We start from the raw sequence: 226494 nt of genomic DNA on the forward strand, positions 1-226494 counted from the left end.
AGGTTCGTGGCTTCGCGCTTCTTCGGCACGATCGCGTCGTAACTGATCGGATAGGCGCGGCCGGGGCTGATCTCGATATTGCCCTCGTTGCGCGCGAATCCGCGTGCATCGACGATCCGCTGCACATTGTGCGAATCCATGTTGTAAGAGCCCATGCCAACCGGCCGCGGCGTCGGTTTGGTGCCGCGCAAATGCGGCTCGGCCATCACGAAGTCGGAGACCATGCGGCGCGCTTCGCGCACATATATTTCGCGCGGCCAATGGCCGGTGCCGGTGAACTCGTCCTTGCAGAGCCCCCATTTCGACATTTCCGCGCGGGTCTCGGCGGGCACGCCGGGGTCGTTCGCCATGAACCACAGCAGCCCTTGCTGATAGGTTGTGTGCTCGCGCGCAATCGCGGCGCGATCGGCATCGCCGCCCTCGGGATAGCCATAGTTCATCCCGATATTGTCGAACGAGAAGGCGCCGAAATTGTTCGTGTCGGTCTTGCCGTTGGGGATGCGGTCGAACTTGCGGAAATAGTCGCGATAGCCGGCATCCATGTAGCGCTGGAGCAATATATACTGGCTCGCGTCATAGCCTGCGGGCTTGGGGAAGGGCACGCGGTTCGCAGGCACGTCGGTCAGGCACATGCGATAGGTATAGGCCTGGATCTTGCGGTCGGCCGTGCCGTCGCGCGCCGGGCGTTCGGCGCTGATCCGCGGCACCAGCCCGCTCGATGGATCGCCCGGCACGCGATACGGGTCGATGTCGAGCGTGAACTGGTGGTTGGTGGTGTTCGCGAGCTGGACGCCGTTGAGCGTCTCGCCATAGGTCGCGTTCGCTTCGCGCCCGACGGTGAAGCTGATGCCCGCGCCGGCCATCAGGTCGCCCTCATAGGTCGCGTCGATGAAGACTTTGCCCTCGAAACGCTGCCCGGTTTTAGAGCGGAACGCGGTGATGCGATTGCCGTCCATCTCGACGCCGCGCTTCGAGCGATCGAGCGGCTGATTGCGCACGATGATGACGCCCGCCTGCTTTGCCCAGTCCTCAAAGATGCGCTCGGCGACCTTCGGCTCGAACTGCCACATCGCATCGCCGTCGACGAAATTCTCGGCCCGGGCGGGGCGCGGGGCGTGGGTCCAGACCGACGGGTCGTCATAATATCGCTTCACCTTGCGGTAGAATTCGAGCGACAGGCCGCCGATCGCGCGATGGTTGCCGGTGTCGGACCAGCCGAGGCCGTTGGTCGACATGCCGCCGAGATAATCTTCGCGGCACACCAGCAGCACCGACCGGCCGAGGCGCCGCGCCTCGATCGCGGCGACAACCCCGCCCGAGGTGCAGCCATAGATGACGATATCGGCGCGTGGATGCGGCTGGGCAGCCGCGGGTGAGGGGATGGCCGCCATCGGCAGAAGCCAGGCGGACAGGGTGGCGAGGGCGCGGAAGCGCTTGCGGTCCATGGTGATCCTCTTGCTCAGAAGCTGGCGGCCACGCCGAAGAAGATCCGGCGATCTTCCTGTGCGCTGAACGTCAGGCGATCGGGTTCGCCCAGATACTGGCGGTCGATCGCCTTGGTCAGATTGATGCCCTCGAAGGTCAGGCGCAGATTGGGCGTCAGGTTGATCTGCGCCGATGCGTCGAGTTGACCGCGCGCGGAGATATAGGTGTTGCCGCCGCTGGCCGCGCCGCCGACCGAGTTCAGATATTTGCTGCGATAGGTATAGGCCGCGCGCACCGAGAAGATGTCGTCCTCATAATAGCCGATCAATGTGTAGCTGTCGCGCGACAGGCCGGGGAGCGGGAGCTTCTCGCCGGTGATCGAATCGACCAGCGGCGTCGAGCTGTCGACATAGGTGTAGTTCGCCTGGATGCCGAGATTGTCGAACGGTGCGGGCAGGAAACGGAAGGCTTGTTGATAGGCGAGCTCGAAGCCCTTGATGTCGCCATCCTCGCCATTTTGCGGCTGCGATATGTCGAACAGCCCGAACCGTTCGGAAAAGCCGGGAATGAACTCGCGGGTCACGGTGTTCACGGTGAAGGAATTGACCTTCTTGTAAAAGACCGCGCCGGTAAGCGAACTCGAGGGCGCGAAATACCATTCGAGCGTGGCGTCATATTGCGTCGCCTCGAACGGCCGGAGATTGGGATTGCCGCGCGAGCCGGTCATGCTGACGGTGTTGGGCACGAAGCTGGCGCTGACCTGATTGAGGCCCGGCCGCGCAACGACCTCCGCCCCGGCCACGCGCAGCGTCAGATCGTCGGTGAAGTCGATCGACAGATTCGCGCTGGGCAGCCAATAGCTGAAATCGGCCTTGATCATGGTCGTGGCGGTCGGCGACAGAAATCCCTTTGTCGCGCGCGCCGTGCTGACATAGCGCACCCCGGCGTTGCCCGAATAATGCAGGCCGCCGAATTCGCCCTCGAAATTGCCCTTCACATAGGCGCCGAGCGTATCCTGTTTGACGTCCTTGATCGAGGTCGGGCCGACGGTGATCGTCGTGTCGTTGGGATCGGGCCTCGCAAGGCCCAGCCCATCGCGGGCGGCCCATTTGTCGAGCGTGCCGCCGAGGAGATCGCGGGGAAAGGCGCCGTCGGCGCCGGGGAAGAAGGCGCCATAATCCTTGCCGTAGCTGAGCCCGGGTAGCTCGTCGACGGTCAGGATGCCGTCGCCGTTCGTGTCGCCGGCCGCGAGCAGGCTGGCCGCGACAGGCAGGTTCTGCGGATCGGCGGCGAGCAGCTTTACGCGCTCGTAGCGCACCCCGGTCTCCACCGAGGACAGGATGCCCCATTCGGTCTGATACTCCCAGTCCAGCCGCCCGTCATAGCCGCTGTTCCGGGTCACCGCGTCATAGTCGAAGATCGACAGCAGCCGATATTGCGACGGGTCGTTCGGGTTGAAATTGGCGTCGATCGAGAGATCCGGCACCGGATTGCCGGCCCTGAAATCATAGCTCGCGTTCGCGGTGTTGCCCGTGCGCGGCACGACCACATAAGCGAACGACGCACCCGGCCCGCCGTCGCTGCCCTTGCCATGGGCATAGGACATATCGAAACTCACCCGCGCGCGGTCGCTCTCCCATTTCACCGATCCGCCGAGCAGGGTCGATTTGAGGTCGGTCGGCTCGTCATAGATCAGCGGCCGGACGGTCACGCCGGTGAAGGTGCCGGCGACGACCGTGTTGCTGTCGTTTACGATCGCATCGGTGTCGTTGTTGTTGAACAACACCTGGTAATTGACGCTGTTCCGCTGGCGCTTGAGGTGGTTGAAGGTCGCGTCGAGGATGATTTCGAGCGTGTCGGTGGGGCGCCACTGCGCAGTGCCGTTCACCGTCAGCCGCTGTTCGGCGCGATCGAAGATGCGCGCCATGAAGCGGTTCGGGCGGTACAGGCCCGGATCGTCCACGCCGTCGCCATTGCCGTCGATCGCGCCGGTCTGTGTCCAGCCGCCGGCATCGAACGAATGACCCTGCGTCTTCGTGTCCGAATAGGCGACGCTGGCGAGCAGGCCGAAACGCTCGCCGAAACTCTTCGAAACCATCGCCGAGCCGCGATAGCCGACATGGTCGGCCTGATCGGCATAGGCGCCCTGGAGGCGTCCGGCGGCGACGAAGTCCTTGAGGTCGAGCGGGCGCTTGGTCTTGAGGTTCACCGTCGCGCCGAGCGCACCCTCGGGCATGTCGGCGGTGGGCGATTTGATGACGAGGATCGAGGAGATGATCTCGGGGCTTACCGATTCCAGCGCGGCGTTACCGCCATTGCCCGGCCCGATATAGTTGCGGCCGTTGATCTCGAGCCGGTTCTGCGAAATCCCGCGCACGGTGAAGTTCGATCCATCGCCCTCGCGCCGGCTGATCTGGACACCGGTCACGCGGCTCATCGCTTCCGCCACATTCTGGTCGGGCATCTTGCCGATGTCCTGCGCGGTGATGACGTCGACGATCGACTGTGCTTCGCGCTTGGCGTTGATCGACTCCTGAAGCGACGCGCGGATGCCGGTGACGACGATGTCCTCGCCGGCTTGCGTGCCGGCTGCAGGGCCGGAAGCCTGTTGTGCGGAAGTCTCCGCCAGGCTTGCCTGCGTGACCGCCGCGCGGCGCTTCAGCACGAACGCTTTGCCGACCTTGACCGGGACCAGGTCGGTGCCGGACAGGAGCAGCCGCAGCGCCGCGGCTACTTCCATCGATCCCTTGACGCGATTGACCCGCAAGCCTTCGGTAATGGCCCCGGGTGCGAGGATCTGGATGCCGGCCTGATGTGCGAACATCGGGATGCCGGTCTGCGCGGCCTGCGCGGGAACGTCGAAACGGCGGACTTGTGCGGCCGCCTCGGCGGGCGAAGCCACGCCGCATATGATTGCGGCGGCGGTCCCCAGCAGATGAATACGCGCGTGCGTCAATTCGATCCTCCCCTTTTCATCGGGCGCCCTATTGCCGGTGCGCTCTCGATACCAAGAGTCCGCGCCGGCGGGTTTCCGTCAGGGTAGCGGGTTCTTTTTTCGCGCCAGCCGGATCTCGCCAGGGGTGGTCGTGACGGCGACGTCGAGCGAGGCGCTCAACGTTGCAGCGAAATCGGCGGGGCGGTCGATCTGGAAAAGCCCCACCAGCCGCGCGCTCGCCAGATCCGGGTCCGCGATCACCAGCTGTTGGCGATTGTAGCGGTTGAACTGTTCGACGGCGCTGCCCAGCGTTTCGTTTTCCAGCGAGATCTCGCCGCTGCGCCACGCCAGCGATCGCTCGATCGCGGCGGGCTCGGTCGCGATTTCGGGCGCCGCCGCGCCGGGCCGGAAGGTGGCATATTGCCCCGCCTCCAGGATCGTCATCGTCCCGCCGCTGTCGGTTGCCCAGGCGGCGACCCTGCCTTCGGTGACGGCGACGCGCACGCCGCTGTCCGTGCGGCGCACCGAGAAGGCGGTGCCGACCGCGCGCACCTGCGCGATGCCGGCGTCGACGACGAAGGGGCGCTTGCGATCCTTGGCGACCTGGAACCAGGCCTGTCCCTCCCGCAGTGCGATGCGGCGGCTGTCGTCCGCCATCGCGACGCGCAAACTGCTGCTGGTGTCGATCGTGGCGACCGAGCCGTCGGCGAGCGGCAGCCGCCTGATCTCGCCGCGCGCGGTCGTCACGCGCTCGACCATCAGGTGCGGCCAGGCGACGATTCCGGCAATCCCCGCCGCCATCGCGCCGCCGGCGCCCGCGAGCAGCCACCGCCGCGTCGGCGCGGTCGCGGTGGGAAGGGGGCGCGCAACATCGATAGGTGCGCCCGCTGCCACCGTGCCCCCTGCCACCGCACGGTCGATCGCACTCAACCCCGCCTGCGCGCGGAGCAGCGCACCGGCATGGCGGTGATCCTGTGCCAGCCATGCCTCGAGCTCGGCGCGTCCGGCCGCATCGAGCGGGTGACGCAGCGCCCAGGCGGCCGCCTCTTCAGCGTGATCGCGCATGCGCAACGCCTCCGTCCGACAATCTTCCCTGCTCGGGTTCCGGCTCGGTGATCAGCTTCAGGATCGCGCGCAGGCTGCGGCTTGCGTCATTCTCGACCACCGCCTCGCTCACGCCCATCGCCGCCGCGATTTCCTTTTGGGTCAGCCCTTCGACCCGGCGCATGAGGAAAATCCGCCGGGCGCGCTCGGGCAGGGTGGCGAGCGCCGCCTGTACGCGCTCGAGTTCCTGACGCGCGGCGGCGAACCGTTCGGGCGAGAGCTGGTCGCTTTCCGATTCGGCATCGAAGGTTTCCGCCAGCGCTTCGATCCGGACGACGCGTGCGTGCTTGCGCTGCCGCTGCGCCAGGTTGCGCGCCATGGTGAACAGATAGGCGCGCGGCGTCGTGACGTGCGCGACGTCATCGAGCTGGGCAAGGCGGCAATAACATTCCTGCACGATGTCCTCCACGTCGGCTGCGGCGACGAGCCGTCGCTGCAGCCATAGCCGCAGGTCGCGTTCGTGCGGCAGGATCTCGCGTCCCACCCACTCGGCTAGCGCCTCGCGTTCCGTCGTTTCACTCCTCTCACCCTCTAAGAGGCCCGACCGCGACGTTTCCGTCAACCGAGATGCTGAATCAGGTTGTTTAATTCCGCTCGATCCGCCTCCGCTGCGACGCCTGAAGGCCGTCGCTCGCCGTTTCCGGAGATCGCCGGTTAAATATCAGCAGGTTAGGCGAGCTGACAGATGTCGAGGACGTTCATGTCGTCATAGTCCTGGTTCTCGCCCGCCATGACCCAGATGAACGCGTAGGCGCCGGTGCCGGCGCCCATGTGGATCGACCAGGGCGGGGAGATCACCGCCTCGCCGTCCGCCATGACGATATGACGCGTGGCGTCGCCCTGACCCATGAAGTGCATCACCCGGCCTTGCGTGGGATCGTCGAGATCGAAGTAGAAATAAATCTCGCTCCGGCGTTCGTGCACGTGCGGCGGCATCGTGTTCCATACGCTTCCCGGCTTGAGGATGGTGAGGCCCATCGCGAGCTGCGCGCTGTCGCACACGCCCGGAATGACGAGTTGATGGATCGTCCGGTCGTTCGCTTCCTTGAGGCTGCCGCGCTCGAGTATCTTCGCGCTGGCGAGCGGCAGCTTTCGTGTCTCGAAGGCGCGATGGGCGGGCGAGGAGGCGAGGTAGAAACGGGCGCCGTCGCCGGAAAAGCTGACGTCTGTCGCGCCCATCGTGACGTACAAGCTGTCCTTTGCGCCTAGCGCGAACGGCTCGCCATCGACGGTGACGGTCCCCGCAGCGCGGCCGACGTTGACGATGCCGAGCTCGCGCCGCTCGAGGAACGCGTGGCCGGCAGCGGAGGCGGGCTCCGACTGATCCGGCAGGCGGACACTCCCGCTCTCGACCAGCACACCGCCGATCACCAGCCGGTCGGCATGGGTGTAGTTGAGCACGCATTGGTTGGGGCGGAACAAATTCTGAATGAGATAGCGATCGCGCAATTCGTCATTGGACACGCCCGCCATCATGTCGGGATGGGTGGCGTAATAGGTTCGATCGAACATGGCTGCTCCGAAGAAGGACCGGGCCGGGTCCGTATGTTGGCGGCACCGCTCCGCGTCAAAAGGCCACGTGCAGTCGCCATCGAAGCGATGACGACTGCACGGGCAGGGGAGGTTCTTATTTCCCTTTCAGGAATACCGGGGGCGTGTAGGCGCCGTTCGTCGCGACGTCCCACACCTCGATGCGCGCCCATTTCCGGCCGCTGAGGTCGACGCGCTTTTCGATCGTGCGCGTGCCGAACGGCGCCCCGCCGGTCAGGTCGATGCGATCGCGATAGACTTTTTTGCCGTCGCCACTCACGATCTCGGCGAAGGCGGGCGGGAAGGTCCATTCGATCTTCGCCCGCACCACGGCATTGCGTCCGAACGCGGCTTCCTCGCCGCTCTTCGCGCCGTCGATCGTGAATTCGGGGATCAGAACTTCGCCGGTGGTGGTGAAGAAGCGGCCGCCGCGCAGCGCGTCGAGCACGCTCTGCCAGCCGTCCGAATAGCGCGGCAGCGGACCATCGAGCCGGAGATAGTTGATGTTCATATGCGCATAGAGTTCGCTCTCGTCCGAGAGCTGGAACACGTCGACCTCGCCGGGGGCGAATTTGCGCTCGGACGGTTTCGCCGCCCAGTTGTTCATGTCGTCGAGCGTGTCGAGCACGCGGGTGCCGAGGCGCGGCAGCGAATAATCCGACGGCATGTTCTTCCACGCGCCGCCGAGGAAGCGGTCGCTCTTGAAGAAGGGGGTGTCCTTATGCTTGTCGGGGAAGCCATACGAGCCCTTGATCCGCGGGTGCGCGGTCCACATCAGGCCATTCTCGTCCTGCATCAGCTTCAGGACATCCTCCGGCGAGCCGACATGATAGATTTTGCCGAGCTTCGGATCGGTTTCGACGAAGGGCTGCCCCTCCTTGCGGTCGAGCGTCCAATAGACGGGCTTGGGGAAGAAGCTGATCCAGTGCCCGCCGAGCTGGACGTTGGGCTCCTCGCCCGGGAGCAGCAGCAGCTTGTCATCCGACAGGCGTTCGGTTTCGGCATGCATTGTCTTGAGCAGGGTCAGCCGGTCGCCGGCGCGATCGAGCGCCTCGCGGCCGAGGTGAAGCTCGGCGAGATGGACGATCTCGACGTTCATGTCCTTGAAGCGCTTGACGAAGGCGGGGGACTCCAGCCCGTCGGGCACGCCGGTCGATTGCTGGAAGCGCGCCGAGTTCAGAAAGGCTTCGGTGTGCTCGACATGATAGTGGCTGGTGAAGGTGCGGTGCCCGTCGAGCGCCTTGAAGCGGTCGCCGCGGGTATAGGCGAGTGCGGCCTTGGTGACGCTCGCGGCGTCGCCGCTGTCGGGCAGCAGGAACACGCCCATGTCCTGCGTCGTGCCCGGCGGGGCGTTGACCCACGGGACGTAGCGCCGGTCGCCCTCGAGCGTCTGACGCACGCCGAAGCTCGTGCGACCGGCAAGGTTGCGATAGTCGCTGCCGTACCACGCCGAATTGTCGTTGTTGGCGTAATCGAGCGGATAATAGAATTGATGCGGCGGCGGGACCACGCCCAGCGACCCGCCCGCGGTGCCCTCGGCAACGATCATGCGCGCGCGCACCTTGGGCGAGACCGCGGGTTTGCGCGATGCCTCGCCTTCCTTGCGCACGATCGTGTCGGACAGATCGGTGAAGGCGATCGCGCGCCACGGCAGCGCCGCCGATGTCGCGGCGCTGAGCCCGGCATCGAAGGTGTAGGCGGTGGCGGGGCGCTGCGTCGACATCACCATCGCCGCACGCACCAGCCGCGAACCCGGATAGATGGTGAATTGATAGGTGCCCGAGAACGGCCCGGCCGCCGCGCCGCCGACGATCACCTTGGTATAGCCGCCCTCCGCGCGCACGCTGATGTCGCTGCGCGCCAGTGTCAGCGGAAAGCTTTCGAACGGCCGCGTGCGCGGATTGTCGAAGAAGACCGTCCAGCCTTCCTTGAGATCGCGCGTGCCGACGGTGACAACCCCGGCGGGATCGATCCCGCCGAGGATCGGCTTGCCCGCGATCGAGACCGCCTCGATCAGCGGCTTGCCGGGATCGAGCGACAGGACGAGCTGCGCGCGCTCACCCTCGGCCGAGGGCCAGTCGATCGCCACCGAGCCCTGTGTCCGCGCAACGCGCACGTCGCCGGGCAGCGCCTTGCTGGGCGCGTTGAGAACCGTCGCCGGTGCCTGCGCGTGCGCCGCGCCCGCCAAGCCGACAGCGGTTAGCGCGGTTGCCAGCGCCAGCGCGGTGAAAATCCGTTTCCTGTTCAAACCATCCTCCTGTTTTTCGTCATTCGCGGGGCCGTCATCGGGTCAGAAGTTGAAGCGGACGCCGAGCGAATAGGTCGTGTCGTCGTTCCGCACTTCGCGGACGAAATCCTGGCGCGATTCGAAGTTGCGCGTTTTCTGGCCGGTGATGTTCGTACCGGCGAGGCTGACCGTGATATTCGGCGTCACATCGTAATTGAGGCCGAAGTCGAGCCGTCCCGCGGCGCGAATGCCGTTGAGCCCGACGGGGATCGAAACCGGGCGGAGCGAGAGGCCATTGGTGATGTCGCCATCGAAATATCTGGAGCGATAGGTGTAGATCATCCGCGCCGAGATGCCGTATTTCTCGTAAATCAGGCCGATGTTGTAATTATATTTGGAGACGCCGAGCAGCGGCAGACCCTGAAGCCGGTCGCCGGGGGTCGTCACCTCGCTGTCGATGATCGTGAAGTTCCCGATCACGCCCGCGCCGTCGAGACCTTCGGGAAGGAAATCGAGGAACAGCTGGCCGCCCACCTCGACGCCCTTGATCTTGGCGGACCCCAGGTTGCGGGGGGTCGAGATCACATATTGCAGGCCGTCGATCGTCCGCACTTCGGTCCCGTTGATGATGCGGTCGGTGATGTCGCGATAGAAGCCGACCACCGAAACATAATTGCTGCGGCCGAAATAATATTCGAGCGACGCATCGAAGCTGTCAGCCTTTTGCGGCCGGAGGTCGGGATTGCCGCCCGATCCGGAGTTCTGGATCGTGCTGACGTAGGAGACGACATAGCTGAGCCCGGGGTTGAGCTGGCCGAAGCTGGGCCGCGAAAGCGTCTTCGAATAGTTGAAGCGTGCCTGAAGGCCGTCGCCGAACTGGACGCGCGCGCTGGCGTTGGGCAAGAGGTCGGTGTCGCTGGTCGAGCGCTGAACCAGCACGACGCGCGAGGTGCTCGTTGCCGGATCGGTCACGCGGCCCGAGCCCGCAATGTTTCGGTCGGTGCGGGTCAAGCGGGCGCCGACCATGCCGTCGACCGAGATCGCATCGGTCAGCGAGAATTCATACCCCGCCTGCAGGAAGCCGGCATAGCTTTTCTCCTGCGCATCATAGTCGCGCGTCGGATCGAAAGCCGGGGTGTCGGGCGAGATCCGGTACAGCGTCCTGAGCTGCCGCTTGATCGATTCCTGCGTCAGATACCGGGGGTCGATCTGCAGGAAGGATGCGCCGTCGTTCATCTGCGGCACCCCGGGGGCCTGCGACAATATGTCGGAGGGGAGGCCGGCGGCGGTGAGCGGCGTCACGAACGAACCGCCGGGTGCGGGTGGGCCGCCGAGATATTGCTCGAACCCGGCCTTGCGCCGCGCGACGCGAACGCCAGCCTGGACATAGTCGAGCAACCCGGCGTCGAAGTCGTATTTGGCGTCGCTCATCACCGACCATAACGTGCCGCGGCTGCGGTTGATGTCTTCGGTCATGCCGTTGGCGAACGCGAGGCCGGCGGGGTCGTTCATCGGGTTGCCCGGCATCGTTGCCTGCACCTCGTGATTGTTATCGCGGACCTGAACCAGCTCGGCGATGCGCTTGCCGATATCGACGCGAAAGCTGTTGTTTCTGTTGGTCGAGGATTCATAGGAGATATCGGTATTCCAGCTGAGCGCGCCGATTTCCTTGTTGAAGCCGGTGGCGATCACATAGATGTCGGTGCGCGCCTTGTTGGCGACGGTCGCGGTGTAATATTCGAGGTTGCGTGCGGTATAGCCGGTGGCGTTGCACAGCTCGCGGATCGTGCCGGTGCCCGTCGGATTGGTCGGGCTCCGCACGTTGCCCGAATAATAGCCGTCGGGACCGACTGCGAAATCCTCGCAGGTGTCGCCCGCGGTCGCCTCGAACGACGTTCCGGTGAAGGCACGGAAGGTCGGGCGCGCCTGATAGACGTTGCCGCGAAAGCCCGCGAACAGGCCCTCGACATAGATTTTGGTATCGGTATCGGGCGCCCATTCGAGCGAGAAATTGCCCTGCGGGCGCTCATATTTGCCAAACTCGATTGCGGCGGCGAAGCCGGTCGGCGCGTGCAGGTTCGGGGGCGAACCGGCGGGGCCGGCGCTGGTGGCGCGCGTCCAGTCGTTCCACGCGACCGGCCGGGCATATTTGTTGCGCTGGTACGAGATGCTGGCCATCGCCGCGATCTCGCCTTCCCCCGCGTCCCAGCGGTTGGCGACGAGCAGGCTCAGCGCCGGATTGAGCGTATTCTTCGAACCGGCTTCCTGCAGATAGGTCGCGCGCGCGCTGCCCGCGATCGTCAGTTCCTTGAAGTCGAGCGCGCGGCGCAGGCGCATGTTGACGCCGCCCGCCACGCCGCCTTCGAGCCGCTCGGCTGAGTTGGACTTGTAGACATCGACCCCCGCAAGCGCTTCGGCCGGCAGATCCTGGAACGAGAAGCCGCGGCCGACCCCGGTGAAAATCTCGCGTCCGTTGAGCGTGGTGATGATGTCGTCGAGGCCGCGGATGCGCGCGCCGACGATCTCGTTATTGCCGCCGACGACGACCTGCACGCCGGGAACGCGCTGGAGCGCCGACGCCGTGGTCATGTCGGGAAGCTTGCCGATATCCTCGGCGACGATCGAGTCGACCACCGCGGTCGACTCGCGCTTGATTTCGGCGGCGCGAGCAAGGCTCTGGCGGATGCCGGTGACGACGATGGCGTCCCCGTCCTGAACATCGCTTGCCGCCGGATCCACGGCCGCCTGATTTGCGGATGGTTCGGCGGCCGGCGCGGTCTGCGCCTTTGCCATATGAGCGCCGCTGGCGAGCGCGATCAACGCCACGGAAGCGCGAAGACTGATCTTCAATGGAACTCTCCCTGTAAGACATCATATAAGTTAAGCGGATTGATCATATAATTCTGTCGGACGTAATACGGTGCCTGAGTTGGCCTTCAGGTCATTGCTGTTGGTGTGGTTCAGCCCGTCGGGCTGTGGGAGGACATAAAGTCTTGCAGATCGCGGTGCCGTTTGAGGCTGCTGCTCATGTGGCTCCGCGCCGCCACCCGTGCGGCGTCGGGATCGCGGCGGATGATGGCGTCAAGGATCGCCTCATGCTCTTCGCTGATCACCGCCTTGTACCGCGCGCCGACATAGCTTTGCCCCTGGCGCAGATAGAGCGAACGCGGCGGGACGAGGCGGACGCCGAGAAAATCGATCAGCTTGGCGTAATAGGTGTTCTTGCTGGCCCGCGCGATGACATTGTGGAACTCGACATCGGCCTTGACCGAATCGTCGAGGCCGATCGCCGCTTCGCCAAGGATCTTGAGCTGCTGGCGCATGCTCATCACATCGACCTCGCTGCGCCGTTCGGCGGCCAGCGCGGCCATCTCGGTTTCGACGCTGAGCCGCAGCTCGAGCAACTGGATCACGTCGCTGAGATTTTCGACCTCTTCGCGGGTGATCTGGAATGCCTGATAGCGCGCGGTCTCGCTGACGAAGAGACCTTTGCCCTGGCGGGCCTCGACCAATCCCGCGGCGGCGAGGCGGGCGACCGCTTCGCGGACCACCGTTCGGCTCACGCCCAGCACATCGACGAATTCCGCCTCGGTAGGAAGCTGCGAGCCGGGCCAGTGTGCGCCGGACAGGATGCTTGCGCGGATATGTTCGCACGCGGCGTCGACCAGCGACGGCCGCCGCTTGCGAAGCGCCAACCGCTCGTCGTGCACAGCGTCGGTTCCGCCCTGCCTCACGCGCCCATTCTCCCGCCGCCAGCGCTTGATGCGCCATACCCGACTCACATTACCAGTTATAAGTTATATGACAACTTAAATAATTTCATTTCATTTTAGAAAGATGTTCGAGACGTGCAAGGCCAAGCGCGTGCGGCTTTTCACCGAGTTCATATCCCGAAGGCTCGCTGCCTACGCACCGCTTCTCGCGGGATTGCCCGTATCGTGCGACTGAGGCGGGGAGGTCACCTGCATATTTGCAGAGGCCAAGCACCTCCCAGTGGACATCGGATCGGTCGATCCTCGATAGACCGGGCATTATATCATCGGCGATGTCGCCGTGCGGGACGCGTCGCTCAGTTCCAGTCGCGCGCGAGGAAACGCGCTTTCGCGCCGCCGAGGACGCCGATGGCACGGTCGATGTTGCGCTGCCGTGCCGCGTCCGATTTCAGATTGGCGAGGTAACGCAGGATTTCCTTCTGGAGACTCGGCTGGAGGCCGTCCCATCTGGCCTTGGCCCCGGCGTCTTCATCAAGGCGCGCCGCGAATTCGGGGAGCATCTCGTCTTGCGGGCCGCTGCGATAGGCGGGGTCGAAGGCAAGCGACACGTCGACCGTGTCGCCGACATCGGCGCCCGACGCCTTGCGAACGACGCCGTCGAGATAGAGGTAAAAGCTCCCGTCGCCCGCCGGCATCATGTTAACCCGCCATGCCGGGTCGGGCTGGCCGTTCACCTGGACGAGGACGGGCAGGGGCTTTTCCAGCCGGCGTTGATCCGCCGCGCCCGCGCGGCGCTGACGAGCACATAGGGATTGATCCCTTTGCGTTCGATCTTCGCCCTGAACTCCATGCGGTGCGCGGGTTAGCCGATCGTGCTGGCGAGTTCGCGGTTGAGCCAGAGTGCGACGAGCGTCCCGATCGCGCCCGAGAGCAGATAGGCGCCCGCGGCGATCAGCCCGAACTGGCTGGAGAGCCAGAGCGCAACCATCGGCGCGAAACCGGCGCCGAACAGCCAGGCGAGGTCGGAGGTGAAGGCCGAGCCGGTGTAGCGGTGGCGCGGCTGGAAGTTCGACGAGAGTGCGCCCGACGACTGGCCGAAGGAGAGGCCGAGCAGCGCGAAGCCGAGGATCATGAAGGTCGCTTCGCCGATTTCGCCGGCGTCGAGCAGCTGCGGCGCGAAGCCGCTGAACGCCGCGATGGCGGCGGCGGTGGCCGCGAGCAGCGTGCGGCGGCCGAAGCGGTCGGCGAGCGCGCCCGAGGCGATGATCGTCCCGATGCCGACGACCGCGGCGATCGCCTCGATCATCAGGAATCGGACCGGGCTTTCGTCGGTGAACAGGAACACCCAAGACAGCGGATAGACGGTGACCATGTGGAACATCGCGAAGCTGGCGAGCGGCGCGAAGGTGCCGATGACGATCGTCTTCCATTCCGACCGCACCGTTTCGAGAAGCGGCGCCGGCTGGAGCGCGCGGTTCTCGAACAATTCGGCATATTCGGGGGTCACGACGATGCGCAGCCGCGCGAAGAGCGCGACGACGTTGATCGCGAAGGCGACGAAGAAGGGATAGCGCCAGCCCCACGCCAGGAAATCCTCGGCGGGCAGCGCCGCGATCAGGAACATGAAGAGCAGGCTGGCGACGATCAGGCCGAGCGGCGCGCCGAGCTGCGGGATCATCGCGTACCAGCCGCGCTTGTTCTCGGGCGCGTTGAGCGCGAGCAGCGAGGCGAGGCCGTCCCACGAACCGCCGAGCGCGACGCCCTGACCCATGCGGAACAGCGCGAGCAACAGCGCGGCGCCGATGCCGACCGATTCATAGCTGGGGACGAAGGCGATCGCCGCGGTCGAGCCGCCGAGCAGGAAGAGCGCGATGGTGAGCTTGGCGCCGCGGCCATAGGCGCGGTCGATCGCGGTGAAGATGATCGTGCCGACCGGGCGCGCGACGAAGGCGAGCGCGAAGATCGCGAACGACCAGAGCGTGCCCGTCAGCGGGTCGAGGTGCGGAAAGACGAGCTTCGGGAACACCAGCACCGACGCGATCGCATAAACGAAGAAGTCGAAGAATTCGGAGGTGCGGCCGATGATGACGCCGATCGCGATCTCGGCGGGGTCGATGCGGTGGCCGCCGTCTTCGTGGAGGGCGCGGGCGTCGCGTTCGACCTCGGTGGTGGGCACGGTATCGGCAGCCATGGTAACAATCCTTGAGCTGGCGCCCTCCGCAGGACAGGATGCGGCGGCACGAGTCGGTCATAGGGCAAAATTACCCCGAATGAAAATGCCCCTGCGCGATCATGAGCGGTCGCGGGATTGGACAAAATGTCCTATGTGCAGTGCAACAAAGGAGGCCTAGGCGCGCATCATGCCAAGCAATCTCCCCCGTTTTCCCGCCCGATTGCGGCTCTTGCCGCTGCTCGCCGCGCTGCCTTTGTTGTCGGGCTGCGGGCTGGTCGTGCTCGATCCCGCCGGCGACGTCGCGCGCCAGCAGGGCGATCTGATCGTCCTGTCGACCGTGCTGATGCTGCTGATCATCGTGCCGGTGATGGCGCTGACGATTTTCTTCGCGTGGAAGTATCGCGCGTCGAACAAGGAGGCGACGTACAAGCCCGACTGGGACCATTCGACGCAGCTCGAGCTGGTCATCTGGTCGGCGCCGCTCCTGATCATCATCTGCCTCGGCGCGGTGACGTGGGTCGCGACGCACCTGCTCGATCCGTACCGCCCGCTCGCGCGGACGGCGCCGGGCAAGCCCGTCGCGGCGGAGGTGAAGCCGCTCGACGTGCAGGTCGTCGCGCTCGACTGGAAATGGCTGTTCATCTACCCCGAACAGGGCGTCGCGACGGTGAACGAGCTGGCACTGCCGGTCGACCGGCCGATCCGGTTCCGCATCTCCTCCTCGTCGGTGATGAACAGCTTTTACGTGCCCGCGCTCGCGGGGCAGATTTACGCGATGCCGGGCATGGAAACCAAGCTGCACGGCGTTTTCGACAAGACCGGCGAGTTTGAGGGCTTTTCGGCCAATTATTCGGGCTGGGGCTTTTCGAACATGCGCTTCGCGGTGAAGAGCCTGCCCGCGGGCGAGTTCGACAAATGGGTCGCGACCGCCAAGGCTTCGGCCGAAGGCGATCTCAGCCGCGATACCTATTTGAAGCTCGAAAAGCCGACGCACAAGGAGCCCGTCCGCCGCTTCGCCGCGAGCGATCCGCAATTGTTCGACGCGGTCGTCAACATGTGCGTTGAGCCCGGCAAGATGTGCATGCACGACATGATGTCGCTCGACGCCGCGGGCGGCGCGGGCATCGCGGGTATCGGCAATGTCCGGCAGGTCACCTATGACAAGTTCGCCGCGCGCGGTACGGTCGACGCCGCACGCTGGAGCATGCGTTATGTCGCGGCCGCTTGCAGCTCGCCGGTGATGTCGAACGACCGCCCCGACGCGAAGCCGGTCGCACCGGCGATGCTGAAAGGCGAGGGGCTTCCCCATCCTTCCAAGCCCGAACGCACCGCGCTGCGCGCGCCCGCCGCCGACCGCCCGCTGTCCTGAACGAGCCGAGATCCCATGACCATCCCGCATCCCGCACCCGAAACCGGTCCGATCCTTGGCAAGCTGTCGCTTGAGGCGCTGCCGCTGCACGAGCCGATCCTTGTCATCACCTTCATCGGCGTCGTCCTTGGCGGCATCGCCGTGCTCGGCCTGATCACCAAGTTCCGCCTCTGGGGCTATTTGTGGACCGAGTGGTTCACGACGGTCGATCACAAGCGCATCGGGATCATGTATATGATCCTGGGGCTTATCATGTTCCTGCGCGGCTTTGCCGATGCGATCATGATGCGGCTGCAGCAGGCGATGGCGTTCGGCGGGTCGGAGGGATACCTCACCCCGCATCATTATGACCAGGTGTTCACCGCGCACGGCGTGATCATGATCTTCTTCGTCGCGATGCCGTTCATCACCGGGCTGATGAACTATGTCGTGCCGCTGCAGATCGGCGCGCGCGACGTCAGCTTCCCCTTCCTCAACAATTTCAGTTTCTGGATGACGACCGCGGGCGCGGTGCTGACGATGGTCTCGCTGTTTATCGGCGAATATGCACAGACGGGCTGGCTCGCCTATCCGCCCTTGTCGGGGATCGCTTACAGCCCCAATGTCGGCGTCGACTATTATATCTGGGGCTTACAGATAGCCGGCGTCGGCACCACCCTGTCGGGCATCAACCTGATCGTCACGATCCTGAAGCTGCGCGCGCCGGGCATGGGGCTGATGAAGATGCCCGTCTTCACCTGGACCTCGCTCTGCGCGAACATTCTGATCGTCGCGAGCTTCCCGATCCTGACCGCGACGCTCGTGCTGCTCACGCTCGACCGCTATGTCGGCACCAATTTCTTCACCAACGACCTCGGCGGGTCGCCGATGATGTATGTGAACCTGATCTGGATCTGGGGGCACCCCGAGGTCTATATCCTCGTGCTGCCGCTGTTCGGCGTCTTTTCCGAAGTCACCTCGACCTTCTCGGGCAAAAGGCTCTTCGGCTATACCTCGATGGTCTATGCGACGATCTGCATCACGATCCTGTCGTATCTCGTGTGGCTGCACCATTTCTTCACCATGGGATCGGGGGCGAGCGTCAACAGCTTCTTCGGCATCACGACGATGGTGATTTCGATCCCGACGGGGGCCAAGCTCTTCAACTGGCTGTTCACCATGTACCGCGGCCGCATCCGCTTCGAATTGCCGATGATGTGGACGGTCGCCTTCATGCTGACCTTCGTCATCGGCGGCATGACCGGGGTGCTGCTCGCGGTGCCGCCCGCCGACTTTGTGCTCCACAACTCGCTGTTCCTGATCGCGCATTTCCACAATGTGATCATCGGCGGCGTGCTGTTCGGCCTGTTCGCGGCGATCAACTACTGGTGGCCCAAGGCATTCGGCTACAAGCTCGACGTGTTCTGGGGCAAGATCAGCTTCTGGTGCTGGGTGGTCGGCTTCTGGGTCGCCTTCACGCCGCTCTATATCCTCGGCCTGATGGGCGTGACGCGGCGCATGCGCGTGTTCGACGACCCGAGCCTGCAAATCTGGTTCGTGATCGCAGGCATCGGCGCGCTGATCGTCGCCGCGGGTATCGGCGCGATGCTGGTCCAGTTCGCCGTGAGCATCTGGCGCCGCAAGGAGCTGCGCGACGAAACCGGCGGAGATCCGTGGGACGGCCGCACGCTCGAATGGGCGACCAGCTCGCCGCCGCCCGACTATAATTTCGCCTTCACGCCCGTCATCCACGACCTCGACGCGTGGTACGACATGAAGACGCGCGGGCATCAGCGCCCGGTCGATGGCTATCGCGACATCCATATGCCGAGCAACACCGGGACGGGGATGATCCTGTCGGGCTTCTGCCTCGTCATGGGCTTTGCGCTGGTCTGGCACATCTGGTGGCTCGTCGCGCTGAGCTTTGCCGCGACGATCGTCGGCGCGATCTATCACACCTTCAACTACAAGCGCGATTTCGACATCCCGGCGGCGACGGTCACCGCGGTCGAGGAAGCGCGGACCCGCCAGCTGGCGGCCGGAGCCTGATGCGATGAGTGCCAAGACGATAACCGCCGACGCGCCCGTCCAGTTCTACGACCTCGACGAGCATGCGCATCCCGAGGGGCACAGCACGATGCTGGGCTTCTGGATTTATCTGATGAGCGACTGCCTCATCTTTGCGATCCTGTTTGCCTGCTATGCCGTGCTCGGCGGCAGCTATGCCGCGGGCCCGGCGCCGAAGGATCTGTTCGACCTGAAGCTCATCGCGCTCAACACCGCGATGCTGCTCTTCTCGTCGATCACCTATGGTTTTGCGGTGCTGCAGATGCAGCAGGGCAAGGTGAAGGGCGTGCAGATCTGGCTTGCGGTCACAGCGCTGTTCGGGCTCGCCTTCCTCGGGATCGAGCTTTACGAATTCCACCATCTGATAGAGATCGGCGCGACGCCGCAGCGCAGCGCCTTCCTGTCGAGCTTCTTCACGCTCGTCGGCACGCACGGGCTGCACGTCACCTTTGGCATCATCTGGCTCGTCACGCTGATGTTTCAGCTGTCGAAGCACGGCCTGATCGCCGCGAACAAGCGCCGCGTGATGTGCCTCAGCATGTTCTGGCACTTCCTCGACGTCGTGTGGATCGGCGTCTTCACCTTTGTCTATCTGATGGGAGTGCTGCGATGAGCCACGATCCTCACGCCGCGCACGGCCATCACGAGATCGAGATGCCGCACGCATCGATGCGCGACTATGTCATCGGCTTTGTCCTGTCGGTGATCCTGACCGCGATCCCCTTCTGGCTGGTGATGACGATGCCATTGAGCGCGGGGGCGACGGGCGCGATCATCATGGGCTTTGCGGTGGTGCAGATCGTCGTCCACATGGTCTTCTTCCTCCATATGACGCCAAAGGCCGAGGGCGGCTGGTCGCTGACCTCGCTGATCTTCACGGTGATCGTCGTCGTGATCATGCTCGCGGGCTCGCTGTGGGTGATGCACCACCTCAACACCAATATGATGCCGATGCCGCACGAACCGACGAGTCAGACGGTGGGCACGACGACGGGCCAGGTGCCGTGACACGCACCCGCCGCGCGGCCTTTGCCGCGGCGGCGCTGATCGCGGCCGTGGCCCTCGCGGCGCTCGGCGTCTGGCAGCTCGAACGGCGCGTGTGGAAGCATGAGTTGGTCGCGGCGGTCGAGGCGCGCATCCATGCGGCGCCCGTCGCGGCGCCGTGGCCGAGTGCGTGGGATGCCGTCGATGCGAAGAATGACGCTTATCTTCGCGTGACCGCGACCGGGCAGTTCCGCCATGATCGCGAGACGCTGGTGCAGGCGGTGACCGATCGTGGTCCCGGCTTCTGGGTGCTGACCCCGCTTGAAACGCCGGGGTTCACGTTGCTCGTCAATCGCGGCTTCGTGCCGAAGGATCGGCGCGATGCGGCGGCGCGCGCGGCGGGCAATGTCGCGGGGTCGGTGACGGTCACCGGGCTGCTGCGCATCACCGAGCCCGAGGGCGCCTTCCTGCGCTCAAACGATCCCGCCGCCGACCGCTGGTTTTCGCGCGATGTCGCGGCGATCGCAAAGGCGAGGGGATTGCAGGGCGCCGCCCCCTATTTCGTCGACGCCGATGCCAGGCCCAATCCCGGCGGCTATCCGGTCGGCGGGCTCACCGTCGTACGCTTTCCCGACAATCATCTGGTCTATGCGCTGACCTGGTTTGCGCTTTGTGCGCTCAGCCTCTTTTTTGCGTGGCGGCTGTGGCGTATTCGCGATTGATGACCCGCCCGACCATCCCGCCGACCACGCCTTCGAGGGCGCCCGCCGGTCGCCGCAACATGACGCTGCTGATCCAGCTGCGCTGGATTGCGGTCGGGGGGCAGCTTGCGACGATCGGCATCGTCAGCGGGCCGATGGGGATCGCGCTGCCGCACGCGCCGCTGCTCGCCGCGATCATGGTGCTGATCGCGATCAACTTCGCGAGCATCGCGTTGCTCCGCCGCGGCCGCGCGGTGACCAATGCCGAGCTGACCGCGGTGCTGCTGTTCGACGTCGCGGCGCTCGGGTGGCAGCTCCACCACAGCGGCGGGCTCGCCAACCCCTTCGCCTCGCTGTTCCTGCTGCAGGTCGTGATCGGCGCGATCCTGCTCACCCCGCGCTCGTCGTGGGCGATCGTCGTCGCGGCGCTTGCCGCGCTCGCGGCGCTGCGGGTCGATCCGACGCCGCTCGTGCTGCCGCCCGCCTATGCCGCCGATCCGATGGGGCTGTATCTGAAAGGCAGCTTCGTCTGCTTCCTGCTCATCGCGGTGCTGTTCGTCGCCTTCGTCACGCGGATCAACCGCAATTTGCGCGACAGCGATGCGGCGCTCGCGACGAGCCGCCAGCGCGCGGCGGAGGAGGACCATATTGTGCGCATGGGGCTGCTCGCGTCGGGCGCGGCGCATGAGCTCGGGACGCCGCTGTCGACACTGTCGGTGCTGATCGGCGACTGGAAGGCGGCGCCGCGGCTCGCAAAGGATCGCGAGATGCAGGAGGATCTCGCCGACATGGACGCCGCGGTGCAGCGCTGCAAGGCGATCGTCAGCGGCATTTTGATGTCGGCGGGCGAGGCGCGCGGCGAGGCGCCGCAATTGACGACGATGCGCGCCTCGTTCAACGAGATCGTCGCGCACACCCGCGCGGTGCGCCGCCCCGGCACGGTCGAATTCAACGATCGCTTCGGTGCCGACGTCGCGATCGTGTCGGACCCCGCGCTGCGGCAGGTGATCGGCAACGTGCTCGACAATGCGGCCGAGGTGTCGCCCGACTGGACAAGCTTCACGACGTCGCGTGACGGCGACATGCTGGTGATCGAGATCGCCGACCGCGGCCCGGGCTTCAGTCCGGAGATGTTGGAGAATTTCGGCCAGCCCTATCGTTCGACCAAGGGACGGCCCGGTGGCGGGCTTGGCCTGTTCTTGCTCGTTAATGTGCTGCGCAAGCTCGGCGGCGGCGCCAGCGTCGCCAATCGCGATGCGGGCGGCGCGCTGGTGCGGATGTTCCTGCCGATTTCGGCGCTCGCCCCGCCCGGTGGAGACAAGGCATGACCGAGACGCGCCAATTGCTGATCGTCGAGGACGACGACGCCTTCGCCCGCACGCTGAAACGCTCGTTCGAGCGGCGCGGCTATGCGGTAGAGGCCGCGCACAGCCCCGAGGAGATGGACACGCTGCTCACGACGTTCCGGCCGGGCTATGCGGTCGTCGACCTCAAGCTCGGCGGCGCATCGGGACTCGCGTGCGTGCAGACGCTGCGCGCGCTCGACCCGGAGATGCGGATCGTCGTGCTCACGGGCTTTGCGAGCATCGCCACCGCGGTCGAGGCGATCAAGCTCGGCGCCTCCTATTATCTCGCCAAGCCCTCGAACACCGACGACATCGAGGCGGCGTTCGACCGCAGCGAAGGCAATGCCGAAACGCCGGTGGGCGACCGCCAGTCGTCGATCAAGACCGTCGAGTGGGAGCATATCCACCAGGTTTTGGTCGAGACCGATTTCAACATTTCGGAGACCGCGCGCCGGCTCGGGATGCACCGGCGCACGCTCGCGCGGAAGCTCGAGAAACGGCAGATACGCTAGCGCAACGGGCGCCAACCCCGATCCGTTCGCCCTGAGCTTGTCGAAGGGCCGTTCTCTCTTTTGACGTTGCCAGAAGAAGAACGGTGCTTCGACAAGCTCAGCACAAACGGACTTGGGTGTTGAGCCGAGCTATTTCTTCTCCACCAGTTCGCGCAGCAGGAAGCCGTGGAGCATCGCGGCGCGCACCGCATCCTCGGCGTGATCGGCGCCGACCGAATGGCCGCCCTCGATATATTCGTGATAATAGACGCGGTTGCCGTTTTCCATCAGCCGCGCGGCATATTTGCGCGCGTGGCCGGGGTGGACGCGGTCGTCCTTGGTCGAAAGATAGAGGAAGATCGGCGGATATTTTACGCCCTTGCGGATGTTCTGATACGGCGAATATTTCGACAGGAACGCCCAATCCCCTGGCACGTCGGGATCGCCATATTCGGCGACCCATGACGCGCCCGCGAGCATCTTGTCGTAACGCCACATATCCTTGATCGGTGAGCCCGAGATCACCGCGCCGTAGAGGTCGGGACGCTGCGTCATCGCCGCGCCGACGAGCACGCCGCCGTTCGAGCGGCCCGAGATCGCGATCTCGCCCTTCGCGCTGACCCCGGTTTTCACCAGATCCTCGGCGACCGCGTGGAGATCGTCGAAGCTCGCCTGCCGCTTTTCGCGCAGCGCCGCCTGATGCCAGGCGGGGCCATATTCGCCGCCGCCGCGGATGCCCGCAAGGACATAGGCGTTGCCGTCCTCGACCCAGAAGAGGCCGAGCGGGCCGGCGCGGTAGGGCTGGCCGGTGAGATAGCCCGGCGTCTGCGCGGCGCGGAAGCCGCCATAGGCGTGGACGAGCGCGGGGACGGGGCCGGTCGAGCCCTTCTTGCGCGCGAGGAAATAGGGGATTTTCGTGCCGTCCTTCGACGTTGCGAAGCGCTTTTCGACGGTCATGTCCTTCGCGTCGAAGGTCGCGGGCAGGCTCTGCACGGCCTGCGGCGCCTTGCCTTCGGACACGGCGTAGAGCGTCGGGGGCATCAGCATCGTTTCGGCCGATGCGAGGACGATGTCGCGTTTGCCCACGGTGCCGGCGATGGTGACGGTGGCGTTCGCGGCGAGCGGAACCTCCTTCTGGCTCCACTGGCCGGTCTTCGGGTCGCGGCGGAGCGCGAACAGCTTGCCTTCGACATCGTCGAGCGCCTTCACCCACAGGATATTGTCGGTCGCCGAGACATTCTCGATCGCCTGCGCCTTCGTCGGGGTCATCGCGGTGACGATCGGCACCTGCCGGTCGGCCGACATATCGGCGAGCGACAGCGAGGCGAGCGAGCCCGCGGGGATATTCGCCCAATCCTTGTTGAGGAAGATGATCAGCTGGCCGTCGACGACGTCGCGCACGCTGGCGGTGTCGGGGACGATTGACGAGATATAGCGCGACCCGTCGGCGTTCGGCAGCTTGATGTCGGCGGTGTAGAAGGTCTTGCCGCGGCTGATCATCGGCCAGCGCTTGTCGCCGTCGGTGAAGGCGAAGACGTTCATGCCGACGTCCTCGGTTTCGCCTTCGGCAACGGTTTCGGCCGACGCTAGCGGCGTGCCGCGTTTCCAGCGCTTGACGATGCGCGGATAGCCCGACGCGGTCATGCTGCCCGCGCCATAGTCGGTCGCGACGAGCAGGGTGTCGGCATTTTCCCACGTCACGCTGCTCTTCGCCTGCGGCAGGGTGAAACCGTCGCCCACGAAGCTTTTGGTCGTGCGGTCCCATTCGCGGACGATGTCGGCGTCGGTGCCGCCGGGGCTCAGCGAGACAAGGCAGCGTTTGTAATCTGGCGCGAGGCAGTCGGCGCCGTGCCAGACCCAGCTCTGCTTCTCGGCCTTGCCAAGCGCGTCGACGTCGATCAGCGTTGTCCAGACGGGCTTGCCGGCAAGGTAAGCGTCGAGCGGGCTCTGGCGCCAGATTCCACGCGGATTGTTCGCGTCGCGCCAGAAATTGGTGATGGTTTCGCCCATGACCTCGCCGGGCTCGGCGATCTGCCGGTCGTCGTCGAGGATTTCGCGCGCGCGCTTGCGGTCGGCCTCGAAACCCGGGCGGGCGGTGATCAGCTTGTCGGTTGCCGCATTTTCCTTTTTGACCCAACCCAGCGCTTTCGAGCCTTCGATATCCTCGAGCCAGAGGTAGGGATCCTCGTCTTGCGGCGCGGCGGTGGCGACGGCGGTGATCGAACAGCTGAGGGCAAGCGCGGCAAGGCTGGCGCGGATCATTCGGAAAGTCTCCCCTGGGGTGTGGAGGCGCTGTGCTAGCAGCATTAGACACCCCAAGGGAAGGAGGCGCAGCGCCTATTGATCGATGATGATCGTGCCCGGGTGATGCTTGTCGAGATGCTTCTTGATGATCCGAAGGTTGCGCGTGTTCGAGCGGAAGAAGAAGTCGAACGCGTCGCCGACGAGCGGAACGGCGCCGAGCGCGGTGTCGACGCCGAGATTGCCGACCATGCGCCAGATCTTCCACTTCGGCATGCCGAGGTTGCGCGCTTCCCAGATGAGGTAGGCGCCCATCGTCGCGGCGATGACGTCGCCGACGACGGGGACGAGGCCGACGATCGCGTCGAGGCCGACCGGGCGGTTGATACCGGGGATGATAAAGCTGCGTTCGAGTAGGATTTCGAGCGTCTCGACGCGCTTGCGGAGCGCCGCGGGATCGTTCCGATTGGAAATCAGCGCGTCGAAGATCGCGTCGGGATTGGGCGGCGTCGAAGGGGCCATCGGGGTCCTTTCACAAGCGCTCGAAGGTGCAGCGCCACTGTATTAGTTAGGTAAGGCGATCAGATGATTCAATGGGTGCTGTGCGCGGCCGTTGGCACGCAGCCCGGTCAGGCGCTGCGACGCGACCGACCAGCGGAGCGGCGTCGCGAGCGGAATGAAGGGGGCATAGCGGGCGAGCACCGCCTCGGCCTCGCTCACCTGCACCCGGCGCTGGCCGGCGTCGATATTGGCCGTCGCCTGGTCGATCAGCTCCTGCGCCTCGCGGTTGCAGAGCGTGTCGCGGCGGCACGAGAGGCGGCGGAGCGCCCACAGCGCATCGTCGTTCGGCGCGATTTCGTCGATCAGGCGGAGGTCGGCGGCCGACGCCATCGGGACGCGCTGGCTCGGCACGCCGATCGCTTTGAAATCGGCCGAGACGTAAGCGAAGAGGATGCGCCCGCCGGGGGTGTCGGGGACGGCGATGCGCAGCGGTTCGATCTCGCGTCCGGCGGCGCGCCAGGCGTCGACGGCGCGCTTCGCCTGCGCGAGGCGCGACGCCTCGTCATATTCGGCCCAAGTGGGGACGAGCGGCGCGGGGCCGCCGTCGCGCGCGTAGAGCGACGGGCGGAGCGTGACCTGCGGCTGCCATTCGGAGAGCCCGAACGCCTCGATCAGCCGCTCGCGCCGGATCGCGCGGACGAGTGCGTCGCGGTTGGCGTCGATCGCGAGGAAACCCTCGGCGCGGACGAACGACAGGCCGAACAGGCCGGGGACGGGATCGACGACCAGGCGCGAACGGCCGATGTTCGACGCCGCGAAATAGGGCAGGGTCGAAAAACGCCCGCCGATGACGCCATCGGCATAGCCGTTCTTGAATCGCGCGAGCGCGCCCGCGGGTGATGTGCCGACCAGCTCGATCGACGCGGCGGGGTCGTTCGCGGCGGCTTCGGCGGCCTCGGGGTCTTCGGCGAGCGGGTCGGGGACGGGCGAGAGCAGCACCGCACGCCCGATCCTGCGCGCGCGCATCGGTCCCCAGCCCATGCCCTTGTTGACGATCGCCATCGAGGGCTGCGCGAGCAGTTCGAGGATCGCGGGCTGCGGCACCGAAAGGCGGATTTCGATCACGGTGTCGGTCATCGCCTTGATCGTCTCGATCTCGGGGAAATCGTTTTTCAGGACGTGACGGCTGGCTGGCGCCAGATAGGAGCGCAGGATCGCGGCGACATCCTCGGCGGTGACCTTGCGCCCGTTGGTCCATTTGGCTTCGCGCAGGCGGAAAATATAGCTGCGCCCGTCGGTGGTCACGGTCCAGCGATCGGCGAGCCCGGTGTCGATCTGACCCTCGCCGTCATAGCTGACGAGCCCTTGCGAGGTCGCGTTAAGCAGCGCCGCGTTGGCGGACGAGAGTTCGCCGTTGAGCGGAGTCGCCGCGGGATTGAGCGAGCCCATCGCGGCAATCCTTACCGGGCCGCGCTCGCCGAACAGGCCACAACTCGTGAGCGACAGGATCGCGAGGCCGGCGATGATCCTGTGCAGGCGTGCTTTCGTCCCGAACGTCGATATGTCTGTTTTTAGCGGCATCGGCGGCCATCATAATGATGCCGGGCAAAACCGGAAGTGGGCATCCGGGCGATCGGCGAACTCAATTCGCCGCTGTGGGACGGGTGATTTCGGCGTTGCCATAGGCGTCCGCGAGTTTGCCGCCCTTTGCATAGTCGATCAGCAGCTGGAAATAGCCCGGCGTGTAGCGGGTCGAAATCCGGCTGCCGTCGGGCGCGGGCTCGAATTCGGTCATTCCGTGCTCGGCCTTCGGAAAGACGGCGAGGGTGATTGGCTTGCCGGCATCGATGAGCCCGGTGACCCGCCGCGCGGTTTCGCCGGCCGGTGCGTCGATATCTTGTCCGCCGAGCGCCCAGAGCTGCGGGACGGTCACCGCGCGGAGCGTCGGCATCGGATCGTAGTGGATGGGCGTGCCGAAGGCGTATGCCGGTGCCTTCGCCCTTATTTCCTCAGCCGTCATGCCGAGGACGATGTGCGTATAATTGCCATAGACGTCCTTGTACCATGGCTCGTTTCGATAGCGTGCCCGCACCAAATCCAGTTCGTCGAGCCCGTCGACTGCTCCACCTGCCACGACACTTTCGAACACGCGCGTCACGGCGGCGCTGATTTCCTGCGCCTTGGCGATGACGTCGGGGCCATAGCCTTTGAGACCCATCTGGAACGCGATCGCCTCGCGATCCTCGTCGGCGACCGAGACGGCGAGACCGAAGCTGACGATGAGGAAATCGACCGTAGTGCGCGTTGCCGCGAGCGGCGCGATCCAGCCGCCCTGGCTCGGCCCCTGGAAACCGAAACGCGCGCCGCGTGGGCCGGCCATGCGACGCGCCTCGGCGAGCGCGGCGGCCGCGTCGTCGGCGAGCAATGAAAAGACCTGGGTATATTTGTCGCCCGATGCGCCGGTGCCGCGCTTGTCATAGACGAAGGCGCCGATGCCCGCGGCGGGGAGCATGCGTTGGAGCGCGTTGGTATCGCGCGCCGAATCGGGTTCGGCGCCGTGGAGCAGGACGACGATCGGGACGGGCTTGTTGCCAGCCGGCAGCACGAGGCGGCCGACGAGGCGCGTGCCGTGGCTGGTGAAGCTGGTGTCACGCGTCTCCAGCTTTATCCGCGTTGCGACGCGGTTGCCGAACTGCATCCTACCCGAAGCGCAATCGCCGAACCGCACTTGCAGGCCATCGGGGCGGTCGGTCCAGCCGGTGCTGCTGACCCAGATATCGCCGGTCTGGACGAGTTTCCCGCTTGTTCCGTCGAGATTGCGCCAGCGGAGCGCGCCTGCGGTCGAGGTCGCAATGTCGACCGTCCCGCCGTCGGGCAGGCGATAGGCGCCGACCTTGCAATCAACCTCTTCGGCAGCCGCCGGAACCGCGAGCCCTAGCGCGGTCAACGCGAATATCGCCGCCCGCCACATTTGCCGAATCTTGCTGGTGGCCGGTGATTGTGCGTCGGGCATTCTGATATCCTGCAAGGCTGGTGCGGACGGCGGGACTTGAACCCGCATACCCAGAGGATGGCAGATTTTAAGTCTGCTGCGTCTACCGATTTCGCCACGTCCGCATGATCCGGAGGGTCAAGCCGATGGGTTCATGGAGGTCAAGCGATGTTTGCCGCTTCCCGTCGCCGGGCGGCTCGGCTAGACCGCCTGCCATGACTCCAGTTCTCGAAATTTCCGGCCTCGGAAAAACTTATAAGAGCGGTCACAAGGCGTTGAGCGACGTCGACCTTACGATCAACAAGGGCGAGATTTTCGCGCTGCTCGGGCCGAACGGCGCGGGCAAGACGACGCTGATCAGCATCGTCTGTGGCATCGTGACCGCGACTACGGGGACGGTGACCGTCGGCGGGCACGACCATGCGCAGGGCTATCGCGCGGCGCGGACGATGATCGGGCTGGTGCCGCAGGAATTGCACACCGATGCGTTCGAAACGGTGATGGCGACGGTGAGTTTCTCGCGCGGGCTGTTCGGCAAGCCGCGCAACCCCGCGTTTATCGAGCAGCTGCTGCGCGACCTGTCGCTCTGGGACAAGCGCGATTCGAAGATCATGGAATTGTCGGGCGGCATGAAGCGCCGCGTGATGATCGCCAAGGCGCTCAGCCACGAACCCGAGATCCTCTTCCTCGACGAGCCGACCGCAGGCGTCGACGTCGAGCTGCGCCGCGACATGTGGAACATGGTGCGCGGCCTTCGCGAGCGCGGCGTCACGATCATCCTCACCACCCATTATATCGAGGAGGCCGAGGAAATGGCCGACCGCGTCGGGGTGATCACCGGCGGGCGGTTGATCCTGGTCGAGCAAAAGGACGCGCTGATCAAGAAGCTGGGGCGCAAGACGCTGACGCTCAATCTGGCCGAACAACTGGAGGCGGTGCCCGCCGAACTTGCCGACTGGAAGCTTGCGCTCGCGGGCGATGGGCACGAGCTCGTGTACGAATTCGACAGCCAGGCCGAGGCGACGGGCGTGCCCTCGCTGCTGCGGCGGATGACCGACATCGGGGTCCAGTTCAAGGACCTGCACACGCGCCAAAGCTCGCTCGAGGATATTTTCGTCGGGTTGGTGCATGAATCGAACGGCGCAAAGGGAGAAGCCGCATGACCGCGAACTGGCGCGGCGTGCGCGCGATCTACGCCTTTGAAATGGCGCGCTTTGGGCGCACCTTCTGGACCAGCCTGATGCTGCCGGTGATCACCACCGCGCTCTATTTCGTCGTTTTCGGATCGGCGATCGGCAGCCGGATGACCGAGGTCAGCAACGTCCCCTATGGCGCGTTCATCGTGCCCGGGCTGATGATGCTGACGATGTTCACCGAAAGCATCAGCAACGCCTCGTTCGGCATCTATATGCCCAAATGGACGGGGACGATTTACGAAATGCTGTCGGCGCCGCTGTCGCCGCTCGAAACGGTGATCGCCTATGTTGGCGCGGCCGCGACCAAGTCGGTGGTCATCGGGTCGATCATTTTCGCGACCGCGCACCTGTTCGTCGACGTGCAGGTCGCGCACCCGCTGTTGATGGCGGCGTTCATGATCCTGATGGCGGTGACCTTCTGCCTGTTCGGCTTCATCATCGGCATCTGGGCGCAGAGTTTCGAGCAGCTGCAGGTCATCCCGATGCTCGTCATCTATCCGTTGACCTTTTTGGGCGGCGCTTTCTATTCGCTCGACATGCTGCCCGCGGCGTGGCGGACGGTGACCCTGTTCAACCCCGTCGTCTATCTGATCAGTGGCTTCCGCTGGACCTTCTTCGGCAAGGGCGATGTCGGGATCGAGGTTAGCATGGGCGCGGTGACGCTGTTCCTGGCGCTGTGCCTGGGCGTCATTTTCTGGATGTTCCGCACCGGATACCGGCTCAAGAACTGATGGTGATCGCTGGACCGGCGCCGCGGCGCGGCGCCCGGTTTTAGCCGTTCAACCGTTCGCGCATTTCCTTGCCCGGTTTGAAATAGGGCACGTTTTTCGCCTTCACGTCGACCGCCGCGCCCGTTCGGGGATTGCGACCGGTGCGCGATTCGCGCGACCGGGTGGAGAAGGCGCCGAAGCCACGCAGTTCGACACGCCCGCCCGAGGCGAGCTGTTCGACGATGGAATCGAAGAAAGTGTCGACGATGCGCTCGACTTCCTCGAGCCGCAAATCGCTGTTTTCGCTCGCGATCTTTTGAACCAGTTCTGACCGGATCATGTGCTTCCCCTAATATATACAGTCACGCATTCCCCGCCGAAGCGGGTCCCGGTCGTTGCCGGCTCATTGTGCGTGAGACCCCTCCCAACGCGCGGAGAAGGTATCACGAATCCTTGTTTGATCAAAATATATCGCGACACGAAAAAGGCCCGCAGAGGGACACTCTGCGGGCCTTTGTTTCGCCTGTCGGCGGAAGGAGGAAATTAATCCTTCTTGCCGGCCTTCAGCGCCTCGCCGAGGATGTCGCCGAGCGACGCACCCGAGTCCGACGAGCCGTACTGCGCGACGGCTTCCTTCTCTTCGGCGATCTGCATCGCCTTGACCGAGAAGTTCGGCTTTTTCGAACGGTCGAAGCCGATGACCATCGCATCGAACTTCTGGCCGACCTGGTAACGTTCGGCGCGCTGTTCGTCGCGGTCGCGGCCAAGATCGGCGCGCTTGATGAAGCCGGTCGCGCCATCGTCGCCGGCCTGAACTTCGAGGCCGTTGTCGCGGACTTCGAGGACGGTGACGGTGATGACGTCGTTCTTCTTCACCGAACCGGCAGCGGCGACACCGCCACCAACGGCCGGAGCACCCTTTTCAAGCTGCTTGATGCCGAGGCTGATGCGTTCCTTCTCGACGTCGACGTCGAGAACCACGACCTGCACGGCCTCGCCCTTGCGGTGGAGGTGCAGCGCTTCTTCGCCCGAGATGCCCCATGCGATGTCCGACATGTGAACCATGCCGTCGACGTCGCCCGGCAGGCCGACGAACAGACCGAATTCGGTCGCGTTCTTGACTTCGCCTTCGACGACCGAGCCCACGGGGTGGGTTTCGGCGAACGCGCCCCAGGGGTTCGACTGAGCCTGCTTGAGACCCAGCGAGATGCGGCGCTTGTCGCTGTCGACTTCGAGGACGATGACGTCGACTTCCTGGCTCGTCGAAACGATCTTGCCCGGGTGGACGTTCTTCTTGACCCACGACATTTCGCTGACGTGGACCAGACCTTCGATGCCGGCTTCGAGTTCGACGAACGCACCATAGTCGGTGATGTTCGTGACCGTGCCCGACAGCTTGGCGCCGACGGGGTATTTGGCGGCGACGCCTTCCCACGGATCGCTTTCGAGCTGCTTCATGCCGAGGCTGATGCGCTGCGTGTCGCGATTGATGCGGATGATCTGGACGCGGACATTGTCACCGATGTTGATGACTTCGCTCGGGTGGTTGACGCGCTTGTAGCTCATGTCGGTGACATGGAGCAGGCCGTCGATGCCGCCGAGGTCGACGAACGCACCATAATCGGTGATGTTCTTGACGGCGCCTTCGATGATCTGACCTTCTTCCAGGTTCTGGATCAGGCCCGAGCGCTGTTCGGCGCGCGTTTCTTCGAGGATGGCGCGGCGCGACACGACGATGTTGCCGCGGCGGCGATCCATCTTGAGGATCTGGAAGGGCTGCGGCAGGTCCATGAGCGGGCCGACGTCGCGCACGGGGCGGATGTCGACCTGCGAACCGGGAAGGAACGCCACGGCGCCGCCGAGGTCGACGGTGAAGCCGCCCTTGACGCGGCCGAAGATGACGCCTTCGACGCGGGCTTCCTTGTTGAATTCTTCTTCCAGGCGGTCCCACGCGGCTTCGCGGCGAGCGCGGTCGCGCGACAGCATGGTTTCGCCATTGGCGTTTTCGACGCGGTCGACATAGACTTCGACTTCGTCACCGACATTGATGTCGGCCTTCTGGCCCGGCATCGCGAATTCGCGAAGGGGCACGCGGCCTTCGCTCTTCAGGCCGATGTCGATCACTGCCAGGTCGTTTTCAATCGCGGTCACGGTGCCCTTGACGACGCGGCCTTCAAAGCCGCCGTCGGCACCACCAAGCGATTCATCGAGCATCGCGGCGAAATCGTCGCGCGTCGGGAAAGCCGTAGTGGCCATATGTGTGTTTCCTTACTTCATTTGTTCCGGCCAAGCGGTTGGTTCCGCTGGTCTTAATGGCCGATCTGCCATGCCTGCCGGATGCAGGACACAGCATCCTTCGAACCGTTAGCGAGCAAGCCATGGGCAAAGCAAAATGGGCGCGACGGGTGCATCCCGTCACGCCCGACGCTCGGTTTCGAGCGGCGGTTTGACCATGCCTCGACCTGCCAAAAAGCCCGTCGGACGGCGCGCATATAGTCCGCAAAGCCTGTCAAGGCAAGGTCGAAAGGCCGGTCAGGCGCGGCGCTTGCGGCGCTCTTCGACGAACGCGATCGCGGCGGCGAGTGCGGCGTCCTTGGCCATGCCCGTGTTGTCGAGCAGCATGGCGTCTTCCGCCCGGAGGAGCGGCGCGTTGGTGCGGCCGGTGTCGCGCGCATCGCGGGCGTGAACGTCGGCGAGCACAGCATCGAAACCGACGTCGACGCCGCGCGCGAGCATCTCGGCATGACGGCGGCGTGCGCGTTCCTCGGGGCTGGCGGTGACGAACAGCTTGGCATCGGCGTGCGGCGCGATAACCGTACCGATGTCGCGCCCGTCGAGCACTGCACCGCCGGGCTGGTTGGCGAAATCGACCTGGCGCTGGAACAGCGCCTGACGCACGGCGGGATGGATCGACACACGGCTCGCGAGCCCGCCGGTGGTTTCATAACGCAGCGCCGGATCGTCCAGCAGGCTGCCCGGGAAGCTGCACGCGGCGAGCGCGTCGGCGGCGTTGTCGGCGTCGCCATGGTTGAGCTGCGTCTGGTAACCGACCGCGCGATAGAGCAGGCCGGTGTCGAGCACGGGCAGGCCGAAATGCGCGGCCAGCCCCTTGGCGATCGTGCCCTTGCCCGACGCGGTGGGCCCGTCGACCGCGATGATCATTGCTGCAAGCCCGCGAGCAGTTCCTCGAAATTGGGGAAGCTGGTCGCGACGGGGGCGATGTCGTCGATCGTCACCGGCGCCTTGCCGACGAGGCCGGCGACGGCGAAGCTCATGCAGATGCGGTGGTCGAGGTGGCCGGCGATGGTCGCGCCGCCGGGAAGCGGGTCGCCGCCGGTGCCGTCGATGATCAGGCCGTCTTCGGTTTCTTCGACGCGGGCGCCGATCGCCTGGAGGCCGGTGGCCATCACCGCGATGCGGTCGCTTTCCTTGACGCGCAGCTCATCGAGTCCGGTCGTGACGGTGCGGCCCTCGGCGAGCGCGGCGGCGACGAAGAGGATCGGGAACTCGTCGACCATGCTCGGCACGATGGCGGGGTCGACGGCGATGCCCTTGAGCGCGCTGTGGCGGACGCGGAGGTCGGCGACGGGTTCGCCGCCCACCTCGCGCGCATCGAGTAGCTCGATGCTGCCGCCCATCTGTTGCAGCACCTCGACCAGACCGGCGCGGGTCGGATTGAGGCCGACATTGGCGATGGTGACGTCCGACCCCGGAACGAGGAGCGCGGCGACGATGAAGAAGGCGGCCGACGAAGGGTCGCCGGGGACGGTGATCGTCTGCGGCTTCAGCTCGGCCTCGCCGCGGATGCGAATATGGCGGGTGCCGTCGGCGCCCAATTCGACGGTCAGGTCGGCACCGAAACCCTTGAGCATGCGTTCGCTATGGTCGCGGGTCGGGACGGGCTCGATCACTTCGGTAATACCCGGCGTGTTGAGACCTGCGAGCAGTACCGCGCTCTTCACCTGCGCCGAGGCCATCGGCAAGCGATAGGCGAGGGGGATGGCGGGCGCGAGGCCGCGCACCATCAGCGGCAGGCGGCCGCCGGGCGAGGCGCTGATGTCGGCGCCCATCAGCGACAGCGGATCGATGACGCGGCCCATCGGGCGGCCCGACAGGCTGGCATCGCCGATGAAGGTCGTGGTGATCGGGTGGCTTGCGACGAGGCCCATGAGCAGGCGCGTCGAGGTGCCGCTGTTGCCCATGTCGAGCGCTTCGCGTGGTTGCAGCAGTCCGCCGACGCCGACGCCGTGGATGCGCCATTCGCCGTCGTTCCGGCGCTCGATCGTCGCGCCCATCGCGCGCATCGCGGCGGCGGTGGCGAGCACGTCATGCCCTTCGAGCAGGCCGGTGACACGGCTTTCCCCGACGGCGAGCGCGGAGAGCATCAGCGAGCGGTGCGAGATGCTCTTGTCCCCCGGAATCGCGATCCTACCTTTGAGCGGAACGGAAGCGGAAAAGCTGCGCGGCGTGGCGGTTTGATCGGTCATGGCGTGCGGCTTTTGACAGCGGCCTTGCAATCTGGCAAGGCGCACGCCGATTTGACGGATAGCTATTCAACTTCCGTCGCTCTTCCGATATTTTTATCCTGTTCCAAAGGGTTACGAGGCATATATGATCAAGGCTGAATGGGGCACGAAGCGTAGCTGCCCGAAATGCGCAACCCGATTCTATGATTTGACCAAGGACGACCCGATCAACTGCATCAATTGCGGTTACAACTGGATTCCGGAATCGGTGCTGAAGTCGAAGCAGCCGATGCCGTTCGAACAGATCGAGAAGCCCGGCAAGGTCGTCAAGGAAGAAGGCGTCGACGAGGATCTGGATCTGGACGTCGATGTCGACGAAGACAGCGATTCGCCCGACAATGATGTCGACCTGGGCGGCGACGACGATCTGGGCGTCGCGACCGCGGACGACGACGACGTCGAAACCTGATAATTTTCGCGGGGGGCCAAAAAAGCATCGGATGATGCATTTGGCCCCTTGCATCGGTCGCCTGCACTGGTAAAGGCGGCCTCCCGATCGCAGCAGCCAAGAATATTGGCCGGGGCGATCCAGAATGGTACGGGGCCTTAGCTCAGCTGGGAGAGCGCCTGCATGGCATGCAGGAGGTCAGCGGTTCGATCCCGCTAGGCTCCACCATTTTCTTCACTAAATCGTTGAAATATAACGATAAAACTCATGGCAGGGAATGCTGCCCCACATTCTGCCCCACATTTCGATGTCAATTTTGCCACGGTAGAGGGCCATCTCGCCGTTGGGAATTTGCTCGCGTTTTGCGCCATCTGAGTCGAAACCTTCAGTTGAATCGGCCGCACGGCCGCATCTCTCGATAACTGGGTCTTTGTGATCCTCGCCAGGCGGCGCGAGAAGGCCGCAGTTGATCGGCCGCCAATCCTGTTTTGAAGACAGTAGCCGGCGGAGCTGTTGCATCCGCAGTCACGGCCGGCATTTGCCTTTCCCAGTGCGGGAAAGGCTCCCTCGCTCGTCTTAATGGCGAGAGGGAGACGTGCCATTTACAACGCCGAACCGCATAGCCCAATCTGGTTCGTCATTGTCGACCGCCTCGCGCGGCGCTTCGGGCAGCAGGTGCGGTTCACGCTTCAATGCGAAGGGTCGCACAGCATTTGCACCATCTGCGGCGACCAACCCATTGGCGACTTCCAGATCGTGGAGGCGGTGACGACACCGCGCGGCGTTCCGTCGCTCAGGCTTTGCACCGCCTGCCTCATCGCGCGCGAATGCGATGGCGAAATGTTGTTGCCGATGAATACCAAGCCCGAAAATGCTGCGGCGCGCGTTGCGCGAGCGGGCAGAGCCAGTTTCGTAGCTCTCTGGAAGAGGATTTATTTGCCAAAACGGTAGTGCACGCCGGCTCCGTTACGAAGTTTCGGTTCCCCACGACTGCTCGGTCGGTTCGCGATAAAGGTCCGGGTCAGCGAAATAGCGCGCCGCAATGCCGCCTGTCGTCCTTGCTTCGCCTTCCAGCCAGATTGGATATTCGTCGGGCGTGACGAGAGCGGGCATGGTTCGCTGCACCTTGAGGTCCGGGTCGGTCTGGACGACGAACAGAGCAGCATCTCGCTGTCGGCGCTCAAACCCACCTTGCGCGAAGCGCTCGCCATCTATGCCGACGTCGTCTTGAACCCGGCTTATCGGCCTGAGAATGTCGATCGCGTCAAGGCGCAGACGATCGCGGGCATCACCTCGGCCCGCCAGGACGGCGCCTCGGCAGCGGGACGCCTGTTCCCGATGCTGATGTACGGCAAGGACTCGCCTTATGGCCGGCTCCTGGAGGAGGCCGATGTCGCCAACCTGAAGCCGCTCGACCTCTCGATCTTCCACCGGCGCTGGGTGCGGCCGAACAATGCGACGCTCGTCGTCGCCGGCGATACGAGCCTTGCCGAGATCAAGCCACTTGTCGAGACGGTGTTCGCGTCTTGGCAGCAGGCGAAGGTTCCGGACCGGATCGTCCCCGAAACACCCGCTGCGGCGGCGACGATCGTCTATCTCGTCGACCGTCCGGGCGCGCCGCAGTCGGTCATTCGCGCCGCGTCAATCGCGCCCAAGCGCCTCGATGGCGACGAAATCGCGCGCGACCTCTTCAACACCGCGTTCGGCGGGGGCTTCACCTCGCGGCTCAACATGAAGCTCCGCGAAGAGAAAGGCTGGGCCTATGGTGCCTCGTCGGGCGTCTCGGGAGGGCGCGGCAGCCGGGTGTTCGCGGCGCAGGCCTCGGTGCAGACCGACAAGACCGCGGAATCGATGACCGAGATCGCCGGCCTCTTGAAAGACGCGCTCGGCGGCAAGCCGGTGTCGGCCGACGAGCTTGCGAAGGCCAAGGACAGCATGAGCCTCGGCCTCTCGAGCAGCTGGTCGAAATCGGGCGGCATCATGGGCGCGCTTCTCGACGAAGCGGGCGCGGAGCTCCCGCAGGGCTATTATCAGACCTATGCGCAGAAGATCGCCGCTGCGGATATTGCTGCGGTCAACGCGGCGGGCGCCGATATGCTGAAGGCGAAGCCGCTGACCTGGGTGATCGCCGGGGACCTCTCGAAGATCGAGGCGCCGATACGTGCGCTCGGGCTCGGTGAGGTGCGTGTCATCGACGCCGACGGCAAGCGGCTTCGCTAATGAATTACACCCGCGTGAAATTTTATTTCGTGTGGGTTGCGGTTTGCGTCGGCTCGCTCGTCTATGAGGTAGGCACCGTCATTTGTGCCTGCATCAGGAGACGGGCGCAGCCGCGCCCGCGCCAACCTCGCGCTCCTTTTTTGCGCAAAGGTGGTGGCTCCCTTCATCCTCGTTCGGGGTGATGGAGCGATGCGGCCAGTCGGCAAGCCCTTGGGGCGACCTGCTTTGCGCCGCTGTCTTCGATGCCTTTTGGGGGTTGGAGACAGATATTGCTGAACGAGCGCGTACCGACATTTGCGGATATCGAGGCGGCCGCGACGCGCATGGCGGGGCAGATCGCCCAGACGCCCTGTGCGGTGAGCCACACGCTCTCGCGCATCTGCGGCTGCGAGATTTTCCTGAAGTTCGAGAATCATCAGTTCACCGCGAGCTTCAAGGAGCGGGGGGCCTTGAACAAACTTCTGGGCTTGCTCCCGCGCGAGAAGGCGTCGGGCGTCGTCGCGATGTCGGCGGGCAATCATGCGCAGGGCGTCGCCTATCATGCCGCACGCCTCGGCATCCGCGCGACGATCGTCATGCCCGAAGGCACGCCTTTGACAAAGATCGCGCGGACGCGTGAGCATGGCGCGAAGGTTTTCGTTTCGGGCGCGAACCTCGTCGAATCCTATGAGGTCGCCGAAAAGCATTCGAAGAATTTCGGGCTGACGATGATCCATCCCTATGACGATGGCGAGGTCATCGCGGGGCAGGGGACGCTCGGCATCGAGATATGCCGGGCGGTCGAAGCGCTGGACGTGATCGTCGTTCCGGTCGGCGGCGGCGGGCTCGTCTCGGGGGTCGCGATCGCTGCCAAGGCGATCAATCCGCAGATCAAAGTGATCGGGGTCCAGTCTTCGGTCTATCCGTCGATGGCGCGCGCGATGGCGGGTGAAGAAGGCGTGCTGCCCGACGGGGTGACGATCGCCGAGGGCATCGCGGTCAAAGTTGCGGGTGCGCTCACGCGGCGGATCGTCGCCGAGTTCGTAGACGAAATCCTGGTCGTCGAGGAAGCCTCGATCGAGCGCGCGATTGCGCTGTTGCAGTCGGTCGAGAAGACCGTGTGCGAGGGCGCGGGCGCGGCGGGGCTCGCCGCGGTGCTCGAGCACAAGCTGCGTTTTGCCGGGATGCGGGTCGCGGTGCCCCTCACCGGCGGCAATATTGACGCACGCATCTTTGCCAATGTGATCCTGCGCGACCTCATCCGGTCGGGTGCTCTGATGCGGATCGACGTGCCGATATCGGACCAGCCGGGAGCGCTGGCGACATTGGCTACGCTGCTCGCGGGCGAGGGCGCGAACATCGTCGACGTCGCGCACGAACGGATGAGCCTTGCGCTCAATCCCAAGCGTGCGGCGCTCGATCTCGTCGTCGAGCTTCAGGACTCGGGCCATGGCACGCGCGTGATCGAGGCGCTGCGCAGTGCGGGGTTCGAAGCGTCGGCGCGCGCGATCGGCTGATGGCCGGCTGCGGCACCGATCTGCCGGTCAAGCGGGTTTCATCTCGCCTTGCGGATGCAGATGGCGGCAAGGTTGGTGGCGTTACTGCCGCATCGGCCTGGCCACGGCACGAGACGCGGCTGAGACAGCGCGCCGAATGGGTTGCCGCAATGTGCGTCCCGCATATCGGGGCCGTTAGCGACGCTCTGGAGCTGCGCTATCCTGAGTTGGACGATGTCGATGACATGATCGCCGAAGCGCTGCTACGCCTATTGGAGCGCGCCGACTTCGCGAAGATCCATCATCCTTGCGCTTATTTTATCCGGACGGCGCTGCGCCTCGCCTATGACTGGAGCCGGCGCGCCGCGATCGTCGCCATCGAACCGGTGGGCGAGATCGATGTGCTCGACAAATTCGCGTGCGGCCATGTTGCGCTGGAGTCTGCTCTGGAAGCCCGCGACCTCTGGGCGCGGGGAGACCGGGCGCTGGCGCGCCTGCCGGTGCGGGCGCGGCTCTGCTTCTATCACCATTATATCGAGGGCCATTCACAGGACGAGTGCGCTGCCCTGCTCGGGGTCAGCCGCAGTCTCGTCGAAAAACATCTTCACCGCGCGCGGTGCTGCCTCGTCGATGTCTATTCGTCTCTGCCCGACGAGGCCGGATGGAGTGGTCTTGCCTTTGCCGGTGGGAAACGCGGTGGCGATGCCGGCGACCCTTGCGCGGGTAGCCGATCGCGGAAGGGAGAGCGGGGCGAGGCGCGTATTGTCCTCGGCATTCGTCCTTTGAGGGGGACCGGTCCTGCTGGCCGGTTGGCGACGGCGCATCGTGGGGACGGGGCCGAGCTCGGCACAATATTGTAACCAGTCTTTCCGGATCGTCGGCGCTCGTTCGTTAAGTCTTTGTCGCGGCGCCGCTTTCCCCCCTCTCGTGCGCTGCGCCCGGAGAAACAGGGATAATGCTGGATCGCGATCCGCTCGAAGCGCTTTGCTTCGCGCACGAGTTCATCGAGGAAATCCAGAAAGCCACGTCGCTCGAGACGGTCGAGCGCCTGCTCGAAGCCGTCGCCCATTATATGGGCTTTCGTCATTATGCGATGATCCATCACGCCGATGCGCGGGACCGTGCACCCGGGCTCATTCATATGCAAAATTATCCCGATGGCTTTGCCGAACGCTATGTCGCCGAGCAGCTCCATCGCGACGATCCGGTCGTTCACGCCTGTCTCGCGTCGAGCGCTTGCTTCTGCTGGTCGGAAATCCCGCGCCTCATCAAGCTCAATCCGCGGCATTGCCGCTTCCTCGAAGCCGGGGCCCGCGCCGGCGTCGACAACGGCATCACCGTTCCCGCCTATGTCCTCGGCGAGCGCAGCGGCTCGTGCAATTTCAGTGGACCCCGCGCGCCGGCGTGCGTTCGCCGCTATGTCGGCGTCGCGCAGCTCATCGGCAGCTTCTCCTTCCAGGCCGCGCGGCGTATCCTGCTCAAGGGGCGGCTTCGCGATGTGCGTGCAGCGAGGCTTCGGCCGCGCCAGCGCGAATGCGTCGTCCTTGTCGGCCATGGCAAGACGAACAGCGAAATCGCCCAGATCCTCGGGATCGGCCTTGCCACGGTCAAAACCTATCTTCTGCAGGCCATGGGCATCTACGATGTGCTCACGCGAACCCAGCTCGTCGTCGCTGCGGTACTCGACGGCGAGGTCGGCATGCACGAGGTCAACCCAAGTCAATATCTCTATCTCGTGGACTGACGTTTGGGCTTTTTCCAGCCGTCAAGTCCACCGATCGGCTGAATTATGGGGCCGCCGAAATCCTGCTCTCCTGGTGCGCATCGCAACCACGGGAGCTTATATGATCCGCATAATCGAAGGCATCGGCCATGACGCCGACCAGCCGCTGCTCGAATCGATGTTCGAAGCGCGCAAGCGCCTCTTCATCGATCTCCTCGACTGGGATTTGAACATCGTCGACGAGCGCTTCGAGATCGATCGCTTCGACGACGCTTATGCGACCTACATCGTCGCGGCCGACGCACTCGGCGCGCATCGTGCTTCGCTGCGGCTGCTGCCGACGGTGCGACCGCATTTGCTGGGCTCGATGTTCGAGCGGCTCTGCCCGGACGGTGTGCCGGTGGGTGCCGATATTTTCGAGATCACGCGGCTGTGTTTGCCGGCGAGCGTGCTCGCGCCCGAGCGGCGGCGCCTGCGCAATGGGCTCATCCGCGTGATGGTCGATCATGCGCTGGCGCAAGGTATTCGGACCTTCACCGGCGTCGTGACCGCGCGCTTCCGCGAGCAGATATTGACGATGGGCTGGAACGCCGAAGCGCTCGGACCGGGGATCGACATGGGCGGCGGGAGGCTCGGCGCCTTTGCCATCCATATCGACGCGGGAACGCCGGCACAGCTCGAAGCGAACGATATCTGCGTGCTAGCCGACGGCGCTGCGGCATGAGCGGTCGATTCTCCCCCGACAGCGCGCCGGTGCGATTGGAGCGTGACGGCTATTGCGTCGTTCGCCATCTGATGCCCCCTGGCGTGATCGCGGGGATCGATGCGATGCTTGAGGGCGATTTTGCGGCGACGCCCTTTTGTGTCGGCGATTTCTTCGGGGAGCAGACGAAGCGGTTCGGGCGGTTGCTGACGCGCGCACCGGTGACGCAGGGTCTCGTGATGCACCCGGCGATCCTGCCGCTCGCCGAGGCGATGCTGCTGCCGGGCTGCGACCGGATCGCGCTCAATCTCACCCAGGCCATCGAAATCCATCCCGGCGCGCTCGCCCAAATCCCGCACCGCGATCATGATCTCTGGCCGGCGGTGAAGGGTGCGCAGCACTTTCAGCTGAATGTGATGTGGCCGCTTGTGCCGTTTACCATGGAAAATGGCGCGACACGGCTCTGGCCCGGCAGTCATGCGGTGCCACCCGAGGTCGAATATGCCGAGGAAGAGGCCGTGTTCGCGGAGTGCGGGCCGGGTGATGCCCTGCTCTGGCTCGGCGGCACGTTGCACGGCGCCGGGGCGAATGTCAGCGATGCTCCGCGGCGCGGAATCGTCGTCTCCTACTGCCTCGGCTGGTTGAAGCCCTTCGAACTGCAATGGCTGGTCTATCCGCCCGAGGCCGCGCGGGGTTTCGATCCCGATCTCGCGAGGCTCGTCGGCTATGCGCAGCACCGTCCCAATCTCGGCAATGTCGAGGGCCGCTGTCCATCCGAACTGCTCGTCGGCGATTTTCTGGGTCATGTCGCGGCGGTCGACGCGCTGCTGCCGTCGCAGGCCGAAGGGCTTGCGGCCTATGTCGCGGGTCAGCGTGAGGCAGGCGGCCGTGACGGCGATTGAAACCCGGCGCGTCCTGCCGCCGGGGAGTTGGCGCGATGTGCGCGCTTATGCCGGCCTTACCGGTTGCGGCGCGCGCGGCCTCGCCTGGGAATTGCTCCGCCGCGATCCTGCCTATGCCGAGGCGGCGCTGCGTGCGCCGGCGGCTAGGGATGATGATCGGGCGGCGCTGCCGTCAGCCGGCGCGGCCTTCGCCGCGCGGTGGGGGCTGCACTTTCGCCGAGGATCCGGGGTGCAGTGCGTCCGCCGCACGCCTCATATGGACGCGCGCCGCCGATCCCTTGGTTTTGAGCGCGCGACAATGGGGACGCCGGGTGCAGCGGGCGGCTTCCGCAATTCCCTCGCCGGTTCTGAGTGTCGCGGGCGTGGGTATGGTGCATATCGTCGTCGGCGACCCGCTTAGCGGTATACGCATCGATGTGGAGGATGACTTGGGCGGCTCGCTCGCGGCGCTCCGCTTCGAACTCGAGCTGACACCGGAGCTGCCGCTTCGGCTCACCGAGCTCGGGCGGCTCTGGCACTATTATGCGAGCGGGGTGCTTGCAGCTTCGGGGATGTCTCGCGGCATAGCGCGGCCGATCCTGCTGCTGCGCACGATCGATGCGCTTGCCGAAGGAGCCTCGCTTCGCGCGATCGGGGACGGGCTGGTGCGCGCGGGCGAGTGGCCGGGAGACGGCGAGTGGGCCAAGTCGCGCGCGCGGCGGCTCGTGGCAGGGGCACAGGCGATGTGGCGCGGCGGGCCGAGGGCGATCCTGGCCGGCGCTGCGGACCGAAGGGCTGAAGATTGCCGCTAGCGATGGCGTGAGGTGGTTGCGTAGGGCAGGCCCGTGGCAGACCTGCCGCGCGCGGATGTGGAGGCGATATGACGGCGGATGCGAATGACGGGCGGCGTGTGAATGCGATACGGGCGCGCGAATCGATCAAGCGCTCGCGCTGGACGCTGGTCGCGTTTGCCGTGATCCTGCTTGTCCTCGGAAGCCTCATCGCGCGGCCGCGGCCTCTGCTGTTATGGAATGTGAGCGCGAGTGCACCGGTGGGGCTCTATTTCGTGGGCAGTGCTGGTCGGCTTGCGCGCGGCGATATGGTCGCGGCGCGCGTTCCGTCGGGGCTGCGATTGTTTGCCGCGCGGCGACGCTACCTGCCGATGAATGTGCCATTGGTGAAGCGCGTCGCCGCTGTGTCGGGCGATATCGTCTGCGCTTCGGGCTCGGATGTGACCGTGAACGGTCGGCGGGTTGCGAGGCGTGTGGCTCATGACGGCCTCGGGCGGCCGATGCCCTGGTGGTCGGGCTGTGTCGAGCTTGTCGAGGGCGATGCGTTCCTGTTGATGACGGATAGCCCGGCGTCGTTCGACGGACGCTATTTCGGGGTGAGCCCGGCGGCCGATGTGATGGGCGAGGCGGTGCTGTTGTGGCGGCGCTGAGGCTGCTGCTTTGTCTTGTATGCCTGCTTGGCGGGAATTTCGCCGCGCGCGCCGATCCGGTCGCGCGTTGGCGGTCCTATGTCGAGGAAGCGTCGGCGCGGTTCGGCGTGCCAGTTGTGTGGATTGAGCGCGTGATACGCGCCGAGAGCGGCGGGCGGCTGTCGCTCGGCGGGCGGCCGATCGTCAGTTCGGCGGGCGCGATGGGGCTCATGCAACTAATGCCGGGGACTTGGGCGGACATGCGCGCGCGGCTCGGATTGGGGCACGATCCGCACGCGCCGCGCGACAATATATTGGCGGGCACGCTCTATCTGCGGCTGATGCACGATCGCTTCGGTTATCCCGGGCTGTTTGCAGCCTATAATGCGGGACCCGCCCGCTATGCGTCGGTGCTTTCTGGGCGGAGCCGCTTGCCCGCCGAGACACGGGCCTATCTGGCGCAGGTCGGCGGGCCGCGGGGCGACAGGCGCAGCGAACCGGCCGCGCCCGATGCCGTGCCGATGGTTGGCGGCCCTATTTTCCTGATCAAGCGTGCGGGTGGCAGCGAACCCTAGGCCTTTTCGGGGAAGAGACCGGGCATCCAGCGCGAAGCCAATGCAGCGGGAAAAGCCATCCGGAGCGGTGCGCGGCTGCTCTCGGAAACGACGACGCCAAGATCTAGCAGGCTGCTCGCGATGCGGCGCGCCTGACGATCCCCGGTTCCGACGACGGCATCGAGTTCGCTGCGTGGAAGCTCGCCGCGATAGAGGATCGCGTCGATAATCGCGCCCGCCTTGAGCGGCAGATTGCCGAGTGCGGCTTCTTCCTCAATCCATCGATGAATGCGGGTCCGCAGCCGGTTGGGATCGACGAGGCCCTGCATGAAGTCGACCTGGTCGATGCAAATCTGCAGGAAATATCCCGTGAAGGACGCCAGCTCCTCTTCGCTAAGCGCGCCGCGACCATCGAGATCATTTCGGCGGGGCAGGTCGCAGGCGGCGAGATGGCGCTTATAATCCTGCGCGGTACGCCCGAGGCCGCGAGCGACCGACCAGACGCCGCCGGTGTCGAGGGTCTCGAGCAGCATCGCGTGCGACATCAGCCGCGCAACGCGGCCGTTGCCGTCGAGAAAGGGATGGATCCAGACAAAGCGGTGATGCGCCGCCGCGACGGCGATGATCGCATCGCTGCGTCCAAGTCGCCGATAAGCCCATTCGAAATGTTCGAGAAAGCGAGGCACGGCGCCCGGGCTGATCGCAACATGCCGTCCGACCTGGACATCGCGGGTGCGCAGCGCGCCCGGCTCGACGCGCAGCCGTTCGCCGCCCGGCATCTCGGCCCAGAGCAGGCTTTCGGGCAGATGCTCGCAGAAGCGGGCATGGGTTTCGCGAAGTCCCTCGACAGTTTGGGCGCGCCCGGCAAGGCCGCCTGCGTCGATCCATTCCTGCACGGCGATATGCGCGCGCGCTTCGAGCTGGAGGTCGCGCTGCTCGGGATTGTCGCTGAAATCATTGTTGAGGGCCCGTTCGATATCGACCGGGTGCGTGTCATGTCCTTCGATAAGATTGCTGTAATAGCAGTTCATCGCCCGGACGAGATGGGCAAGGGCGGTCTGGATCTCGGGGGGCAGGCTGCTCCGAAAGGCAGCCGCCTTGGCAGCGAGATCGACCGACAGGTCGCGGAGAGGGGGCAGGCGCGGCGATCCCTCGCCGATTCGCATCGGCTGCATAATATCGATTGTTTCACTGCGATCCTGGTTCATGGATGTCCGCTTTAATGTCTATTGCTTAAGAAGGCAAAAATGGCTGTTTCTCGGGACTAAGAAGAGTATCCTCCTTGGGGATGGTCCGGAAGAATGTCCGGTTCGATGTCCGGTTGTGAAAAGCGATTTGGGATTGACACGGGACGACATTCGATGGCTGTCCTTAGGACAGCCATCGAATGTCGTCCGTCGTGATCTCGATTGACATATGTTCATCGGCTAGGCAAATGTCCTTAGGACATTTGCCTAGCCGATGAAGTGATGAAACCAGCAGCCGAGATATTGGTCCGTATGGCGCGCGATTCGGGCGTGTCCGTCATCAGCGAATTCGGGCTATATATATTGGCGCGAAAGCTCTTCGCCGACCGCGGCTATGCCGGCATTCCCATTCCGCCGCGCAATCGCAACCTCACATACCGCCGCGCGCGCAATCTTGTATCCGAAGCGACCTGCGATCCCGAATGGCAGGACGAAAGGAGGTTGCCTCGCGACGAAGATTTCTCCTCGACGCTCTTCACCGTTGCGCCTGCCGGCACCGTTTCGGTCATGCTCGCAGCCGATCCTTTCGCCTGCCTTTCGCACGGAAGCGCGCTTTCCTTTCACGGTCTTGCTCCGGAACCGCCGGAAGTTCATCTCGTCACACCCGAGCGGGCGCAATGGCAGCAACAGGCGAATGCAATAGTCGAAAGCGTCATGGGCTGGCCTTTTGAAGAGATCGAGGCCGATGAATTGCCTTTCCGTCCAACCCGCCCGGTGCCGCATCGGGACGTCCGCGGCCGCGTCGTGCATCGCCATGAGATGCGCCATCCGATCGTCATGGAGCAGCGCGGCGAATTGCGCGCGGCGGCTATCGGCGAAACCTTTCGCGATGCCTTGGACAAACCCGACTGGTGCGGCGGTATCGAGGCGGTCATCGATGTTTGGCGGCGCCACGCCCTCAAGCATCTCGATGCCATTATCGCGACCGTGAGCGCCAGCAGCGAAAAAATCTTGCGCGTTCGCGCCGGCTATCTCCTCGAGGAGGTTCTCGGCATCGACGATATCCGCATAACGGCATGGGCGGCGGACGCGCAGCGGGGCAGTTCGCGCAAGCTCGATTCGGCGGCGCCCTATGCGAGCCGCTTCTCGGCACGCTGGATGCTTTCGATCAATGTCGCGGATTCATCCTTGCCTTCGACCACCAAACCGGAGGCATGATGATGCTGGCGTGCCGATGGGCGATCGAGATTGGACGGAGCGCTTAGCTCCGCCGCCGCCAGTAGCATATCTGCGCTACTTCCCGGACCTTCAGCGCTGCCGCATGGTCCCATTTGATCCAAACCGGCATAGTCTCTCGCGCCTACATCTTCCCTATTTTCTGATAATGCGATATTAAAGCGCCGGTCAGTTGTAGGGGGTTGCTATGTTACGCCCAGTAATAAAAGGAATTTTACTCGCTGTCGGGCTCTCGGTATCGGCTCCCGTCTTCGCCGCCGATTGCGGTCTCTTGTTGAAGGACCTCAACCGGACCGTGTCGCTCGACGTCGACAGCCAGCTGAGCATCATCGATATCAACACCTTCGCCCAGTCATCGCAGTCGGCGTCCGATACGAGCGGCAGCTTCAGCATGCCGCTGCCCGCTGGCGATATCATCACCCAGGTGAAAGGCGACTTCTCGCGTAAGAAGAACAAGATGGCGGCGATCCAGAGATCGCGGACGCTGATGATCGATCGGTCCGAAATCCTGCAATATCGCCTCGTCGAGGGAGATCCGACCAAGGCAGCGCTCGCAAAAACTTGTCTGGACGGCAATTCGACCGAATTGTTCGACACGCTTAAAAAGGTGCCCAATACCGACGATCGTTTCCAGCTCGAGCTCAAATGGGTTCCGGCAGGCGGTGCGTCAAAGAGAGAAATCTATCTCACCGGTCCCATCATATTCAGCAACGCCGAGCCGCTCACCAACAGCTGCGATCCCGCAAAGTCGGACCTTCGCATCGTTGGAGGCCTCATCAACAACTGGAACTGGTGGTTCCGCAAACCGCTCGGAACCTGCGAAATTACGTTCAGGCGATTGAAGCGGTCACAGCCGATCATTATCGACGTCCCCAATGAACATAAGGCGCGGACGATCACGTATCCCGCCGAAATCGACTATCGGTGGGAACGGCGCAGCGTCCGTTGGGACGATACAGCAAAGAAATTCACCTTTGCCGGCAACGGTTTTTTGCAGTTCGAGCGGTCGCGGCGGGAAGAAGGCAGATATAATCCGCGCGTGCCGAAGCCGAATGCCGGGCTGCCCCGCCCGCTCGAATCCGCCGACGCGCTCATCATGCAGGATGAGATGCGCGAGCAGGGCTGGGTCCTCGACGACAATGCGGTCATGCCCGAGAAGCCGGCCGTCACCAACGGGCAGAATGGCGATTGCAAGATAGAGACGTTCACCGTCGAGCCTTACCGGATCAGATGGTCCGGAACAGGCCACCCGCATCGCGGCGACGTGCCATTGGTCTGCATGATCAAGGCGGAGATCCATGTCGTGAGACTGGTTCCCGTTACCTCATGACGGCGCGCCATCGCAGCATCATGGAGAAAGGAACTGCGACCGCCGCCAGTCTCTGAAGAGACGGGCTGCGGCAAAATTCGGCAATCGCTTCGCCTGCCTAAAGATTGGCTGCTGGCCGGCCAGCTTTTGCATCCATATCGGGCGCTTGTCTTGCGGACCGTCTGCCGGCGCGATAGCCAGCGTTAGAAGGCCGGCTCGCCGGTGGGGGGAAGGGCATCAACATGAAATCGACATGCATATTCGCTGCGGGTTGCGCGGCATTCGCGCTCGTACCGGGCACCTCGGCGCAGACGCTCGCCGATCAGAAGACCTCGGCCGAAATCGCCAAGATCCAGATCGAGACCGAAAAGGCGAAGGTCGATATGGAGAAGGCGCGGATCGAGGCCGACAATGCCTTGTTCAACGTGCTGCGCGGCGCCTCGGGCGGTTCGGCGAGCGTGTCGGGCGGCGAGAAAACAGCCGAGGGCGTGCTGCTCTCGAAAGCCGCGCTCGCAGGCGCCTCGACCCGCATCGTCGACGCGCTCCGCGACGCCGGCTATCCGGCGGCGACGACGACCAAGCCCGTGATCGTCTGGGGCAGCACTCCGCCGTCGGTCGCACAATATATTCTGTTCAAGGAAGAGCGCGCGAAACGTCTTGCCGAGCTGGAGGCCGCGAACGCCGCCTGGGCCGACACCAAGTCGACAAAGATGGCATTCCTTCCCGCGGCGGCGGCGATCGCGACGCTTGTCGCCACCGCCATTCCGCTTTTCAAGACCGATACGACTCTCGCAGGCGGAACGGTCAGTTTCGACGAGCATGACGCGCGCGCGGGTGTCGCGGCGGCGCTCGCCGAAGCCAAATATGGGGCTTACGCCTCGCTCGGGGTCGCCGATGGCGCCGCGCTCGCCGATGCGCTGCTCGCCCCGCTCGCCAGCGAGCTAAAGAGCGCGCAGTCGGCCTATGACACCGAATATCTCCCTTTCTATGCCGGTCGCGCCACGAAGACGGCGCAAGCGAAGAAGATCAAGGCTGCCGGCGACAAGCTCAAGGCTGCGATCGACGCGTACAAGACGCTGCGTGACACGCTTCTCGTCGACAGCGGCGGGACCATTGCCGCGAGCATGATCGACCGGCAGCGCCAGCTTTACACATCGCCCGCCGATCATCCGATCATCTATCTGCTCAATGTCGATGCCGCCTACACCGCGACCACGAAGAAAGGTCTCTTCACCGGCCTGGGCGGCAAGATCCCGGCCTATGGATCGGTGTCGACGATCATCGACTATGCGATCGTAGGCTCCCAGGGTGAGAAACGCGGGACCGCGGCCTGCACAATCGCCAACAAGCCGATGAAGGACGCGATCCTCCTCCAGCCCGCGACCTTTGTCTCGGGGGCCGTGTCGCTTTGCACCGCGCTCCCGTCCTGAACTCCGCAGCGGATTCCGCGCTGAATCAATCCGGCGCTCGTAGCGCCGACGAGCAGTGCGAGTTCATCGACCCGCTGCGCCAACTTGTCGTCGAGGCTCTGCCCGTCTGCGGGAGGCGAGATATTGCGGATCCGGCGCAATGCGGGCGTACCATGGAGGGTGGGCGGAGCGTTTAGCGCCGGCGCCGCCGCCAGTAGCGCATCCGCGCGACCTCCTCGTCGGAGAAACCGAGACAGGCCTGCTGGCTCGCATCCGCGAACGTCCTGAAATCGAAGATGTGGCGGTGATTGGCCATGATCTCGGCGCGCCGGCCGCCGGCATCCTGCCATATCCGGCTGAGCGGCCCCTCGCCGAACAGCTCGATGCCGGTGAGGACGATGACCGGGGAGGGGATTTTCTTGCGCCATCCCCATGCCGCAAGCTTGCGCAGCCGGTCCGTTTCCTCCGCCGAGAGTTCGTCCTTGAGCGTCGCCGCGACGAGATAGGCGCCGGGAAGTGCGGCGCCGAGCGCTTTCAAGCGCGCGATGTCCTTGGACTTGAACACATCGCTCCCGAGGCTCTTGCACTCGCCGACGAAGGTGTCCGGGTCGCGCTGCGCATGGCGGATGCCGTCGCTGCCGTGCCAGGCGAAAAAGTCGGTCTCGAGCTTCGCGTCGCCGGTGTCGAGATCGAGCCCCGTCGCATAGGTGAAGTCGCTCATCGAGCGGATTTCGTTGCGCAGAAAATGGAGCGTAAGCGCCACGCTATAGGCGCCCTCGGCATAATGTGGTGTCGCAAAGGGGCCGACGACGCGATATTTCCAGATTTCGCGCCGAAGCGGCTTGCCTTGCGGATAGGCGAAGCTCTTGAGGCAGCGGCTGCACGCGATCACCGCAGCGATGTCGTCGAGACTGTACCAATTTTCCTTGCCGCAGTGGGTGCAGGCGGCGGTTAGTCCCAGCTTCAGCACGCCGGCCTCGACATAGCTGTCGAGCGTCTTCCAGCCGGCCCGGCCACCTTTGCAAACCTGATTGAGAGCAGCCGTCCATTTGGCGACGCTCGCCGTGCGATCCTGATATTCGTCGCTCGACCCGTCGGGCCAGTCGCGGCGGCTGCGCGCCATCTTGTCGAGCAGCTCGACGACGACGCGCTCGCCCAGGAGTTGAACCCGGCTCAGCCCGCCGACCGCCTCGATTACCTGCGATGCGATCCGCCCGGCCTCGGACGGTGTCGCCGCGATCTTTTCAGTCTTGAGCCAGGCAATGATCGCCTCCTCGCGCTTCGGCAGGTCGGCATAGCCTTCGTCCGAAGCATAATGGTGAAAGGTCACATGGCCTTCGCGCGTGAAATATTGGTCGCCGGGCGCGTGGCTCGGATAGCCGAAGCGCCCGCCGAGCGCCGCCGACGGCAGGGCGACAGCGAGCGTATCGGAGCCATATTGACGGATCCGCAGCGCATTGACCCAGCTTGGCCCGTTGCCGCGCTGATGTGCATCGAAATCGGGTGCCTGAACCGGAAAGCGGATCGCCGCGCGCCCGCCGTCGCTCGGCGTCAGCTGCACGTCGCGCGACTTGACCGAGAGGATCGTCCGGTTCGGGGGAAGGCCCTGTCTCTCGTCGGATTGCGTCCAGATCGCCTCATACCAGCGCGTGAGGCCGACGCTGTCCTGCGGAAGTCCGGCCTCGCCGAGCCGGAGCTGCTTCACGACCTGCTCGAGGTCGAGCGAGCGGCCGACATGGATCGTCGTGTCGATCATGATGCCGTTCGGATTGGTGGGGAGCGGGCGATAGCTGGCGCGAACGAAGCGGAGGATGAGGTCGCGCGATTGCTCGATCCAGTTGGCGTTAACCGGGACGACGTCGGGCTTGCCGATGCGAAAGTTCCAGAAGTCGATCGCGTCGTGCGGGCTGAGCGGATCGAAGATGAAGATCGCGGGATCTCGCCGCCGGTCGAAACGCGTCTCAATGTCCCGGATGGTGAATTGCAGCGGACAATCGGCGCGGCGCGTCATGATGTCGAGCCAGGTCCCGGCGCCCGGCTCGGCCTCCTCGGCGGCGAGGGCGCCGCGGTAGATCGAGCGCAAATAGGCGAGGTCGCGGCGCTTCGGAAATTGTCCGAACGCGGTTTCGAAAAAGGCGGCGGCTTCGGGCGTTCCGCCAGCGAAATCGAATACCGGCGGCGCATGGCGTCGCTCGAACTGGAACTCGGTGCGATAGAAATGATCGTAGAGATGCGCCATGCTCACGCCGAGGTCGAGATCGGCCGCGAGCCCGATGTCCTTGCGGACGAGCGAGGCGAAGCTGCGGTAACGTTTCTGGTCCCGGTAGATGCTCGTATCGAGACCCATCGCCGCTGCTTGGCCCGCGGCGGTCTCGACGAAGATGTCGGGCTCGAAGAAGCGAAGAATGCCGCGGCCGATCGCGCGGCCGCTGGCGCCGCGCGCCTCTTCCCGCCAGATGCGCGGGACGCGCTGCATCGCGGGAATCATCGGGCACATCATCCCGCCCCACATGCAGGTCGCGAGCCGCATCACGCGCGACAGCATCGCGCGATTGCCCGGATCGACGAGAAAGCCGACGCGGAGCGGGCGGAGATTTATCTGGGCGGTGATCGGCTCCAAATCGGTCCTCTAGGGCGGGGCGGTTCGGTTCATCCCGTCCGCTGCAGGGCTTCCTGTTCGACCTGGTCGCGCAGCGCCTCGGTGCTGACCGACGCAGGCTCGCGCTTCTCGCCGGCGATCTTGCCGGGCCTTGCCTGCCACGCCGCAAGATAGAAAGCGACATTGTCGTAGAAATGCGCCGCCGCATTCAGCAATTCGGCCACGAAGTTGCGCGGCTGCGCGAAGCGCGCGCCAAGCTCGCGGACGAGTAATATGTCGAACGCATGCGGCGCCATGTCGGGGCGGTCGCGCGACGCGAGCGCGGGATCGTCGCGGAGCGCCGCCAGCGTATATTGCGTCGCGGGCGAACTTCCCGGCCAGGCCAGGCGGATATGGAGCTCATTCGGATCGGCGTCGGCGAGCTGGTTCAAAAGCCAGCGCAGGCGCGCCTTCGTCGATTGCCGGTCGCCGGGCGCCTTCAGCCGCATCTGGAAGGCGAGCACGCGTTTCTGGAGGTCGGCGCTGACCTGCACTTTCGCCGCGGCGTCGGGGACGATGATGTCGCTCTTGAGGCAGGCGGTGCCCGAGAGGTCGGCTAGCGCCCCCTTCTGCCGCTTGACGGGGTCATGCGTCTCGCCCGCCGCCATCGCGACCTTCACATGATCGCCGATCTGGCGGCTGAGCATACTCGTCATCCGGTCGAGCGCCTGGTGCCAGCCGCCGACGACCTCCTGGCATTTCGGATCGCGGACGCCGATGCGGCCGCCCGCCGCGACCGTCGAGCAGAGATCGGACCAAGCCGTCGGGAGCTGATCGAACTCCTTCACGCCCGAGCTGTGATGGAGGAGGAAGCGCTGGAGCTCGGAAAGCAGGATCAGCTGTTCGCGGTCCTCTACCTCATCCTGATCGCGCAGCAATTGCGCCTGGGTGATGACATGGCCCCACGACCAGTGGAACAGGTCGACCTTGCGCGTCAGCGCCGGGCTGATGCTGAGCGGATGATGCGTCGGTAGCGGCGTGAACTGGTTCGAAAGCGTGATAACCGCGTCGATACCGTTCGCCTTGGCGAGATTGAGATAGGATTCGATCTGCTCGTTCGTGAGGACTGCGTTGCCGACCTTCGCTTCGACGAGCGCGGTCCAGACATTCTTGCCCGTCTTAACGATGATCAGCCCGTCGGGCCGGTCCTTCTTGTCGCCGGGCGACTTTTTGAACTCGACCTCGGTGAAGGTGTCGATCTTGCCGCGCGCCCCGATGCGGACGCCGAGCCCGCCAAGCAACGTCCGGCCGAAGGCCGAGACATTTTCGAGGCAGGCGAGGAAAATGGAAAGTGTCCGGCCCTCTTTCGAATTCTCGGACAGCACGGGAAACAATCGCGATGCCTCGCCTTTGCAAAGCATGTCAGGCAATTCTGTCATAAGCCCCTCCCCGAGAGCGAGTTTGCATGGCTCGCTAAAAAAGCGCAACTTTATTGGCGCTTCGCTTCCTTTCCGGACCTATTGGAGGGCGTTGCCATCTGAAAGCTTCAGTGTGGGACGGCTTCCGCCGACGGCGAGCCTCAAGATCTGGCCGTACCCCTTCTGCGAGTGCTTCGCGTCCATCTTTACCATGCCAGCCGGCTCATCGACCCGTCTCTCAGCCGGCCCGGATCGGCGTCTGGCTGATATAATACCATTCGGAAGAATTGGTGGTTTGGCGTCCATCGATCGTGTGGTCGACCACCTGCTCGGTTCCCAGCGTCAGCAAAATGGCCTGATGCCCCGGAGGAAGAACGATCTCGCGCGTCGTACCGCGGCCGTCGCGGATGAGCCCGACGCTATGGGATTTGCGGTCGGTAAACTGATGATTGCTGCGCTGGACGAGCCCGTTGCTCGTCAGCGTGATGACGGTGCTGCCCGGATCGTCGGCGAGCGAACCCGCATAGCGCGCCGGCCAGCGATTGGCGAGCTGCGGGCCGTCCATCAGCAAGGCGAAGATGAGGTTGGGCGCGACCGATCGCATGATGTCGTGGCAGGGATCGCTACGCGCCAAATCTTCGCAGATGAGGCTCGCGAAGACGGCATCGCGCCGGAACTGGAAGAAGTTGATCTCGCGCGATTCGATGCAGTGATTTTCCCACCAGGGGATCGACGGCATCAGCGCGGACGCGAGGCCATAGCTCGCGATCTGGTCCTTGTTGAGCTTCCAGCGATGATGTTTGCGCTGGCTGAAAACGCGGATCAGGCGGCTCTTGCCGGCGTCCGCGGGAAGGAGATTATTCTCGCGGATACCGGTCAGGACGAAGTTGCCGACTTCCTTGTCGCAATTGTTCGACGAACCCGCGACCATGAACTGAAGACGCGGCAGCAGGCTCTTGTCGTCGCGGCTGATCGCCTCGAACAGTGCCTTGAAGATGGGATAGGTGAGCGCCATTTCGGGAAAGACGATCGCATCGATATTGTCGGTGTCCTTCAGCGCCTCGCCGATGATCGCCGTGATCCGGCCGTAAAATTCGTCCCAGAGGGCGCCGCTCGCCTGCGTCGGCAGCCAGTCCTGCCGGATATCGAAGCTGCCCCATCCCTCGTGCCGCGTCGGATGGAAAGCCGAGGCGTTGATCTCCCAGGGCATCGGTATGAGCAGGATGTTGAGCGACCGCCGCAAATCGGCGGTGTCTGCATTCTGGACAAGTTGCTGCCAGTTGCAGCGCACCACGCCGACCGGGCCGGTGAGCGCGAGGTTGCGCGACAGGTTTCGCACCGAGCAGCCGATCTGCGCGACGCGTCCTTTGGGCTGCACGCAGACGACGTGGCGGTCGGCAAAACCGCATAGCGTCACCACATCCTTTTCGGCGCGGATCATATGGGCGCCTCTCTTTTCTTCCTCGCGCCGGCGGATGTCGCGGATGCGCGCGTCGAAGAGGCGAAGATCGGGGACGTTGTTCACGGGGGCATCCGGCGAGCCGGGGGCATAGAAATGGCCGATGCCCTCGCACGCCTCGTCGGCGATCACGAGCAGCATGAAGAGCGCGCGCCACCAGGCCGGGCTGCTCTGCATCTTCTCCGACGCTGCCGCCTTGTGATCCTTCTGGACTTTCTTGACCCGGATGCAATCGCCCGCCGCGGCGACGATATCCTTCCAGAGCGTCTCGACAAGTTTCGGCGGTTCGGGAAATTTCTCGGGCGCCTCGCGCCATGCGCGGCTCGCCTCGTGGCAGGTGGCGCGATCTTCGCTCGTCAGCACGACGCGCAGCGGCTCGTTGCCGAGATAGCCGGTCTTGGCCGCCGGATTGGGGTCATAATAGCCCATCAGGCCGTTGAGCTGGATCAGATAAGCGCAAAATGCGAAAATGTCGGCCGCGAAAGGAGGATGTTCACTCCAATCCGGATCATCTTCACGGCCTAGTCTTGTTCCTTCAGGAAAAACGATCCGCAGGACGTCGCCAACCTTGGTACTGTAGAAATCATTCCCAGCCATTATTTATGATTCTCCCCCAATTGCTCTTATGCCGATCATGACGCACGGTGCAACGGCTTCGCGATTTCTGCTTGTCGCACGCGGCTTTTGCTCCTAGGCCTGCCTGCCAAGGGTTCCGGATGGGGGCGAGTCTTGGCGATAGCTGGAAAATGCGACTGATGCGGCGGGGGGTGATCGGCCTGCGTCGGACGGCAGTCGTGACGGCTTGCGCATCCTTATCCCGGATCTTAGATAGTTGGTAACGAGAGGGCGCTAGCTAAGGCTGGCGCCTTATCCTTTGTGCAGGAGTCCTTGAGAATGTCAGCGATGTATTCACCGGGAATCGTCGACCTGATCGATCAGCGCTGGGACGGCTACGGCTATGGCCGTGACGACGTCGTGGAGATGGTCGCGCGTATCGCGCGTCCGTCGGCGCGCAAGGACGAAGCGCTGAGCGAAGACGATCGCCAGTCGGCCGAGGCGCTGCTCGCCGCCTGCGATTGATTTTGCGCGGCACCGCGCGCTGACGACAATCTGAACCGCTTTGCGCGCCCGATCGGACAGATCGGGCGCGTTTGCTTTTACATGACTGCTGTGGTGCAGAAAGCGCCGCCTATGTTGGCGCCGCCGTCTTCCCGTGGTGGCTCGCCGCCTAGGAGCTACGCGTCGTCATCCCAGCCCGATAGCCAGTCTGCGTCACGCTCCATCCAGCCGGTCAGCCGCCGGATCGTGAGCACGGCTTCGCCAAGCTGGACCGAGTCGATGGGCCGTCCGTGCATTGTCGGGCGGCGCAGCGCATTCAGCCGTTCAAGGTCGGTCCGCAACCAGTCGCGATGGTCGGTGATCGCTTCGAACATCTGTTCCCAATTGTCCCTGCGCAGGATGATCGCGAGGAGGTCGCCGATGTCGGTATAGTGAATGAGCGGCATAGAGGCTTCGCCCGCCCGCATCGCTTCCTGGCGGCGTTCCTTTGCCTTGCGGACAATGTCTCCCGGCACGCGCTGGACGAACCATTTGGGGCCGGCGAGCGGTTCGAGCATGGCCGTTACGAATGCGCGAAGCCGCGCCTCGAAGGCGTCGATCGCCGCATAGGCGCCCGCGCGCGGACGGCTGGCCGCGATCCGCAACCTGATCGGCCCGACCTCGATGACCGCCGTGATCGTCCCTTGCCGCGTCCGCGCGCCTTCGGTCACGCCGCTCTCGACGAGCATCGCCACCGTTTCGGCGGCGTCGGCGTCGATGAGCCCTTCATCGACGTCCTGGTCGCGATAATAATGCGCACGTTCGTGCGGATCGGCCCAAAAGCCGCGGTCGGTCGGCGCGTGAAAGGCGCTATAACCGCCGAAGATTGCGTCGAACGCGGCGCGGCTGCCCATCGACGCGGAGCCGAGAACGTCCATCGCCCCGCCGAAGATCGAGAATTTGGCGCCGATCGGTTCGAGCATGGCGCGGATACCGGCGTGACGATCGTCGGCGCCGGCCAGCATATGCGAGGCCGACGCAAGTCCGCCTGCAGCGAGCCGGATGGCATCGATCTCCTTCCCGATGCGATCTCCTCCGCCGATCAGCGCCGACAGATCGGCGCCTTTGAAGTGCGTCAGCCCATCTGACCAATGACGCGCGCGCTCGAACGCGCCTTGGCCTGCGGCGCTGATGCCAAGCGCCGCGCGGTCGGACGCCTGGAGGGCGGCGAGCCCGGTCGGATCGCCGAGGCGCTGCGTGATCGCGAAGATACGGCTGCTCGGCAGCAATTCCTTCTGGAGCGCTTCCTCCATTTTCGTCGCCACAACCATCGCCCGGGCGAAAGGCGCGTCGTGCGCCTTTCCGATGATTAAGGATTTGAGAATTTCCTGCGTAGCCTGACCATAGCTGCTGTACGGATCGTGAAGTTGGAGCGCGCGCTCCATCGCCTCGTCGAGCGGACTGCGGCCCCGGGCCAGGTCATCGAGAATCGTGCTTTTAGGGAGCAGTGCTTCCGCGGCAACCGACCGGCCCATGAATGCGCCCGTGATCGCATCGAAGTCATGATTTCGCAGCTTCGCGACTTCGCTTAGCGCGCCCAGGCGCGAGCCCTCGAGCCCGGCTTCGCGCATCGCGCGCGTGATCGGCGATTCCATGAGGTGGCGGATCGATTTCAACGGATCGTCCATAGTGATGCGTCCTTTCCCGCCCAGCCATATAGGATAGGTTGCGCTAGATTCATCCCGCCTAGGCGGTAGATCGCTTTCTCGATAAGAACATCCATAGAACATCGATACGGAGGATGCCAGATCGATGGCTCCGGCAGGCGCGGATGGCCCCATTCTCAATCGTTCGTGACATTTTGAAAGAGGGGAAAGCCTTCCCCTGACGGCCAGCCCTCTGCTGCGCCCCGGTCTGGCCGTACCCCTTCTGCGGGGGCTTCGCCCCCGCAACGCCCCCATCTTCATGTTGCCGCTGCTGCGCAGCGACGTTCTTGTCGGGCCTTCCCGCCGTCGCGGCGGTGGGCGGCGCGCCCGTCTGGGCGCGGCCCGGCGGGCCGCAAGCCATTCGGCTCCTTCGCTTCGCTCCGGCCTCCGGTGCGGTCCGCCTTCCTGGCCGCGCCCTGCTGGTCGCATCTCGCCGCCCACCCCCACTCCGGGGGAGGCCCATGGGGTTTTGGGTGGCGGATGGAGCAGAAGTCATGGGCAAGCCTTCCGGCGGTAGTTCCGGCCGCGCCGATCTTTATGGGCAAGTTACACAGCGCATCATCGCCGAACTCAAGGCGGGCCGCGTGCCTTGGGTGAAGCCTTGGGGCAGCGATGGCGGCGCCGACGCAGCCTTGCCGCGCAACGCGATCACCGGGCGCTGCTATTCGGGGATCAATATCCTCATTCTTTGGGGCGCGGTCATTGAGCATCGCTGGCCCGCGCAAGGCTGGCTGACCTTCCGCCAAGCCCTCAATGCGGGCGGCAGCGTCAAGCGCGGCGAGCGCGGAACGACCGTCGTCTATGCCGACACATTCACACCGAAAGGCGAGGCCGCGCGCGCGGCGCGTGACGGCGATGCCGCGCGCGCAGTGCCCTTCCTCAAAAGTTTCACCGTGTTCAACGTCGCGCAGTGCGAAGGGCTTCGCCCCGGTTTCGGGATCGACCCGCCGCCGCTCGCCGCCCATGAAATCTCGCCCGTCGCCGAGGCGGTGATCGCGGCATCCGGCGTCGAATATCTGATCGGCGGCAGCGAAGCCTTTTATGTGCCCAGCAAAGATTATGTGCGCGTCCCGCCGCTCCCCGCCTTCGTCTCGGCAGAAGATTATTACTGCACTTCGCTGCATGAACTCGTCCATGCGACCGGCCACCCCAAGCGGCTGAACCGCGCTTCGCTGACCGCATCGGGCACCAAGGATTATGGCCGCGAGGAACTCGTCGCCGAAATGGGCAGCGCCTTCCTCTGCGCCGCGCTCGGCATCGAACCGACCGTGCGCCACGCCGACTATCTTGGCACATGGCTCGCCATATTGAAGGAAGATCATCGCGCCATCTTCCGCGCCGCGAGTCAGGCGAGCCGCGCCGCCGACTGGCTGCTCGCGCGCTACGACGCGGCACAGGTCGCCGAGCGGAGGCTCGCGGCATGATGCTCCTGACCCCCGAACTTCACGCGGCGCTGCGCGCCAACGACGCGGCGCGCGTCGCCGCCGTCATTGCGGGCGCCGACGAACCCGACTTCGTTCCGGTCGTCAAATTCTTCAATCCGGTCGGCGCCGCGACATGGCTCGCAACCGAGTTGGCCGAGGATGGCGATACCTTGTTCGGGCTTGCCGACCTCGGTTTCGGCTGCCCCGAACTCGGCTCGTTCAGCCTCTCCGAACTGGCTTCCGTCCGGTTGCCGTTCGGCCTCGGCATCGAGCGCGACCTATATTTTTCAACGCCGCATCCGATTTCGACATGGGCCGCTTGGTCGCGCCGCGCGGGATCGATTGTCGTTGCCCACAGATTGCTGCGCCGCGTCGGAAACGCGGCGAACGACGAGCTTCCGCCATTTGGCGGATGACGCGGGCGGCCGTTCGCCGCCAATCCGAAAGCCGGTCCGCCCAATCGCAAAATCCGACGGACCGGCCCTCACTAGGAGTAAGACAATGAAACTCGAATTCATCGATCTTGGCAAGCTGTCGATCAGCAAGGCCAATATGCGTTACGCCAAGAAGCTGCCCGACGTGTCGGATTTGCTGCCGACCGTCCGCAAGCGCGGCGTGCTGGTTCCGCTGATCGTTCGCGCGAATGGCGAAGAGGGCGAGCATGAAATCGTCGCGGGCGCGCGGCGCTATACCGCCGCCCTGATCGTCGCCGCCGAGCGCGGCGAGGCCGAACCGCTGCCGTGCGCCATCCTCGAAGAGAGCGACGACGCCGCCGCGCTCGAAGCATCGCTGATCGAGAATGTCGCGCGCCGCGATGCCGACGAGGTGACCCAATGGGCGAGCTTCGCGCGGCTGGTTCGCGAGGGGCGCAGCATCGCCGAAATCTCGGAAACCTTCGGGCTTCCCGAGCTCGGCGTGAAGCGCATCCTCGCCCTCGGCAACCTCCTGCCGCGCATCCGCAGCCTCTATCAGAATGACGATATTCGCTATGGGACCGTCCAGCAGCTGACCCTCGCGACCAAGAGCCAGCAGCGCGCCTGGCTCGCGCTCTACGACGAGAACCCGGACCGCTGTCCGACCGGCCTGTCGCTCAAGGCGTGGCTGTTCGGCGGCGGTGCGATCAAGGCCGAACATGCGCTGTTCGACGTCGAGGCGAGCGGCTTTGCCATCATCGCCGACCTGTTCGGCGACGATCGCTATTTCGCCGACAGTGATGCCTTTTGGGCGCGCCAAAACGCCGAAATCGACACGCGGCGCGAAACTTATCTGGACGAAGGATGGTCCGACGTCGTCACCTTCGGCCCGAGCGAACGCTTCCACGCCTATGAATATCGCAAGGCGACCAAGCGCAAGGGCGGGCGCATCTATGTCGATATCCGCGACAGCGGCGAGGTCGTCTTCCACGAGGGCTATGTCACGTCGAAAGAGGCGGCGCGGCTCGACAAGGGCGAGGCCATCGACACCAAGGCCAAGCTTCAGCGCCCCGAACTCACCTCGCGGATGCAGACCTATGTCGATCTTCACCGTCACGCCGCTGTGCGCGCGGCGCTCGCGGGCAAGGCCGATGTCGCGCTGCGCCTGATGGTCGCGCACGCGATTTGCGGCTCGCCTTTGTGGTCGGTGAAAACCGAGCCGCAGAGCGCAAAAGACGAGGACGTGCGCGAGAGCGTCGAGACGAGCGCCGCCGAAACCGTGTTCGACGCGAAGCGCCGCGCGGTGCTCGCCTTGCTCGGTTTCTCGCCCGAGGAAGCGTGCGTGACGGGCGGCGCCGATACCGGCATCGCAGCGCTGTTTATGCGGCTCGTCGACTTGCCGATGCGCGCCGTCATGGACGTCGTCGCCATCGTCATGGGCGAAACCCTCGCGAGCGGGAGCAAGTCGGTCGAGGTCGTCGGCACGCATCTGGGGGTCGATCTCGCCAAGGGATGGAGCGCCGACGACGCCTTTTTCGAAGGGCTTCGCGATAAGGAAATACTCACCGCCATCGTCGCCGAGGTCGCGGGAAGCCATGTCGCCGCCGCCAATGCGAAGGAGAAGGGTGCGACCTTGAAGGCGATCATCCGCGATCATCTGGACGGCACCGCCGGCCGCCAGAAGGTCGAGGAATGGGTGCCGCGGTGGATGCGCTTCCCGCAGGCCGCCTACACCGCGCGCGGCGGCGCGGTCGAGGCCGCGCCCGAGGCCGTCGAGGCCGAACGTCTCGCAGCCTGATCCGGCGAATTGAGAAGGGCGGCGGATTTCCGCCGCCCTTTTTGCTGCAAAAAAATCGGCGCGCCGCGCGCCGCAAGCGGCGATGCGGCGCGATGGTTAGCGTTCGAATAATCTTGGTTTCTCCTCAAGCCGTTGCTAGTCGCGCTGCTCGAAGGAGACCGATAATGGCCGACGAAACACAGGATATGCTGCTGACGCTCACCGCCGATATTGTTGCGGCGCATGTGTCGAACAACAGCGTCGGCATCGCCGATCTTCCCGATCTGATCGGGCGCGTGCATGGCGCGCTCGCGGGCCTTGGCAGCGAGGCGGCCGCTCCGGTCGAGGAACAGAAACCCGCCGTATCGGTACGCGCGTCGATCAAGCCCGACTATATCGTCTGTCTCGAGGACGGCGCGAAACTGAAGATGCTGCGCCGCTATCTGATGACGAACTTCGGCATGACGCCCGATGAGTATCGTGCCAAATGGAACCTGCCCAAGGATTATCCGATGGTCGCGCCCAATTATGCCGAGAAGCGCCGCGCGCTCGCCAAGGCCATCGGTCTCGGCACCAAGGGGCGCGGCGGCGGGCGCAAGCCCGCGCCCAAGACCGCGCGGAGCCGCGCCAAAACCTGATCTATTTGGCGCGGTGGCGGATCACCGTCTTCGTCTTGTTGCAGAGGCCGCAAGCCTCGCGTTGACGCTCGAACCCGCGCGCGCCGGCGAGGGCGCGCGTCACGACATTGGCCTGGCTCGGCACGGACAGGTTGAGCCGGTCGGTGATGCAGAGGTCGCACACCGCGACCCCTTCCAGTCGCGCCACCAGTCTCTCGATTTCTCTCGCTATCGTCATCTCATCCCACACCAGCGCGCTGTAGCGGCATATTCCCTGATCGCAAAGACGTCGCACCATCCCCATGAACAAGACGTGCGGCGCGCCCGAATCCGCAAGCAGCCTATGCCTCCCATGACACACTCGCTCCCTTACACGGGCGGGGGATTGGCCTGGGACGGCAGCCGCGCCCGCAAAACCATCGCGGTCGAACCGATTTCCCCGCCGGGCTTCGCCCGGCTCCTCGCGGCCGCTTCGCTTTCAAATCGGCTCGCCGCTCCGGTCCTCCGCTAGCGCTGCGGCCCTTCGGGTTCGCGGTCCCGGCGAGCGTCGTCCCTTGGCATCCCCGTCGCCCGGAACGGGTCCGGGTGCGAAACCAAGGAGACGAAACATGGCAGCCATCGGATTTGTCCGGCGCCAGCAGGACGGCAGCTTCACGGGCAAGTTGCAGACGCTTTCGGTGAATATCGACATCCAGATCACCCCCAATCGCGGCAAGGTCGGAGAGCAGCCCGACTATAAGGTCCGCGCGGGAACCGTCGACATCGGCGGCGGCTGGATCCGGACCGGCGAAGTGTCATGCCGCGAATATGTCCGGCTCACCTTCGCGCATCCCGATTTGTTCGGCGGTCGGCCCCTCTACGCCAATCTCGGCCGTGCGGCGGGGCAGGACGACGACGATGCGTTCGCGATCATCTGGAACCCCGGCGATTGACCGAATGCCCCGCGCCGATCTTTCGGCGCGGGGCATTTTTCCGCGAGGGAGGAAGGTCTCAGCTCAAAACCGGCCGATGATCCGGCGGCGGGCGCACCGCGTCAAGGACGACGGGGCCCCACCATTTTGCTGCGCAAAATCGTTGCCCCCATCGCCGCTGCGCGGCCGCTTCGCGGTCCCTGACCCGGTACGCCCGCCGCCGGAAACCTCTTCATATTTTCGTGAAAAGAGGAGGTTCAAATGTCCGTCGAAGCCCAGATCGAAGAGCTGCGCGCCGAGCTCAAAGCGTCCACCAACAAGCGAGAAATCCGGCAGATCGAGCGCGAACTGGCGCTGCTGATCGCGCGTCATGCGGCGCTGCAACGATAACGGAATGATGTTGAACGACGCGCGGTGCGGTGGCCAAAGCTGCCGCGCCGCGCAGCTTTTTTGGCTCTCCTTGTGCGGGGAAAGGCGTGCCGCTCGTCTTATAAATGACGGCGCGACAAGTCGTTACAGCGCAGCGCGGCCGTCATGTCTCAAATGGGGGAGAGCGACGATGCAGTTCAGGCTTCCGCTTATGATAGGCGTCATGGCGTTCGGCGTTGGATGTTCCGAATTGCCACCAAAAGAGCCGGAGCATGACGCGCCAACGGTCATTGTCGATAGTGCGTCCTACGAACGAAGCGTGAGCCGCGAGCTGGACCGGATGGTCGAAAGGCAGGTGGCGGACGATGAGGAGGGTGGCCCGCTTCTCGACTGAGAGGGCGATGACGGAAAGGTCGGGGGCCTAGGAATCCGGAAGGCAAGATAAAGAAGCTATGGCACCGTTGGCGCCATAAGCCTTTGTCTGCACATCGTTTTTTTCGAGTTTCAGCAGTGCCGTTTCGGCGCCGACAGTGCCGGTGCGGCAGTTTTCTGCGGTTTTCCGCCGGGAAAGGCGGCACCGATTTTCATCGGCGTCCCGCTGTATCATGCTCGGTCCTTTGCAGGAAGGATCGGCCGGCGATGGCGTCCGACGACGAGCTCGAACCGCGGCTCGGCCGCATGCGTGCCAAGGGCAAGGGTGGGCATGGACGCAAGTTCATGCACCGCGTTCTCGCCGCCGCGAACTTGGCGCGCGGCGGCGCGGCAAGACCGGCAGCTCGGTCGAAATTCACCGGTGCGCGCATTGGCCGGGGTGCAGGGACGGGCCGCGTGCTTTCGGCGCGTGATCGTTATGCCGCCTTCCGTAATCGCCGTGTCATTGTGAAGGCGCGGACGGTCAGTCTCCGCGGCCCGGGCTTTGACGGGGCGAAAGCGCATCTGCGTTATGTCGAGCGCGACGGCACGCAGCGCGATGGCGAGCGAGGGCGATTATATGGCGCCGAGAGCGATGTGGTCGATCGCGCGAACTGGCTCGAAAGGAGCAGGGGCGATCGTCACCAGTTCCGTTTCATTGTCTCGCCCGAAGATGGCCTCGAATATGACGATCTCAAATCGCTGACGCGGCGGCTGATAACGCGTGCCGAGGAGGATCTCGGGACGCGGCTCGACTGGGTCGCGGTCGATCATTTCAACACCGGGCACCCGCACACCCATATCATCGTCCGCGGCAAGGACGATCGGGGCAAGGATCTGATCATCGCGCGCGACTATATCGGGCATGGCCTTCGCGAGCGCGCGTGCGAGCTTGTCGATCTCGATCTCGGTCCGAAAACCGACCATGCGATCGAGCAGCGGCTGCGCGCCGAAGTCGAGCAGGAGCGTTTCACGAGCATCGACCGCGCCCTGCTTCGCGAAAGCGGCGACGATATTCTTGTCAGCACAAAGGCGCGCGGCGCGTTCGATCAAACGATACGGATGGGGCGGCTGCGCAAGCTCGAGCGGCTCGGGCTCGCGTCGCAGCTTGGTGCGGCGCATTGGAAACTTGCGTCCGACCTCGAGCCGGTGCTCCGCAAAATGGGCGAACGCGGCGATATCATCCGCACGATGCAGCGTGCCTATTCCGAGCGTGGCGTGGCGCTCGCGGTGGCTGACCAAGCGATCTATGATCCGTCTGTGCCCGGGACGGCATCGCTGGTCGGCCGGATCGTCGAGCGCGGCCTGTCCGACGAACATGCCGACCGGCATTACCTGATCGTCGAGGCGACCGATGGGCGGTCGCATTATGTCGAGGCGGGGAAGGACGAACGGCTTCCGTCGTGTCCGCCGGGCGCGATCGTGCGAATCGTTCCTGTCGAGCCCACCGTGCGCGATGCCGACCGAACGGTCGCCGATGTCGCTGCCGCAAATGGCGGGCGCTACACGGTCGATGCGCATCTTCGGTTCGATCCGAGCGCCTCGCAGGAGTTTGCCGAGGCGCATGTCCGGCGGCTCGAAGCGATGCGCCGAATGAGCGGCGGTACGCAGCGCGAGCCCGACGGCACCTGGCATATAGCGTCCGATCATCTCGAACGCGCCGCTGCGTATGAGGTAGCGCGTGCACGCGATCAGCCCGTCACCGTCGAGATATTATCGCCCGAACCAATCGAGCGGATTGTCGAGGCGCGAGCCGCGACCTGGCTCGATCGAGAACTCGTCGCCGATACGCAGCTTCCGCTTCGCGAAGCCGGCTTCGGCAAGGAAACCAGTGGGGCGCTGGCTATTCGCCGGCAGTGGCTCCTCGACGGGGGCTTTGCAGTGCGTCAGGGCGAGCGGGTCATTGTACGAAATGGCGCGCTCGATGAGCTCTGCCAGCTCGAGATACGGAGCAGGGCTGACGTGCTGGCGCGAGAGATCGGCAAGCCCTTTGCCGAGCCTCGGCATGGCGAGCGGATCGAGGGGCGCCTAGTCGGTCCGGTCGACCTTCTGAGCGGTCGCCACGCGCTCGTCGAGCGTTCACGGGATTTCGTGCTTGTTCCCTGGCGCCCGGTGCTGGAGCGTCAAGTCGGCAAACCCGTGGCCGGAATCATGCGCGATCAAGGCGTCAGCTGGCAGATCGGCCGCCAGCGCAGCGGGCCGTCGGTATCGTGAAGAAATCGCAAGAATCTGGTAAGCGGGGCAGGGTATGAATGGGCGAATGAAATTGGCTCTTCTGATCTTCGCTGCAATCCTCCCTCTGTCCGCACATGCGCAGGACATTAGCGGACGGGCGATCGCGATCGATGGAGACTCGCTCGACATGGCGGGGATCGGCGTGAGGTTGAAGGATCGGGATGGTAAGAAGATGTCGGACGCCTATCTGCGGGAGAGGTTGGCCACAAGTCATCCGTGGATCAGCCCGGTGTATGAGCGAACATCAGATTTTGTTCACCTGTCGGGGCGCCATTTCGACGTGTCGATCGCCCGCACCGATGACGAGACGCGAATGGCCTATTTCCAAATCAGCGGCCACGATCCGCAGCGTCCGGACGAAACCTATTTCGAGGTGGTCGACACCTTCTTTGAGGCGACGAAGCTCGCGAGCCTGCTAATACTCGCGTTCCTGATGGCTCGGCATCAGCGTGAGCAGGTGCTGGCATCGATGCCGGAGAGCAAGCCCTAAGCCTCCGCTTCGGCCTTGCGCCAGCGCGCGCCGTGGGTGGTGCGTCGCTCGAAGCGGTAGCCGGCCCATTCAAGGTCGTCGTCCAGATCGGGATCGTCGCAAATCATGTAGCGGACCGTCAGGCTGTTGCCGTGCTGGACCAGATATTGGCGGTTGATCACCTGCGCGGCGTCAGCGGGCATGGTGGAGTTGGTGAGCCTCGGCGGCCCTCCGGCGATGATGAAGACGCCGCAATGGCGGTCGAGCGTCAGCCACCAGGTCCGCAGATTGTTGAAGAAGGTGCCGAAGACGGACTGCCGTCCAGGCACGGATACCATCAGCGTCGGGTTGGTCGAGGTGCGCAGCGGGATCGGGGACTGACAGACCATCACATTAATGACCGCTGCGTCGTCCGGGATGGTCGTGTCCATCGCGCCTTCGCGAAAAAGGACATGCGCGTTGTCGGCGGACGCGGCGATGCGTGTTGCCTTTTGCTCGCGCTGCGTAATCCTGGCGATCGGCTCGCTTCCACGCTTGATGTCTGCCCGCAGCCGAGCCGCTTCGGCGCGTGCGTCCGCCAGCGTCACCCAGTCGACGGAGCCTAGGCCGAAATCACGGCGCCTGCCTTGATGTTGAACACGGAGAACCCAGGATTTGGCGCCCTGCGGCGACACACGCAGCAGAAGACCTTTACCGTCACTATGAACGCCGGGCTTGGCTTTGGAAACGCGGAGAAAGGTGAGGCCGGACATGTTCGTCCTTATCTGTCACTTTAGGCAATAATTTTGTTCCCACGATCTTTCCCACACTTTGACGCGAATTTACGGAAATAACGAAAGAGCGAGACGATCATACACGTTCTAGAAGTACTCGAAAAGATAGGAAATAAGGACAGTAACGAACTGAGATGTATAAAGAAAATATGGTGCTAGGCTCCACCATTACAAAAAAGGCCCGCGAAAGCGGGCCTTTTTTGTTGCGCAGCTGATCGGTGGCTATTCGGCCGCCTCGTCCTTCTCGAACACGGGTTCCAGCGCGATCGGGTCGGCGAGCGTGATGCGGTCGAGGATCGACGCGGTGTCGTCGCGGACTTTCAGCATCAGGCTGCGCAATCGGCATTCGGATTCGGGCAGGCAATTCTTGCAATGTTCGTGCGCGTTGCGCGCGGCGCACGGGACGAGCGCAAGCGAGCCGCGCGTCAGGCGGACGAGATCGCCATAGCTGATGTCGATCGGGGGCAGCGCGAGCTGATAGCCGCCGTCGCGCCCGCGCTGCGAGATGAGCAGCCCCTCGCGCGCCATTTCGGACAGGATCACGGTCAGGAATTTGGGCGGGATATTCTGCGCCTCCGCAATATCCGCAAGCTGCACCTGCCCCTTGCCCCAATGGTCGGCAAGGTGCTGGAACGCGCGGATCGTATAGCGGGTTTTTTGCGAGAGCATGGCGGCGTTACTGTGACATATTCAGCCTTAATTCAACCTGTCTGGATGACATAAGTTGCAGAGTTGATGAAAATCACAGCGGGTGGCATGAACCGTCAATAAGAGGGTCGCTGGATAGCCCGGTTTCGGGCGCGGCGGAGGTGGATCAAATGATGCGGAAAATATTCGCGACTCCCGCGGTGTTGGCAGCCTGCTTGCTGGCCGTCACCCCGGCTCAGGCGCAGTTCGGAAGCCTGCTTCGCAAGGTGACGACGCCCGCGCCGAAACCGAGCGAAGAGGGCAATGGCGGCTGTCCCAAGGGCAAGAAGGGCAGCAGTGCGGGCCGGAGCATTTTGGGCGGTGTGCTCAACGAGGCGATCGGCAGCGCGGCGAGCAAGGCCGGTGTCTATAGCTATGTTCCGATTTCGGAGGTCAGCGGGACGCTCACCGACGCCATCGCCTGCCGCCTCGATCCCGCCGAACAGGTGCAGGCGGCGGCGGCGACCGAGGAGGTGACGCGCGGCGAAGAGGTCGGCGCGACCGCGAACTGGACGAGCGAGACGCGTCAGAATGTCAGCGGATCGTCGACCATCGCGGCAAAGAATGAGCTCGCCGACGGCTCGCAGTGCATGAGCGTCACCGATATCGTGATTGTCGAGGGTGAGGAAACGCGCGTGTCGAAACGGATGTGCAAGGGCCCCGGCCAGGCGCGCTATGTCCTCGCGGCGTAACGCGTTTCGCGTCGCGGCGGCGGCGGGCCTGATCGCGTGCCTGACCGGCGCTGCCAAGCCGGCGATGGACCCCGCGAACCCGACCTGCCCGCTGACCCCCGACTGGTCGGCGAACCCGACGATGAAGCTGACCCCCGTTGCCAAGAAGAACGGCAAGGTCTTGCTCGCCGAGGGGCGGATCGATGCGGGGCTGCCCGACCGGCTGAAGGCGGCGCTTGCCGCCAATCCCGACGTCAGCGAAGTCTGGCTGCGCTCGCCCGGCGGCGACGCGCGCGCGGGCAATGCCGCGGGGCGGATCATTCGCTCGAACTTTGGCCTCACGACACGCATCCCGGCGGGCTGGGCCTGTTTCAGCGCGTGCAATTTCATCTTCATGGGCGGCCAGCCGCGCGTGATCGATCCCGGCGGGTTGTTCATCGTCCATATGTTCACGCGCACCGGCGACCGCAGCGCGATCGACATGAGCGTCGCGATGGGCACCGACGCGACGAAGGAGCTGATCGGCGACATCGAACAGGATGCCGCTTTGCTCGCGAGCGAGGACAATGATTTCCTGATCCGCATGGGGGTGTCGCGCAAGCTGCTGACCGAGGTCATGTATCAGCAGAAAGCGCTGGCGAACGCCGACGACAAGTCGACGCGGCGCTGCCTGACGCAGGCCGAGGTGAAGACCTATAACGTTGCAAATAACAACGAATAGGATAGGCTGTTTCTCAAAATGGGAGAGGCTGCCATGAACGAGATGACGCACGATCACGCCACTTTCCGGTCGATGATCGACGGAACACAACAGGATTGGGACATTATCGCGCGCGAGCAGAAGGAGTTCGCGCCGAACAATGGCAAGCGCATCCTCGACCATCTGAAGCTGCTCGGCGGCGATTATGGCGGCTTTCCGGTCGACCGGCTCGAACATTGCCTGCAGACCGCGACGCGCGCGCACCGCGATGGCCGCGACGAGGAATATGTCGTGATGGCGCTGCTCCACGACATTGGCGACACGCTCGGTGCGTTCAACCATCCCGATGTCGCGGCGGCGATCCTCAAGCCTTTCCTGTCAGAAGAAAATCTGTGGATCGTCCAGCATCATGGCGTGTTCCAGGGCCATTATTTCTTCCACTATCTTGGGCTCGACCGCGACATGCGCGACCAGTTCCGCGACAGCCCGCATTATGCGGCGTGCGCCGAATTCTGCGAGAAATATGACGCGCCGGCGTTCGACCCCGATTACGACAGCGAACCGCTCGAGTTTTTCGAGCCGATGGTGATGCGCCTCTGCTCCTATCCGCGCACGAGCATCTACAAGAAGGTGATGGTCGAGGAAGCGGCGGAGTAGCTTGGGTCGCCATCCCGGCGAAAGCCGGGATCGCTCGCGTTCAGGATGAACGATAGCGGCCCCAGCTTCCGCTGGGGCGACGGTTGCTTACTTGCCCTTGAACTCGGTCTTGCGCTTCTGCTGGAACGCCATGATGCCTTCCATCGCATCGGCGGTGCCGCCCGCGATGAACTGGCCCTTGGCTTCGGCGTCGAGCGTGGTTGCGAAATCCTGTGTCAGACCGTCGCGTAGGATCTTGCGCATCGTGCCGAGCGCGATCGTTGGGCCGTTGGCGAGGCGCGTTGCCAGCGCCTTGGCCTCGGTCAGCAACTCGGCATCGTCGACGCATTTATAGATCATGCCCCAGTCGGCCGCCTGGTCGGCCGAAATCTTCTCGCCCAGCATCATCATCTGCAACGCGCGCGGCACGCCGACGAGGCGCGGCAGCAACCACGACGAGCCGCCGTCGGGGACGAGGCCGATGTTGACGAAGGCCTGCAGAAAATAGGCGCTCTTGCCCGCGATGGTGAAGTCGCCCGACAGCGCGAAGCTGCACCCGACGCCCGCCGCGGGGCCGTTGACCGCGACGACGACGGGGATGTCGAGGTTGGCGAGTGCGAGCAGCATCGGATTATAATGACCGCGCAGCGCATTACGACTCCGCGCCCCGCCGCTGACCGCGCCGCCACCCGAACGATCGCCCGCCAGGTCGGCGCCCGAACAGAAACCGCGGCCTTCGCCGGTGATCAGCAACGCGCGCGCGCCGAGGCCCGGCAGATGATCGAGCGCTTCGCGAATATCGTCCGCCATCGCGGGCGGCATCGAATTGAGGCGGTCGGGGCGGTTGAGCGTGATCGTCGCAACATGGTCGGCGAGTTCGAGCTTGATCGTGTCGAAGGTCGGAAGGGTCATGGGGAATTATCCTCTCGCGGGTGCTTTACCTTTACGTTCACGTAAAGATGTGACTCATTTGGCGGGCGAGTGCAAGGGGGAAGGGTGCTCAGGTCGGGTTGGCCGGTTTCGACCGGAAGCTGTCCTATCAATCATCGTCACCCCGGACTTGATCCGGGGTCCCGCTTGAGGTCGAAGCCAGTCCGTCCGTCAAAAAAGCGGGATCCCGGATCAAGTCCGGGATGACGAAAGAAAATCGAGCAACGGCAGCTCTCCACCCCCAAAGCGGTCACTTGAGCGATACAGCTACTCGCCGCCCAGACGCCGAAACCGCATATCGCCCTCGGCGCGGTGGAGGGTGAGGCCGCGTTCGGTCTTTTCGGCGCAGGCGCCCTCGAAATTCACGACGCCGATATCGTTGGGCTTGATGATGACGTGCAACTTGCCGCCATCGGCTTCGGCGAGAATGAAGCGCGGCGCGGTGATGCCGTAGATCGGTTCGCGCACCTCGATCCAGCGCGGGATGCGCCTGTCGTCCTCGGGCATCGTCCAGCCATAAACCTGGGTATAGTCCTCGGCGGGGTCGCCGCTATCGAAGCCGATCGTGAAATCGACGCCGGGGACGCCCTTGCCGTTGGGCCAGGTGACGAGCAGGGTAGGGACGGCGCCCTCCACCTCGATCAACGCGCCCTTCTCCAGGGCGGGCGGTATGGGTTTCGGGTCGGTGGTGAGGCAGACCATGTCGCCGCGCGCTTCCCAGCGCCCCTCGGCCTGCTCGTCGAGCGCGCCCGCGGCGAGCATATATTGGAAGCGGCCGTCGTTGCGGATCAGCAGCCCACCGCCGACATCGGGGCCTTCGGCAAGGCTATATTCGCCCACCCAGGGTGAATCCTGCGCCGCGGTGGGGGCGGCGATCAGGGCGGCGGCGAGGAGCAGGGTTCGCATGAACCGATCATGCGTCCGCCGGGGCGCCGACGCCAGCCCCTTTCCACATGTCGCGCCACCTGCTAGGCGCCCGCGCCATGTCCCAGAAGCACCCCGACCGCCGTACCTTCGCCATCATCTCGCATCCTGACGCGGGTAAGACGACGCTGACCGAGAAATTGCTCGTCGCGGGCGGCGCGATCCATATCGCGGGCGAGGTCAAGGCGCGCGGACAGGCGCGGCGCGCGCGCTCCGACTGGATGAAGATCGAACAGCAGCGCGGGATTTCGGTCACCTCGTCGGTGATGACCTTCGAACATGCGGGGCTCGTCTTCAACCTGCTCGACACCCCGGGGCACGAGGATTTCAGCGAGGATACCTATCGCACCCTCACGGCCGTCGACAGCGCGGTGATGGTGATCGACGCCGCGAAGGGCATCGAGCCGCAGACGCTGAAGCTGTTCGAAGTGTGCCGCTTGCGTTCGGTGCCGATCATCACCTTCATCAACAAGGTCGACCGCGAGGGCCTGCCGCCGTTCGAACTGCTCGACGAGGTCGCCGACCGGCTCGCGCTCGACGTCTGCCCGATGAACTGGCCCGCGGGTATGGGCGGACAGTTCGAGGGGATCTACGACCTCGCCGATCCCGCGATCATGCGGCCGGGCGGCGATGCGTCGCGCATGTACGAAGGCCACCGCGCGAAGGTCGCCGGGCTCGACGACCCCGCGCTGGCTGGGGAGCTTTCGGAGCGCGGGCTGGCGCACCTCAAGGAAGAAACCGAGCTGGCGTCGGCCTGCTATGCGCCATTCGATGCCGCCGCTTACCGCAATGGCGACCTTACTCCGGTCTATTTTGGGTCGGCGCTGAAAGAATTCGGCATCGGCGACCTGCTTTCGGCGCTCGCGAACCACGCGCCGGGGCCGCAGCCGCAGCCCGCCGAGCCTGCGCCGGTGCAGCCGGGCGACGACGCGGTGACCGGCTTTGTGTTTAAGGTGCAGGCGAATATGAACCCCGCGCACCGCGACCGCATCGCGTTCATGCGCCTGTGCTCGGGCAAGTTCGAACGCGGGATGCGGCTGATGCAGGGCGGGACGGGCAAGGCGATCGCGATCAGCCGCCCGATGCTGTTCCTCGCGCAGGACCGCGAGATGGCGGAGGAAGCGTTCCCCGGCGACATCATCGGCATTCCGAACCATGGCACGCTGCGCGTCGGCGATACGCTGTCGGAGCGCACCGACATCACGATCACCGGGCTGCCGAACTTCGCCCCCGAACTGCTGCGCCGCGTCGCGCTCGTCGATCCGACGAAGACCAAGCAGCTCAGGAAAGCGCTCGACGACATGGCCGAGGAGGGGATCATCCAGGTCTTCTACCCCGAAATCGGGTCGAACATGATCGTCGGCGTCGTCGGCCAGTTGCAGCTCGAAGTGCTGATCAGCCGCCTCGACGCCGAATATAAGGTCGAGGCGAAGCTCGAGCAGTCGCCGTGGGACACCGCACGCTGGATCGCGAGCGACGACGCCGCGGCGCTGAAGGCGTTCCAGGCCGACCATCGCGGCGCGAGCGCCACCGACCGCGACGGTGCGCCGGTGTTCATGGCGAAGGATGCGTGGGAGGTCGGCTATGTGACCCAGCGCCATCCGTCGATCCGGTTTACGGCGACCAAAGAACGGCGCTTCGCTCCGGCCGATTGACGCCGGGATCGAAGCGGGCGTCCATTCAGCCGGGTGTTGCCACGGGCGTTTCGACCACGGCATTACTCGCCGGAACCTGAACCGGAACCGGCGGATTGACGATCGTCTGGAAATTGGGGCGGTCACAGCCGTCGCCATTTTTCAGTGCCGCCAATTTGGTACGGATTTTCTCCCAATTGGTGGCGCCGACCTCGGCGGGCGGACCGATCCAGAAATGGCTCAGCACGGGTTTCGGGTTAGCTTGGCCCGGCGCAATCAGTTGCCCGGCAAATCCAAGCGCGATCACAATGACACGACCCTCGCTCATCAAGCCAAGGTGGACTGCGACCCCGTCGACGGGAGTATCGCCGGCGGGCGTGTCGGGAAAGGCAAAATCGGCGTTCCCGCCGGCGAGCGTCACGGCCCGGCAGCGCGCCACCGACAGGGCGGGAATACCGCTCATCAGACCGGCAAATTGCGCACGGGTGGCGACAGTGCCCTTGTTTCCGATAACGGCGTCACCCAGCTTTGCCTTCAGAATATTGTCCATGTCATATATGGTGACGCCGCCGGCGACATATGCCGGTAGCGCGGTCTTATTCGCTCCGATCACGAACTGCTGGCTGTCGCCCGCGGCCGTCATCAACGGGGCTTTGTCCTTGATCGGCTGATAGAGGTCGAAGGGTATCGAAAAGCGTTCGAGCGTATCGATGGCTTCGCGGGTCGTCAGGCATTTGATGTTGGCTATGTCGGCGGCGACCGCCGAATTGCGGGCATGGGCAAACAGGATGATGCGTGCATCGTCCGAAGAGACGCCCATGTTCGTCAACTGGATGAATGCCGGTGCGCATGCGGCGTCGAAACCCGCTGCATTCCCTGCGTTATTGCTCTGCTCAGCCAGATTCTTGAATGCACCGCCCAGTTGTTTCCAACTTTTTCCGGCGTCTTCCTTCATTCCCGCTGGAATCGTGGCATCCAATATGGATGCAAGATCGTCGGCGTTCGACAGATTTGGATATTCGCGGTTGCCCGACAGCAGGCTGCCTTGATATTCCAAGCTAAATTCGAAACTGGCATATTGGGGTGCCGCATTCCCGCCCGGCGCGGACCACGACCAGGGAAATTTCTTGGGAAGGAAGCTGGTCGCAATGTCGGAATCAGCCGGCTTGACCACAAGCGGCCGCGAGAATGTGTAGGGATCCCCGGCCGCTGTGGCGCCGGTAAGAACCGGTTTGCTATTTCCGAACAGGCTCAGTTCGGTTTGCGAGCGGATAGAGTATTTATCGCTTTGCGTGTCGCCGAAGAACAGATTGCCGACCGGACCGAGCAGGTTGGCGAAGGCTGATATGCCCGTCCAGAAGGCGGCCTTTCGCTCTTCATTTTCGGAAACGACCACCCAGGGCCGAAATTTAATCTCGGCTGCGATTGCCTGCGGCGTGCGATGATCGATAGCGATCCAGGGACCGGCATATCGGTCGTTCGCTTGGTCGAAATAGGAAATTTCGAAACGGCATGCCTTCTTGCCCGATCGCTTCCAGTGGAAAAGATTGACCTCCGCGGTCATTTCCTGGCCGTCTTCGGATTTTCCGAGCGGCAAGATGGCGGCCATCCCGGCCTCGTATTTCGTCTCGAACAGCGTGTGCAGAAACTTATAGTCCGGAAGCTTCTCGAAGATGCTGTTGCAATTCTGGATATCGTCGATCGAAGGCTTCTTGTGAATGATAAGCCTGTAATATCCTGCGTTTATGCTCTTCTTTTTACGAGGGATGGCCACATCGTTCTGATCCGGCCAAAGCTTCTTTTTCATTTCTTGGAAAAAGTCGGCCGCCGCTGGCGGAAGAGGGGCTGCGGCGGACGCCGTGCCTGGAAACAATATTATGGGGCCGATCGCGGCGAGCAACCATCGCCGGTGCGGATATTGGTTTGTCCGCCGATGGAATCTAGATCCTTGCTTGTGCCACATAACTGCCCCCACAGTCATTCCACTAATGGATATGGTCTAGCCGGCTAAATCTGCTCTTGTCAAAGCGATCACCAACCAATTTGGCCGGATCAGGGTGAGAGCGCGTGGTAACTATTATCCGAGCAGACTCAAAAGATCGATTGTCGTCGCGGCGGCGGCGTCCTCCTCGTCATCCTCCTCGCCTTCGAACTTGCTCAGCGTGACGCCGAGCAGGCGGATTCCTTGTTCGGTGGGGAGCAGAGGCGCCAATATCGCTTCGCCCGCGGCGAGCAGCGAATTGCCGTCGAGGATCGGCGCGGCGACAGACTTCGCCCGCGTGATCGTGCGGAAATCGGCGTAGCGCAGCTTGAGCGTCACCGTGCGGCCGCGCGCGCCCTTCTTCGCTGCGCGGTCCCAAACGACGGTGCAGACATGCGCGAGCGCCTCGCGGATTTCGGTGTCGGTGATCAGGTCGTTGAAGAAGGTCCGTTCGCCGCCGAGCGATTTCAGCGGCCGGTTCGACTTGACGCGCCGATGATCGATCCCGCGCGCGAGATTATAGAGCCATTCGGCGCTGTTGCCGAAATGTGTCGCGAGCCACATCGGGTCTTTTTCCGCGAGGTCGGCGCCCGAAAAGACGCCGAGCCCCTCCATCTTCGCCGCGGTCACCGGGCCGATGCCGTGGAAGCGGCGGATCGACAGCGTCTGGACGAAGGCGGCGCCCTTGCCGGGCGGGATGATCGTGATGCCGTCGGGTTTGTTCTGGTCCGAGGCGAGCTTGGCGATGAATTTATTATAGGAGACGCCCGCCGAGGCGGTGAGGCCGGTTTCGGCGCGGATGCGCTGGCGGATCAGCTTTGCCGTCGCGGTCGCGCTGCCGAGCCCGGCCTTGTCGGCGCTGACGTCGAGATAGGCTTCGTCGAGCGACAACGGTTCGACCTCGTCGGCATAGTCGCGAAAAATTGCGCGAATCTGGTGCGAGATGTCGCGATAGACCTCGAAGCGCGGGGGCACAAAGATCAGGCCGGGACACTGGCGCTTTGCGGTGATGCTGGGCATTGCCGAGCGCACGCCGAACTTGCGCGCTTCATAGCTGGCGGCGGCGACGACCCCGCGCCGCGACGAGCCGCCGACCGCGACGGGTAGCCCACGCAGCGCGGGATCGTCGCGCTGTTCGACCGAGGCGTAAAAGGCATCCATATCGACATGGATGATCTTGCGGACGGGGGTGTCCGCGCCGTTATCGGGGCCATGATCGTCGCCGTCTTGCACGGCGCATCTTTAACATGTTGCCATGATGTTCTCAATGGCGCGCTTGACGAACCGCTTGACGCAAAGGTGGCAAAATGGCAATCGCCGCCGACCTTGGGAATGCGGGTATAGCATAGTGGTAATGCTCTAGCCTTCCAAGCTAGCTAGGCGGGTTCGATTCCCGCTACCCGCTCCACCAAAATCCTGCATCGATGACGCGATAAATCCCGGCTTCGGCTGGCCGCCGTTTTGCGCCGGTCAGGCCCCGGAACCCGCCGCAACATGCCGGCGTTATCCATCTGCCTGAACCGATGCACAGCCGGACAGAATCGCGTTGTTTGCGCGGCGTCGCTCGGCTTGGACCGGCCGGGTGGGGGGCTTTAACGATCAGGAGAATTCCTATGTCCCCGTCTCTGAAAAAACTGGCACCCGTGGTGGTTATTTTGGCCGGATCCCTGGGTTTGGGCGGCTGTGCGACCAAAGGCTTCGTGCGCGAGCAGGTCGCCGTTGTGAGCCAGCGCGTCGATGCGCTCGAAGCGCAATTGCAGGCGACCGACGCCACCGCGAAGCAGGCATTGACCGAAGCGCAGGCCGCATCGGGGCAGGCACAGAATAATGGCCAGCGCCTCGATCAGCTGAGCGGCCGCGTCGACGGCATCGAACAGCGCATGCAGGCGCAGCAGAAGCGGCCGCGCAATTGACGCCATATGGCGTCAAAAGCTGATCGACCGTGATTATCGGCGCCGTCGCCCGCGGGCGACGGCGCCCACTATTTGAGTGCATCGACCTATGATCAAAACCTTCGTGGCGCTTGCGGGATTCGCGCTGACCGTTCCGGTGTCCGCAGGATTGGCGGCGCCGCCCGTAGCGCCGGCGACGCCGCAGGCCAGCGAGGCCGAAACCGCGGATGCTGCAATTCGCTCGGAGGCGGCGACGCGGGTCGCCGATTGGGTTGCCGCGTCCGGCGACAATGGCGGCTTGCCGTACATCATCATCGACAAGCCCGCGGCGTCGCTGTTCCTGTTCGATGCGAAGGGGAAATTCCTCGGCCGGGCACCGGTCCTGATCGGCGTTGCGCTCGGCGACGAGGCCACCCCCGGGATCGGATCGAAGGATCTTGCCGAGATTGGCCCCGCCGAGCGAACCACGCCCGCCGGGCGCTTCCTGGCGAAATTCGGGATGGCGGCGGGGCGGCAGAGGGTGCTCTGGGTCGATTATGGCACGTCGGTGGCGCTCCACCCGATCCCAAAGGGCAGCCAGAAGGAACGCCGCCGCCAGCGGATGTTGTCGCCCGGCATCGACGACAACCGCATCACATTCGGATGCATCAACGTCCCGCTGGCGCTCTACAACAAGAGCGTTCGCCCGCTTTTCCAGAAGAAGGGCGGATATGTCTATGTGCTGCCCGACACCAAGCCGATCGAGGCGGTCTTTCCGCGCCTGCACGTCCAGCCGCGCCCCGGTGCCGCCGCGTCCTGAGGCGCCGAGGGCTATCCGGCCGGTTCGACGCTCAGTAGCTCGACCGTGAACAGCAGGGTTGCGCCGCCGGGGATTGGACCCTTGCCCACGGGGCCGTAGGCGAGCTGCCACGGGATCGCGAATTCGACCTTGTCGCCGACGCCCATCAACTGCACGCCTTCCTGCCAGCCGTCGATGACACGATTTAATGGAAAACTCGTCGGTTCGCCGCGCCGCACCGAGCTGTCGAATTCGCGGCCGTCGGCAAAGGTGCCGACATAATGGACGGTGACGTTATCGGCCGGGCCGGGGTGCGCGCCGCTGCCGTCGCCCGCGATCCGGCGCCAACGCAGCCCGCTGGGCGTCACGCGCCAGCCGTCGGCGCCGTGACGCTCGGCGAGTGCCGCCATCTGCTTGTTGAGATAGGCGGTGCCTTGGGTGGACGGCGTTTCGCCCTGCTGGGCGGTGGCGGACGCCGGAATGCAACTGCCCAATGCGGCCGCCGCGAGCAGCCGGTTCAAAGACGATATGTGCATGAAAACTCCCTCGATCGTTGCACGCATAAACGCACCGCGGGCCGAATAGGCAAGAGCCTATCGGTCCGAAGGTGCGGGAGCGGCAGGAACCTTCATCGGCATCCGTCGTTTCACCTTCGTACACATCAATCAGAGACTTGATACGCGGCCACCGGCCGTTTCGTCTTTCGAAAACCCGTTTCGCGGGCTTTCGAAACCGGTGCCGTGTGTCCTGCTCTGCAATCGAAGGAGACGTCGGATGTTCAAATGGGCTTTGATCTTTGCAGTGATCGCGCTGGTCGCGGCGGTGCTCGGCTTTGGCGGCGTTGCAGGCACCGCGGCGGGGATCGCCAAGATCCTGTTCTTCGTCGGCCTTGCGCTCGTTGTCCTGTTCCTGATCCTCGGATCGGCCGCGGCGCGAAAGATCACGTAAAAAAATCGAGCGCCGCGGGAACCAAATCGAGCCTGCCGCGTTTCACTCATCTACTAGATCGAAAGAGAAGGTAGAATCTGGTTCCTGTCTTCGGACGGAACCTAGGGAGCCCCGCCGCAGAAATGCGACGGGGCTTACCTGTTTCTAGGCTGGAAATGCCGCGCGAACGCGGCGTTCGAGCACCGCGAGCGGGATGCGCCCGGCGCCCAGCACCACGTCGTGGAAACGCTTGATGTCATAGCCCCGCCGCCGCGATACCTCGTCGCGCACGCGGCTGATCGCGATCTGGCCAACCTTGTAGGCGCAGGCCTGTCCCGGATAGACGATATAGCGGTCGATCTCGGTGCGCGATGCGCTCGGCGAGTTCGACGAATTCTGGGTCATATAATCGATCGCCTGTTCGCGGCTCCACTCCATCGCATGGATGCCCGTGTCGACGACGAGGCGCGAAGCGCGAAACGCGTAAGAGGCGAGATAGCCGATCTTGCCGAGCGGATCGTCTTCATACATGCCGAGTTCGTCGGCGACCTGTTCGGCGTAGAGGCCCCAGCCTTCGCCATAGGCGGTGACCGACGCCGCCTGCCGATAGAGCGGCAGTTCAGCGTCTTCATATTTCAACGCACCCTCGAACAGATGCCCCGGCGCGCCCTCGTGATAGGCGAGGGTCGGCAGGGTGTAGCGCGGCCATTCGGCGGTATCGCGCAGGTTGATGAAAAAGATGCCGGGGCGCGAGCCATCGGGGGTTCCCGCCTGCGCCGACCCGCCCGGCGCACCGATCTCGATTTCGGGTGGGACGCGGCGGATTTCATAGGGGGCCTTGGGAATGCGGCTGAACACCTGGGGCAGGCGCCCGCGAATCTTGACGAGCAGGCCGTTGAGATAGGCGAGCATCTCGGCGCGGCCGTTGTCGTCATTGGCGAACAACTGACCCTCGGCCTTGCCGAGCGCGTTCAGCCGGTCGCGGATGCTGCCGTCCTTATAGCCCTGCGCTTTCAGCAGCACATCCATCCGCGATGTCAGGTCGGCGACCTGCTCGCGGCCGATGCGATGGATTTCGGCGGCGCTGAGGCTGGTCGTCGTATGCTGTGCGAGCGTCGCGGCGTAATAGGCCGCGCCATCGGGAAGGCGCGCGACGCCGGCGTCGGTGCCGGCACGCGGGAGCAACGCGGTCAGCGTGTCGATCTGGCGGGTGAGCGCCGCGCGGATCGGACCCTCGAAAACCTTCGCGGCGCTCTCGCCATATCCCGAAAGGCCCAGCGCGGCGCTGCGTTTGGCGATCGAGGCGACAAGCGTTTTGCCGCCGACGTCGCCGTCGCGGAGGCGTGCGAGTTGTTGCAGCGCCTGGTCGAGGATGAAGCGCGGTGCGACGACGCCCATTGCGGCATTCGCCTTTACGATTTCGGTGTCCGCGTCGAGCAGCGTCGGGATCGCTTGAAGCCGCGTCATATAGGCGTCGGCGTCGGCCTTGGTCGTCACGGGATGCTGGCTGTCGAGGAAGGTGCTGACCCCCGTGTAAAATCCGCCGAGCTGGGTGACGCCATAAGGGCCGGGGCGGTGGCCGAAGCCGCCCGTATGATAGGTGAAACGGGCAAGCCGCTGGCGCGTGACGAGGTCGAATTCGGCGCTGTCATGCGCGATGCGCGCGGCATCGCCGAGCGTCTCGCCCTTGATCGCGCGCACCGCGGCAAGGTCGCTGTCGATCTGGCGCGTTCGCGCGGCACGCGCAGCGGGCGACCAGTCGGGGAATTGCGCGCGGAGGGCGGTGCGGACGCCCGTGTCGATACCGAGCGACGTGGCGCGGGTCGGGTCGTCGCGCAGGCCTTGCTCGAATTGCGCGGAGAGCAGCGCGTCGAGGCCGGCGTCGCCGCTTTCTTTTGCGGTGGCGGGCCCTGCGACGCTGGCGACGGCGAAGCCGCCAATCCCGGCGAGGACGGTCCGTCGATCGGGCACAATGTCGGTCATGCGATTCTCCCCTGTTCGTTTCGCCGAGCGTAGAAGCGCGCCGTTATCGGCGCAACATGCTGACGCAATTGCGAAACTTTTGGCTGCGGCGTCGTCAGCCGATCGGCTGACTCGTCCGCCTTTCACGATGAACAGCCATTAAAACGCATCCATCGCCCGAAAGGTGCGTTGGTCAGTTTCGGTCGGGATACCCCCGGGTGGATGGAGAATGACATGAGCATACTCAAAAAGGCAGCAATCTCTTTTGCGGCGTTATCGATGATCGCGGCGCCTGTTGCGGCGTCGGCGGCGGGCGTGTCCCGCGCAGCTTCGGCGGCCGGAGGTGAAAACGAACTCGAAGGCAATTCGAGCTGGATCATCGGGCTTGTCGGCCTGCTCGTTGGCATCGGCGCGATCATCCTGGTCGCCGACAAGGACGACGATTCCCCCGTAAGCCCATAGGGTCATATTCGCGGGAGGGCAGCCGGACCGGCTCGGGCTGCCCTCTTGCAACGCTCTATCGCTCTGCCGCGCGGCATGAACGGCCGACCTGTTCGGCCGCGCGGTGCCATTGCCAGCAGGTCGCTGATTGCGGATTGGCGGGCCGTGAGAGTTGGGCGGTGGAGATTCGGCAGCGATGGCAAGGGGATATAGGGCGGCGGCCTTGGGCGTGGCGCTGCTTGGGGGATGTAGCGGTGCAGCTACAGGACATGCCGACGGCAAGACTGCCGCGGCGCAGGTCGTTCAGGAAGGGCAGGGGAAGCCCTATGCCCTGCTGGGCAGCGAGGTCTGGGACGTGCCTGACCCGGTTTCGGGCCGCGGTTATCAGGTCTTCGTCAGCCTTCCGTCTTCTTATGCAAAGGATCCACAGCGCGCCTATCCGGTGCTCTACGTCACCGACGCCGACTATGCCTTTCCGGTCGTCCGGCAGATTGCTCGGCGATTGAACGTCGAAGGCCCGAAGGTGCAGGAGTTCATTCTGGTCGGATTGTCCTATGCCAAGGGCGACGATCCGGTGCGGAGCCGGCGGCGTGACTATACCCCGACCGCCGAAGGGCCGAGCGACGCGCCGGCCGACGCGGTCCACGGCGGGGGCGCGGCGTACCAGACCTATTTGCGCGATCAGGTCCTGCCTTTTGTTGCGCGCCGCTATCGAACCGAACCCCGGCAAAAGCTGTTTCTCGGCCATTCCTACGGTGCCCTTCTGGGGACACAGATATTGTTCACCGAACCCGAAATGTTCAGCGGCTATATTCTGGGAAGCCCGTCGCTTTGGTACGGCAAGCGGCATATGTTCGCGCTGGAAAAGGCCTATGCGGCGGCACACCGCGACATGCCGGCGAAAGTCTATGTCTATACCGGCGAATATGAAGCGGCGCGCGCCGCCGATCCGCGCTTCAACAAGCGCGTGGATATGGTTGGGGATAGCGATGCGCTGGTCGAAACGCTGAAACGGCGCGCCTATCCGGGGCTGCAAATCCGGGCGGACGTGCTGAATGACGAGGACCATGTGTCGGTCGCGCCGCGCGGCTTCACCAAGGGGATGACTTATCTGCTCCCGGTGCCGCTTGCGGCGAAATGAACGGCGCGCCGCTTTTGCGACAATTTGCGACAATTTTCCGTCGATCCGGCACGTCGCTGGGACAAACCGCGCCTAGAACGGCTTCATCGGGTTCCGGCTCTTTCCCGGAAGGCCCATGAAGGAGTTCGTTACGTGAACAAGAAAATCTCGCTCTTTACGCTCGCCGCCGCATTGGTGGCCGTGCCCGTTCTCGCCGCGCCCGGCGCCGACGGCAATGCCGTGCAGACGCGCGCCGACGCGCAGGCCCGGGCCACGCAGATGTTCGCCAAAATGGACGCGAACAAGGACGGCAAGCTCGACGCTACCGACCGCGCCGCGCAGCGTGCCGAGCGGCAGGCGAAAATCTTCGCCAGCCTCGACGCCGACGGCAATGGCAGCATCAGCAAGGCCGAATGGGACAAGCATGGCGCCGATCGCGCCGCCAAGCGCGCCGAACGCGGTGAAAAGCGTGCCGAAGCCGGCGAAGCCGGCGAAGGCAAGCGCCACGGCATGCGTGGCGGTCATGGCAAGCGCGGTGGCCATCACGGTATGATGATGGGCAAGGCCGACACCGACGGCGACAAGGCGATCAGCCAGGCCGAGTTCCAGACCGCCGCGCTCGCGCGCTTCGACGCCGCCGACGCGAACAAGGATGGTCAGGTCACCGCCGAGGAACGCCAGGCCCAGCGCGGCGCATGGCGCGCCAAGCGTGGTGCGGCTCCGGCGGCTCCCGCGAACCAGTAAGTATTTGGCAGGGGCCTGGCGGCAAAGCGTAGAGCCTTCCTCCCCTCCCGGCATTGCCTTTGTTGCCGGTCCCTGTCAGCTATCGCCCATCGGCCCCCGCGGCCGGTGGGCGAACTAGCATTTCTTTTGACGGAAACCCGATGACCGATAGCGACACGCCCCGCATCCTGCTGATCGACGACGAACCGTCGATCCGCGAGCCGCTGGGCGAATATCTGACCGCGCAGGGCTTCGCGGTGACCGATGTCGCGAGCGCCGCCGAGGCGCGATCGGTGCTGCGCGCGCAGGGCGTCGATCTGGTCGTCAGCGACATCATGATGCCCGGCGAGGACGGCCTGTCGCTGACCCGCCATTTGCGCGAGACGAGCAGCATTCCCGTCATCCTGCTGACCGCGCGCGCCGAGGATACCGAACGGATCATCGGGCTGGAGATCGGCGCCGACGATTATGTCGTCAAACCCTTCAACCCGCGCGAACTCGTCGCGCGCATCCGCACCGTATTGCGCCGGACGCAACAGGGCGGGCGCGCACTCGATCCGGGCGGGACCTATTATGCCTTTGGCGACTGGGTGCTGCGCGAAGTCGAGCGCGTGCTGGTCGATGGCGAAGGCAATGAGGTCGCGCTGTCGTCGGGCGAATATCATCTGCTCCACGCGCTGGTGCGCCATCCGCGGCAGGTGATGAGCCGCGACCGCCTGCTCGACATGGTGCGTGGGCGCGAGGCCGATATTTTCGACCGCGCGATCGACAATCTGGTCAGCCGGCTGCGCAAGAAGATCGAGGTCGATGCCGCGCATCCGCAGATCGTCAAGACGGTGTGGGGCGGGGGCTATACGCTGGCGTGCGAAGTCAGGCGGATGGGCCCGGCGGCGTGAAACTGCGGTTGTGGCCCAAAAGCCTTGTCGGCCAGCTCGTTTTTGCGGTCGCGGTGATGCTGTTCGTCGCGCAGGCGATCAATTTCGTGCTGCTGTCGCGCGGGATGCGGCAGCAGACGCTGGCGCACGGCGGCGGCATGGCCGTCGCGCGGATCATCGATGCGATCGAGCGCGACCGGCGTGGTGACTTCAGGCCGCCCCGCAACGAACGCGAGCGGCACGAGGCGCGCGAGCGTGCGCAGAAACTCGTGATCTCCGATCATCTCCCGCCGATGCCCGTCGGCGCCGTCCGGGTGCCCGACCTCGCCGCCTATGTCGAGGGCCTGCTCGGCGAGACCAATGTGCCTGCTGCCATGGTCGACGCGTGGGCGCTCCCGCCGCGCGAACGGCAGCGGCTGCGCCGGCCCGCCTTTCCCGACCGTGCCGTCATCGTCGTAGCGAAGGTCGACGGGCGCTATTTTGCGGTGCGCACGCGGATCGCGGCGGGGGGCAATCGGCTGCAGGGTTTCCTCGTCTGGCAGACGCTGTCGCTCTATCTGTTGCTGCTGGTTCCGATCATGCTGATCGCGTGGCGCGCGGCGCGGCCGCTGCGCGACCTGACGCGCGCGGCGCGCGCCAATCCGGCGCTGCGCGATGCCGAGCCGCTCGAGGAAGAGGGGCCGTCGGATGTGCGCGAGCTGATCGGCGCGTTCAACGCCTATCGCGGCCGTATTTCGACGATGCTGTCGGACAAGGACCGGATGCTTGGCGCCGTCGGCCACGATTTGCGCACCCCGCTCGCCAGCCTGCGCGTGCGCGTCGAGCAGGTCGAGGACGAGACGCTGCGCGACAAGATGATCGCGAGCATCGAGGAAATGACCGCGATGCTGAGCGACATTTTGGCGCTGGCGCGGTCGGGCGCGGGAACCGAGGCGCGCGAGCGTATCCCGCTGCGCGAATTGATCGGCGAACTCGCGGCCGATTATCAGGAGCGCGGCAAGGATGTCGAAATCGGCGATATTGCCGACGCCGCCGTGCTGGCGCGGCCGATGCTGCTCAAGCGCGCGCTGCGCAATCTTGCCGACAATGCCATTGCCTATGGCTCGCGGGCGCGGTTGTCGGTTGTGACCGACGGCGGGCAGGCGCAGATTATCGTATCGGACGACGGTCCCGGTCTGACCGGCGAGCAGATCAAGACGCTGATCGAGCCCTTCGCGCGCGGCGAGCAATCGCGCAACCGCGCGACCGGCGGCGCCGGGCTGGGGCTGTCGATCGCGCGCGATATCGCCGAGGGCGAGGGCGGGGCGCTGGCGCTGAGCAATCGTGCCGGCGGCGGGCTCGATGCGGTGATTACGCTGCCGGCCGTTTAACCGTCATCCCAGCGAAAGCTGGGATCTCTATCGTCCGGGCGGGCCGCCCGAGATCCCAGCTTTCGCTGGGATGACGAATGATCAAGCGTAGATCGCGATCGCCTGGCTGCCGCTGAGGATCGGTTCACCGGCGCGGTTCCACAGCATCATGTCCTGCATCGACAGGCCGTGGCGCGCATAGCCGGTCTTCGCCGAAAGCAGCCACCAGCCGTCGTCGGTCGTCGGCGTGCCGGTGAGCATGTTGACCGTCCAGTTCATCGAGCTGATCGGCCCGAATTCGCTGAACAGCGCCATCGCGGCGGGGGGCAGGGCGTCGCCCATCGCGAGCAGCGCGACCGCCGGATGGCACGCGGGCTCCTGGGCGAAACGAACCCAGGTCAGATATTCGCCGACATCGCTTTTCCACCCGAAGCGCGGGCCGGTGGTCGGGCGCATGTCGAAATGGCGCGTGAAAGACGGGCGCGCGTGATGATCGGGCACCGGTGCGAGCGTCGCGGGATCGGGCGCGTCGGGCACCGACAGGCGATCATGGTCGAGGTGGCTCTTGCGGTCGCCTGAAAAGGCGAAGACCGCAGCGGTGCCGAAGCCCTGATCGCTCGACACGCCGGCGTCGATGAACAGCGAAGATTTCGACTGGCGCAGCACGCGCGTTTCGACGGTGCAATCGCCGCCGACGGGGCCGACGAAGCTGATCTGCGCATAACGCAGCGGCGTGTCGGTCGGGTGGAGCGCCATCGTGCCCGCGAGTGCGACCGCCGAGCTGATCCCGCCATAAGCGGTGCGCCCCTGCATCCATCCTTCGTCGATATGCGCCTTGGCTACGCCCTCTTCGGTGCGCAGCGTCGCGAGCAGCGCGTCGAGCGCGCTGGGAGAGGTCGTCATTGGTTTCTTAGTCCTCGATCTGGAAAGTCAGGCCCGCATTGGCCGTCAGCCGCTCGATCAGCGCGTCGCCGAGCAGCGCGCCCGGGGTCCAGACGCCGCCTTTGCCCTTGTTCGCAAGTAGCGCGATGCCCGTTTCGGCGAGCATCTTCGACGTCGAGCCATAGCCCGGGTCGCGGTCGCCCTGAACGCTCGCGCGCACGGTGGTGCCGTCGGGATATTCGCCGATGAAGAGGATGTCGTAAAAGCCGTTCTCGCGCGCTTCCTTGCTCGGGCCTTCGCCGGGCTGGAGCGTCGACTCGCCAAAGGGATTCGCCTTCGCCATCGCTTCGGCCATCGCCTTTCCGGCGTCGCCGATCGTCGTCATCACCATCTCGTCGTACACAAGGTCTTCGCCCCACTTATGGCCGAGCAGGAAGTTGGTGCGGTGGACATTCTTGGTGTTGATCGGCGCCATCACGAAGGGGGCGGTCCAGGTGCCCGTCGCGCTGTCATATTCGGGGATCAGCCCGGTCGGCTGCGACGGGCCTTCGAAACCGGGGGTCAGCGCAAAGCTCGACTTGAGCAGCAGTGCGAGCGAGGGCTTTTTCGCGATCGCCTTCAGCGTTTCGGTGAGGCTGGCGACCGTGCCGCCCGAGGCGCCGCCCGCCATCTTGCGGACGCGGCCCTTGACGCGCGGGGCGGGCTTGCCGTGGCGCTTGATCGCTTCGGCCTGCAGGAAATGGACGCCGAGGTCGAACGGAATGCTATCGAAGCCGCAGCTGAAGGTGATGCGCGCGCCCGATGCCTTGGCCGCATCCTGATGCGCGTCGATCATCTCGCGCATCCAGCCGGGTTCGCCGCAAAGGTCGGCGTAGGCGGTGCCCGCCTTGACGCATGCGGCGACGAGTTCGCTCCCGTAAAGCTGGTACGGGCCGACGGTGGTCAGGATGACCTCGGCACGCGCCGCCACCGCGTCGAGGCTGGCGGGGTCGCTCGCATCGGCGACGACGAGCGGCGTGTCCTTGGGTGCGCCGATGAGGTCGCGCACCTCGGCAAGCTTGTCGGCGCTGCGCCCCGCCATCGCCCATTTCGGCGCGTCCTTGCGGCCCGCATAATGCGCGCCGAGATATTCGGCGACGAGGCGCCCGGTGAAACCGGTCGCGCCATAGACGATGATATCGAACTCGCGGGTCCCCGCCATGGCCATTCTCCCTTTACGTAAACGTTAAGTGGAGGCTAGCGCAGGCGGGGAAGCTTGCCAAGCGCGAAGGTCTAGCGGCGCCAGAAGGGGCGTTTTTCCACCGCGACGGGCGTGCCGATCGCCTCGGCGCGGCCCTCGGCGCGTGCGGCGCGCAGTTCGGCTTCGCTCGCATGCTGCTCGGCCCGATGCGTGGCCAACTCGTCGCGGCGGCGCTGGCGCAGCGCGTCATAGCTCCAGCGTGTGTGGCCATAGCCAAAGAGACAGAGCAGGCCGCCCGCGATCGCCAGATTCTTCATCGCCGCCATCGCCTGCACCGGGTCGGTGAACTCGCGGTGGAAGAAGAGGATCGTGGCGAGAACAAAGCCCGCGAGCAGGATCGACACGAGGCGCACGGCGATACCGAGCGCGATGCAGATGCCCGCGATGAGTTCGAAGAGGCCGACCGGAATGGCGAGTCCGCCGGGCAGGCCCGAGGTCGCGATCATCGCGGTGGTGTCGGACACATGGATCAGCTTGTTGATCCCCGACACGATGAAAATCAGGGCAATGAACAGGCGGCCGATGAAGACGGCGATCATGGACATGGGCATTCCTTCCCTAGCGCGCCCCGTCCGCTTGTGCAGACAGGACGCTTGGGAGGACGATGGGTTCCGGCCTAGCGCGGGGTGAAGATCAGTTCGGCGACCTCGCAGTCGCTGCAATCGATGGCGCGGAGGGTGGCGGCGCCGGGCCCGGCGGGCAGGTCGACGTCGGCGAGCTTGACGACCTGCCATGCGGTGCCCGCGGGGATGGCGATGCCGCGCTCGTAGATGCCGATGCGGCCGCCCTTGGCCGAGCGCACGCGCGCGGTGACGGTCCAGCGGCCCGCCTTCGCGACCTCGGCGCTGTAGCGCATATATTCGCCGGTCACGAAATCGCTGACATAGGCTGTGCCATCGGCCGCGCGCGCAATATCGACGCCGTCGTTGCGATAGGTCGTGCCATTGTTCCACGGCGTCCGCTCGCCGCCGGTGGCGACATGATAATTGGCGTCGACGCTGTCGTGATAGGCGACGCCGGGCGGGCCGAGGTCGTAATCGGCGGCGGCGATGGTGAGGGGTTTTGCGCCCAAGGTGCGGGCGGCGAAGGGGCGATAGCTCGCATCGCGCGGCTGGCGGAACATCGCGTCGATGACGTCGGGCTTGGGGATGTTCTTGTCGAAGCGGGTGTTTTCGGCGAGCTGCATCATCGCGGCATATGCCTCGTCGGCGCCGGGCTTGGGTCCCTTGCCGGTCATCCACGCGACGATCTGCATCCAACCGTCGCCCGCGACGATCTCGAGCGGCTGGTTGAAGCCGATTTTCTTGAGCGGCCAGAAATTCCAGCCGATGTCGTCGCCCTCGACGAGCGCGATCGCGTCGCGGTACCAGCCATTGCTGTTCTCGCCCGACTCGCCGAGCCAGATCGGGCGGTTATAGCTGGTGCGCAGCGCCTTGATTTCGGCGATGCTCGCAGCATCGTTGCGGTTCCAATATTTGTGGAAGCTCAGCACCATATTGGCGTCCCACGCGGGCGGCAGACCCTTGTAATTATTGCCCCAGCAATTGCCCTCGATGATCACGATATGCTTTTTGTCGACCTTGCGGATCGCCGCGGAGATGCGCTGCTGCAGGCTCCAGACCGCCTTATTCTCGGTCTCGTCGCAGCCGTTGCCCTTGCCGGGCGTCGCGAAGCTCCAATTGGGCTCGTTGATGAGGTCGTAGGCGCCGATCCACGGCTCATCCTTGTAGCGCGCCGCAAGCTTGGTCCACAGGGCGACCGTCTTGCGCTGGTTCTCCTCGCTTTGCCAGAGCGACGGCTTGGTCGGGTCGCGGTCGGAGATGGCGAAGTCGTTGCCCTGACCGCCGGGCGCGGCGTGGAGATCGAGGATCAGGTAGATGCTGTTCGCCTTGCTCCACGCGAGCAGGCGGTCGATGCGCTGGAAACCCTCCTCGTGCCATGTGTCCTCTCCGGATTTGGGTTCCTTGTCGGCGGGCAGAGTGAGCTGGTCGAAATGGATCGGCAGCCGCACCGAGTTGAAGCCCCATTTCGCCATCGCGGCGATGTCGGCCTCGGTCGTGTGATTGTCGAGCCAGGCGCGGTAGAAGGCCGCGGCGCGCTCTTCGCCAACGAGTTCGACAAGTTTCGCGCGGATTTTATGCTGCTGTCCGACCTCGCCGAGTTTCAGCATATAGCCTTCCTGCAGCATCCAGCCGCCGAGTCCCATGCCGCGCAGGATGACGGGTTTGCCCGATCCGTCGACGATCTCGGTGCCCTCGACCTTCAGAAAGCCTTCGGCGTGCGCGGTGGTCGAGAAAAGCGATGCGGCGAGCGCGATTGCGACAGTGCGGAAGTTCATGACCTCATCCCATGTTTTGATTTATGGGAACGTTATCAACTTTCGTCGGCAGAGCAAGCGCGACACCCCCATTTCTCCCCTCTCTCCGTCATCCCGGCGAAGGCCGGGATCTCGACCTATCGTTATAACGCACCGGCGGGATCCCGGCCTTCGCCGGGATGACGGAAATGTGAAGGAGCGCTGCTTATAGCTTGGGCAGCGTAACGCCCTTTTGCCCCATATATTTGCCCGCGCGGTCGGCGTAGCTCGTCTCGCACGGCTCGTTGCCCTGCAGGAAGAGGAACTGGCACGCGCCCTCGTTGGCGTAAATCTTGGCGGGCAGGGGGGTGGTGTTCGAAAATTCGAGCGTCACATGGCCTTCCCAGCCGGGCTCGAGCGGGGTGACGTTCACGATGATGCCGCAGCGCGCATAGGTCGACTTGCCAAGGCAGATGACGAGGATATCGCGCGGGATGCGGAAATATTCGACCGTGCGCGCGAGTGCAAAGCTGTTCGGCGGAATGATGCAGACGTCGGTTTCGCGGTCGACGAAATTCTTCGGATCGAAATCCTTCGGATCGACGGTGGTCGAATCGATATTGGTGAAGATCTTGAACTCGGGCGCGACGCGCGCGTCATAGCCGTAGGAGGAGAGGCCGTAGCTGATACAGCCGTCGCGGCGCTGCGCCTCGACAAACGGTTCGATCATGCCCTGCGTCTGGGCGGCTTCGCGAATCCAGCGGTCGGAAAGAATGGCCATGGTGTCTCTTGTCGGTCCTGTAAGGGTTGCGCAAGCGGTCAGTCGATGAGGCCAAGATCCTTGGGACCAAAGGCGGCCGGCAGCAATTGGCTGAGGCGGTAGGTCATGACCTCCTTGCCGTCGCCCGAGGCGCAATGGACGAGGATGTCGGTCTTCGACCGCTCGGCGGCTTCGTTGAGGATCTGGCGGCAGCGGCCGCACGGATTGACCGGGTCGGTGCCCAGCAATTCGTCGCCATGAGGGCGCCCGCCGACGATCGCGACCTCGGCGAGTTCGCCGATCCAGCCCTCGTTGACGATCTTCGCCACCGCCACGGTTTCGGCGCAGAGGGTGAGGCCGTAGCTGGCGTTCTCGACATTGGCACCGGTGACGACATCGCCATTTTTGAGCAGCAGCGCCGCGCCGACGTGGAAGCCCGAATAGGGCGCGTAGGCGCGGCTCGCGGCGTCGCGCGCGGCGTCGATCAGGGCATCACGGTCCTCGGTCATCGCATCTCTCCTTGCGGGCGCAGCGCGTTCCAGCCGACGGTGCCCTCGGCGCCCGACAGGCGGACATAATCATTCGCCTGCCACATCGCCCAGGGGTGCGCGCCATAATCGGGTTCGAAGAAATCGCGGCGCAGCCAGATGGTGCGTGCGATACCCTGCGTCACCTTGTAGTCGCTCTCGAACGCCCGGCCGGGGGCGATCACGCTCTGCTTGCCCATATGCGCCTCGATCTGTGCCAGAAAGGTCGCGAGTTCGGACAAGAGCAGCGCGCGCGTCGGCCGGTCGGGGCAGCGGTCGTCATAATCGAGCCAGACGACCGCGGGCAGCGCGTCGGCGCGGCGCGGGACGTGGCGGATGAAATTGGCGGCCTGATCGGTCGCGAGCTGGCAGAGGCTGTAGCGGTGGATCGCGCCCGCCTGCACGCCGGCTTCGCGCGCGCCCGTCATGTTGCGGGCGAACTTCGGGTCGACCGCGGCCGAACCGTCGGTTCCCATGATATAGGCAAAATCGGCGCCCGCGGCCTTGATCGACCCCCAACGGACATCGCCGTTGCCCGCGTCGATCGTTACCCCCTGCGTCGGATAGAGCGCGCGGTCGGGGGTCCAGCGCGCGGCCCACCAGAGCGCAAGGCCGGCAGCGAAGAGCAACAGCACGATCGCGGCGCCGATCCGGCGCAGCAGGCGCGCCGCCGCGGCGCGCCACGCGCCGGCGATCTGTGCCGCCTTTCCGCCCCTGATTGCCCCCGTCGCCATCGTCAGCCCTTGATGTGCAGCACGCAGATCAGCGTGAACAATCGTCGCGCCGTGTCGAAATCGACCGCGATCTTGCCGTCGAGCCGGTCCATCAGCATCTCGGCCGCCTCGTTATGCAGGCCGCGCCGCGCCATGTCGACGGTCTCGATCTGCTGCGCGGTCGAGGTCTTGATCGCCTGATAATAGCTGTCGCAGATCGCGAAATAATCGCGGATCGGCCGGCGGAAACGCCCGAGCCCGAGGATGATCGCCTCGAGCGGAGAACCATCTTCGCGTGAAATTTCAAAGATCAACCGGCCGTCCTCGACACGCAGCATCAAACGGTAAGGACCGGCATAGCCATCCGCATGGCCGCGCTGCGGCACGAATTTATTGTCTTCGATCAGGTCGAAGATCGCGACGCGGCGTTCCTGCTCGACGTCGGGATTGCGCCAGACGATCGACCCCTCGTCGAGTTCGACCGAAATGATCCGTTGTTTCGAGGGGTCTGCGTGGCTCATGCTGTCTGTGCTTCTACTTGGCCGGGGGCGAAGGGCAAGGGGGCGACTTGGCGCGACGCATCAATTCCGTTCGTGTCGAGCGAAGTCGAGACACCTAAAGGGAAGGCGCCCGATCGATGGGCATCTCGACTTCGCTCGATGCGAACGGGTTTGAAACTTATCCCCAGATGGCTCCACCGCCGTGCGGATCGGCGAGGTCAATCGGGTTGCACCTCTTGCACGAACATCGCATGGTAAATCCATGCCAGAGATTGCCTTGTTTCCTACCCCCGCCCCGGCCGGTGACGCGCGCCAAATGCCGCGTAATATCGAGGCCGAGGCCGCGTTTCTCGGCGCGATCCTGATCGACAACCGAGTCGTCGAGGATCTGCCCGTCGCGCTCAACCCCGAGCATTTCTTCGAACCGCTCCACGGCCGTATTTTCCAGCAGACGATGGCGCTGATCGAGCGCAACAGCATCGCGACCCCGGTGACGCTCAAGCCCTATTTCGAGGCCGACGAGGCGATGAAGGCGGTCGGCGGGGTCGGTTATCTCGCGCAGCTCACCGGCAGCGGCGCGGGCCTGATCGGCGCGCGCGACTTTGCGCGGCAGATTTTCGACCTCGCGCTGCTGCGTGAATTAGCGGGCGTCGGGCGCACGCTGGTCGACAATGCGCTCGACACCAGCGAGCGCGTCGATCCGCAGGCGCAGATCGAGGAAGCCGAAACCGCGCTTTACCGCGTCGCGGGGGGCGAGGCCGAGATGGGATCGGTCAAAAGCTTCAACCAGGCGAGCCTCACCGCGCTGCAGGCGGCCGAGCGCGCGCTCAATTCGGGCGGGCATCTGTCGGGGATCACGACCGGCATCGGCAGCATGAACGCCAAGATCGGCGGCATGCACAATTCGGACTTGATGATCCTTGCCGGACGTCCGGGCATGGGCAAGACCTCGCTCGCGACCAATATCGCGTATAACGCCGCCGAGCGTTTTCGCCGCGACGAGGATGACGGCATCCCGCCCGAGAAGAATATGGGCGCGAAGGTCGCTTTCTTCAGCCTCGAAATGTCCGCCGACCAGCTCGCGACGCGCGTGCTCGCCGAACAATCGGGGGTGTCGGGCGAGGCGCTGCGCATGGGCAAGATCAGTAAGGAGCAGTTCCAGCAACTCTCCCGCGCGGCGCAGCAGCTTCAGACCTTGCCGCTGTTCATCGATGATACGCCCGGCCTGACGATCGCGGGGCTCCGCACGCGCGCGCGGCGCCTCCAGCGGCGCCACGGCATTGGCTTCGTCATCGTCGACTATCTCCAGCTACTCCAGGGCTCGTCAAAAAGCGGCGACAACCGCGTGCAGGAAATTTCGGAAATTTCGCGTGGTTTGAAGACGCTGGCGAAGGAACTTCATGTACCGGTGATGGCGCTGTCGCAGCTCAGCCGTGCGGTCGAAAGCCGCGAGGACAAGCGCCCGCAGCTGTCCGACCTTCGTGAATCGGGCTCGATCGAGCAGGACGCCGACATGGTGCTCTTTGTGTTCCGCGAGGATTATTATGTCGCCGCGAAGGAGCCCAAGCGCCCGGTCGAGGGCGACGATGTGAAGATCCACGCGCAGCATGAGGAATGGGCGGCCGAAATGGAGCGCGTCTTCGGCCTCGCCGAAGTGATCGTCGCAAAATCACGCCACGGCTCGACGGGCAAGATCCGCATGCACTTCGAGGCGAAGACGACCAAGTTCAGCGACCTCGCCGACGACAGCATGGCGTTCGAGGATTATGAGTGAGGCAGAATAATCGTCATCCCAGCGAAAGCTGGGATCGCTCCCGGGGCTTTGTGACGATAGCGGCCCCAGCTTTCGCTGGGGCGACGGGTTTGGCTAAATTGAGGGGGCGGCCAGATCACTCCAGTCCGGATTACTCGCTTCGATCAGCTCGATTTTCCATTGGCGCTTCCAAGCTTTCATTGCTTTTTCGCGCGAGATTGCCTCGTCGATTGTTTGATATTCCTCGGCGAGGACGAGCATCGTCAGGCCGTATTTTCGACAGAAAGCCGAGCCTTGCCCCGTTTTGTGCTGAAAAACGCGCGCCGTAATGTCTGCGGTGACTCCGATGTAGAGCACGCCACTGCGTTTGTTGGTCATGACATAGACATATCCGCCCCGGCCCATGCCGATAGCGTAGCGCAAGGTAGCCAGCGATCCCAGCTTTCGCTGGGATGACGAATATCTAGAACGCCGGGTCGTTCGCCGGATCGTCGCCCAGCGGCGTGACTTCGGTGTGAATGCCGCATTCGGTCTTGTCCCAGCCGCGCCAGCGGCCCGAGCGCGGGTCTTCGCCCGGCTTGACCTTCGACGTGCACGGCGAGCAGCCGATCGAGGGATAGCCTTCGGCCTCGAGCGGGTGGCGCGGCAGGTCGTGCGCCTCGAAATAGGCGTCGAGCTGTTCGCGCGTCCAGTTGGCGAGCGGGTTGAATTTCAGGCGGCCGGTTGAACCGTCGAGTTCGAAGCGCGCGAGCCCCTGCCGCGTCGACGACTGGAAACCCTTGCGGCCGGTGATCGAAGTGTCGAAATCGGTCAGCGCCTTTTCGAGCGGCTTGACCTTGCGGATTTCGCAGCAGCCGTCGGGGTCGTACGACCAGCGCAGTTCGGTCGCGTCCTTCGCGGCGAGGTCTTCGGCGTCGGGCGTCAGGTTGACGATATTGAGCCCGAGCTTCGCGGCGAGTTCGTCGCGGTAGGCGAGCGTTTCGGGGAAATGCTTGCCGGTGTCGAGGAACAGCACGGGCATGTCGGGCGCGGCGCGCGTCACCAGATGCAGCAGCACCGCGCTTTCGGCGCCGAAGCTCGAGACGATTCCGGTTTCGCCGAGCAGCCCCGCGCCGATCACGCTCGCGACGACTTCGGCGGCGTCCTGCCCGCGGAAGAGATTGTTGAGGCGGATGACGTCGGCCTGCGTGAAGCGCGGCGCCACGTCGATCCGGTCGCGGGTGCGGTCTTCGCTGCCTTTGCGCGGAGAGGTCTTCACGTCAGCCATGCCTCAGCTTCCAGATCGGCACCGCGCCGTCGGCGGCGCCCTGATAATGTTCGGGCCAGCGCGCCAGCGCCGCCTCGACATGGGCCGAATTGAGTTCCTTTTCGGGCGCGAAAGTATCGAAGCCGCAGCGCTTCATATAGGCGATCTGGTCGACGAGGACGTCGCCCTGCGCGCGCAGTTCGCCGGCGTAGCCCGCTTCGCGCAGGATGCGCGCCGACGAATAGCCGCGGCCGTCGCGAAACTTGGGGAAGGCGACCTCGATCAGCGCGAGCCGGTCGAGATGCGGGATCAGCGCGCGCGCATCCTCATCGGGCTCGAGCCGCACCGCGGTCGCGTTCGATTGCGACAGAAAGGCGTCGAGGGTGACCGCGGGTTCTTCGCCGTCCGAATGGATATGCTCAACCATAGATCGCCTCCTTGAAGGGGGCCATGCCGACGCGGCGGAAGGTGTCGACGAAACGCTCGCCCTCGGTGCGTTCGGCGAGATATTTGTCGGTGACGCGCTCGATTGCATCGACGACGCCATCCTCGTCGAAGCCGGGGCCGGTGATCGTGCCGAGGCTGACGTCCTCCGCGCCCGACCCGCCGAGCGACAGCTGGTAATTTTCGGTGCCTTTGCGGTCGACGCCGAGGATTCCGATGTGGCCGGCGTGGTGATGACCGCACGCATTGATGCAGCCCGAAATCTTGAGCTTGAGCTCGCCCAGTTCCTTCTGGCGGCCGAGGTCCGAAAAGCGTGTCGCAATCTTCTGCGCGACCGGGATCGAGCGCGCATTGGCGAGGCTGCAATAGTCGAGCCCGGGGCAGGCGATGATGTCGCTGATCAGGTCGAGGTTCGGTGTTGCGAGCCCCGCGGCGTCGAGCGCCTGCCAGACGGCGTAAAGATCGGCCTTGCGGACGTGCGGCAGCACGATGTTCTGCGCGTGGGTGACGCGGAGTTCATCATGGCTGTATTTTTCGGCGAGGTCGGCCATCAGGTCGATCTGCGCCGATGACGCATCGCCGGGGATGCCGCCGATGGGCTTCAGGCTGATGTTGACGATCGCATGGCCCGAAACCTTGTGCGCGGCGACATTCTGGTCGACCCAGACCGCGAAATCGGGATCGCTGCGGTCGATCGCGTCGGGCGCCGAGGCGTCGAGCGGCGGCGGCGCGAACTGCGCCGCGATGCGGTCGAATTCGGCCTTTGGCGGGTCGATGCCCAGCGACTTCACATGCTTGAACTCTTCCTCGACCTGGCGGCGATATTCGTCGGCGCCGAGTTCGTGGATCAGGATCTTGATCCGCGCCTTGTAGATATTGTCGCGGCGTCCGTAGCGGTTGTAGACGCGCAGGCACGCCTCGGCATAGCTCAGCATGTCGTCGAGCGGCACGAAATCCTTGATCAGCGGCGCGATCATCGGCGTGCGGCCCATGCCGCCGCCGACGTAGAAGGCGGCGCCATGCTGCCCGTCCTTATCGACGATCTGGATGCCGATGTCGTGAAGCCGCATCGCGGCGCGATCTTCGTTGGCCGCGATCACGGCAATTTTAAACTTGCGCGGCAAATAGCTGAATTCGGGGTGGAAGCTCGACCATTGGCGGAGTAGCTCGGCCCACGGGCGCGGATCGGTGATCTCGTCGGCGGCGGCGCCGGCCCACTGGTCCGAGCTGATGTTGCGGATGCAATTGCCGCTCGTCTGGATCGCGTGCATTTCGACCGATGCGAGGTCTTCGAGGATCGCGGGTGCGTCCTCGAGCTTGATCCAGTTATACTGGATGTTCTGGCGCGTAGTGAAATGGCCATAATCGCGGTCGTACTTGCGCGCGATGTGCGCGAGCATGCGCATCTGGCGGCTATCGAGCGTGCCATATGGCACCGCGACGCGCAGCATATAGGCGTGAAGCTGGAGATAGAGGCCGTTCATCAGCCGCAGCGGCTTGAACTGGTCCTCGGTGATTTCGCCCGCAAGGCGGCGGCGGACCTGGTCGCTGAATTCGGCGACGCGCGCATCGACCATCGCATGGTCATATTCGTCATATTTATACATGTCAGATCACCCAGTCGCCGGCCGCGGGATCGGCGGGTTTTAACGTCAGGTCGGGGCGCACGGTCGGCCCCAATGCACGGATACGGTCCTTGATGTGCGCGGGGCGCGGGCCGTCGGCGGTTTGTTCGCCGTTGATGATATAGGGGGCGTTGACGCGGCGCGCGCCTTCTTCGGCGGCGAGGATCGCCTCGCCCGCTTCGCCGACGTCGGCGGCGTCCTCGATATGCAGCGACCAGTCGGCGCCGGTCCACCAGGTGACAAATCCTGTTTTCAGGTCATTGCCCGTGAGCAGCTTCATGTGAAATCCCTTATTTGAGCGGCAACGCCCGGCGCGCCGAGGCAGTCGAGCGCGTCGGCGCGCGCCGCGACCTTGCCGACGATGATCAACGCGGGGCTTTTAACTTTCTCGCGTGCGACAAGGTCGCCGAGATCGGTGAGGAGCGTGCGGAGCACCCGCGCCTCGGCGGTGGTGCCGCGTTCGATCACCGCGACGGGGAGGCCCGGCGAAACGCCGTCGGCGATCAGCTTGTCGGCAATGGCGGACGCGGTCGCGAGGCCCATGTAGATGACGAGTGTGCGGCCATGCCCCGCGAGCCCCGACCAGTCCTGGTCGGTCAGATCCTTGCACTGGCCGGCGACGAAGCTGACCGCGCTCGCATCCTCGCGGTGGGTGAGGGGGAGGCCCGCCTGCGCCGCGCAGCCCGCGGCGGCGGTGATGCCGGGGACGGTTTCGCACGCGACGCCCGCTTCGCGCGCGGCGTCGAGTTCCTCGCCGCCGCGGCCGAAAATGAACGGATCGCCGCCCTTGAGGCGCACGACCTGCTTGCCGGCGAGCGTTTCGCGGACGAGCAGTTCGTTGATCAGCTCCTGCTTCATCGTGTGGCGGCTGCGCTGCTTGGCAACGCTGATCCGCTCCACATGCGGCGGGATCAGCGCGAGCACGCCCTCGCCGACAAGCCCGTCATGGACGACAAGGTCGGCACTTTCGAGCAACCGCGCGGCGCGCAGCGTCAGCAGGTCGGGATCGCCGGGACCGGCGCCGACGAGCCAGAGCTTGCCTGCAGGAGGGAGAGTCTTTTCCATGCACCGTAGATGGTCGTCCGGCTCCCGCATGGCAAAGCAGGCTTTTTTGACACCGGTGAAGGTAAAATTGGGGTGGCCTAAAGGTAGTTCTTGGTCACCAGTTGCGAGCCTTCGGGATCGCGTAGTCCGACGCCGATCGACGCGCGCATCGCATCGCTCTCCGCCGACGCTACGGGATAGGCGCAATAGTCGGCGGCGTAGAAGGCGCTGGGCCGATGGTTGCCCGACAGGCCGATGCCGCCAAAGGGTGCGGCGGACGACGCGCCATTGGTCGGGCGGTTCCAGTTGATCACGCCCGCGCGCGCATTGGCCCAGAACTGGTCGTAAAGCTGCGGCGTGCCGCCGATCAGCGACGCCGACAGGCCGAATGCGGTGTTGTTCGCCTCGGCGATCGCGGCCTCGAAGCTGTCGACGCGGACCACCTGGAGCAGCGGGCCGAACAGTTCGATATCGGGGCGCTCGGGCATCGCGGTGACATCGATGATCCCAGGGGTCAGGAAAGGGCGGCCGGCGACGGGGCGAGTCATGTGGCGGATCACCTTGCCGCCGTTCGACATCAGGATCAGAAAGCTTTCGGTCAGGCCGTCGGCGGCTTCATTGTCGATCACCGGGCCCATATAGGGCGCAGGCTCGGCGTGCGGATGATCGACGATCAGGCGGTTCGCGAGGCCGCAAACCTCCTCGATCAGCTTGTCGGCGAGGCTGTCGCGGACGATCAGGCGGCGCGCATTGCTGCACCGCTGCCCCGCGCTGAGGAAGGCCGACTGGACGACGATGATCGCCGCGGTGCGGAGGTCGGCGGTGTCCCACACGACGATCGGGTTGTTGCCGCCCATTTCGAGCGCGAGCATCTTGCCGGGCTGGCCCGCGAACTGGCGGTTGAGCGCGAGGCCGGTGCGCGCCGAGCCGGTGAAGAGCAATCCGTCGATGCCCTCGTGCCCCGCGAGCGCCTTGCCCGTTTCGGGGCCGCCGACGATCAGGCGCAGCACCTCCTGCGGCACGCCCGCGCTGTGGAAGAGCTCGACGAGCTTCGCGCCGACCGCCGGGGTCTTTTCCGACGGTTTGAACAGCACCGAATTGCCGGCGATCAGCGCGGGGACGATATGCCCGTTCGGAAGATGCGCAGGAAAATTATAGGGGCCGAGCACCGCGACCGCGCCGTGCGGCTTGTGCCGCACCGCATTGCGCAGTCCCATCGCGCCCTCGATACGGCGGTTGGGGGTGCGCTCGGCATAGGCTTTGACCGAAATATCGACCTTGTTACAGACCGATTCGACCTCGGTGCGCGCTTCCCAGAGTGGCTTTCCGGTTTCGCGCGCGATCAGGTCGGCGAACGCCTCGCCCTCGGCCTTCACGCGGTCGACGAAACGGCGCAGCGTTTCGGTGCGGAAGGACACGGGTTTCGCGGCCCATTCGGGCCAGGCGCGGCGCGCGATCGCGACCTCGTCGTCGATATTGCTGACCGGACCGCGCCAAAGTTCTTCGCCGGTTGCGGGTTCGAAGGAAAGCAAGGTCTCGCTCATGGTCGCTCGGCTCTTATCGGCGAAAGCCGGTGGCGGCAACCTGTGGCGGGAACAGGTCCTGACCCTAAGCGACGGATTGCTTGCACCGCGCGGCGTGGTTGGCGATAGACGCTGAGATGAGTCCCGCTTGCCGGGGGAGCCAACGCCGAACAAGGGGACGTGCCATATTGGCCCAGCAGGATGCAAAGCAGGATGGGCACCGCGACTGGTCGGACCACTATTGGTGGTCGTCCGACGGCGTGCGGCTGCACGCGCGCGTTTATGCCGGGCCGGAGGGAAGCGAAAGCGCGCCGCCGCTGCTGTGCATGCCGGGCCTTGCGCGCAACGCCCGCGATTTCGAGGATCTCGCGCCGCATCTCGCGCAGTATCGCAAGGTCATCGTGATCGAATTCCGCGGGCGCGGCGAAAGCGCCTTTGCCAAGGACCCGATGACTTACGTGCCGCTGACCTATGTGCAGGACGTCGTCGCGATGCTGGACGAGCTGGGCATCGAGCGCTTTGCGGCGATCGGCACCTCGCTCGGCGGGCTGGTCGCGATGCTGCTCGCGGCGGCGCTGCCCGGGCGGCTGGTCGGCGCGGTGCTGAACGACGTCGGCCCCGAACTCCAGACCGCCGGGCTGGAACGGATTCGCGATTATATCGGTGCGGGCGGCAGCCAGCCGACGTGGATGCATGCGGCGCGCGCGTTCGCCGAACTCAATGGCGCGGTCTATCCGGGGTATGAAATTCACGACTGGCTGCGGCTGACCAAGCGGACGCACCGGCTGACCGCCGAGGGCCGCATCGTCACCGATTATGACAAGCAGATCGCGGCGCCGCTGCGCGTCCCCGGCGGCGGCGATGCCGCGATGGACCTGTGGCCGGTGTACCGGGCGCTGGGCGATGTTCCGCTGCTGATCCTGCGCGGCGAACTGTCGGACATTCTCGCGCGCTCGGCGGGCGAGAAGATGGTCGCCGAACTTCCGCGCGCGCGACTGGTCGAGGTGCCCGGGGTCGGGCACGCGCCGACGATGGACGAGCCCGCGGCGCGGGCCGCGATTGATGCCTGGGCGGCGGAATTGCCCGCCGCGTGACCGGCAACCGCCCCGTTCGTCTGCTCCATCTCCATTCGAGCTTCTCGCTCGGCGGCAAGGAGGCGCGCGCCGTCCGGCTGATGAATTTGATGGGCGCACGCGCACGCCATACCATCCTGTCGGCGGTGCCTGAAGCTTTGGGCGCGCGCGAGGCGATCGATCCGAAGGTCGACGTCGATTTTCCGACCGATGCGCCGCCGTTGCACGGCAAACCCGGACCGGCGCGCTACCGCGACCTTGCGCGCTATATGCAGCAATTCGACCTGATCCTCAGCTATAATTGGGGATCGATGGACGGAGTGATGGCGCATCGCATCATGGCGCCTTTTCGCGACCTGCCGCCGCTGATCCATCACGAGGACGGCTTTAACGAGGATGAGAGCGTCCGGCGCAACTGGAAGCGGAGCGGCTTTCGCCGCCTTGCGCTGCCGACCGCCGAGGCGCTGGTTGTGCCCTCGGCGCTGCTCGAGCGTATCGCCGCGGACGAATGGGGCGCACGGCGGCGCACGGTGCTGATCCGCAACGGGATCGACGTCGCGGCCTATGCCGCCGGGCCGTCGGTCGCGATTGCGGGGCTGGAACGGCGCGAGGGCGAGGTGGTGATCGGCACCGTCGCCGGGCTGCGCAAGGTCAAGGATCTGCCGCGGCTCGTCCGCGCCGCCGCGACGCTGCCCGCAAATGTCCGGCTGGTCATCGTCGGCGAGGGGCCCGAACGCGCGGCGATCGCGGCCGAAGCAGCGGCTTGCGGGATGGGCGAGCGGCTGGTGATGCCGGGCTTCATGGCCGAACCTGCGCGCTGGATCGGCCATTTCGACCTGCTGGCGCTGTCGTCGCGCAGCGAACAGGCGCCGATTGCGGTGATCGAGGCGATGGCGGCGGGGCTGCCGGTGGTCAGCCCCCAGGTCGGCGATGTTGCGGCGATGGTGGCTGCGGAAAATCGCCGTTTCATTGCGGCGGACGAAGCCGGGTTCCGCGCGGCGCTGGCCGAATTCGCGCGCGACGCAACGCTGCGTGCGCAGGTTGGCGCGGCGAATCGGCGCATCGCTGCCGAGCAGTTCGACGAAACAACCATGGTCGCCGCCTATGAAAATCTCTATGGTCGGGCGCTTGCAGGGCGCCGCCTTTTCTCCGGGGACTAGGCGGCCCGCCCATTGACTTTCACGGCCGTGTTCCGCTTACGGAAACGGCCAAGGGGGCCGGTACGCGGGACGCGACCGGTGGAGAGAAAGAGATTTAGAATGTTCAAAGGTTTGAAGCCCATCCTTTACGGCGGACGCGAAGTCTGGCCGCTGGTCGAGGGTGGAAAGGGTGTTTCGGCGACCAACCATATGTCGAGCGGCGCATGGGCCGCGGCCGGCGGGATCGGCACCGTGTCGGCGGTCAACGCCGACAGCTATGACGCCGAAGGCAAGATCGTTCCGCAGGTCTATCACTCGCTGACCCGCAAGGAACGCCACGAAGAGCTGATCCAATATGGCATCGACGGCGCGGTCGCGCAGGTCGAGCGCGCCTATGAGGTGTCGGGCGGCAAGGGCGCGATCAACATCAACGTGCTCTGGGAAATGGGCGGCGCGCAGCAGATTCTCGAGGGCGTGCTCGCGCGGACCAAGGGGATGGTCGCCGGGGTCACGTGCGGCGCGGGCATGCCGTACAAGCTCAGCGAAATCGCCGAGCGCCACAATGTGATGTACCTCCCGATCATCAGCTCGGCGCGCGCTTTCCGCGCGCTCTGGAAACGCGCGTATCACAAAGTCCCGCATCTGCTGGGCGCGGTGGTTTACGAAGATCCGTGGCTCGCGGGCGGCCATAACGGCCTGTCGAACGCCGAAGACCCGCTCGTCCCGCAGGATCCCTATCCGCGCGTCGCCGCGGTGCGCGAGACGATGCGCGCCGAAGGAATCGCCGACAGCGTGCCGATCGTGATGGCAGGCGGCGTCTGGTATTTGCGCGATTGGGAAAACTGGATCGACAATCCCGAACTCGGCCAGATCGTCTTCCAATACGGCACGCGGCCGCTGCTCACCGAGGAAAGCCCGATTCCGCAGGCGTGGAAAGACCGCCTCCGCACGCTCGACGACGGCGACGTGCTGCTTCATCGCTTCTCGCCGACGGGTTTCTATTCCAGCGCGGTGCGCACGCCGTTCCTGCGCGACCTCGAAGCACGCTCCGAACGCCAGATTCCTTATTCGAAGCAGGAAGCCGGCGATCATATCGTCCAGCTCGACGTCGGGGTGAAGGGCAAGAATTTCTGGGTCACGCCGCACGATCGGGCAAGGGCACGCGATTGGGCGGCCGAAGGCTATACCGAGGCGCTGAAGACCCCCGACAACACGGTCGTGTTCGTGACCGAAGCCGACAAGGCGGTGATCCGCAAGGATCAGACCGATTGCATGGGCTGCCTGTCACACTGCGGCTTTTCGTCGTGGAAGGACCATGACGACTACACGACGGGCTACCTCGCCGATCCGCGCAGCTTCTGTATCCAGAAGACGCTGCAGGACATCGCGCACGGCGGCGATCCCGAACAAAATCTGATGTTTGCGGGCCACGCCGCATTCAATTTCAAGACCGATCCCTTTTATTCGAACAATTTCACCCCGACGGTGAAGCAGCTCGTTGATCGGATTTTGACGGGGGATTGATAAGGCCTGCGCCGCCTCTGCGAGAATGGATGGACATGGTTGCATGACGCACATCTGGCGAATGGCGGCGGTAGCCGCGGCGCTGACTCTCGGGATCCTCGGCGCGGAGGGCGCGCTTGCCGAGACCCCCGCCGAGCGTGCCTGGCGCAACTATGAACTGCTCCGCAGCGGCGCCAAGTCGCTGCGCGACCTCAGCGATGCCGAGCGGCGCGAACTGGCCGCTCTCGAGCAATTGATGCGCGACGGCGATAGCGTGGACCGGCGAACGCCGCGGCAACGCTGCATCGATGAAGAGGTCGCGCGCGAAGGGAAGAAGCCGAGCGAACTCGCGATGCGGGTGATCGACCTCAAGTGCAGCCAACGCTGACTCCCCGATGCCGAAGCGATCGGCAACGCGTTTCTGCATCGGAGCGCTGTCGTCAGGCCCATCCCTCCAGCACCTGATCGGGCGGACGGTGGCCGTCGCACCAGGCGCGGATGTTGGCGATGACCTTTTCGCCCGAGGCTTCGCGGCCTTCGATCGTCGCCGAGCCGAGGTGCGGGAGCAGCACGACATTCTGGAGCGCGAGCAGCGCGGGGTCGACCGCGGGCTCGTGGGTGTAGACGTCGAGCCCGGCACCCGCGATGCGGCCGGTCTGGAGCGCCGCGACCAGCGCCTTTTCGTCGACGATCTCGCCGCGCGCGGTATTGATCAGATACGCGGTCGGCTTCATCGCGCCGATCCGCGCGGCGTTCACCATCTCGTGCGTTTCGGCGGTGTGCGGGCAGTGGATCGTCACGACGTCGCTGATCCGCAGCAGCGTGTCGACGCTGGCGTGATAGCTTGCGCCCAATTCCTCTTCGATCGCCTCGGGCAGACGGCGGCGGTTGTGATAATGGATCGACAGGCCGAACGCACGCGCGCGGCGCGCGACCGCAAGGCCGATGCGCCCCATGCCGATGATGCCGAGCAATTTGCCGCCGACGCGGTGGCCGAGCATCGCGCTCGGCGCCCAGCCCGCCCATTGGCCCGACCGCATCAGTTTCTCACCCTCGGCGAGCCGGCGCGGGACGCTGAGGATCAGCGCCATCGTCATGTCGGCGGTGTCCTCGGTGAAGACGCCGGGCGTGTTCGACACCATGATTCCCTTGGCGCGCGCGGCTGCGAGGTCGATATGGTCGACCCCGGCGCCGAAATTGGCGATCAGTTTCAGCCGGTCGCCCGCGGCGTTGATGATATCGGCGTCGATCTCGTCGGTCACCGTCGGCACGAACACGTCGCAGTCGGCAACGGCGGCCTTCAATTCGTCGCGGGTAAAAGCCTCGTCGCGCGCCGACAGCGACACGTCGAACAATTCGGCCATGCGGCCTTCGACATGCGGCATCAACTGGCGGGTGACGATGACGCGCGGGCGTTTCGGACGGGATGAATCGGGCATGGCCGCCGATAGAGCGCGCCGATGCTTGAGGGTCAAGGGGGAGCGGCGCGGATAACTGTGGACGGTGGACCGTTTGCGACGTGCGACCGGTTGATAATGGCCGCCGATTTTGACAAGGGTCGGTTATGACCAGCCGTAAATTTGCAATGATATTGCTCAGCCTTGCCATAGTGGGTCCGGCATCGGCGCAATCCGACCCTGTCCCGCTACCCTATTGGGCGTCGATCAGCGTCGACGAGGCGCGCATGCGCAAGGGTCCGTCGCCCGATGTCCCGGTGATCTGGGAGTATCGGCGCAAGGATCTGCCGGTCAAAGTCGTCGCGCGCTTCGAAACCTGGCGCAAGATCGAGGATCCCGACGGAACGCAGGGCTGGATGGCGGCCCGTTTGCTCAGCCGCACGCGCACCGCGATCGTCACCGGCGAAATCCGCCCGCTTCGCGAAGACTCCAGCGTTTCGGCCGCGGTCGCCTATCGCGCCGAGCCCGGCGTCGTCGGCCGGATCACCGATTGCAAGGACGGCTGGTGCCTGTTCGACGTCAAGGGCCGCAAGGGCTGGATCCAGACCGACCATATCTGGGGCGACTGATCGCCACAGAAAAAGGGCCGGACGGTTTCCCGCCCGGCCCGTTCATTCGTTAAAGCTTAGCGCCGCCAGTTGAAGTGGTTGCGGTACACCTTCACCACCCGGCCGTTGCGCTCGTTGACGAGCAGCAGGTCGTTATAGTGACGCACATAAGTCAGGTTGCGACCCGCGCGCGGCACGCCCCAGCGGTTGTCCCAGCTCGGGCGATAGGCCGGAGCATAATAGTTGGGGCGCAGGGTCGAACCGATACGGAACTGCTGATAGCGGAACGGCGCGCGATAGTTCGAATAGCGGCGATCCTGGCGCCAGTCGCGATGGTCTTCGCGCAGTTCCTGGCGCGCGTCACGATATTCGCGGCGTTCCTCGCGCACATCGTCGCGGTCGCCGTAACGCTGAGCGTGACGCAACTCGCGCTGCTCTTCGCGGACGTCGCGGCGATCTTCGCGGATCTCGCGGGTCTGCGCCTGCGCCATCGCGGGAACCATCATCGCGGCGATCAGGCCGGCGGTGAGAAATTTGCTCTTCATTGTGCCATTCCTTTTCAGTCGGTCAGGGGGAGGGGATCTGCCCGATGACAAACATGGAATAGGCGAGCGCATTTGAACGGAGCCGGAATGCGCCGTTTATTTTCAGGACATTAGTGTCGCAAATTGTCGCGGCAATACGACGAAACGGCGCCGTCTTGCGACGGCGCCGTGGAACTTTCGCGATGGGCGCAAAAGCGCTCCCCCTTGATGGGGGAGGGTTGGGTGGGGGTGACGCCTCGGGCGTCGGCCAGCGTCGCCGATGGCGACCCGCCCAGTCTCGCTGCCTCCCCCATCAAGGGGGAGGGGGAAGAATGTCAGACCAGCTCGACCGCTACCGCGGTCGCTTCGCCGCCGCCGATGCACAGGCTGGCGATGCCCCGCGTCTTGCCGTGGCGCTGGAGCGCCGCGATCAGCGTCGTGATGATGCGCGTGCCGCTGGCGCCGATGGGGTGACCAAGCGCGGTCGCGCCGCCATGGACGTTGATCTTCTCGTGCGGGATGCCGAGGTCGTGCATCGCGAACATCGCAACGCAGGCAAAGGCTTCGTTGACTTCGAACAGGTCGACGTCGCCGATCGACCAGCCGGTCTTGGCGAGCAGCTTGTTGATCGCGCCGACGGGGGCGACGGTGAAATCCTTCGGCTCCTGCGCGTGCGCGGCGTGCGCGACGAGCCGGGCGACGGGCTTGGCGCCCTTGGCGTCGGCGACCGACTGGCGGGTGAGGACAACCGCGGCGGCGCCGTCCGAAATCGACGAGCTGGTCGCAGCGGTGATCGTGCCGTCCTTGGCAAAGGCGGGCTTCAGCGTCGGGATCTTGTCGGGCATCGCCTTGCCGGGCGCTTCGTCGGTGTCGACGACGACGTCGCCCTTGCGGCCGGCGATGGTGACCGGCGCGATTTCACTGGCGAAGGCACCGTCGCTGATCGCGCTCTTGGCGCGGCTCAGCGATTCGAGCGTGTATTCATCCTGCGCCTGACGGCTGAGCTGGTAGGCGTCGGCAGTATCTTGCGCGAAGGTGCCCATCGCGCGGCCGGCTTCATAGGCGTCCTCGAGCCCGTCGAGGAACATATGGTCATAGGCGGTGTCGTGACCGATGCGCGCGCCCGAACGATGCTTCTTGAGCAGATAGGGGGCGTTGGTCATCGATTCCATGCCGCCCGCGACGATCAGGTCGACGCTGCCCGCGGCGAGCGCTTCGGCGCCCATGATCACGGTCTGCATGCCCGAACCGCACACCTTGTTGACGGTCGTGGCCTGCACCGACTTGGGCAGGCCCGCCTTGATCGCAGCCTGACGCGCCGGCGCCTGGCCGAGCCCGGCGGGGAGCACGCAGCCCATGTAGATACGCTCGATATCGTCGCCCGACACGCCCGCGCGCTCGACCGCCGCCTTCACCGCGGTCGCGCCGAGGTCGGTCGCGCTCGCGTCCGACAGGCTGCCCTGCATGCTGCCCATCGGGGTGCGGGCGTAGGAGAGGAAAACGACGGGATCGGTGGCGGTCATGGCGAAAGACTCCGTAGGGGAAAGATACGTCGGCGGCCCGATTAGCGACTTTGCTGCACTTGCGAAAGGGGGCAGCATCGGCATCGCCATTTGGTGGCGATCAAAAAATTTCGCCACCGGTCGATCATTCGGACGGAAGCAGCACCTTGTAGAGCGTAGGCTGGCCGGGTGTGCGCTGCTCGACCTTGAGCACCGCCTGGCTGTCCTTGGCAACCCAGAATCGGCCGGTTGCGCCGCGACCATAGTCGAGGGTCACGACCCAGCACTCGACCCGACGCCCCCCGAAGGCGACCGGTTCGGAGCCGGCGACGCTGATGCCATAGGCTTGCGGCGCCCCGCCGCCGGGGTGATAGAAGGGGATGCGCGCCGCATAGCCTTCGCGCCAGGGCAGCGTGGTCATCATCTCGATGTCGGTCTCGAAGTTGAACGTCCCTGTCGGCGTGGCGACGTCGAGCGCGGCAAGGCGGTTGTCGGTGACGGCCGCATCCCCGCGCACATGCCCGGGCGTGAACAACACGCCGGCAACGGCGGTCGTGGTGGCGTCGATGAACCGGGTCCGATGCGAGAGCGGGCGGAAGGTTTCATTCTCGAACCAGCTATCGAGCCGCCGTTCGGATTGGCCGGTACCCTCCCAGATCTGCGTGATGTGGAGCCGCCGCTCGCCGGTCACCGGGTCGGGATCGAACGCGATCGTCCGGCTCCAGAGGTCGACGATCGTCCGCCGGTCACCGCGCACGGCGTAGCGAAGATAGCGCGAGGTTCCCGGGCGCAGCCGATCGAAGCGGGGCAGGGGCTGGCCAACCGCGAGCAATTCGTCCGACGCCGTTGCGGTCGGATTCTGGGCCAGGACGATCGGGACGGGAGCCAGCCCTGTCAGAAGAAAGCCGAGCAGGACGACGGAAGTTCGCATGACATTGCCCCTATGACGGATCGCGCGACGCTAGGGCGGGATCGCGTCCGGGCAATTTCCCCTCGACGAAACACATGTCTGCTTCGGTCAACGTCGCCAGCGCCTGCGGAATTGCGGTGACGGTTTGCTTTGCTCCAATCTACTGCTGCCTGAAAAACCGCTGTCCTACAAAAGTCCGCCACACTAGCCTCCTCCGCATGTCCCGAAAAGGAGCTTTGCCAGGCCGCGATTCCAGTGTGAAGTTGCGCAGTTTTCCGCCACTTCGCCAAATCGAAACTGGCGCTCGCAGCGGGTTTCAACTTGCAACCTGCCCTTTGCCATGGTGAAACGGGCGAAAGGGTAGTGGGAGAAAGATAATGGCGACGGTCGCAAGCGAAATTGAGGGTGAAACCCAGCGTATGCACAAGGTGCTCGCAGCGCAAAAGGCGAGCTTTACCGCGGCGATGCCCGAAAGCCTGAGCGTCCGCTCCGACCGCATCGATCGTGCGATCGCGCTGCTCGTCGACAATAAAGAGGATTTCGCGAAGGCGGTGAGCGAGGATTTCGGCCATCGCAGCCGCGAACAGACGCTGATGACCGACATCATGCCTTCGGTCAGCGCCTTGAAGCATGCGAAAAAGCATATGGCGAGCTGGTCGAAGGGTGAGAAGCGCAAGCCGACTTTCCCGCTCGGCATGCTCGGCGCGAAGGCCGAGGTTGTCTATCAGCCGAAGGGCGTCGTCGGCATCGTCGCGCCGTGGAATTTTCCGGTCGGCATGGTCTTTGTGCCGATGGCGGGGGTGCTCGCGGCGGGCAACCGCGCGATGATCAAGCCGTCGGAGTTCACCGAAAATGTATCGGCGCTGATGGCGCGGCTGGTGCCCGATTATTTCGATGCGAGCGAAATGGCGGTGTTCACGGGCGATTCCGATGTTGGCGTCGCTTTCTCGAAGCTCGCCTTCGACCATATGATCTTCACCGGCGCGACGAGTGTCGGGCGCCACATCATGCGCGCCGCCGCCGATAATCTGGTGCCCGTGACGCTCGAACTGGGCGGCAAATCGCCGACCTTCGTCGGGCGCAGCGCGAACAAGGATCTTGTGGGCCAGCGCGTCGCGCTCGGCAAGATGATGAACGCGGGGCAGATCTGCCTCGCACCCGACTATCTGCTCGTCGCCGAGGATCAGGAAGGCGCGGTGATCGACAGCGTCACCAAGGGCGCGACCGCGCTCTATCCGACCTTGCTCGCCAACGACGACTACACGTCGGTCGTCAACACGCGCAATTACGACCGCCTGCAATCCTACCTCGCCGACGCGCGCGAGAAGGGCGCCGAGGTGATCGAGGTCAATCCGGGCGGAGAGGATTTCGCGAGTTCGAACGGCCACAAGATGCCGCTCCACATCGTGCGCAACCCGACCGACGACATGAAGGTGATGCAGGAGGAAATCTTCGGCCCGATCCTGCCGGTGAAGACCTACAAGCATATCGACGACGCGATCGACTATGTGAACGCGAACGACCGCCCGCTCGGCCTCTATTATTTCGGGCAGGACAAGAGCGAGGAGGACCGCGTGCTGACGCGGACGATCTCGGGCGGGGTGACGGTCAACGACGTCCTGTTCCACAATGCGATGGAGGATCTGCCGTTCGGCGGGGTCGGACCGTCGGGGATGGGCAATTATCACGGCATCGACGGTTTCCGCACCTTCAGCCACGCGCGCGCCGTCTATCGCCAGCCGAAGCTCGACGTCGCGGGGCTCGCGGGCTTCAAGCCGCCCTATGGCAAGGCGACCGCGAAGACGCTCGCGAAAGAGCTCGAGAAATAGCTTGGCAAAATGCGGCGCTTCGCCTTAGGGAAGCGCCGCGCTTCGCGCCCACGGGCCCCTGTGGTGAAATTGGTAGACGCGCCGCACTCAAAATGCGGTTCCGCAAGGAGTGCTGGTTCGAGTCCGGCCAGGGGCACCAATAACGCTTGATTTCGATGAAGCGTGACATCGAGCCGGCGAGTGCGGCCGGCTCCGCAAGGTGCATCGATCCGCCAACAGCGCGAAGTGGAAACCGGTTGCGGGCGGCGAGGATGCCGACAGCATCAGCCTGGTCGTCGGGGTGAATCCGTGGTTCTAGCCTCGCCCGGCGCGGGCCGATTGGGCTAGAGAATTAGAAATAGAAGAGAAATGCTTGCGATCCGGGGCGATTTGATATTGTCTCGCCCGGAAATTATGCCCATTCAATACATTATGACCTCACCGGTTTCACATGTGAAAATACCGGGGTTTCAACAGTTTTGAGGGGGCGCATGCGAAAAGCTGGAACGCATTGGCTGCTCGTTACGGCCCTTGCCGGAGGGCTGGCTGCCTGCGCCCCGACGTCCACGCGAGCCCCTCCGCAGCCCGCCATCGCCTTGCCCGACCATTGGTCCGGCGACGCGCAGGCGCTTCCGGCGGATGCCGTGCGATACTGGACCCGGCTGAACGATCCGCTGGTCGACCGCCATGTCGAACGTGCGCTGGCGAATAACCGCGACCTGGCACAGGCGGCCGCACGCGTGGCGCAGGCACGCGCGGGCGTTCGCGCCGCGCGCGCCGGCTTCCTGCCGCAGATCGATGCCTCGGGCGGTGTCCGGCGCAACGTCGGCGATCTTGCCGATGACCGGCTGCAATTCTCGCTCGGCGCCGATGCGCAGTGGGAAATCGACCTGTTCGGCCGGATCGGCAATAATGTCGCGGCGTCGCGCGCCGACCTCGCGGCGGCGGGCTATGGCCTTGCCGACCTGCGGCGGCTGATCGCGGGACAAGTGGCGCAGGTGACGGTTTCGGCGCGCGCCTTGGCCGTGCAACGTGCGATCGCGCGCGAAACGCTGACAATCCAGGACGAAAATCTGCAGATCGCGCGCTGGCGGCTACAGGCCGGCCTCGTGTCGAGCCTCGACGTCGAGCAGGCGGCCGCGCAGCGTGCGCAGACCGCGGCGAGCATTCCCGCACTCGAACGCGATTTCGCACAGGCGGCGAACACCATTTCGACCTTGATCGGCGAACCGCCCGGCGCGGTGCGCGCGGCGCTGGACGCCGACGCCCGCGCGATCCCCGTTCCGCCCGAGGCGGCGGGGCTAGACACGCCCGCGGCGATCCTGCGGAGCCGGCCCGACGTGCGTCAGGCCGAAGCCGCGCTGCTTGCCGATACCGCGCGTATCGGCGTCGCGCGTGCGCAATTGCTTCCGCTCGTGCGGCTGACGGGCAATATCGGAACCTCCTCGTTCGGGATCGACAATCTGTTCGACATCGTCACCGGCGGGTTGTTCGCCGGGGTCAGCCAGCTCATCTTCGACGGCGGGCGCGCCCGCGCGCAGGTTGCAGGCGCAGAGGCGGCGGCGAAGGCGTCGCTCGCGGCGTGGGAGCAGGCGATCCTCGGCGCGCTCGAGGATGTGGAAAGCGCGGCCGTGGCGTTAACGGCGGCGCGCGAGCGTGTCGTCCTTTTCGGCACGGCGCTCGAGGCCGCGAACAATGCCGCCTTGCTCGCGCGCAGCCAGTATCAGTCGGGGCTGATCGATTTCCAGACGTTACTCACGGCCGAGAGCCAGCTGCTCGGCGCGCGCAACGCGCTCGCCGCCAGCGAGGCCGAGCGCGCCAACGCCTTCATCGCGCTGAACCAGGCGCTCGGCGGCGGATCTAGCGATGCCAATTTGGATCCGGACAGCCCGGACGGAGGAATATCACAATGACCGAAGCCGCGACCGAGCCGCAGGAGCTCGACGAATTCCTCGGCGCCAAGCCGCGCCCGCGCTGGCGGCGCTGGATGAAATATTGGCTGCCGGCGTTGCTGGTCCTTGTGGTGCTGCTCGGCGTCGCGACCTGCGCGCGCGGGGGCGGCGAACCGAAATATATCACCGAAAAGGTGGCGCAGCGATCGCTGGTGCTCAGCGTCACGGCGACGGGCAATCTGCGCCCGACCAATCAGGTCGAGGTCGGGTCCGAAGTGTCGGGCAAGATCGACCATATCTATGTCGATGTGAACGACCGGGTGACGCAGGGGCAGGTGCTGGCACAGATCAACACCGACGTGATCGAGGATCAGATCACGCAGGCGCAGGCCAATCTGAACGCCGCGCGCGCGCAGGTGGCGCAGGCGCAGGCAACGCTCGACGTCGACCGCGCGCAGCTCGCGCGGCTGGAGAATGTCTTCCGCATCTCGGGCGGCAAGGTGCCGTCGCAGGTCGAGTTCGATCAGGCGAAGGGTGCGGTCAAACGCGACGTTGCGGCGGTCGCGGCGGCGAATGCGAATGTCCGCGCGGTCGAGGCGCAGCTGTCGACGTCGATCACCAACCGCAACCGCGCGGTCATCCGCTCGCCGGTCTCGGGCGTCGTGCTCGCGCGGCAGGTCGAACCGGGGCAGACGGTGGCGGCGAGCTTCAACACCCCGACTTTGTTCATCCTCGCCGAGGATCTGTCCGCAATGCAGCTTCGCGTCGAAATCGACGAAGCCGATGTCGGGCAGGTGCGCGAAGGGCAAGGGGCGAGCTTCACCGTCGATGCCTATCCGGGCCGCCGTTTTCCCGCGCGCGTCGAGCGTGTCGATCAGGCATCGAGCAACACCGCGTCGCAGGCGAGCCAGCAGTCGGCGGCCGCGACCGCGGGCAGCAACGCCGTCGTCAGTTACGAGGCGCGCCTCGCCGTCGCCAATGCCGAGGGCGTGCTGCGGCCCGGCATGACCGCGACCGCAACGATCGCGACCGGAAGCACGGGCAAGCAGCTTCTGGTACCCAATGGCGCGTTGCGCTTCCAGCCCGACGCGAAGGAGAAGGGCGAGGCGAGCGTGCTCAATCCCGAAATCGGGCTCGAGCAGAATGAGCAGCGCGCGACGATCGGGGCGGGCAGCCGGCAGCGTGTCTGGGTTTTGCAGGCCGACGGCAAGCTGAAGCCGATCGATGTCGTCACGGGCGAGAGCGACGGGCGCCTGACCGCGGTGACGTCGAAGCAATTGCGCGCGGGCATGAAGGTCGTGACGGGCAAGGCAGCTGTGGCCCAGTGACCGCCAATCCGCCCTCGAAACCGCCGCTTATCGAGCTCGAAGGGATCACCAAGACCTTCGGCAAGGGCGAGGCGGCGTTTCAGGCGCTGAAGGGCGTCGATATGCGCGTCGAGCGGGGCGATTTCGTCGCGGTGATGGGGCCTTCGGGTTCGGGCAAGTCGACGACGATGAACGTCCTCGGCTGCCTCGACGTGCCGACGAGCGGCATCTTCCGCTTTCGCGGCGTCGAGGTACAGGCGCTCGACCGCGACCAGCGCAGCCTTTTGCGCCGCCGCTATCTCGGCTTCGTGTTTCAGGGCTTCAACCTGCTGGCGCGCACGACGGCGGTCGAGAATGTCGAACTGCCCTTGCTCTATCGCGGCGAGAAGAAGGCGGTGCGCCATGCCGCCGCGATGCGCGCGCTCGATCAGGTCGGGCTCGCGCCATGGGCCGATCATACCCCCGCCGAGCTGTCGGGCGGCCAGCAACAGCGCGTCGCCATCGCGCGCGCGCTCGTCACCGAACCCGCGGTGCTGCTCGCTGACGAGCCGACGGGCAATCTCGATACCGAACGCTCGATCGAGATCATGCAATTGCTCACCCGATTGAACGGCGAAGGCATCACCATCCTGATGGTGACGCACGAAGAGGAAATGGCGGCGTTCGCGCGCACCGTGTTCCGGTTCCGCGATGGGCTGGTCGAAAGCGTCGAGCATCGCGCGCGGGCGATCGCCGGGGAGGCCGGCTGATGCTCGGCATGTTCGGCGCGACGCTGCTGCTCGCCTTCCGTGAAATCCGGCGACACCTGCTGCGCTCCTTCCTGACGACGCTCGGGATCATCATCGGCGTCGCGGCGGTGATCACGATGGTGACGCTGGGCAATGGCGTCACCGCGTCGGTCAAGAACCAGATATCCTCGCTGGGATCGAACGTGCTGATCGTCTTTCCGGTCCGCGGCGACCGCGGTGCGCCGCGGCCGTTCAAGCAGGACGACATCGATGCTGCGCGTAGCCAAATCGCCGGGGTCGAAGATGTGTCAGGCAGCGTGTCCTCCAGCGCCACCGCCTTCCACAATGGACAGAGCTGGCAGACGAGCGTGCAGGGCGTCGAAAATGCCTTTCTCCGCGCGCGGTCGGTCGAGGTCGAGGAGGGGCGCCCCTTCTCGAACGAAGAAGAGAGCGCGGGCAAAAGCGTGTGCCTGATCGGGCCGAAGGTAAGGCAGGCGATCTTCGTTGCGGGTGCGAGCCCGCTCGGCGCGAAAGTCCGTCTCGACAATGTGTCGTGCACCGTGGTCGGTTTGCTTAAGGAACGCGGCGAGGGCGGGGGGCCCGATCAGGACAGCGACAATGTCGTGATGATGCCGCTCAAGACCGTGCAGCGACGCTTCACCGGTAACGACAACCTGCAATATTTCGTGATCAAATATGACAGCGCCTATGCGAGTACGACGATCCAGGCGTCGCTCGTCGCCTTGCTGCGCGAACGACGGCTTCTGCAGGGGACCGCGGCCAACGACTTCAACGTCGTCGACACCGCGCAGGTCAATCAGGCATTGGGCGCGGCGACCGGGGCGCTGACCGCGATGGTAGCGGTGATCGCGGGGATCAGCCTGCTGGTCGGCGGGATCGGTATCATGAACATCATGCTGGTGTCGGTCACCGAACGGACGCGCGAGATCGGCATTCGCCTCGCGATCGGTGCGCTCGCGCGCGAGGTGCAGCTGCAGTTCCTGACCGAAGCCGTCGTCCTTTGCTGCTTCGGCGGCGTCGTGGGCATCGGGCTCGCCTTCCTGCTTTCGTGGAGCATGGCCGGGGTGATCGACGTCCCCTTCCTGTTCGATCCGGCGGTCAACGCGCTGAGCTTCCTCTTCTCGGCATTGATGGGGATCACCTTCGGCTTCTATCCCGCGCGCCGGGCGTCGAAGCTCGATCCGATCGACGCGCTGCGGCACGAATAGCTGCGCGTCAGCTTCGCGTCGTCAGCCATCGGCCCGCCGCCAGCGCCAGAAAGCCGACGACCAATCCCCAGAAGGCCGATCCCAGCCCGAACAATGTCAGCCCCGATCCGGTGGCGAGGAAGGTCAGGATCGCGGGGTCGCGGTCGGACTTTGCCGCCATCATCGACTCCATTGCGCCAAGCAGCGCAGGGATCAGCGCGATCCCCGTCAGCGCCGCGATGACCGTGGGCGGCAACGCAAGAAAGAGGCGCACGAGCAGCGGCGAGAAGATAGCGAGCAGCAGATAGAAGCCCGCATAAAGCATGCCGACGGTCCACCGTTTTGCGCGGTCGGGGTGCGCCTCTTCGGCGGTGCAGATCGCCGCGGTGATCGCCGCGAGGTTGAGACCATGCGCACCGAAGGGTGCGGCCGCGAGCCAGGCGAGGGCGCTGCCGACGATCAGCGGGCGCGGCGGCGGCGTATAGCCCGCGCCGCGCAGCACGACGAGGCCGGGCAGGTTCTGCGATACCAACGTCACGAGAAACAGCGGCACGCCGACGCTGAGGATCGCGCGCGCGTCGAAGGCGGGAACCACGGGCAAAAGCGTGCCGAAGGTGGCACCCGGCGGTAGCGGCCCGATGTCGCCGCGTAGCAAGGTCAGCACCATGCCCGCCGCGAGTGCGAGAAGCAGCGCATAGAGCGGCAGCCGCGTACGCGTGACGACAAAGACCGCGACGAGCAAGGCGACGAGCAGCGGGTCGGCGGCGCCGAGCCCGAACAGCTTGAGGCAGAAAGGCAGGAGCACCCCCGCGAGCATCGCCGAGGCGATAGACGCCGGGATGCGCTCGGCGAGCCGTCCGAGCAGCGGCACGATGCCGAGCAGGATCATCATCAGCGCCGCGGACAGGAAGATGCCGATCGCGACGGGCCACGACAGGCCGGGTGCCGCGGCGGCGAGCAGCGCCGCGCCGGGTGTCGACCAGGCGAGCACCACGGTTATGCGCAGCCGCCACGACAGCGCCGCACCCGCGACCGCGATGCCGAGGCACAGCGCGGTGACCGCCGACCCCGTCTGGTCGCCCGACGCGCCGAGGTTGCGCATCGCCTGGACGACGAGCGCGATCGTTCCGCCAAAGCCGACGAGCGCGGCGATCAGCGCCGAGGACCAGGCCGGGACGGGGGGCAGGCTACGCAGCATCGTTTCTTGTTCTCTGGCTTGTCGGGGTGCGTCAGGCCGATGCTGGCGCGGCATCGTCGCGGTCGGGCGCCAGCTGGCGGCTATAGAGCCAGCCGATCCCGATCAGGCTGAAACCGAGCGCGACGAACGAGCCGATCCGCGCGAGTCCTTCAAGCCCCGAGGCGTCGAACAGGAAGACCTTGCCCGCCGCGCCGATCATCAGCACCAGCGACGCGATGCGCCAGTCGTGGCGCTTCGCCCGGATGCCCCACAAGAGGAAGCCGAGCGCGAGCGCGAGGATGAGGATCGACCGCAGGATATTCTCCGCGTCGGTAACGCCCGGCTGTGCGAGCAGCGAGCCATGGAACAACTGGCGAAGCGTCGCCCACGCAAAGCCCAGCGCGAGCAGCATCGTTACAATCTGGATCGCGCGGTCGAGCTCTGCCGGTGCCTTGGCGAAGAGCGCCGGCATCCGCGTCAGCCCAAACCACGGCAGCAGGAACAGCGGGAGGAGCAGGTTGACGAGCGGCCAGCCGCCGACCGCCTGCGCCGACCACAAGGGATTGTGCAGGATGAGGCCATAGAAGAGCGCATGCGCGGTGCCCGTGACAATTAGCGGACGGGCGACGCCGGTCAGCCCGCGCGCCATCGCGAACCAGCCTGCGCCGATCAATATCGCCTCCCAGATCAGCCGCTGAAGGATGCCCGTCGTGACGAAATCCCCGCCCGCCGCTGCGGCGAAGCCGATGCGATAGAGCGAATGGACGGCGACGCCGCCGACTATGGCGGCGAGGCTGAGCGCCGCGATCCACAGCCAGCGGGGGAGCGCATCGCGGATCAGCCAGACGGGTATCGCGAAGAGCAATGCGGGAAGCAGCAGGCGCAGCAGCAACGGTTCGATCGTGAGCAGCGTGTCATCGAATTGCATCGGGACACCGGCGAGCGATAGCAATGCTTTCGTCGACCAGATGGCCATCGGAAGCGCCGCCCACGCCAGACTGAGCGTCGCGAGGCTGGCGGCCGCGCCGTCGATGCGGCTGAAGAGGATCCGCCGCGTCGCAAGAAGTACCGCCGCCCCGCCCAGCGCCGGGACAAGCATTAGCGCGTTCGCCGGCAAAACCTGCGCGAACGCACCGTAAGCGAACAACGCCGCGCCAATCTGACCGACCCGGCGCACAATCGCGCCGTCGGCGCGAACCGCGAACAGGAGCGCGGCGGCGGCAAGGCCGGCCCAGCGGATTATCGCCATGCCGTCGGTGCCATCCGCGCCCTCGATCAGCCGCGGCAGTTCGACCAAGGCCCGCGATGTTGCGACGAGCGCGACCAGTGCGGCGCCTACGAAGCCTGCCGCGACGCGTTCGATGCGTGCGTCGAGTGCGGCCTTTCCGAAGAAGAGCAGCGAAGTTGCGACCGCTGCGATGCCAAGCGGCGCCAGCCACGCGGGAATGAGGAGGATAATGGCCAGCGCGAGAAGGACCCCCACCGTCGCGGTCAGCCACGCGATGCGGCCGTCGCTTGTCCGCCCCTCGACGCGCCAACCGCGACCGATGGCGGTAGCCGCCAGCAGCGCGCCGCCCAGCGCGACCAGCGCGAGCGATCCGTCGGCGACGCTCCAGAAATGCCATTTCGTCAGCGGCGCTGCGGCGAGCGCGATGATGCAAAGTTCGAGCGTCGGGCGCAGGCTTTTGGGGAGCGCCCACATTCGCGCAAGAAGCGGCAAGGCGTGGATGACCAGCAGCGACATTCCGATCAGGCCGAACCAGAAGGGCGTCGGATCGGGCCAGGCAGCCAGCAGCGCCAGCGAGAGCAGCAGGCTGATCGCGGGAACGATCGCGAAGCCGCGCTCGCGCCAGGCGAGCCATTGGCCCGCGGCGGCGATGAGCGCGAACAGTCCCCAGTGGAGCGGCGCGAAGCCACCGTAGCCGACGAGCAGCGCCAGCTGGAGCGCCCCGACGACCGCGGAGGCGGTGCGCAGCAGCGTCGAACGCGGCCCGTCGAACGCCATCATCGGCAGGACGATCGCGAGAAGAAGGACGAAACCCCCGATCGAGACCGACGCGACGACGTCGAGCGCCGCGCTCGCGAGGACCATCCACAGGCCCCAGCCGATCCCGCCGATCAGCGCCGCAAGCGCGAGCCACGGCCAGCGCCGCGCGCGCGCAACCCCCGCGAGCCCGGCGATCGTCAGCGCGAGATAGACCGCGAGCAGCGGCACATTGGGCTCGACCGCCCCGACCATCGCGGGCGCCGCCAGCCCGCCCGCAAGGCCGAGCAGCGCGCTCGGCGGACCGAACCGGAGCGACAGGCCGAGTGCCGCAGCGGTGACGAGCGCGAGCGCGAGGAAGGCGAGCAGCGGCCCGATCAGCTGATAGACGTTCGCCGCGACCATGATCGCGGCATAGAGCGTCGCGATGCCCGCGCCCGAAAGCGCCTGCGGCACGCGCACGTCACGCAATTTCTCTTCGTTGCGCCAGGCATATTCGGCGCCGCCGATCAGTCCGAGGCCGAACAAGAGACCCGCTACGATCTGCACACCGGGCGTGAAGATGCGCGCGAAGAAACCAGCATCGATCGCATAGCGAACGATGAGCACGCCCGCGATCGCGAGCGTGAGCCCGCCGGCCCAGATCGGCAGCGTCTTTCCGAACAGATTCTCGAACCGCGACGCGAGACTGACGGGCGGTCCGGCCGGAGCGGGTGCCTTTAGCGGTTTCGGCGCAGGCGCCGCGGCGACGGCGGGCAAGGGCGGTGCGCTTATGGGCTTAGGCGCCTCGATGGGATCGGCTGATCGCGCGGGGACCGGCGCTGCATCGGCAGCGACGACGGGCGGGCGCTGCACTGGAACGGCGGCTTCGCCGACGACTGCCGCGATCTCGGGGGCCGCGTCCCCGGTCACCGGCGGTGCAGCCCCGCGCTGCAGCGCGCCGATCCGCCTGGCCGCTTCCAGCAGCGTCGCCTCAGCCCGCTTCAACCGGCCGCGGGTGTCCATCAACAGAATGAACAGGATGATGATGGCCAGAAACGCAAGGAAGTCGAACACGTTGATCCCTTCAGCCTGTGTTCCTAGCAGGCAGCGGAAGCAATTTCGATCTGTTTGGCAGCGTAAATGACTTTGCGCATCTCAAGGCAGGCGATGGCACCGGCCCGATACGGCAATCGATCCGTCAACCCGGGTTCGACCAGGTCGACAGGATGACCTCATGCCGGAATTCGCCCGAGGCCGCTCGCGGCCGGAACGGCCGCGCCCGACAGCGTCAATCAGTAAACCACGTTCCAGCCCTGGGACCCGGCGAATTGATTGGCGTAACCCCAGCACAGCAGGCCCGGCCGTTCCGCCGAGGCGCTTCCCTTGGTGAGCCGGTAAAGGAGCTGGCGGCAGCGAAAGCCGCCGACGGGCTCTTCGCTGACGATGGTCAGCGACCCCTGCGATTCGGCGCCCTTCCAGCGATGGACATGGCCGATCGCGAACTCGCCCAATATATGCTTCGATCCATTATAGGGACGCGGTGTTTCGTCGCGCGGAAAGACCGGCCAGCCATCATAGGCATAGCCGCCTTCACAGCCGGTGCAGCGCACCTTTCCGAAATCGTCATAGGCCTTCTTCACGGCGGCGAAGCCTTCGGGGTCGGGCAGTTCGCTTGGATATGCAATCTTGGACGACGATGCCTTTTTGGCAGGCGCAGGCGCCATGGCTTTTCCCCCTGAAGGCGCGTCCGCGGGGGCCGTTTCTTCGGCGACCTGCTTCGGTGCCTCGGCGATGCGGTCGGCAATCCGCTTGAGGAAGCCGTGGCCGAGGGCCGGCGTGGGCAATGCCAGGAGAAGCGCGGCGCAGCCGGCCACCGGGATCAGAGTTCGCATGACATTTCCTTATTCTCAACGCGAGCGTCCGGAAGACGGGGCCGGGCGCCCTGGGAACGGCCGGTATCGGCCTGTTTTTTGTGAGCGTGGCGGAGTGCCGGGGGAGGGGGGCGATCCCGCCGGCACTCCTTTGCCGACGCGATCAGCCTTCGGGCTTCGCTTCGGCTTTCGCGCGGGCTTCGGGTTTCGCTTCGGCCTTGGCGCGCGCCTCGGGCTTCGCTTCGGCTTTCGCACGCGCCTCGGGCTTGGCCTCGGCCTTGGCGTGCGCTTCGGGCTTGGCTTCGGCCTTGGCCAGCGCGGGCATCGGCAGGCCGAGCGCGATCGCGGCGGCGAGGAAGGGGAGTTTGCTCATGATATGGCTCCATAATCGGTGAAGGTGGAGCAGAGGGACCGGCCTCTTGCCGGAAGTGGCGCGGGACAGGCCGGTCGTCTCTGCTCGCGGCTCGATGCCGCAACCGTCACGCTATGGGTGTGTGGAGGCCGGCGCCCCGCGCTTGCTTCGAAACCGGATCGCGGTGCGACATGGCGGCTGCAGCGTCGACCAAAGCGGACGTCGGCGCGACGAATGCGTCAGGACAGGCCGAGCCGGTCGAGCACGGCGCGGACATAGCTCGGCCCGACCTGCACGATCGCGCCATCCTCCATTTCGAGCGCGATGAGCCCTTTGCCGAGCCGCTGCACAGCTTTCACCAGCGCGGGCCGGATGAAGGTCGACCGATGCACGCGCATCAATTGCTGCGGATCAAGCAGCTGTTCCAGTGCCGTCATCGAAATTCGGTGGATGTAGCTGCGCGTCGAGGTGTGGAGCAGCACATAGTCGCGCGCGGCCTCGACCCATTCGATCTGGATGATGGGGAGGCGGAGGTTGCCGCTGGCGACCTGGACCCAGATCGCTTCTTCGCGGATTTCGACCGGCGGGGCGCTGGCGATCCGGTCGACCGCATCGCGCATCGCCCGCCGTCGACGCGCCCGCTCGACCGCCTGGCGCAGCCGGTCGAACCGCACGGGCTTCAAAAGATAGTCGGCGGCATCGACCTCGAACGCGTCGGGCGCATATTGTTCGAAGGCAGTGACGAAGATGATTTCGGGGCGCGGGTCGGCGACCAGGTCGGCGGCGACGCGGATGCCGCTCTTTTGCGGCATCGAGATGTCGAGCATCACGAGATCGGGCCTGAGCGCGGCGATCCGCGCTTCGGCCTCATCACCGGTCGAAGCCGTCCCCACAACCTCGACATCGTCGATGTCGCCGAACAACGTTTCGAGGCGCCGGAGCGCGAGCGGTTCATCGTCGACGAGCAGGACGTGAAGCGCGCTCATGCCGCGAACTCGTCGCTGCGCCGCTCGAGCGGCAGGCGCGCGATCGCGAGGAAACCGCGTTCGCGTTTCAGCGTTTCGAGGCTGCCCCTGGTGCCATAGAGTGTCTCGAGCCGCTGGCGGACATTGGCGATGCCGACGCCCGTGCCCGGCCTTGCGTCCTTTTCCTGCCCGGCGCCATCGTCCTCGACCGAGACGAGCAGCATATCGTCGTCGCTCGACGCTTCGACCCTGATCGTCACCGGCACCGCGGACGGTGCGAGCGCATATTTGATCGCATTCTCGATCAGCGGCTGGAGGAGGAAGCCCGGCACCAGCGCGCTGTTGAGCGCGGGCGGACAGACGAATTCGACCGCGAGCCGTTCGCCGAAGCGGACGCTCTCGATCTCGAGATAATGTTGCAGCGTCGCGAGCTCGTCCTCGAGCGGCAGCAAGGCGTCGGGTTCGGACGATAACGTCGCGCGCAGGAATTCGGACAGCTTGGCGAGCATCGCATCGGCGGTGCGATATTCCTTCGTGACGATCAGCGACGAGATCGCGTTGAGCGTGTTGAACAGGAAATGCGGGTTGAGCTGATAGCGGAGCGCCGCGAGGCTGGCGGCGCTCGCGGCGGCTTCGGCGCGGCTGGCGGCCTCGCGCGCCACGGCAAGCTCCAGTTCGCGTTCGCGCGTCAGCTTGTTCGCCTCGATCACCGTAAACGCTGCGCCGAGCAATGCGAACTGCCAGATGAGCGCGATGAAATTGTTGGTCGCGCGAAGGCCGAAGGGCGCGGCCATTTGCGACGATACGACGAGCCGGCCGATCCATTCCCCCGTTGCCGCGTCGATCAAGGCCAGCATGCCCGAGGCGAGGCACACCGCGGCGCCCATTGCCGCAAGGCGAACAGCCATGTTGCGGTGGCGGGTTTTCCGAACCGTCCAATAGACACCCCAGGACAACAGCGTCCCCATCACGCAGATGTTGATCACCGAAACGATGACGTAGGTGCTGGCGCCGCTGAAGATGTGATAGGGAATGAGGTATAGCACGCCGGACAGGGTCCAGGTCGCGATGACCAGCGAAATGGTCTGACGATGTTCGGGCTTCAGTGGCATGGCAATTCCAATGTGTAGTTCGCGCCGAGCATAAGGGAAGTGGGCGCGATTGACGTCCTTGCTCGTCGCACCGGCGTCCGTCTTCGTCGCGCCGGATCATGCCCGGCGACACCCGATCCGCCTTGGTCGCAGGCTGATGGAACAGCCGCCCGAGGCCCGATAGCCGACCTCCATTCGCGGCACCGTGCCGCCAAGGAGACACGCTATGGCATATCGTTATCGCGCAGGCCTTGCCGCCTTCGGCCTGCTTGGCACGCTTATTCTCGTCGAGGCGCGCGTGACCGCCGCTGGACCGACGACATCTGTTGCTGCGCCCGCGGCGACGGAGCAGCCGCTCGAAATACTCCCGTCGGGTCATCCCGTTGTCCTCGTGAGCATCGATGGCTCGGCGCCCAGGCGCTTCGTCATCGATACCGCGGCGAGCAGCACCACGATCATGCCGAAACTGCGCGCCGAAATGCCCGGGCTCGTCGCCAAAATGTCGGACAACCCGCTCGATGGTGCGGCGGGGCGGAGCGACGTCGAAACGGCGGTGGTCAAGCAGGTTGAGGTCGCCGGGCATGTCTTCCGCTCGCCCGAACTCATGCTGCTTCCGCCCGGGCCGACCGACCGGCTTGGCACCGACGGCATATTGGGCGCCGACATTATCGCCGATTTTGCGGTCGAGCTGGACATGCCCGGCCGCCGCTGGCGCATGACGCGCAAGGTCGAGGCTGGAATGCTCGACGGGCTTCCGGTGACGGTTCCTTTCGTGCTCGACGACATGCGCGCGCCGCGCCTGACGATCCGCCTCAATGGCGTCGAAGTGCCCGCGATCCTCGACACCGGCGCGCGCGGGACGATCATCAACTGGGCCGCTGCGAAAGCGATTGGGCTTTCTCCGGATAGCCCGGGGCTTGCCAAGGCATCGGATATCAAGGGCGCGACGAACCATGCGACCGCAAGCGTCGAAGCGCCGATCGACGCGCTGACGATCGGCGAAGCGAAGGTCGAGGGCCGCAAGGTGCGGATCGCCGACCTGTCGGTGTTCAAGGTGCTCGGGTTCACCCTCGACCAGCCCGCGGTGATTCTGGGCATCGACATGTTCGCCGACCGGCGCTTCGTCATCGATCATCCGGGGCTGCGCCTGCACATCTCGCCGCCGGCGGTGCCGGCCCCGAAACAACCCTGATCGTGAAGGGAGCAGCAGCATGAACAAGATACTGACCGGCAGCACCGCGCTTGGCGCGCTCGCCATCGCCGCAACCGTCGCCTTCGCCCAGCAAGCACCCAAGCCAAAGATCGAAGCCGTCTATTGGCTCTCCGCCGAAACCGTGTCGGGCATGGCGACCGGCCAGCCGGCGGGCGTGGCGAAGAATCTCTCGCTCCAGCTCGGCTCGGCGCGCCGCAGTCCTGCGCCGAGCGCCGAACATCTGCCGCCGCAGGCGTTGCACGCGGGCGATCGCCTGCCGCTCGTCACGCCGGCCGGTGCGGCGCCCCGGGAAGATGGCAAGCCCGATTACCGGCCCGGCCCTCCGGACGCGCCAAAGGGGCGGATCGAGCTTTACTGGGGCTGCGGCGAAAATGCGCCCGCGGGCCAGCCGGTGGTCGTCGACCTTGCGACGATGAAACCGGGCGCGGCGTCGCCCTTTGGCGCGATCCCCAATGTGAAGGCGATGGTGCCGCCGTCTGCGGGGCGTCACGCGACCTATGGCGAATGGCCGGGGGACAAGAACGGCACGCGTGTGCCGCGCGCCGCCTCGCTTGTCGGCGATCATGTCGTGCAGGGCAATTATTCGCCCGAGATGCGCTTCGCCGTCGACGGCGGGAATGATTTCCTCGCGCCGCTCGCGCCGCGGAACTCTGAGCTTGCGTCGGGGGCGGTCAAGGTCAGCTGGCCTGCGCTCGCCAATGCGCGGGGTTACATCATGACGGTGACCGGTGCGCGCGAAGATGGGACGATCGTGATGTGGACGTCGAGCGCGGTGCGCATGCCTGGCATGGCGTTGCCCGACTATCTCGAGCAATCCGACATCGCGCGCCTCGTCCAGCAGCGCATCCTGCTCGCCCCCGAGACCACCGAATGCATCGTCCCGTCGGCGGTCGGCAAGGCATCGGAATCGGCGATGCTGATGATGACCGCCTATGGCCCGGAGGCCAATTACGGATCGTCGCGCGAAGCGCCCGCGGGCTGGGGCGTCAAGCTGCGCACCAAGGCGACGCATATGAGCATGCTCGGCGTCGATCTCGCGTCGCTGATGGGCGGAGGGGACACCGACAGCGACGCGCCGGCGGGCGACGCCAAGCCGAAAAAGAAGCGCGGCCTGCTGCGCGGGATCGGCGGCGCGCTCGGCTTGCCCGGCTGATCACCATCTCTTTCCGAAAGCTGAAACCATGAAATATTCCCTGTTAAAGCTCGCCATGCTCGGCCTTTTCATGACAACACCCGCGATCCCTGCGGCGCTGGCCGCCCCCGGCGATAGTCGCGCGCCCAAAAAATTGATGGAGCGCTGGGCCATCGGCACGCCAGGCCCCGGCGCTGGACTGCCGGGCTGGTATTCGAAGGTGCCCGACATTCACGTCCACCAGCCGCGCACCGATGCCCGGATTCCCGTCGCCGAAATTGACCTGCTCCGCCGCCGCGCGATGGTTGTCTTCGACGCGTTGATGATGCAGCCCTCGCTCCGCGATGTGCGCGGCACCAGCCTGCAGGCCGACATCAACATCTCGGTGGTCCCGACGATCGACGGCGTGCGGCTCGTCGCCGCGACCTTCAGCATCAGCGCGAAGAGCGTGGTCGACGGCAGGCCAGGGATGGTGCAGCGCGACGGCCGCTACATCGACCCTGACCAGGAAGGCGCCGTGCTGCGCGTCTTCCTCAATCCCTATGACATGATGGCGCGCCGTCAGGTGCAGGCCGAGGGTGTTCAGGGCGGCGGCCTCCAGATCCGCACCGGCTCGGCCTATGGCCTCTATGTCGCCGATCGGCTCCCCGCCTATGACGCCGATTCCGAATATGCGTGGGCTCCGCGGCCGCTCGCGCTGGAGCTTCAGAACGATCGCAGCTGGTATCAACCGGGCGCGACGGGCGTGCATCCGCTCCTCGTCCACATGTCGAGCTATTCGCAGGAAAATGACGACCTGCGCAGCGACCGGCTCAATCCCGAACGTCCGGCCGCACGCCTCGCCGCCGCGATGTTTATGACCGACTGGGAAGATGTCCAGCGCCGCATGAAGGCGGTGGCATGATGCGCCGCGCTTCTTTCACCGCGCTCGCGCTGGCGCTTGCCATCGCGCCGTCCGCCGCCTTCGCCCAGCGTGCCGACGACAATGCGACGACGAGCGCCGAGGATGCCTTTGGCACCTCGATCGGCGGCGAGCAGATCGGCATCTATAACCCCAATTATGTCCGCGGTTTCTCGGCCGTCGAGGCGGGCAATATCCGCCTCGACGGTCTCTACATCGACCAGCAGGGCGGCTTCACCGACCGACTGATCGGTAGCTTGCAGATGCGTGTCGGGCTGTCGGCGCAAAGCTATCCCTTTCCGGCGCCGACGGGCATCGCCGACTATGGGCTGCGCAGTCCAGGCGACAGGGCGCTGGTCAGCCTCGGCGCGCGGCTTGGTCCCTTGGGCGCGGCGGCGCTGGAGATCGACGCGCAGCTGCCGGTAACCGACCGTCTTGCCGTCGGCGCGGGATTGGGACTGATCGCCGACCGGACGCATACCGGCGGCCGCGCGAATTATCGGACCGCTGCGCTCATCGCGCGCTGGGCGCCGGTCGACGGTGTCGCCATCACCCCCTTCTGGAGCCGCACCGGCATTTCGGACGAAGAAAGCCAACCCTTGTTGCTAACCGGCGGCGATTATCTGCCGCCGCGCATCGAGCGCGTGAAGCGGCTCGGCCAGAAATGGGCGACGAATGACGGTGAAACGGTCAACGCGGGCGTCATCGGATCGGCGACGATGGGTGACTGGACGCTGAAGGCCGGTATTTTCCGGTCGATCCTCGACCTCGGCCGCTCGCACACCCAGCTTTTCCTCGATGTGCGGGAGGATGGCACCGCCGATGAACTGGTAATCGCCGAACCCGGCCGCCGCTCGGCATCGACAAGCGGCGAGGTGCGGCTGTCGCGACGCTTTGCGGAGGGGCCGCGGCTCCACACGCTGCACCTCTCGTTCAAAGGTCGCGACCGCGTTCGCCGTTATGGCGGCGATACCGCGATCTTCGTCGGCAACCATCCGCTCGAGGAGCCTGTCGCCTTTCCCGAACCCGTGTCGGTGTTCGGGGTGCAAACGCGCGACACGGTGCGTCAATGGACTGCGGGTGTCGCCTATGAAGGGCGGTGGAAGGGCGTCGGCGAACTCAGCCTTGGCCTGCAGAAGACGACCTATCGCAAGCGCGTGCTCGACCCCGATGCCCCGGCGATCCGGACGACCGACGATCCGTTGCTCTTCAACGCCACCGCCGCATTCCATGCGTCGTCGTCGCTGGCCTTCTATGCCGGCTATACGCAGGGTCTCGAGGAAAGCCCGGTCGCACCCGGCGTTGCGGTCAACCGCGACGATGCGCCGCCCGCCATCCGCACCCGCCAGATCGACGGCGGCGTTCGCTGGTTGATCACGCCGAACATCCGCCTGGTGGCCGGTGTGTTCGACGTCACGAAGCCATTCTATTCGCTCGACGCCGCGCGGGTCTTCCGCCAGCTCGGCGACGTGCGGCACCGCGGCGCGGAATTCTCGTTCTCGGGCCAGCTGGCACCGGGGCTGACCGCGATTGCCGGGACGGCGCTGATCGACGCCAAGCTGTCGGGCGACGCCGTCGACAGCGGGCTGGTGGGCAGCAAGCCGCTCGCGAGCTTCGGCCGGCTTTCGACCGCCGTGCTCGATTACCGGCCGACGTTCGCGCCCGATTTTTCAGTCGACCTCGTCGTTGAAAGCACGTCCGACCGTATCGCCAGCACCGACGGCAAGCTCGTCATCCCGGCGCGCGCGATCGCATCGGTCGGCGGGCGTTATCGCTTCCATATCGGTAAGGCCCCGGCGACGCTTCGCCTCCAGCTCGCGAACATCGGCAACAAGTTCGGTTGGGCGAACGGGTCGTCGGGGGTCTACCTCTATAATTTCCCGCGTAGGCTCACCGCAACGCTGACAACCGACTTCGGCTGACCCTCTGCTACATCCTCAAAAAACTCGGGAGTTCATCATGCAACCTGTCTTGCGTGCGGCGGTCGCCGTTACCGCCCTTCTGGCCACCGCCAATGTCGCGCAGGCGCAGGGACTCCTGAAACGCCTGGCCGATCGTGCGGTGGAAAAGGTCGAACAGGCCGCGGAGAAAATCGCCGATGACGCCATCAACGGTTCGGCCCGCCCCCGCGAGGAGGCGGGTGTGGACGAGGAAGCGCCCGCTCCGCGTCAGGACGCGCCGGCGGCGACGCCCGCTTCGGTCAACCCGCCGCTGCCGGCAACCAAGGCCCGGTACATCGACAGCCTCAAAACCCCGCCCGATATCGAGACGAAAAAGGCGGAGTATGACAAGTTCGGCGAAGTCAGTTGCAACGCCTGCGAAGGCGGGGTCGAACTCGACGGCCGGCCGACTTTCCCCTTCGACGAGTTCAGCGGAAAATATAATGAGCGCGCCAAGCGGGCGGGCAGCTGGCCGGTGGGCTACACACATCGCTGGCAAGGGAAGGGATCGGCGGGCACGCTGACGGTGACGTCGGAAGAGCGTGTCGAGGGCTTTCGGTGCCGCCGGCTCGAATATCGGCTGGAGCGCGGCGGCGCCTCCGCCAACCGGCCGGGCCTGATCTGTTTCGGCCTCGCAAACCGCTCGTCGGAAGTCGAAAACTGGCACGAGATATATTGAGCTGCCCGTGGACGCGATATGGGGCGTTCGACCTGTCATATCGTTAGGTACGAGCGGCAAATCGGGTGTAAGGAGCCGTTTGAGAAAAATCCCTGGGGAGGGCGAATGATGCGGTTGATTGCTCTGGCCCTGTTCGCGGCACTGTTGCCGGCTGAAAGCGCGGCCTTTCAGAAGCGCGAAAGCCTTGCAGGCGGCAATTCCTATTACAGCCAATGCGTCGCGGGCCCGAAGGACTATAGCGCTTGCATCGGATATTTCATGGGCATCGCCGATGCGCCCGTGATGAACACGGGGAAAACGCCTGAAGAGGCCGTGTACTGCCCGCAGGCCGGCGCGACCTACGAGCAGTATCGCGACGTGTTTCACAAATTCCTTCGCGACAATCCGCAGACCCGGCAATTGTCCACGCACCATCTGTTCCTGATGGCGATGAACGCCGCCTTCCCTTGCACGAGTTCGCCCTATCTCTCGGTCGATCCGAACACCGGCGGTGTGTATATCTCGGTGCCCAAACCGCGATAGGATGGTACGCCATATTTTCTCCTGATACCCTGTCCCAGACAGGATATGCCGAGCAGAACAAACCACCCTTTGGAACATCATGGCATCTACCTTCGCTGTCATGGTCGTCAGCGGATGTGCTGCCGTAACGATTGCATCAATCGTGCGCGCGTTCCGGCGGAGGTTCGTACCTCGGTTTTCGATGCGTCGCTTGGATCGGGGTTGGGATCGACCGGGTGCGGGGTCGTATGATCCGGCGTCAGTCAGTTTGACAGTCCCGCCACGGATCGGATCGATCACCCCTTCCCCAAGGCCGCGCTTTTGCCGCGCGTCGGTCAGCGAATAGCGGTGCAAAGGGGGGAGGCGGTGTTGCATCCTCTGTTTCCCATTTTTCCAAGCTAACCAACAATCAACGACGTCGAAGGATTGTCACGCGGTCAAAACGCCATTCGCCATGGGAGTGAACAGTGTGGCCACCAGCGTGAGCTTTACGGCCGTGGTTCGTCGGTTATCCTCAAAGACGTTATCGGGCCACTTATGAAGAAGCCCGGAGATTGGCGGCCGAAACCGGCCGTCGTGGGATAGGGAGGAATTATGGCATTTCGGAAAGCCGCGTTTGCGGCGGTCATGGTCACGACTGCGTTGAACTCGTCGTTGGCATTCGCGCAGGAGGCGGATGACAAGGGTGCGGGACTTGGGGAAGGCGAGATCGTCGTCACGGCGCAGCGCCGCGAAGAACGGCTGGTCGACGTGCCGATCTCCGTCTCCGCGGTGAGCAGCGCGGCGATCGACCGGGCGCAGGTTCGCAGCGTGTCCGACATCGCGACGATCGTGCCGAACATCCAGATCAACGAAACGATCGGCAACAGCTACGGTCCGCTGATCACGATCCGCGGCCTGTCGCCGTCGGCCGACACCAGCCTTGCCCGCGATCAGCCCGTGGGCCTCTATATCGACGGGGTGCCGATCGGGAAGTCTACTGGCGCGGCCTTCGACACCGTCGATCTGGAACGCGTCGAGGTGCTGCGCGGGCCGCAGGGTACGCTTTACGGCAAGAACACAATCGGCGGCGCGGTCAATCTGATCACGCGCAAGCCGAGCGGCGAATTCGGCGGCCAATATCTGGCGGGCGCCGGAAGCTGGGGCCAGTTCAATCAGCGGATCTCGGTCGACCTGCCCGAAGTGGCGGGTTTCAGCGCCAAGGTGGGCCTGATCACCAAGCTCGACGGCGGCTATTATCGCAACAGCGTGCGCAAGGATAATTTCGGCGAAGAAGAGCTGTGGGCGGCGCGCGCCGACCTGTTGTGGCGTCCGTCGGGCAGTTTTAGCGCGCTCTACAGCTATGATATTTCGGACAGCAAGGGCACGCCGAACCAGCTTGCCACCACCGCGGTCACCGGATCGGGCGCGACCGCGTTCGTCAACGCGCTCTTGAGGCCCTATGTGGTAAGCGGACGGACGCGCGAGATCGGGGCGCAAAGCGCGCTGCGCAGCGACTATCGCACCAACGGTCACGCGCTGACGCTCGAATGGGAACCCGGTATCGGCGACCTCACGCTCAAATCGATCACCGCGCGCCGGACCGCGATAACCCGGTCGGCGAGCGATTTCGACGGCAGCCCGCTTGATCTGCTGCGCATCGTTCTCGACAATAATTACAAGCAGTTCACGCAGGAATTTCAGGCGATCGGGACCGTCGGCGACTTCAAATACACGCTCGGCGCCTTCTATCTTGACGACGAGTATGACGTGTTCAATCCGCGCTGGAACTTCCAGTTCGGCGGCAACGCCTTCGACATCAGCGAACGCGGCGGCCGTTCGAAATCCTATGCCGGCTATGGCCAGCTTGCGTGGACGCCGCGCGCGCTCGACGAGAAGCTGACGGCGTCGGTCGGGCTTCGCTACACGCGCGAATCGAAGCACGCCTATGAGCTGCTGCTGTCCAATTCGGCCTATCGCGCCAATCCGGCGGCGCCCGGTTCGGGCGTGTTCCTGCGCGATGCGAACGGCAATCCGATCACCCGCAGCGGCGGCCCGGCGGCGGGCGCACGGCCGGGGGCAGGCGGGATCGGCTATACCGACCTCAGCCCGCTCGAAAATTCGGGGGTGTGGAAGCGGTTCAATCCCGAATTCAACATCCTCTATAAATTCCAGCCCGATTTTTCAGTCTATGGACGCGTGGCGACGGGCTTCAAGAGCGGGGGCATCAACGATACCGCCGCGACCAACGCGGCCTTTATGACCTCCTATAATCCGGAAAAGCTGACGTCGTTCGAATTGGGCATGAAATATGGCGGCTTCGGCAGCCTGCTCAATCTGAACGCATCGATCTATCATTCGATCTACAAGGATTTTCAGGCCGGTGTGCTCGTCCCTGCGCTGGTGACCACCAACATCATCAACGCGGGTAAGGCGAAGTTCACGGGCGTCGAGGTCGAGGGAACGCTGCGCCCCGTCGAAGGGCTCAGCTTCAACTTCGGCGGCGGCTATGTCGATGCGCGCTATACCGATTTCATCCTGCCCGACGGCACCGACGTCACCAAAACCTATGTGCTCTCGCGCGTGCCCAAGTGGAACTACCAGATCGGCGGGCTTTATCGTCACGATGCCGGTGTTGGACGACTGGAGGCGAGCCTGAACTACAGCTGGCGCAGCAGCCAGTTCTCGTCGATCACGCCGGATACGCTGGCTAAGATGCCGTCCTATGGCCTGCTCGACGGGCGCATCGCGCTCACCCAGATCGAACTTGGCGGCGGCACGACGCTCGAGGTTGCGGCGTGGGGCAAGAATCTGACCGACAAGGAGTATTTGGTCAGCGCGATCAACCTCGGTGTCCTCACGCTCGGCCAATTTGGCGATCCGCGCAGTTTCGGCGGCGAAGTTCGTATCCGCTTCTGATCGCGGCCCAGCCGAAATGTCTATGGTATTGGACCCGCCGCGCACCGGGTCGCGGTGGGTCCTGCCCTTTCTCGGGGCAGTGACCTTCCTCACCGCGATCGGCAATATCGGGCTGGTGTCGGTGATGCCGACGATCGGCCGGTTGTTGCACATTCCCGATTTTCTGGTCGCGGGCATCTTTTCGCTCTCGGCACTGACCTGGGCGATCAGCGCGCCCTTCTGGGTGTCGCGGATCGAGCGCAAGGGGCCGAATCCCTATATTCGCGCGGGGCTCGTGGGCTTCGTCGTGTCGATGGGCGGCTGCGCGCTGTCGGTCGAACTGGGCCTGCTGGGGCTGCTCACGCCTTTCGCCGCCTTCCTGCTCTTTTCGATCTTGCGGTCGACCTATGGCCTCCTCGGTTCGGCGGCGGCTACCGCAACGCAGGCGCTGATTGCGGCCCAGACGGCGGGCGCGGCCCGGACGCGGGCGATCACCACGCTGGCCGGGGCGCTCAGCCTCGGCACCATCGTCGGGCCCGCGATCGCGCCCGCGATGATCGTCGAGCCGCTGGGGCCGCTTGGGCCGATGCTCGGCTTTGCGATATTCGGCGTCATCGCCCTGGGGGGAGCCTATATATTCCTTCCTCGCACGTCGCGCGGAGTGGCGCCGGTCGCCGGCGGCGCGGCGCAAATATCGCTTACGCAGGTATGGCGCCGGCAGGGGATCGGCCATTATCTGAGCTTTGGGCTGCTGCTCTGCTCGGCGCAGGCGATCAATCTTTATACGATCGGCTTCGTGATCATCGACCGCATGGCCGATGACCCGATGGCGGCGCAGCGGATGATCGGCATCGCGATGACCACCGCCGCGGTGGCCGCGCTGTTCGGCCAATGGGGTTTCGTTCGGCTGTTCTCGCCGTCGCCGCTGTCGATGATGCGGATCGGCACCGGCTTTGCCTTTGCCGGCAATCTTCTGGCCATATCCCATGGCGGGGTAAACGCCGCCGCCCTGGGCTTCATTCTCGCGAGCTTCGGCTATGGTCTCGCGCGCCCGGGCTTCAGCGCGGCGGCGTCGCTTGCGGGGTCGACCGAGGATCAGGTCGCAATCGCCTCTGCCATCACCTTCATCGCCGGGGCATCGATAACCTTGCCGCCCGTCCTCGCCTCCGCCGCTTATCAATGGTGGCGCCCGGCCCCGTTTGCGATCGCTGCGGCGATCGGCGGCGCGTTGCTGCTGAGCCATCTGCTGCCGATGCTGGCCCGGCATATTGTCCACAACGAGCGATAGATCGTTCGCCCCGACCCGCTTTATCCGGCGGATGAAGAGCATAATGTCTGACCATGGCGTGCACGGCCAATCAGCCGGTGCACAGAAACAGAAACTGGAGAGAGAGTGTGGATCGTTATCTTGTCATTTCGTCGGACGGCCATGTCGGTCTGCCCCCCGAAAAATATCGCGGCTATCTGGAATCGAAATATCATCAGCAGTTCGACGAGACGGTTCAGCTCGAGATCAAGGCGCGCGAAGAGCATGAAAAACGCTTCCTGATCGACGACTTCAACAACAAGTGGCGTTCGCGCGTCGGCGACGGGCTGGAGGGCGCGTGGGACGGTACGATCCGCAACCGCGTGCTCGACGGCGACGGCGTTGCCGCCGAAGTGCTGTTCCCCGACGGGATCACCGAACGCAACGCGCCGCCCTTTGGTGCCGACATCGGGCTTCGGCCTTCAGCTGCGCGGGCGGAACTGCAATGGGCCGGCGCGCGCGCGCACAATCGCTGGTTGGCCGAATTCTGTCAGGACGATCCGCACCGCCGCATCGGACTCGCGGTCATTCCGGCGCTCTATGATATCGACGAGACCGCGAAAGAGATCGAATGGGCGAAGCGCCACGGACTGAAGGGCGTGTTTTTCCCCGCGCTCACTGACGGCTACGATCTCTACAACCACACCAAATATCACCGCATCTGGGCGATGCTCCAGGAAATGAACATGCCGCTTCATTTCCACTCGGGCGCCGCGCCCGCCTATGACACGACGCAGCCTGGTTGGATCGGCACCTTCCTGTGCGAGTTTGCTTTCTGGATGACGCGGCCCCTGTGGGCGATGACGTTTGGCGGCGTGTTCGAGGAATATCCGAAGCTGAAGGTCTGCTTCACCGAGGCGGGCGGCGAATTCTGGTTCCCGTGGGTGATGCAGCTGATGGATGTCCGCGCCTCCGCGAAGCATACGAGCGGGAAACTCGGCGATTATTATGCCAATATGAGCATGAAGCCGAGCGAGTATTTCGCGCGCAACATCTGGGTCGGCTGTTCGGCGCTGCCCGACGAGGAAACGACGCAGGCCTATTATGACATCGGCGTCGACCGCATCCTCTGGGGCACCGACTATCCGCATCCCGAGGGAACCTGGCCGCACACGTTCGAAAAAATGTCGGCGAGCCTCGGCGGACTGCCCGACGACGATATTCAGGCGATGCTCGGCATCAACGCGCTCGACGTTTATGACGTCGATGCCGATGCACTGTGGAAAATCGCCGGCGAAATCGGCCCGCGCCGCGAATTGTTCGTCAAGCAGGCGGCCGAATAGACCGGCCGCAGGGGGCGTTCCGGGAAATCTGCCGGCGTCGCGGTGCTTGCACGGGCCACCGGCCCGCACTACGCACCGCTCCTGCCCGGCGGGTTTCCCAGAGCGATCATGAAGCGTTCAACTGGCCAGGGCAGGCTCTAAGGTGGGTTGATGTCAAGCTGGCGCGGGATCGAGGAATTTCTGGCGGTTGTCGATCAGGGCAGCTTCACGGCTGCCGGCGATCAGCTCGGCCTTTCCAAATCCTATATCAGCAAAACGGTGCACGAACTGGAAGAGCGGCTGGGCGTGCAGCTGCTCGTCCGGACGACGCGCCGCCTGTCGCTGACCGGCGCCGGCGAAAGCTTCCATCGCGAATGCGCGCAGCTGCAACTGCGGCTGGGCGAGGTCGAAAAGCAGGTCGGACTCTATAGCACCCAGCCGGTGGGCCGACTGCGCATCGGGCTCAGCGATATTTTTGGTTCGGATTATATGTCGGCGCTGTTGGCCGAATTCAGCGCCGAACATCCCGGGATCATGATCGAGCCGATCGCCTATCTGAACGAAAACGAGATCGTCCAGGAAAGCTTCGATATCGTCATCCGTTATGGCGCGTTGCCGAATTCGAACTTGCGCGCGCGCACCTTTGGTTATCTCTCCTACTGCCTGTGCGCGGCACCCGAATATGTCGCAGCCCGCGGCTGGCCCAAAACGCCCGAAGATCTGCAGGAGCATGACTGTCTGACCGACCGCAGCGCGTCGATCAATTTCAACGACGACGTCTGTGTTCGGGTCCAGCCCCGGTGGGCCAGCAACAGCGGCATTGCCCTGCGCAGCGCCGCGCGAAAGGGGCTTGGCATCGCCAGCCTGCCGGTCAGCGTCGTCCGCCAGGATCTGACCGAGGGGCGAATGCTCGCGCTCGAGGAGGAATGGTCCTTCTATGACCGCGAATGCTGGGTCGTCTATTCGCCGGGCATCATGTCGGTGGCGACGCGCGCCTTCATCGACTATCTGGTCCGCCGGACGTCGCGCGTGAAAATCCGTCCCTCGATGGCGGCATCGCTCGCCGCGCGATATTAGAGGGCATAGCCGCTACCTCCATCATCGGGGCGGAGGTGAGGGCGTCCCCGCCCGGGCCGGAAGAGGACGAGGCTCAATATTGCCAATATCCAGGCTCCGGCACCTCCATAGATCATGACGGGGCCGAAGCCGGCGATGAGGCCATGCTGCACAATCGCTTCCGGCAGGTTGCCGATGATCGCCTGACTGGTCGAAAGCGCTTCGGCATTGCCGGCGGCGATCGCTTCTGCCGCAACGCGCAGCTCAGCGAGCTCGACACGCTTCGGTGCGGCGCGTTGCAGCGCGGCGGCGATCCCTTCGACGAGCAATATGCCCATGAGCGCGATGTTCACCGCCAGCGTGATCAGCCGCGCGCTCATGTCGATGCCCGACGCCATGCCGGCCCGGCTCGGGGGGACCGACGCTGTCGTGGTATTGGTCACCGGCGTATTGGTGATGCCGATCCCGATGCCGGCAAGGAGCATGCCGGGCAACATCGTTAGCCAGTCCGGCTCTGCCGCAATGCTCCCGATCTTCATCGCGATGAAGCCAAGTCCGATGGTGGCCAGGCCGAACGGGATGACGACGCCCGGCCCGTATCGGAGCGACATGCGCTCGCCCAAGGGGGGAAAGATCAGCGCCGGCAATGTATAGGCGAGCAAGCACAGGCCGGTGCCGAGCGTGTCGTACCCGAGACCGAGCTGAAGATAGATCGGCAGATAGATCATGAAGGGCCAATAGCTGACGTTCATCGCGATGCAGCCGAGGATGGCGCCCGAAAAGCTGGGGTTTCGAAAGACGGAGAAATCGAACATCGGATGCGTTTGTCGCCGCTCGGCAAACAGGAATGCGGCGAAACAGAGGGCCGTGGCGGCAGCGATCGCGATCGAAGCGGGAAGGCCAAGCGTAGCTCCCTGCGTGATGAGATAGACGAGGCCGAATACCGCCAGCGAGAGCGTCAAGATTCCCGTCACGTCGAGGCGGTTGGCGTCCGGATCGCGCGATTCGGTTATCGTGCCGGCCGCAATCGCCAGGGTCAGGAGCGCGAGCGGAAGATGGACAAGAAATATCCATTCCCAGCCCGCCAAAGCGATAATCGCGCTCCCGACGATCGGACCGAAACCGAGGCCGATTCCCGAGACGACACCCCAGGTTGCGAAAGCGCGGCCTCGATCGCGTGCGTCCTGAAACTGGTGCGAAAGGAGCGCGATCGAGCAGATCAGCATGGCCCCGCCGGCAAGGCCCTGGAGCAGCCGGCCCGCGATGAGCAGCGCCATGCTGTCGGCAAGGCCGCAAAGGGCGGAGGTGGCGCCAAAGGCGGTCACGCTGATCATGAAGACGCGCTTGCGGCCAAAGCGATCTGCCAGCGTTCCGGTCGCCATCAGCACGGTCGTGCACGCGAGCGTGTAGGCGTTCATGACCCACTGCAATTTCTGGAAGTCGCCGTGAAGAACTTCTTCGAGGCGCGGGAGGATCACTGGGACACTTGTAATCTCGAGGCCGAACATCAGTGCGCCAAGGCACATCGCGAGCAGGGCCAGCGCGTTTTTGCGGGGGGGATGGGGAGACATAGGCGGCGCCTTTCGAGTGTCCGGGCCCGTCTGCCCGGTTGGTGCGCTACCTGGGGAAAAACGAATGATGACAGAAATGATTTTATTTTCTGGAATTCATAATCAATCCTAATTAATTAGGGCCATGGACATCGATCCGACACTTTTGCGCGCATTCGTGGCGGTCAGCGAGACGGGGGGCTTTACGCGGGCCGCCCGGCGGTTGAATCTCACCCAGCCCGCGGTGAGCCACCAGATCCGGCGTCTCGAGGAACAGGTCGGTCGGGCGCTGATCCGTCGTACGACGCGCCGGTTGACGCTGACCGACGACGGCGAAGACTTGTTGCTGCACGCGCGTCAGATCCTCGCCAGCCTCGATGCGCTCGCGCAACGCTTCCGGACCTCCCCGGTGACGGGGGTCGTGCGCTTTGGCGCCCCGGAAGCTTTCATGGGCGAGCGATTGCCGGCGCTGCTCTGCCAGTTCTCGCGCGCCTTTCCCGCGGTGCGGCTCGATGTTCATGTCAGCACCTATCTCGACCTCAGCACGATGATCGCGGCCGAGGAACTGGACCTTGCCGTCGTGCTTTCCACCGCCGGAGCCGAGAATGGCGGCATCCCTTTGCGGCGGGCGGAGTTCGGGTGGGTCGCGGCCGACAATTTCCTGTTGCCCGAGGGCGCGTCGCTGCCACTTGCCTTCCATCCCCCCAATTGCGTCAACCGGCTGGTGGGGGTCGCCGCGCTGGATGCGACACCGATCGACTGGCACATCGCTTTCACCTCGCCGAGCGAACAGGGCCTTCGCGCGGCGGTACGATCGGGGCTGGCGGTCGCGGTGCTGATGCGCAGCGATCTGGAACCCGGCCTGCGCCTGCTCGACGGCCACTATGGCCTCCCGGCCTTGCCCAGCGCCGATTTCATGCTGATCCGCAGCGGCGGCGTGGCATCCCCGGCGGCGCGCGCCTTTGGAGAGATGCTCGTCGCCATGGAGGCGCCCACGATGCCGGCGGACACAGGACTTTGAGCGACCGCGAAGTGGTGTGCTGGCGCCCGCCCGGCCTCATTGTTCGTCACCACGCACAAACTGTACGCCATTTGGGTCTTACCTCTGGCGTGGCAATCGATACACTCGCCCGACAAGAGCCGCCCGGAAAGGACGGCCATCCGGGAGACTGACGTGCCAAAGGTTGAACGCTTTCCGATGCCCATCCCCTATGGCTGGTTCGGGGTCGGCTATGGTGCCGAACTGCAGGTGGGTGATGTCCGGCCGGTCCATTATTTCGGGCGCGACCTCGTGCTCTTCCGCAACGAGAATGGCGAGGCGGGGCTCCTAGATGCCTATTGCCCTCATCTCGGCGCGCACATGGGGCACGGCGGGCAGGTCGAGGGCGACAGCCTGCGCTGTCCCTTCCATCACTGGGCGTTCCGCCCCGACGGCTTCTGCAGCAAGATTCCCTATGCCAAGGCCTTCCCGCCGCGCGCGAAGCGCGAGCCGCTGGCGAAATCCTATCCGGTGGTCGAAAAGAGCGGGGTCATCTGGGCCTGGTATCACCCCGACGACATCGCGCCGACGTTCGACATCATCGACTATCCCGAATTCACCAACCCCGAATGGGCCGAACCGATCAAGCGCGAATGGCGCTTCGCCAGCAATCCCCAGGAAATTGCCGAAAATGGCGTCGACGTCGCGCATTTCGCTTATGTCCACGCGATGGATGCGGTCCCGGAGGGTGAGACCGATTATGACGGCGTGCGGCGGCACAGTGTCGCGCGCGGGCATCGTACCATCGATCTGCCGTCGGGCGAGCGCAAGCAATTGCCCTATTCGGTCGACACGCTCCAGAATGGGGCAGGGCAGAAGTTCACACGGCTGAGCGGGCTCGTCGAGCTGTCGCTTCTGGTCATCGCCACGCCGGTCGAAGCCGACGACGTCGAGCTGCGCTTCTGCTTCACGCACCCGAAGGTCGCGCCGGGCTCGCCCGAGGAAAAGGCGATCGAGGCGGCGATCGAAAATACCTGCGGGCAAAAGGGCGTCGAGGGCGATATTCCGATCTGGCATAACAAGATCCACCGCGCACGGCCCTATCTGTGCGATGGCGACGGTCCGATCCTGCGTTTCCGTCGCTATTTCGAGCAATTTTATGCCGATGGCCCCGACGGAAATCGCCTCGTCGAGGCCGCCGAATAGACCCTCCGCGCCCCGCGGAAAACCACCACTGCCGACTAGCTGCGCCTTGGGCGCCATAGGGAGAATTGCGATGTCCAGACTGCGTTATGTTCAGGGTCCCGTCGAAACCCGTGCGCCGGGAATGCTGCGCAACACCGTCTACGGGATTCGCGCGACATATGAGACCGATCCCGAAATCATCGCGGCGCTGCTGCCGCAACCGCTCGTCGCGACCGCAAAGCCCGAAATCTGGCTGCAGATGGTGCATGTGGCGATGCATGTGACCGAAACCGATACGGTCGAGATTGGCGCACTGACCGTCGGGGTCAATTGCACGCATGAAGGCGCACCGGGAGCCTATTGCTTCCACATGGCGATGGAGGGCGAAACCGTCGTCACCTCCGGCCGCGAGCGTTTCGGCGAGCCGAAGAAGATCGCCGAGACGCATTTCGAACGCAATGGCGACCATCTGCGCGCGACCTGCTCGCGCCACGGCATCGCCTATTTCGAAATCGAAGGCACGATCGGCGAAGCGATCGACCAGCCGCTGAAATTCGAAGAGCATCTTTTCTGCTACAAGGGGATGCCGTCGATCGACCAGCCGGGTCAGTTCGACGGCGACGTCTTCCTCACCCGCCTCAACTGGGAACGCAATTACGATTCCCGCCGGGCGATGACGGGGACGATCACCTTGCGCGATTCGGCCTTTGATCCGCTCGCCGATATCCCCGTTCGCCGCATCACCGACATGCAATATGTCGAAGGAGGGACCGCGACCGGCGGCACGCTGCTGCGCAAGGTGCCGGGCGAATGGATCGCGCCGCACTGGGTCGGGCGCCACGACGATCCGCGCAATGTTGGGGCCGAGATCGGCGAGCGGAAGGCCGCCTGATGGACGATTTTTCTGGCCGGGTGGCCGTCGTTACCGGTGGGGCGAGCGGGGTTGGCAAATGTCTGTGCGCCGACCTCGCCCGCGCCGGGGCGCATGTGGTGATTGCCGATATCGATCCGGCACGGCTTGAAGCCGTGCGCGTCGAGGTTGACGCGCTGGGTTCGGGGCAGGTGCTCGCCATCGCCTGCGACGTGACCAAGGAAGCATCGGTGCGGGCGCTGGCGGATCAGGTTTTTGGCCAGTTCGAGACGGTGCATATCCTGTTCAACAATGCCGGCGTCGGGCTGGGCGAGGCGCAGCGCAAGCTGTGGACGCTTCCGCTCAGCGACTGGCGCTGGGGCATCGACGTCAATGTGCTCGGCGTCATCCACGGCATTGCGGCCTTCGTGCCGCGCATGATCGAGGCAGGACAGGAGGGCGTGGTCGTCAACACCAGCTCGACCAACGGCGGGCTGCGTTCGCTGCCCAACACCCCCATTTATGCCGCCACCAAGGCGGCGGTGACCAGCATCTCCGAAGTGTTGCACCAGCAATTGCTGCGCGAAGGGGGCAAGCTGCGCGCCGCCACGCTCTTCCCGGGGCCGCACACGGTCAACACCGCGATCATGGCGTCGGGCGAAGTCCGCCCCGCGGACTATGTCGAAAATGAAGCGCAGACCAAAGTCGCCTATCGCACGATGGAAGATCTGGTACGGACGACTGGGCTCAAGCTCAAGCTGACCGAACCCGCCGAGGTATCCGCCTTCGCACTCGATGGCATTCGCGCGGGGCGTTTCTGGTTGTTGCCCGAAAGCGAGGAGAATGACGTGCTGATCGCCGCGCGAACCGAACAGATTTTGGCGCGGCGGGACCCGCCGTCGGCATGGTGACCGCCGCGGTAGCCGACGAGCCGTCGGCAGGCGCTGTGCCCTCTCGCGGCGTCTACCGCTGGCTGGTCGTCGCGATCCTGTTCGTCGGCTATTGCTTCAGCGCGATCGATGCGCGCGTGCTGACGCTGATGGTTGAACCGATCCAGCGCGACCTGAACCTCAGCGATTTCGAAATCAGCCTGCTCCAGGGTTTTGCCTTTTCCTTGCTCTACAGCATCGCCGCGCTGCCCATCGGCCGCTTTGTCGATCGCACCAAAAGGCGCGCGACGCTGATTGTCTGGGGGGTGCTGTTCTGGTCGGCGATGACCGCCGCCTGCGGCTTTACCAGCAGCTTCATCGGGCTCTTCCTCGCGCGCGTCGGCGTCGGGGTGGGCGAGGCGACGCTTAGCCCGACCGCCTATTCGCTGATCAGCGACTATTTCGAGCGACGACGACGGGCGCTGGCGATCAGCTTTTATGCGATCGGTTATCCGATCGGCGGCGGCCTGGCGCTGTTGATCGGCGGCTGGCTGCTCGCGCGCTTTACCAAGACCGGCGGCGTGACATTGCCATGGCTCGGCAGTTTCGAACCGTGGCAGATGGTGTTCCTGTGCGTTGCGGCGCCCGGATTGATCGTCGCGGCACTGATGATGACGATCCGCGAGCCGGCGCGGCAGGAACTCGCGGCGAACCTGTCGGTGCAAAGCAGCCTGCGCGAAGGGTTCGACTATATTTCAGAGCGCTGGGCGCTGTTCGGTTCGCTGATCGGTTCGCTCGCCCTGATTGCGCTTCTGGCGATCGGCACCGCGCTGTGGTTCCCGACCTTCCTGATCCGCAGCTACGGCATGAGCCCGGCCGAGGTGGGGATGTCCTACGGGATGATCATGCTGACCTGCGGCACCGTCGGCACGCTGTCGGGTGGCTGGCTCGCGGGACGGCTGATGCAGGGCGGCCGGGCGGACGCCAATATGCGCGTCGTGTTGATCGCCACCGTGCTGAAGGGCGTTCCGTTGATCGTCGCACCGCTGATGCCGACCGCCTTTCTGTCGCTGACGATGATGGCGATCGGCACGCTGATCGGGCAGGCGTCGCAAGGCGTGATGCTGACGGCGATCCAGGATGTGACGCCCAATCAGCTGCGCGGGCAGGTCACCGCGATCTCACTCTTATGCGTCAATCTGGTGGGGATGGGGCTGGGTGCCAGTGTCATCGCCGCGATCACCGATTTCGGTTTCGGCGACCAGGCGGCGCTGGGCTATTCGATCGCGATCGCCGGCGCGGTCGTGCTGCCACTGATCATCGGCCTGCTCCTTGTCGCCCTGCCGCATTACCGCCGCGCGATCGAAGGCTGACGTGCGCCGCCGGGGCCGTCAGCCGAGAACGGCGACGCTGCGCAGGATGAGGCGGACGAGATCGGCCTGCCGGCTTACCCCGGTCTTGCTGAGGATGGTCTTGCAATAGCTGCGCACGGTATTTTCGGTGAGCTCAAGCTTGGCCGCCGCTTCGGCGAGGCTGAGCCCGGTCGCGAGCAGCGCCGCCAGATGCGCTTCGGATGGGGTGAGGTCGAAGATCTGGCTGACCAGTCTTTCGAGCGGCCGGTTGTTGTCGAGCCCCGAGACATAGACCACCGCGGCCGGCCCCGCCTCGTTGCTGTAGCGCGAGGGCGTCTCGATCGTGCGCACGAGCACGCCCAGATGGCGATCGATGTCGGCCTCGACGCGCAGGCCTTCGGCGAAGCTGCCTCCATCGCGGCGCGCCGCGACCGCTTTGCCGACGAGTTGCTGGAGCTGCGCGTTGCCCGTCTTGCTCGCGAGCACGAGCCGGTCGTCGGCGGCGCGCAGCGCGGTGCTCGACTTGATCAGCGCGCGACCCGCGCTGTTGGTGCGCAGGATGCGCCCCGCGCCATCAAGGATGAAGGTGCAGAGCGTCAGCCGGTCGAGCGTATCGATCATCACCTGCAGCTCGGTCTCGTCGCGGCGGATGCGCGAGAAGAGCGCGAGCGATTGTTCGAGATGCGGGCGCAAAGCGAGCAGCACCGCCTTGTCGTCGTCGGTGAAATCCTCTTCATCGGGGCCGTTGGTCAGGCCGACATTGCCCTCCCACCCGCCGGGCTCGGAAATATACATGCCCAGCTGATATTCGATGCCATAGGGCTGCAATATCTCGCGATAGAAGCGATTGCCGCGAAGATCCTCGGGCGAAATAACCTCGCTCAGCCGGAAGATGTCGCCGGCTTTCGTCAGCGCGTTGCGCAGTGGGTCGAGATCGCCGAGTTCGGCATGGACCGCGTGAATCCGCCGCGCCTCGCGCTCGTCGATCACGGGCGGCGGCCCCCATATGATGAGCGGCGGCGTGCCCTGCCGGCTGAGCCGCAACGTGATCGCCGCGCTCGCGCAGCGCATCCGGCGGCTCAGCGCTTCGAGGAAGCCCAGCCACGGCGTCGCCTCGAGCGGCCCGCGATACAGCAGGGTCACCAGTTCATCGACTTCGGCCAGAGGTTTTCCGATCCGCATTCCGGCTTCGCTTCCTGTTCGCGTCCCGCCACCCGGTAAGCTGGGGAGTCGGTCTCGATCCCGCAATGACCTGTCCGGACCCGAGCGGCAAGAGGCGGTGCGCAAATCGCGCGCCCCCCGAATAGGGGTTGTCGCGGCCACGCCCGCGCGTAACGCAGCGGGGAGCAAATCGATCGGGCAATGGGCGGCCTGTCCATGGATGTCCGGCGCAGGAGACGATCTGCCGTGGCCGAAGCCAAGTTCACGATACCCCATAAAATCTTCGCCGCGGCGCGCGCGCATGGCGATGCCGTCGCGATCCGGGGCGAGGACGGGACCGAGGTTCGTTATCGCGATCTCGAACCGCTGGTGCGCGCCGCCGCCAAGGGCTTTATCGCGGCGGGTGTCGTGGCGGGGGATCGGATCGCGATCTGGGCGCCCAATGCGATTGGCTGGATTATCGCCGCGGTCGGCGCGCAGGCAGCGGGCGCGGCGATCGTGCCGCTCAACACGCGGCTGAAGGGGCGCGAGGCGGGCTATATCCTGCGCACCAGCGGCGCCAAGCTGCTGTTCACCGTCTCGGATTTCCTCGGCACCGCCTATCCGGACTTGATCACGGACGAGGACCTGCCCGATCTGCGCGGGATCGTCCTGATGGAAGGCGACAAGGGTGGCATGGCCTGGCAGACCTTCCTTGATCGCGGCGCGGCGCTTTCCGATGCCGCGGTCGCCGCACGGATGGACGCGCTGGGCGAGGATCAGGTCTGCGACATCCTCTTCACCTCGGGCACCACGGGCAATCCGAAGGGCGCCGTGACGACGCATGGGCAAAATGTCCGCCTGTACCTCGCTTATGGCGAGACGCTGACCTATGGGCCGGGCGACAATTTCCTGATCATCAACCCCTTCTTCCACAGCTTTGGCTACAAGGCCGGCTGGTTGGTGGCGCTGATGCGCGGGGTGACCGTGCTGCCCCACGCCGTGTTCCAGACCGACAAGGTGCTCGAACGGATCGAGCGCGAACGGGTGACATTACTCCCCGGTCCGCCGACGATCTTCCAGAGCCTGCTCGCGGGTCCTTATCGCGACCATGATATTTCTTCGCTGCGCGTTTCGATCACGGGCGCCGCGTCGGTGCCGGTGACCCTGATCGAGGAGATGCGCGGCAAGCTCGGCATCGACGTCGTGCTCACCGCCTATGGACTCACCGAAACCTGCGGCGTCGTGACGATGTGTAGCGTCGGCGACGACGCTGTGACGATTGCCAACACCGCAGGCCGTCCGCTCGCCGGGATCGAGGTCAAGCTTGTCGATGAGGCCGAGAAGATAGTAGCGCCCAGCGAAGCGGGCGAACTGCTCGTGCGGGGGCCCAATGTAATGCAGGGCTATTTCAACGACCCGGCGGCGACCGCGGCGGCGATCGATAGCGAAGGCTGGCTGCGCACCGGCGACATTGCGGTGCAGGACGCAAGCGGCAATGTGAAGATCACCGACCGCGCCAAGGACATCTTCATCGTCGGCGGCTTCAACGCCTATCCGGCCGAAATCGAAGGGCTGCTCGCCGCCAATCCGGCGGTCATGCAGTCGGCGGTGATCGGCGTACCCGACGAACGGCTGGGCGAAGTGCCTAAGGCTTATGTCGTCCTGCGCCCCGGTGCGAACGCCACCCCCGAAGAGATCGTCGGCTGGTGCCGCGAGAATATGGCGAACTACAAGGTGCCGCGCCAGGTGGTGATCCTCGACGCGCTGCCGGTGAACGCTGCGGGTAAGGTGCAGAAATTCCTTCTGCGCGATTCGGGGGCGTAGCCATCGTCCGATGCGACAGGACGACGTCTAGCGATCCATTGCGGCCCTTCTCTCGCCAGCTACCCATCCGCTCGTTCAGCCGACTACCGAACCCGCTGAGCCTGAGGTTGCGACTGATAGGTTGAAGGCCGCTTCTGCGCCACCGCCGGGAAGGTGCGGCCGCCGTGGTAGGTAATGGTTCCGCACATCCGGTCGCCCTTGGCCGAGAGCGTGCCGTCGAATAGCACGTCGCCTTCGCGGGAGGCGACCGCCATGTGGAAGCTGTTGCCGGTCAAGGTGATATTGCGCAGTATAACGGGTGCCGTCATCCACAGCGACAGCGACCCGCCATAAGCGTCTTCGACGAAGCCGATCGACAGAAGTCCGAAATTGGGCGTTGTCCCGACATGCATCAGGAAATCCCAGTTTCCGTGGAGGTTCGGGGCCTCGCTGCCCGCCGTAGCGGCTCCCGCGCCGCACTCAAAACGCATGTTTACGGCCTCGCTTGCTGCCACTGGAACGGCTGCAGATGCCAATGCCAAGCCCGCGATAATCCGCTTCATTGCTTTCTCCATGTCAACATTTCGTGCTGGCTGGTTGGCCGGTCGCGATGTCTGTCGACAATGGGGAAAATCGTGAATAGCTTCCGCAATTTCGTGACTGGTAGACCGATGCAGTTGGCGATGCGTGAATGGCGAATGATGGGGAAATGGCGGGGGCCGCTCAGCGCGGTGGCTTTTGGCGCAGTGCTTGGAGTGACGGGGCCATTCGGATCGCAAACCGCTCTCGGCCCAGAGGTGCGATATCCTTTCTGGATGATCATCGCACTCGTCGGCTTTGGAGCCGCTGCTGCCGCGGAGCGAGTCCTTCCGTCCAGTTCGCCGGGCAGGAGAACGGCAACACGGATCATCGCAGTAGCAGCCGCATCCGCGGTGCCCATGACCTTCTTTGTGGCGTGGGCCATGGGGGTTGTCCGACCGGGCAGAATGTTCAGTCCCGTTCAACTGCTCGCGTTATTTCCCTACGTTGCGCTCGTCCAGCTGTTGATCGCCCGCGTCATCTCGCCGGACGATCCGATGACTGTGGCCGCACCCGTGGAAAAGCCAGCCGCCGCCCCCGAATACCCGCGCGAGTTCGTGTCGAAGCTTCCAGCGGCTTTGCGCCGGGACATTCTCGCACTGGAAGCCGAGGATCATTATGTGCGCGTGCACACGCTCCACGGCTCGGCACTGATCCTGATGCGGCTGGCGGACGCGGCGGCGATCATCGATCCCCGGCTGGGCCTTCGCGTGCACCGTAGCTGGTGGGTGGCCAAAGACGGCGTTCACGCGTTGGAAAGAACGCCGGGACGAGCAATCGCCCGGCTGGTTGATGACACGGCCGTTCCGATCAGCAGGACATATTTGCCGGCCGCGCGGACAGCCTTGACCAACTAGCCCTATTTTTACCGGGCGGTCATTCGTTCGACTGGCATCCGCTTTCCACTCCATCGCAGACAGCGCCCGCCGCGCAGAATCTCAATTTTCCGGATAAAACCGGCTGATCGTATCGACGACGCACGCTGGCTTCTCCGCACCCTCGATCTCCACCGTCACCCGCACCACCGCCTGGACGCCGCCTTTTGCTTCCTCGGCCCGGACGAGTTCGCCACGCCCACGGATCCGGCTGCCCGCGCGGACGGGGCTCAGGAAGCGCAAATTGTCGGTGCCGATATTGACCCCCATCGACACGCCGCGCACCTCGACCAGTTCGGGAAGGAGGCGGTTGACGAGGCTCATCGTAAGGTAACCATGCGCGATCGTGCCGCCGAAGGGGCCGTCTTTCGCGCGCTCGGGATCGACGTGGATCCACTGATGATCGTCGGTTGCCTCAGCGAACAGGTCGATACGATCCTGCTCGATCGCGAGCCATCCGGTTGGGCCGAAACTCTCGCCCACGGCGGCGAGCAGCGCGGCCGGGTTTTCGAAGACGCGCGCGCTCATGCCTGCTGGCTCGACACCGCGAGCACTTCGCCCGTCATGTAGGAGGAAAGCCCGCTGGCGAGGAACAGCATCACGTTCGCGACCTCCCATGGCTCGGCATAACGGCCGAAGGCTTCCTTCTCGGTCAGTTCCTCAAGCAGCCCCGGCGGGGTCACCTTGGAAAGCGAGGCGTGCATCGCGAGGCTGGGCGAGACCGCGTTGATGCGGACGCCGTGCTCGGCCGCTTCGAGCGCCGAGCAGCGCGTGAAGGCCATCACGCCGGCCTTCGCCGCGGCATAATGCGCCTGCAGCTTCTGCGCGCGCCAGCCGAGGACCGAGGCGTTGTTGACGATCGCGCCCGTCTGGCGCTCGTACATGTGCGGCAGGATCGCGCGCGTCATGCGGAAGACGCCGGTGAGTGTCACGTCGAGCACCTTGTGCCACTGGTCATCTGTCATCTCGACGACCGAAGCCGCGCCGCCGAGCCCGGCGTTGTTGATGAGGACATCGATATGGCCCATGCCCGCGATCGCCGCGGCGACGAGCGCCTGCACCTGTTCTTCATTGGTGACGTCGCAGACGAGTGTGCCGGGGCGTGCGAAGCCCAATCCCTCGATCCGGTCGGCGGTCTCGCCGAGCCGGCGTTCGTGCATGTCGGAGAGGAAAAGCGTCGCGCCTTCTTCGGCTGCGCGCTGCGCGACCGCGCCGCCGATGCCGCTGCCCGCAGCGGCGGTGATCAGCACGGTCTTGCCCTTCAAGAGGCCGGTAGGGGTGGGGTAGTCGGGGGCGGGTCGTGCCACGCTTCGTTCCTTTATTTGAGGTCGCCGCGCGGCTCGCGCGGGAGGCCGAGCGCGCGCTCGGCGATGATGTTGCGCTGAATCTCGTTCGTGCCGCCATAGATCGTGTCGGCGCGGCTATAGAGGAACAGGTTGGGAAGCGCGGGGAAGGCGTATTCGTGCCCCGCGACGGTCTCGCCCGCCTGTCCCAGAACATCCATCGCGAGTTCGCCGAGATCACGGCGCCATGTCGCCCATTGGATCTTGTAGGTGAGCGCCGACGGGTTGAGCCGGCCGCCCTCGGCATCGGTGAGCATGCGCAGCGCGCCATAACGCATCAGTTTGAGGCCGATCTCGGCCCTGGCGATACGCTGGCGGATCAGCGGGTTTTTCGCTTCGCCATTGGCGCGCGCCGCGGCGATCACCGCGTCGAGCTCGTTGCGAAAGCCCATTTGCTGCGCAAGCGTTGAGACGCCGCGCTCGAAGCCGAGCAGCCCCATCGCGACCGTCCAGCCATCGCCGGGCGCGCCGAGGATGTTGGCGGCGTCGGTGCGCGCGCCGTCGAAAAACGTCTCGTTGAACTCGGCCTCGCCGGTGATCTGGTGGATCGGGCGGACGGTAACGCCGCTCTGGTCGACGGGGACAAGCAGGAAGGAGAGCCCTTTCGGTCCCTTTGATCCCTCCTCGGTGCGTGCGATGACGAAAATCCAGTCGGAAAATTGCGCGAGGCTGGTCCAGACCTTCTGTCCCTCGATCACCCATTCGTCGCCCTCCCGCCACGCGCGGGTGCGGACATTGGCGAGATCCGAGCCGGCACCGGGCTCCGAATAGCCCTGGCACCAGATTTCCTCGCCGCGTGCGATCGCGGGCAGGAAGCGCGCCTTCTGCTCGTCGGTGCCGAAGGCGAGGATCGTCGGGCCGGCGAGTTCGATGCCGATATGGTTGAGCCGGGGCGGGGCGCCCGCGCGCGCATATTCCTCGGCGAAGATGACCTGCTCGGCGAGCGTGGCATCGCGGCCGCCATAGGCCTTGGGCCAGCCGACGCAGCTCCAGCCCGCTTCGCCCAGCCGGCGCTCCCAGTCGCGGCGGCGTTCGGGCATTTCGGTCAGGCTGGTGAGCCCGCGCACGTCGGCGAAGGGGCCTTCCAATTCGGCCTTGAGCCACGCGGCTGCCTCAGCGCGGAAAGCCTCTTCCTCGGGAGAAAATCCAAGCTTCATGCGGCTTCGTCCAATCCGGCGAGTCCCGCCACCTGTTCGCGGTGCCAGTCGGGGGTGCCGAGCAGGCTCGCGTTGCTGCGCGCGCGCTTGAAATAGAGATGCGCGTCATGCTCCCAGGTGAAGCCGATGCCGCCGTGGAGCTGGATCATCTCGCCCGCGCAGTGCGTGTAGGTGTCGCAGGCGAATGCCTTGGCGGCATGAACCGCGAACGCGGCCTCATCCGATCGCTCGTCGATCGCGCAGGCGGCCCAATAGACCGCCGAGCGCGCCTGCTCGATTGCGACCATCATGTCGGCGAGGCGGTGCTTGACCGCCTGAAAACTGCCGATCGACCGGCCGAACTGGATGCGTTCCTGCGTATAGGCGACCGTCCGGTCGAGGCACGCCTGCGCGCCGCCCAGCGCATCGGCGGCGATGGCGAGCCAGCCGGTGGTGAGCGCGGCGCGCACGGCGGCGCGCGGATCGGCGAGCGTTTCGACGGCGACCCCGCCGAAATCGAGCCGGGCATAGGGGCGCGTCTGGTCCATGCTGGTGAGCGGGGTGATGCCGAACCCGAGGGCGCCGCGCTCGACGATCGCGACGCCATTGTCGGCCGCAACCACGAACAGGTCGGCGCTGGCGCCGTGGGGCACAAGGAGCGCGGCACCGGTCAGCGTTTCGTCGCTGAGCGCCGCGCCCGGCGTTCCGCCCATATTTACGGCAGCGAAGCTTGCCACCAGCTCGCCCGACGCGAGGCGGGGGAGGAGGCGTGCCTTCTGCTCGTCGGTGCCGCCGGCGAGAATTGCCGGAGCGGCAAGCCCTAGGCTTGCGAGGAGGGGCAGCGCCGCGGTGTGCCCCCCGGCTTCCTCGGCAAAGATCGCGAGTTCGACCATGCCAAGCCCGACGCCGCCTAGTGCCTCGGGAATCGCGACGCCGGCGAGTCCGAGATCGCCGGTGAAAGCCTGCCACAACGCCTTGTCGACGCCCGTGTCCGCCATGGCTGCGCGCGTGCGCTCGCTCGTGGCATTCTCCGCAAAGAACGTTTTCGCCGTCTCGGCAATCATCGCCTGTTCGTCGGTGAAGGCGAAATGCATCTTAGCTGCCCCAGACCTTGCGCGGTTCGCTGCGGACCGCGATCAGCTTGTCGACCGCATCGCCGATGTCGGCAGGCGCCCATTTCGCCCGCTTGTCGACCGTCGGGCCGAGCTTCCAGCCATCCTCGATCGTGATGCGTCCGCCTTCGAGCTCGAAGACGCAGCCCGTCACATGCTTCGACTGTCCGGAGCCGAGCCATACGACGGTGGGTGCGATATTGTCGGGATCCTGCGCGTCGAAACCGCTTTCGACCGCCGCCATCTTGTCCGCAAAAGCGCCCTCGGTCATCCGCGTGCGCGCCGCGGGGGCGAGGGCGTTGGCGGTGATGCCATAGCGGCCAAGTTCGGCCGCCTGCACCAAGGTCAGCGCGGCGATGCCGCCCTTGGCGGTCGAATAGGCCGCCTGCGCGATCGAGCCTTGCAGCCCCGCGCCGCTGGTCGTGTTGATGATGCGCGCGTCGACGGGATGGCCCGCCTTCTGCTGCGCGCGCCAATAATCGACCGCATGGCGGCTGACGCAGAAATGGCCGCGCAGGTGGACGTGCATCGTCGCGTCCCATTCTTCGGGCGTCGCCGAGACGAACATGCGGTCGCGCACGATCCCCGCATTGTTGACGACGACATGCAGGTCGCCGAACGCCGCGACCGCCGCGTTGACGATGCGCTTGGCGGCATCCCAGTCGGTGATATCCTCATAATTGGCGATCGCGTTGCCGCCCGCCGCCTTGATTTCGGCGACGACATCATCCGCTGCCGACGTATCGCGGCCCTCTCCGGCGAGACTCGTGCCGATGTCGTTGACGACGACATTGGCACCCTCGGCGGCGAAGGCGAGCGCATAGGAGCGTCCGAGCCCGCGCGCCGCGCCGGTGATGATGACGGTCCGTCCTTCGCAAATGCCCATGTCGCTCAAAGCCTTTCGATGATGGTGACGTTGGCCTGACCGCCGCCTTCGCACATGGTCTGGAGGCCGTAGCGGCCGCCGGTGCGTTCGAGCGCGCCGAGCAATGTGGTCATGAGGCGCGCGCCGGTGGCGCCGATCGGGTGACCGAGCGCGATCGCGCCGCCCTGCACATTGACCTTCTCGTGCGGCACGCCAAGTTCCTGCATCCATGCCATGGGGATCGAGGCAAAGGCTTCGTTGCATTCGAACAGGTCGATGTCGTCCACCGTCATGCCCGCCTTTTCGAGCGCATATTTCGTTGCCGGAATCGGGCCGGTGAGCATCCAGATGGGATTGTCGGCGCGGACCGACAGGTGGTGGATGCGCGCGCGGGGTTTCAGGCCATGCGCCTTCACCGCCGCCTCGCTCGCGATCAGCAGCGCTGCGGCGCCGTCGCAATTCTGGCTGGCTATCCCTGCGGTGATCACACCGCCCTCGTTGACGGTCTTCAGCGTCGCGAGCCCTTCGGGGGTCGTCTGGGGGCGGACGGTTTCGTCCTGCTCGAGCCCTTCGAACGGCGCGATCTCCGCCTTGAACCAGCCATTGTCGATCGCGGTCTGCGCGCGGCGGTGCGATTCTGTCGCGAATTCTTCCATCGCCGCGCGGCTGATCTGCCATTTGTTGGCGATCATTTCGGCCGACTTGATCTGGTTGATCTCTTCGGTGCCGTAGCGCGCGTCCCAGCCCTTCGCCCCGATGAAGGGGCTGTCGAAGCCATAGGCTTGTCCTGCATACATCGCCGCCGAAATCGGGATCGCGTTCATCGCCTGACTGCCGCCCGCGACGACCAGATCCTGCGTCCCGCTCATCACGCCCTGCGCGGCGAAATGGACCGCCTGCTGCGACGATCCACACTGGCGGTCGATCGTCGTGCCGGGGACATGTTCGGGAAGCCCCGCAACGAGCCAAGCGGTGCGGCCGATGTCGCCCGCCTGCGGGCCGATCGTGTCGCAGCAACCCCAGACGACATCGTCGACCAGACCCGCGTCGATGCCGGTGCGTTCGACCAGCGCCTTGATCGGGTGCGCGGCGAGGTCGGCGGGGTGGACGGCGGCGAGGCTGCCCTTCTTGCGCCCGATGGGGGTGCGGACGGCGTCGATGATATAGGCTTCAGCCATATTCTTGTTCCTTATGCGAAGCTGTGGCCGGGGCCGATCGGCAGCGCGCCGCCGATGACGGCGGCGTCGATGCGCGCGAGATGGAAGGCGCGGTCGCCCCATGCGCCGGCCAGCGCCCAGGCGCGCTTCATCCAGAAATGCAGGTCGACTTCATAGGTGTAACCCATCGCGCCATGCGTCTGGATCGCGGTCTCGCTCATCGCCCATGCGGCGTCGGCGGCGGCGAGCTTGGCGTGGCTGACGTGGACGGAGGCGCTGGCGGTCCCTTCGGCGAGCGCGACGGCGGCGCGCTGGATCACCGGCTTGGCGAACTCGATTTTCACGACCGCGGTCGCGAGATGATGCTTGACCGCCTGAAAACTGCCGATCGGCTGGCCGAACTGGCTGCGGTTCTTCGCATAGTCGGTCGCCTGTTCGAGCATCGCGTCGGCGACGCCGACAAGCTGCGCGGCGGCGATCAGCGCGGCATGGTCGAGGAGGGCGTCGGCCGATCCCACGTCAACCCCCGAAGCGGCAACGGGCGCATAGAGGCGGCGGAGCGGGTCGACGCTATCGAGCAGTTCTGAGTCGCCGCTCCTTTCGGTGAGTAACAGCGCTCCATTCTTCACCGACAGGATATGGCTGGCGTCCTCAAGATCGGCGACCCACGGATTGACCGGGTGCTGGAGCGCGACCTTGGCTTCACCCGCGGCGATCGCCCCGAGCAGCGCGTCCTGCCCGCCCGCCTTGGCGAGCAGCGGTGCGGCGACGAGCGCGGTGTCGGCCAGCGGCTCGGCGACTCCTGCGCGGCCGAGTTCGGCGGCGATCAGCACCGCATCGAGCAGCGAGAGGCCGAGCCCGCCCCGCGCTTCGGGGACAAGCAGGCCGGGCAGGCCCATCTCGACGAGACCCCGCCAGACGTCGGCCGAGCGGCGGCTGTCGCTGGTGTCGAGCGCGCGCAGCAGTTCGGGGCCGTGAACGCCCGCGAGATAATCGCGCACGCCTTGCGTCAGCGTCGCCTGATCTTCGGTGATTATGAAGTCCATGCCCGCTTACCTCGGCAGGCCGAGCAGGCGCTCGGCGATGATGTTGCGCTGGATCTCGTTCGAACCGGCGTAGATCGGGCCCGAGAGCGAGAAGATATAGCCTTCGAGCCACATGTTGAGCGCGCCGCCGTCGAGGTGGCGCAGCTCGGCCGAGGCGCCGAGGAGCTGCATCGCGGTGCGGTGCGCGGCGCGGTCGAGTTCGGACCAGAATATCTTGTTGAGGCTCGCCTCGGCGCCGATATGCCCGCCCGCCATGATCTTCGAGGCGACGGCATAGGTGTTGTAGGCATAAGCTTGCGCATCCATCCAGGCCTGCATCACCTGCTCGCGCGCGGCGGGAGCGGCCTTGGTCTCATGCGCGCGGAACAGTTTGACGAGGCGTTCGGCGGCGGCCTGAAAGCGCGCGGGCGAGCGCAGCATCAGCCCGCGCTCGAAACCCGCGGTCGCCATCGCGACGTTCCAGCCCTCGCCTTCGCCCGCGATGCGGTTTTCGACCGGAACGCGCACCTCGTCGAAGAACAGCTCGGCAAAGCCCGGATCGCCGTGGAGCTGGCGGATCGGGCGGCGCGTCACGCCGGGAGCGTTGAGGTCGAACAGGATGAAGCTCAGTCCCTTGTGCCGCTTCGACTCGGGGTCGGTGCGGAACAGCCCGAAACCCCAGTCGGCAAAGCTCGCGCGGCTCGACCAGGTCTTCTGGCCCGAGATCACATAATGATCGCCGTCGCGGATCGCCTTGGACGTAATCGCCGCCATGTCCGACCCGGCATTGGGTTCGGACCATGCCTGCGCCCAGATCACTTCGCCCTTCGCCATCGGGGTCAGGAAACGCGCCTTCTGTTCGTCGGTGCCGAATTCCATCACCGTCGGGCCGAGCAGGAAGATGCCGTTCTGGTTGACGCGCAGCGGCGCGCCGGCGCGATAATATTCCTCTTCGAAGATCAGCCACTGGATCAGGTCGAGCCCGCGCCCGCCGTAAGCCTCGGGCCAGGTGACCATGCCCCAGTTGCCGCTCGCGAGCCTCCGCTCCCACTCGACATGCTGGTGATAGCCGTCTTCGCGTTCGAGGGTGACGAGCGGTTCCTTCGGGACATTGGCTTCCATCCACGCGCGCACCTCGGCGCGGAAATCCTGTTGTTCGGGGGTGTAGGCGAGGTGCATCAGAATTCGGCCGCCTTGCCCGTCTCGACGAAGGCGTCGCGCGATTTCTGGCTGTCTTCGTGCATATACATTTCGAGCGTGAAGCCCTGTTCCCAGCGATAGCCGCGATCGACGTCGCGCGCTTCGAGCCCGTTCAGCGCCTCCTTCGCGATCACCAGCGCCTTGCGCGACTTGCCCGCGATGATGCTTGCAAAGGCGCGCGCCTCGTCGACCAGCGCCTCGCGCGGCACGATTTTTTCGACCGCGCCGAGCCGATACGCTTCCGCGACCGGGATATTGCCGCCGGTGAAGAAGGCCGCGCGGACCTTGTGGAGCGGCAGCATGCGCGAGAGGTGCGAGGCGCCGCCCATCGCGCCGCGATCGACCTCGGGCAGCGAGAAAAAGGCGTCGTCGGCGGCGATGATCGTGTCGCTCGCGCCGCAGATGCCGATGCCGCCGCCGATAACGAATTTATGGACCGCGACGACGACGGGCACCTCACAGTCGCGCACCGCCTTGAAGGTCAGGTAATTGCCGCGGTTGAGCAGGGTGATGCGCTCGGGATGCGCCTGCATCTCCTTGATGTCGACGCCGCCGCAGAAGCCGCGCGCGCTTTCGGCGGCGCGGATCAGCACGACATTGACTTCGGGGTTCTGCCCGGCGTCGCGGATGATCGCGGGCAGGCTGTTCCACGTTTCGCTGTCGAACGCGTTGACCGGCGGGACGTCGAAGACGATCTCGGCGATGCGGTCCTTGATCTCGGTATGGATCGGCATGGGTCAGGCCCCCGTTTGCGGTGAAGATGAAAGGGCAGCGAGGCGCGCGCGCGCTTCGCGCTCGATGCCGGCGAGAAGCTCGGCGCAGCTCGGAAGGTCGGCGAGGCGCCCCGCGACGAGCCCCGTTGCCATCAGCCCGTGATCGGGATCGCCTTCGACCACCGCCTTCTGGATCAGCATCGGGGCGGAGGCCGCCATCATCGCCTGCGGCAACGTGAGCCCGCCGTGACTGGTCATGCCTTTGGCGGCCTTGAACAATTCGCCGAACGAGGCGCCGGTCTGGCGCTTCATCGCAAGCCCGCTGTCGATCGCGCGGCGCCAGATGCCGAGGCCCGACGATCGCTCGATCCGGTCGAGCAGCGCATTTTTGATCATCCGCTGGGGCAAGCCATCGACCTTGGTCGACACGAGAATGTCGTCGGTCCCCGCCTTCACATAGCGCGCCTTGGTGAGGTCGGGGATTGGGCTTTCGCGCGTCATCAGGAAGCGCGTGCCCATCGCGATGCCGACCGCGCCATAGGCCAGCGCGGCCGCGAGCCCGCGCCCGTCGCCAAAGCCGCCCGCCGCGATCACCGGTACCTTCACCGCGTCGAGCACCTGCGGCAGCAATATCGTCGAGGCGACCGACCCGGTATGCCCGCCGCCTTCGCCGCCCTGAACGGTGACCATATCGACGCCGAGCTGCACCATCTTCTGCGCGTGCTTGACCGCACCGACGGTCGGCACGCAGAGGATACCCGCGTCCTTGAAGCGCCCGATCATCTTCGCATCGGGACCGCGCCCGAAGCTGACTGCGCGTATCTGGTCGCGGTGCTTCAGGATGATCTCGACGATTTCCGCCGCGCCCGGCTGGAACATGTGGAAATTGACGCCGAACGGCTGTTTCGTCCCCGCCTTGACCGCAACGATCGCGGCCTCAAGCTCGGCGGGCTGCATCACCGCGCCTGCGAGGAAGCCGAACGCGCCCGCCTCGCTGGACGCGATCACCAGCCCCGGCGTCGCGATCCAGCCCATCGCGGTCTGGATCACCGGCAGGCGGCAGCCGAGCCGTTCGGTCAGGATGGTGGCGAGCGGATCGGTCATCAGCCCGCGTCCCGATCCTTTTGGCCGGCGTCCTTCTTGTTGGCTTCGGCCATCTTCTTGCCGTCGAACCCGGCAATATAGTCGCCCTTGACGAGGCTGTTGTTGGCGTGCGCGAAATGATGATAGCCGAACGCCGCGTCGATCCCGGCATTCTTGCCCGCGAGCGTCTCCATATGGTTGCACGCCTGTTTTGCGAGTTGCAGCGCGAGCCGCGGCTGCGTCGCGATCCGTTCGGCGACGCGCTTCACCTCGTCCGCCAGCTCGGCGCGCGGCACGACGCGGTTGACCATCCCGGCTTCGCGCGCGCGCTCGGCGCTCATCCGTTCGCCGAGGAACAGGAATTCCTTCGCCAGCCGGACATTGAGTTCGTGGCAATGCGCGAAATATTCGAGGCCCGGAAAGCCCATCTGCAGCACCGGATCCTGAAAAAAGGCATCGTCCGATGCGATGATGAGATCACACACCCACGCAAGCATCAGCCCGCCCGCAATGCAGCCGCCATGGACCTGCGCGATGGTCGGCTTGGGAATGTCCCGCCACCTTTTGCACATGCCCAGATATTGCTCATGCTCGCGAGCATAGGCTTTTTCGGCGCCCGCCTTGGTCGAATGATCGTACCACATCAGCCGGCGCTCGACGGGCGAATGAAAGTCGCGCCCCGGCGTGCCGATGTCGTGGCCGGCGCTGAAATGCTTGGCGTCGGATTTCAGGACGATGACCTTGACCGCATCGTCGTCGACCGCGCGGAAAAAGGCATCGTCTAGCGCGTAGGTCATCTGGCTGTTCTGGACATTGTGATATTGCGGCCGGTTCAGCGTCACCCACGCAATGCCGTCCGCCGCTTCGTAAAGGACCGGCGTATCGGTCTCGTAAACCGGCGCTTCGTCGACCGGCGGAACCAGCCCGTCATTCTGATCGCTCATGGTTCAGCTCCTCTTGCCTGCGGGATTGTCCTTGAGCACCCCGGCGCGCAGACGATGCGGGTCGAGCTGCGCGATGATCGCGAGCTGTTCGGCGGTCGGGGCGGGGGTTTCCGTAATCTCAGATGCGGCTTCGAGCGCGAAGCCGGTCGCTTCCTGCACCTGTTCGAAGGTCACGCCGGGATGCAGCATCACAACGCGGATCGCGTTGTCCGTGCCGCCGAAGTCCATGACGCAAAGGTCGGTGACGATCAGCCGCAGGTCGACGCGGCTGAAGTCGACGCCGGGGGTACGCCGCGCCGGGTTGTAGCCGACGCTCGACACCATATCGACCTCGCCCTCGACGAAGATACGCTTCGAATGCGCGGGGACGAACATCGAATTGATGTGGCAGATGCTGTTGCCCGGAAAGCCGCGCGCGCCGAGCATCTGCACCTTCGGCTGGTCGTAGGTGCCGCCGAGGTAAGAGATGTTCGTCTGCCCGAAACGGTCGATCTGGCTCGGCGTGACCATCGCGTGGCGCTTGCCGGACCACACCGCGGCGTCGAAGAAGCGCGAGAAGGGAAGGTAGCCCGCGGCCTTGCGATCGTCGTAACCGCGCGGGCCGAGCGGCACCGGATCCTCGACCAGATACGCCTCGCCGTCGGTCATCATCAGTTCGGGTGTGTGCGTCAGCTTGGCGAGGCCGGCGGCGAGGCGCGGCGCGGGGCCGATGCCGGTCGCGACGAGTTCGCCATTGCCGCGCCACGCCTCGGACGCGGCGACGATCAGCTGTTCGCAAAGGGTGAATTCGGGTGCGGTGGTCATGGTGTCGGCCGCCTCAGAAAATGGGAAGGGGGAGGGCGGCGACGGCATCCTTGCCGCCCACGCGATCGAGATAACCCGCCTCATCGGCGCCGATCGTGTCGGCGAAATAGCGGTCCCAGCCGCCATCCTCGCGCGCGCTGTCGGCGTAGGATTTGAGGTGCTTCATGTCCCAGCCGTAGGAAGGCGGCATTGACGTCGGATGCGCGCCGAGCGGCGCCTCGACGACGCCGTGGATGAAGCAGCGCTCGACGATGTTCGCGCGCGCATCCTCAGGATAGCTGTGGTCCATCCGGTCGACGACTTCCTCGGCCGAGACGAAGGTCCGGTCTGCGGCGCGCGCGAACCATTCGTCATAATATGTATCGGGGCCGAGCGCCTGGATATTGCCGAGCTTGTCGGCGCGGTGGACGTGGAGCAGCGCCGCGTCGAGCTTGAGCGCGGGCATCGCGAGCAGCACTTCGCCATCGTCATAGGGCGACTGGACGGTCTTGAACCCGCCGTGCGTCATCACGTCGGTGCCGAGCCCGACATGGGTGGGGAGGAAGGGCAAGCGGAACGCCGCGGCCTTCAAGCCCCATTGGAGCATGCCTTCGTCGAGTTCGAGAATGTCGAGCGTCCCCGCCTCACGCGCCTTGCGGAAATAAGGCTCGAGCGGGATCGCGTCCATCGAGACGAAGCCGAAGATCAGCTTCTTCACCTTGCCCGCGGCGCACAGCATCCCGACCTCGGGGCCGCCATAGGCGACAATCGTCAGGTCGGTGAGCTCCGAGCGCAGGATCGCGCGGACCAGCGCCATCGGCTTGCGGCGCGGCCCCCAGCCGGCAATCCCGATCGTCATCCCGCTCTTCAGCGAGGCGACGAACTCTTCGATGGTCAATTGCTTGTTCAATCCACTCTCCAGCCCACAGGCGCCGGGCACGAGGGCGCCCGCGATGTTGCAAGATGGATAGGCGCGCTGGCTGTTCGGCCGATACCACCATATGGAGAGAGACTTTCCCGCCGCCCGATCAGAGAGAGGTGGGTGAGAAATGGAGATGGATATGGCGGACGAGAAACAGCGCGTGGCGCTCGTGACCGGCGGCAGCCGCGGAATCGGCCGCGCGATCGCCGAGCGGCTGCTGGAAGATGGCCTGCGCGTCGTGATCTGCGGCCGCAATGCCCCCGGCGACCTGCCGCGCCACCTTGACGCGGCGGCGGAGTTCGAGGCGTGCGATGTGCGTTCGGCGGACGAGGTTCAGGCGATGGTCGACCGCATTTTCGAACGCCACGGCCGGCTCGACCTCGCCGTGAACAATGCCGGGGGCTCCCCCGAAGCCGATGCGGCCTCCGCGTCGCCGCGTTTTTCGGAACGCGTCCTCGCGCTCAATCTGCTCGCGCCGCTGCATGTCGCGCAGGCCGCCAACCGTATCATGCAGGCGCAGGAGGATGGCGGGAGCATCGTCAATATCGCCAGCGTCTCGGGTACGCGGCCGTCGCCGGGAACGGCGGTTTATGGCGCGGCCAAGGCGGGGCTGCTGAGCCTCACCGAATCGCTTGCGATGGAGTGGGGGCCGAAGGTGCGCGTCAATGCGATCGTCGTGGGGCTGGTCGCCACCGAGGCCGCGGCCGATCATTATGGCGGCGAGGCGGGGATGAAACGGATCGATGCGATGCTGCCGCTTGGCCGGATGGCACGCGGGCCCGATATTGCAGGCGTCGTCAGTTTTCTGGCGTCGCCGGACGCGGCCTATATCAGCGGTGCAAGGATCGCCGCGCATGGCGGCGGCGAGCGGCCGATCTTTCTGAGCCTTGCCCAGATGGGCTGACGTCGCGACGGAGAAGCCGCATATGGTGGGCGGGATTCGAAAACATTCTGTGCGCGGCGCAGGACAATGGCGACTTGGCGAAGGCGTCGGACGGTTGCGATAATGATGCGGTCTTCCACTGCCATACCGGAGTGCCGTCATGCCCGCAGAGACCGTCAATCGCCAATGGCTGCTCGCGCGGCGCCCCAGGGGGCACGTCAGCGTGGATGATTTCGCGCGGCATGACGCGCCCGTGCCGCGGGCCGATCTGGCCGCGGGCGAAATCCTCGTCCGCAACCTCATGCTCGGCTTCGATCCCGCGCAGCGCGGGTGGATGGACGATGTCCCAAACTATCTGCCCCCCATCATGATCGATGAGCCCGTGCGCGGCAGCGCGGTCGCGCGCGTGATCGCGTCGGGCAATCCGGCCTATCCGGAGGGCTCGATGGTGCGGGGGTTGTTCGGATGGCAGGATTATGCCGTTGCGGCGCGGGCGGGCGACCCCGACCCCGTGCCCATTTCCGAAGATACGGCGCCCGAAGAGGCATTGGGCATATTCGGCGCGGCGAGCCTAACCGCCTATGTCGGCATGTATGATGTCGGCCGGCTCCGCGCGGGGGATTGCGTGCTCGTTTCGGGTGCGGCGGGTGCGGTCGGATCGGTTGCCATCCAGATCGCGCGGCTCGCTGGCGCGCGCGTGATCGGGATCGCTGGAGGCGCCGAAAAATGCCGCTGGTTGATAGAGGATTATGGTGCCGACGCTGCGATCGATTATCGCGCGGAGGATGTGCGAGCGCGGCTGGGAAAGCTCGCGCCCGAGGGAATCGACCTATTCTTCGACAATGTGGGCGGCGCCACGCTCGAAGCGGGAATCGCGCATATCGCACGCTTTGGCCGGATCGTGCTGTGCGGTGCCATTTCGGGCTATAACGACACGCACGCCGCTGTCGGGCCGCGCAACCTGATGCGGCTGATTCCGCAGCGCGCCGAGATGCGCGGCTTTATCCTGCTCGACCATCTGGATCGTGTGCCCTCTGCTATGGTGGAACTCAGGCAATGGGCCCGCAGCGACCGGATCCGCTATCGTACCGACATCCAGCATGGTTTCGACATCATCCCACAAACATTCTTGCGGCTGTTCAACGGCTCAAATCAGGGCAAGCAATTGCTGCGGATCGACGGGGTGGAATAGGCTTGGATTGCCGGCGCGGGCCGCCGCATCGGCGTGGAAATCGCGGACGCTATTGATGATTGGGCGCGTGTCTCGCATTCTTGGGGCATGAACAAGAAATCTAGCCAGAGCGCCAAAGGGCTGCGCCAATTTCTGGATCTCGAACAGCAGGACGAGTGGCTGGAGGGCAGGGCGGAACTGGCCGACGCGGAAGAGCGGCAGGATTCGATCGAGCAGCGGATAAAATATGCGCATCGCTTCCAGAAGCTGCTTCGTCGACCGCAGGCGTCCGAGCTATTTGAGATTCTCGAGCTATACGGCCAGACCTGCATTCCCTTGCCTCGCGCGACGGAGCGCACGTACTGGTCGGTTTCCTGCCTGCCATCGACGTCGGACAAGCCGTTGGTCCGCGTCAACGCGAGTTGGATGGAACTGTTCACGCTCTACGCCGACGGCGACGATCTCCGCGCAAGGTTCATTGTTCACCTTTCGGATTTCACGACCGATGGGTCGTTTGCGCAGGAGATGATCGACCAGGTGCTTCTAGAGGGGAGCGTGCGGACGCCCGAGGACTTGCGCTATTCGGTTCCGAGCGGTCCGGACATCTTCGTCATCAAGATACGAGGCTCCGCTTCCATCCGCGACTTCCTCACGGCCCCTCGCGCGCTGCGCGCTGTTCGGAGATTCAATCTGACCCATATGAATCGCGGCAGGAATGCCTATCAGGCCAGCCATTCGTATAGCGTGGCGGATTACATGCTGGGGGAGGGCTCTTCCTGATGCTCACAACTGCCGACAGTCAACAAACGGCCGGCCGTACAGGAACCGGCGGCGCTGTTGCCAATTCGGTCGCCAACACCGCGATCGACGTCGCCGATGCGGGCGCCAGCGCGCGCGGCCTCGCCAGAACCGGAAAGGCCAAAAATGCTGAGCCCGATCGTCTCGGTCGGGCTGCTACTCATCGGCGCTCTTGAAAGCTGACTGGCAGCAACGGGCCAAAAACTCAGTCGTGGCCGGATTCCGGTACTCGCCGCCGCTGCGCAGCACACTCGTCCGCGAGAAAATCCAGAAGCGCCCGCACCGAAGGAAGGAGCCCGCGCCGGGATGGAAATACCGCATGGACGATTTCGTTCGAAGGTCTCCAATCGGGCAGCACCGTCACCAGTCGTCCTGCTTGCAAATCGTCCCAAACGACAAGCGTTGGCAGGCGCGCAGCCCCGGCCCCGGCAAGGGCGGCGTCGCGCAGCACCGCCATATCGTCGGTGACCAGCCGCGGCGAATGGCGCACCTCCGCGACGCTGCCGTCGGCATGGGTCAGGCGCCAGCGATGCTCGCCGCCCGCCGGGCCGAAGTCGAGGCTGGGCAGGCCGGCGAGATCGGCGGGCAGGGTAATGGCCCGTTGCTTGAGCAAATCCGGGCTGGCTACGATCCGGATCGTGCGCTCGTCGAAACGGCGCATGACAAGCTCGCTCTCGGCGAGCGGCGGTGGCCGGACACGGATCGCGAGGTCGAACCCTTCGCCGATGACGTCGACGCGGCGGTTGGTGCTTTCGACATGGAGCTCGACTGCCGGATAGAGCGCCATGAAGCGCCCGAGCAGTTCGCCGAACTGGAAGGCGAGAAGGCCGGTCGGGCAGCTGAGCCGCACGACGCCGCATGGTTCGGCGCGCGACTGGTCGATGACGGTTTGGGCGCCTTCGGCCTCGACGAGCATCGCGACGCAGCGGCGGTAATATTCCTGACCGATCTCCGTGACCGAAAAGCGCCGCGTTGAGCGCTGGATCAGGCGCACGCCCAGTCGATCTTCGAGCAAGCCGATGCGGCGGCTGACCTTCGATTTCTGCAAGCCCAGCGCGCGCGCGGCCGCGGCGAAACCCCCATGATCGACCGCCTGCACAAAGAGATAGAGGTCGTTGAGGTCCTGCATTGTCCTATCAATAGGACTCTGAGTCCATTTTAGCAATCTTTCGGCGTCTTTGGCGAAGGATTATTGTGCATTTCAACAGATGCCTCCCCCTGGAGGCGCAGGAGATGCAAGATGAAGACGATCCTTGGCACCTACAGCAATCCCAACCAGCATTGGGTCGGCGACGGCTTTCCGGTCCGCTCGCTCTTTTCGTACAACAGCCTCGGCGGTCAGGTCAGCCCCTTCCTGCTGCTCGACTATGCCGGCCCCTATAATTTCGCGCCGACCACCGATCGACGCGGCGTGGGACAGCATCCGCACCGCGGGTTCGAAACGGTGACGATCGTCTATGACGGCGAGGTCGAGCACAATGATTCGACGGGCAACGGCGGCATCATCGGCCCCGGCGACGTCCAGTGGATGACGGCGGCGGGCGGGATCCTGCACGAGGAATATCATTCGCCGGCGTTCGGCAAGACCGGCGGTCCGTTCCGGATGGTCCAGCTGTGGGTCAATCTGCCCGCGAAGGACAAGATGGCGCCGGGCGGCTATCAGGGTATCACGGCGGCGGACATTCCGACCGTCGAGCTGCCGGGTGGTGCGGGCCTCGGCCGGGTGATCGCGGGCGAGATGCTCGGCGCGCAGGGGCCGGCGCGGACCTTTACCCCGATCAACGTCTGGGACGTCCGGCTGAACCGCGACGCCGATCTGACGCTCGACCTGCCCGAAGGGCACACCGCGATGCTGGTGGTGCTGGCCGGCCATGTCACCGTGGGCGGCAGCGAGGACGCGGGCGAGGCCGAGATGGTGTTGCTGAGCCGGGAAGGGGGATCGATTCAGGTCCACGCCGACGGCGACGCGACGATCCTCGTCCTGACCGGCGAACCGATCGACGAACCGATCGTTGGCTACGGACCCTTCGTGATGAACAGCGAGGCCGAAATCCGCCAAGCCATCGACGATTTCAACAACGGCAGGCTGGCGCCAGTCGCAGCCTGACGCGGACCCGGCTCCTTCCCCACCTCCCGGGAGCCGGGTCCTCTCTCCCCTCGATGAATTGACGGTGGACCCGCGTGCCCCGCCGCGACGGCAGTTGCCTGCCGGCCCTTCGGCGCGCCCATATGCAGGAGAAGACCCATGACAAGCGAAGCGATCCGCGATCCGAAGGCTGACCATCTGCTGACCCCGCAGAATTCCGCCTTCATCATCATCGACTATCAACCCGTGCAGGTGAATTCGATCGCCTCGATGGACCGGCAGCTACTGCTCAACAACATCGCCGGCTGCGCCCGGGCGGCGGTCGCTTACGACCTGCCGATCGTCCATTCGACGGTGAATGTCGAAACCGGCCTCAACAAGCCGCCGGTGCCGCAGGTCCGCAAGATACTCGGCAACTACCCGACCTATGACCGCACGACGATCAATAGCTGGGAAGATGTCGAATTCCGCAAGGCGGTCGAAGCCACCGGACGCAAGAAGCTGATCATGACCGCACTCTGGACCGAAGCCTGCCTGACCTTTCCCGCGCTCGATGCGCTTGCCGAAGGTTATGAGGTCTATGTCCCGGTCGATGCGGTGGGCGGCACCTCGCTCGCCGCGCACGACGCCGCGCTGCGGCGGATCGAGCAGGCGGGGGGCAAGATGATTTCGGTCCCGCAACTCTTCTGCGAACTGCAGCGCGACTGGAAGCGCAGCGAGACCGTTCCCGCCTTCATGAACCTGTTCATCGAGACGGGCGGCACCGCTGGAATCCAGTTTTCCTACGACAAGGCCGACTGACCCGGAATGTCTCCGCCGGCGCGGCGCACGCCGCCCGGCGGAACCCCTTAAGGAGAATGATCGCGCCGGACCGGACCTTCGGCGGATTCTACGAGAAATTGCTGCGCGCGGCTTTGAGACCGCGCCTCCATCCGGCGGATGGGGCGCGGGCGATTTGGCGGCGCGTTTGTGATCGGCTATGCGCCCGCGATGCCCGGCATCCCGATCCTCTATAGCTTTCGCCGCTGTCCGTACGCGATGCGCGCGCGGATGGCGTTGCTGGTGAGCGGGACGATCTACGCACATCGCGAAGTGGAACTGCGCGACAAGCCTGCCGCCATGCTTGCCGCATCGCCCAAAGGAACCGTGCCAGTGCTCGTGCTGGCGGATGGGGCGGTGATCGATGAAAGCATCGATATCATGCACTGGGCCTTATCGCAGCATGACCCCGAGGACTGGCTACCGCGCGCCGACGCGGCGTTGGTCGCGAAGTTCGACGGTGCGTTCAAACATCATCTCGATCGTTATAAATATGCTGGCCGCTATGATGTCGATCCGCTGATGCATCGCGCGGCGGGTTTGGGGATGCTGGCGGAACTCGACGAGCGGCTGAAGGAACAGGATTATCTTGGCGGTGCGACGCGCGGGTTCAGCGATATCGCGCTGTTTCCGTTTATTCGCCAGTTCGCCGGGGTCGATGCAGAGTGGTTCGCGGCCTGCGCGCCGCAAAGGGTGCGCCACTGGCTGGCAACTATGGTGACGTCGGACTTGTTCGGGCAGGCGATGATCAGAATCGCGCCATGGACCGAAGGGCAGGGCTGACAACAAACAGCCGGTTATGGAAATGGGTCTCCATCGCTTCGAAGCTCAAGCTTGCCCTTTGTACGGCTGGTCAAATGGAATAATCGGCACTGCTCTGTCAGCAGGGCGCCCTCATGCCGGTCGTTTCTGGGTTTCGTCGGGTGGGGACTGTTCGTGAGCCGACGGATTTCCGGCGCCGAAAGGCGGGCGCCAGGATCCGTCGGCGCCCGCCCTCGAGGTCAGTCTGGCCGTCCACGAAGGAAACTTCCTAAGGGGTTGGAGCGCGCCCAAGGCGCGTCGCGACCAACCGCCCGACGTGGCACCTATAGCGCCTTGTCGAGCTTGGTGATCGTGCCGGCCTTGCCGTCCCAATCGAGCTCGAACGCGACCTTGTCGCCGACCTTGATGTCCTTCAACAGCTCCGGTTTCGCCACAAAGCCCATCGTCATCGGCGGCCATTCGAGCTCGGCGATCGCACCATGATCGAGCGTGACCTGCCCCTTCGCGATATCGATCGCGGTCACGGTGCCGGTGCTTTTGCCATGTATGGTTTCGGCCGGCATCGCCATGGTCCCGGCGTCGTCGGTCATGGCGGCGGTCTCTTCGGCTTTCGGCGCTTCGCCTTGCTGGCCGCAGCCGCCAAGCGCCGTACCGAGCGCAAGGCTGAGCGCGATGGTGGCATATGTCTTCATGTCGTTTCTCCTTCGGGTTGAACGGTTTTGGCGGAACGGCTCCGCATGATGAGATAGGCGGCAGGCAGGACGAACATCGAAAGCAGCGGCGCGGTGAGCATGCCGCCCACCATCGGCGCCGCGATGCGGCTCATGACCTCGGAGCCGGTGCCCGTTCCGACGAAGATCGGGAACAGGCCGGCGAGGATGACGGCGACGGTCATCGCTTTTGGGCGGACGCGCAGCAGCGCGCCGTCACGAACCGCCGCCCTGACATCTTGGTCGCTTCGGGCATCGAGCGCCTGACGGAGATAGATCAGCATCACGACGCCGAACTCGGCGGCGACCCCGGCCAGCGCGATGAACCCCACCGCGCTCGCGACCGACTGGTTGTAGCCCAGGAGATAGAGCAACCACATCCCGCCGGTGAGTGCGAACGGCAAGGTCGCGAGGATCAGCAGCGCCTCGTCCCAGCGGCGGAAGGTCAGGTAAAGCAGGCCGGCGATGATCGCGAGCGTGACGGGCACGACGATCTTCATGCGTTCGGTGGCGCGGATCAGAAATTCGAACTGGCCGGCATAGGAGACGCTGATCCCCGGCGGCAGATCGATGTCGCGCGCGACAGTTTGCTGGATCTCCTGGACGAGCGTCTGGAGGTCGCGATCGCGGCCTTCGACATAGATGTAGGTGACCGGCCGCCCATTCTCGCTCCGCAGCATCGGCGGCCCGTCGCTGACCCTGACGCTCGCCACCGTGCCGAGCGTGATCTGCTGGCGCGACGGGGTGAGGAGCGGGAGGTTCGCAAGGTCGCCGATGCTGTCCCTCAGTTCGCGCGGATAACGAACGCTGATCGGATAACGCGCCAGTCCCTCGACGGTCTGGCCAATCGTCTCGCCGCCGATCGCGCCCGATACGATCGCCTGCACGTCGGCGACGTTGAGATCGTATCGCGCCGCCGCGGCGCGATCGATATCGACATCGATATAGCGTCCGCCGGTCAAACGTTCGGCGAGCGCCGACGAGACGCCCGGTACCGTCTTGACTACGGTTTCGACCCGTTTCGCGGTCCGGTCGACCGCCGCGAGGTCCGCCCCCGCGATCTTGATCCCGATCGGGCTCTTGATTCCCGTCGCCAGCATGTCGATGCGGTTGCGGATCGGCGGAATCCAGAAGTTCGCGAGCCCCGGCACCCGGACGCGCGCGTCGAGTTCGGCGATCAGCTTTTCCTCGGTCATCCCGGGACGCCACTGGTCCTTTGGCTTGAACCGGATCGTCGTCTCGAACATTTCGAGCGGCGCCGGGTCGGTCGCGCTTTCGGCGCGTCCCGCCTTGCCGAACACGCTCTCGACCTCGGGAACCGTCTTGATCAGCCGGTCGGTCTGCTGGAGCAGGCCCGCCACCTTCGCGCTCGATATGCCCGGCAGCGCAGAGGGCATGTAGAGAAGGTCGCCTTCGCTCAGCTGCGGCATGAACTCGCCGCCGAGTTGCGTCATCGGCCAGAGGCTCGTTGCGAAGACGAGGCCGGCGATCGCGAGCGTCTTCTTCGGCCGGTCGAGTACCCAATCAAGCGCCGGCCGGTAGGCACGCGTCAGCCAGCGATTGACGGGATTGGATTGCTCGCCCGGAATGCGCCCGCGGATCAGCCACCCCATCAGCACCGGGATCAGCGTGATCGACAGCAGCGCCGCGGCCGCCATCGCATAGGTCTTGGTGAAAGCGAGGGGCGAAAAGAGCCGGCCCTCCTGTCCTTCGAGCGTGAAGATCGGCAGGAAGGAGAAGGTGATGATGAGCAGGCTGAGGAAAAGCGCGGGGCCGACTTCGGCGGCGGCATCGGTGATGACACGCCAGCGCGCGGCGCCTTTCAGCTCCTCGCCCGGGTGATCGGCTTCCCAATGCTCGAGATGTTTGTGGGCATTTTCGATCATCACCACCGCGGCATCGACCATCGCACCGACCGCGATCGCGATCCCGCCGAGCGAGAGGATATTGGCGTTGAGCCCCTGCACCCGCATGACGATGAAGGCGATCAATATGCCGAGCGGCAGCGTCAGGATCGCGACCAGCGCCGAACGCGCGTGCCATAGGAACAGCGCGCAGACGATGGCGACGATAACGAATTCTTCGACCAGCTTGGTGGTGAGATTGTCGACGGCGCGGTCGATGAGCCCCGAGCGGTCGTAGGTCGTCACGATCTCGACCCCCGGCGGCAGGCCTGCCTTGAGCTCGGCGAGCTTGGCGCGAACGCCGTCGATCACCTCGCGGGCGTTCTGGCCCTGCCGCATGACGATGACCCCGCCCGCGACCTCGCCCTCGCCGTTGAGTTCGGCGATGCCGCGGCGGCTGTCCGGACCGATCTGGACCGTTGCAACATCGCCCAGCGTCACCGGAACCCCGCCCGCCGCGGTGCGCAGCGGCACGCCGCGAAAATCGTCGAGATTTGAAAGGTAGCCGCTCGCGCGCACGATATATTCGGCTTCGGCCATCTCGACCGTGCCGCCGCCGCGTTCCTGATTGGCGCGTTTCAGCGCATCGCTCACCTCGGCCGCGGTCACGCCAAAGGCGGCGAGCTTCTGCGGATCAAGGAGAATCTGATATTGCCGGACCATCCCGCCGAGGCTCGCGACCTCGGCGACGCCGGGGACCGCCTTCAACTCGAAGCGCAGGAACCAGTCCTGAAGGCTGCGGAGGTCGGCGAGGTCGTGGCGCCCGCTCTTGTCGACGAGCGCATATTCATAGATCCAGCCAACCCCCGTCGCATCGGGGCCGAGCGTGGCCTTCGCCCCTTCGGGCAGGCTGCCCTGCACCTGACTCAGATATTCGAGAACGCGGCTGCGCGCCCAATAGAGATCGGTGTCGTCGTCGAACAGCACATAGACGAAACTGTCGCCGACGAAGGAATAGCCGCGTACGACGCGCGCACCGGGCACCGACAGCATCGTCGTCGTGATCGGATAGGTGACCTGGTCCTCGACGATCCGCGGCGCCTGGCCCGCATAGCTGGTGCGGATGATGACCTGGACGTCGGAGAGGTCGGGGAGCGCATCGACCGGCGTCGTGCGGACTGCGGCGATGCCGAGCAGAGTCAGGATGAGCGCCGCGGCGACGACGAGGCCGCGCGCCGCGGCCGAGGCGCGAATGATCCGTTCGATCATCGCGCCGCCTCCAGCGCGCGGACCGCAATGCCGGTCAGACTCGCCTCCGAATCGAGCAGGAACTGGCCCGAGGCGACGACCTTTTCGCCCGCCGCGAGCCCGCGCAAGACCTCGGTCTTGCCGCCGCTTTCGCGTCCCGTCACCACCTCGGCCGGATGGTAGCGGCCATCGCCCCTTTCGAGCATCACGATCGCCCGCTTGCCGGTACGAATCACCGCTTCGCTGGGGATCAGCAGCGCCGGCCGGGCATCGCCGCCGAGCGCGACGGTCGCGAACATGCCCGGCCGCAGGCGCCCGCCGCGATTGGCGAGCTCGACGCGCACCGTCAGCGTCCGACTGTCGGCCGATGCGGTCGGCAGGATGGCGATAACCCTGCCGGCGAAGCTCTCGCCGGGAAAGGCAGTAAGGGTCGCGGTCGCCCGCTGGCCGGTTTTCACCAGTGCGGCCTGCGCCTCGGGGAGCGCTGCGTTGAGCCATACGGTACCCAGCCCCGAGATTTCGGCGAGCGTCTGGCCCGTGGCAAGGGTTACGCCCACGCGGGCGTTGAGCGTCTGGACGACCCCGCCGATCGGCGCGCGCACGGTCAGCCTGCCGCCGGTGCGTCCGGTCCGGTCGACCTCGGCGATCACGCCTTCGGGTATGCCCATCAGCCGCAGCCGCTGCCGGGCGGCCGCCGTGAGTTCGGGTTTCCGGAGCTTCTTGACGCTCAGATATTCGGTCTGGGCGCTGCCCCATTCGGGCAATTGCAGGTCGGCGATCGGCGCGCCGGCGCCGATGACATCGCCGGGCGCGAGGCGATAGACGCGCTCGACGAAACCGCCCGAGCGGGCCTGGACGATCGCGACGTCGCGCTGGTTGAAATCGATGCTGCCATTGACGTCGAAGGTTGACGCGATGCTGCCCATTTCGGCCGCTACCACTCTTATACCGAGGCTCTGCCGCGCCGCCGGATCGACCGACACGCCGGGTGCCGTGCCGCTGCCCTCGTCGGCATATTTGGGCTCGAGCTGCATGTCCATGAAGGGCGACTTGCCGGGCTTGTCGAACTTCTGGTTCGGGAACATCGGATCATAATAATAAAGGATCTTGCGCCCGCCGCTTCCGGTCGCCTCGGTTGGCGCATCGCTCTGGCCGCTCAGTCCCAGCCAGTATCCACCGCCGCCCGCGATCAGCACCGCGGCCAATATGCCGGCGCGCCACCGCGCCGCTGATGTTGCATCGGTCATCGACCTGCCTCCCCATAAATATAGTTGATCCGGATCGCGTCGCGCACGACTTCGGCTTCGCGCGCCAGCGCATCGACTTCGGCTTCGGCGAGCGCGAGCGTCGACAGGAGCGCGGTCCCGAGGTCGAGCTTTCCGGCGGCGTAACTTGCAAGATCGAGCTCGGCGCGCTTCTTCGCGAGCGGCACGAGCCGCGTGCGCGCATTGGCGAGCTGCTCATGATGCATCCGATGATCGGCGAGATCGGCGTCGAGCGCCGCCGCGATGCCGCGCTTGGCGGCCTCGCGGTCAAGCCGGGCGCGCGTGGCCTCGCTGGCGCGCGCTGCGATCTTCGGGTCCTGCCGCTTTTTCGAGAAGAAGGGCAGGTCGATGGTGACCCCGACCGTGACGAGATCGCCATAATTGGGCTCGCGGCGCCCATAGGCGGCGTTGACGCTCCAGTCGGGGCGCTTGTCGGCGCGCGCGAGGCCGGTCTCGGCATCGGCGGCGATGGCCCGGGCGTCGAGCGCGCGCAGCCTTGGCAGGGCGTCGATGCCGGCGCGCAATCCTTGTTCGTCGATCATCTGCGGCGGCAAATCGCCGAGTGTGTCGGCCGCGGTGTCGTCAGTGAAGCGGGCGAGCTGCGCGCGGGCGCGGGCGATCTCGGCGGCGAGCGCGCTGTGGCGGTCGTTGATCGCGGCGCGAAGCTGATCGGGTTCGAGCGCCTGCGCCGGTCGAGCCGCGCCGCTCGCGAGCCGCGCGGTCACCGTCGCTTGAAGGTCTTCAAGGCCGTCGTCGAGCAGGTCGAGTTCCTTGAGGCGCTTCTTGGCGTAGAAGAGATCGACCCAGGCAAGCGCTGTCGCGAGCCTGACGTCCTGCGCGGTGACCGCTTCGTCGGCGCGGGCGATTCCGATGTCGGCCTGTGCGCGCGCCGCGCGCGCGCGCCGCTTGGCCGGATTCGGAAAATCCTGGCTGATGCCGATGACCTGCATCGTGAAGTTGTCGCGATTGAACCGGCCCGCATCGGGCCCGGTCACCGGAAAATCCTTGATTGCCAGATCGAGCTTTGGGTCGGGCAGCCGGTCGGCGGCGATCGCCGCCGATTGGGCGGCATCGATGCCGGCTTCGCGGCCCTGCAATTCGGGCGCTCGCGTCGTCGCGAGTTCGAGCGCTTCATCGAGCGACATGGGTTCGGCGCGAAGGGCCGTGGGCAGCGCAAGCAAGGCTGCGGCTAGAAAAAGGCGCATGGGTCCCCCTTGTACGGAGCAGGCAGGACCGCCCCCGGCGTGGCTGCGCCAGGAGCGGTCGGGCATTATTTGCCGGGGTGGCTCATGTGATCGCCGGACATTTTCTTCATGCCCTCGGCGGGTCCGGACTTCATCGTGCAGCAATCGCACGCCTTCATGTCCTTCATGTCCTTCATGTCCTTCATATCGGACATGTTCGGCGCGGGTGATTCGCTCGATTGCGTCGCATGATGGCCGCCCGGCGCTTCCTGCGCGATTGTGGGGGCGGCAAGGGTTGCGGCCGCGAATGCGGCAGCGCTCATAATCATTTTCATGTTGAATTCCTCGGTTGAAATGCGTGGAGCGCGCGCCGGCAGGTGCCGGTACGCATCAGGCAATCAGCCGAGAATGAGCGGTGGATCGGGTTCGGGTCCGACCGTGAGCCCGTCCAGTCTGTGGGTCAGAAGTGGATCAAGCAGATCGCGCAGCAGTGCGGGGGCGGCGAATGGTATCGCCGGAGACACGACAACGGGCGGCAGCGCGCAACCCATCTGGGCGATGCAGTCGAGCGTGAGGCCCGTGCAGGCTGCACTGTCATCGGACTTGTCGATGCCCATCATTTCGGCGCACTCGTCGCTCATCGCCGGTGCGGCATTGGCCGTCTCCGACGCCATGGGCATCGCCGGTGCCGAGGCGAATGCCGCCTCCTGGGCCAAAAGGCCAAGCATCGCTCCCAAAAGGAGCAAAAGGGAAAGCCAGCGCTTCACAGGCGATACATGATCCTTGTCGGTTTTCCGTCAATCCGAAACCGGAAGAGCGGGGTGCATTGCACTATAGCATCCGTACCATGGTACGGAGTCAAGCCGTTTCGTCGAGGCGCCCATTGGAGCGAGGACGCGCCCGAATCCGGACGTTGGGTCTCGGTCGCTGATGGTCCTTTGCCAGCCGCCCAAGTAGCGGACGACCCTGGCAAGACCTTCAGTTCGAGTCTGACACTGGGGTGCGAGCGACTCCCATTTTTGCTGATGTCCCTGTGCGACTTCGCCCGATACTGTCCTCCTTAAAATGACATGAGGAGGATGCGATGGATCTCGGTCTCAAAGGCAAGAAGGTCATTATGAACGGCGGCGCGCACGGGCTGGGGCTGGCGTCGCTCAAGATTTTCGCTGCCGAGGGAGCCGATGTCGCCTTCTTCTCGCGCGATGCCGACAAGGTGAAGGCCGCCGTCGCGGCGATCGATGCCGCCGGGCCGGGCAAGGTTCATGGCGAGCAGTTCGACATGACTGGCAACCCAGAAGGCTATCGCGAATGGCTAGGAAAGGCGCGCGACGCGCTCGGTGGCTGCGACGTCTTCATCCACACGGCGAGTTCGTCGGGGCAGGGTGCGACCGGCGACTGGCAGCGCGGGCTCGACATGGACGTGATGGGCGCGGTGCATGGCGTCGAGGTGCTGACCGAGGCGCTCGCGGCGTCGGGGTCGGGATCGATCATCTTTATGTCGTCGACCGCGGCGGTCGAGACCTTCATCGTGCCGCAGGCGTTCAACGCGCTGAAGGCGGCGCTCATCACCTATGGATCGCAGTTGAGCCAGGCGCTCGCGGCGCAGAATATCCGCGTCAACATCGTCTCGCCCGGCGCAATCTATTATCCCGGCGGCAATTGGGAGGTGATCAAGTCGGCGGTTCCGGCGCTTTACGAAGGGACGCTTGCGCAGATGCCGATGGGACGTTTCGGCGAGCCCGAGGAGGTTGCGAAGGGTATCGTCTTCATGGCGTCGCCCGCCTGTCCCTATATGACCGGCGCGCATCTCGTCATCGACGGCGGCTTTACCAAACGCGTCCAGTTCTAGGCGGCGGGCGATGAAACTCTATCAGTCGCTTGGCCCCAATCCGCGCGTCGTGCTGATGTACCTCGCCGAAACGGGGCTGACGCTCGACCGGGAGTTCGTCGACATCATGGCGGCGGAGAACCGCCGGCCCGATTTCTATGCGAAAAGCCCGCTCGGCCATACGCCTTTGCTGGAGCTCGACGATGGCAGCCATATCGTCGAAAGCATCGCGATTTGTGAATATCTGGCCGAAACGCACGCGGCGAACGAACTTCTCGGCGCGACGCCGGAACAGCGCGCGCGCACCCGGATGTTCGTGCGCATCGTCGACCAGCTCGTCGTCGTACCGATGACTGCGGGCTTTCGCGGCGCCGAAGGCTTGCCGATGTTCAGGGACCGGGTGCTCTGCCTGCCCGATGCCGCCGCCGACCTGAAGCGGCTTGCGGCGAGCGGACTCGAAGCCGTGAACAATATTATCGGCGCGGGACCATGGGTCGCGGGCGAGCGCTTCAGCCTCGCCGACATCCTGCTCTATAGCTTCGTCGAGTTCGGCGCGCTGGTCGGGCAGCCGCTTGACCCCGCGCTGACCAATCTCGCCGCCTGGCGTGAGCGCGTTGCGGCCCGTCCCAGCGCCGCCGCCAGCGCCAACCCCCAACAGGGCATCGGAGAGCCTGCATGACCGACATGACGATCGATCGCGACAAGCTGCGCGACATCTATACCCGCACGATGCGTGTCGCGCGCGCCGACGAGAAATTCCGCTCGCTGCTGATGACCGGCAAGCTTGCAGTCATCTATTACACCGTGCGCGGGCAGGAACTGGTGTCGGCGGCGGCGATGGCGGCGCTTGAACAGGATGATTATCTCGTCACCACATATCGCGGCCAGCACGACCAGATCGCCAAGGGCGTGCCGCTGAACCCCTTGTTCGCCGAGATTGCGGGCAAGGTCGGCGGAACCTGCCGCGGCAAGGGCGGGTCGATGCACATCACCCATCCCGAAACCGGGGTGATGGTGACGACGGGCGTCGTCGGCTCGGGGCTGCCGATCGCCAACGGCCTCGCGCTCGCGTCGCAGAACCGTGGCGACGGCAAGGTGACGATGGTCTGCTTCGGCGACGGGGCGACTAATATCGGCGCCTTCCACGAGGCGATGAACATGGCGCAGCTGTGGAAGCTGCCCGTGATCTTCCTCTGCCAGAACAACCGCTACGGCGAGCACACCGCCTTTGCCGACCATACGAAGGTCGACTCCATCGTTACCCGCGCCAAGGCGTACGGAATGACCGGCGTGCATGTCGACGGCAACGACGCGATTGCGATGTACAACACCACCAAGGCGGCGGTCGATCGCGCGCGGGCGGGCGAGGGGCCGACGCTGATCGAGGCGATGTGTTACCGGATGATGGGGCATTTCTTCGGCTCTGACTTCTCCTACATGCCGAAGGAGCATCTCGCCGAGATGGCGGCGGAAGACCCGCTCCCGCGGCTCCGTCAGCTGATGCTCGACCATCAGTTCACCGAGGCCGAGCTCGACGCGATCGTCGCCGACCTCGACGCCCAGATGGACGCCGCCGCCGACTTCGCCGCGAACAGCCCGCTGCCGGGGCCAGAGGAAATCCGCAAGGATGTCTTCGAAGAGGAGATTGCGGCATGAGCGCGCAGATCACGATGACGCAGGCGATCAACCGAGCGATCGACGAGGCGATGGCCGAGGATGAGGGTGTGATCCTGCTCGGCGAGGATGTCGCGGCAAAGCAGGGCGGCGGCGTGTTCAAAATCTCGTCGGGTCTCACCGAGAAATATGGCGAGAAACGCATCCGCGCGACGCCGATTTCGGAGCAGGCGATCGTCGGGGCGTGCGTCGGTGCGGCGCTCGCGGGCTTTCGTCCGATCGCCGAGATCATGCTGATGAACTTTGTGACGGTGGCGATGGACCAGATCGTCAACCATGCCGCGAAGCTGCGCTTCATGTCGGGCGGGCAGACCCATGTGCCGCTGGTGATCCGCACGACGACCGGTGTCGGGGTTGGCTTTGGCGGGCAGCATAGTGACATGCTCGAAGCCTGGTTCGCGCATGTCGCGGGGCTGAAGGTCGTGACGCCGTCGAACGCCGCCGACGCGCAGGGGCTGATGCGCGCGGCGATCGCGTGCAACGACCCGGTGATCTTCATCGAGAATATCCTCTGCTACGGCCTCAAATCCGACGATCCGGGGCCGGGGCATGTCGTGCCGCTCGGCAAGGCGGCGGTGACGCGCGAGGGGAGCGATTGCTCGATCATCACCTATGGCCGCACCGTGCTCGATGCGCTCGAAATCGCGGGCAAGCTCGCCGAGGAGGGGATTTCGGTCGAGGTGATCGATCTGCGTACGATCGCCCCCTATGACGAGGCGACGGTGACGGCATCGGTCCAAAAGACCGGCCGCGCGGTCGTGCTCCACGAAGCGGTGAAGCAATATGGGACGGGTGCCGAGATCGCCTCACGTCTCAACGAAAAACTGTTCGGCAAACTGAAAGCGCCGGTCACGCGTATCGGCGGCGCCTTCTCGGCGGTGCCGATGGCGAACGCGCTCGAACAGGCGTGGATCCCGAACAAGGATGCGATCGCCGATGCGGTGCGATCCGCGGTGAACTGGAAAGGTTGAGCCGATGGCGGAGGAATTGCGCATCCCGAAGATCGGCATGTCGGCGACCGAAATGACGCTCAATGAATGGATGGTCGGCGACGGCGAGCGCGTCGAGGTCGGCGACATCATCTATACGGTGGAGACCGACAAGACGACGGTCGAGATCGAGGCGCAGGTCGCGGGCACGATCCGCCCGACCGGGATCGAGGGCGAGGTCTATCCGGTCGGCGCGCTCGTCGGCACGATCGAATGACGCCGCTCGAAGCCAGCAAGGCGATGTATGCCGCGGTCGCGCGCGGCGAGTGGGACGTCGTGGCCGACTTCATGGCCGACGACCTCGTCATCCATGAGCCGACCTCGCTGCCTTATGGCGGCGAATGGCGCGGGCGCGATGCGCTGCAGAAACTCTACGCGCATGTCATGGGCTATTGGGAAGACCCCGTCGTCAAATGGCAGGAATTGGTGGGCGGCGAGAAATATGCCGTTGCGCTGCTCCACTTCACCGTCACCGCGAAATCGAGCGGCAAGCGCTTCGAGACGCATATCGCCGAGGTCACCGAGTTCGACGATGCAGGCAAGATGGCGTCGATGCGCATCCATTATTTCGACACCGTGCATATGGTCGAGCAATTGAAGGCATAAGAGATGAGCGAAGCGCCGCACGTCATCGTCCTCGGCACCGGCGGCGCGGGGCTGACCGCCGCGATTTCGGCGCACGAAGCCGGCGCGCGGGTCTCGCTGTTCGAAAAAGGCGATCAGGTTGGCGGGACCACGGCCTGGTCGGGCGGGATGATCTGGATCCCGAATAACCATCATGAGGGGGCGCTCGGCGTCGAGGACAGCCGCGACAAGGCGCTGACCTATCTGATGTCGATGTCGCACGGGCTGATGCAGCAGTATCTGGTCGAGGCATTCCTCGACCATGGGCCCGAGATGGTCGCGTTCCTCGAAGCGCGCACCCCGGTGCAGTTCCGGCCAATTCCAGAATTTCCGGACTATCACGCGGAGTTCCCGGGCGGGATGCCGAACGGTGGGCGCTCGCTCGATTGTCCGCTCTTTTCCTTTCACGAACTGGGCGAGTGGGCGGACAAAATCACGCTCTCGCCCTATTATCCGATGCCCTATTTCTCGATCTACGACACGCCGCTGGGGCAGGCGAAGCCGCAGCCGCTGGCGCCCGAGGAATTGCAGCGCCGCATCGACGGCGATCTGCGCGGCAGCGGACAAGCGCTCGTCGGGCGGTTGCTGCGCGCTTGCCTTGATCGTGGGATCGAGCCGCAGACGGGGCATCGTGCGGCGCGGTTGATCATGGACGGCGACCGCGTGGCGGGCGTGGTATTCGAGACGGCCGAGGGCGAGGTCGAAGTCGTTGCCGATGCAGTGGTGCTCGCGACCGGCGGGTTCGAGTGGGACAAGGATTTGCTCCGCGCTTTCATCCGCGGCCCGATGACGCATCCGCTGAGCCCGCAGACGAACACCGGCGACGGGCTCAAGATGGCGATGCGCGTCGGCGCGATGCTCGGCAATATGCGCGAAGCCTGGTGGATGCCCGTCGCCGAGGTTCCGGAGAGCGAATGTTCGACGGGCAAGACACTCGTCGCTGGGCAGCGCAGCCTGCCACATTCGATCATGATCAATCGCGCGGGCAAACGCTTCACGAACGAGGCGGCGAATTACAATGCGATCGGCGCGGCGTTCCACGATCAGGACGTCAGCGCGTTCGACTATAAGAACCTGCCGTGCTGGCTGATCTTCGACCAGCAATATATCGACCGCTTCGGTTTCGGCATGATCAGCGGCGAGCGCGGCGTCGCGCCGCCGCAATGGGCGATGCGCGCCGAAAGCCTAGCCGAACTCGCGGCGCGGCTCGGTATCGATGCCGATGCGCTCGAAGCGACGGTCGAGCGCTTCAATGGCCATTGCGCAACCGGGCGCGATCCCGATTTCGGGCGCGGCGATGCGGCGCACGATCAATGGTGGGGCGACCCTGACGGGCGCGGCTCTACTGCCGCGACGCTGGGACCGATCGGCAAAGGGCCGTTCTTTGCGGTCGAGATCAAGAGCGGCGCGCTCGGCACCAAGGGCGGGCCGCAGACCGATGCCAACGCGCAGGTGCTGACCGTCGACGGCGGGGCGATCCCCGGCCTTTACGCCGCGGGCAATGTCATGGCCTCGGCGATGGGCATGACTTACGGCGGGCCGGGCGGGACGATCGCGCCGGGAATGGTGTTCGGTTTCCTCGCGGGGCGTCACGCGGCGACCGTGTCGGCAAAGCAGCTGGAGGGCGCAGCATGAAGAAGGTCATCGTCCTTGGCGCCCCCGCCGATCAGGGAATTCCCTTGCTCACGGCGCTGAAGACGAGAGGGCTTGAACCCACCGCGGGCGTGCGGCGACCCGGTGCGATGGCGGCGACGCCGCATCCCGATGTGCCCGAGGTCGCGGCCGATCTCTACGACGTCGCGAGCCTGACCGCGGCGTTCAGCGGGCACGACGCGCTGGCGATGCACCTGCCGTTCGAATTCGACCGCGCGCGCGCCGCGATGATGGGGCGCAATATCGCCGACGCCGCCAGCGCGGCGGACCTCAAGAAGATCGTCTTCAATACAAGCTGTTTCGTAGCCGACCGCGATCTCGATCTGTCGGCGCACGACGGGCGTCGCGACATCGAGCGCGCGATCCATGACAGCGGCGTGCCCTATGTCATCATCGAACCGATGGTGTTCATGGACAATATCGCGCGCATCTGGTCGCGCCCGGCGATCGTGAACAGCGGCGTGTTCGCCTATCCAGCCGCCGAGACGCTGAAGATCAACTGGGTCTGTCTGGAGGATGTCGCGGCCTATATGGTCTCGGCGCTGCTCCACGAGGATCTGGTCGCCGACCGGATCGCGGTGGGCGGACCCGAGGCGCTGGTTGGCGCCGAGGTCGCCGAACGGCTGAGCGCCGCGGCGGGCCGCCCGGTGCGCTTCCAGAGCCTGTCACCCGACGAATTTGCGGCGCGGATGAGCGAGCTCGTCACCGGCTCGCGCGAGGTGCAGCCCGCGAGCATCTATGACGGGATGGCGAAATTCTATCGCTGGTACAACGACCAGCCGGTGTCGCCCGTCGCGCTCGACGCGGTGCCCGCGGCGCGGTTGTTGGGGGTAACGCCGACGCCGTTTGCCGACTGGGCGGCGCGGCAGGACTGGACCTAGGCGGCGAACCAGCGCTGCGTCGCGGCGAGCAGCGCTCGTGCGCGATCGGCGGGGTCGGGATGGTGGTCGCGCAATGCCGCGCTCCGCAGTTCGACGCTGAGCGGCGTAGCCGGCGGCAACTGCGCAAGCAGGTCGTCCAGCGGCAGTTCGCCCTCGCCCGGCATCAGCCGCAGGTCGAGCGCTTCGCGGATGATTTCCGGAACGTCGCTCGGCGGCGGGCCATGCGCCGGCGCGTCGCAGAATTGCGCATAAGGGAAGCGCTGCGGATCGACCGAACTGAGGTCGGCAGGCGAGCCGCCGGTCCGTGCGAGATGTAACGGGTCGATCAGCAGGCCGAGATTATCGCAATCGGCGGCATCGAGCAGGGCGACCGCGCTCGCTATGTCGCCGACCGTCGTAAACGCAGCGAACTCCAGACAGGCGCGCAGGCCCATCGAGGCGGCGTGGTTCCCGAGCCGGTTCAGCTTGCCCGCGGCGCGGGCCGCATCGTCTTCCGAGCTGACGATCAGGACATTGCGCGCGCCAATTGCCGCGCCGGCGTCGATCGCGGCGAAATGCGCCGGATCGTCGGGGCCGGGTTTCAGCCAGATCACCTCGATATCGAGGATCGTAAGCCCGGCGTCGGCGGCGCGGTCGCGGACCTCGATCGTCGTTGCGGGCGTCCAGCTTTCGGGGTCGTACCAGATGCCGGCCGCCTGCCACCCACCCGCGATCGCGGCCGCGACCGTCTGCTCGGGTGAAAATTCGGGCAGCACTCCTGCCGCGAGCGACAGCAGCGGGGCGGCGCGCGCCATCAGCCGGGAAGCTCACCGTCGATATATTTGCCGAGCGTGCGGTGGAAATGGCGGATGCGGCTCTCTTGATAATGGCCGAGCTCGATCACCCCGCCCGGCGACGATTTCATGCCCTCCTGCACATAGGGGAGATTCTCCATATCCTGGTCGAACACCCCGGCAAGCGCGGCGCCGATCAGGTGGCTGGCGCTGGCGAAGGGCTGGTCGCCCGGGATCAGGTGCATCGGCGCCGAACGCGGCGGCTTTTCGCCCTTTGGCGTGCGCATCAGGATGCGGACCTCCATCAGGCAATGGTCGGCGTCGCCCCACGGCCGCCAGCGGTAGACGATGTTCGGCACCAGCCCGCCCCACGGCGCCCAGTTGGGGAAGACGTTATAGGTGAAATTGTCGAGCATCTCGCTGTCGGTCGCGGCCGAATAATCATGCCCGTTCATCGCCGAAAAGGCGTCGCGGTTCGCCTGCGCCAGCACCTTGCGCGCGAGCATCGGATCGTCGGCGTCGAAGCCTTTCAGGTCGGCCGGATCGCCGGTCGCGCGCCGCGCCCGGCTGTCGCCCGCGCCGATGAAATCCTCGAGCGATTTGAGGACATAGAATTGATCCTTGCCCTTGATATGCGGCGACATCGCGCCCGCAGGGGTGATCGCGCGGTTGAGGAAGTCGCCGTAGAGGTCGTAGCGGGTGTTCGCGTCGGCGGTGAAGCCGAGGATCTGCGGGTGGGTGACGATGCTGTGCCACGCCTCCATGAAGGCTTCGGCGACCGCTTTCCAGTTCGCCGGGATGACGCGCCCGACCCATGCGGCGGTATGGCATTCATCGAGCCGCCAATTGTCATAATGCTCGACGCCCGGGCCGACCCAGTCGCGAAAGCCCGGCAAATCGCGGTTCTCGGTGACGAGGATGAAGCCTTGCCAGCGATCGACCTTCAACTCGGGCAGGCTCATGTCCTTATCCCCGAGATGTTTGAAGTCCCATGCGCAGGGCGCTTCCTTGAAACGGCCGTCGTGGTGCCAGGAAAAGCCGTGGAAGGGGCAGCGCAGGTTCACCGCAGGGCCGCTTTCGGTGCGCAGCTTGCGCCCGCGGTGGAGGCAGACGTTGTAGAAGGCTTTGACCGAGCCGTCCTTCTGGCGGACGAGCAGGATACTCTTTTCGTTGATGTCATAGACGACGGTGTCGCCGGGGTCGGGCATATCCTCTTCGCGCGCGGCAAATTGCCAGATGTTCGGCCACATCTTCACGCGTTCGAGCTTCGCCCAATCCTCGCTGACATAACGCTCGATCGGAATTGGGGCGTCGCCGAGTTCCTGATTCGATTCGGCGAACAGATAGTCGGGAACGCGCCGCGTATCGGCCTTCAGCATGTCGGTGTAACTGGTCCCGGGGCAACGATCGTCGCGGTTGTCGGCCTGGGGAGGACTGAGGTCGTTCATCACTAACTCCGGAAAGGTCAGGCGATCTGGTCGAGCGGCATCTTGCACGCCGCGGCGATCGAACGGTGGACGCCGTGCAGCGCGGGCTCGTTCGCGCCGAGCACGACGCGGAAGTCGTCGGGCGCGGTCATGAGATTGGCGTAGCCGCTGCTCGCGACGCGATAATCCTCGGTCTGGACGACGGTCGCGGTCGCGTCATAAGCCATCTCGCACATCGCGCGATGTTCGTCGCTCTCGACGCCGAAGGGGGCGTAGACCGCGAACTGGCAGAACATCTTGCCCGCGCCGTCGGGGAAGAGGCGAAACACCTGCGTGAAATAGACGCCCGGGGTCACCGCGCCGAAGAAGATCACGGTGTTCGGGAACAGGAAATGCACCCCGCCATAATCGGTTTCGGGCCATTCGCTCTCGTCCTTGCCGACGAGCGCGCCGATCGACAGGTCGGGGAAACTGACGCGGTGGTGGCGCCCGATCGGCTCATAGACGTTGCGGTCGCTGTAATGCGTGCCGCCGATCGTTGAGGCGTGGAGCATCTTGAAATGATAGCCCTCGCCATAGGTGTCGAGCGCGAATTTCCAGTTGGAGTCGGCCGTCAATATGCCCTTCTTCACCGGCTCGGCGCGGTGGAGTTCGAGCTGTGCGAGCACTGGCCCGAAGTCGCCGAGATGCGCCGCGGCATCGATCGGATCGCCGCCCGGATTGGCGCGGACGAAGATCAGGCCGAGGTGCTCGGTGCAGGGCAGGGCGATGAGATTGCGGGCCCCGATCTCGCAATTGGCGAAGCCGTCCTTGCCGGGCTGGCCGACGAGGTCTCCGGTGGGATCGAAGGTCCAGGCGTGGAAGGGGCAGACGAGGCGCGGTCGCGGGCCGCTCCAGGGTTCTTTCTCTTCGACCAGCTTGGCGCCGCGGTGCGTGCACATGTTGAGGAAGGCGCGGGCGACGCCGTCCTTGCCGCGCGTGACGAGGATCGACGGGCCGACCGAGTCGAAGACGAGCGTGTCACCGGTCTTGGGGATGTCGCCCGACAGGCCGGCGACGATCGGTTCGTTCCGGAAAATATGCTCCATCTCGGCCGCATTGCGTGCTTCGCCGGTGTAGATCGATTTGTGGAGCGGCAGCGGCGCCTCCGCACGGTCGGTGCGGTTTTCGGCGACGATCGAAACCAGTTTGCGCAGTCCCGCGCGCGCATTGCGCTTGCGGACGGCGAACCAGTCCTGCGGCGCGATCTTGGGATCGGACTCGGCCATGGCTCTCCTCACATTTTGCCCAGTATGACTCCGGGTCTCGAAAGGCTTATCGCACAAAGCCCGGCGCTTGTGCGCTATCGCTTTTGAGGGGGAGATCCATGCCCGGACCCAAATCGCTCGCGTCGCTCGGCGACATCATGCAGCTCGCCTTTGTGCCGTCCGATTTCGACGCCGCGATCCGGCACTGGACCGGGGTGATGGGCGCGGGACCGTTCTTCCTGCTACCCAATGTGTCGCTATCCGGCGGGCGCTATCGCGGCGAGCCGAGTGATCCGGTCTTCACGATGGCGCTCGGCTATTGGGGCGACATGCAGATCGAGCTGATCCGGCCCGAGAATGACGCGAAGTCGCTCTATCGCGGGGAGTATGGCGTCGCCGATGTGCTGCACCATGTGTGCGTGCTGGTGGATTCTATCGCCGCCGCGCGGGTGCGCTGCGAGGACATCGGAGCGGAGATCATTTTCGAGGCGCCGGTCGGCGACACGGGCGGGGTCATCTACGCCGATCCGGGCACTGGCCCCGGCACGCTCGTCGAGCTGCTCGAGCCGCAGGCGGGGACGCGCGAACTGTTCGCTATGATGCGCGATGCGGCGAAGGACTGGGATGGGCGCGAGCCGCTGCGGTCGCTGGGCTGAAAAAAATCCTCCCTGCCGCGAAGCGGTGGGGAGGGGGACCGCCCGAAGGGTGGTGGAGGGGCCAGCGACGTTTACGCCATTGCCCCTCCGTCGGCGCTTCGCGCTGCCACCTCCCCATCGCTGCGCGGCAGGGAGGATCATGTGGGGTCAGCTATTCGCGCCCAGATATCCCAGCTGCCCCGCCTTGAAGATCGTCTGCGCGCGGTTGACCGAGTTCAGTTTCTCGCCGGCGCGGTGGACGTGATAGCGCACCGTCGCGTGGCTCAATGAAATGATCATGCCGATCTCGCGGTCGGTCTTGCCGATCGCCGCCCAGCGCAGGCATTCGACCTCGCGCTTCGACAATTCGCAGTCGGAAGGAATCCGCCGTTTCGTCCGCATCGCCGAGGCATAGCCCGCGATGAAACGCCGCGTCGCGAGCGCCAGCGTGTCGCCGATCGCCGCGAACAGGTCCGACAGATCGGTGATGTCGGGATCCGACGGTTGAAAGCTGTTCGCCGAAATCTGCCCGAACGGCAGATGGACGGGAACGACGATCGCCGCTTTGTACCGATCGTGCGCCGAAAAATAGCGCGAGAGGTCGATATCATCGAGATAGGGGTTGGGCTGCGCGGTACGGAAACCTTCGGCATTGCACCAGAAAGGCTCGCTTTCGTACCGGCACGAGCGCGGCAGGGGCGAGTGGAGCGCCAGCCTGTGATCTTCCCACCAGCGCTCGCCATCGCCGAGCCAGCCGAACAGGTCGGCGGCGAGCACCGCGCCGTCGGCGTCGACCATCGTTTCCTTCGACGCGATATCGTCGCAGAGCGCCGCGCGCAGGCCATAAGCCGCGGCATAGTCGCGCAACACCACCGCCGCGTCGTGGATATCTTCCACGCAGCGAACCGTGACCGCGTCGACGAGGGTCCTGGCATCCATTGGGGGCGCGAACCCGTCGATCGGCAGTTTTTCTGCCTGTTCTCCCATCAGCGGGACTATTTCACACTGGCCGGCAAGTCGCAATGCATGTGTCATAAGCGGAGCACCGTCTTTGCTATGATGTTTTTCTGAACTTCGCTCGAACCGCCGAATACGGTCCAGGCACGGCTGTTAAGATAGCGGGCGGCCGCGACCTGCGCGTCCTCGTCGCCGATCGCGGGCGGCGCTTCGTTGCCATAGAGCGGACGGACGGTGGGCAGTTGCAGGCCGTCGTATCCGTGCAGGTCCATCGCGAGGCCATCGATCCGCTGATGGATCTCGGACGAGAGCAATTTCACGAGCGAGGTTTGCGGGCCGGCAGGGCGGCCCTTCGCGATATCGGCGAGGATGCGCAGCTCGGTCGTTTCGAGCGCTTCGGCCTCGAGCCGCAGCCGCGCGATCCGCATCGCGATCTGGATATCGCCGCCGAGCGAACCATTGTGCCCGCTCGGCGCGACGCCCGCGAGCGCTTCGAGATGGTCGATCGCGCGGATCAGGCGCGGCGCATGGAACGATCCGCCGCGTTCGTTTTCAAGCAGGAACTTCGCGATCGTCCAGCCCTGACCCTCTTCGCCGATGCGGTTGTCGACCGAGGTGCGCGCGCCGTCGAGGAAGACCTGGTTGACCTCATGATCGCCGGCCATCGTAATGATTGGGGTCACGGTGACGCCGGGCTGGTCCATGGGGACGAGCAGGAAGCTGATTCCGGCCTGTTTCTTCACCTCGCCATCGGTGCGGACGAGGCAGAAGATCCAGTTCGCGTGGTGCGCGTGGGTGGTCCAGATCTTCGACCCGTCGACGACATATTCGTCGCCGTCGCGCCGCGCGCGGGTGCGGAGCGAGGCGAGATCGGAGCCGCTCTGCGGTTCGGAATAGCCCTGGCACCAATAATCGGTCCCTGCGCGGATCGCGGGCAGGAAACGGTCCTTTTGCTCCTGTGTCCCGAAGGCGCAGATCACCGGGCCGACGAGGCGGAGGCCGAGCACCGAGAGCGCCGGCGCGCCGGCGATCGCGCATTCCTTTTCAAAGATATAGCGCTGCATCGGCGTCCAGCCGGTGCCGCCGCAATCCTCGGGCCAGTGATAGGCGACCCAGCCCTTGTCATTGAGGATGCGGTGCCAGACGAGGCCGATATCGGGTTCGACAAAGACGCCGGGGGTGCGCCTGGCACCGTCGCGGACATAATCGGGAAGCGAGGCGCGGAGGAAGTCGCGGACCTCCTCGCGGAATTTGAGTTCGTCTTTGGTGAGGTCCAGATCCATGCGTTCCGCTAGCGTTCGAGGATCGCCACCGCCGACAGGCCGGGCGCTCCATAGACATGAGAATAACCGACCTTCGGGCCGTTCGGCACCTGCCGCGCGCCGCCGCGACCACGCAGCTGCAGCGTATTTTCATAGACTTGCCTGAGGCCCGAGGCGCCGATCGGCTCGCCGCACGCGAGGCAGCCGCCGTCGGTGTTCACCGGCATTCTGCCGCCGATCTCGCTCCACCCTTCGGCGAGCCATTGTTCCTGTTCGCCGTCGGTGCAGAAGCCGTTTTCGGCCATGTGCATGATTTCGGCGCCGCTTTCGGTGTCCTGCAACTGTGCGACGGAGACGTCTTCAGGGCCGATGCCCGCCATTTCGAAGGCGGCCTTGCTGGCGACCTCGGTGGGTTTGCCGCCGCCATGGACGCTGATCGACGGCGCGAAGACCTCGAACGATCCTTCGGGTCGGGTGCGGAAGGCGACACTCGCGATGCGCACCGCGTCGGCGCCGAGTTCGCGGACCTTCTTGCCGCTCGCGAGAACGAGCGCGACCGCGCCCTCGGCGGGCGAGCAGAACATATATTTGGTCAGCGGATCGTTGACGATCGGCGCATTCAATATCGTGTCGAGATCGACCGGCGAACGCCGCCACGCATGCTCGCATAGCGTGCCGTTGCGAAACGCCTTTTCGGCGACGAGGCCGAGGGTGCGACGGCTGATGCCGTGGAGTGCCATATAGCGCTGGATCTTCAGCGCAAAGAATTGCGTCGTCAGCATCATGCCGGTTTCGCCATACCATTCAGGCAGGCCGTAATCGGACGGCTTGGCGTTGAAGGCGCCGCGCGGATGCTTGTCGAAGCCGACCGCGAGCGCGATGTCGCAGGCACCCGCGGCAATGGCGTTGCGTGCCGCGGTCAGCGCGCTGCCGCCGGTCGCGCAGCCGTTCGCGACGTTGATGAAGGGGACGCTGGTCAGCCCAAGCTCGTTGACCATGATGTCGGCCGAGCCCGCCGCCGCCGAGCCACCATAAGCGAATTCGACGTCGGGCCATTCGATCCCGGCGTCGCCCAGCGCCTCGCGCACGGCATAGACGCCCTGGTCGCGCCCCGACCGGCCATCGGTGCGGCCAAAGGGATGGATACCCGCGCCGATGATATAGACGTCGTCGTTCATGGCTGGCGCTCCGGACGGAAGGCATAGGTCGACCGCGTATCGTCGAAGGCGACGACGGCGAAGGTCATCGGCATCCCGATGACGAGGTCGGCCGCTTCGGCGTCGACGATCCGCGTCTCGACGATCACTTCGCCGGGCAGTTCGACATAGCCGATGAGGAACGGCTGGAAGGGCCGCGGACCGCTGTACGGTTCCTTGGGCTCAAAGCCCTGCGTGGTCCACGACCAGAGCGTGCCTTTGCGCGACAGCGCGACCGGTTCGACCAGCGCGGCGGCGTCGCCCGAAGGCACGGGAAAGACGATCTCGCCGTCGGCGCGGCGCGCGCCGATCAGGCGCGGTTCGGCTTCGTCGGTCCACAGGCCCGGCGCGATCGGGACGAGCACGCTCATGCCGCCCTCGCAAAGCTGCGCAGGCAATGGTCCTGATCGCCGAAGAATTTGTCGAGCAGCATGACGCGCTTCAGCGCATGGCCGATCGCGAGCTCGTCGGTCTGGCCCATGCCGCCGTGCATCTGCACCGCCTCGAGCCCGATTTTCGTCGCCGCTTCGCCGACAAATGCCTTCGCGCCCGCGGCGATGCGCGGCCAGTTCGCATCGTCGGTCGTTGGGTCGAGCATCGCGGTGCGCAGCACCATCGAGCGCGCCTGTTCGAGCGCGGCATAGCATTCGACGAGGCGGTGCTGGAGCGCCTGGAAGCTGCCGATCGCGGCGCCGAACTGCTGGCGCTCGCCGACATAGGCGAGGGTGTCGTCGAACATCGTCTGCGCGAGCCCCAGCATCTCGGCCGCGGCGAGCAGGCGGGCGTCGCCGATGACGCGCTGGAATTTCGCGTCGGGCAGTTCGAACAGCTCTGCAGGTGCGCGATGCAGGTCGATCGTCGCGCCGTTCGAACCGTCGATCACCGGATAGTCCTGCCGCACGACGCCGGCGGCTCCCTTCGCGACTTTCGCGAGCTTGTTGTCGGCGACAGTGACCAGCAGCGTGTCGGCGAGGGGCGCGCCGAGGACGAAGGTCTTGGCGCCGGTGAGATGAGCATTTTCGGCTTTGGTGGCTACGGCTTCGATCTCATAGCGACGCCCCGGTTCTGCAAAGGCGATGGCCGCCAACTGCGCGCCCGAGGCCAGCTCGCAGACCAGCGCGCCATCGCCCGTTGCAGCCGCAAGCCGGATCGGCAGCACGCCATTTTCGAGCCAGGGGTCGATCGCGACTCCTGTGCCCAGCGCTTCGGCGACGAGCGCGAGGTCAACCATCGTTCCGCCGATGCCGCCCATCGTTTGCGGAGCGGCGAGCGCGAGCAGGCCGAGGTCGGCGACCTCCTGCCAACGCGCGCGCGAATAGCCGCCCTCGGCCTTACGCATCGCATGCCGCGCGGCGATGTCGACCGGCCCGAGAAAGCGGCCGATCATGTCGCGCGTCAGCTGCTGGTCTTCGTCGAGGTCGAAATTCATGCGCGCCGCCGGAAGCTGATCGGCAAGGTAGTGAGCCCGCGAAGCAACATGTTCGGCGGCCAGCTCGGCGTGTGACCCTCGGCAACGCGGAAGTCGGTGAGTCGGGTGAACAGTTCCGAATAAGCGACCGCCATTTCCTTGCGGCTCAGCATATTGCCGACGCACATATGGATGCCCTTGCCGAAAGCGAGATGGCTGCGCGCATTGGCGCGCTCCATGTCGAAGCGGTCGGGGTCGGGATATTTGGCGGGATCGCGGTTCGCCGCGGCATATCGGAGCTGCACCATCGCGCCCTTCGGGATTTTGACCCCGCCAAGCTCGGCGTCCTTCAGCACCATGCGCCACATGCCCGCGGTCGGGCTCTCGGTGCGCAGCACTTCCTCGACAAGGTTGATGATCGCGCGGTCATTGCCTTCGTCGGCGGCGGCGACGGCTTTTGCCATCTGGTCGGGGCTTTCGATCAATTGAAGCAACCCGCCGGCGAGCGCCGAGGTCGTCGTCTCATTCCCCGCGACCATCAGCTGCTGCATGATCGACAGGATTTCGGCATCCTCCAGCGGTCGTTCGCCGTCGACTTCGGCGTAGACGAGGTCGGAGAGCAGGTCGTCGGTGCGATTGGCGCGGCGCTCGTCGATCTTCGCTTTCACATAATGCTGGAATTCGACCACCTCGCGCGCGCATTCGAGCTCGCGTTCCTTCGGGATCATCCGGCCGAGCCGGTCGACGAAGGCGTCGGACCAGCGCTTCACGCGATCGAGGTCGCCCTCCATGCCGATCTGGCTCGCGATCATCGCGACGGGCAGTGGAATGCCGAAATCGCGGACGAAATCGGCGTCGCCTTTTGCCGCCATCTTTTCGATCAGGTCGACGACCACCCCGCGCATATCCTCCTCGATCGCCGCAACGCGCTTCATCGAGAAGGCGAGGTTGACGAGTTTGCGGAAACGCGTGTGCGTCGGCGGGTCGGCGGTGAGCAGCGTGTCGACCTGCGGCCAGCCCTCGGCGAGGATCGCGGCGACATCGCCGTCCTCGGCCATCGCGCCCGACAACGTGCCCTGGAAATTGTTCGAAAAGGTGTCGACCTCGCCCGTCGCTTGCGAACAAAGATCGTAGGAGAGGACGAGGAACATCCCTTCCGACAATTGCACGACGGGGCTCTTGGGCATCCAGGCGCGATAATAATCGAACGGGTCCGCGATGACTTGCGGGTCGAAAAAACTGCTTGCGGCGATATCGTTCACGCGCCTCTTCCCTCAATCTTCTCGTTATACGCGCAACTATATGCAGCCGCTCCCGCCGCGCGATGCACATTTTCGTTAGGCGGCGGTGACATGTGCAAGCGCGTTGGCGATGAACCGGCGCAGGTTCGGATCGGCATAGGCGGCGGGGCCGTCGCCGGGCTGGAGATAGACGAGGCGGCCCGCGCCGACGGCTTTTTCCCATGCGATGAGGTCGCTTTCGGGGCGGTGATCCCAGCCAATGTTGCTGAACATGCGTCCTGCGACGGCCTGCGCCGCCGAGTAGAAATTGTCGCGAACGAAAGCATGGTCGGCGCGGAGCAGCGGCTTGGCCGCGCCCCATATCGGCGCCAGATACAGTTCGTCGCAGAGCGGAAAGTGCGGCGGCAGGCCCGCGGTCACGGGGTGGCCGGGATCGAGCACGACCGCATCGTAACGGACCTCGTGGCGGTAACCCGAGTCGAGATGCGCTTCGCCATTCGCTTCGCCTGGTTCGTAGAGGAAGCGCCCGCCGAGCATGTCGGCCCATTCGGGCCACTCGGCCCAGCCCGCGATCGCATGATGCATCGCGACCGCGCCGCCGCCGCGCGCGAAATAGTCGGTGACCGCGCGGCGGTACGTGAAGGAAGGCGGCCGCGTCGCCGCTTTGCCGCCCTCGAAGCGATATCCGGGCATATCGTAGAAGAGGATCGCGTCGGCATCGTTCGCCGCGCCCGCGGCGACAGCAGTCTCGGCCTCGGGATGGATCAGGTGCGTGACCGCCCAGCCCTCGAAGCTCGCGAGCAGGCCGGCGAAGGGCTCGGCGTCATAAGGATGACCGCCCGACAGGACAAGAAGACGGCGAGCATTCATGCGATCTTGAGGATCATCTTGCCCTGGTTGCTCCCCGCAAAGAGCCGCATGAAGGCGCCGAAGCTGTTTTCGATCCCTTCGTCGACATGCTCGTCGGCGATGAGCTTGCCCTGTTGCAGCCAGCCCGCCATCGCGGCGCCGCCCTCGGCGAAGCGCGGGATATAGTCGGCGACGAGCAGCCCGCGGATCGAGGCGCGGTGGACGATGAGCTGCCAGATGTTGCGCGCGCCGACCTTGTCGACGCTGTTATATTCGCTGATCAGGCCGCAGAGGCCGATGCGCGCGCCGTGGCGGAGGTTCATCAGCCCCGCGTCGAGGATGTCGCCGCCGACATTTTCGAAGATGATATCGACGCCATCGGGCGCCTCGGCGCGGATCGCGTCGGTGAGCGCCTGCACATCCTTGCCGCGATAATCGATCGCGGCGTCGAAACCGTAGCGATCGACGAGCTTCGCGCATTTCTCTGCGCCGCCCGCGATGCCGATCACCTTGCTCGCGCCCTTGATCTTCGCGATCTGCCCGACGAGCGAGCCGACCGCACCCGCGGCGCCGGTGACGAGCACGACGTCGCCGGACTGGGGCTCGCAGACGTCGATATAGCCGAAATAAGCGGTCATCCCGACCGCGCCGAGCACCGACAGATAGTTGGTGACCGACGGTACGAGGCTCGCATCGATCGGCTGGGTGAAACCGCCGACGGTGCCAACCGAATATTCCTCGATGCCGTTCAAGCCCATCACCCATTGGCCGGGCGCAAAGCCTTCGGCCTTGCTCGCCTCGACAATGCCGATGGTCGAGGCGCGCACCGGATCGCCGAGCGGGATCGGCGGCATATAGCTTGGCGCATCGTCCATCCAGCCGCGGATCGCGGGGTCGAGCGAGGCATAATGGTTGCGGATCAGGAACTGCCCGTCGGCGAGTTCGGGCGCGGGTTCGGTGATGAGCGAGAAGTCTTCCGGCACCGGTTCGCCCTCGGGACGGCGGACGAGCAGGAAGCGGCGGTTGTCGGGCATGAAAAATCCTCAGGCGGGAACGATGGAAACCGGGATCGCGCTCTGCAGCGACTGGCCGGTGATGGGGTCGTAGGACACGCTCTCGCTGACGAGGCGATTGGTCGAGACGCCATGCTCGTGGACGCCGTCGGGACCGGTGTCGGGGCCGCCGAAGGCGTGCGCCATCGACACGACGCCGGGGCGCATATTCTCCGCCGAGCGCGCGACCGCGACGACCTCGCCCACCGCCGAGCGAATGCGCACCGTATCGCCGTCGGCGCAGGGGATCAGCGCAAGGTCGTCGGGATGGAGGAAGGCGGGGTTGGTGGTGCGCTTGGCGCGCAGCGCGGGCAGGTTCTGCCCGGTCGAATTGAAGCGGTGCCGGCTGCGGCGCGACACCATGCGCCAGGGAAAGTCGGGGGTGGGCTGGTCGGCGCTGCCATAAGCGATCAACTGGTCGGGCATCGCGCCGGCGGTGAGGTCGAAGCGGCCGGGGGCTTCGGGGTCGCCGGGTTCGACGACAGGATGGAGGTCCGCATAGATCACCGCCTTGCCGCCCTCGGTGTCGCCGCGCACCTTGCTAGGCGCGACCGCGCAGCCCGCGACCATCAGGTCGAGAAAGGCTTCCTTGGTCGGCCGCTGGTTCATCGGGCAGGGGCCGCCCGCGAGCGGCATGCCGGTGCCGAGGCGGTGCGCGAGCTCCCAGAGCATCTCCCACTCCTCGAGCAGCCCTTCGGGTGCCTCGATCATCGCCTCGGTGTAGCGGGCGTAGGGGATTTCGTACCACCATTCGGAAAGATTGCTGATGTCCTCGCGCTCGAGGCACATCTTAGGCGCGAGGATATAGTCGGCGCGCTTTGCGGTCGCGGACCCGGCGTTGACATCGATCGAGACGAGCAGGTCGAGCCCATCGATCGCGCGCGTCATCTTGTCCTGATCGGGGAAAGCAACGAGCGGATTACCGCCGATGACGATCAGCGCGCGCACCTGCCCCTCGCCCGGCGTCAGCATCTCGTCGGCAAGGACGTTGCACGGCATTTCCATGCCGAGATGCGTGAGCCCGCGGATGCGCGAGGCGGGGAAGCCCTCGCCATAGAGCGCCATCGGCGGCGCGACCTGCGCGCGGCGCGGGGTGACGGGGGTGAAGACGCGGGGGATCGAGCTTTTCTCGCCCTCACGGCAGAAACGCCCGCAGATGATGTTGAGCGACGAGACGAGATATTGGGTGAGCGTGCCGTTGCCCGCCATTTCGGGACCGGTGCCGGTCGAAACGACGCCCTTGGTGCCTCCCGCGAACATCCGCGCCGCGGCGACGAGCTGGCTTTCCTCGACGCCTGCGCGCGCCGCGGCGACGGAGGGGGTGAAGCCCGCGACCGCGCGCTGCAATTCGTCGAGGCCGTCGACGTAACGCTGGACGAACGCCTTGTCGTACAGGCCCTCGGACAGGATGACGTTGATCATCCCCGCGAGCAGCGCGGGATCCTCGCCCGGCCGCACGGGCAAATGAATATGCGCGAGCGCCGCGACATCGCTCTCGCGCGGGTCGGCGACGATCAGCTTGAGCCCGTCCTCAAGCGCATCGCGCAGGCGGCGCGAGGGCGAGAAGGGCGGCAGCCCGCCGGGGGGGCCGTAGTGCGAGACGATCGGATTGTTGCCGATAAAGAAGGCGACGTCGGCCTCGGCGAACGTATGCATCCCGCCCATCCAGCTGCCGTAGCGCATCGTCGTATAGACTTTCGCGGGCTGGTCGAGCGTCACCGAGGTATAGATGTTGCGCGTGCCCAGCCCCTGCGCGAACGACATCGCGCTGCCGACCCCTGCGCTGTTCTGGAAAGCATAAGTGCCGCCATAGACGGCGACGGCATGCGGGCCGTGCTCGGCGACGATCGCCGCCAGTTTCGCGCCGATCTCGTCGAGCGCGTCGTCCATGGCGATATCCTGGAACGCCCCGTCGACGCGCTTCTGCGAGACCGTCAACCGTTGCGGGCCGTGGTGTGCTTCGGCGAGCTGGCGGCCCTTGATGCAGGTATAGCCGCCGAACACCGGATCGTCGGCGTCGCCTTGGACCTTGGTCACGCGCCCGTCGTCGATGGTGACGAGCATCGCGCAATTGGCGTGGCAGAAACGGCAGAAACTGCGGCGGACCTCGGGCATCGTCTCTCTCCCTGATCACATCCTACGCCAGCGCGTGGACCAATCGACTGGCACTTTTGGCGGTGGCTGGCTGCCGACCGCAGGCGCAATTTCGGTGCCGGAACAGGGAGAGTATCGATGCCGACATCGCGCCAATGGCTGCTCAACGGACACCCGCGCGGGCGGGGGATCGAGGATGGCGATTTCCGGCTTGTCGAGACTGAAATCGGCGCGCCGGGTGAAGGCGAATTGCTGCTCAAGACGCTCTACCTCGGCTTCGATCCGGCGCAGAAGGGCTGGATGGAGAATATCGCCGACTATGTCGCGCCGATGGCGATCGGTGACGTGATGCGCGGCAGCGGGATCAGCGAAGTTATCGAGAGCAACCATCCGGGCTTCGCAGCCGGCGACTTCGTCATGGGCTCGACGGGCTGGACCGAATGGCATGTCTCGAGCGGCGAGGGGCTGGTCAAGATCGAAACCGAATTGCCGCCGACCGCGATGCTCTCGGTGCTCGGGACGACCGGCGTCACCGCCTATTGCGGGCTGTTCAAGGTCGGGCGGCCGGTTGCGGGCGATACGGTGCTCGTCTCGGGCGCTGCGGGGGCGACGGGATCGGTCGTCGGCCAGCTCGCGAAGATCTCGGGATGCCGCGCGGTCGGTATCGCTGGCGGCGAGGACAAGTGCCGCTGGCTCGTCGAGGAAGCGGGGTATGATGCCGCGATCGATTACAAGGCGGGCAATGTCCGCGCGCAAATCAAGGAGCATTGTCCCGGCGGCGTCAACGTGATTTTCGACAATGTCGGCGGCGCGATCCTCAATGACATGCTCGGCGAGATCGCTACCGGCGCGCGCGTCGCGGTGTGCGGAGGGATCAGTCGCTACGAAATGGGAACGCTGCCCGCGGGGCCGCAGAATTATTTCAACCTGATCTTTCGCCGCGGTTCGATGGCGGGCTTCATCGTGCTCGACTGGGCGAGCGAGTTTCCCGAGATCCGCAGGCGGCTCGAAGGCTTTGTGCTCGATGGGCGGCTCAACTACCGCGAGGATGTGCAGCACGGGTTCGAGAATGCGCCCGACACGCTGAAACGGCTGTTCGTCGGGCAGAACCGCGGCAAACAGCTCTTGAAACTCTGAGGAGAGGCATATGGGCAGGCTGGCCGGAAAGCGCGCCGTCATCATCGGCGCGGCATCGACGGGAAATATGGCGCAGGTGACCGCGCGGCGCTTCGCGCGCGAGGGCGCGACGGTGATGGTCGCGGGGCGCAAGCAGGCGCCGCTCGATGCGCTGGCTAACGAGATCGGCGGTCATGCCGCGCTCTGCGACATCACCGACAAGGCGTCGGTCTTCGCGCTCGCCGATGCGGCGAGGGCGAAGATGGGCGGGGTCGACATCGCGATGAACGCGAGCGGATGGGGACTGCTCAAGCCCTTGCTCGAGGTGACCGAGGAAGAGCTCGACGCGATCGTCGCGTTGCAGTTCACCGGGGTGCATCATTTCCTGCAGGCGTTCGTCGGCGCGATGCTCGCGAACGATCCGAGCGGTGGGTCGATCATCCAGATTTCGTCGGCGACGACGCACTCGCCGATCGGCAATCACGCCGCCTATATCGGCACCAAGACGGGGTCGGAGGCGTTGATCCGCTGTGTCGCCAATGATTTCGGCGCGGCGGGCATAAGGGCGAATATCGTCTCGCCGGCGTTCACCGAATCGCCGATGACCGAGGGCGCGTTCGCGACGCCGGGGCTCGTCGACGCCTTCCTGCCGCGCTATCCGCTCGGACGCCTGAATACATCGGAGGATGTGGCGAACGCGTGCCTGTGGCTCGCGAGCGACGAGGCGTTTGTGACGGGCGAAAATCTCCAGCCCAATGGCGGACTCGCGCTACGCGGTAACCCGCAGGAGGCCGATATTGCGGCGGCGGTGGGCGCGGCGATGGCGAAACTGCAAAACTGAAAAATCCTCCCTGTCGCGAAGCGATGGGGAGGGGGACCATCCGTAGGATGGTGGAGGGGCGATAGGGCCAACCCCTCCGTCAGCGCTTCGCGCTGCCACCTCCCCATGCCTGCGGCACAGGGAGGATCGATTAGCCGATCTGCCGCTCGCGCCCTTCCCAATAGGGGGCGCGGAGTTCGCGGCGCAGGATCTTGCCTGACGGGTTGCGCGGCAGTGCGGCGATGAAGTCCACCGACTTCGGGCATTTATAGCCGGCGATCCGCTCGCGCGCCCAGCCGATGATCTCGCTCGCGTCGGTACGCTGCCCTTCGCGCAGCACGACGCACGCCTTCACCGCCTCACCCCATTTTTCGTCGGGGACACCGACGACCGCGACGTCGGCGACCGCGGGGTGGCCATAGATCGCATTCTCGACCTCGGCCGGATAGACATTCTCGCCGCCCGAGATGATCATGTCCTTCACCCGGTCGTGGAGATAGAAATAGCCGTCCTCGTCGGTGTAGCCCGCGTCGCCGGTGCGCAGCCAGCCGCTCGCGTCGATGGCCTCCGCCGTCGCCTCGGGCCGTCCCCAATATTCGCGCATATTCGCCTGCGTGCGGATCGCGATCTCGCCGATTTTGCGTGGGGGCAGGGGATTTCCGTCGGCGTCGATCACGCGCATCTCGACCCCGCGCAGCGGCTTGCCGACCGATCGCATGCGCTCGTTGCCCGCGGGGTCATGATCCTCGGGCGGCAGCGCGGCGATCGTGCCCGACGTCTCGGTCATCCCGTACATCTGGACGAACCCGCACTGGAAAACGTCGATGCATTGCCGAAGCAGATCGAGCGGGATCGGCGAGGCGCCATAGGCGATGTGGCGCAGCCGCGAGAAATCGACCTCGCGCGCCCGCGGCTGACTGACGATGATCTGCATCGCCGCGGGGACCATGAAGATTTTCGAGATTCCATGCGCCTCGATCAGGTCGAGCACCCCGCCGGGGTCGAATTCGCGCGTGATCACGCCCGTCGCACCATTGGTCATCACGGTGATGCCGTAGCCGGTGCCGCCGATGTGGAAACAGGGCATGGCGACGAGACCGACATCGTCCGCGTCCCAGCGTTCCCAGTCGGCTTGCAGCGCGGGGTCGCGATCGAGCTTCGAACGCAATACCGACCCGTTGGTCAGCACCGCGCCCTTCGGCTTGCCGGTGGTGCCTGAGGTGTACATCTGGATCACCGCGTCGCCTTCGCCGCGCGGCACGTCGGGGTCGCTATCGGGAAACGTGTCGCGCCAGCTGCGGTAGTCGGCAAAGCCGCTCGCGGCACCCTCGGTGGCGATAACATGTTCGACGCCCGGAAAGGTCTCGCGGTTCGCCGCGACCAGTTCGGTGAACTCGGGACCGACGAACAAGATGTGCGCACCGCAATTGTCGATGATCCACGCGATCTCGGGTACAGCAAGCCGCCAGTTGACCGGGGTCATCACCCCGCCCGCCTTCGCGACCGCCATCACCAGTTCGAAATATATATCGCTGTTCTTGCCGAGATAGGCGACGCGGTCGTCGGGCTCCAGCCCGAGCGAGATCAGCGCATTCGCGCCGCGGTTGCTGTTCGCGTCATATTCGTCGTAGCGCGTCGCGGCGCCTTCGAAATGAAAGACGATCTTGTCCGGCCGCTCACGCGCATTCTTGCGCGCAACATCGGCGACCCGTTCGAATGGCGGCACCTTCACGTCTTGCGTCTCCTACGCCCGGCCGGCGCCGAGTGCCTGCCGATAGAGATTGGAGTCGGCGGCGTAGAAATTGCAATGAAAACCCGACGGCACGCGGAACGGCACATGCACCGTCGCAACCGGGCCCGCGGCAATGTCGAGCGCGTCGAAGATCGCGAGCTCGCTCGTCGCGGCGCCGGCGCGGTGGACCAGCGTCATCGCATAGCCGTCGCCTTCGCCCTGTGCGCCGATTTTCGGTGCAAAGATCAATTCGCCGCACGAGGCGCCGTTGCCGAAGTGGTAGACATCTTCCTTGCCGCTCACCGTGTCGAAGCGCAGCACCCCGTCCATCCCCTCGGCGCGCCCGTCGCGGCTGTTGAGATTGATGTTCGCGAAGCTGTGGCGCGAGGCGCGCGTCATGAAGCGGTCGTCGGGGCGCGGGAACTGGATGTCGCGATCGTTGAGCGTCTCTTCCTTGATCCAGGTTCCGTTGCCGTTGGTGCCGGGGTCGATCGTCCAGCGGCGGAGGCTCTGCTGCGTGTCGGCATGCGTCCGCTTCACCCCGGTCTCGTCGGGGAAGAGCGCGGTGCCGTTGGCCGCGGCGACGTCGGCGATGATCTTGCCGTCCTGCTCCCAGACGTTGAGTTCGTGGAACATGTGGCGCGGCTCATAGTCGAACCAGCGCACATCGCTCGCCGATCCCTCGCGCGGCATCACTGCGAATTTGGTCGGGCGATCATTGACCCACGCGGTCATCGGGCCGCCCTTCATGAAACGGGTGAGGTCGACGTCGATCGGGATCACCGGAAAGACGACCCAATTCTCGGTCAGGAAGAAGGTATGCATCAGCGCGTTGTGCGGCATGTCGATCAGCTCGGCCTTGCGCACGCTGCCGTCAGCGGCGATTACGTCGTAGCGGATCTGCGCCGCGCCCATCGGGCCGCCCACCATCGCGCCGATATTGACGAGCTCACCCGTATAATGGTCGATCTTGGGGTGGGCGGAGAAGGTCGTGGTGATCGTCCCGCCATAATGTTCCTCGCCCAGCGTTTCGAGCGTGCGCGGGTCGAGTTCTACCGCGGGCGCACCCTCCATCAGCGCGAGCAATTTGCCGCCATGGACGATGATGTTGGTGTTGGCGGTGTTGTAGCGCTTGCCCTGCACCGACGGGTCGGCGGTCATCGGATTGCCGAACAGGCCGAACAGGCGCTTTCCCGCCGCCTTCTCCAGCTCGAACTTCTCGGTCCGCACCCAGCGGTTGAGCATCGACGCGCGGCCGTCCGCGATGTGAAAGGCATAGACCATGCCGTCGCCGTCAAACCAGTGATACTCGCCCTCGCGCGTCGGATAGAGCGGTTCGGGGCCGTTGCGATAAAAGACCCCGACCAGATCAGTCGGGATTTCGCCGTCGACGATCAGATCGGGGGCGGTCGCCTCGAAGCGGACGGGTTGGTGATGCCCCGACAAAAAGGGGTGGTCGAAAAATGCCTGCGTCATCCTTGATCCCTTCGCTGATCAAACAAGGGGCGGTGCTTTACGCCGCCCCCTGTCCCCCCATTTTGCCCGCTGCGATCCCGCCGTGCCCGCGGCGGGGCCGTATCGCCCGTCAGAAACGGAAGCCGAGCTCGACCCCGTAGGTGCGCGGCGCCTGCGCGGCGCCGAAGGTGAAAAGGCCCGCGACCGGCAGCGTCGACGACAAGCCTTTGTGGTTGGTGAGGTTGCGTCCGAACAGCGCGAGGCTGACTTCGCGGTCGTCGCCGAGCAGGAAGGTGTAGCCGATCTGCGCCGACAGGTTTTCGCGATCCTCGGTGAAGCAGCGATTGTCGTTGGTCACCGCGCCGGGGACAACCGGGCGGTTCGGCGCGATGCACGTCACATATTTGCTCTGATAGCGCAGCAGCGTCGACGCGTCGAAGCGGCCCGAGCCGATTTCCTTCGAATAGTTGAGCCCCGCCGACCATTGGAATTTGGGCGCGCGGCGCAGCGTCAGCGTCGACACATCATCCGCAATGCCGTCGGCCGGACTGCCCGGAGTCAGGCCGACGATGTCGTTGAAGAAATTCTTGTATTTGGCATCGGTGTAGCTGAACGACGCATTGAAGCTGAACGCATCGGTCATCTGCGCGATGATTTCGGCCTCGAACCCCTTGATGTCGGCCGACGATGCGTTGCGCACCACCGTTTCCTGCGGGCTCGACGAACCGGGAGGCGAAGGCTGCACGACCTCTTCCTGCTTGTTGTCATATTTGGTGTAATAGAAGGCGAGGTTGGTGCGCAGCGTGCGGTCGAGCCAGTCGGCCTTCAGTCCGACCTCATAGGCGTCGACCGTTTCGGGCTGATACGGCCCGAGCGAGGTCGGCGACGCCGCGCGGCCGTTGAACCCGCCCGAACGGAAACCGCGCGAGAAGGACGCATAGACCAGCTTGCCGGGTTCGATCGTATATTCGGCGTTGGCGCGCCAGGTGAATTTGTCGAAGCTGTCGCTACCCGAACAATTGTTCGCAGGGCTGTAGACCGGGATGACGACGCCCGGTGCGGGGCTGGTGGTTCCCGTCACCGCGACGCACGACATGCCGTCGAAACTCGGCTGCGTGATGCGAACGAGCGCACCGATGCGGCCATAATTGTTGAAGATTTCCTTCTTGTCCTTGGTGTAGCGCGCGCCCAATGAGATCTTGAAGGCATCGGTCAGGTTGATCTGGGCATCGGCGAACCCGGCGTAGGATTTGGCGCTGTGGTCGACATATTGGCGCAGCACTGCCCTCGCGCCTTGGCCGAGCACGACGCCGAAATTGGTCGACTGGTCGAGCGTGTACGAACTGTCGAAATAATAGCCGCCGAGCAGGACGTTGACGGTATCGAAGTCGGCGAGCAGGCGCAGCTCCTGGCTGAACTGCTCATATTTCTGCTGTCGCCGCGTGTCGAAGAAATCGGCCGAACTGCCATCGAAATCCTGCGTCACCGATTCCTTGTTCGTGATGTATCCGGTAACCGACGACAACGTCAGATTGTCGCTGAGGTCGATGTCGATATTGCCCGTCACGCTGTCGACATTATTGCGCACCGGCGTCTCGATATTCTGGAACGTCGTATAGAGGCCGTGCGCGGGCAGCGACCAGCGGTTGCATTCGCCCGCAGGCGAAAAGCCGGGTGCGCCGGGTGCCGCGCAGATGACGTCGCGGCCGGTTTCGGACAGTGCCGAGGCGACCGTCTCGCCGCGTTCGCGCGTGTGCTGGTACGTCACCTGCGCGGTGATCGCATCGCTTGGGGTGATCAGCGCGGTGACGCCCCCCGTCAGCGTTTCATATTTGCCTTCGCGGCGGTCCTTGGTGACATTGTAATAGAAGCCGTCGGTCTTGTCGTAATAGCCGAAGGCCTTCAATGCGATGAAATCGCCAAGCTTGCCGGTATTGACGACGAGGCGCGCGCGCTTGGTGTCGAAACGGCTATAGGCGAACTGGCCGCGCACGCCGAAATCCTCGGTCGGACGGGTGCGAATGACGTTGATCACGCCGCCGATCGTGTTGCGGCCGAACAGGGTGCCTTGCGGCCCGCGGAGCACTTCAAGGCGCTCGAGGTCGAAGCTGTCGAGCAGCTGGCCGGTGTTGGTGCCGATGAAGACGCCGTCGACGACGACGCCCACCGCGGGGTCGAAGCTCTTTTCGATATCCTCGAAGCTGATGCCGCGGATCGCGATCGCGGCGGCGCTCGGGCCCGCGCCGACCGAGTCGACGACGAGGCTGGGGACGCGGCCGGCGATGTCGCGGATATCGTCGATCGTCGCCGATTCCAGCGCCTTTTCGTCGAGCGCGGTCACCGCGATCGGGATCGACTGGATGTTTTCTTCGCGCTTCTGCGCGGTGACGACGATCTCGCGGATAGCCCCGCTGTTTTCCTCGACGGGCGGCTCCTGCGCCGCGGCCGGGGTGGCGACCGCCAGTGCGGCGAGCGATACGGTGGCGTAAACGGCAGGCAGCATTCGGGCATGCGTGGTCATCGCGTTCCTCCCTCCTCGCGCCGGCGCATAGGCTCGCCGGTCACGTTGGAAGCGAAGGTCCGCTTTATGCCCCGATTCAACAATCATCAAAAATATCAGGCGTGCCGTAGCAGTGCCGAACACCTTGATTTTACTGGCGTTGTGTCGCTCCACCGTCGACGAAAAGGCCGTGACCGGACATGAATCGCGCATCGTCGGACGCCAGAAAGGCGGCGACGTCGGCGATGTCTTCGGGCTGTCCGAGCCGGCCGAGCGCCGCCTTGTCGATCCAGCGCTGTTTGAACTCGGGCATCGCCGTGAAGGCGGGCGCTGTCATCGGCGTATCGATCGCGCCGGGCTGGATGCAGTTGACGGTGATGCCGAACGCCCCGACCTCCGCCGCGACCGATTTCGTCATACCGAGCACGGCATGCTTCGACGCGCTATACGCGGTCATCCCCGCTTCGCCAAAGCTCGACATCACCGATCCGATCAGGATGATCCGGCCGTGCGGCGAGCGCTTGAGCAAGGGCAGGGCGTCGCGCATCAGGCGGAAGACCGCTGTGACATTCACCGCCATCATCTGATCGAAAAATTCGTCGTCATGGCCATCCAGCATCTGCATGCCCGTGATGCCGGCACAGGCGACGACGATATCGAGCCCGCCGAAGCGTGCATCGACTTCGGCGACGAGCTTGGCATTGGTGCCGGGCTCGGTGACGTCGGCGACGATATCGACGTTGCCCGCGCGGTCGGTGGTCAGGACGCGCGCGCCGTCGGCAGCCAGCCGCCTTGCGGTTGCTAACCCAATCCCCGATCCCGCGCCGGTGACGAGCGCCGCGCGGCCGTCGAGACGGCCGGCCGTCATAGCGAACTGCCGCCGTCGATGCGGAATTCGGCGCCGGTCGCAAAGGCGGACTCATCCGACGCAAGATAAAGGACGATCGCCGAAATCTCCTCGGGCTTGCCGAGCCTCCCCACGGGATGCGTCGCGACCCAGCTATCGTAAAGCGCCTGTCCGTCCGCAACCTGCGCCATCACCTTGTCGAGGATGGGCGTGTGGATCGCACCCGGATGCACCGAATTGCAGCGGATGCCATAGCCCTTGCGCGCATAGTGCAGCGCGACCGATTTGGTGAGGTGCGTCACCGCGGCCTTGGCGGCGTTATAGGCGGCAAGGTCGCCCTGCGCGCGTACGCCGCACATCGATGACATGTTGATCACCGATCCGCCATGATCTTTCATCTTCGGGATGACATGCTTGCAGCCCAAAAAGACACCGTCGACGTCGATCGAAAATTCGTGGCGAAAGGCTTCGAGCGTCAGATCCTCAATCGACCCATGGGTGGTGATCCCGGCGTTGTTGACGAGAATGTCGATGCGCTCGCAGCTATCGAGCGCCGCTAGCCATTCCGCCTCGTTCGACACGTCGAGCCTGACGAAACGCTGCCCGAGTTCGGCAGCGAGCGCCTCGCCCGCGGCAGCATCGATATCGGCGATGACGACGCTCGCGCCCTCGGCGACGAAGCGGCGGACGATATCGAGGCCGAGCCCCGACGCGCCGCCGGTGACAAAGGCCGTCTTGCCCGCGACCCGTCCGCTTGCTCCTGCCATTTGATCCTCCCTCTTTTTCCGCGGCACTATCATCCTGCGCGCAGCGCGGGGGGACTATTTATTGCGCTAGGTGCGATGAGCGGGCGGACGGTTCCAAGGTTGCACGGCCCGTTGCAGGAGAGGCGGCATGTCGGCAGGCTGGGACTATATCATCGTCGGCGCGGGATCGGCGGGGTGCGTGCTCGCCGAGCAGCTCAGCGCCGACCCGCAAGTCCGCGTGCTCCTTCTCGAAGCGGGCGGCAGCAACGACAGCCGCTGGGTCGCGATCCCGAAGGGCGTCGCAAAGCTCGTCACCAATCCCGACCATATCTGGGCCTATGGCGTCTCGCAGCCGCGCGGCGATGGCGGCGCGCCGGGCGAGGTGTGGATCCGCGGCAAGGGTCTCGGCGGATCGTCGGCGGTCAACGGCATGATCTGGAGCCGCGGCGAACCCGCCGATTATGACGAGTGGGAGAAGCTCGGCTGCACCGGCTGGAACGGCGAGGCGATGACCGACGCCTTCCGCAAACTCGAGGATCATGGCCTTGGCGCAAGCGCGATGCGCGGCGCGGGCGGGCCGGTCGGCGTGGCGCCAAAGATCCACAGTTATCCGCTTGCCGAGACGATGGTTCAGGCCGGGGTCGAGATGGGGCTGCGTCCCGTCGACGATCTCAACGCCGCGACGTCGGACCGCGTCGGTTTCTATTCGCACAACGTCCGCCGCGGGCGGCGCGAGAGTGCGGCGACCACCTTCCTTGCGCGGTCGAAGAAGCGACCGAACCTGCACGTCGTCACCCACGCGATGGCCGAGCGGCTGATAATAGAAGGCGGACGCGTGACCGGTGTCGAGGCGCGGGTCGCCGGGCAACCGCAGCATTTCGATTGCGATGGCGAGGTGATCGTGTCGGGCGGCACGTTGGAAAGTCCGTTGCTGCTTCAGCGGTCGGGCATCGGCCCCGCCGATGTGCTCCGCGCCGCCGGGGTGGAGCCGATCGTCGACGCGCCCGACGTCGGCGGGCGAATGCGCGAGCATCTGGGCTTTTCGATGCCGCATCGCCTGTCGCGCGACGTCGGCAGCAACCGTAGCTTCTATGGGATCGGCCTCGCTCGCGCGATGGCGCAATATATGCTGACGCGCCGCGGGATCATGGCGACGGGGCCGTTCGAGGTCGGCGCCTTTCTGAATCTGACGAGCCGCGACATGCGGCCCGATCTGCAGCTCTATCTCGGCGGCTACACCTTTGCGCTTGGCGACGAGAAGCATCCGGTGCCGCTGAACAGCATCGACCGCAAGCCGGGGATGACCATCTATGGCCAGCTCCTGCGCCTGACGAGCGAGGGTAGCATCCTGATCGTGGGGTCCGGCAGCGACGCCGCGCCGGAGATCAAACCCAACTGGCTGTCGACGCGCGACGATGAGCACACGGCCGTCGCGGCGGTCCATGCGATGCGCCGCTATATGGCGCAGCCGGCGCTGGTCGGGCTGGTCGAGCGCGAGCTACTCCCCGGCGCGGCGGTGCAGAGCGACGCCGAAATCCTCGCCGCCTTTCGCCGCCTCGCGACCTGTGGGCTGCACGGCGTCGGGACGTGCCGGATGGGCAGCGACAATCGCGCGGTCACCGACGCGCGGCTCCGCGTCAACGGCGTCGATGGCCTGCGTGTTGTCGACTGTTCGGTGATGCCCTCGCCGGTGACGGGCAATACCAATGCCCCCGCGATGGCGCTCGCGCTCCGCGCTGCCGATCTGATCCGCGAGGATCGACGGAAATTGCGCGCGGTCGCCTAGACGGTCTCGCGATCCTTGAGCCAGCCGATCCCGCGGCGCAGCAGGTCATAGAAGACCGGCAGGTCCCACGCGCAGCGGTCGACCGTCGGCCACCAGTCCATCATCGGCTGCAGATCATAATGGCCGCGGCAATGCCCGAGCGTAAGGTACAGCACCGCACCGGCGCCATGTTGCTTGATATAGAAGACCGGATAGGTGCCGGGCGCATCATCGGCCTCGACGAAGCCGGTGCCCAGCCCCGTGCATTCAGTGTCGAGCAGCACGTGCAGAGCCCCGTGCGTTTCGAGATGATAAAGCTCGTCGGTCGTCTCGAACGGCTCGATCCCTTCGACGAGCGGATGATCGGGGTCGGCGACGCGGACGGTGTATGGTTCGATCGCGGGGTGGCTAATGAATTGCGACCCGAGCAGGTCCATCATCAGCGGCGCCCAGCGCGGCGCGTCCCAGACGCCGGTATCGAGCAGGCGGAGGATCGAGTTGGTGCCGTGGAGCGCGTACCAGCGCCCGCCCTTTGCGAGCCAGCGCTTCAGCGCCTCCTGCGCGGGAAGCGACGGGGTGACATCGCAGGTATAGGTGATCAGGATGTCCGCCGTCTCGATCGCCTCGATATCCTCGTAATTCTCGAACACGCGCGTGCGCACACGCTGATCCTCGGCGAGCAGCTTCAAAACCTCGAGCCGCGCAAAATCCATGTCGTGCCAGACGCCGCCGCAGATCAGCACGCAATCGATGCGGGACGGATGTTCGCTCTCGCTCATCGCCGGTCCTCTCCTTCTGTTACGACCGTTTCATGCGTGCATGCCGCGCTCGCGTCACCTTGCTGTATTGATAGGTTCACCGACGCTGCGAAACTGGCAAGAGAAACAATGAGAGGAGAGGCGCGATGCAGCAGAAGCTCGGCGGCAAGGTCGCTTTGGTCACCGGCGGGACGAGCGGCATCGGCGCTGCGACCGTTGGAAGGCTGGTTCGCGATGGCGCGAAGGTGGTTTTCACGGGCTCGAATGCCGAGGCCGCGGCGGCGGTCGAGGGCGAAACCGGCGCGATCTTCCGTGCCCACCGCGTCGAGGATGCGTCGGCATGGGACGCGCTGATGGCCGAGGTCGAGGCCGAATATGGCCGTCTCGACATCGCCTTCGCCAACGCCGGGACCGAGGCGGGCGACGCGAGTGTCGAGGATATCGGCATGGACGCGTGGAACCATATCGTCGGCGTCAACCAGACCGGGGTGATGCTCACCGTGCAGCACGCGATCCGCGCGATGGCGAAAAATCCGCAAGGGCCGAAGGGATCGATCATCGTCAACTCGTCGATGAATGCGCACCGCGCGATGGGCAATTATGCCGCTTATTCGGTGACCAAGGCCGCGGTGGTCGCGCTGGTCAAATCGGCGGCGATCCATTGCGCCGGGAAAGGCTATGCGATCCGCGTCAACGCGGTCCTGCCCGGCGTCGTCGAAACCGACATGATCCGCGGGGTGATCGACCGTGCGCCCGACCCCGCCGCGGCGCGCGCCGCGTTCGAGGGGATGGCGCCGATGAAACGCATGGCGCAGCTGGACGAGGTCAGCGCGCTGGTCGCGTTTCTGGCATCCGACGAGGCGGGTTTCATTTCGGGCGCCGACTATGTCATCGATGGCGCGACGACCGCCGGGATGATGGGCGTCTGACCCCGCTCAAGGCCGCCGCGGCGCATAGAGCCCGCGATGCTCGCGCGGTTCGCTGCGCTCATATTGCGGCGGCACGGCGATGGTCGCGCCCAGCGTAGCGGCGGCGTGCCACGGCCAGCGCGGATCATAGAGCGCCGCGCGCGCGATTGCGACCGCGTCGGCATCGCCATTTGCGATGATGGCTTCGGCCTCGATCGGGTCGGTAATCAGGCCGACGGCGATCACCGGCATAGTCACCGCATCCTTGACCGTCCGCGCCAGCGGCACCTGATACCCCGGGCTGAGCGCGATCTGCTGCGCCGAGTGCAATCCGCCGCTCGACACATTGATCGCGGCGCACCCGCGCGCTTCGAGCGCCTGCGCAAAAATGACGGTCTCTTCGATCGACCAGCCGCCCTCGACCCAGTCGGTGCCCGACACGCGCACCGTCACGGGGCCGTGCGCGGCGAACGCGTTGCGGACGATGTCGAAAATCTCGAGCGGGAAGCGCATCCGGTTTTCGAGACTGCCGCCATAGTCATCGTCGCGCCTGTTCGACAGCGGCGACAGAAACTGGTGGAGCAGATAGCCGTGCGCGGCGTGCAACTGGATCGCGTCGATCCCCAGCCGCGCCGCGCGTGTTGTCGCATCGGCGAAGGCGGCACGGATCCTCTCGAGCCCCCCGTCGTCGAGTGCGGCGGGCGCATTGTCGGCGGCGAGGAAGGGAAGCGCGGACGGGGCGACCGTCTGCCATCCATTCGTCGCATCGGGTGCGATCTGCGCGCCGCCGTCCCAGGGTTTAGCCGTGCTGGCCTTGCGCCCGGCATGTGCGAGCTGGATCGCGACCGGGATGTCCGACCATTGCCGCACCGCCGCCAGCACGCGCGCCATCGCCGCTTCGCTCGCATCATCATACAGGCCAACGTCGGCATAGGTGATGCGCCCTTCCGGCAAAACCGCCGCGGCCTCGATCGTCAGAACGCCCGCGCCCGAGATCGCGAGCTGGCCCAGATGCATCAGATGCCAGTCGGTCATTTGTCCGTCTTTGGCCGAATATTGGCACATCGGCGCGATGACGATGCGGTTGGGCAGCGACAATCCGCCGATCGCGATCCGCTCGAACAATCTGGCCACCATCTTCTCCCGCTATTCGCCGACATTTCAATACCCCCTGACGACGCCGTCAAGCCAGGAGGAGCGTGAAAAATAGGCCGGCAATGGCAGCGGATGAATTCGCAAAAATGACGATCGCAAGATGTCCGCTCACCGCGCCCCAGCCCGTTGCGCATCACTCACAGGATACCGTTCCCTTTATGGCAGCGACCGAGAGTTTCGGTGATTGATTTTGCTAATTCACTCGGACAGCCCTAAAAAATGGCAGGAAACTGCCATTTTCGCTGCGAGGCGAGAGGTCGGTGCACGACATCATAATCCGCGTGTCGGGGGTTGGAGTCCTTCCTCGGCCTTCGGCTCGAATTTGCGATTCGACACCTGATTTTGGGTGTCATTTGCCCCCAACGAAAACGGCGGTCTGCTGTCTTTATCCGGGCTGGCACGCAGTAGCGCTTAAGCCAGTCGTCAGCCGCGACGATGGTTGGTTTCCCAACGTCGCACCGCTACGGGCATTGTGGCGCCACCAGACAGGATTTCTATTGTGGCAAGTCCAGATGGCAATATGGCGCAGCTATAGGGGAGATCGGCGCTCGCGCTTAGCCGGACGTATCGGGCATTCACTGCTTTCTGCGGAAAGCGGGCAAGGAAATTCACGGGGTCGGCGGAATGTTCGGCGCGCCAGTTCGTGAGCGGTCGCATTTCACCAGAATTCTCGTCATCCGAACAGTCGATGCAGAAATGGATCGCGGACCCGTGTCCTGTTACACTGCCGGACTCCGGCGGGCGCAACCGAATCGCATCGATTGGCCGGGTGGCGCCCAGATCGATCTGAACCCAGCTGAAATCTTCCCGTTGTACCCCATCCTCGGGTGCTAGCCGGTAATAGCGCGCGATCGACGCGATGATCGGCAGTTCTGCCGCGGGCAGGGGCGGCGCCCCCGCGCGAGGCGATTCCGTTGGGAGAAGAGGCGCGGCGACAAGGCCGAGCCCACCGATTGCCGATCGCGCGATAAATTGTCGCCGGTTCGTCTGCATTTCTCGATCCCTTGAAACCCCGATCGCGCCATGTTCAAAGATAATATGGCGTATTGGTTATTTGTTCGCAGCCCTCTTTCGTGACCAGCACATGGTCCTCGAGGCCGCTCATGCCGACGCCCGGATGTTTCATAAAGGCTTCGACCGCGATCAGCATGCCGGGCTCATAGGGCTCGTCGATCTTTTCATATTCCTTGAACATGATTTCGTTCGCCGATGTGCCTTGCTTTTCCTTTTCGTCCTCAAGTGCGCCGGGATCGCCTGCGGGAATGATGTGCGGCCCATAGAAGGTGCCCATCTGATGACCGAAAATCCCTAAATTCAGATCGATCCCATCCCCTGCGTAGCGCAGGGCCGTTTTCTCGCCGATTATCCCGAGCTGCCTCGGGGTGACGCCGGGACGGATCGCCTTTATGATCGCCTTGCACGTCTCGGTGGCGCCCTCCAATATATGCCGCTGCTCCTTCGTGGGCCGACCCCCGCAAACAGCGGTGCGGCCGGGATCGAGCCAATAGCCCTGGAAGATCGGCCCCTGAATCCATCCGCGTACCATATCGCCTTTTTTCGGCGCGCTTGTGTCGTACCCGTACAACATGTCGCCGAGAAGGAAGCGTTCGGCATGCGCGCCGTGATGCATGTCGATGCGCGAGAAGCCGCCGCCACGCCGCATGATTTCCATCGCCGTGCGCGCCGCAGCCTCGGCCGAGGTCTCGCCGGCGATCAGCGCATCCATGCCCGCGGCCAGCGCATGGGTGGTGATGTCGCCGGCGGTCCGAAACGCCTCCTGCTCGCGCTTCGACTTTACGCGCTGGGGCTCGAGCAAGAACCATTCGTCGGTTACCCATTCGATTTGCGGGGTCAGGCTGCGGAGGCGCCGGTCGTACAGCCCCGGAAGCACGTCGTCGCCGACCACCGCGACGCGTCCCTCGATGCCATGCTTGCGAAAATATTCGGGGAGCCCCGTAATCAGGCTGGGCTCGTGGACGATCAACTCGCCGCAAACGACCTTGGCATATTCGGTTTCCTCCGGCGGCTGCGCGCTGTGCAGTTCGGGCGCGCGGCCGTCCCTGAACAGCACCGCCGAAAAGGTCCATGCGCCCATCTGGACGTCGTCGGCCCAATCCTGACCCGTGCCGTTATTTGCGAAGTTCGTGAGCCAGAGACCATTGCCGAGCCGGTCATAGGACCCGGCCCCGCGTGACCAGACGAGAAGATGGTCATAGCCCTTCGCGCGCATGGCGTCCCACACCCGCTTCCAGCGCGCTTCATATTCCTCGCGCGGGAAATAATTGCTGCCGGTCACGCTTCGCCTCCTCGCAAAATTGGCTGGTCAGCCCTTGATCCGCAGACTGAGGCCGATGGTGCGCGGCGCCGCATAGGTGACATTCTCATACGCCCCCACGATCGTGCTCACCGCGCCCGATCCGACCGCGAGGATGCCCCGTTTGTCGAACGCGTTGCGAATGAACAGGCTGACATCGACCCCGCCGCTCTCACCCCCGATGTCGAAGTTCGCCATGTCATAGGCCGGCCGGAAGCGCCCCGAACTGACGACGCCATCGATGGCAAAGGGCGTCTTGCCGACATGCTGCCAGCTTCCGCGCGCATAAACTTCCCACGCATCGCTCACCGGATAGCGCAGTTCCGACGACAGCGCGAATTTCCAGCGCGGCGTTTCCGGCGTGCGATCGCCCTCGGCATAACCCGCCGCCGCGCCGAATAGGTCGGGGACATCGGTAAAGCGGGCGTCGGCATAGCTCAGCTGCCCGCTGACCGTCACATGCGACGATGGGCGCAGGCTGACCTCCAGCTCCGCGCCGTCGATGCGCGCGTCGCCGGCGTTGGCGAAGAAGGTCGACCCGCACGGGTCGGGGATGGCGAGCTGGACGCCTTTTTGTTCGATGCGATAGGCGGCGCCGTTGACGGTCAGCACCCGATCCGGCGTTTCGACCTTTGCCCCGACTTCATAATTCCAAACCGAATCGGGGCTGAAAATCGCGCCGACCGATTCGGCGAGCGAGCAGCCGAGGGCAGGGGGCACCGCCGCATTGGCACCGCCCGCACGGAAACCGCGCGAGACGGTCGCGTAGAGGGTGGTGTTGCTATTGGGGCGGAAATTGACCGTGACGCGCGGGCTGGCGCTCGTCTTCTTCGCGGTGACCCGCGGCGTATCGGCGCCGCACAGGATGCCGGGTACGACTTCGGTGCAGCTGGCCTCGAGCGTATTCTTCAGCCGGTAGACGCGCAGCCCGGCAATCAGCTCGACCGTTTCGCTGACATCGAAATTGACTTCGGCAAAGCCGGCGAGCTGCTGGTCCGACGTCTTCTGGATATAGTCATAGGAGACCGGACCCACCGGTCCCGGCGCGGGGCCAAAGGTCGCATCGAGCAGGTCGGTAAAGGCCTGGCCGACGAAAATCTGTCCCAGTTGCTGGTCGGTATGGCTGAAATAGACACCCGCGATCCAGTTGAACGGGCCGTCGTTCGACGAGGTCAGCCGCAATTCCTGAACATAGGTGTCGGCTTTCGCCGGGGTCAGGCTGGCGAAGGGCGCGAACTCGCCGAGAATATTATAGCCAAGCGCGGTATAGTCGAGCGTCGCGTCGGATTCCTTGTGGAGATAGGAGCTCGACGAAACCAGCTCGACATTGCCGAGGCTCTTTTCGAGCGTCAGGTTTGCGACGAGCAGGTCGGTGCGCGACGGTTCGGGGCCGATCGCGCTCGCACGGCCGAACCCGGGCAGATTGCTCTGCGTCGCGATCGGGTTGTCGGCATCGATACGCTGGAAGAACAGGCTCGGCGTGATGATGAAATCATCGCCCGCCTCGAGCCGAAGCGCGCCGCGCAGGCTGAAGATCGTCGCGTCATTGGCATTTTTTTCGACGATATCATCGTCCGACTGCGGCGAGGTCAGTCCGGCGAGCGTGGCGTCGTAGCGCTCGATATAGCCTGCGATCTTTTCATAGGTGCCGGTCAGCCGCAGCGCGGCATTGGCAGACAGCGGCACATTGACCGCGGCCTTGGCGCCATAGCCTTCGCCGCCGCCCTTGACGCTGTTGACGAAGGCTTCGCCATGCGCGTCGAACCCTGAACTATCGGGCTGGTTGGTGATATAGCGGATGGTGCCGCCGGTCGAACTCGACCCGAACAATGTGCCCTGCGGGCCGCGCAGCACTTCGACGCGCTGCATGTCGAACAGATCGATGTTGGGCGTGCCGCTATAGGCGTCGGTCCGGAAGTCGAAAGGGGTGTCGTTGATATAGACCGCGACCGACGGCGCGAGCCCGAGGTCGGTCGTCAGCCCGCGAAGCCCGACGTTGGACTCGCCCGGACCGACGGGCGTGAAGGTCAGGCTGGGCGTGTTGCGGACGAGGCTTTCGGTGTCGCGGATCGCGAGGCGCTCCAGCGCTTCGCTGCCAAAGGCCGTCACCGCCTGCGGCACGTCCTGAAGCCGGCTTTCGCGCCGCTGCGCGGTGACGACGATGTCGCCGCCATTCTCGGCGGCGGGTTCGCTCTTCGCGTACGCCGGCGGGGCAAAGGCGCAGCCCGCCAGTAAGGAAATCATCATGGTCCGCTTCAACATATCAATCCCTCTCGATTTTTTGTTTTGTTTCGGCGTCGATCCGCCGCCGCGCGGGCCGCCGCCTTTACGGCGCCGCGAGCACTTCGGTGCGGCCGAGCCCGTTCTGCTTGACCGTGTCGGCGTAAATGAAACCGGGTTCGCGATGGTAGCTGAGCAGCGCGATGATCCGCTGGGTGTTCCCGGCCACCTCGGTCACCCGGTGCAGCGCCCGGCGTCCGCGGAACAGAAGCAGGGTGCCGGCCCCGACTTTCTGGAGGCGGGTTCGGGGCGATGCGCCGTCGAGAATGGCGTGGATCTCTTCGGGCGGCGCATCGTCGACGCCGGGCGCATATTCGAACGCGCCGCCGGTCTCGGCCTCCTGCAACAACAGCGAGACGACGAAGTCATTGTCGTCGAAATGCCAGCCCTGCTGGTCGCCGACGCCCATATAGGTGAGGTTGATGTTGATCAGCGGATCCGCAATCGTGTGAAGGCTGTCGATGTCCAGCGCGTCGCGGACGAGCGACATCAGCTCTTCCGATTCATAGAAACGCCGCAGCGCGCCGGCCGGATCGAGCAGGTCCGATCCCAATATCCACATCGAATAGGGCGAGGTGCGGCTGCGCAGTTCCTCATCGGCGACGGCGGCGATTGGCCCTTGCGGGTTGAAGCCGAGCCGCTGATCGCGGCGATAGGCGAGCGGGAATTTCGCGGCGGCTTCGGCCACCATTTCGGCCAGCGCGTCGGGCGCGATGAAATCGGGAAAGGCGGCTGCGCCGTCCTTTCCAAGCTGACCGGCGGCCCGGTCGACGATCGCGGCGCGACGATCGGGATCGGACAGGGGGTAGAGATTGGCGTTGACGATCGACATGAAGGCTCCTGAAAAAGACGGCCGGAAGAAATCTGCTCCATGAGATAATCGCATGCAGTATGGCGCACGCCAGCAGAGTATTTCGAGGTTATCATCTCGAAATGTTATGGAGGTGAAAGTCTCAACCCGCTGAACGGGGGCGCAGGCTGATCGTCCCGGCGACCGCGACGACCACGCACAGCAGGCAAAAGGCGCTGACGGCGCCAAGCGACAGATTCTGGAGCAAAAGTCCGCCGATCGCCGGCCCGACCGCAAGCCCGCCGCCGGTCACCGCGGGTGTCAGCGCGATCAGCCGCCCGTCGCGGTCGACCGATGCCAGCAGGCCGAATTGAAAGGCATATTGAAACGGCCAGGCAAAGGCGAACAGGCTGACCGCAAGGACGAAAGGCGTCGTGCCGGGCAGGAACGCGAGGCCGCCGACCCCGGCGACGAGAAGGGCGAGCCCGGACAACAGGCCGATGGTCCGCGGCAGCCGGCCCGCCACCACGCTGGCGACGAGCGAACCCGCGAGGCCGCCGAAGGCCGAAGCGGACAGCGCGAAGGCGACCGTTCCGGGCGAGAGCCCTTTGCCGATGCCGATCCGTTCGAGAAACGGCCACAGCGAGGCCATGCCGATGAAATAGAGGAGGATGCACGCCAGCGCGCCGATGACGAGGGGGTTGGCGGACAAGCGGCCGCGGCGCGGCCCCGCCGGCGCCGGCTGCGCTCTGCCGATGACGGGGGCGAGCCAGAAGCCGGGAAGGGTGATCGCGGACAGGATCAGGAAAATCCAGGGCCACCCCAGGCTGGCCGCGATCCAGCCAAAGCTGCCCATGCCGACCATGCCGACGACCGACTGGCCCGCGAAATAGATGCTGATACTGCGCTCGGGGCGCGCCGACCGTCCCATCGCCGCGTAGCAGATGCCGCCGACCACGCCTTCGCCCAGCCCGGAGAGGAAGCGCGTCGCCGCGACATAGCCATAATGGCCGTCGAGCATGGTCAGAAAATTGCCGGCGATCATCACCGCTAGCGCGGCGCGAATGACCACCGCCCAGCCGAACCGCGCCGTAATCAGCGGACATAGCAGGCTGCCGACAAGGATACCGCCCATGTTCAGCGCGGCGATCGTGCCCGCCCCCGCGACGCCATAACCAAAGCGATCCGCGAACACCCCCACCATCACGGGCAGGACCGCAGGCAGCGTCGCAGCCGCGACGCCCAGATAGATTGCGGCCCATGTCGAAGCGGGGGGCGTCGAAGCAGGCGGCGTCGAAACGAAGGACCTCGGCGAAGCGGCGGGCGCTATATGCGTTGTCATGCCGATCCGGGCTCGCGCTTGTGGAAACGTCCCGCCTTCATGATCGCGCGCAGGCGCCGGCCGTCTTCGGCGAGCAGCGCGATATCCTCGAGCGGGTCGCCATCGACGACGAGCAAGTCCGCCGTCGCGCCCGGCACGATACGGCCAAGATCGGGCCGCCCCAATATGTCGGCGCCGGTGACCGTTGCCGATCGCAATATCGCGGCGGCGGGCTGGATCTCGCGGCGATAAAGAAATTCGCGCGCCTGCATGTCGAACACATCGCCGGGCAAATCGGTGCCGAAACCCAGCGGGACGCCCGCGCGCCATGCGGTCTCAAACCCCTGCATCGCGAGGTGGGCAATCTCCTTCGCCTTAGCCGCCGCCGCCGCGGGCAGGCCGAGCGCTTCGCCGCGCTCGGTCAGCGCCATCACGACCGACAGCGTGGGCACGGCAAAGCCGCCGGCATCGCGCAGCGCGTCGGCGGCTTCGGATGAAATGAGTGTCGCATGCTCGACCGTCCGTACGCCCAGTTGCGCGGCGCGCATCACCGCCTCGGCCGTGTGGGCATGCGCCGCGACATAACGGCGCCACCGCGCCGCCTCCTCGACCGCGGCCTGCACTTCGTCATCGGTGAACTGCTGCATCCAGATGGGATCGGTGGGCGAAAGCACACCGCCCGACAACATGATCTTGATACAGTGTGCGCCCATGCGCAATTCCTCGCGCGCGGCGCGGCGCACTTCGTCGGCACCATCGACCACATGCGCGATCATGTTCATCCGGCTGCACCCGCACGGCTCGACATCCTCGTGGGCAGGGCGCATGTCGCCATGACCTCCGGTCATTGAAAGCGTGCGGCCGGCATAGAAGAAGCGCGGCCCCGGGATCAGGCCATCGTCGATCGCCTGCGCTAGACCATGGTCGCCGCCGCCGACATCGCGCAGGCTGGTAAATCCGCAATCGAGCGCGTGCCGTAACATCCGCGCGGCATGCGCCGAGGAATAGGTGGACGGATGATTGAGAAGCTGGGCCGCGTTGGCGCTGGAAAGCCTGGCATGGATATGGACATCGATCAGGCCGGGGATCAGGGTGCCGCCGCGCACGTCGACGATATCGGCACTGGCGACACGCGCCGGACCGGTATCGACCGCCGCGATCCGTCCGTTTTCGACCACCACATGGCAATCCTCGCGATACCCGTCCGCCGTCTCGTTCAGCACGCGCGCATTTTCAAATACGATTATCGTCAACTGATCTGTCCCCATCGGTCTTGCCTGAAGGTGGACAGCCTAGGCGCGGCAGAGCTGCCCCGTAACAAGAGAAATGTGGACACTCGATGCCTTTTTGATATGCAAGGGTGATGAGGAGCCTGCGCCAGTCCCTGCCACCGCTCAACGCGCTCGCGGTATTTGAAGCGGCGGCGCGGCACCGCAGCTTCACGCGCGCGGCGGCCGAACTCAATATCGCGCAGTCGGCGGTCAGCCGCCACGTCTCGAACCTCGAAGCCGACCTGGGGGTCACGCTCTTCATGCGAAGCGGCAACCGGCTCGCCCTCACCGGAGCGGGGGAAACGCTGGCCGATGCGATCCTTTCCGGCCTTGGCCGCATTCGCGACAGCGTCGAGGCTATCCGGCGCCGGCGCGGCGAAGCCGACAGCTTCACCATCGCCTGCACTTACGCGATGGCGCATGATTGGCTGATGCCGCGGTTCGGCATGCTGCGCGCGGTGCTGCCCAAGGCGCAGCTCCGGCTGATCACGTCTGACTCCTATCAGAGCTTCGATGCGGATGAAGTGGATTTGTCGATCCGCTATGGCGAACCGTCCGACTGGCCGGGCCTCAGGCATCGCAAACTTCTCGAGGAAGAAGTTTTCCCCGTTTGCGCGCCGGCAATGCTGGCGCAGTTTCCAGGGCTTGCCGAAGATAGCCCGCAGGCGTGGCAACAAGCGCCATTGCTGCATTTTGCGCCCGATGCCCAGGGCCGCGTCGACTGGCTCGACTGGTTTGGCGATCTCGGCATCGCGCCGTCGCAGGACGGCCCGATGTTCAGCGCGTATACGCCGATGCTTCAGGAAGCGCTGGCTGGACGCGGCGTCGTACTCGGCTGGCGCGGTATCGTGGATCCATATCTGGAAACGGGCCAACTCGTGCGTTTGGCGAACCGGTCGATGACCTCGGGGCATGCCTTCTACGTCGTCCACCGCGCCGACGCCTGCGAAGCGGTGATCGAGGCGGTGATCGAGGTGCTGGCCAATCCCGAACCGCCAGCGGCCCCAACTATTTCCTGACGCTGCCCGCAAGGAAGCGCTCGACCTCGAGCGCGAATTTCTCCGGCTCCTCGACCTGGGGCGAATGTCCGCTCCGCTCGAAATAGACGAGCCGCGCGCCGGGGATGGTTTTGCTGATCTTGTACGCGACGGTCGGTGAGACATTCGCATCGAAGCGTCCGTTGATGACGAGGGTTGAAACGTCAAGTTTGGCGAGCGCGGGATAAAGATCGAGCTTCATCGCGTCGAGCATGACCTCGGTGCAGACCTCTTGCGAGAAGGTGCCGACGTCGCCGCCGCCCGCCGCCAGATTGCGCTGGTCGTAATAGGACATTCGGTCATAGGCGTCGATCTCGATGCACCCCATCTGCCCCGCTGGCGTGGTGTTGTGGGGAATGGCCGCCACAATCTCTGGATACAGTTTGTCGAAGAGAAATTCATGCTCGGCGGGCTTGGGTGCGCCCGATCCGACCAGCACGAGATGGGCGACATGCTGGGGATAGCGGACGGCATAAGCCATCGAAAGAATGCCGCCCCAGCTGTGCCCGAGCAGATCGATACGCTCGACCTTCAGATGCCGCCGGAGCGCTTCCAGATCGCGGACCATCCCGTCGACGGTCAAATCCCCGGGCCCTCTCGTCGCCGGCGATTTGCCGGTGCCGCGCTGGTCGTAGAAGATGATCTGGCGGCGGGCGGACATCTCCTTCCAGACCGGCGCATTGACGAGATAGCTGTGATCGAAACCGGGGCCACCGTTGACGGCGACAAGCGGGACCTCGCCCGGCGCGCCGATCGCAACATGATAAAGCGTCTCGCCCCGCGGATCCGGCAACGGCGGTTCGTGCGCAGAAGCAAGGCCGGGCGTGGCGAGGCCAAGGCAAAGCGCGAGGACGAGATGGCGAGGCGTGCGGAAGGTCATGGCTCTCTCTCCGGAAAATCGTTCGTTCCAGCGATTAAGAAGGAAGTCGATTAATGGCGACCGCAAAGATCAGATGCATGCATGACAATTGGCTATGCAGTTGATGGTGGATGTGGACATCGAGCTTGGCTTTGCGCTGCGCGGACATCCATGTTGAGGATCGGCAAGCTCCTTACGTCTGCTTGATACCGTTTCCGGACAAAAGCGGACCGTCTCCAACCGGCCACAGCCGGCCTTTGGGCTACAGCTTATGCCACGCCTTTAATGGGCGGATTCTCTCCAAGCCGCGTTTCTCTCGAGTGATTGCGCGGTGATTACGGAGGATGGCGATGCCTACGACAACCATCAATCAGAGGACGGTAGATCGCTGCTGGACCAACAGTCGGGAATTGCTTCTCTGGGACGATATTCTGCGCGGGTTTGGCGTTCGCGTCACCGGTACCGGTACAAAGGCATACGTGTTTCAGTATCGCCTTGGCGGCAGAGAGTCCCGAACGAGGCGATATACGATAGGCCGGCACGGTTCGCCTTGGAATGCGACCAAAGCCCGCTCAGAGGCGGAGCGTCTGGCCCAAATGGTTGCCAGCAAGCAGGAGCTTGAAGTTCGCGTGGTAAGCTTTTGAAAGAAATGGTGGACGCACTAGGGCTCGAACCTAGGACCCGCTGATTAAGAGTCGTTTTCAGCACATTCCGTGTGCTTCCGTCGTCTTCCGACCCTGTGCATCTTTTTTCATTTATATCACTGAACTTAATGAATAATATCAGAAGGCCTCTTCCATATTCTTCCGTCCTGATGTACGTTCGAGCACCGTCTGTCAAGGTCATTTTGACACCCATACGGCACCCATAGAAGATCCATTTTGTCGTCTTTCGAGTTCGATCCATGGCTACATCACTGACAAAGAACGGTATTGAGGCGGCAATCGGCAAAGTACGTGCGAATCCCAAGCGTCGGGTCGAGCTTCGGGACGACAAGGAAGCGGGCCTTTTGTTGCGCGCAGGCGAACGCTCTTCGACCTGGTCACTCATGGCTCGTCTGCAGAACGGCCAGCGTAGCCGGATCAAGCTTGGAACCTGGCCAGGAATGGGTATCGCCGAAGCTCGTGCTGCAGCCCGCGTCGCGCGGACGCAGATTGACCAAGGCAGCAATCCCAACGAACGGAAGCGGGTCGCGCGCAGAACCGCCGCTATCGCTGCTCTCAACCGAAAGACGCTGCACGAAGTGATTGAGGACTATCACGCGGCGGTGCTTTCGCAGCATCGCCGTGGAGCACAGACCAAGCGCGCGCTCGATGGCAAGCGGGGGCTTCTGCGGACGTTGCTGAACCGCGAACCATGTTCGATCATGCAAGCCGAGATTTCCGATCTCGTGAAGAAGCATGCCAAGACGGCTCCTATCGCCGCCAATAGGAACCTGGCGTATGCCTCCGCCTTCTTCAACTGGTGCGTCGACGAAGGAGTGATGAGCGAGAATCCTGCTGCAAAGGTGCGCAAGCCGTCCAAGGAAAATGAACGAGAGCGATTCCACACAATTAATGAACTTGCGGAGATATGGGCCGCCGCGGGCACGCTAGGCTATCCATTCGATCAGCTTTTTCGGTTGCTGATCGTGCTGCCTAACCGGCGCGAAGAGGTAACGGCGATGCCTATTGAGCATCTCGATCTCGCCACCGACCAAGCACCTGGTGAAGCTGTGTGGTTGTTGCCTAGCGCTCGCACCAAGATGAACAACGCACTGCGCGTGCCGCTATCCGCATTGGCACGGTCTATCATCATCGAAGCGATCAAACATCCGGATCGACCGAAGGACTCCAAGTTCGTTTTCACCACGACGGGCGACACGCCTGTGTCCGGCTTCACCAAGGGGCGGCGCAGATTGGACAAGGCAATTCAAGATACTCGCATAGATCGGATGAAGGACGAAAACGCGGCTGAGATGCCGCATTGGGTGGTTCACGATCTCCGGACCACCTTCAACACTCACGCCTGTGAAATTTTGGGAGTTCCGCCTCACGTCGCGGACCGCATTCTCAACCACGTCGCGACCGCGACGCGATCCAAGATCATGCGCGTCTACAACAAGTCAGAACTCTTCGAGCCGCGAAAGGAGGCCCTTGGCGCTTGGGCGTCGCTCCTGGAGCAGCGCGTGATCCCTCATCGAAACCGCTCTGTCTAAGCACGACCCGACAGGTGCGGCGGCCCGTACAGCTTGGGCTGCGAGCTCACAGTAGCCCGGCGGTTGCTCAGCATATATGCCCGATTTTGCCAGACTATGCGATGACGCGGCGCAATGATCCCAATCGTGGCCGATGCAGCAGACGGTGCGCGCAGCCGCCACCATTGTCTGATGTGCAGACGTGCCCCTAGGTCGAAGTCTGTGTGGTAGCCCCCTGTAATCGTCGCGCTATTTCGGCCACGATCGTATCGGGTTCGGTGAGGGGAATGAAATGTCCCGAACGCGCGGCGATGACGTGACGGCCACGGGGAGACAGGGACGCGCGCCGAGCATGGGAAGCGTTGAACGCCGCGCGCAAGTTGGCCGACATGCCGGGGTCCGCCTTCGCTCCCGAGATCACCGTCACTGGAAAGGCGGCGTTCGGTCCCCGACCATCCCGCCAGCCGTTCATCGCCGCGATCATGCCCTTCAATTCCGCGCCCCGCGTGCGCATCGCGGCGTTGGTAAAGGCTTCGGCCCGGAACTCTTCTTGCAGGCGCGCGGGCAGCGGGGCGAGCTGATCTCGAAAGAGACGTTCGAGCAGGCCGACCCGGGCGAGCATGCAGCTTGCATGATGGACCACCTTCTCCGTGAAGCGGAAAGAGCGGAAAAAGACGGGGCCGCATCCCTCGTCGGACGGATCGACCAAGACCATCCCGGCCACACGGTCGGGCCACCGCGCAGCTGCTTCGCGCACTAAAAGCGCGCCGCCGCTGTGCGCGACCAGCAGGAGAGGCGCGGCATCAAGACTTTCCAGCAAATCCTCCAAGTCGTCGGTCATGCGCGCCACCGATCGCGGCTGGCTGTCGGGTTCGCTGCGGCCGAGACCGGCGCGATCGTAAACCACTGTCCGCGCCCTCCGCGACACCTCGGGCGCGACCAGTCCCCAATAGGATCCCGGCGCTGCGAGACCGGCTTCGAACACTATCGTCGGAACGCCGGGGGCGCTCTCGCCTCTGACCATGGCGTGGAGGCTGCGGCCGTCGCGCGTTTGGATGGCCCGGCTGGTGCCGAGCGGGTGATCGCTCATGCTGCGGAGGTCGTGCCGTGCGTCATGACCCGCGCCATCCACGCCAGCACACCGCGATCACGACGAGCGTCAGCCCTAGCGTTGCCCAAGAGACGATGTCGTACCAGCCGTCGCCGATCAGCGCCGCGACCAGCCCGACCGCGTTGGCGAGCGCCATCAGCAGCGGCCAGCGGAAGATGCGCCAGCCGGACTGGCCGCCTTTCGCACGCACCGTCATGCGGCGGGCTCCGTCTCGCCGCCGCTCTGCAATTCCGCGACGCGCTTCTCGATCGGCACCTTCCGCCGTCCGAGCCAGAGGCGAAGCCCGGTCCACAGCACAACGATCGCCGCGATGTCGAGTAGCCCCCAGATGATCTTGAGCGGCAGGCCGCCATAGTCGCCGAAATGCAGCGGCGCCGACACGAACAGCGTCTTTACATACCAAGGCATCGCGCGGACATCGGTGAGCTTGCCGGTTTCGGCATCGACCATCGCGGGGTTGATCAGCCGCTCGGTCAGCGGCGTATTGCCGGCGAGCGCGACCATATAATGATGTTTGGTGCTGAATTGGCTTCCGGGCCAGGAGACGAGGCTGACCTTGGCGTTTGGAACCGCGGCACGAACCGTCGCGACCGCCGCGTCTACCGACGTCAGCTTGGCGGGCGGCTTCGCATCCTTGTACGGCGCCGCCATCTCGGCAAGCTCGTCCATCTGCCAGATCATCGTGATCGGAAGCGTCATTGTGATGATGAAGCCCGTAAGACCGACGACACTGACCCAACCGAGCGTCACAATGCCGACCATGTTATGCGTGTCGAGCCATCGCAGCCGCCGACTGCGGTCCTTGCGCACCGTCCCGAAAGCGAGCTTGCGCATGAAGGGCGCGTAGACGACCACCCCCGACACCACGGCGACGAGGAAGACGAGGCCGATCAATCCGAGAAAAAGCTGCCCTGGAATGCCGAGCAGCAGATGGGCGTGGAGATCGAGCAGGAACGCCATCACCCCTTCGTTGAACGGCGGTGCGTCGAGGCGCTTGCCGCTGCGCGCGTCGTAGAGATAAAGTTTGCCCTCATCCTCGCCGGCGAGCGGTGTCGGGCCCACTGCGGCGAAGATGACCGGCTTGTCTGCGTCATAAGCGACGAAGATATTGTGCCATCCGGGATGCTCCTTCAGCGCATCGGCCGCGACGGCGTCGAGGCTGGCACTGCCCTCGGACGTCGCCTCGATCACCGGTGCGCGCGTCAGCTCGTCGATCTCCTCGTGAAAGATCAGCGGCAGCCCGGTGATGCAGAACATCAACAGGAACGCCGTGCAGACGAGGCTGGTCCATTTATGGACCAGATACCACCGCCTTATGCCCGTTTGCGAAAGCGCCATCGCCCGTCCTTCAGAACCTGAGTTCGATGCCCGCGCTGATCTTCCGCGGTTCGAGGAGGACCGCATTGTCGAGCGCGGGCACGTCCATGCCCGTGAACGGGTTTGCGCCAAGGCCCTTCGAGACGACCTTGTTGCTGTTGAGCAGGTTGCGCGCAGTCAGGAACAGCTTCGCCGGCCCGATGCTATAGGCGGCGCGCGCATTGACGACCGCCCATGAGCCGACCTTCGCGCGTTCGACGTTGAGCACTTCGGAAAAATAGGATCCGCTGTAACGGACGTCGGCTCCGAGCTCGAACCGGTCGTCGGGAGAAAAGCTGAAACCAGCGGCAAAGTTGAACGCGGGTGACCGCGGCAATTCCTTCCCGACTGCCCGCGGATCGCTGCTGTAGCGATTGATCTTGGTGTCGAGCAGGCCGATGTTCGCGAAAATTTCATTCTTCTCCGACGGTCGCCAGCTCAGGCCCACTTCAGCGCCTTGCGTGGTTGCGCGTTCGGCGTTGCGGATCTCGATCGACAGCGAGGTCAGATAGAGCGGGAGCTGCATGTCCTTGTAACGGCTGTAGAAGATATTGCCGGTGAGCGACAGGTCGTTACCTAGGCCGGCGCGCGCGAAGCCCTCGAAATTCCAGACATGCTCGGGCCGGTAGGTATAGCCCTGGAAGGGCGGCGAGAGGGTGATGCTGGCGCCGCCGGCGTTATAGCCTCGGCTCGCAGTGACGCCGACCGTCACTTCGGGTGCGAGGTCGAGTGACAGTGTCGCCTTGGGCAGGAACTCCTTGTAGGTTTCCTGAAAGTCCGTGACGAGGAACCCCGTCGCCCCGACGCGATAGCGCTTTTCTTCTTCATAGCGGGCGCCGAGGATGATCGAGAGCCGGTCGGCGGGCTTCACCGTTATTTCGCCGAACACCGCGGTCGTGTCGGTCTTGTCGCGATAGGCCCCGCCGCCGAGCAGGTCGTTCGTCTCGTCCTGGCGCGCGCGGAAGATATAGGCGGCGACGAACCCCGAGAAGCGCCCGTCCGGGGTGCCGTAGCGGAGCAGCGGCTGGGCCATATACTCTTCGCCGTCGATCTGCGCATTGCCGGTCCCGGCGGGCGCATAGCGGTTGACCCGGAAATCAGTGGCGGAAAGCAGCAATTGCAGGCTGAGCCCGTCAGTAAGGTCGAACGTCGTGTCGGAGATCGCGGTCGAGTTGCGCGAACGGAACACCGGCTGCTGCAAACCCGCATCGATCGAGATCGCGCGCTCGAACGGCAGCTTGACCCAGTTCGACTGCGGTTCCTTCCCGTCCTGGTAGGAAAGGGTTAGAAGCGAGCGGATGCCCTCCGCCGGCGTTAGCAGCAGCTTGCCGCGGAACGTCTTGGTGTCGTAGCGGCCGGGGTTTTCGGTGCCCGGATAGCCTTGAAAATCGACGAAGCTCTGGCTGCGCTGCCAGTCGACACTGGCGCGGAATGCGAGCACATCGGACACGATCGGGCCGCCAATGGCGGCCGAAGTCTGTACCTCGTCCCGGTTGCCGATGACCCCTCGCGCTGCGCCGTGCCAGTCGAAGGTCGGATCGGCGGTCTTGATCGCGACGACGCCCGCGATCGCGTTGCGCCCGAGCAAAGTGTTCTGCGGCCCGCGATAGACCTCGACCTGCTCGATATCCCAGAGGCTCGTATCGCCGAAGGTCGCCTCGTTGAAGCTCAGCGTGCGCCCGTCGACCAGATAGCTGAAGCGGGGTCGGCCACCCGCGAAAAAGGCGGTCGGGCCGCCGCCTGGCCCGGTGCCGTCGACGCCGCGCACCGCGGGCATGTCGTTGCCGGGCTCGGTCGCGATGATGTTGGGGATGCGGTCGAGCAATTCGTTGACCGACCAGACGCCTGATTTTCGTTCGATATCCTCCCGCGTCGATACCGAAACACTTGCTGCGGTTTCGCGCAGGGTCCGATTGGCGCGCTCGCCGTTGACGATGATGTCATCCGGCGCCGTCGGCGCATCCTCGGCTCGCACTGCTCCAGCCTGGCCGAACGCACAGGAGGCCGCGCCGATCACAAACAACATATTTTTCCGCATACAGAATATCGCCCCATTTTTGGCGCTTGGCGCCGATGGGGCAGGCCGACCTTATGTCATTTCCCTGATAAACCCACACGGGCCGTGCGCCGGCCGTCGCAAAGTTCGATCCACTTGCGACTAATTCCTATTATCGATTAATCTGGCTGGGCGCCATCGCGCGCGCTATGCAGAAAAACGGAAATTCCATTGCGAGAAATGAGTCGCGCGGGAACGGCACGAGGCAGGTCGATGCGTCATGAGAGTACAAGCAGATCGGAAGCGGGCTTCCTAATACCTGCCATTTCGGGCGATTTTTCCGTGTCAGACCTCGTCCGGGCCGCCGCCGAGCGCGCCGTCACGATCAGCCATGTCGCGCGACCCGATTCCCGGATCGATACGCCAGCCATGTCCGGCACCGTTTTTGGTGAGGAATTGCAGCCCGGGCTGCTTCTAACGGCGTACGACCTTGTCTACACCGCAGACAGCCAAATCGAGGTCGAAGTAGACCGCTCGATCTCATGTGCGATCATGCTTGCAGGGGAGGCCGCCGCGCTCGAGGTGGTGGGCTATCCTCCTGTCGTCTCGCTACCGCGGCGGGTCATCGTTGTCGGTTACGGCGATAGGCTGTCATGCAGTCGCCCCTGGCGAGCTATGCAGCATAATCGCGCTTTCGGTGTCACCCTGCGCCCGTGCTTTTTCGACCGGTTTGCCGATCTCGTCGACGACGGCGGACTCGACGTGCTGCGGTCCTATCTCGACCCGGGCCTGCATTCTTCGCTGTTGCCTCCGTCGCGCAAGCTGATTGATCTTGCGGAAAACACGCTCCGGCAACCCTATTCCGGGGCGCTCGGGGCCATTCACCGTGAAGCACAGGCGCTCGGGTTCATTCTCGAAACCGCGTCGATGCTCCAGGAAGAACAGCGACTGGTCGCACGGATCGGGCGGCGCCATTATGACCGCGTGGTCCATGCCCGCGCTATGCTCGACCACAATCTCGTCGATCCGCCAAAGCTTCTCGAACTTGCAAGGGAATTGGGGATAAACGTCACCACGCTCCAGGCCAATTTCAAGGCCGCATTCGGTACCACGGTCTTCGGTTATCTGCGGGCGCGGAGGCTGGAGATGGGGCGTATCCTCATCGTCGAGCACCGCGTGGGCGTCGCCGAGGCAGGATATCGGGTCGGCTTCACCAACCCCGCGGCCTTCACTGCGGCCTATCGTCGGCACTTCGGCCTTCCGCCATCGCTGGACCGGAAGGATGCTCGTATCTTGCCTCATTGAGGCGTCGACCATCACTTCTCAGGCCAACGACCGCGTTCTGGTGTCAAAATCTCCCAGGGCCGACCACCCTGCTGAAATTGTGCACAGTCCCCAGGAGTTTGGCAAACGATCGTGGGAGGAACGCTGATTATCTGTTTTCTGGGCGCTCCAGATATTCCGACGCATCGAACGGGAGTGCGGCTGACCCGGTTGGCTTGGGAATCGATCGTCTCGTTTGTCGTCAACGCGGAGAAAACTGCTCAACGAAAAGTTAGGAATCGAGATCAGGCGAAAAAGCGACCTGCCAAATCACCCGTCACGCGCACCAATTTCCGGGTTGAGCGGTCGAGGCAGCATAAGGTGCTCGTAACTTCCGCGCGCACGTCGCCTGGCTGCCCGATACGGAGTTCGAAGATGGCGCGGGGACCCGCATAATCTGCGACCCATAACTCGATGTCCACCCTTTCGGCCTCGAAGGTCGGGCGTCGGTAAGTGATCTCGTGCCGGAACGCTACCCAGACAATCCTCGCCAGATCTTCCGGTCGTGCAGTCTTCTGCCAGAAATGCGAAATCGCTTCCTGTACCCATCGCAGATAGACAGCGTTGTTCACGTGACCGAGCTCGTCGATCATGTCCGACGTTACGAGGATCTCATACCGGTGGCGTAATGCCCGACCATGATGCTGAGGGCTCATCAGCTTGGAGCGAACCCGCCCGCTCTGGCGGGCGCTGATAATGCCAACATCCGATGATGGCTGAAGCTGAAGTGCGCCATGATCATGTTCTCCTCGCTCAGCGGTGTCCGGCGCGCCGGGCTTGCCTTCGCCGCTTCCCTGCGGCGGGCAGTGCAAGCTTGACTCGCGATAACTCAGATATCATATGAAATCTGAAATTGAAAGGTCGGGAGAGGCAAGATGCAATTGGCGCGCGCCAAAACGCCGCGAGTCCGCCGGGTTGACAGCCAGGCCGCAACGCGTGCCCGCTTGCTCGATCTCGCCGAACAGATGGTTGTGAGCCAGTCGATACCCGGCCTTTCACTTCGCTCTCTCTGTGTCGCCGCCGGCTATACCCAAGGAGCTTTCTACTCGAACTTTGCGAGCAAAGACGCTCTCCTCCTCGTTCTTCTCGAGCGGCACATGGGTGAACAACATGCCAGCTTGGCGTCGGTGGCGGAAGCCGTGGCCGGAAGCAGTGTCGAGGGCACACTTGACGCACTTACCATATGGCTTCGGACCCTCGCCGCGCAGCGTGAATGGGCCGCACTCGCAACCGAATTGCGGCTTCATGCAAACAGGGACCCAACATTCGGAGAGAAATTCGAAGAGGCCGAGCAGCGTATGGTGGCCTTGTTCGAGGCGCTACTGACCGATCTCGCAAAGCGATTTTCTGTCGATCCGCCTGTGTGCGCAAGAGGCGCAGCCGAGGCGCTCCTTGACCTTTGGCGTGGCCTTGCCCTCCGGCGCCAAACGGCCGCGGCGCCCGAACTCACATTTGTGCGGACGCTGCGCGCCCTGATGGGTTTGGTTGATGGATGCTTCGCAGCAGGGGGCGCTTCCGTCGATACTGCGAGCGCCGAGGTGGCGACACTGCAAGGTCAAAGACGCGAAGGGAAGGTATAGACACGATGTCCAATGCGCGACGGCCAATTCCATCGCCGCCTGGCCTTCCCTTGGTGGGCCATCTGCACCAGATCGCGCGGGGAGGACTGATCGGCAGATTGCTTGAAGTCAGTCGCACTATGCCCGAGGGAATCTTCAAGATCCGCTTCGGCGACCGCGTTTCGCTATTTGTTACCGACCCTGACCTCGTTGCCGAACTCTCCGACGAAAAGCGGTTCCGCAAAATGCCGGGCCCGGCGTTGCAGGTGGTCCGCAAATTTGCCGGC

General features: G+C 64.9%; 212 protein-coding genes and 4 tRNA genes (2 of these 216 only partly in view). 101 read left to right on the top strand and 115 right to left on the bottom strand.

Annotated elements, in window-relative coordinates:
* The 10 genes from ATE70_RS01820 to ATE70_RS01865 form a co-directional block, all read right to left on the bottom strand.
* Positions 1 to 1445 carry the 5' portion of an FAD-dependent oxidoreductase gene (locus tag ATE70_RS01820; RefSeq protein ID WP_058536245.1) on the bottom strand. It extends 202 nt beyond the left edge of the window, so the window shows 1445 of its 1647 coding nt (coding positions 1-1445); the start codon lies at positions 1443 to 1445; the stop codon falls past the left edge of the window.
* Between the two features lie 14 nt (positions 1446 to 1459).
* Complete coding sequence (locus ATE70_RS01825; protein ID WP_231732551.1) at positions 1460 to 4381, bottom strand: TonB-dependent receptor; 2922 nt, start codon at positions 4379 to 4381, stop codon at positions 1460 to 1462.
* A 78-nt stretch (positions 4382 to 4459) separates the two neighbouring features.
* Entirely contained in the window at positions 4460 to 5425 is a 966-nt protein-coding gene (locus ATE70_RS01830; RefSeq protein WP_058536246.1) for a FecR family protein, read from the bottom strand.
* Entirely contained in the window at positions 5409 to 5948 is a 540-nt protein-coding gene (locus ATE70_RS01835; protein WP_058536247.1) for an RNA polymerase sigma factor, read from the bottom strand. The genes ATE70_RS01830 and ATE70_RS01835 overlap by 17 nt, the downstream gene beginning before the upstream one ends.
* A gap of 185 nt (positions 5949 to 6133) precedes the next feature.
* Complete coding sequence (gene kduI, locus ATE70_RS01840) at positions 6134 to 6976, bottom strand: 5-dehydro-4-deoxy-D-glucuronate isomerase (RefSeq protein WP_058536248.1); 843 nt, start codon at positions 6974 to 6976, stop codon at positions 6134 to 6136.
* A 115-nt stretch (positions 6977 to 7091) separates the two neighbouring features.
* Complete coding sequence (locus tag ATE70_RS01845; protein WP_082639298.1) at positions 7092 to 9242, bottom strand: hypothetical protein; 2151 nt, start codon at positions 9240 to 9242, stop codon at positions 7092 to 7094.
* Between the two features lie 42 nt (positions 9243 to 9284).
* The gene (locus ATE70_RS01850) at positions 9285 to 12071 is read right to left on the bottom strand and encodes a TonB-dependent receptor (RefSeq protein WP_058536249.1); all 2787 of its coding nucleotides are present in this window, start codon (positions 12069 to 12071) and stop codon (positions 9285 to 9287) included.
* 110 nt (positions 12072 to 12181) lie between these two features.
* Complete coding sequence (locus tag ATE70_RS01855) at positions 12182 to 12955, bottom strand: FadR/GntR family transcriptional regulator (protein WP_231732552.1); 774 nt, start codon at positions 12953 to 12955, stop codon at positions 12182 to 12184.
* Between the two features lie 335 nt (positions 12956 to 13290).
* The gene (locus ATE70_RS25585; protein ID WP_269433251.1) at positions 13291 to 13911 is read right to left on the bottom strand and encodes a YdeI/OmpD-associated family protein; all 621 of its coding nucleotides are present in this window, start codon (positions 13909 to 13911) and stop codon (positions 13291 to 13293) included.
* On the bottom strand, positions 13797 to 15125 hold the full coding sequence (locus ATE70_RS01865) for an MFS transporter (protein ID WP_156419582.1): 1329 nt from the start codon (positions 15123 to 15125) through the stop codon (positions 13797 to 13799). Before ATE70_RS01865 ends, ATE70_RS25585 begins: the two co-directional genes overlap by 115 nt.
* Before the next feature lie 169 nt (positions 15126 to 15294).
* On the opposite strand from ATE70_RS01865, the gene cyoA reads away from it, so the two are divergent.
* Genes cyoA through ATE70_RS01900 form a run of 7 tightly spaced genes read left to right on the top strand, consistent with a single transcriptional unit; the run spans position 15295 to position 22065 of the window.
* Positions 15295 to 16476, top strand: a complete 1182-nt coding sequence (cyoA, locus tag ATE70_RS01870; protein ID WP_058536251.1) for a ubiquinol oxidase subunit II — start codon at positions 15295 to 15297, stop codon at positions 16474 to 16476.
* Positions 16477 to 16491: 15 nt separating this feature from the next.
* On the top strand, positions 16492 to 18504 hold the full coding sequence (gene cyoB / locus ATE70_RS01875) for a cytochrome o ubiquinol oxidase subunit I (protein WP_058536252.1): 2013 nt from the start codon (positions 16492 to 16494) through the stop codon (positions 18502 to 18504).
* Positions 18505 to 18508: 4 nt separating this feature from the next.
* Positions 18509 to 19135, top strand: a complete 627-nt coding sequence (gene cyoC, locus ATE70_RS01880; protein WP_058536253.1) for a cytochrome o ubiquinol oxidase subunit III — start codon at positions 18509 to 18511, stop codon at positions 19133 to 19135.
* Positions 19132 to 19530: a cytochrome o ubiquinol oxidase subunit IV gene (cyoD, locus tag ATE70_RS01885; RefSeq protein ID WP_058536254.1), complete on the top strand. Its 399-nt coding sequence runs from the start codon at positions 19132 to 19134 to the stop codon at positions 19528 to 19530. The genes cyoC and cyoD overlap by 4 nt, the downstream gene beginning before the upstream one ends.
* Entirely contained in the window at positions 19527 to 20228 is a 702-nt protein-coding gene (locus tag ATE70_RS01890) for an SURF1 family protein (protein ID WP_058536255.1), read from the top strand. The genes cyoD and ATE70_RS01890 overlap by 4 nt, the downstream gene beginning before the upstream one ends.
* Positions 20228 to 21535: an ATP-binding protein gene (locus ATE70_RS01895; RefSeq protein WP_058536256.1), complete on the top strand. Its 1308-nt coding sequence runs from the start codon at positions 20228 to 20230 to the stop codon at positions 21533 to 21535. Before ATE70_RS01890 ends, ATE70_RS01895 begins: the two co-directional genes overlap by 1 nt.
* On the top strand, positions 21532 to 22065 hold the full coding sequence (locus ATE70_RS01900) for a response regulator transcription factor (RefSeq protein WP_058536257.1): 534 nt from the start codon (positions 21532 to 21534) through the stop codon (positions 22063 to 22065). Before ATE70_RS01895 ends, ATE70_RS01900 begins: the two co-directional genes overlap by 4 nt.
* Positions 22066 to 22194: 129 nt before the next feature.
* On the opposite strand, the gene ATE70_RS01905 is transcribed toward ATE70_RS01900, so the two are convergent.
* The 5 genes from ATE70_RS01905 to ATE70_RS01925 form a co-directional block, all read right to left on the bottom strand.
* A complete protein-coding gene (locus tag ATE70_RS01905; protein ID WP_058536258.1) occupies positions 22195 to 24306 on the bottom strand; it encodes a prolyl oligopeptidase family serine peptidase in 2112 nt (703 codons plus the stop codon).
* 75 nt (positions 24307 to 24381) lie between these two features.
* Positions 24382 to 24807, bottom strand: a complete 426-nt coding sequence (locus tag ATE70_RS01910) for a DUF4112 domain-containing protein (RefSeq protein WP_197411351.1) — start codon at positions 24805 to 24807, stop codon at positions 24382 to 24384.
* A 42-nt stretch (positions 24808 to 24849) separates the two neighbouring features.
* Positions 24850 to 26367, bottom strand: a complete 1518-nt coding sequence (locus ATE70_RS01915; RefSeq protein WP_082639297.1) for an ABC transporter substrate-binding protein — start codon at positions 26365 to 26367, stop codon at positions 24850 to 24852.
* A gap of 61 nt (positions 26368 to 26428) precedes the next feature.
* Positions 26429 to 27799 carry an alpha/beta hydrolase family protein gene (locus ATE70_RS01920; protein ID WP_058536259.1) on the bottom strand — a complete coding sequence of 457 codons (1371 nt, stop codon included), beginning with the start codon at positions 27797 to 27799 and terminating at the stop codon, positions 26429 to 26431.
* Between the two features lie 18 nt (positions 27800 to 27817).
* Positions 27818 to 27903 (bottom strand) — tRNA-Leu (locus tag ATE70_RS01925).
* A 90-nt stretch (positions 27904 to 27993) separates the two neighbouring features.
* Between ATE70_RS01925 and ATE70_RS01930 the strand changes: the two genes are divergently transcribed.
* Both ATE70_RS01930 and ATE70_RS01935 read left to right on the top strand, forming a co-directional pair.
* Positions 27994 to 28941 carry an ABC transporter ATP-binding protein gene (locus ATE70_RS01930; RefSeq protein WP_058536260.1) on the top strand — a complete coding sequence of 316 codons (948 nt, stop codon included), beginning with the start codon at positions 27994 to 27996 and terminating at the stop codon, positions 28939 to 28941.
* Entirely contained in the window at positions 28938 to 29705 is a 768-nt protein-coding gene (locus ATE70_RS01935; RefSeq protein WP_058536261.1) for an ABC transporter permease, read from the top strand. The genes ATE70_RS01930 and ATE70_RS01935 overlap by 4 nt, the downstream gene beginning before the upstream one ends.
* A gap of 40 nt (positions 29706 to 29745) precedes the next feature.
* Here the strand turns inward: ATE70_RS01935 and ATE70_RS01940 are convergent, their stop codons facing one another.
* The 4 genes from ATE70_RS01940 to aroA all read right to left on the bottom strand — a co-directional run bounded on the left by ATE70_RS01940 (position 29746) and on the right by aroA (position 34171).
* Positions 29746 to 30024 (bottom strand): integration host factor subunit beta, encoded by a 279-nt coding sequence (locus tag ATE70_RS01940; protein ID WP_058536262.1) that lies wholly within the window; start codon positions 30022 to 30024, stop codon positions 29746 to 29748.
* A gap of 203 nt (positions 30025 to 30227) precedes the next feature.
* Entirely contained in the window at positions 30228 to 31940 is a 1713-nt protein-coding gene (rpsA, locus tag ATE70_RS01945; RefSeq protein WP_058536263.1) for a 30S ribosomal protein S1, read from the bottom strand.
* Positions 31941 to 32216: 276 nt separating this feature from the next.
* A complete protein-coding gene (locus tag ATE70_RS01950; protein WP_058536264.1) occupies positions 32217 to 32846 on the bottom strand; it encodes a (d)CMP kinase in 630 nt (209 codons plus the stop codon).
* On the bottom strand, positions 32843 to 34171 hold the full coding sequence (gene aroA / locus ATE70_RS01955) for a 3-phosphoshikimate 1-carboxyvinyltransferase (RefSeq protein WP_058536265.1): 1329 nt from the start codon (positions 34169 to 34171) through the stop codon (positions 32843 to 32845). Before aroA ends, ATE70_RS01950 begins: the two co-directional genes overlap by 4 nt.
* Before the next feature lie 124 nt (positions 34172 to 34295).
* Here aroA and ATE70_RS01960 point away from each other — a divergent pair, with 124 nt between their 5' ends.
* The gene (locus tag ATE70_RS01960; RefSeq protein ID WP_056370418.1) at positions 34296 to 34619 is read left to right on the top strand and encodes a TIGR02300 family protein; all 324 of its coding nucleotides are present in this window, start codon (positions 34296 to 34298) and stop codon (positions 34617 to 34619) included.
* A gap of 131 nt (positions 34620 to 34750) precedes the next feature.
* Positions 34751 to 34826: transfer RNA gene (locus tag ATE70_RS01965), tRNA-Ala, on the top strand.
* Positions 34827 to 34835: 9 nt separating this feature from the next.
* On the opposite strand, the gene ATE70_RS24655 is transcribed toward ATE70_RS01965, so the two are convergent.
* Together ATE70_RS24655 and ATE70_RS24660 are read right to left on the bottom strand one after the other, a co-directional pair.
* A complete protein-coding gene (locus tag ATE70_RS24655) occupies positions 34836 to 35117 on the bottom strand; it encodes a hypothetical protein (RefSeq protein ID WP_156419583.1) in 282 nt (93 codons plus the stop codon).
* A 447-nt stretch (positions 35118 to 35564) separates the two neighbouring features.
* Positions 35565 to 35711 carry a hypothetical protein gene (locus ATE70_RS24660; RefSeq protein WP_156420153.1) on the bottom strand — a complete coding sequence of 49 codons (147 nt, stop codon included), beginning with the start codon at positions 35709 to 35711 and terminating at the stop codon, positions 35565 to 35567.
* Positions 35712 to 35789: 78 nt separating this feature from the next.
* Between ATE70_RS24660 and ATE70_RS01975 the strand changes: the two genes are divergently transcribed.
* The 10 genes from ATE70_RS01975 to ATE70_RS02015 all read left to right on the top strand — a co-directional run bounded on the left by ATE70_RS01975 (position 35790) and on the right by ATE70_RS02015 (position 43595).
* Entirely contained in the window at positions 35790 to 36818 is a 1029-nt protein-coding gene (locus ATE70_RS01975; protein ID WP_058536267.1) for a M16 family metallopeptidase, read from the top strand.
* A 269-nt stretch (positions 36819 to 37087) separates the two neighbouring features.
* Entirely contained in the window at positions 37088 to 38314 is a 1227-nt protein-coding gene (locus ATE70_RS01980; RefSeq protein WP_231732553.1) for a threonine ammonia-lyase, read from the top strand.
* On the top strand, positions 38314 to 39153 hold the full coding sequence (locus ATE70_RS01985) for an RNA polymerase sigma factor (protein ID WP_058536269.1): 840 nt from the start codon (positions 38314 to 38316) through the stop codon (positions 39151 to 39153). Before ATE70_RS01980 ends, ATE70_RS01985 begins: the two co-directional genes overlap by 1 nt.
* 95 nt (positions 39154 to 39248) lie before the next feature.
* A complete protein-coding gene (locus tag ATE70_RS01990) occupies positions 39249 to 40037 on the top strand; it encodes a LuxR family transcriptional regulator (protein ID WP_058536270.1) in 789 nt (262 codons plus the stop codon).
* 100 nt (positions 40038 to 40137) lie between these two features.
* Complete coding sequence (locus ATE70_RS01995; protein ID WP_058536510.1) at positions 40138 to 40740, top strand: acyl-homoserine-lactone synthase; 603 nt, start codon at positions 40138 to 40140, stop codon at positions 40738 to 40740.
* Positions 40737 to 41621, top strand: a complete 885-nt coding sequence (locus tag ATE70_RS02000; RefSeq protein WP_058536271.1) for a phytanoyl-CoA dioxygenase family protein — start codon at positions 40737 to 40739, stop codon at positions 41619 to 41621. The genes ATE70_RS01995 and ATE70_RS02000 overlap by 4 nt, the downstream gene beginning before the upstream one ends.
* A complete protein-coding gene (locus ATE70_RS25795; protein WP_443028799.1) occupies positions 41578 to 42021 on the top strand; it encodes a transcriptional regulator domain-containing protein in 444 nt (147 codons plus the stop codon). The genes ATE70_RS02000 and ATE70_RS25795 overlap by 44 nt, the downstream gene beginning before the upstream one ends.
* Positions 41990 to 42412, top strand: a complete 423-nt coding sequence (locus ATE70_RS24035) for a DNA -binding domain-containing protein (protein ID WP_058536272.1) — start codon at positions 41990 to 41992, stop codon at positions 42410 to 42412. The genes ATE70_RS25795 and ATE70_RS24035 overlap by 32 nt, the downstream gene beginning before the upstream one ends.
* A gap of 68 nt (positions 42413 to 42480) precedes the next feature.
* Positions 42481 to 43041, top strand: coding sequence for a S26 family signal peptidase (locus ATE70_RS02010; protein WP_058536273.1), 561 nt, complete (start codon positions 42481 to 42483; stop codon positions 43039 to 43041).
* Positions 43029 to 43595 carry a lytic transglycosylase domain-containing protein gene (locus ATE70_RS02015; RefSeq protein ID WP_082639293.1) on the top strand — a complete coding sequence of 189 codons (567 nt, stop codon included), beginning with the start codon at positions 43029 to 43031 and terminating at the stop codon, positions 43593 to 43595. Before ATE70_RS02010 ends, ATE70_RS02015 begins: the two co-directional genes overlap by 13 nt.
* Here ATE70_RS02015 and ATE70_RS02020 read toward each other — a convergent pair.
* Positions 43592 to 44740, bottom strand: a complete 1149-nt coding sequence (locus ATE70_RS02020) for a Fic family protein (RefSeq protein ID WP_231732860.1) — start codon at positions 44738 to 44740, stop codon at positions 43592 to 43594. The two genes, ATE70_RS02015 and ATE70_RS02020, sit on opposite strands and share 4 nt — an antisense overlap.
* Positions 44741 to 45040: 300 nt before the next feature.
* Here ATE70_RS02020 and ATE70_RS02025 point away from each other — a divergent pair, with 300 nt between their 5' ends.
* The 3 genes from ATE70_RS02025 to ATE70_RS02035 all read left to right on the top strand — a co-directional run bounded on the left by ATE70_RS02025 (position 45041) and on the right by ATE70_RS02035 (position 48736).
* A complete protein-coding gene (locus ATE70_RS02025; RefSeq protein ID WP_197411353.1) occupies positions 45041 to 45979 on the top strand; it encodes a hypothetical protein in 939 nt (312 codons plus the stop codon).
* 289 nt (positions 45980 to 46268) lie between these two features.
* Positions 46269 to 47327 (top strand): hypothetical protein, encoded by a 1059-nt coding sequence (locus ATE70_RS02030; RefSeq protein ID WP_058536276.1) that lies wholly within the window; start codon positions 46269 to 46271, stop codon positions 47325 to 47327.
* 221 nt (positions 47328 to 47548) lie between these two features.
* Positions 47549 to 48736, top strand: a complete 1188-nt coding sequence (locus ATE70_RS02035; RefSeq protein ID WP_058536277.1) for a hypothetical protein — start codon at positions 47549 to 47551, stop codon at positions 48734 to 48736.
* A gap of 172 nt (positions 48737 to 48908) precedes the next feature.
* On the opposite strand, the gene ATE70_RS02040 is transcribed toward ATE70_RS02035, so the two are convergent.
* The 3 genes from ATE70_RS02040 to ATE70_RS02050 all read right to left on the bottom strand — a co-directional run bounded on the left by ATE70_RS02040 (position 48909) and on the right by ATE70_RS02050 (position 54767).
* Positions 48909 to 51335, bottom strand: a complete 2427-nt coding sequence (locus ATE70_RS02040) for a hypothetical protein (RefSeq protein ID WP_058536278.1) — start codon at positions 51333 to 51335, stop codon at positions 48909 to 48911.
* Between the two features lie 29 nt (positions 51336 to 51364).
* Positions 51365 to 52732: a hypothetical protein gene (locus ATE70_RS02045; protein WP_058540020.1), complete on the bottom strand. Its 1368-nt coding sequence runs from the start codon at positions 52730 to 52732 to the stop codon at positions 51365 to 51367.
* A gap of 217 nt (positions 52733 to 52949) precedes the next feature.
* Positions 52950 to 54767, bottom strand: a complete 1818-nt coding sequence (locus ATE70_RS02050; protein ID WP_058536280.1) for a hypothetical protein — start codon at positions 54765 to 54767, stop codon at positions 52950 to 52952.
* Between the two features lie 297 nt (positions 54768 to 55064).
* Between ATE70_RS02050 and ATE70_RS24665 the strand changes: the two genes are divergently transcribed.
* Positions 55065 to 55250 carry a hypothetical protein gene (locus ATE70_RS24665; RefSeq protein ID WP_156419733.1) on the top strand — a complete coding sequence of 62 codons (186 nt, stop codon included), beginning with the start codon at positions 55065 to 55067 and terminating at the stop codon, positions 55248 to 55250.
* A 155-nt stretch (positions 55251 to 55405) separates the two neighbouring features.
* Here ATE70_RS24665 and ATE70_RS02055 read toward each other — a convergent pair whose 3' ends face one another.
* A complete protein-coding gene (locus ATE70_RS02055; RefSeq protein ID WP_058536281.1) occupies positions 55406 to 56896 on the bottom strand; it encodes a Swt1 family HEPN domain-containing protein in 1491 nt (496 codons plus the stop codon).
* 512 nt (positions 56897 to 57408) lie between these two features.
* Here ATE70_RS02055 and ATE70_RS02065 point away from each other — a divergent pair.
* The 4 genes from ATE70_RS02065 (at position 57409) to ATE70_RS02080 (ending at position 61166) form a co-directional block, all read left to right on the top strand.
* The gene (locus tag ATE70_RS02065; RefSeq protein ID WP_082639292.1) at positions 57409 to 58338 is read left to right on the top strand and encodes an ArdC family protein; all 930 of its coding nucleotides are present in this window, start codon (positions 57409 to 57411) and stop codon (positions 58336 to 58338) included.
* On the top strand, positions 58335 to 58754 hold the full coding sequence (locus tag ATE70_RS02070; RefSeq protein ID WP_058536284.1) for a DUF2958 domain-containing protein: 420 nt from the start codon (positions 58335 to 58337) through the stop codon (positions 58752 to 58754). Before ATE70_RS02065 ends, ATE70_RS02070 begins: the two co-directional genes overlap by 4 nt.
* A gap of 85 nt (positions 58755 to 58839) precedes the next feature.
* Positions 58840 to 60549: a ParB/RepB/Spo0J family partition protein gene (locus ATE70_RS02075; RefSeq protein ID WP_058536285.1), complete on the top strand. Its 1710-nt coding sequence runs from the start codon at positions 58840 to 58842 to the stop codon at positions 60547 to 60549.
* Positions 60550 to 60713: 164 nt separating this feature from the next.
* The gene (locus ATE70_RS02080) at positions 60714 to 61166 is read left to right on the top strand and encodes a MucR family transcriptional regulator (RefSeq protein WP_058536286.1); all 453 of its coding nucleotides are present in this window, start codon (positions 60714 to 60716) and stop codon (positions 61164 to 61166) included.
* Position 61167: 1 nt separating this feature from the next.
* Here the strand turns inward: ATE70_RS02080 and ATE70_RS02085 are convergent, their stop codons facing one another.
* Positions 61168 to 61353, bottom strand: coding sequence for a hypothetical protein (locus ATE70_RS02085; RefSeq protein ID WP_058536287.1), 186 nt, complete (start codon positions 61351 to 61353; stop codon positions 61168 to 61170).
* A 400-nt stretch (positions 61354 to 61753) separates the two neighbouring features.
* Between ATE70_RS02085 and ATE70_RS02090 the strand changes: the two genes are divergently transcribed.
* The 5 genes from ATE70_RS02090 (at position 61754) to ATE70_RS02105 (ending at position 65561) form a co-directional block, all read left to right on the top strand.
* Positions 61754 to 62077 carry a DUF736 domain-containing protein gene (locus ATE70_RS02090; RefSeq protein WP_058536288.1) on the top strand — a complete coding sequence of 108 codons (324 nt, stop codon included), beginning with the start codon at positions 61754 to 61756 and terminating at the stop codon, positions 62075 to 62077.
* Positions 62078 to 62317: 240 nt separating this feature from the next.
* Positions 62318 to 62446: a hypothetical protein gene (locus tag ATE70_RS25590; RefSeq protein ID WP_269433264.1), complete on the top strand. Its 129-nt coding sequence runs from the start codon at positions 62318 to 62320 to the stop codon at positions 62444 to 62446.
* Positions 62447 to 62615: 169 nt separating this feature from the next.
* Entirely contained in the window at positions 62616 to 62819 is a 204-nt protein-coding gene (locus ATE70_RS02095) for a hypothetical protein (RefSeq protein ID WP_058536289.1), read from the top strand.
* 245 nt (positions 62820 to 63064) lie between these two features.
* Entirely contained in the window at positions 63065 to 65050 is a 1986-nt protein-coding gene (rlxS, locus tag ATE70_RS02100) for a relaxase/mobilization nuclease RlxS (protein WP_058536290.1), read from the top strand.
* Between the two features lie 52 nt (positions 65051 to 65102).
* Positions 65103 to 65561 (top strand): hypothetical protein, encoded by a 459-nt coding sequence (locus tag ATE70_RS02105; RefSeq protein ID WP_156419732.1) that lies wholly within the window; start codon positions 65103 to 65105, stop codon positions 65559 to 65561.
* Here the strand turns inward: ATE70_RS02105 and ATE70_RS02110 are convergent.
* Complete coding sequence (locus ATE70_RS02110; protein WP_058536292.1) at positions 65558 to 66292, bottom strand: Arm DNA-binding domain-containing protein; 735 nt, start codon at positions 66290 to 66292, stop codon at positions 65558 to 65560. The two genes, ATE70_RS02105 and ATE70_RS02110, sit on opposite strands and share 4 nt — an antisense overlap.
* Before the next feature lie 243 nt (positions 66293 to 66535).
* The gene (locus ATE70_RS02115; protein WP_056369487.1) at positions 66536 to 66982 is read right to left on the bottom strand and encodes an RrF2 family transcriptional regulator; all 447 of its coding nucleotides are present in this window, start codon (positions 66980 to 66982) and stop codon (positions 66536 to 66538) included.
* A gap of 149 nt (positions 66983 to 67131) precedes the next feature.
* Here ATE70_RS02115 and ATE70_RS02120 point away from each other — a divergent pair, with 149 nt between their 5' ends.
* The 3 genes from ATE70_RS02120 to ATE70_RS02130 are packed head-to-tail and all read left to right on the top strand — an operon-like array spanning position 67132 to position 69028.
* The gene (locus ATE70_RS02120) at positions 67132 to 67692 is read left to right on the top strand and encodes a hypothetical protein (protein ID WP_231732554.1); all 561 of its coding nucleotides are present in this window, start codon (positions 67132 to 67134) and stop codon (positions 67690 to 67692) included.
* On the top strand, positions 67676 to 68392 hold the full coding sequence (locus ATE70_RS02125) for a hypothetical protein (protein ID WP_058536293.1): 717 nt from the start codon (positions 67676 to 67678) through the stop codon (positions 68390 to 68392). Before ATE70_RS02120 ends, ATE70_RS02125 begins: the two co-directional genes overlap by 17 nt.
* 33 nt (positions 68393 to 68425) lie before the next feature.
* On the top strand, positions 68426 to 69028 hold the full coding sequence (locus ATE70_RS02130) for an HD domain-containing protein (protein ID WP_058536294.1): 603 nt from the start codon (positions 68426 to 68428) through the stop codon (positions 69026 to 69028).
* An 87-nt stretch (positions 69029 to 69115) separates the two neighbouring features.
* Here ATE70_RS02130 and ATE70_RS02135 read toward each other — a convergent pair whose 3' ends face one another.
* The gene (locus tag ATE70_RS02135; RefSeq protein WP_058536295.1) at positions 69116 to 69919 is read right to left on the bottom strand and encodes an enoyl-CoA hydratase-related protein; all 804 of its coding nucleotides are present in this window, start codon (positions 69917 to 69919) and stop codon (positions 69116 to 69118) included.
* Positions 69920 to 70204: 285 nt separating this feature from the next.
* The gene (locus ATE70_RS02140) at positions 70205 to 70843 is read right to left on the bottom strand and encodes a hypothetical protein (protein WP_058536296.1); all 639 of its coding nucleotides are present in this window, start codon (positions 70841 to 70843) and stop codon (positions 70205 to 70207) included.
* A gap of 77 nt (positions 70844 to 70920) precedes the next feature.
* Here ATE70_RS02140 and ATE70_RS02145 point away from each other — a divergent pair, with 77 nt between their 5' ends.
* Complete coding sequence (locus tag ATE70_RS02145; protein ID WP_058536297.1) at positions 70921 to 72516, top strand: peptide chain release factor 3; 1596 nt, start codon at positions 70921 to 70923, stop codon at positions 72514 to 72516.
* Between the two features lie 25 nt (positions 72517 to 72541).
* Here ATE70_RS02145 and ATE70_RS02150 read toward each other — a convergent pair whose 3' ends face one another.
* Together ATE70_RS02150 and dinB are read right to left on the bottom strand one after the other, a co-directional pair.
* Positions 72542 to 74302: a hypothetical protein gene (locus ATE70_RS02150; RefSeq protein WP_058536298.1), complete on the bottom strand. Its 1761-nt coding sequence runs from the start codon at positions 74300 to 74302 to the stop codon at positions 72542 to 72544.
* Positions 74303 to 74572: 270 nt separating this feature from the next.
* On the bottom strand, positions 74573 to 75709 hold the full coding sequence (dinB, locus tag ATE70_RS02155) for a DNA polymerase IV (protein WP_058536299.1): 1137 nt from the start codon (positions 75707 to 75709) through the stop codon (positions 74573 to 74575).
* Between the two features lie 101 nt (positions 75710 to 75810).
* Here dinB and ATE70_RS02160 point away from each other — a divergent pair.
* From ATE70_RS02160 to ATE70_RS02170, 3 genes are all read left to right on the top strand, one after another.
* Positions 75811 to 75884, top strand: a tRNA-Gly gene (locus ATE70_RS02160).
* A 205-nt stretch (positions 75885 to 76089) separates the two neighbouring features.
* On the top strand, positions 76090 to 76389 hold the full coding sequence (locus tag ATE70_RS02165) for a hypothetical protein (protein ID WP_037514816.1): 300 nt from the start codon (positions 76090 to 76092) through the stop codon (positions 76387 to 76389).
* 88 nt (positions 76390 to 76477) lie between these two features.
* A complete protein-coding gene (locus tag ATE70_RS02170) occupies positions 76478 to 77167 on the top strand; it encodes a L,D-transpeptidase (RefSeq protein ID WP_156419730.1) in 690 nt (229 codons plus the stop codon).
* A gap of 11 nt (positions 77168 to 77178) precedes the next feature.
* On the opposite strand, the gene ATE70_RS02175 is transcribed toward ATE70_RS02170, so the two are convergent.
* A complete protein-coding gene (locus ATE70_RS02175) occupies positions 77179 to 77682 on the bottom strand; it encodes an FKBP-type peptidyl-prolyl cis-trans isomerase (protein WP_058536513.1) in 504 nt (167 codons plus the stop codon).
* A gap of 238 nt (positions 77683 to 77920) precedes the next feature.
* On the opposite strand from ATE70_RS02175, the gene ATE70_RS24040 reads away from it, so the two are divergent.
* Positions 77921 to 78094, top strand: coding sequence for a DUF1328 domain-containing protein (locus ATE70_RS24040; protein ID WP_037514818.1), 174 nt, complete (start codon positions 77921 to 77923; stop codon positions 78092 to 78094).
* A 144-nt stretch (positions 78095 to 78238) separates the two neighbouring features.
* On the opposite strand, the gene ATE70_RS02180 is transcribed toward ATE70_RS24040, so the two are convergent.
* The gene (locus tag ATE70_RS02180) at positions 78239 to 80056 is read right to left on the bottom strand and encodes a DUF885 domain-containing protein (protein ID WP_058536300.1); all 1818 of its coding nucleotides are present in this window, start codon (positions 80054 to 80056) and stop codon (positions 78239 to 78241) included.
* Positions 80057 to 80269: 213 nt separating this feature from the next.
* Between ATE70_RS02180 and ATE70_RS02185 the strand changes: the two genes are divergently transcribed.
* From ATE70_RS02185 to ATE70_RS02205, 5 genes are all read left to right on the top strand, one after another.
* Complete coding sequence (locus ATE70_RS02185) at positions 80270 to 80497, top strand: hypothetical protein (RefSeq protein WP_058536301.1); 228 nt, start codon at positions 80270 to 80272, stop codon at positions 80495 to 80497.
* 175 nt (positions 80498 to 80672) lie between these two features.
* A complete protein-coding gene (locus tag ATE70_RS02190) occupies positions 80673 to 81617 on the top strand; it encodes an alpha/beta hydrolase (RefSeq protein ID WP_082639290.1) in 945 nt (314 codons plus the stop codon).
* Positions 81618 to 81749: 132 nt separating this feature from the next.
* Positions 81750 to 82340, top strand: coding sequence for an EF-hand domain-containing protein (locus ATE70_RS02195; RefSeq protein ID WP_058536302.1), 591 nt, complete (start codon positions 81750 to 81752; stop codon positions 82338 to 82340).
* A 140-nt stretch (positions 82341 to 82480) separates the two neighbouring features.
* Complete coding sequence (locus ATE70_RS02200; RefSeq protein ID WP_058536303.1) at positions 82481 to 83215, top strand: response regulator; 735 nt, start codon at positions 82481 to 82483, stop codon at positions 83213 to 83215.
* A complete protein-coding gene (locus tag ATE70_RS02205; protein ID WP_082639289.1) occupies positions 83212 to 84564 on the top strand; it encodes an ATP-binding protein in 1353 nt (450 codons plus the stop codon). Before ATE70_RS02200 ends, ATE70_RS02205 begins: the two co-directional genes overlap by 4 nt.
* Before the next feature lie 81 nt (positions 84565 to 84645).
* Here the strand turns inward: ATE70_RS02205 and ATE70_RS02210 are convergent, their stop codons facing one another.
* The 8 genes from ATE70_RS02210 to ATE70_RS02245 all read right to left on the bottom strand — a co-directional run bounded on the left by ATE70_RS02210 (position 84646) and on the right by ATE70_RS02245 (position 91482).
* Entirely contained in the window at positions 84646 to 85446 is an 801-nt protein-coding gene (locus ATE70_RS02210) for an acyl-CoA thioesterase (RefSeq protein WP_058536304.1), read from the bottom strand.
* A 7-nt stretch (positions 85447 to 85453) separates the two neighbouring features.
* Positions 85454 to 86626, bottom strand: coding sequence for a saccharopine dehydrogenase family protein (locus tag ATE70_RS02215; protein ID WP_058536305.1), 1173 nt, complete (start codon positions 86624 to 86626; stop codon positions 85454 to 85456).
* 71 nt (positions 86627 to 86697) lie between these two features.
* Complete coding sequence (locus ATE70_RS02220) at positions 86698 to 87210, bottom strand: DoxX family protein (protein ID WP_058800991.1); 513 nt, start codon at positions 87208 to 87210, stop codon at positions 86698 to 86700.
* A gap of 71 nt (positions 87211 to 87281) precedes the next feature.
* The gene (locus tag ATE70_RS02225; RefSeq protein ID WP_058536306.1) at positions 87282 to 89003 is read right to left on the bottom strand and encodes a cellulase family glycosylhydrolase; all 1722 of its coding nucleotides are present in this window, start codon (positions 89001 to 89003) and stop codon (positions 87282 to 87284) included.
* A gap of 184 nt (positions 89004 to 89187) precedes the next feature.
* Positions 89188 to 89742, bottom strand: a complete 555-nt coding sequence (gene dcd, locus ATE70_RS02230) for a dCTP deaminase (protein ID WP_058536307.1) — start codon at positions 89740 to 89742, stop codon at positions 89188 to 89190.
* Between the two features lie 38 nt (positions 89743 to 89780).
* Positions 89781 to 90230, bottom strand: coding sequence for a cytidine deaminase (locus ATE70_RS02235; RefSeq protein WP_058536308.1), 450 nt, complete (start codon positions 90228 to 90230; stop codon positions 89781 to 89783).
* Entirely contained in the window at positions 90227 to 90982 is a 756-nt protein-coding gene (locus ATE70_RS02240) for a GH25 family lysozyme (protein WP_058536309.1), read from the bottom strand. The genes ATE70_RS02235 and ATE70_RS02240 overlap by 4 nt, the downstream gene beginning before the upstream one ends.
* A gap of 2 nt (positions 90983 to 90984) precedes the next feature.
* Positions 90985 to 91482, bottom strand: a complete 498-nt coding sequence (locus ATE70_RS02245; RefSeq protein ID WP_058536310.1) for a UPF0262 family protein — start codon at positions 91480 to 91482, stop codon at positions 90985 to 90987.
* A gap of 241 nt (positions 91483 to 91723) precedes the next feature.
* On the opposite strand from ATE70_RS02245, the gene ATE70_RS02250 reads away from it, so the two are divergent.
* Positions 91724 to 93235, top strand: coding sequence for a replicative DNA helicase (locus ATE70_RS02250; RefSeq protein WP_058536311.1), 1512 nt, complete (start codon positions 91724 to 91726; stop codon positions 93233 to 93235).
* Positions 93236 to 93328: 93 nt separating this feature from the next.
* On the opposite strand, the gene ATE70_RS02255 is transcribed toward ATE70_RS02250, so the two are convergent.
* The 7 genes from ATE70_RS02255 to astD all read right to left on the bottom strand — a co-directional run bounded on the left by ATE70_RS02255 (position 93329) and on the right by astD (position 99117).
* The gene (locus ATE70_RS02255) at positions 93329 to 93619 is read right to left on the bottom strand and encodes a GIY-YIG nuclease family protein (protein ID WP_058536312.1); all 291 of its coding nucleotides are present in this window, start codon (positions 93617 to 93619) and stop codon (positions 93329 to 93331) included.
* Between the two features lie 58 nt (positions 93620 to 93677).
* Positions 93678 to 94481: a phosphoadenylyl-sulfate reductase gene (locus ATE70_RS02260; protein WP_058536313.1), complete on the bottom strand. Its 804-nt coding sequence runs from the start codon at positions 94479 to 94481 to the stop codon at positions 93678 to 93680.
* Positions 94474 to 94887, bottom strand: a complete 414-nt coding sequence (locus tag ATE70_RS02265; RefSeq protein ID WP_058536314.1) for a DUF934 domain-containing protein — start codon at positions 94885 to 94887, stop codon at positions 94474 to 94476. The genes ATE70_RS02260 and ATE70_RS02265 overlap by 8 nt, the downstream gene beginning before the upstream one ends.
* A complete protein-coding gene (locus ATE70_RS02270; RefSeq protein ID WP_058536315.1) occupies positions 94880 to 96511 on the bottom strand; it encodes a nitrite/sulfite reductase in 1632 nt (543 codons plus the stop codon). The genes ATE70_RS02265 and ATE70_RS02270 overlap by 8 nt, the downstream gene beginning before the upstream one ends.
* 1 nt (position 96512) lies before the next feature.
* A complete protein-coding gene (locus ATE70_RS02275; protein ID WP_058536316.1) occupies positions 96513 to 96809 on the bottom strand; it encodes a DUF2849 domain-containing protein in 297 nt (98 codons plus the stop codon).
* Positions 96806 to 97594: a uroporphyrinogen-III C-methyltransferase gene (gene cobA / locus ATE70_RS02280; protein WP_058536317.1), complete on the bottom strand. Its 789-nt coding sequence runs from the start codon at positions 97592 to 97594 to the stop codon at positions 96806 to 96808. Before cobA ends, ATE70_RS02275 begins: the two co-directional genes overlap by 4 nt.
* Positions 97595 to 97671: 77 nt before the next feature.
* The gene (gene astD, locus ATE70_RS02285) at positions 97672 to 99117 is read right to left on the bottom strand and encodes a succinylglutamate-semialdehyde dehydrogenase (RefSeq protein WP_058536318.1); all 1446 of its coding nucleotides are present in this window, start codon (positions 99115 to 99117) and stop codon (positions 97672 to 97674) included.
* 167 nt (positions 99118 to 99284) lie between these two features.
* Here astD and ATE70_RS02290 point away from each other — a divergent pair, with 167 nt between their 5' ends.
* From ATE70_RS02290 to ATE70_RS02305, 4 genes are all read left to right on the top strand, one after another.
* Positions 99285 to 100190 carry an alpha/beta fold hydrolase gene (locus ATE70_RS02290; RefSeq protein ID WP_058536319.1) on the top strand — a complete coding sequence of 302 codons (906 nt, stop codon included), beginning with the start codon at positions 99285 to 99287 and terminating at the stop codon, positions 100188 to 100190.
* Positions 100187 to 101329 carry a glycosyltransferase family 4 protein gene (locus ATE70_RS02295; RefSeq protein ID WP_058536320.1) on the top strand — a complete coding sequence of 381 codons (1143 nt, stop codon included), beginning with the start codon at positions 100187 to 100189 and terminating at the stop codon, positions 101327 to 101329. The genes ATE70_RS02290 and ATE70_RS02295 overlap by 4 nt, the downstream gene beginning before the upstream one ends.
* A 99-nt stretch (positions 101330 to 101428) precedes the next feature.
* Positions 101429 to 102832, top strand: coding sequence for an NAD(P)H-dependent flavin oxidoreductase (locus tag ATE70_RS02300; RefSeq protein WP_058536321.1), 1404 nt, complete (start codon positions 101429 to 101431; stop codon positions 102830 to 102832).
* 43 nt (positions 102833 to 102875) lie between these two features.
* Complete coding sequence (locus tag ATE70_RS02305; protein ID WP_058536322.1) at positions 102876 to 103199, top strand: hypothetical protein; 324 nt, start codon at positions 102876 to 102878, stop codon at positions 103197 to 103199.
* 52 nt (positions 103200 to 103251) lie between these two features.
* Here ATE70_RS02305 and ATE70_RS02310 read toward each other — a convergent pair whose 3' ends face one another.
* A complete protein-coding gene (locus ATE70_RS02310) occupies positions 103252 to 104250 on the bottom strand; it encodes a 2-hydroxyacid dehydrogenase (RefSeq protein ID WP_058536323.1) in 999 nt (332 codons plus the stop codon).
* 125 nt (positions 104251 to 104375) lie between these two features.
* On the opposite strand from ATE70_RS02310, the gene ATE70_RS02315 reads away from it, so the two are divergent.
* Positions 104376 to 104837, top strand: a complete 462-nt coding sequence (locus tag ATE70_RS02315; protein ID WP_058536324.1) for an SH3 domain-containing protein — start codon at positions 104376 to 104378, stop codon at positions 104835 to 104837.
* 56 nt (positions 104838 to 104893) lie between these two features.
* Here ATE70_RS02315 and ATE70_RS02320 read toward each other — a convergent pair whose 3' ends face one another.
* The 3 genes from ATE70_RS02320 to ATE70_RS02330 all read right to left on the bottom strand — a co-directional run bounded on the left by ATE70_RS02320 (position 104894) and on the right by ATE70_RS02330 (position 107773).
* Positions 104894 to 105361, bottom strand: a complete 468-nt coding sequence (locus ATE70_RS02320; RefSeq protein WP_058536325.1) for a DUF1090 family protein — start codon at positions 105359 to 105361, stop codon at positions 104894 to 104896.
* A 314-nt stretch (positions 105362 to 105675) separates the two neighbouring features.
* Positions 105676 to 106863 (bottom strand): acetyl-CoA C-acyltransferase, encoded by a 1188-nt coding sequence (locus ATE70_RS02325; RefSeq protein WP_058536326.1) that lies wholly within the window; start codon positions 106861 to 106863, stop codon positions 105676 to 105678.
* Positions 106864 to 106987: 124 nt separating this feature from the next.
* Positions 106988 to 107773, bottom strand: a complete 786-nt coding sequence (locus ATE70_RS02330) for a DUF3108 domain-containing protein (RefSeq protein ID WP_058536327.1) — start codon at positions 107771 to 107773, stop codon at positions 106988 to 106990.
* A 356-nt stretch (positions 107774 to 108129) separates the two neighbouring features.
* On the opposite strand from ATE70_RS02330, the gene ATE70_RS02335 reads away from it, so the two are divergent.
* The 6 genes from ATE70_RS02335 (at position 108130) to ATE70_RS02360 (ending at position 114716) form a co-directional block, all read left to right on the top strand.
* Entirely contained in the window at positions 108130 to 109581 is a 1452-nt protein-coding gene (locus ATE70_RS02335) for a coniferyl aldehyde dehydrogenase (protein ID WP_058536328.1), read from the top strand.
* Positions 109582 to 109635: 54 nt separating this feature from the next.
* Positions 109636 to 109720: transfer RNA gene (locus tag ATE70_RS02340), tRNA-Leu, on the top strand.
* Positions 109721 to 110051: 331 nt separating this feature from the next.
* The gene (locus ATE70_RS02345; RefSeq protein WP_058536329.1) at positions 110052 to 111473 is read left to right on the top strand and encodes an efflux transporter outer membrane subunit; all 1422 of its coding nucleotides are present in this window, start codon (positions 110052 to 110054) and stop codon (positions 111471 to 111473) included.
* Positions 111470 to 112780, top strand: coding sequence for an efflux RND transporter periplasmic adaptor subunit (locus ATE70_RS02350; RefSeq protein ID WP_058536330.1), 1311 nt, complete (start codon positions 111470 to 111472; stop codon positions 112778 to 112780). The genes ATE70_RS02345 and ATE70_RS02350 overlap by 4 nt, the downstream gene beginning before the upstream one ends.
* The gene (locus tag ATE70_RS02355; RefSeq protein ID WP_058536331.1) at positions 112777 to 113508 is read left to right on the top strand and encodes an ABC transporter ATP-binding protein; all 732 of its coding nucleotides are present in this window, start codon (positions 112777 to 112779) and stop codon (positions 113506 to 113508) included. Before ATE70_RS02350 ends, ATE70_RS02355 begins: the two co-directional genes overlap by 4 nt.
* Positions 113509 to 113516: 8 nt before the next feature.
* Positions 113517 to 114716 (top strand): ABC transporter permease, encoded by a 1200-nt coding sequence (locus ATE70_RS02360; RefSeq protein ID WP_058536516.1) that lies wholly within the window; start codon positions 113517 to 113519, stop codon positions 114714 to 114716.
* Between the two features lie 7 nt (positions 114717 to 114723).
* Here the strand turns inward: ATE70_RS02360 and ATE70_RS02365 are convergent, their stop codons facing one another.
* The 6 genes from ATE70_RS02365 to ATE70_RS02390 all read right to left on the bottom strand — a co-directional run bounded on the left by ATE70_RS02365 (position 114724) and on the right by ATE70_RS02390 (position 122138).
* A complete protein-coding gene (locus ATE70_RS02365) occupies positions 114724 to 115893 on the bottom strand; it encodes a benzoate/H(+) symporter BenE family transporter (RefSeq protein ID WP_058536332.1) in 1170 nt (389 codons plus the stop codon).
* 31 nt (positions 115894 to 115924) lie between these two features.
* Entirely contained in the window at positions 115925 to 118912 is a 2988-nt protein-coding gene (locus tag ATE70_RS02370; RefSeq protein WP_058536333.1) for a DUF2339 domain-containing protein, read from the bottom strand.
* 218 nt (positions 118913 to 119130) lie between these two features.
* Positions 119131 to 119730 carry a hypothetical protein gene (locus ATE70_RS02375; RefSeq protein WP_058536334.1) on the bottom strand — a complete coding sequence of 200 codons (600 nt, stop codon included), beginning with the start codon at positions 119728 to 119730 and terminating at the stop codon, positions 119131 to 119133.
* A 142-nt stretch (positions 119731 to 119872) separates the two neighbouring features.
* Positions 119873 to 120082 (bottom strand): hypothetical protein, encoded by a 210-nt coding sequence (locus tag ATE70_RS24670; protein ID WP_037514865.1) that lies wholly within the window; start codon positions 120080 to 120082, stop codon positions 119873 to 119875.
* A 218-nt stretch (positions 120083 to 120300) separates the two neighbouring features.
* Positions 120301 to 121047: a LytR/AlgR family response regulator transcription factor gene (locus ATE70_RS02385; RefSeq protein WP_058536335.1), complete on the bottom strand. Its 747-nt coding sequence runs from the start codon at positions 121045 to 121047 to the stop codon at positions 120301 to 120303.
* Complete coding sequence (locus ATE70_RS02390) at positions 121044 to 122138, bottom strand: sensor histidine kinase (protein WP_058536336.1); 1095 nt, start codon at positions 122136 to 122138, stop codon at positions 121044 to 121046. Before ATE70_RS02390 ends, ATE70_RS02385 begins: the two co-directional genes overlap by 4 nt.
* Positions 122139 to 122343: 205 nt before the next feature.
* On the opposite strand from ATE70_RS02390, the gene ATE70_RS02395 reads away from it, so the two are divergent.
* From ATE70_RS02395 to ATE70_RS02440, 10 genes are all read left to right on the top strand, one after another.
* On the top strand, positions 122344 to 123309 hold the full coding sequence (locus tag ATE70_RS02395) for a retropepsin-like aspartic protease (protein WP_058536337.1): 966 nt from the start codon (positions 122344 to 122346) through the stop codon (positions 123307 to 123309).
* Positions 123310 to 123328: 19 nt separating this feature from the next.
* Positions 123329 to 124483 carry a hypothetical protein gene (locus ATE70_RS02400; protein ID WP_058536338.1) on the top strand — a complete coding sequence of 385 codons (1155 nt, stop codon included), beginning with the start codon at positions 123329 to 123331 and terminating at the stop codon, positions 124481 to 124483.
* Positions 124484 to 124511: 28 nt separating this feature from the next.
* Entirely contained in the window at positions 124512 to 125366 is an 855-nt protein-coding gene (locus ATE70_RS02405) for a hypothetical protein (RefSeq protein WP_058536339.1), read from the top strand.
* Complete coding sequence (locus tag ATE70_RS02410) at positions 125363 to 127285, top strand: TonB-dependent receptor domain-containing protein (protein ID WP_058536340.1); 1923 nt, start codon at positions 125363 to 125365, stop codon at positions 127283 to 127285. The genes ATE70_RS02405 and ATE70_RS02410 overlap by 4 nt, the downstream gene beginning before the upstream one ends.
* 37 nt (positions 127286 to 127322) lie before the next feature.
* Positions 127323 to 127982, top strand: a complete 660-nt coding sequence (locus ATE70_RS02415; RefSeq protein WP_058799790.1) for a hypothetical protein — start codon at positions 127323 to 127325, stop codon at positions 127980 to 127982.
* 18 nt (positions 127983 to 128000) lie between these two features.
* A complete protein-coding gene (locus ATE70_RS02420) occupies positions 128001 to 128504 on the top strand; it encodes a Rap1a/Tai family immunity protein (RefSeq protein ID WP_156419728.1) in 504 nt (167 codons plus the stop codon).
* A gap of 573 nt (positions 128505 to 129077) precedes the next feature.
* Complete coding sequence (locus ATE70_RS02425; protein WP_156419727.1) at positions 129078 to 131381, top strand: TonB-dependent receptor; 2304 nt, start codon at positions 129078 to 129080, stop codon at positions 131379 to 131381.
* Between the two features lie 16 nt (positions 131382 to 131397).
* Positions 131398 to 132648 carry an MFS transporter gene (locus ATE70_RS02430; protein WP_082639284.1) on the top strand — a complete coding sequence of 417 codons (1251 nt, stop codon included), beginning with the start codon at positions 131398 to 131400 and terminating at the stop codon, positions 132646 to 132648.
* A gap of 107 nt (positions 132649 to 132755) precedes the next feature.
* Complete coding sequence (locus ATE70_RS02435; RefSeq protein WP_058536344.1) at positions 132756 to 133949, top strand: amidohydrolase family protein; 1194 nt, start codon at positions 132756 to 132758, stop codon at positions 133947 to 133949.
* 150 nt (positions 133950 to 134099) lie between these two features.
* Positions 134100 to 135005 (top strand): LysR family transcriptional regulator, encoded by a 906-nt coding sequence (locus ATE70_RS02440; RefSeq protein WP_058536345.1) that lies wholly within the window; start codon positions 134100 to 134102, stop codon positions 135003 to 135005.
* Here the strand turns inward: ATE70_RS02440 and ATE70_RS02445 are convergent.
* Entirely contained in the window at positions 135002 to 136555 is a 1554-nt protein-coding gene (locus tag ATE70_RS02445; protein ID WP_058536346.1) for an MFS transporter, read from the bottom strand. The genes ATE70_RS02440 and ATE70_RS02445 overlap by 4 nt on opposite strands.
* Before the next feature lie 124 nt (positions 136556 to 136679).
* Here ATE70_RS02445 and ATE70_RS02450 point away from each other — a divergent pair, with 124 nt between their 5' ends.
* The 5 genes from ATE70_RS02450 (at position 136680) to ATE70_RS02470 (ending at position 141790) form a co-directional block, all read left to right on the top strand.
* Positions 136680 to 137555 (top strand): LysR family transcriptional regulator, encoded by an 876-nt coding sequence (locus tag ATE70_RS02450; RefSeq protein ID WP_058536347.1) that lies wholly within the window; start codon positions 136680 to 136682, stop codon positions 137553 to 137555.
* 153 nt (positions 137556 to 137708) lie between these two features.
* Entirely contained in the window at positions 137709 to 138719 is a 1011-nt protein-coding gene (locus ATE70_RS02455; protein ID WP_231732555.1) for a Rieske 2Fe-2S domain-containing protein, read from the top strand.
* A 70-nt stretch (positions 138720 to 138789) separates the two neighbouring features.
* A complete protein-coding gene (locus ATE70_RS02460) occupies positions 138790 to 139590 on the top strand; it encodes an acetoacetate decarboxylase family protein (RefSeq protein WP_037514883.1) in 801 nt (266 codons plus the stop codon).
* Positions 139590 to 140459, top strand: a complete 870-nt coding sequence (locus ATE70_RS02465; RefSeq protein WP_058536348.1) for an SDR family NAD(P)-dependent oxidoreductase — start codon at positions 139590 to 139592, stop codon at positions 140457 to 140459. The genes ATE70_RS02460 and ATE70_RS02465 overlap by 1 nt, the downstream gene beginning before the upstream one ends.
* Positions 140453 to 141790, top strand: a complete 1338-nt coding sequence (locus tag ATE70_RS02470) for an MFS transporter (RefSeq protein WP_058536349.1) — start codon at positions 140453 to 140455, stop codon at positions 141788 to 141790. Before ATE70_RS02465 ends, ATE70_RS02470 begins: the two co-directional genes overlap by 7 nt.
* A gap of 18 nt (positions 141791 to 141808) precedes the next feature.
* Here ATE70_RS02470 and ATE70_RS02475 read toward each other — a convergent pair whose 3' ends face one another.
* Positions 141809 to 142951, bottom strand: a complete 1143-nt coding sequence (locus tag ATE70_RS02475; protein ID WP_058536350.1) for a helix-turn-helix transcriptional regulator — start codon at positions 142949 to 142951, stop codon at positions 141809 to 141811.
* A 225-nt stretch (positions 142952 to 143176) separates the two neighbouring features.
* Here ATE70_RS02475 and ATE70_RS02480 point away from each other — a divergent pair, with 225 nt between their 5' ends.
* Positions 143177 to 144736 (top strand): FadD3 family acyl-CoA ligase, encoded by a 1560-nt coding sequence (locus tag ATE70_RS02480; protein ID WP_058536351.1) that lies wholly within the window; start codon positions 143177 to 143179, stop codon positions 144734 to 144736.
* Positions 144737 to 144819: 83 nt separating this feature from the next.
* Here ATE70_RS02480 and ATE70_RS02485 read toward each other — a convergent pair whose 3' ends face one another.
* Positions 144820 to 145278, bottom strand: a complete 459-nt coding sequence (locus ATE70_RS02485) for a hypothetical protein (RefSeq protein ID WP_197411357.1) — start codon at positions 145276 to 145278, stop codon at positions 144820 to 144822.
* A gap of 60 nt (positions 145279 to 145338) precedes the next feature.
* Here ATE70_RS02485 and ATE70_RS02490 point away from each other — a divergent pair, with 60 nt between their 5' ends.
* Entirely contained in the window at positions 145339 to 146151 is an 813-nt protein-coding gene (locus tag ATE70_RS02490; protein ID WP_058800990.1) for a LytTR family DNA-binding domain-containing protein, read from the top strand.
* 81 nt (positions 146152 to 146232) lie between these two features.
* Here ATE70_RS02490 and ATE70_RS02495 read toward each other — a convergent pair whose 3' ends face one another.
* The 13 genes from ATE70_RS02495 to ATE70_RS02555 are packed head-to-tail and all read right to left on the bottom strand — an operon-like array spanning position 146233 to position 158428.
* Positions 146233 to 146697 carry a MaoC family dehydratase gene (locus ATE70_RS02495; RefSeq protein ID WP_058536354.1) on the bottom strand — a complete coding sequence of 155 codons (465 nt, stop codon included), beginning with the start codon at positions 146695 to 146697 and terminating at the stop codon, positions 146233 to 146235.
* The gene (locus ATE70_RS02500; protein WP_058536355.1) at positions 146694 to 147476 is read right to left on the bottom strand and encodes an SDR family oxidoreductase; all 783 of its coding nucleotides are present in this window, start codon (positions 147474 to 147476) and stop codon (positions 146694 to 146696) included. The genes ATE70_RS02495 and ATE70_RS02500 overlap by 4 nt, the downstream gene beginning before the upstream one ends.
* Before the next feature lie 11 nt (positions 147477 to 147487).
* Positions 147488 to 148669 carry an acyl-CoA dehydrogenase family protein gene (locus ATE70_RS02505; RefSeq protein WP_058536356.1) on the bottom strand — a complete coding sequence of 394 codons (1182 nt, stop codon included), beginning with the start codon at positions 148667 to 148669 and terminating at the stop codon, positions 147488 to 147490.
* Complete coding sequence (locus ATE70_RS02510; protein WP_058536357.1) at positions 148666 to 149742, bottom strand: acyl-CoA dehydrogenase family protein; 1077 nt, start codon at positions 149740 to 149742, stop codon at positions 148666 to 148668. The genes ATE70_RS02505 and ATE70_RS02510 overlap by 4 nt, the downstream gene beginning before the upstream one ends.
* Before the next feature lies 1 nt (position 149743).
* Positions 149744 to 150646: an SDR family oxidoreductase gene (locus ATE70_RS02515; RefSeq protein ID WP_058536358.1), complete on the bottom strand. Its 903-nt coding sequence runs from the start codon at positions 150644 to 150646 to the stop codon at positions 149744 to 149746.
* Between the two features lie 5 nt (positions 150647 to 150651).
* The gene (locus tag ATE70_RS02520) at positions 150652 to 151803 is read right to left on the bottom strand and encodes an acetyl-CoA C-acetyltransferase (RefSeq protein WP_058536359.1); all 1152 of its coding nucleotides are present in this window, start codon (positions 151801 to 151803) and stop codon (positions 150652 to 150654) included.
* 11 nt (positions 151804 to 151814) lie between these two features.
* Positions 151815 to 152828, bottom strand: a complete 1014-nt coding sequence (locus ATE70_RS02525; protein ID WP_058536360.1) for an acyl-CoA dehydrogenase family protein — start codon at positions 152826 to 152828, stop codon at positions 151815 to 151817.
* A 6-nt stretch (positions 152829 to 152834) separates the two neighbouring features.
* Entirely contained in the window at positions 152835 to 153986 is a 1152-nt protein-coding gene (locus ATE70_RS02530; protein ID WP_058536361.1) for an acyl-CoA dehydrogenase family protein, read from the bottom strand.
* Positions 153986 to 154741 (bottom strand): enoyl-CoA hydratase family protein, encoded by a 756-nt coding sequence (locus ATE70_RS02535; protein ID WP_058536362.1) that lies wholly within the window; start codon positions 154739 to 154741, stop codon positions 153986 to 153988. The genes ATE70_RS02530 and ATE70_RS02535 overlap by 1 nt, the downstream gene beginning before the upstream one ends.
* Before the next feature lie 3 nt (positions 154742 to 154744).
* Complete coding sequence (locus ATE70_RS02540) at positions 154745 to 155824, bottom strand: NAD(P)H-dependent flavin oxidoreductase (protein WP_058536363.1); 1080 nt, start codon at positions 155822 to 155824, stop codon at positions 154745 to 154747.
* A complete protein-coding gene (locus ATE70_RS02545) occupies positions 155824 to 156747 on the bottom strand; it encodes an enoyl-CoA hydratase (RefSeq protein ID WP_058536364.1) in 924 nt (307 codons plus the stop codon). The genes ATE70_RS02540 and ATE70_RS02545 overlap by 1 nt, the downstream gene beginning before the upstream one ends.
* A gap of 3 nt (positions 156748 to 156750) precedes the next feature.
* Positions 156751 to 157551, bottom strand: coding sequence for a CoA-transferase subunit beta (locus tag ATE70_RS02550; RefSeq protein WP_058536365.1), 801 nt, complete (start codon positions 157549 to 157551; stop codon positions 156751 to 156753).
* A gap of 13 nt (positions 157552 to 157564) precedes the next feature.
* The gene (locus ATE70_RS02555; RefSeq protein WP_269433717.1) at positions 157565 to 158428 is read right to left on the bottom strand and encodes a CoA transferase subunit A; all 864 of its coding nucleotides are present in this window, start codon (positions 158426 to 158428) and stop codon (positions 157565 to 157567) included.
* Positions 158429 to 158591: 163 nt separating this feature from the next.
* On the opposite strand from ATE70_RS02555, the gene ATE70_RS02560 reads away from it, so the two are divergent.
* The 3 genes from ATE70_RS02560 to ATE70_RS02570 all read left to right on the top strand — a co-directional run bounded on the left by ATE70_RS02560 (position 158592) and on the right by ATE70_RS02570 (position 161286).
* On the top strand, positions 158592 to 159356 hold the full coding sequence (locus tag ATE70_RS02560; protein WP_082639348.1) for an SDR family oxidoreductase: 765 nt from the start codon (positions 158592 to 158594) through the stop codon (positions 159354 to 159356).
* A gap of 139 nt (positions 159357 to 159495) precedes the next feature.
* Positions 159496 to 160527: an NADP-dependent oxidoreductase gene (locus ATE70_RS02565; RefSeq protein WP_082639279.1), complete on the top strand. Its 1032-nt coding sequence runs from the start codon at positions 159496 to 159498 to the stop codon at positions 160525 to 160527.
* A gap of 87 nt (positions 160528 to 160614) precedes the next feature.
* The gene (locus ATE70_RS02570) at positions 160615 to 161286 is read left to right on the top strand and encodes a hypothetical protein (RefSeq protein WP_058536368.1); all 672 of its coding nucleotides are present in this window, start codon (positions 160615 to 160617) and stop codon (positions 161284 to 161286) included.
* Here the strand turns inward: ATE70_RS02570 and ATE70_RS24675 are convergent.
* Together ATE70_RS24675 and ATE70_RS02575 are read right to left on the bottom strand one after the other, a co-directional pair.
* Entirely contained in the window at positions 161259 to 161468 is a 210-nt protein-coding gene (locus tag ATE70_RS24675; RefSeq protein ID WP_156419614.1) for a hypothetical protein, read from the bottom strand. The two genes, ATE70_RS02570 and ATE70_RS24675, sit on opposite strands and share 28 nt — an antisense overlap.
* A gap of 41 nt (positions 161469 to 161509) precedes the next feature.
* A complete protein-coding gene (locus ATE70_RS02575) occupies positions 161510 to 162433 on the bottom strand; it encodes a LysR substrate-binding domain-containing protein (RefSeq protein WP_058536369.1) in 924 nt (307 codons plus the stop codon).
* A 111-nt stretch (positions 162434 to 162544) separates the two neighbouring features.
* Between ATE70_RS02575 and ATE70_RS02580 the strand changes: the two genes are divergently transcribed.
* From ATE70_RS02580 to ATE70_RS02590, 3 genes are all read left to right on the top strand, one after another.
* Positions 162545 to 163411 carry a pirin family protein gene (locus ATE70_RS02580; RefSeq protein ID WP_058536370.1) on the top strand — a complete coding sequence of 289 codons (867 nt, stop codon included), beginning with the start codon at positions 162545 to 162547 and terminating at the stop codon, positions 163409 to 163411.
* Between the two features lie 138 nt (positions 163412 to 163549).
* A complete protein-coding gene (locus ATE70_RS02585) occupies positions 163550 to 164191 on the top strand; it encodes a hydrolase (protein ID WP_058536371.1) in 642 nt (213 codons plus the stop codon).
* A 189-nt stretch (positions 164192 to 164380) separates the two neighbouring features.
* Positions 164381 to 164992, top strand: a complete 612-nt coding sequence (locus ATE70_RS02590; RefSeq protein ID WP_058536519.1) for a glutathione S-transferase — start codon at positions 164381 to 164383, stop codon at positions 164990 to 164992.
* 302 nt (positions 164993 to 165294) lie between these two features.
* On the opposite strand, the gene ATE70_RS02595 is transcribed toward ATE70_RS02590, so the two are convergent.
* The 6 genes from ATE70_RS02595 to ATE70_RS02620 form a co-directional block, all read right to left on the bottom strand.
* Positions 165295 to 165663 (bottom strand): copper-binding protein, encoded by a 369-nt coding sequence (locus ATE70_RS02595; protein ID WP_058536372.1) that lies wholly within the window; start codon positions 165661 to 165663, stop codon positions 165295 to 165297.
* Positions 165660 to 168794: an efflux RND transporter permease subunit gene (locus ATE70_RS02600; RefSeq protein ID WP_058536373.1), complete on the bottom strand. Its 3135-nt coding sequence runs from the start codon at positions 168792 to 168794 to the stop codon at positions 165660 to 165662. The genes ATE70_RS02595 and ATE70_RS02600 overlap by 4 nt, the downstream gene beginning before the upstream one ends.
* Positions 168791 to 170020 carry an efflux RND transporter periplasmic adaptor subunit gene (locus ATE70_RS02605; RefSeq protein WP_058536374.1) on the bottom strand — a complete coding sequence of 410 codons (1230 nt, stop codon included), beginning with the start codon at positions 170018 to 170020 and terminating at the stop codon, positions 168791 to 168793. Before ATE70_RS02605 ends, ATE70_RS02600 begins: the two co-directional genes overlap by 4 nt.
* On the bottom strand, positions 170017 to 171243 hold the full coding sequence (locus ATE70_RS02610; protein WP_058536375.1) for a TolC family protein: 1227 nt from the start codon (positions 171241 to 171243) through the stop codon (positions 170017 to 170019). Before ATE70_RS02610 ends, ATE70_RS02605 begins: the two co-directional genes overlap by 4 nt.
* Positions 171244 to 171308: 65 nt before the next feature.
* Positions 171309 to 171545 carry a hypothetical protein gene (locus ATE70_RS02615; RefSeq protein WP_058536376.1) on the bottom strand — a complete coding sequence of 79 codons (237 nt, stop codon included), beginning with the start codon at positions 171543 to 171545 and terminating at the stop codon, positions 171309 to 171311.
* A 75-nt stretch (positions 171546 to 171620) separates the two neighbouring features.
* On the bottom strand, positions 171621 to 171989 hold the full coding sequence (locus ATE70_RS02620) for a hypothetical protein (protein WP_058536377.1): 369 nt from the start codon (positions 171987 to 171989) through the stop codon (positions 171621 to 171623).
* 317 nt (positions 171990 to 172306) lie between these two features.
* Between ATE70_RS02620 and ATE70_RS02625 the strand changes: the two genes are divergently transcribed.
* Genes ATE70_RS02625 through ATE70_RS02660 form a run of 8 tightly spaced genes read left to right on the top strand, consistent with a single transcriptional unit; the run spans position 172307 to position 178871 of the window.
* Entirely contained in the window at positions 172307 to 173071 is a 765-nt protein-coding gene (locus tag ATE70_RS02625; RefSeq protein ID WP_058536378.1) for an SDR family NAD(P)-dependent oxidoreductase, read from the top strand.
* Positions 173072 to 173081: 10 nt separating this feature from the next.
* On the top strand, positions 173082 to 173729 hold the full coding sequence (locus ATE70_RS02630) for a glutathione S-transferase family protein (RefSeq protein ID WP_058536379.1): 648 nt from the start codon (positions 173082 to 173084) through the stop codon (positions 173727 to 173729).
* The gene (locus tag ATE70_RS02635; protein WP_058536380.1) at positions 173726 to 174706 is read left to right on the top strand and encodes a thiamine pyrophosphate-dependent dehydrogenase E1 component subunit alpha; all 981 of its coding nucleotides are present in this window, start codon (positions 173726 to 173728) and stop codon (positions 174704 to 174706) included. Before ATE70_RS02630 ends, ATE70_RS02635 begins: the two co-directional genes overlap by 4 nt.
* On the top strand, positions 174703 to 175695 hold the full coding sequence (locus ATE70_RS02640) for an alpha-ketoacid dehydrogenase subunit beta (RefSeq protein ID WP_058536381.1): 993 nt from the start codon (positions 174703 to 174705) through the stop codon (positions 175693 to 175695). The genes ATE70_RS02635 and ATE70_RS02640 overlap by 4 nt, the downstream gene beginning before the upstream one ends.
* A 4-nt stretch (positions 175696 to 175699) precedes the next feature.
* The gene (locus tag ATE70_RS02645) at positions 175700 to 175930 is read left to right on the top strand and encodes a biotin/lipoyl-containing protein (protein ID WP_058536382.1); all 231 of its coding nucleotides are present in this window, start codon (positions 175700 to 175702) and stop codon (positions 175928 to 175930) included.
* Complete coding sequence (locus tag ATE70_RS02650) at positions 175927 to 176319, top strand: nuclear transport factor 2 family protein (RefSeq protein ID WP_058536383.1); 393 nt, start codon at positions 175927 to 175929, stop codon at positions 176317 to 176319. Before ATE70_RS02645 ends, ATE70_RS02650 begins: the two co-directional genes overlap by 4 nt.
* Before the next feature lie 3 nt (positions 176320 to 176322).
* The gene (locus ATE70_RS02655; RefSeq protein ID WP_058536384.1) at positions 176323 to 177972 is read left to right on the top strand and encodes an FAD-dependent oxidoreductase; all 1650 of its coding nucleotides are present in this window, start codon (positions 176323 to 176325) and stop codon (positions 177970 to 177972) included.
* The gene (locus tag ATE70_RS02660) at positions 177969 to 178871 is read left to right on the top strand and encodes an SDR family oxidoreductase (RefSeq protein ID WP_058536385.1); all 903 of its coding nucleotides are present in this window, start codon (positions 177969 to 177971) and stop codon (positions 178869 to 178871) included. Before ATE70_RS02655 ends, ATE70_RS02660 begins: the two co-directional genes overlap by 4 nt.
* On the opposite strand, the gene ATE70_RS02665 is transcribed toward ATE70_RS02660, so the two are convergent.
* The 3 genes from ATE70_RS02665 to ATE70_RS02675 are packed head-to-tail and all read right to left on the bottom strand — an operon-like array spanning position 178868 to position 182339.
* Positions 178868 to 179665, bottom strand: coding sequence for a sugar phosphate isomerase/epimerase family protein (locus tag ATE70_RS02665; protein WP_058536386.1), 798 nt, complete (start codon positions 179663 to 179665; stop codon positions 178868 to 178870). The two genes, ATE70_RS02660 and ATE70_RS02665, sit on opposite strands and share 4 nt — an antisense overlap.
* On the bottom strand, positions 179665 to 181092 hold the full coding sequence (locus ATE70_RS02670) for an aromatic ring-hydroxylating oxygenase subunit alpha (protein WP_058536387.1): 1428 nt from the start codon (positions 181090 to 181092) through the stop codon (positions 179665 to 179667). Before ATE70_RS02670 ends, ATE70_RS02665 begins: the two co-directional genes overlap by 1 nt.
* A gap of 17 nt (positions 181093 to 181109) precedes the next feature.
* Positions 181110 to 182339, bottom strand: a complete 1230-nt coding sequence (locus tag ATE70_RS02675; RefSeq protein ID WP_058536388.1) for an aromatic ring-hydroxylating oxygenase subunit alpha — start codon at positions 182337 to 182339, stop codon at positions 181110 to 181112.
* Positions 182340 to 182437: 98 nt separating this feature from the next.
* Here ATE70_RS02675 and ATE70_RS02680 point away from each other — a divergent pair, with 98 nt between their 5' ends.
* Complete coding sequence (locus ATE70_RS02680) at positions 182438 to 182974, top strand: VOC family protein (RefSeq protein WP_058536389.1); 537 nt, start codon at positions 182438 to 182440, stop codon at positions 182972 to 182974.
* 147 nt (positions 182975 to 183121) lie between these two features.
* Here ATE70_RS02680 and ATE70_RS02685 read toward each other — a convergent pair whose 3' ends face one another.
* The 9 genes from ATE70_RS02685 to ATE70_RS02725 all read right to left on the bottom strand — a co-directional run bounded on the left by ATE70_RS02685 (position 183122) and on the right by ATE70_RS02725 (position 193033).
* A complete protein-coding gene (locus ATE70_RS02685) occupies positions 183122 to 183940 on the bottom strand; it encodes a helix-turn-helix transcriptional regulator (RefSeq protein WP_231732859.1) in 819 nt (272 codons plus the stop codon).
* A gap of 44 nt (positions 183941 to 183984) precedes the next feature.
* Complete coding sequence (locus ATE70_RS02690; RefSeq protein WP_058536390.1) at positions 183985 to 185193, bottom strand: acyl-CoA dehydrogenase family protein; 1209 nt, start codon at positions 185191 to 185193, stop codon at positions 183985 to 183987.
* Between the two features lie 8 nt (positions 185194 to 185201).
* Complete coding sequence (locus ATE70_RS02695; protein ID WP_058536391.1) at positions 185202 to 186350, bottom strand: thiolase family protein; 1149 nt, start codon at positions 186348 to 186350, stop codon at positions 185202 to 185204.
* A complete protein-coding gene (locus ATE70_RS02700; RefSeq protein ID WP_058536392.1) occupies positions 186347 to 186739 on the bottom strand; it encodes a Zn-ribbon domain-containing OB-fold protein in 393 nt (130 codons plus the stop codon). The genes ATE70_RS02695 and ATE70_RS02700 overlap by 4 nt, the downstream gene beginning before the upstream one ends.
* Positions 186736 to 187797 carry an acyl-CoA dehydrogenase family protein gene (locus tag ATE70_RS02705; RefSeq protein ID WP_058536393.1) on the bottom strand — a complete coding sequence of 354 codons (1062 nt, stop codon included), beginning with the start codon at positions 187795 to 187797 and terminating at the stop codon, positions 186736 to 186738. Before ATE70_RS02705 ends, ATE70_RS02700 begins: the two co-directional genes overlap by 4 nt.
* Positions 187794 to 189038: a cytochrome P450 gene (locus ATE70_RS02710; RefSeq protein WP_231732556.1), complete on the bottom strand. Its 1245-nt coding sequence runs from the start codon at positions 189036 to 189038 to the stop codon at positions 187794 to 187796. Before ATE70_RS02710 ends, ATE70_RS02705 begins: the two co-directional genes overlap by 4 nt.
* A 75-nt stretch (positions 189039 to 189113) precedes the next feature.
* Positions 189114 to 189887: a ThuA domain-containing protein gene (locus ATE70_RS02715; protein ID WP_058536394.1), complete on the bottom strand. Its 774-nt coding sequence runs from the start codon at positions 189885 to 189887 to the stop codon at positions 189114 to 189116.
* Positions 189884 to 190900, bottom strand: a complete 1017-nt coding sequence (locus ATE70_RS02720) for an NADP-dependent oxidoreductase (RefSeq protein WP_058536395.1) — start codon at positions 190898 to 190900, stop codon at positions 189884 to 189886. Before ATE70_RS02720 ends, ATE70_RS02715 begins: the two co-directional genes overlap by 4 nt.
* A gap of 9 nt (positions 190901 to 190909) precedes the next feature.
* On the bottom strand, positions 190910 to 193033 hold the full coding sequence (locus ATE70_RS02725) for a molybdopterin-containing oxidoreductase family protein (protein ID WP_058536396.1): 2124 nt from the start codon (positions 193031 to 193033) through the stop codon (positions 190910 to 190912).
* A 117-nt stretch (positions 193034 to 193150) separates the two neighbouring features.
* On the opposite strand from ATE70_RS02725, the gene ATE70_RS02730 reads away from it, so the two are divergent.
* Together ATE70_RS02730 and ATE70_RS02735 are read left to right on the top strand one after the other, a co-directional pair.
* Entirely contained in the window at positions 193151 to 194149 is a 999-nt protein-coding gene (locus tag ATE70_RS02730; RefSeq protein ID WP_058536397.1) for an NADP-dependent oxidoreductase, read from the top strand.
* A 10-nt stretch (positions 194150 to 194159) separates the two neighbouring features.
* Positions 194160 to 194969 (top strand): SDR family NAD(P)-dependent oxidoreductase, encoded by an 810-nt coding sequence (locus ATE70_RS02735; protein ID WP_058536398.1) that lies wholly within the window; start codon positions 194160 to 194162, stop codon positions 194967 to 194969.
* Between the two features lie 130 nt (positions 194970 to 195099).
* On the opposite strand, the gene ATE70_RS02740 is transcribed toward ATE70_RS02735, so the two are convergent.
* The 5 genes from ATE70_RS02740 to ATE70_RS02760 all read right to left on the bottom strand — a co-directional run bounded on the left by ATE70_RS02740 (position 195100) and on the right by ATE70_RS02760 (position 202249).
* Positions 195100 to 196680 (bottom strand): fatty acid--CoA ligase, encoded by a 1581-nt coding sequence (locus ATE70_RS02740; RefSeq protein ID WP_058536399.1) that lies wholly within the window; start codon positions 196678 to 196680, stop codon positions 195100 to 195102.
* Positions 196681 to 196692: 12 nt separating this feature from the next.
* A complete protein-coding gene (locus tag ATE70_RS02745) occupies positions 196693 to 198156 on the bottom strand; it encodes a carotenoid oxygenase family protein (RefSeq protein WP_058536400.1) in 1464 nt (487 codons plus the stop codon).
* Between the two features lie 109 nt (positions 198157 to 198265).
* Complete coding sequence (locus ATE70_RS02750) at positions 198266 to 200656, bottom strand: TonB-dependent receptor (RefSeq protein WP_058536401.1); 2391 nt, start codon at positions 200654 to 200656, stop codon at positions 198266 to 198268.
* A 130-nt stretch (positions 200657 to 200786) separates the two neighbouring features.
* Positions 200787 to 201503, bottom strand: coding sequence for an SDR family NAD(P)-dependent oxidoreductase (locus ATE70_RS02755; protein WP_058536402.1), 717 nt, complete (start codon positions 201501 to 201503; stop codon positions 200787 to 200789).
* Positions 201500 to 202249: a glucose 1-dehydrogenase gene (locus ATE70_RS02760; protein ID WP_058536403.1), complete on the bottom strand. Its 750-nt coding sequence runs from the start codon at positions 202247 to 202249 to the stop codon at positions 201500 to 201502. The genes ATE70_RS02755 and ATE70_RS02760 overlap by 4 nt, the downstream gene beginning before the upstream one ends.
* A gap of 127 nt (positions 202250 to 202376) precedes the next feature.
* Between ATE70_RS02760 and ATE70_RS02765 the strand changes: the two genes are divergently transcribed.
* Positions 202377 to 204014: a GMC family oxidoreductase gene (locus ATE70_RS02765; RefSeq protein ID WP_058536404.1), complete on the top strand. Its 1638-nt coding sequence runs from the start codon at positions 202377 to 202379 to the stop codon at positions 204012 to 204014.
* On the opposite strand, the gene ATE70_RS02770 is transcribed toward ATE70_RS02765, so the two are convergent.
* Positions 204011 to 204772 carry a ThuA domain-containing protein gene (locus ATE70_RS02770; RefSeq protein WP_058536405.1) on the bottom strand — a complete coding sequence of 254 codons (762 nt, stop codon included), beginning with the start codon at positions 204770 to 204772 and terminating at the stop codon, positions 204011 to 204013. The genes ATE70_RS02765 and ATE70_RS02770 overlap by 4 nt on opposite strands.
* 125 nt (positions 204773 to 204897) lie before the next feature.
* Between ATE70_RS02770 and ATE70_RS02775 the strand changes: the two genes are divergently transcribed.
* A complete protein-coding gene (locus tag ATE70_RS02775; RefSeq protein WP_058536406.1) occupies positions 204898 to 205680 on the top strand; it encodes an SDR family NAD(P)-dependent oxidoreductase in 783 nt (260 codons plus the stop codon).
* Between the two features lie 6 nt (positions 205681 to 205686).
* Here the strand turns inward: ATE70_RS02775 and ATE70_RS02780 are convergent, their stop codons facing one another.
* From ATE70_RS02780 to ATE70_RS02805, 7 genes are all read right to left on the bottom strand, one after another.
* Complete coding sequence (locus tag ATE70_RS02780) at positions 205687 to 206796, bottom strand: NADH:flavin oxidoreductase/NADH oxidase (protein WP_058536407.1); 1110 nt, start codon at positions 206794 to 206796, stop codon at positions 205687 to 205689.
* Between the two features lie 441 nt (positions 206797 to 207237).
* On the bottom strand, positions 207238 to 207807 hold the full coding sequence (locus ATE70_RS24680; protein WP_156419615.1) for a discoidin domain-containing protein: 570 nt from the start codon (positions 207805 to 207807) through the stop codon (positions 207238 to 207240).
* Between the two features lie 34 nt (positions 207808 to 207841).
* On the bottom strand, positions 207842 to 209110 hold the full coding sequence (locus ATE70_RS02785) for a M24 family metallopeptidase (protein WP_058536408.1): 1269 nt from the start codon (positions 209108 to 209110) through the stop codon (positions 207842 to 207844).
* Positions 209111 to 209137: 27 nt separating this feature from the next.
* Positions 209138 to 211375 (bottom strand): TonB-dependent receptor, encoded by a 2238-nt coding sequence (locus ATE70_RS02790; RefSeq protein WP_058799788.1) that lies wholly within the window; start codon positions 211373 to 211375, stop codon positions 209138 to 209140.
* A gap of 79 nt (positions 211376 to 211454) precedes the next feature.
* Complete coding sequence (locus tag ATE70_RS02795; RefSeq protein WP_058536410.1) at positions 211455 to 212240, bottom strand: HalD/BesD family halogenase; 786 nt, start codon at positions 212238 to 212240, stop codon at positions 211455 to 211457.
* A gap of 121 nt (positions 212241 to 212361) precedes the next feature.
* Positions 212362 to 213540, bottom strand: a complete 1179-nt coding sequence (locus ATE70_RS02800) for an MFS transporter (protein ID WP_058536411.1) — start codon at positions 213538 to 213540, stop codon at positions 212362 to 212364.
* Positions 213537 to 214772 carry a metal-dependent hydrolase family protein gene (locus tag ATE70_RS02805; protein WP_058536522.1) on the bottom strand — a complete coding sequence of 412 codons (1236 nt, stop codon included), beginning with the start codon at positions 214770 to 214772 and terminating at the stop codon, positions 213537 to 213539. Before ATE70_RS02805 ends, ATE70_RS02800 begins: the two co-directional genes overlap by 4 nt.
* Positions 214773 to 214882: 110 nt before the next feature.
* Between ATE70_RS02805 and ATE70_RS02810 the strand changes: the two genes are divergently transcribed.
* Positions 214883 to 215809 carry a LysR substrate-binding domain-containing protein gene (locus ATE70_RS02810; protein ID WP_058536412.1) on the top strand — a complete coding sequence of 309 codons (927 nt, stop codon included), beginning with the start codon at positions 214883 to 214885 and terminating at the stop codon, positions 215807 to 215809.
* On the opposite strand, the gene ATE70_RS02815 is transcribed toward ATE70_RS02810, so the two are convergent.
* Entirely contained in the window at positions 215799 to 216707 is a 909-nt protein-coding gene (locus ATE70_RS02815) for an alpha/beta fold hydrolase (RefSeq protein WP_058536413.1), read from the bottom strand. The genes ATE70_RS02810 and ATE70_RS02815 overlap by 11 nt on opposite strands.
* A gap of 329 nt (positions 216708 to 217036) precedes the next feature.
* Here ATE70_RS02815 and ATE70_RS24050 point away from each other — a divergent pair, with 329 nt between their 5' ends.
* A complete protein-coding gene (locus tag ATE70_RS24050; RefSeq protein WP_156419613.1) occupies positions 217037 to 217330 on the top strand; it encodes an Arm DNA-binding domain-containing protein in 294 nt (97 codons plus the stop codon).
* Between the two features lie 260 nt (positions 217331 to 217590).
* Positions 217591 to 218883 carry a tyrosine-type recombinase/integrase gene (locus ATE70_RS02820; protein ID WP_082639268.1) on the top strand — a complete coding sequence of 431 codons (1293 nt, stop codon included), beginning with the start codon at positions 217591 to 217593 and terminating at the stop codon, positions 218881 to 218883.
* A 187-nt stretch (positions 218884 to 219070) separates the two neighbouring features.
* Here ATE70_RS02820 and ATE70_RS02825 read toward each other — a convergent pair whose 3' ends face one another.
* The 4 genes from ATE70_RS02825 to ATE70_RS02840 are packed head-to-tail and all read right to left on the bottom strand — an operon-like array spanning position 219071 to position 223355.
* Entirely contained in the window at positions 219071 to 219952 is an 882-nt protein-coding gene (locus ATE70_RS02825) for an alpha/beta fold hydrolase (protein ID WP_058536414.1), read from the bottom strand.
* Between the two features lie 22 nt (positions 219953 to 219974).
* Positions 219975 to 220169 carry a hypothetical protein gene (locus ATE70_RS02830; protein ID WP_058536415.1) on the bottom strand — a complete coding sequence of 65 codons (195 nt, stop codon included), beginning with the start codon at positions 220167 to 220169 and terminating at the stop codon, positions 219975 to 219977.
* Complete coding sequence (locus ATE70_RS02835; RefSeq protein ID WP_058536416.1) at positions 220166 to 221311, bottom strand: PepSY-associated TM helix domain-containing protein; 1146 nt, start codon at positions 221309 to 221311, stop codon at positions 220166 to 220168. Before ATE70_RS02835 ends, ATE70_RS02830 begins: the two co-directional genes overlap by 4 nt.
* Positions 221312 to 221321: 10 nt before the next feature.
* On the bottom strand, positions 221322 to 223355 hold the full coding sequence (locus ATE70_RS02840) for a TonB-dependent receptor (RefSeq protein WP_058536417.1): 2034 nt from the start codon (positions 223353 to 223355) through the stop codon (positions 221322 to 221324).
* 312 nt (positions 223356 to 223667) lie between these two features.
* Between ATE70_RS02840 and ATE70_RS24055 the strand changes: the two genes are divergently transcribed.
* Positions 223668 to 224630 (top strand): helix-turn-helix transcriptional regulator, encoded by a 963-nt coding sequence (locus ATE70_RS24055; RefSeq protein ID WP_058799786.1) that lies wholly within the window; start codon positions 223668 to 223670, stop codon positions 224628 to 224630.
* A 263-nt stretch (positions 224631 to 224893) separates the two neighbouring features.
* Here ATE70_RS24055 and ATE70_RS25085 read toward each other — a convergent pair whose 3' ends face one another.
* Positions 224894 to 225241, bottom strand: a complete 348-nt coding sequence (locus ATE70_RS25085; protein ID WP_058536419.1) for an acyl-CoA thioesterase — start codon at positions 225239 to 225241, stop codon at positions 224894 to 224896.
* Between the two features lie 282 nt (positions 225242 to 225523).
* Here ATE70_RS25085 and ATE70_RS02855 point away from each other — a divergent pair, with 282 nt between their 5' ends.
* Positions 225524 to 226228 carry a TetR/AcrR family transcriptional regulator gene (locus ATE70_RS02855; protein ID WP_058536420.1) on the top strand — a complete coding sequence of 235 codons (705 nt, stop codon included), beginning with the start codon at positions 225524 to 225526 and terminating at the stop codon, positions 226226 to 226228.
* A 5-nt stretch (positions 226229 to 226233) separates the two neighbouring features.
* Positions 226234 to 226494 carry the start of a bifunctional cytochrome P450/NADPH--P450 reductase gene (locus tag ATE70_RS02860; protein ID WP_058536421.1) on the top strand. The gene runs 2925 nt beyond the window's last position, so 261 of the gene's 3186 nt are visible here — the first part of the coding sequence; the start codon lies at positions 226234 to 226236; its stop codon lies beyond the right edge, outside the window.

The sequence above is a fragment of the Sphingopyxis sp. H053 genome, assembly GCF_001468225.1.
Classification (GTDB): domain Bacteria; phylum Pseudomonadota; class Alphaproteobacteria; order Sphingomonadales; family Sphingomonadaceae; genus Sphingopyxis.

Coding starts and splice junctions, on each gene's coding strand:
- ATE70_RS01830 (WP_058536246.1), bottom strand. CDS start 5,425: ATGCGCGATCACGCTGAAGAGGCGGCCGCCTGGGCGCTGCGTCACCCG.
- kduI (WP_058536248.1), bottom strand. CDS start 6,976: ATGTTCGATCGAACCTATTACGCCACCCATCCCGACATGATGGCGGGC.
- ATE70_RS01865 (WP_156419582.1), bottom strand. CDS start 15,125: ATGGCTGCCGATACCGTGCCCACCACCGAGGTCGAACGCGACGCCCGC.
- cyoA (WP_058536251.1), top strand. CDS start 15,295: ATGCCAAGCAATCTCCCCCGTTTTCCCGCCCGATTGCGGCTCTTGCCG.
- cyoB (WP_058536252.1), top strand. CDS start 16,492: ATGACCATCCCGCATCCCGCACCCGAAACCGGTCCGATCCTTGGCAAG.
- cyoC (WP_058536253.1), top strand. CDS start 18,509: ATGAGTGCCAAGACGATAACCGCCGACGCGCCCGTCCAGTTCTACGAC.
- cyoD (WP_058536254.1), top strand. CDS start 19,132: ATGAGCCACGATCCTCACGCCGCGCACGGCCATCACGAGATCGAGATG.
- ATE70_RS01895 (WP_058536256.1), top strand. CDS start 20,228: ATGACCCGCCCGACCATCCCGCCGACCACGCCTTCGAGGGCGCCCGCC.
- ATE70_RS01900 (WP_058536257.1), top strand. CDS start 21,532: ATGACCGAGACGCGCCAATTGCTGATCGTCGAGGACGACGACGCCTTC.
- ATE70_RS01905 (WP_058536258.1), bottom strand. CDS start 24,306: ATGATCCGCGCCAGCCTTGCCGCGCTTGCCCTCAGCTGTTCGATCACC.
- ATE70_RS01910 (WP_197411351.1), bottom strand. CDS start 24,807: ATGGCCCCTTCGACGCCGCCCAATCCCGACGCGATCTTCGACGCGCTG.
- ATE70_RS01915 (WP_082639297.1), bottom strand. CDS start 26,367: ATGCCGCTAAAAACAGACATATCGACGTTCGGGACGAAAGCACGCCTG.
- ATE70_RS01920 (WP_058536259.1), bottom strand. CDS start 27,799: ATGCCCGACGCACAATCACCGGCCACCAGCAAGATTCGGCAAATGTGG.
- ATE70_RS01930 (WP_058536260.1), top strand. CDS start 27,994: ATGACTCCAGTTCTCGAAATTTCCGGCCTCGGAAAAACTTATAAGAGC.
- ATE70_RS01935 (WP_058536261.1), top strand. CDS start 28,938: ATGACCGCGAACTGGCGCGGCGTGCGCGCGATCTACGCCTTTGAAATG.
- ATE70_RS01940 (WP_058536262.1), bottom strand. CDS start 30,024: ATGATCCGGTCAGAACTGGTTCAAAAGATCGCGAGCGAAAACAGCGAT.
- rpsA (WP_058536263.1), bottom strand. CDS start 31,940: ATGGCCACTACGGCTTTCCCGACGCGCGACGATTTCGCCGCGATGCTC.
- ATE70_RS01950 (WP_058536264.1), bottom strand. CDS start 32,846: ATGATCATCGCGGTCGACGGGCCCACCGCGTCGGGCAAGGGCACGATC.
- aroA (WP_058536265.1), bottom strand. CDS start 34,171: ATGACCGATCAAACCGCCACGCCGCGCAGCTTTTCCGCTTCCGTTCCG.
- ATE70_RS01960 (WP_056370418.1), top strand. CDS start 34,296: ATGATCAAGGCTGAATGGGGCACGAAGCGTAGCTGCCCGAAATGCGCA.
- ATE70_RS24655 (WP_156419583.1), bottom strand. CDS start 35,117: ATGCAACAGCTCCGCCGGCTACTGTCTTCAAAACAGGATTGGCGGCCG.
- ATE70_RS24660 (WP_156420153.1), bottom strand. CDS start 35,711: ATGCCCGCTCTCGTCACGCCCGACGAATATCCAATCTGGCTGGAAGGC.
- ATE70_RS01985 (WP_058536269.1), top strand. CDS start 38,314: ATGGCCGGCTGCGGCACCGATCTGCCGGTCAAGCGGGTTTCATCTCGC.
- ATE70_RS01990 (WP_058536270.1), top strand. CDS start 39,249: ATGCTGGATCGCGATCCGCTCGAAGCGCTTTGCTTCGCGCACGAGTTC.
- ATE70_RS01995 (WP_058536510.1), top strand. CDS start 40,138: ATGATCCGCATAATCGAAGGCATCGGCCATGACGCCGACCAGCCGCTG.
- ATE70_RS02000 (WP_058536271.1), top strand. CDS start 40,737: ATGAGCGGTCGATTCTCCCCCGACAGCGCGCCGGTGCGATTGGAGCGT.
- ATE70_RS25795 (WP_443028799.1), top strand. CDS start 41,578: ATGTCGCGGGTCAGCGTGAGGCAGGCGGCCGTGACGGCGATTGAAACC.
- ATE70_RS24035 (WP_058536272.1), top strand. CDS start 41,990: ATGGTGCATATCGTCGTCGGCGACCCGCTTAGCGGTATACGCATCGAT.
- ATE70_RS02010 (WP_058536273.1), top strand. CDS start 42,481: ATGACGGCGGATGCGAATGACGGGCGGCGTGTGAATGCGATACGGGCG.
- ATE70_RS02020 (WP_231732860.1), bottom strand. CDS start 44,740: ATGCGAATCGGCGAGGGATCGCCGCGCCTGCCCCCTCTCCGCGACCTG.
- ATE70_RS02035 (WP_058536277.1), top strand. CDS start 47,549: ATGAAATCGACATGCATATTCGCTGCGGGTTGCGCGGCATTCGCGCTC.
- ATE70_RS02045 (WP_058540020.1), bottom strand. CDS start 52,732: ATGACAGAATTGCCTGACATGCTTTGCAAAGGCGAGGCATCGCGATTG.
- ATE70_RS02050 (WP_058536280.1), bottom strand. CDS start 54,767: ATGGCTGGGAATGATTTCTACAGTACCAAGGTTGGCGACGTCCTGCGG.
- ATE70_RS24665 (WP_156419733.1), top strand. CDS start 55,065: ATGTCAGCGATGTATTCACCGGGAATCGTCGACCTGATCGATCAGCGC.
- ATE70_RS02055 (WP_058536281.1), bottom strand. CDS start 56,896: ATGGACGATCCGTTGAAATCGATCCGCCACCTCATGGAATCGCCGATC.
- ATE70_RS02065 (WP_082639292.1), top strand. CDS start 57,409: ATGGGCAAGCCTTCCGGCGGTAGTTCCGGCCGCGCCGATCTTTATGGG.
- ATE70_RS02070 (WP_058536284.1), top strand. CDS start 58,335: ATGATGCTCCTGACCCCCGAACTTCACGCGGCGCTGCGCGCCAACGAC.
- ATE70_RS02075 (WP_058536285.1), top strand. CDS start 58,840: ATGAAACTCGAATTCATCGATCTTGGCAAGCTGTCGATCAGCAAGGCC.
- ATE70_RS02080 (WP_058536286.1), top strand. CDS start 60,714: ATGGCCGACGAAACACAGGATATGCTGCTGACGCTCACCGCCGATATT.
- ATE70_RS02090 (WP_058536288.1), top strand. CDS start 61,754: ATGGCAGCCATCGGATTTGTCCGGCGCCAGCAGGACGGCAGCTTCACG.
- ATE70_RS25590 (WP_269433264.1), top strand. CDS start 62,318: ATGTCCGTCGAAGCCCAGATCGAAGAGCTGCGCGCCGAGCTCAAAGCG.
- ATE70_RS02095 (WP_058536289.1), top strand. CDS start 62,616: ATGCAGTTCAGGCTTCCGCTTATGATAGGCGTCATGGCGTTCGGCGTT.
- rlxS (WP_058536290.1), top strand. CDS start 63,065: ATGGCGTCCGACGACGAGCTCGAACCGCGGCTCGGCCGCATGCGTGCC.
- ATE70_RS02110 (WP_058536292.1), bottom strand. CDS start 66,292: ATGTCCGGCCTCACCTTTCTCCGCGTTTCCAAAGCCAAGCCCGGCGTT.
- ATE70_RS02115 (WP_056369487.1), bottom strand. CDS start 66,982: ATGCTCTCGCAAAAAACCCGCTATACGATCCGCGCGTTCCAGCACCTT.
- ATE70_RS02120 (WP_231732554.1), top strand. CDS start 67,132: ATGATGCGGAAAATATTCGCGACTCCCGCGGTGTTGGCAGCCTGCTTG.
- ATE70_RS02125 (WP_058536293.1), top strand. CDS start 67,676: ATGTCCTCGCGGCGTAACGCGTTTCGCGTCGCGGCGGCGGCGGGCCTG.
- ATE70_RS02130 (WP_058536294.1), top strand. CDS start 68,426: ATGAACGAGATGACGCACGATCACGCCACTTTCCGGTCGATGATCGAC.
- ATE70_RS02135 (WP_058536295.1), bottom strand. CDS start 69,919: ATGACCCTTCCGACCTTCGACACGATCAAGCTCGAACTCGCCGACCAT.
- ATE70_RS02140 (WP_058536296.1), bottom strand. CDS start 70,843: ATGCGAACCCTGCTCCTCGCCGCCGCCCTGATCGCCGCCCCCACCGCG.
- ATE70_RS02145 (WP_058536297.1), top strand. CDS start 70,921: ATGTCCCAGAAGCACCCCGACCGCCGTACCTTCGCCATCATCTCGCAT.
- ATE70_RS02150 (WP_058536298.1), bottom strand. CDS start 74,302: ATGAAAAAGAAGCTTTGGCCGGATCAGAACGATGTGGCCATCCCTCGT.
- ATE70_RS02165 (WP_037514816.1), top strand. CDS start 76,090: ATGTCCCCGTCTCTGAAAAAACTGGCACCCGTGGTGGTTATTTTGGCC.
- ATE70_RS02170 (WP_156419730.1), top strand. CDS start 76,478: ATGATCAAAACCTTCGTGGCGCTTGCGGGATTCGCGCTGACCGTTCCG.
- ATE70_RS02175 (WP_058536513.1), bottom strand. CDS start 77,682: ATGCACATATCGTCTTTGAACCGGCTGCTCGCGGCGGCCGCATTGGGC.
- ATE70_RS24040 (WP_037514818.1), top strand. CDS start 77,921: ATGTTCAAATGGGCTTTGATCTTTGCAGTGATCGCGCTGGTCGCGGCG.
- ATE70_RS02180 (WP_058536300.1), bottom strand. CDS start 80,056: ATGACCGACATTGTGCCCGATCGACGGACCGTCCTCGCCGGGATTGGC.
- ATE70_RS02185 (WP_058536301.1), top strand. CDS start 80,270: ATGAGCATACTCAAAAAGGCAGCAATCTCTTTTGCGGCGTTATCGATG.
- ATE70_RS02190 (WP_082639290.1), top strand. CDS start 80,673: ATGGCAAGGGGATATAGGGCGGCGGCCTTGGGCGTGGCGCTGCTTGGG.
- ATE70_RS02200 (WP_058536303.1), top strand. CDS start 82,481: ATGACCGATAGCGACACGCCCCGCATCCTGCTGATCGACGACGAACCG.
- ATE70_RS02210 (WP_058536304.1), bottom strand. CDS start 85,446: ATGACGACCTCTCCCAGCGCGCTCGACGCGCTGCTCGCGACGCTGCGC.
- ATE70_RS02215 (WP_058536305.1), bottom strand. CDS start 86,626: ATGGCGGGGACCCGCGAGTTCGATATCATCGTCTATGGCGCGACCGGT.
- ATE70_RS02220 (WP_058800991.1), bottom strand. CDS start 87,210: ATGTCCATGATCGCCGTCTTCATCGGCCGCCTGTTCATTGCCCTGATT.
- ATE70_RS02225 (WP_058536306.1), bottom strand. CDS start 89,003: ATGAACTTCCGCACTGTCGCAATCGCGCTCGCCGCATCGCTTTTCTCG.
- dcd (WP_058536307.1), bottom strand. CDS start 89,742: ATGGCCATTCTTTCCGACCGCTGGATTCGCGAAGCCGCCCAGACGCAG.
- ATE70_RS02235 (WP_058536308.1), bottom strand. CDS start 90,230: ATGACCGAGGACCGTGATGCCCTGATCGACGCCGCGCGCGACGCCGCG.
- ATE70_RS02240 (WP_058536309.1), bottom strand. CDS start 90,982: ATGGCGACGGGGGCAATCAGGGGCGGAAAGGCGGCACAGATCGCCGGC.
- ATE70_RS02245 (WP_058536310.1), bottom strand. CDS start 91,482: ATGAGCCACGCAGACCCCTCGAAACAACGGATCATTTCGGTCGAACTC.
- ATE70_RS02250 (WP_058536311.1), top strand. CDS start 91,724: ATGCCAGAGATTGCCTTGTTTCCTACCCCCGCCCCGGCCGGTGACGCG.
- ATE70_RS02255 (WP_058536312.1), bottom strand. CDS start 93,619: ATGGGCCGGGGCGGATATGTCTATGTCATGACCAACAAACGCAGTGGC.
- ATE70_RS02260 (WP_058536313.1), bottom strand. CDS start 94,481: ATGGCTGACGTGAAGACCTCTCCGCGCAAAGGCAGCGAAGACCGCACC.
- ATE70_RS02265 (WP_058536314.1), bottom strand. CDS start 94,887: ATGGTTGAGCATATCCATTCGGACGGCGAAGAACCCGCGGTCACCCTC.
- ATE70_RS02270 (WP_058536315.1), bottom strand. CDS start 96,511: ATGTATAAATATGACGAATATGACCATGCGATGGTCGATGCGCGCGTC.
- ATE70_RS02275 (WP_058536316.1), bottom strand. CDS start 96,809: ATGAAGCTGCTCACGGGCAATGACCTGAAAACAGGATTTGTCACCTGG.
- cobA (WP_058536317.1), bottom strand. CDS start 97,594: ATGGAAAAGACTCTCCCTCCTGCAGGCAAGCTCTGGCTCGTCGGCGCC.
- astD (WP_058536318.1), bottom strand. CDS start 99,117: ATGAGCGAGACCTTGCTTTCCTTCGAACCCGCAACCGGCGAAGAACTT.
- ATE70_RS02300 (WP_058536321.1), top strand. CDS start 101,429: ATGTTCAAAGGTTTGAAGCCCATCCTTTACGGCGGACGCGAAGTCTGG.
- ATE70_RS02305 (WP_058536322.1), top strand. CDS start 102,876: ATGACGCACATCTGGCGAATGGCGGCGGTAGCCGCGGCGCTGACTCTC.
- ATE70_RS02310 (WP_058536323.1), bottom strand. CDS start 104,250: ATGCCCGATTCATCCCGTCCGAAACGCCCGCGCGTCATCGTCACCCGC.
- ATE70_RS02315 (WP_058536324.1), top strand. CDS start 104,376: ATGACCAGCCGTAAATTTGCAATGATATTGCTCAGCCTTGCCATAGTG.
- ATE70_RS02320 (WP_058536325.1), bottom strand. CDS start 105,361: ATGAAGAGCAAATTTCTCACCGCCGGCCTGATCGCCGCGATGATGGTT.
- ATE70_RS02325 (WP_058536326.1), bottom strand. CDS start 106,863: ATGACCGCCACCGATCCCGTCGTTTTCCTCTCCTACGCCCGCACCCCG.
- ATE70_RS02330 (WP_058536327.1), bottom strand. CDS start 107,773: ATGCGAACTTCCGTCGTCCTGCTCGGCTTTCTTCTGACAGGGCTGGCT.
- ATE70_RS02335 (WP_058536328.1), top strand. CDS start 108,130: ATGGCGACGGTCGCAAGCGAAATTGAGGGTGAAACCCAGCGTATGCAC.
- ATE70_RS02345 (WP_058536329.1), top strand. CDS start 110,052: ATGCGAAAAGCTGGAACGCATTGGCTGCTCGTTACGGCCCTTGCCGGA.
- ATE70_RS02350 (WP_058536330.1), top strand. CDS start 111,470: ATGACCGAAGCCGCGACCGAGCCGCAGGAGCTCGACGAATTCCTCGGC.
- ATE70_RS02360 (WP_058536516.1), top strand. CDS start 113,517: ATGTTCGGCGCGACGCTGCTGCTCGCCTTCCGTGAAATCCGGCGACAC.
- ATE70_RS02365 (WP_058536332.1), bottom strand. CDS start 115,893: ATGCTGCGTAGCCTGCCCCCCGTCCCGGCCTGGTCCTCGGCGCTGATC.
- ATE70_RS02375 (WP_058536334.1), bottom strand. CDS start 119,730: ATGCGAACTCTGATCCCGGTGGCCGGCTGCGCCGCGCTTCTCCTGGCA.
- ATE70_RS24670 (WP_037514865.1), bottom strand. CDS start 120,082: ATGAGCAAACTCCCCTTCCTCGCCGCCGCGATCGCGCTCGGCCTGCCG.
- ATE70_RS02385 (WP_058536335.1), bottom strand. CDS start 121,047: ATGAGCGCGCTTCACGTCCTGCTCGTCGACGATGAACCGCTCGCGCTC.
- ATE70_RS02390 (WP_058536336.1), bottom strand. CDS start 122,138: ATGCCACTGAAGCCCGAACATCGTCAGACCATTTCGCTGGTCATCGCG.
- ATE70_RS02395 (WP_058536337.1), top strand. CDS start 122,344: ATGGCATATCGTTATCGCGCAGGCCTTGCCGCCTTCGGCCTGCTTGGC.
- ATE70_RS02400 (WP_058536338.1), top strand. CDS start 123,329: ATGAACAAGATACTGACCGGCAGCACCGCGCTTGGCGCGCTCGCCATC.
- ATE70_RS02405 (WP_058536339.1), top strand. CDS start 124,512: ATGAAATATTCCCTGTTAAAGCTCGCCATGCTCGGCCTTTTCATGACA.
- ATE70_RS02410 (WP_058536340.1), top strand. CDS start 125,363: ATGATGCGCCGCGCTTCTTTCACCGCGCTCGCGCTGGCGCTTGCCATC.
- ATE70_RS02415 (WP_058799790.1), top strand. CDS start 127,323: ATGCAACCTGTCTTGCGTGCGGCGGTCGCCGTTACCGCCCTTCTGGCC.
- ATE70_RS02420 (WP_156419728.1), top strand. CDS start 128,001: ATGGGGCGTTCGACCTGTCATATCGTTAGGTACGAGCGGCAAATCGGG.
- ATE70_RS02425 (WP_156419727.1), top strand. CDS start 129,078: ATGGCATTTCGGAAAGCCGCGTTTGCGGCGGTCATGGTCACGACTGCG.
- ATE70_RS02430 (WP_082639284.1), top strand. CDS start 131,398: ATGTCTATGGTATTGGACCCGCCGCGCACCGGGTCGCGGTGGGTCCTG.
- ATE70_RS02440 (WP_058536345.1), top strand. CDS start 134,100: ATGTCAAGCTGGCGCGGGATCGAGGAATTTCTGGCGGTTGTCGATCAG.
- ATE70_RS02445 (WP_058536346.1), bottom strand. CDS start 136,555: ATGTCTCCCCATCCCCCCCGCAAAAACGCGCTGGCCCTGCTCGCGATG.
- ATE70_RS02450 (WP_058536347.1), top strand. CDS start 136,680: ATGGACATCGATCCGACACTTTTGCGCGCATTCGTGGCGGTCAGCGAG.
- ATE70_RS02460 (WP_037514883.1), top strand. CDS start 138,790: ATGTCCAGACTGCGTTATGTTCAGGGTCCCGTCGAAACCCGTGCGCCG.
- ATE70_RS02465 (WP_058536348.1), top strand. CDS start 139,590: ATGGACGATTTTTCTGGCCGGGTGGCCGTCGTTACCGGTGGGGCGAGC.
- ATE70_RS02470 (WP_058536349.1), top strand. CDS start 140,453: ATGGTGACCGCCGCGGTAGCCGACGAGCCGTCGGCAGGCGCTGTGCCC.
- ATE70_RS02475 (WP_058536350.1), bottom strand. CDS start 142,951: ATGCGGATCGGAAAACCTCTGGCCGAAGTCGATGAACTGGTGACCCTG.
- ATE70_RS02485 (WP_197411357.1), bottom strand. CDS start 145,278: ATGAAGCGGATTATCGCGGGCTTGGCATTGGCATCTGCAGCCGTTCCA.
- ATE70_RS02490 (WP_058800990.1), top strand. CDS start 145,339: ATGGGGAAAATCGTGAATAGCTTCCGCAATTTCGTGACTGGTAGACCG.
- ATE70_RS02495 (WP_058536354.1), bottom strand. CDS start 146,697: ATGAGCGCGCGCGTCTTCGAAAACCCGGCCGCGCTGCTCGCCGCCGTG.
- ATE70_RS02505 (WP_058536356.1), bottom strand. CDS start 148,669: ATGAAGCTTGGATTTTCTCCCGAGGAAGAGGCTTTCCGCGCTGAGGCA.
- ATE70_RS02510 (WP_058536357.1), bottom strand. CDS start 149,742: ATGCATTTCGCCTTCACCGACGAACAGGCGATGATTGCCGAGACGGCG.
- ATE70_RS02515 (WP_058536358.1), bottom strand. CDS start 150,646: ATGGGCATTTGCGAAGGACGGACCGTCATCATCACCGGCGCGGCGCGC.
- ATE70_RS02520 (WP_058536359.1), bottom strand. CDS start 151,803: ATGGCTGAAGCCTATATCATCGACGCCGTCCGCACCCCCATCGGGCGC.
- ATE70_RS02525 (WP_058536360.1), bottom strand. CDS start 152,828: ATGGACTTCATAATCACCGAAGATCAGGCGACGCTGACGCAAGGCGTG.
- ATE70_RS02530 (WP_058536361.1), bottom strand. CDS start 153,986: ATGCACCTCGCCTACACCCCCGAACAACAGGATTTCCGCGCCGAGGTG.
- ATE70_RS02535 (WP_058536362.1), bottom strand. CDS start 154,741: ATGCCGATCCATACCGAGATCAAGGACCGCATCGCCGAGATCGTCTTC.
- ATE70_RS02540 (WP_058536363.1), bottom strand. CDS start 155,824: ATGACCGATCCGCTCGCCACCATCCTGACCGAACGGCTCGGCTGCCGC.
- ATE70_RS02545 (WP_058536364.1), bottom strand. CDS start 156,747: ATGAGCGATCAGAATGACGGGCTGGTTCCGCCGGTCGACGAAGCGCCG.
- ATE70_RS02550 (WP_058536365.1), bottom strand. CDS start 157,551: ATGACCACCGCACCCGAATTCACCCTTTGCGAACAGCTGATCGTCGCC.
- ATE70_RS02560 (WP_082639348.1), top strand. CDS start 158,592: ATGGCGGACGAGAAACAGCGCGTGGCGCTCGTGACCGGCGGCAGCCGC.
- ATE70_RS02565 (WP_082639279.1), top strand. CDS start 159,496: ATGCCCGCAGAGACCGTCAATCGCCAATGGCTGCTCGCGCGGCGCCCC.
- ATE70_RS02570 (WP_058536368.1), top strand. CDS start 160,615: ATGAACAAGAAATCTAGCCAGAGCGCCAAAGGGCTGCGCCAATTTCTG.
- ATE70_RS24675 (WP_156419614.1), bottom strand. CDS start 161,468: ATGAGTAGCAGCCCGACCGAGACGATCGGGCTCAGCATTTTTGGCCTT.
- ATE70_RS02575 (WP_058536369.1), bottom strand. CDS start 162,433: ATGCAGGACCTCAACGACCTCTATCTCTTTGTGCAGGCGGTCGATCAT.
- ATE70_RS02580 (WP_058536370.1), top strand. CDS start 162,545: ATGAAGACGATCCTTGGCACCTACAGCAATCCCAACCAGCATTGGGTC.
- ATE70_RS02585 (WP_058536371.1), top strand. CDS start 163,550: ATGACAAGCGAAGCGATCCGCGATCCGAAGGCTGACCATCTGCTGACC.
- ATE70_RS02590 (WP_058536519.1), top strand. CDS start 164,381: ATGCCCGGCATCCCGATCCTCTATAGCTTTCGCCGCTGTCCGTACGCG.
- ATE70_RS02595 (WP_058536372.1), bottom strand. CDS start 165,663: ATGAAGACATATGCCACCATCGCGCTCAGCCTTGCGCTCGGTACGGCG.
- ATE70_RS02600 (WP_058536373.1), bottom strand. CDS start 168,794: ATGATCGAACGGATCATTCGCGCCTCGGCCGCGGCGCGCGGCCTCGTC.
- ATE70_RS02605 (WP_058536374.1), bottom strand. CDS start 170,020: ATGACCGATGCAACATCAGCGGCGCGGTGGCGCGCCGGCATATTGGCC.
- ATE70_RS02610 (WP_058536375.1), bottom strand. CDS start 171,243: ATGCGCCTTTTTCTAGCCGCAGCCTTGCTTGCGCTGCCCACGGCCCTT.
- ATE70_RS02615 (WP_058536376.1), bottom strand. CDS start 171,545: ATGAGCGCTGCCGCATTCGCGGCCGCAACCCTTGCCGCCCCCACAATC.
- ATE70_RS02625 (WP_058536378.1), top strand. CDS start 172,307: ATGGATCTCGGTCTCAAAGGCAAGAAGGTCATTATGAACGGCGGCGCG.
- ATE70_RS02630 (WP_058536379.1), top strand. CDS start 173,082: ATGAAACTCTATCAGTCGCTTGGCCCCAATCCGCGCGTCGTGCTGATG.
- ATE70_RS02635 (WP_058536380.1), top strand. CDS start 173,726: ATGACCGACATGACGATCGATCGCGACAAGCTGCGCGACATCTATACC.
- ATE70_RS02640 (WP_058536381.1), top strand. CDS start 174,703: ATGAGCGCGCAGATCACGATGACGCAGGCGATCAACCGAGCGATCGAC.
- ATE70_RS02645 (WP_058536382.1), top strand. CDS start 175,700: ATGGCGGAGGAATTGCGCATCCCGAAGATCGGCATGTCGGCGACCGAA.
- ATE70_RS02650 (WP_058536383.1), top strand. CDS start 175,927: ATGACGCCGCTCGAAGCCAGCAAGGCGATGTATGCCGCGGTCGCGCGC.
- ATE70_RS02655 (WP_058536384.1), top strand. CDS start 176,323: ATGAGCGAAGCGCCGCACGTCATCGTCCTCGGCACCGGCGGCGCGGGG.
- ATE70_RS02660 (WP_058536385.1), top strand. CDS start 177,969: ATGAAGAAGGTCATCGTCCTTGGCGCCCCCGCCGATCAGGGAATTCCC.
- ATE70_RS02665 (WP_058536386.1), bottom strand. CDS start 179,665: ATGGCGCGCGCCGCCCCGCTGCTGTCGCTCGCGGCAGGAGTGCTGCCC.
- ATE70_RS02670 (WP_058536387.1), bottom strand. CDS start 181,092: ATGAACGACCTCAGTCCTCCCCAGGCCGACAACCGCGACGATCGTTGC.
- ATE70_RS02675 (WP_058536388.1), bottom strand. CDS start 182,339: ATGGCCGAGTCCGATCCCAAGATCGCGCCGCAGGACTGGTTCGCCGTC.
- ATE70_RS02680 (WP_058536389.1), top strand. CDS start 182,438: ATGCCCGGACCCAAATCGCTCGCGTCGCTCGGCGACATCATGCAGCTC.
- ATE70_RS02685 (WP_231732859.1), bottom strand. CDS start 183,940: ATGGGAGAACAGGCAGAAAAACTGCCGATCGACGGGTTCGCGCCCCCA.
- ATE70_RS02690 (WP_058536390.1), bottom strand. CDS start 185,193: ATGGATCTGGACCTCACCAAAGACGAACTCAAATTCCGCGAGGAGGTC.
- ATE70_RS02695 (WP_058536391.1), bottom strand. CDS start 186,350: ATGAACGACGACGTCTATATCATCGGCGCGGGTATCCATCCCTTTGGC.
- ATE70_RS02700 (WP_058536392.1), bottom strand. CDS start 186,739: ATGAGCGTGCTCGTCCCGATCGCGCCGGGCCTGTGGACCGACGAAGCC.
- ATE70_RS02705 (WP_058536393.1), bottom strand. CDS start 187,797: ATGAATTTCGACCTCGACGAAGACCAGCAGCTGACGCGCGACATGATC.
- ATE70_RS02715 (WP_058536394.1), bottom strand. CDS start 189,887: ATGAATGCTCGCCGTCTTCTTGTCCTGTCGGGCGGTCATCCTTATGAC.
- ATE70_RS02720 (WP_058536395.1), bottom strand. CDS start 190,900: ATGCCCGACAACCGCCGCTTCCTGCTCGTCCGCCGTCCCGAGGGCGAA.
- ATE70_RS02725 (WP_058536396.1), bottom strand. CDS start 193,033: ATGCCCGAGGTCCGCCGCAGTTTCTGCCGTTTCTGCCACGCCAATTGC.
- ATE70_RS02730 (WP_058536397.1), top strand. CDS start 193,151: ATGCCGACATCGCGCCAATGGCTGCTCAACGGACACCCGCGCGGGCGG.
- ATE70_RS02735 (WP_058536398.1), top strand. CDS start 194,160: ATGGGCAGGCTGGCCGGAAAGCGCGCCGTCATCATCGGCGCGGCATCG.
- ATE70_RS02745 (WP_058536400.1), bottom strand. CDS start 198,156: ATGACGCAGGCATTTTTCGACCACCCCTTTTTGTCGGGGCATCACCAA.
- ATE70_RS02750 (WP_058536401.1), bottom strand. CDS start 200,656: ATGACCACGCATGCCCGAATGCTGCCTGCCGTTTACGCCACCGTATCG.
- ATE70_RS02755 (WP_058536402.1), bottom strand. CDS start 201,503: ATGACGGCCGGCCGTCTCGACGGCCGCGCGGCGCTCGTCACCGGCGCG.
- ATE70_RS02760 (WP_058536403.1), bottom strand. CDS start 202,249: ATGGCAGGAGCAAGCGGACGGGTCGCGGGCAAGACGGCCTTTGTCACC.
- ATE70_RS02765 (WP_058536404.1), top strand. CDS start 202,377: ATGTCGGCAGGCTGGGACTATATCATCGTCGGCGCGGGATCGGCGGGG.
- ATE70_RS02770 (WP_058536405.1), bottom strand. CDS start 204,772: ATGAGCGAGAGCGAACATCCGTCCCGCATCGATTGCGTGCTGATCTGC.
- ATE70_RS02775 (WP_058536406.1), top strand. CDS start 204,898: ATGCAGCAGAAGCTCGGCGGCAAGGTCGCTTTGGTCACCGGCGGGACG.
- ATE70_RS02780 (WP_058536407.1), bottom strand. CDS start 206,796: ATGGTGGCCAGATTGTTCGAGCGGATCGCGATCGGCGGATTGTCGCTG.
- ATE70_RS24680 (WP_156419615.1), bottom strand. CDS start 207,807: ATGCAGACGAACCGGCGACAATTTATCGCGCGATCGGCAATCGGTGGG.
- ATE70_RS02790 (WP_058799788.1), bottom strand. CDS start 211,375: ATGATGATTTCCTTACTGGCGGGCTGCGCCTTTGCCCCGCCGGCGTAC.
- ATE70_RS02795 (WP_058536410.1), bottom strand. CDS start 212,240: ATGTCGATCGTCAACGCCAATCTCTACCCCCTGTCCGATCCCGATCGT.
- ATE70_RS02800 (WP_058536411.1), bottom strand. CDS start 213,540: ATGACAACGCATATAGCGCCCGCCGCTTCGCCGAGGTCCTTCGTTTCG.
- ATE70_RS02810 (WP_058536412.1), top strand. CDS start 214,883: ATGAGGAGCCTGCGCCAGTCCCTGCCACCGCTCAACGCGCTCGCGGTA.
- ATE70_RS02815 (WP_058536413.1), bottom strand. CDS start 216,707: ATGACCTTCCGCACGCCTCGCCATCTCGTCCTCGCGCTTTGCCTTGGC.
- ATE70_RS24050 (WP_156419613.1), top strand. CDS start 217,037: ATGCCTACGACAACCATCAATCAGAGGACGGTAGATCGCTGCTGGACC.
- ATE70_RS02820 (WP_082639268.1), top strand. CDS start 217,591: ATGGCTACATCACTGACAAAGAACGGTATTGAGGCGGCAATCGGCAAA.
- ATE70_RS02825 (WP_058536414.1), bottom strand. CDS start 219,952: ATGAGCGATCACCCGCTCGGCACCAGCCGGGCCATCCAAACGCGCGAC.
- ATE70_RS02830 (WP_058536415.1), bottom strand. CDS start 220,169: ATGACGGTGCGTGCGAAAGGCGGCCAGTCCGGCTGGCGCATCTTCCGC.
- ATE70_RS02835 (WP_058536416.1), bottom strand. CDS start 221,311: ATGGCGCTTTCGCAAACGGGCATAAGGCGGTGGTATCTGGTCCATAAA.
- ATE70_RS02840 (WP_058536417.1), bottom strand. CDS start 223,355: ATGTTGTTTGTGATCGGCGCGGCCTCCTGTGCGTTCGGCCAGGCTGGA.
- ATE70_RS25085 (WP_058536419.1), bottom strand. CDS start 225,241: ATGATCGACGAGCTCGGTCACGTGAACAACGCTGTCTATCTGCGATGG.
- ATE70_RS02855 (WP_058536420.1), top strand. CDS start 225,524: ATGCAATTGGCGCGCGCCAAAACGCCGCGAGTCCGCCGGGTTGACAGC.